The organism is Melioribacteraceae bacterium (assembly GCA_035362835.1).
GTDB lineage: Bacteria > Bacteroidota > Ignavibacteria > Ignavibacteriales > Melioribacteraceae > DSXH01.
This window is the reverse complement of record DAOSDY010000001.1, coordinates 692057-922742: the sequence shown is the minus strand read 5'-3', so window position 1 is coordinate 922742 and position 230686 is coordinate 692057. Positions and strand designations below refer to the sequence as shown.

The 230686-nt window shown below is 40.4% G+C and carries 189 protein-coding genes, 1 tRNA gene and 1 pseudogene (2 of these 191 cut by a window edge); 127 read left to right on the top strand and 64 right to left on the bottom strand.

From position 1 onward, the window contains the following. A protein-coding gene (locus tag PLZ15_03885; GenBank protein ID HOI28877.1) for a T9SS type A sorting domain-containing protein crosses the window boundary here: on the top strand, nucleotides 1-440 show its end. It extends 2140 nt beyond the left edge of the window; only the last 440 of its 2580 coding nucleotides appear in the window; its start codon lies beyond the left edge, outside the window; its stop codon occupies nucleotides 438-440. A 39-nt stretch (nucleotides 441-479) separates the two neighbouring features. Here the strand turns inward: PLZ15_03885 and alaS are convergent, their stop codons facing one another. Next, the gene (gene alaS, locus PLZ15_03880; GenBank protein HOI28876.1) at nucleotides 480-3086 is read right to left on the bottom strand and encodes an alanine--tRNA ligase; all 2607 of its coding nucleotides are present in this window, start codon (nucleotides 3084-3086) and stop codon (nucleotides 480-482) included. 208 nt (nucleotides 3087-3294) lie between these two features. On the opposite strand from alaS, the gene PLZ15_03875 reads away from it, so the two are divergent. After that, nucleotides 3295-3873 carry a sigma-70 family RNA polymerase sigma factor gene (locus PLZ15_03875; GenBank protein HOI28875.1) on the top strand — a complete coding sequence of 193 codons (579 nt, stop codon included), beginning with the start codon at nucleotides 3295-3297 and terminating at the stop codon, nucleotides 3871-3873. Between the two features lie 4 nt (nucleotides 3874-3877). Next, on the top strand, nucleotides 3878-4975 hold the full coding sequence (locus PLZ15_03870) for an anti-sigma factor (protein HOI28874.1): 1098 nt from the start codon (nucleotides 3878-3880) through the stop codon (nucleotides 4973-4975). Between the two features lie 10 nt (nucleotides 4976-4985). Here PLZ15_03870 and PLZ15_03865 read toward each other — a convergent pair whose 3' ends face one another. The 4 genes and pseudogenes from PLZ15_03865 to rocF form a co-directional block, all read right to left on the bottom strand. Then, complete coding sequence (locus tag PLZ15_03865; GenBank protein ID HOI28873.1) at nucleotides 4986-5489, bottom strand: hypothetical protein; 504 nt, start codon at nucleotides 5487-5489, stop codon at nucleotides 4986-4988. Then, the gene (locus PLZ15_03860; GenBank protein HOI28872.1) at nucleotides 5486-6178 is read right to left on the bottom strand and encodes a PspC domain-containing protein; all 693 of its coding nucleotides are present in this window, start codon (nucleotides 6176-6178) and stop codon (nucleotides 5486-5488) included. Before PLZ15_03860 ends, PLZ15_03865 begins: the two co-directional genes overlap by 4 nt. An 8-nt stretch (nucleotides 6179-6186) precedes the next feature. Next, nucleotides 6187-6795 carry a 5-formyltetrahydrofolate cyclo-ligase gene (locus PLZ15_03855; protein HOI28871.1) on the bottom strand — a complete coding sequence of 203 codons (609 nt, stop codon included), beginning with the start codon at nucleotides 6793-6795 and terminating at the stop codon, nucleotides 6187-6189. Between the two features lie 83 nt (nucleotides 6796-6878). Then, a pseudogene (gene rocF, locus PLZ15_03850) lies at nucleotides 6879-7723 on the bottom strand (arginase). 189 nt (nucleotides 7724-7912) lie between these two features. Here rocF and PLZ15_03845 point away from each other — a divergent pair. From PLZ15_03845 to PLZ15_03830, 4 genes are all read left to right on the top strand, one after another. After that, nucleotides 7913-8134 carry a DUF2905 domain-containing protein gene (locus PLZ15_03845; GenBank protein HOI28870.1) on the top strand — a complete coding sequence of 74 codons (222 nt, stop codon included), beginning with the start codon at nucleotides 7913-7915 and terminating at the stop codon, nucleotides 8132-8134. Between the two features lie 59 nt (nucleotides 8135-8193). Further along, nucleotides 8194-9495, top strand: coding sequence for an NCS2 family permease (locus tag PLZ15_03840; GenBank protein ID HOI28869.1), 1302 nt, complete (start codon nucleotides 8194-8196; stop codon nucleotides 9493-9495). Nucleotides 9496-9510: 15 nt separating this feature from the next. After that, entirely contained in the window at nucleotides 9511-9951 is a 441-nt protein-coding gene (locus PLZ15_03835) for a nucleoside deaminase (GenBank protein HOI28868.1), read from the top strand. 70 nt (nucleotides 9952-10021) lie between these two features. Further along, on the top strand, nucleotides 10022-10453 hold the full coding sequence (locus PLZ15_03830) for an OsmC family protein (GenBank protein ID HOI28867.1): 432 nt from the start codon (nucleotides 10022-10024) through the stop codon (nucleotides 10451-10453). Nucleotides 10454-10506: 53 nt separating this feature from the next. Here the strand turns inward: PLZ15_03830 and PLZ15_03825 are convergent, their stop codons facing one another. Further along, nucleotides 10507-10884 (bottom strand): DUF2203 domain-containing protein, encoded by a 378-nt coding sequence (locus PLZ15_03825; protein HOI28866.1) that lies wholly within the window; start codon nucleotides 10882-10884, stop codon nucleotides 10507-10509. 218 nt (nucleotides 10885-11102) lie between these two features. Here PLZ15_03825 and PLZ15_03820 point away from each other — a divergent pair, with 218 nt between their 5' ends. The 4 genes from PLZ15_03820 to PLZ15_03805 all read left to right on the top strand — a co-directional run bounded on the left by PLZ15_03820 (nucleotide 11103) and on the right by PLZ15_03805 (nucleotide 15969). After that, nucleotides 11103-12983, top strand: a complete 1881-nt coding sequence (locus PLZ15_03820) for a redoxin domain-containing protein (protein HOI28865.1) — start codon at nucleotides 11103-11105, stop codon at nucleotides 12981-12983. Between the two features lie 142 nt (nucleotides 12984-13125). Next, entirely contained in the window at nucleotides 13126-14361 is a 1236-nt protein-coding gene (locus PLZ15_03815; protein ID HOI28864.1) for a DUF1015 family protein, read from the top strand. 65 nt (nucleotides 14362-14426) lie between these two features. Beyond that, the gene (gene serC / locus PLZ15_03810) at nucleotides 14427-15512 is read left to right on the top strand and encodes a 3-phosphoserine/phosphohydroxythreonine transaminase (GenBank protein HOI28863.1); all 1086 of its coding nucleotides are present in this window, start codon (nucleotides 14427-14429) and stop codon (nucleotides 15510-15512) included. A 7-nt stretch (nucleotides 15513-15519) separates the two neighbouring features. After that, a complete protein-coding gene (locus PLZ15_03805; GenBank protein HOI28862.1) occupies nucleotides 15520-15969 on the top strand; it encodes a hypothetical protein in 450 nt (149 codons plus the stop codon). 42 nt (nucleotides 15970-16011) lie between these two features. On the opposite strand, the gene PLZ15_03800 is transcribed toward PLZ15_03805, so the two are convergent. Further along, the gene (locus tag PLZ15_03800) at nucleotides 16012-17535 is read right to left on the bottom strand and encodes an aromatic amino acid ammonia-lyase (protein HOI28861.1); all 1524 of its coding nucleotides are present in this window, start codon (nucleotides 17533-17535) and stop codon (nucleotides 16012-16014) included. 162 nt (nucleotides 17536-17697) lie between these two features. Here PLZ15_03800 and PLZ15_03795 point away from each other — a divergent pair, with 162 nt between their 5' ends. Then, complete coding sequence (locus PLZ15_03795) at nucleotides 17698-17871, top strand: hypothetical protein (protein ID HOI28860.1); 174 nt, start codon at nucleotides 17698-17700, stop codon at nucleotides 17869-17871. A 4-nt stretch (nucleotides 17872-17875) separates the two neighbouring features. Here the strand turns inward: PLZ15_03795 and hutH are convergent, their stop codons facing one another. From hutH to PLZ15_03765, 6 genes are all read right to left on the bottom strand, one after another. Continuing rightward, the gene (hutH, locus tag PLZ15_03790; protein HOI28859.1) at nucleotides 17876-19432 is read right to left on the bottom strand and encodes a histidine ammonia-lyase; all 1557 of its coding nucleotides are present in this window, start codon (nucleotides 19430-19432) and stop codon (nucleotides 17876-17878) included. Nucleotides 19433-19588: 156 nt separating this feature from the next. Beyond that, nucleotides 19589-19990: an H-type lectin domain-containing protein gene (locus PLZ15_03785; protein ID HOI28858.1), complete on the bottom strand. Its 402-nt coding sequence runs from the start codon at nucleotides 19988-19990 to the stop codon at nucleotides 19589-19591. Then, nucleotides 19980-21278 (bottom strand): GTPase HflX, encoded by a 1299-nt coding sequence (hflX, locus tag PLZ15_03780; GenBank protein HOI28857.1) that lies wholly within the window; start codon nucleotides 21276-21278, stop codon nucleotides 19980-19982. The genes PLZ15_03785 and hflX overlap by 11 nt, the downstream gene beginning before the upstream one ends. A 42-nt stretch (nucleotides 21279-21320) precedes the next feature. Beyond that, nucleotides 21321-23408, bottom strand: coding sequence for a BatA and WFA domain-containing protein (locus PLZ15_03775; protein ID HOI28856.1), 2088 nt, complete (start codon nucleotides 23406-23408; stop codon nucleotides 21321-21323). Nucleotides 23409-23478: 70 nt separating this feature from the next. Continuing rightward, nucleotides 23479-24591, bottom strand: a complete 1113-nt coding sequence (locus PLZ15_03770; protein HOI28855.1) for a glycosyltransferase family 4 protein — start codon at nucleotides 24589-24591, stop codon at nucleotides 23479-23481. Beyond that, on the bottom strand, nucleotides 24588-25925 hold the full coding sequence (locus PLZ15_03765; protein ID HOI28854.1) for a SpoIID/LytB domain-containing protein: 1338 nt from the start codon (nucleotides 25923-25925) through the stop codon (nucleotides 24588-24590). Before PLZ15_03765 ends, PLZ15_03770 begins: the two co-directional genes overlap by 4 nt. 158 nt (nucleotides 25926-26083) lie before the next feature. Between PLZ15_03765 and PLZ15_03760 the strand changes: the two genes are divergently transcribed. Continuing rightward, complete coding sequence (locus tag PLZ15_03760; protein HOI28853.1) at nucleotides 26084-26971, top strand: rhodanese-related sulfurtransferase; 888 nt, start codon at nucleotides 26084-26086, stop codon at nucleotides 26969-26971. Nucleotides 26972-27020: 49 nt separating this feature from the next. Here PLZ15_03760 and PLZ15_03755 read toward each other — a convergent pair whose 3' ends face one another. The 4 genes from PLZ15_03755 to PLZ15_03740 are packed head-to-tail and all read right to left on the bottom strand — an operon-like array spanning nucleotide 27021 to nucleotide 31452. Next, nucleotides 27021-28874, bottom strand: coding sequence for a TIGR03545 family protein (locus PLZ15_03755; protein HOI28852.1), 1854 nt, complete (start codon nucleotides 28872-28874; stop codon nucleotides 27021-27023). Continuing rightward, nucleotides 28871-29401: a TIGR03546 family protein gene (locus tag PLZ15_03750; GenBank protein ID HOI28851.1), complete on the bottom strand. Its 531-nt coding sequence runs from the start codon at nucleotides 29399-29401 to the stop codon at nucleotides 28871-28873. The genes PLZ15_03755 and PLZ15_03750 overlap by 4 nt, the downstream gene beginning before the upstream one ends. 36 nt (nucleotides 29402-29437) lie before the next feature. Then, a complete protein-coding gene (locus PLZ15_03745) occupies nucleotides 29438-30640 on the bottom strand; it encodes an alpha/beta fold hydrolase (GenBank protein HOI28850.1) in 1203 nt (400 codons plus the stop codon). A 44-nt stretch (nucleotides 30641-30684) separates the two neighbouring features. Then, a complete protein-coding gene (locus tag PLZ15_03740; GenBank protein ID HOI28849.1) occupies nucleotides 30685-31452 on the bottom strand; it encodes an SDR family NAD(P)-dependent oxidoreductase in 768 nt (255 codons plus the stop codon). Nucleotides 31453-31604: 152 nt separating this feature from the next. Here PLZ15_03740 and PLZ15_03735 point away from each other — a divergent pair, with 152 nt between their 5' ends. From PLZ15_03735 to PLZ15_03635, 21 genes are all read left to right on the top strand, one after another. Then, on the top strand, nucleotides 31605-32171 hold the full coding sequence (locus tag PLZ15_03735) for a DUF3109 family protein (protein ID HOI28848.1): 567 nt from the start codon (nucleotides 31605-31607) through the stop codon (nucleotides 32169-32171). 1 nt (nucleotide 32172) lies between these two features. Continuing rightward, nucleotides 32173-33645, top strand: coding sequence for an RNA polymerase factor sigma-54 (gene rpoN / locus PLZ15_03730; protein HOI28847.1), 1473 nt, complete (start codon nucleotides 32173-32175; stop codon nucleotides 33643-33645). After that, entirely contained in the window at nucleotides 33642-34268 is a 627-nt protein-coding gene (locus tag PLZ15_03725; protein HOI28846.1) for an isoprenylcysteine carboxylmethyltransferase family protein, read from the top strand. Before rpoN ends, PLZ15_03725 begins: the two co-directional genes overlap by 4 nt. Before the next feature lie 71 nt (nucleotides 34269-34339). Beyond that, nucleotides 34340-34876, top strand: coding sequence for an ATP-dependent protease subunit HslV (hslV, locus tag PLZ15_03720; protein HOI28845.1), 537 nt, complete (start codon nucleotides 34340-34342; stop codon nucleotides 34874-34876). Beyond that, nucleotides 34873-36255: an ATP-dependent protease ATPase subunit HslU gene (gene hslU, locus PLZ15_03715; GenBank protein ID HOI28844.1), complete on the top strand. Its 1383-nt coding sequence runs from the start codon at nucleotides 34873-34875 to the stop codon at nucleotides 36253-36255. The genes hslV and hslU overlap by 4 nt, the downstream gene beginning before the upstream one ends. A 25-nt stretch (nucleotides 36256-36280) precedes the next feature. Beyond that, nucleotides 36281-36934, top strand: coding sequence for an HAD family acid phosphatase (locus PLZ15_03710; GenBank protein ID HOI28843.1), 654 nt, complete (start codon nucleotides 36281-36283; stop codon nucleotides 36932-36934). Between the two features lie 64 nt (nucleotides 36935-36998). Then, nucleotides 36999-37670: an NAD-dependent epimerase/dehydratase family protein gene (locus PLZ15_03705; protein HOI28842.1), complete on the top strand. Its 672-nt coding sequence runs from the start codon at nucleotides 36999-37001 to the stop codon at nucleotides 37668-37670. Further along, on the top strand, nucleotides 37667-38641 hold the full coding sequence (locus PLZ15_03700; GenBank protein ID HOI28841.1) for a Gfo/Idh/MocA family oxidoreductase: 975 nt from the start codon (nucleotides 37667-37669) through the stop codon (nucleotides 38639-38641). Before PLZ15_03705 ends, PLZ15_03700 begins: the two co-directional genes overlap by 4 nt. Nucleotides 38642-38929: 288 nt before the next feature. Continuing rightward, nucleotides 38930-40255 carry a hypothetical protein gene (locus PLZ15_03695; GenBank protein ID HOI28840.1) on the top strand — a complete coding sequence of 442 codons (1326 nt, stop codon included), beginning with the start codon at nucleotides 38930-38932 and terminating at the stop codon, nucleotides 40253-40255. Between the two features lie 7 nt (nucleotides 40256-40262). Next, nucleotides 40263-41396: a glycosyltransferase gene (locus tag PLZ15_03690; protein HOI28839.1), complete on the top strand. Its 1134-nt coding sequence runs from the start codon at nucleotides 40263-40265 to the stop codon at nucleotides 41394-41396. Between the two features lie 180 nt (nucleotides 41397-41576). Next, a complete protein-coding gene (locus PLZ15_03685; protein HOI28838.1) occupies nucleotides 41577-44198 on the top strand; it encodes a valine--tRNA ligase in 2622 nt (873 codons plus the stop codon). A gap of 219 nt (nucleotides 44199-44417) precedes the next feature. Then, nucleotides 44418-45791, top strand: coding sequence for a cytochrome ubiquinol oxidase subunit I (locus PLZ15_03680; protein HOI28837.1), 1374 nt, complete (start codon nucleotides 44418-44420; stop codon nucleotides 45789-45791). A gap of 19 nt (nucleotides 45792-45810) precedes the next feature. Next, nucleotides 45811-46839, top strand: a complete 1029-nt coding sequence (gene cydB / locus PLZ15_03675; protein ID HOI28836.1) for a cytochrome d ubiquinol oxidase subunit II — start codon at nucleotides 45811-45813, stop codon at nucleotides 46837-46839. Nucleotides 46840-46911: 72 nt separating this feature from the next. Next, complete coding sequence (locus tag PLZ15_03670; protein HOI28835.1) at nucleotides 46912-47511, top strand: TetR/AcrR family transcriptional regulator; 600 nt, start codon at nucleotides 46912-46914, stop codon at nucleotides 47509-47511. 22 nt (nucleotides 47512-47533) lie between these two features. Beyond that, the gene (locus PLZ15_03665) at nucleotides 47534-48811 is read left to right on the top strand and encodes a SpoIIE family protein phosphatase (GenBank protein ID HOI28834.1); all 1278 of its coding nucleotides are present in this window, start codon (nucleotides 47534-47536) and stop codon (nucleotides 48809-48811) included. Further along, on the top strand, nucleotides 48805-49770 hold the full coding sequence (locus tag PLZ15_03660; GenBank protein HOI28833.1) for a pyridoxal-phosphate dependent enzyme: 966 nt from the start codon (nucleotides 48805-48807) through the stop codon (nucleotides 49768-49770). Before PLZ15_03665 ends, PLZ15_03660 begins: the two co-directional genes overlap by 7 nt. Nucleotides 49771-49790: 20 nt before the next feature. After that, nucleotides 49791-51866, top strand: a complete 2076-nt coding sequence (locus tag PLZ15_03655) for a trehalase family glycosidase (protein ID HOI28832.1) — start codon at nucleotides 49791-49793, stop codon at nucleotides 51864-51866. A 57-nt stretch (nucleotides 51867-51923) separates the two neighbouring features. Then, the gene (locus PLZ15_03650) at nucleotides 51924-54518 is read left to right on the top strand and encodes a glycoside hydrolase family 3 C-terminal domain-containing protein (protein ID HOI28831.1); all 2595 of its coding nucleotides are present in this window, start codon (nucleotides 51924-51926) and stop codon (nucleotides 54516-54518) included. Nucleotides 54519-54536: 18 nt separating this feature from the next. Next, nucleotides 54537-56696, top strand: coding sequence for a trehalase family glycosidase (locus PLZ15_03645; GenBank protein HOI28830.1), 2160 nt, complete (start codon nucleotides 54537-54539; stop codon nucleotides 56694-56696). A gap of 65 nt (nucleotides 56697-56761) precedes the next feature. Continuing rightward, on the top strand, nucleotides 56762-59359 hold the full coding sequence (locus PLZ15_03640; protein ID HOI28829.1) for a GH116 family glycosyl hydrolase: 2598 nt from the start codon (nucleotides 56762-56764) through the stop codon (nucleotides 59357-59359). 33 nt (nucleotides 59360-59392) lie between these two features. Beyond that, the gene (locus PLZ15_03635) at nucleotides 59393-60676 is read left to right on the top strand and encodes a M24 family metallopeptidase (protein HOI28828.1); all 1284 of its coding nucleotides are present in this window, start codon (nucleotides 59393-59395) and stop codon (nucleotides 60674-60676) included. A 35-nt stretch (nucleotides 60677-60711) separates the two neighbouring features. Here the strand turns inward: PLZ15_03635 and PLZ15_03630 are convergent, their stop codons facing one another. The 4 genes from PLZ15_03630 to PLZ15_03615 form a co-directional block, all read right to left on the bottom strand. Further along, nucleotides 60712-61701 carry a hypothetical protein gene (locus tag PLZ15_03630; GenBank protein ID HOI28827.1) on the bottom strand — a complete coding sequence of 330 codons (990 nt, stop codon included), beginning with the start codon at nucleotides 61699-61701 and terminating at the stop codon, nucleotides 60712-60714. Nucleotides 61702-61748: 47 nt separating this feature from the next. Then, on the bottom strand, nucleotides 61749-62528 hold the full coding sequence (locus PLZ15_03625) for an MBL fold metallo-hydrolase (GenBank protein ID HOI28826.1): 780 nt from the start codon (nucleotides 62526-62528) through the stop codon (nucleotides 61749-61751). An 87-nt stretch (nucleotides 62529-62615) separates the two neighbouring features. Continuing rightward, on the bottom strand, nucleotides 62616-63083 hold the full coding sequence (locus tag PLZ15_03620; GenBank protein HOI28825.1) for a nuclear transport factor 2 family protein: 468 nt from the start codon (nucleotides 63081-63083) through the stop codon (nucleotides 62616-62618). Further along, nucleotides 63080-64102, bottom strand: coding sequence for a hypothetical protein (locus tag PLZ15_03615; GenBank protein HOI28824.1), 1023 nt, complete (start codon nucleotides 64100-64102; stop codon nucleotides 63080-63082). Before PLZ15_03615 ends, PLZ15_03620 begins: the two co-directional genes overlap by 4 nt. A 240-nt stretch (nucleotides 64103-64342) precedes the next feature. Here PLZ15_03615 and PLZ15_03610 point away from each other — a divergent pair, with 240 nt between their 5' ends. The 12 genes from PLZ15_03610 (at nucleotide 64343) to PLZ15_03555 (ending at nucleotide 79598) form a co-directional block, all read left to right on the top strand. Further along, complete coding sequence (locus tag PLZ15_03610) at nucleotides 64343-65290, top strand: DUF5107 domain-containing protein (GenBank protein HOI28823.1); 948 nt, start codon at nucleotides 64343-64345, stop codon at nucleotides 65288-65290. A gap of 137 nt (nucleotides 65291-65427) precedes the next feature. Continuing rightward, the gene (locus PLZ15_03605; GenBank protein ID HOI28822.1) at nucleotides 65428-65634 is read left to right on the top strand and encodes a hypothetical protein; all 207 of its coding nucleotides are present in this window, start codon (nucleotides 65428-65430) and stop codon (nucleotides 65632-65634) included. 18 nt (nucleotides 65635-65652) lie between these two features. Next, nucleotides 65653-67314 (top strand): sodium:solute symporter family protein, encoded by a 1662-nt coding sequence (locus tag PLZ15_03600; GenBank protein HOI28821.1) that lies wholly within the window; start codon nucleotides 65653-65655, stop codon nucleotides 67312-67314. Nucleotides 67315-67448: 134 nt separating this feature from the next. Continuing rightward, a complete protein-coding gene (locus PLZ15_03595) occupies nucleotides 67449-67649 on the top strand; it encodes a hypothetical protein (protein ID HOI28820.1) in 201 nt (66 codons plus the stop codon). 78 nt (nucleotides 67650-67727) lie between these two features. Further along, entirely contained in the window at nucleotides 67728-69149 is a 1422-nt protein-coding gene (locus tag PLZ15_03590) for an FAD binding domain-containing protein (protein ID HOI28819.1), read from the top strand. Next, on the top strand, nucleotides 69146-71404 hold the full coding sequence (locus tag PLZ15_03585; GenBank protein HOI28818.1) for a molybdopterin-dependent oxidoreductase: 2259 nt from the start codon (nucleotides 69146-69148) through the stop codon (nucleotides 71402-71404). The genes PLZ15_03590 and PLZ15_03585 overlap by 4 nt, the downstream gene beginning before the upstream one ends. Before the next feature lie 71 nt (nucleotides 71405-71475). Beyond that, nucleotides 71476-72939, top strand: coding sequence for a pyridoxal-phosphate dependent enzyme (locus tag PLZ15_03580; protein HOI28817.1), 1464 nt, complete (start codon nucleotides 71476-71478; stop codon nucleotides 72937-72939). 73 nt (nucleotides 72940-73012) lie between these two features. After that, nucleotides 73013-74449: a dihydroorotase gene (pyrC, locus tag PLZ15_03575; protein HOI28816.1), complete on the top strand. Its 1437-nt coding sequence runs from the start codon at nucleotides 73013-73015 to the stop codon at nucleotides 74447-74449. A 2-nt stretch (nucleotides 74450-74451) separates the two neighbouring features. Continuing rightward, on the top strand, nucleotides 74452-75789 hold the full coding sequence (locus PLZ15_03570) for an amidohydrolase family protein (protein HOI28815.1): 1338 nt from the start codon (nucleotides 74452-74454) through the stop codon (nucleotides 75787-75789). Between the two features lie 7 nt (nucleotides 75790-75796). After that, complete coding sequence (locus PLZ15_03565; protein HOI28814.1) at nucleotides 75797-78196, top strand: xanthine dehydrogenase family protein molybdopterin-binding subunit; 2400 nt, start codon at nucleotides 75797-75799, stop codon at nucleotides 78194-78196. Beyond that, the gene (locus tag PLZ15_03560; GenBank protein ID HOI28813.1) at nucleotides 78193-79059 is read left to right on the top strand and encodes an FAD binding domain-containing protein; all 867 of its coding nucleotides are present in this window, start codon (nucleotides 78193-78195) and stop codon (nucleotides 79057-79059) included. Before PLZ15_03565 ends, PLZ15_03560 begins: the two co-directional genes overlap by 4 nt. Before the next feature lie 80 nt (nucleotides 79060-79139). Then, nucleotides 79140-79598, top strand: coding sequence for a (2Fe-2S)-binding protein (locus tag PLZ15_03555; protein HOI28812.1), 459 nt, complete (start codon nucleotides 79140-79142; stop codon nucleotides 79596-79598). 3 nt (nucleotides 79599-79601) lie between these two features. On the opposite strand, the gene ygfK is transcribed toward PLZ15_03555, so the two are convergent. After that, entirely contained in the window at nucleotides 79602-82646 is a 3045-nt protein-coding gene (gene ygfK, locus PLZ15_03550; GenBank protein HOI28811.1) for a putative selenate reductase subunit YgfK, read from the bottom strand. Between the two features lie 110 nt (nucleotides 82647-82756). Here ygfK and PLZ15_03545 point away from each other — a divergent pair, with 110 nt between their 5' ends. The 6 genes from PLZ15_03545 to PLZ15_03520 all read left to right on the top strand — a co-directional run bounded on the left by PLZ15_03545 (nucleotide 82757) and on the right by PLZ15_03520 (nucleotide 89048). Further along, nucleotides 82757-83947 (top strand): YgeY family selenium metabolism-linked hydrolase, encoded by a 1191-nt coding sequence (locus PLZ15_03545; GenBank protein ID HOI28810.1) that lies wholly within the window; start codon nucleotides 82757-82759, stop codon nucleotides 83945-83947. Between the two features lie 41 nt (nucleotides 83948-83988). Then, complete coding sequence (locus tag PLZ15_03540) at nucleotides 83989-84999, top strand: hypothetical protein (protein HOI28809.1); 1011 nt, start codon at nucleotides 83989-83991, stop codon at nucleotides 84997-84999. Between the two features lie 73 nt (nucleotides 85000-85072). After that, nucleotides 85073-86323 (top strand): threonine synthase, encoded by a 1251-nt coding sequence (thrC, locus tag PLZ15_03535; protein HOI28808.1) that lies wholly within the window; start codon nucleotides 85073-85075, stop codon nucleotides 86321-86323. After that, nucleotides 86320-86898: a nucleotidyltransferase family protein gene (locus tag PLZ15_03530; protein ID HOI28807.1), complete on the top strand. Its 579-nt coding sequence runs from the start codon at nucleotides 86320-86322 to the stop codon at nucleotides 86896-86898. Before thrC ends, PLZ15_03530 begins: the two co-directional genes overlap by 4 nt. 11 nt (nucleotides 86899-86909) lie before the next feature. Next, on the top strand, nucleotides 86910-87869 hold the full coding sequence (locus PLZ15_03525; GenBank protein HOI28806.1) for an XdhC family protein: 960 nt from the start codon (nucleotides 86910-86912) through the stop codon (nucleotides 87867-87869). Between the two features lie 18 nt (nucleotides 87870-87887). Further along, nucleotides 87888-89048, top strand: coding sequence for a galactokinase (locus PLZ15_03520; protein HOI28805.1), 1161 nt, complete (start codon nucleotides 87888-87890; stop codon nucleotides 89046-89048). A 42-nt stretch (nucleotides 89049-89090) separates the two neighbouring features. On the opposite strand, the gene PLZ15_03515 is transcribed toward PLZ15_03520, so the two are convergent. Together PLZ15_03515 and PLZ15_03510 are read right to left on the bottom strand one after the other, a co-directional pair. Next, nucleotides 89091-89432: a GIY-YIG nuclease family protein gene (locus PLZ15_03515; GenBank protein ID HOI28804.1), complete on the bottom strand. Its 342-nt coding sequence runs from the start codon at nucleotides 89430-89432 to the stop codon at nucleotides 89091-89093. Continuing rightward, entirely contained in the window at nucleotides 89432-90004 is a 573-nt protein-coding gene (locus PLZ15_03510) for a metalloregulator ArsR/SmtB family transcription factor (GenBank protein HOI28803.1), read from the bottom strand. The genes PLZ15_03515 and PLZ15_03510 overlap by 1 nt, the downstream gene beginning before the upstream one ends. 159 nt (nucleotides 90005-90163) lie before the next feature. On the opposite strand from PLZ15_03510, the gene PLZ15_03505 reads away from it, so the two are divergent. Then, nucleotides 90164-90442, top strand: a complete 279-nt coding sequence (locus PLZ15_03505) for a DUF4342 domain-containing protein (protein ID HOI28802.1) — start codon at nucleotides 90164-90166, stop codon at nucleotides 90440-90442. Nucleotides 90443-90444: 2 nt separating this feature from the next. Here PLZ15_03505 and PLZ15_03500 read toward each other — a convergent pair whose 3' ends face one another. Continuing rightward, a complete protein-coding gene (locus PLZ15_03500; GenBank protein ID HOI28801.1) occupies nucleotides 90445-90780 on the bottom strand; it encodes a hypothetical protein in 336 nt (111 codons plus the stop codon). Between the two features lie 185 nt (nucleotides 90781-90965). Between PLZ15_03500 and PLZ15_03495 the strand changes: the two genes are divergently transcribed. Then, nucleotides 90966-91304 (top strand): hypothetical protein, encoded by a 339-nt coding sequence (locus tag PLZ15_03495; protein ID HOI28800.1) that lies wholly within the window; start codon nucleotides 90966-90968, stop codon nucleotides 91302-91304. 239 nt (nucleotides 91305-91543) lie between these two features. Beyond that, on the top strand, nucleotides 91544-92212 hold the full coding sequence (locus tag PLZ15_03490; GenBank protein HOI28799.1) for a DUF2202 domain-containing protein: 669 nt from the start codon (nucleotides 91544-91546) through the stop codon (nucleotides 92210-92212). 291 nt (nucleotides 92213-92503) lie between these two features. Here the strand turns inward: PLZ15_03490 and PLZ15_03485 are convergent, their stop codons facing one another. Both PLZ15_03485 and PLZ15_03480 read right to left on the bottom strand, forming a co-directional pair. Beyond that, entirely contained in the window at nucleotides 92504-94696 is a 2193-nt protein-coding gene (locus PLZ15_03485; protein ID HOI28798.1) for a TonB-dependent receptor, read from the bottom strand. A gap of 15 nt (nucleotides 94697-94711) precedes the next feature. Then, the gene (locus PLZ15_03480; protein ID HOI28797.1) at nucleotides 94712-95224 is read right to left on the bottom strand and encodes a hypothetical protein; all 513 of its coding nucleotides are present in this window, start codon (nucleotides 95222-95224) and stop codon (nucleotides 94712-94714) included. Nucleotides 95225-95386: 162 nt separating this feature from the next. On the opposite strand from PLZ15_03480, the gene PLZ15_03475 reads away from it, so the two are divergent. From PLZ15_03475 to PLZ15_03450, 6 genes are all read left to right on the top strand, one after another. Beyond that, nucleotides 95387-98596 carry a two-component regulator propeller domain-containing protein gene (locus tag PLZ15_03475; protein HOI28796.1) on the top strand — a complete coding sequence of 1070 codons (3210 nt, stop codon included), beginning with the start codon at nucleotides 95387-95389 and terminating at the stop codon, nucleotides 98594-98596. An 82-nt stretch (nucleotides 98597-98678) separates the two neighbouring features. Then, the gene (locus PLZ15_03470) at nucleotides 98679-99323 is read left to right on the top strand and encodes a response regulator transcription factor (GenBank protein HOI28795.1); all 645 of its coding nucleotides are present in this window, start codon (nucleotides 98679-98681) and stop codon (nucleotides 99321-99323) included. A 37-nt stretch (nucleotides 99324-99360) separates the two neighbouring features. Further along, on the top strand, nucleotides 99361-100272 hold the full coding sequence (locus tag PLZ15_03465; GenBank protein ID HOI28794.1) for a lytic transglycosylase domain-containing protein: 912 nt from the start codon (nucleotides 99361-99363) through the stop codon (nucleotides 100270-100272). 214 nt (nucleotides 100273-100486) lie between these two features. Next, nucleotides 100487-100735: a hypothetical protein gene (locus PLZ15_03460; GenBank protein ID HOI28793.1), complete on the top strand. Its 249-nt coding sequence runs from the start codon at nucleotides 100487-100489 to the stop codon at nucleotides 100733-100735. Nucleotides 100736-100996: 261 nt separating this feature from the next. Then, nucleotides 100997-103180 carry a sodium-translocating pyrophosphatase gene (locus PLZ15_03455; GenBank protein ID HOI28792.1) on the top strand — a complete coding sequence of 728 codons (2184 nt, stop codon included), beginning with the start codon at nucleotides 100997-100999 and terminating at the stop codon, nucleotides 103178-103180. 15 nt (nucleotides 103181-103195) lie between these two features. After that, the gene (locus PLZ15_03450) at nucleotides 103196-103903 is read left to right on the top strand and encodes a hypothetical protein (GenBank protein HOI28791.1); all 708 of its coding nucleotides are present in this window, start codon (nucleotides 103196-103198) and stop codon (nucleotides 103901-103903) included. A 75-nt stretch (nucleotides 103904-103978) separates the two neighbouring features. Here PLZ15_03450 and PLZ15_03445 read toward each other — a convergent pair whose 3' ends face one another. The 3 genes from PLZ15_03445 to PLZ15_03435 all read right to left on the bottom strand — a co-directional run bounded on the left by PLZ15_03445 (nucleotide 103979) and on the right by PLZ15_03435 (nucleotide 104999). Then, nucleotides 103979-104386 (bottom strand): DUF5362 family protein, encoded by a 408-nt coding sequence (locus PLZ15_03445; protein HOI28790.1) that lies wholly within the window; start codon nucleotides 104384-104386, stop codon nucleotides 103979-103981. A 33-nt stretch (nucleotides 104387-104419) separates the two neighbouring features. Then, nucleotides 104420-104492: transfer RNA gene (locus tag PLZ15_03440), tRNA-Ala, on the bottom strand. A 36-nt stretch (nucleotides 104493-104528) separates the two neighbouring features. After that, complete coding sequence (locus PLZ15_03435) at nucleotides 104529-104999, bottom strand: hypothetical protein (GenBank protein ID HOI28789.1); 471 nt, start codon at nucleotides 104997-104999, stop codon at nucleotides 104529-104531. Nucleotides 105000-105143: 144 nt separating this feature from the next. Between PLZ15_03435 and PLZ15_03430 the strand changes: the two genes are divergently transcribed. The 7 genes from PLZ15_03430 (at nucleotide 105144) to PLZ15_03400 (ending at nucleotide 112960) form a co-directional block, all read left to right on the top strand. Further along, entirely contained in the window at nucleotides 105144-107597 is a 2454-nt protein-coding gene (locus tag PLZ15_03430; GenBank protein HOI28788.1) for a zinc-dependent metalloprotease, read from the top strand. 112 nt (nucleotides 107598-107709) lie between these two features. Continuing rightward, nucleotides 107710-108681, top strand: a complete 972-nt coding sequence (locus PLZ15_03425) for an aldo/keto reductase (GenBank protein HOI28787.1) — start codon at nucleotides 107710-107712, stop codon at nucleotides 108679-108681. A gap of 69 nt (nucleotides 108682-108750) precedes the next feature. Continuing rightward, a complete protein-coding gene (locus PLZ15_03420) occupies nucleotides 108751-111042 on the top strand; it encodes a S9 family peptidase (GenBank protein HOI28786.1) in 2292 nt (763 codons plus the stop codon). A gap of 98 nt (nucleotides 111043-111140) precedes the next feature. Further along, entirely contained in the window at nucleotides 111141-111599 is a 459-nt protein-coding gene (locus PLZ15_03415) for a hypothetical protein (GenBank protein ID HOI28785.1), read from the top strand. Further along, the gene (locus PLZ15_03410; GenBank protein HOI28784.1) at nucleotides 111596-112024 is read left to right on the top strand and encodes a hypothetical protein; all 429 of its coding nucleotides are present in this window, start codon (nucleotides 111596-111598) and stop codon (nucleotides 112022-112024) included. Before PLZ15_03415 ends, PLZ15_03410 begins: the two co-directional genes overlap by 4 nt. Nucleotides 112025-112110: 86 nt before the next feature. Then, entirely contained in the window at nucleotides 112111-112620 is a 510-nt protein-coding gene (locus tag PLZ15_03405) for a hypothetical protein (protein HOI28783.1), read from the top strand. A gap of 10 nt (nucleotides 112621-112630) precedes the next feature. Next, nucleotides 112631-112960, top strand: coding sequence for a thioredoxin family protein (locus tag PLZ15_03400; protein HOI28782.1), 330 nt, complete (start codon nucleotides 112631-112633; stop codon nucleotides 112958-112960). Nucleotides 112961-112996: 36 nt separating this feature from the next. On the opposite strand, the gene PLZ15_03395 is transcribed toward PLZ15_03400, so the two are convergent. From PLZ15_03395 to PLZ15_03385, 3 genes are all read right to left on the bottom strand, one after another. Then, complete coding sequence (locus PLZ15_03395; GenBank protein ID HOI28781.1) at nucleotides 112997-113887, bottom strand: VOC family protein; 891 nt, start codon at nucleotides 113885-113887, stop codon at nucleotides 112997-112999. A gap of 131 nt (nucleotides 113888-114018) precedes the next feature. Next, complete coding sequence (locus PLZ15_03390) at nucleotides 114019-115002, bottom strand: hypothetical protein (protein HOI28780.1); 984 nt, start codon at nucleotides 115000-115002, stop codon at nucleotides 114019-114021. A gap of 281 nt (nucleotides 115003-115283) precedes the next feature. After that, nucleotides 115284-118547, bottom strand: coding sequence for a glycosyl hydrolase (locus PLZ15_03385; protein ID HOI28779.1), 3264 nt, complete (start codon nucleotides 118545-118547; stop codon nucleotides 115284-115286). Between the two features lie 60 nt (nucleotides 118548-118607). Here PLZ15_03385 and PLZ15_03380 point away from each other — a divergent pair, with 60 nt between their 5' ends. The 4 genes from PLZ15_03380 (at nucleotide 118608) to PLZ15_03365 (ending at nucleotide 122663) form a co-directional block, all read left to right on the top strand. After that, nucleotides 118608-120239, top strand: coding sequence for an ATP-binding protein (locus tag PLZ15_03380; protein HOI28778.1), 1632 nt, complete (start codon nucleotides 118608-118610; stop codon nucleotides 120237-120239). Nucleotides 120240-120241: 2 nt separating this feature from the next. Continuing rightward, the gene (locus PLZ15_03375; protein ID HOI28777.1) at nucleotides 120242-120919 is read left to right on the top strand and encodes a response regulator transcription factor; all 678 of its coding nucleotides are present in this window, start codon (nucleotides 120242-120244) and stop codon (nucleotides 120917-120919) included. Nucleotides 120920-121057: 138 nt separating this feature from the next. Next, nucleotides 121058-121504, top strand: a complete 447-nt coding sequence (locus PLZ15_03370; GenBank protein HOI28776.1) for a HEAT repeat domain-containing protein — start codon at nucleotides 121058-121060, stop codon at nucleotides 121502-121504. Between the two features lie 82 nt (nucleotides 121505-121586). Next, the gene (locus PLZ15_03365) at nucleotides 121587-122663 is read left to right on the top strand and encodes a hypothetical protein (GenBank protein HOI28775.1); all 1077 of its coding nucleotides are present in this window, start codon (nucleotides 121587-121589) and stop codon (nucleotides 122661-122663) included. Between the two features lie 103 nt (nucleotides 122664-122766). Here the strand turns inward: PLZ15_03365 and PLZ15_03360 are convergent, their stop codons facing one another. Further along, the gene (locus PLZ15_03360) at nucleotides 122767-126015 is read right to left on the bottom strand and encodes a PDZ domain-containing protein (GenBank protein HOI28774.1); all 3249 of its coding nucleotides are present in this window, start codon (nucleotides 126013-126015) and stop codon (nucleotides 122767-122769) included. Nucleotides 126016-126213: 198 nt separating this feature from the next. Beyond that, nucleotides 126214-128616, bottom strand: coding sequence for an outer membrane beta-barrel family protein (locus PLZ15_03355; protein HOI28773.1), 2403 nt, complete (start codon nucleotides 128614-128616; stop codon nucleotides 126214-126216). Between the two features lie 159 nt (nucleotides 128617-128775). Between PLZ15_03355 and PLZ15_03350 the strand changes: the two genes are divergently transcribed. The 4 genes from PLZ15_03350 to arsB all read left to right on the top strand — a co-directional run bounded on the left by PLZ15_03350 (nucleotide 128776) and on the right by arsB (nucleotide 131500). Continuing rightward, on the top strand, nucleotides 128776-129123 hold the full coding sequence (locus tag PLZ15_03350) for a metalloregulator ArsR/SmtB family transcription factor (GenBank protein HOI28772.1): 348 nt from the start codon (nucleotides 128776-128778) through the stop codon (nucleotides 129121-129123). Next, nucleotides 129102-129902 (top strand): arsenite methyltransferase, encoded by an 801-nt coding sequence (locus PLZ15_03345; GenBank protein ID HOI28771.1) that lies wholly within the window; start codon nucleotides 129102-129104, stop codon nucleotides 129900-129902. Before PLZ15_03350 ends, PLZ15_03345 begins: the two co-directional genes overlap by 22 nt. Before the next feature lie 75 nt (nucleotides 129903-129977). Continuing rightward, a complete protein-coding gene (locus PLZ15_03340) occupies nucleotides 129978-130421 on the top strand; it encodes an arsenate reductase ArsC (protein HOI28770.1) in 444 nt (147 codons plus the stop codon). After that, nucleotides 130418-131500, top strand: coding sequence for an ACR3 family arsenite efflux transporter (gene arsB / locus PLZ15_03335; protein HOI28769.1), 1083 nt, complete (start codon nucleotides 130418-130420; stop codon nucleotides 131498-131500). The genes PLZ15_03340 and arsB overlap by 4 nt, the downstream gene beginning before the upstream one ends. Nucleotides 131501-131520: 20 nt before the next feature. Here arsB and PLZ15_03330 read toward each other — a convergent pair whose 3' ends face one another. Then, nucleotides 131521-133257, bottom strand: coding sequence for a sigma 54-interacting transcriptional regulator (locus tag PLZ15_03330; protein HOI28768.1), 1737 nt, complete (start codon nucleotides 133255-133257; stop codon nucleotides 131521-131523). Nucleotides 133258-133442: 185 nt separating this feature from the next. On the opposite strand from PLZ15_03330, the gene PLZ15_03325 reads away from it, so the two are divergent. The 18 genes from PLZ15_03325 to PLZ15_03240 all read left to right on the top strand — a co-directional run bounded on the left by PLZ15_03325 (nucleotide 133443) and on the right by PLZ15_03240 (nucleotide 147332). Beyond that, complete coding sequence (locus PLZ15_03325; protein ID HOI28767.1) at nucleotides 133443-134267, top strand: Mrp/NBP35 family ATP-binding protein; 825 nt, start codon at nucleotides 133443-133445, stop codon at nucleotides 134265-134267. A gap of 32 nt (nucleotides 134268-134299) precedes the next feature. After that, nucleotides 134300-135661 carry a tetrathionate reductase family octaheme c-type cytochrome gene (locus PLZ15_03320; protein HOI28766.1) on the top strand — a complete coding sequence of 454 codons (1362 nt, stop codon included), beginning with the start codon at nucleotides 134300-134302 and terminating at the stop codon, nucleotides 135659-135661. A gap of 33 nt (nucleotides 135662-135694) precedes the next feature. After that, nucleotides 135695-136141 carry a CGGC domain-containing protein gene (locus PLZ15_03315; GenBank protein ID HOI28765.1) on the top strand — a complete coding sequence of 149 codons (447 nt, stop codon included), beginning with the start codon at nucleotides 135695-135697 and terminating at the stop codon, nucleotides 136139-136141. Nucleotides 136142-136162: 21 nt separating this feature from the next. Beyond that, complete coding sequence (locus PLZ15_03310; protein ID HOI28764.1) at nucleotides 136163-137134, top strand: radical SAM protein; 972 nt, start codon at nucleotides 136163-136165, stop codon at nucleotides 137132-137134. Then, a complete protein-coding gene (locus PLZ15_03305) occupies nucleotides 137124-137435 on the top strand; it encodes an isoamylase early set domain-containing protein (protein HOI28763.1) in 312 nt (103 codons plus the stop codon). The genes PLZ15_03310 and PLZ15_03305 overlap by 11 nt, the downstream gene beginning before the upstream one ends. Before the next feature lie 46 nt (nucleotides 137436-137481). Next, on the top strand, nucleotides 137482-137712 hold the full coding sequence (locus PLZ15_03300; GenBank protein HOI28762.1) for a DUF5320 domain-containing protein: 231 nt from the start codon (nucleotides 137482-137484) through the stop codon (nucleotides 137710-137712). 8 nt (nucleotides 137713-137720) lie between these two features. Beyond that, nucleotides 137721-138110: a NifB/NifX family molybdenum-iron cluster-binding protein gene (locus tag PLZ15_03295; protein HOI28761.1), complete on the top strand. Its 390-nt coding sequence runs from the start codon at nucleotides 137721-137723 to the stop codon at nucleotides 138108-138110. Nucleotides 138111-138142: 32 nt separating this feature from the next. After that, complete coding sequence (locus PLZ15_03290; GenBank protein ID HOI28760.1) at nucleotides 138143-138529, top strand: NifB/NifX family molybdenum-iron cluster-binding protein; 387 nt, start codon at nucleotides 138143-138145, stop codon at nucleotides 138527-138529. Between the two features lie 9 nt (nucleotides 138530-138538). Further along, the gene (locus PLZ15_03285; GenBank protein ID HOI28759.1) at nucleotides 138539-139390 is read left to right on the top strand and encodes an ATP-binding protein; all 852 of its coding nucleotides are present in this window, start codon (nucleotides 138539-138541) and stop codon (nucleotides 139388-139390) included. Then, nucleotides 139380-140261, top strand: coding sequence for an ATP-binding protein (locus PLZ15_03280; GenBank protein ID HOI28758.1), 882 nt, complete (start codon nucleotides 139380-139382; stop codon nucleotides 140259-140261). The genes PLZ15_03285 and PLZ15_03280 overlap by 11 nt, the downstream gene beginning before the upstream one ends. A gap of 12 nt (nucleotides 140262-140273) precedes the next feature. Next, nucleotides 140274-140621 carry a NifB/NifX family molybdenum-iron cluster-binding protein gene (locus PLZ15_03275; protein ID HOI28757.1) on the top strand — a complete coding sequence of 116 codons (348 nt, stop codon included), beginning with the start codon at nucleotides 140274-140276 and terminating at the stop codon, nucleotides 140619-140621. A 14-nt stretch (nucleotides 140622-140635) separates the two neighbouring features. Continuing rightward, nucleotides 140636-141079 carry a DNA starvation/stationary phase protection protein gene (locus tag PLZ15_03270; GenBank protein HOI28756.1) on the top strand — a complete coding sequence of 148 codons (444 nt, stop codon included), beginning with the start codon at nucleotides 140636-140638 and terminating at the stop codon, nucleotides 141077-141079. A gap of 141 nt (nucleotides 141080-141220) precedes the next feature. Then, on the top strand, nucleotides 141221-141766 hold the full coding sequence (locus PLZ15_03265; GenBank protein ID HOI28755.1) for an arginine decarboxylase, pyruvoyl-dependent: 546 nt from the start codon (nucleotides 141221-141223) through the stop codon (nucleotides 141764-141766). Nucleotides 141767-141807: 41 nt separating this feature from the next. Next, the gene (locus PLZ15_03260; protein HOI28754.1) at nucleotides 141808-142530 is read left to right on the top strand and encodes an MBL fold metallo-hydrolase; all 723 of its coding nucleotides are present in this window, start codon (nucleotides 141808-141810) and stop codon (nucleotides 142528-142530) included. 65 nt (nucleotides 142531-142595) lie between these two features. Further along, nucleotides 142596-143435 carry a putative manganese transporter gene (locus PLZ15_03255; protein HOI28753.1) on the top strand — a complete coding sequence of 280 codons (840 nt, stop codon included), beginning with the start codon at nucleotides 142596-142598 and terminating at the stop codon, nucleotides 143433-143435. After that, nucleotides 143435-144052, top strand: coding sequence for a class I SAM-dependent methyltransferase (locus tag PLZ15_03250; protein ID HOI28752.1), 618 nt, complete (start codon nucleotides 143435-143437; stop codon nucleotides 144050-144052). Before PLZ15_03255 ends, PLZ15_03250 begins: the two co-directional genes overlap by 1 nt. Next, complete coding sequence (locus PLZ15_03245; protein ID HOI28751.1) at nucleotides 144042-146414, top strand: TonB-dependent receptor; 2373 nt, start codon at nucleotides 144042-144044, stop codon at nucleotides 146412-146414. The genes PLZ15_03250 and PLZ15_03245 overlap by 11 nt, the downstream gene beginning before the upstream one ends. Nucleotides 146415-146453: 39 nt before the next feature. Further along, nucleotides 146454-147332 carry an EamA family transporter gene (locus PLZ15_03240; GenBank protein ID HOI28750.1) on the top strand — a complete coding sequence of 293 codons (879 nt, stop codon included), beginning with the start codon at nucleotides 146454-146456 and terminating at the stop codon, nucleotides 147330-147332. Here PLZ15_03240 and PLZ15_03235 read toward each other — a convergent pair. Continuing rightward, the gene (locus tag PLZ15_03235; protein ID HOI28749.1) at nucleotides 147329-147949 is read right to left on the bottom strand and encodes a class I SAM-dependent methyltransferase; all 621 of its coding nucleotides are present in this window, start codon (nucleotides 147947-147949) and stop codon (nucleotides 147329-147331) included. The two genes, PLZ15_03240 and PLZ15_03235, sit on opposite strands and share 4 nt — an antisense overlap. 199 nt (nucleotides 147950-148148) lie before the next feature. Here PLZ15_03235 and sulP point away from each other — a divergent pair, with 199 nt between their 5' ends. The 5 genes from sulP to PLZ15_03210 all read left to right on the top strand — a co-directional run bounded on the left by sulP (nucleotide 148149) and on the right by PLZ15_03210 (nucleotide 157382). Beyond that, a complete protein-coding gene (sulP, locus tag PLZ15_03230; protein ID HOI28748.1) occupies nucleotides 148149-149861 on the top strand; it encodes a sulfate permease in 1713 nt (570 codons plus the stop codon). A gap of 165 nt (nucleotides 149862-150026) precedes the next feature. Beyond that, nucleotides 150027-151091, top strand: a complete 1065-nt coding sequence (locus tag PLZ15_03225; GenBank protein HOI28747.1) for an efflux RND transporter periplasmic adaptor subunit — start codon at nucleotides 150027-150029, stop codon at nucleotides 151089-151091. A gap of 50 nt (nucleotides 151092-151141) precedes the next feature. After that, nucleotides 151142-154255, top strand: a complete 3114-nt coding sequence (locus PLZ15_03220; protein HOI28746.1) for an efflux RND transporter permease subunit — start codon at nucleotides 151142-151144, stop codon at nucleotides 154253-154255. Between the two features lie 121 nt (nucleotides 154256-154376). After that, complete coding sequence (locus PLZ15_03215) at nucleotides 154377-155666, top strand: MFS transporter (protein ID HOI28745.1); 1290 nt, start codon at nucleotides 154377-154379, stop codon at nucleotides 155664-155666. 33 nt (nucleotides 155667-155699) lie between these two features. After that, complete coding sequence (locus tag PLZ15_03210) at nucleotides 155700-157382, top strand: capsule assembly Wzi family protein (protein HOI28744.1); 1683 nt, start codon at nucleotides 155700-155702, stop codon at nucleotides 157380-157382. A 60-nt stretch (nucleotides 157383-157442) separates the two neighbouring features. Here PLZ15_03210 and PLZ15_03205 read toward each other — a convergent pair whose 3' ends face one another. Together PLZ15_03205 and PLZ15_03200 are read right to left on the bottom strand one after the other, a co-directional pair. Beyond that, entirely contained in the window at nucleotides 157443-158813 is a 1371-nt protein-coding gene (locus tag PLZ15_03205; GenBank protein HOI28743.1) for a PQQ-binding-like beta-propeller repeat protein, read from the bottom strand. Between the two features lie 44 nt (nucleotides 158814-158857). Further along, on the bottom strand, nucleotides 158858-161920 hold the full coding sequence (locus PLZ15_03200) for a choice-of-anchor D domain-containing protein (GenBank protein HOI28742.1): 3063 nt from the start codon (nucleotides 161918-161920) through the stop codon (nucleotides 158858-158860). A 324-nt stretch (nucleotides 161921-162244) separates the two neighbouring features. On the opposite strand from PLZ15_03200, the gene PLZ15_03195 reads away from it, so the two are divergent. Both PLZ15_03195 and PLZ15_03190 read left to right on the top strand, forming a co-directional pair. Next, nucleotides 162245-162877, top strand: coding sequence for an HAD family hydrolase (locus tag PLZ15_03195; protein ID HOI28741.1), 633 nt, complete (start codon nucleotides 162245-162247; stop codon nucleotides 162875-162877). 105 nt (nucleotides 162878-162982) lie between these two features. After that, nucleotides 162983-165562 (top strand): M14 family metallopeptidase, encoded by a 2580-nt coding sequence (locus PLZ15_03190; GenBank protein HOI28740.1) that lies wholly within the window; start codon nucleotides 162983-162985, stop codon nucleotides 165560-165562. A gap of 107 nt (nucleotides 165563-165669) precedes the next feature. On the opposite strand, the gene PLZ15_03185 is transcribed toward PLZ15_03190, so the two are convergent. The 14 genes from PLZ15_03185 to sucC all read right to left on the bottom strand — a co-directional run bounded on the left by PLZ15_03185 (nucleotide 165670) and on the right by sucC (nucleotide 182434). Then, nucleotides 165670-166485 carry a M23 family metallopeptidase gene (locus tag PLZ15_03185; GenBank protein ID HOI28739.1) on the bottom strand — a complete coding sequence of 272 codons (816 nt, stop codon included), beginning with the start codon at nucleotides 166483-166485 and terminating at the stop codon, nucleotides 165670-165672. Between the two features lie 38 nt (nucleotides 166486-166523). After that, on the bottom strand, nucleotides 166524-169427 hold the full coding sequence (locus PLZ15_03180; GenBank protein HOI28738.1) for a tetratricopeptide repeat protein: 2904 nt from the start codon (nucleotides 169425-169427) through the stop codon (nucleotides 166524-166526). 150 nt (nucleotides 169428-169577) lie between these two features. Next, nucleotides 169578-171071, bottom strand: a complete 1494-nt coding sequence (locus PLZ15_03175; protein ID HOI28737.1) for an MBOAT family O-acyltransferase — start codon at nucleotides 171069-171071, stop codon at nucleotides 169578-169580. 13 nt (nucleotides 171072-171084) lie between these two features. Beyond that, nucleotides 171085-171318, bottom strand: a complete 234-nt coding sequence (locus PLZ15_03170; protein HOI28736.1) for an acyl carrier protein — start codon at nucleotides 171316-171318, stop codon at nucleotides 171085-171087. Beyond that, the gene (locus PLZ15_03165; protein HOI28735.1) at nucleotides 171318-173051 is read right to left on the bottom strand and encodes an AMP-binding protein; all 1734 of its coding nucleotides are present in this window, start codon (nucleotides 173049-173051) and stop codon (nucleotides 171318-171320) included. Before PLZ15_03165 ends, PLZ15_03170 begins: the two co-directional genes overlap by 1 nt. A 28-nt stretch (nucleotides 173052-173079) precedes the next feature. Then, nucleotides 173080-174486, bottom strand: a complete 1407-nt coding sequence (locus tag PLZ15_03160; GenBank protein HOI28734.1) for a hypothetical protein — start codon at nucleotides 174484-174486, stop codon at nucleotides 173080-173082. Nucleotides 174487-174516: 30 nt separating this feature from the next. After that, nucleotides 174517-175179, bottom strand: a complete 663-nt coding sequence (locus tag PLZ15_03155) for a GDSL-type esterase/lipase family protein (protein HOI28733.1) — start codon at nucleotides 175177-175179, stop codon at nucleotides 174517-174519. A 208-nt stretch (nucleotides 175180-175387) separates the two neighbouring features. Continuing rightward, nucleotides 175388-176986 (bottom strand): hypothetical protein, encoded by a 1599-nt coding sequence (locus PLZ15_03150; GenBank protein ID HOI28732.1) that lies wholly within the window; start codon nucleotides 176984-176986, stop codon nucleotides 175388-175390. A gap of 166 nt (nucleotides 176987-177152) precedes the next feature. Continuing rightward, nucleotides 177153-177560, bottom strand: a complete 408-nt coding sequence (locus PLZ15_03145; protein HOI28731.1) for a YbaN family protein — start codon at nucleotides 177558-177560, stop codon at nucleotides 177153-177155. A gap of 15 nt (nucleotides 177561-177575) precedes the next feature. Continuing rightward, nucleotides 177576-178442 (bottom strand): glucose-1-phosphate thymidylyltransferase RfbA, encoded by an 867-nt coding sequence (rfbA, locus tag PLZ15_03140; protein HOI28730.1) that lies wholly within the window; start codon nucleotides 178440-178442, stop codon nucleotides 177576-177578. A gap of 22 nt (nucleotides 178443-178464) precedes the next feature. Beyond that, nucleotides 178465-179229, bottom strand: a complete 765-nt coding sequence (locus tag PLZ15_03135; protein ID HOI28729.1) for a hypothetical protein — start codon at nucleotides 179227-179229, stop codon at nucleotides 178465-178467. A gap of 85 nt (nucleotides 179230-179314) precedes the next feature. After that, the gene (locus PLZ15_03130; GenBank protein HOI28728.1) at nucleotides 179315-180652 is read right to left on the bottom strand and encodes a hypothetical protein; all 1338 of its coding nucleotides are present in this window, start codon (nucleotides 180650-180652) and stop codon (nucleotides 179315-179317) included. A gap of 139 nt (nucleotides 180653-180791) precedes the next feature. Then, nucleotides 180792-181163: a hypothetical protein gene (locus PLZ15_03125; GenBank protein ID HOI28727.1), complete on the bottom strand. Its 372-nt coding sequence runs from the start codon at nucleotides 181161-181163 to the stop codon at nucleotides 180792-180794. A 50-nt stretch (nucleotides 181164-181213) separates the two neighbouring features. Next, the gene (sucC, locus tag PLZ15_03120) at nucleotides 181214-182434 is read right to left on the bottom strand and encodes an ADP-forming succinate--CoA ligase subunit beta (GenBank protein HOI28726.1); all 1221 of its coding nucleotides are present in this window, start codon (nucleotides 182432-182434) and stop codon (nucleotides 181214-181216) included. A gap of 142 nt (nucleotides 182435-182576) precedes the next feature. On the opposite strand from sucC, the gene PLZ15_03115 reads away from it, so the two are divergent. Continuing rightward, nucleotides 182577-182831: a hypothetical protein gene (locus tag PLZ15_03115; GenBank protein ID HOI28725.1), complete on the top strand. Its 255-nt coding sequence runs from the start codon at nucleotides 182577-182579 to the stop codon at nucleotides 182829-182831. A 45-nt stretch (nucleotides 182832-182876) separates the two neighbouring features. Further along, nucleotides 182877-183515 carry a YceI family protein gene (locus tag PLZ15_03110; protein ID HOI28724.1) on the top strand — a complete coding sequence of 213 codons (639 nt, stop codon included), beginning with the start codon at nucleotides 182877-182879 and terminating at the stop codon, nucleotides 183513-183515. Between the two features lie 24 nt (nucleotides 183516-183539). Here the strand turns inward: PLZ15_03110 and PLZ15_03105 are convergent, their stop codons facing one another. From PLZ15_03105 to PLZ15_03085, 5 genes are all read right to left on the bottom strand, one after another. Then, a complete protein-coding gene (locus PLZ15_03105) occupies nucleotides 183540-184247 on the bottom strand; it encodes a hypothetical protein (protein ID HOI28723.1) in 708 nt (235 codons plus the stop codon). A gap of 11 nt (nucleotides 184248-184258) precedes the next feature. Then, nucleotides 184259-185095 (bottom strand): ABC transporter permease, encoded by an 837-nt coding sequence (locus tag PLZ15_03100; protein HOI28722.1) that lies wholly within the window; start codon nucleotides 185093-185095, stop codon nucleotides 184259-184261. Continuing rightward, nucleotides 185092-186015 (bottom strand): ABC transporter ATP-binding protein, encoded by a 924-nt coding sequence (locus PLZ15_03095; protein HOI28721.1) that lies wholly within the window; start codon nucleotides 186013-186015, stop codon nucleotides 185092-185094. Before PLZ15_03095 ends, PLZ15_03100 begins: the two co-directional genes overlap by 4 nt. An 83-nt stretch (nucleotides 186016-186098) precedes the next feature. Further along, the gene (locus PLZ15_03090) at nucleotides 186099-187907 is read right to left on the bottom strand and encodes an MFS transporter (protein HOI28720.1); all 1809 of its coding nucleotides are present in this window, start codon (nucleotides 187905-187907) and stop codon (nucleotides 186099-186101) included. A 12-nt stretch (nucleotides 187908-187919) separates the two neighbouring features. Continuing rightward, nucleotides 187920-188837 carry a BadF/BadG/BcrA/BcrD ATPase family protein gene (locus PLZ15_03085; GenBank protein HOI28719.1) on the bottom strand — a complete coding sequence of 306 codons (918 nt, stop codon included), beginning with the start codon at nucleotides 188835-188837 and terminating at the stop codon, nucleotides 187920-187922. Between the two features lie 281 nt (nucleotides 188838-189118). Here PLZ15_03085 and PLZ15_03080 point away from each other — a divergent pair, with 281 nt between their 5' ends. From PLZ15_03080 to PLZ15_03060, 5 genes are all read left to right on the top strand, one after another. Continuing rightward, complete coding sequence (locus PLZ15_03080) at nucleotides 189119-189592, top strand: YbaK/EbsC family protein (protein HOI28718.1); 474 nt, start codon at nucleotides 189119-189121, stop codon at nucleotides 189590-189592. A 116-nt stretch (nucleotides 189593-189708) separates the two neighbouring features. Next, entirely contained in the window at nucleotides 189709-190134 is a 426-nt protein-coding gene (locus tag PLZ15_03075; protein ID HOI28717.1) for a lipocalin family protein, read from the top strand. A gap of 234 nt (nucleotides 190135-190368) precedes the next feature. Next, nucleotides 190369-191586 carry a pyridoxal phosphate-dependent aminotransferase gene (locus PLZ15_03070; protein HOI28716.1) on the top strand — a complete coding sequence of 406 codons (1218 nt, stop codon included), beginning with the start codon at nucleotides 190369-190371 and terminating at the stop codon, nucleotides 191584-191586. Next, a complete protein-coding gene (pckA, locus tag PLZ15_03065; GenBank protein ID HOI28715.1) occupies nucleotides 191583-193229 on the top strand; it encodes a phosphoenolpyruvate carboxykinase (ATP) in 1647 nt (548 codons plus the stop codon). The genes PLZ15_03070 and pckA overlap by 4 nt, the downstream gene beginning before the upstream one ends. Before the next feature lie 132 nt (nucleotides 193230-193361). Continuing rightward, nucleotides 193362-194555, top strand: a complete 1194-nt coding sequence (locus PLZ15_03060; GenBank protein ID HOI28714.1) for a pyridoxal phosphate-dependent aminotransferase — start codon at nucleotides 193362-193364, stop codon at nucleotides 194553-194555. On the opposite strand, the gene PLZ15_03055 is transcribed toward PLZ15_03060, so the two are convergent. From PLZ15_03055 to PLZ15_03040, 4 genes are all read right to left on the bottom strand, one after another. Further along, nucleotides 194552-195430, bottom strand: coding sequence for a shikimate dehydrogenase (locus PLZ15_03055; GenBank protein HOI28713.1), 879 nt, complete (start codon nucleotides 195428-195430; stop codon nucleotides 194552-194554). The genes PLZ15_03060 and PLZ15_03055 overlap by 4 nt on opposite strands. A gap of 6 nt (nucleotides 195431-195436) precedes the next feature. Beyond that, nucleotides 195437-196861 carry a tetratricopeptide repeat protein gene (locus tag PLZ15_03050; protein HOI28712.1) on the bottom strand — a complete coding sequence of 475 codons (1425 nt, stop codon included), beginning with the start codon at nucleotides 196859-196861 and terminating at the stop codon, nucleotides 195437-195439. Nucleotides 196862-196954: 93 nt separating this feature from the next. Beyond that, entirely contained in the window at nucleotides 196955-198172 is a 1218-nt protein-coding gene (locus tag PLZ15_03045) for a galactokinase family protein (GenBank protein ID HOI28711.1), read from the bottom strand. A 659-nt stretch (nucleotides 198173-198831) separates the two neighbouring features. Beyond that, entirely contained in the window at nucleotides 198832-199728 is an 897-nt protein-coding gene (locus tag PLZ15_03040; GenBank protein HOI28710.1) for an N-acetylneuraminate synthase family protein, read from the bottom strand. Nucleotides 199729-199903: 175 nt separating this feature from the next. On the opposite strand from PLZ15_03040, the gene PLZ15_03035 reads away from it, so the two are divergent. Further along, the gene (locus PLZ15_03035) at nucleotides 199904-200884 is read left to right on the top strand and encodes a metallophosphoesterase (protein HOI28709.1); all 981 of its coding nucleotides are present in this window, start codon (nucleotides 199904-199906) and stop codon (nucleotides 200882-200884) included. Here the strand turns inward: PLZ15_03035 and PLZ15_03030 are convergent. Beyond that, complete coding sequence (locus tag PLZ15_03030) at nucleotides 200824-201501, bottom strand: phosphoribosylanthranilate isomerase (protein HOI28708.1); 678 nt, start codon at nucleotides 201499-201501, stop codon at nucleotides 200824-200826. The two genes, PLZ15_03035 and PLZ15_03030, sit on opposite strands and share 61 nt — an antisense overlap. Nucleotides 201502-201539: 38 nt before the next feature. Here PLZ15_03030 and PLZ15_03025 point away from each other — a divergent pair, with 38 nt between their 5' ends. Beyond that, nucleotides 201540-202001 (top strand): NYN domain-containing protein, encoded by a 462-nt coding sequence (locus PLZ15_03025; GenBank protein ID HOI28707.1) that lies wholly within the window; start codon nucleotides 201540-201542, stop codon nucleotides 201999-202001. A 45-nt stretch (nucleotides 202002-202046) separates the two neighbouring features. On the opposite strand, the gene PLZ15_03020 is transcribed toward PLZ15_03025, so the two are convergent. Further along, entirely contained in the window at nucleotides 202047-204770 is a 2724-nt protein-coding gene (locus PLZ15_03020) for a prolyl oligopeptidase family serine peptidase (GenBank protein ID HOI28706.1), read from the bottom strand. A gap of 357 nt (nucleotides 204771-205127) precedes the next feature. Here PLZ15_03020 and PLZ15_03015 point away from each other — a divergent pair, with 357 nt between their 5' ends. From PLZ15_03015 to PLZ15_02935, 17 genes are all read left to right on the top strand, one after another. After that, a complete protein-coding gene (locus PLZ15_03015) occupies nucleotides 205128-205424 on the top strand; it encodes a hypothetical protein (GenBank protein HOI28705.1) in 297 nt (98 codons plus the stop codon). 247 nt (nucleotides 205425-205671) lie between these two features. Further along, nucleotides 205672-206406, top strand: a complete 735-nt coding sequence (locus tag PLZ15_03010; GenBank protein HOI28704.1) for a FadR/GntR family transcriptional regulator — start codon at nucleotides 205672-205674, stop codon at nucleotides 206404-206406. 236 nt (nucleotides 206407-206642) lie between these two features. Then, nucleotides 206643-209519, top strand: coding sequence for a TonB-dependent receptor (locus PLZ15_03005; GenBank protein HOI28703.1), 2877 nt, complete (start codon nucleotides 206643-206645; stop codon nucleotides 209517-209519). Between the two features lie 32 nt (nucleotides 209520-209551). Beyond that, on the top strand, nucleotides 209552-211789 hold the full coding sequence (locus tag PLZ15_03000; GenBank protein ID HOI28702.1) for a T9SS type A sorting domain-containing protein: 2238 nt from the start codon (nucleotides 209552-209554) through the stop codon (nucleotides 211787-211789). Nucleotides 211790-211812: 23 nt separating this feature from the next. After that, complete coding sequence (locus tag PLZ15_02995; GenBank protein ID HOI28701.1) at nucleotides 211813-212790, top strand: PorV/PorQ family protein; 978 nt, start codon at nucleotides 211813-211815, stop codon at nucleotides 212788-212790. Between the two features lie 24 nt (nucleotides 212791-212814). Then, nucleotides 212815-214335, top strand: coding sequence for a hypothetical protein (locus PLZ15_02990; GenBank protein ID HOI28700.1), 1521 nt, complete (start codon nucleotides 212815-212817; stop codon nucleotides 214333-214335). A gap of 57 nt (nucleotides 214336-214392) precedes the next feature. After that, nucleotides 214393-215964 (top strand): T9SS type A sorting domain-containing protein, encoded by a 1572-nt coding sequence (locus PLZ15_02985; GenBank protein HOI28699.1) that lies wholly within the window; start codon nucleotides 214393-214395, stop codon nucleotides 215962-215964. 74 nt (nucleotides 215965-216038) lie between these two features. Continuing rightward, entirely contained in the window at nucleotides 216039-217781 is a 1743-nt protein-coding gene (locus PLZ15_02980; GenBank protein HOI28698.1) for a chondroitinase-B domain-containing protein, read from the top strand. A gap of 58 nt (nucleotides 217782-217839) precedes the next feature. Next, nucleotides 217840-219726: a T9SS type A sorting domain-containing protein gene (locus tag PLZ15_02975; protein ID HOI28697.1), complete on the top strand. Its 1887-nt coding sequence runs from the start codon at nucleotides 217840-217842 to the stop codon at nucleotides 219724-219726. Beyond that, a complete protein-coding gene (locus PLZ15_02970; protein ID HOI28696.1) occupies nucleotides 219723-220916 on the top strand; it encodes an alginate lyase family protein in 1194 nt (397 codons plus the stop codon). Before PLZ15_02975 ends, PLZ15_02970 begins: the two co-directional genes overlap by 4 nt. Further along, nucleotides 220909-224454 carry a glycoside hydrolase family 2 TIM barrel-domain containing protein gene (locus tag PLZ15_02965; protein ID HOI28695.1) on the top strand — a complete coding sequence of 1182 codons (3546 nt, stop codon included), beginning with the start codon at nucleotides 220909-220911 and terminating at the stop codon, nucleotides 224452-224454. The genes PLZ15_02970 and PLZ15_02965 overlap by 8 nt, the downstream gene beginning before the upstream one ends. Further along, nucleotides 224451-225701 (top strand): alginate lyase family protein, encoded by a 1251-nt coding sequence (locus PLZ15_02960; GenBank protein HOI28694.1) that lies wholly within the window; start codon nucleotides 224451-224453, stop codon nucleotides 225699-225701. Before PLZ15_02965 ends, PLZ15_02960 begins: the two co-directional genes overlap by 4 nt. 51 nt (nucleotides 225702-225752) lie before the next feature. Next, a complete protein-coding gene (locus tag PLZ15_02955; protein ID HOI28693.1) occupies nucleotides 225753-226787 on the top strand; it encodes a sugar kinase in 1035 nt (344 codons plus the stop codon). A gap of 55 nt (nucleotides 226788-226842) precedes the next feature. Then, nucleotides 226843-227598 carry a glucose 1-dehydrogenase gene (locus PLZ15_02950; GenBank protein ID HOI28692.1) on the top strand — a complete coding sequence of 252 codons (756 nt, stop codon included), beginning with the start codon at nucleotides 226843-226845 and terminating at the stop codon, nucleotides 227596-227598. Nucleotides 227599-227613: 15 nt separating this feature from the next. After that, nucleotides 227614-229800, top strand: coding sequence for a heparinase II/III family protein (locus tag PLZ15_02945; protein HOI28691.1), 2187 nt, complete (start codon nucleotides 227614-227616; stop codon nucleotides 229798-229800). Continuing rightward, nucleotides 229770-230174 (top strand): cupin domain-containing protein, encoded by a 405-nt coding sequence (locus PLZ15_02940; protein ID HOI28690.1) that lies wholly within the window; start codon nucleotides 229770-229772, stop codon nucleotides 230172-230174. The genes PLZ15_02945 and PLZ15_02940 overlap by 31 nt, the downstream gene beginning before the upstream one ends. Before the next feature lie 25 nt (nucleotides 230175-230199). After that, nucleotides 230200-230686, top strand: partial view of an MFS transporter gene (locus PLZ15_02935; GenBank protein HOI28689.1) — the 5' end (the start) only. Its footprint extends 782 nt past the window's final position; only the first 487 of its 1269 coding nucleotides appear in the window; the start codon lies at nucleotides 230200-230202; the stop codon falls past the right edge of the window.

Genomic DNA, 230686 nt, shown 5'->3' with positions numbered 1-230686 from the left:
ATCAATTTGTTCAAATCGGATCTGTCAATACTAACAGTTATACAGATGCGAATGTTGTTATGAACAACACATATACTTACAGAATTTATGCTTTCAATCAATATGCGGAGTCGGATTACACCCAGGAAAAGGAACTAAACATTGCTACTTCGGTTAATGATAATACTCAGTTACCGGTGGAATTCAGGCTTGAAAATAATTACCCAAATCCTTTTAATCCAACAACAACAATCCGTTATCATATACCGGAGATTTCATTTGTTGTGCTTACTGTTTATGATGTACTGGGAAATGAAATAAAAAAACTTGTTAACAGTAATCATGAACCGGGTGTTTATAGTGTGGACTTTCAGGCAAAGGATTATTCGAACGGTGTCTACTTTTATAAACTACAGGCAGGAAAATTTGTAAGTGTTAAAAAAATGCTGCTACTGAAATGATTTTTTTATGAAAAGGGACCGTTATAGCGGTCCCCTTACTTAACCAACAAACTTTTCAAGTGTTTCGAGCGCCTCGTCAATTTTTGATACATCCTTTCCTGCGGCAGTTGCCAGATGAGGTCTGCCGCCGCCGCTTCCGCCGACAATTTTCGCTACTTCTTTAACAATATTTCCGGCACTCATTTTTCTATCTTTAATTAAATCATCGGAAACGACAGCAACAATTCCAACCTTCTCCTCAATTTGAGAAATCAGGACACCAACGCCGCTCTTGATTTTTTCACGCAATTCATCTCCCATCGATTTCAACTCGTCCATGTTCGAGGCGGATACTTTCCCTTTAAAAATATTAATTCCACTAACAAGTGCAGGGGAATTTACAATCGAATCGATCCCGCCGAGTTTCTCTTTCAATTTAATTTCGGATAATTCTTTTTCGAGCTTTTTCTTTTCGTCCAGAAGCTCATTTATTCTAATCTGTTCGGATTCAATTTTCAATTTCTGTTCTTGAATATACTTCTCAACTCCGGCTCCGGTCACCGCCTCAATTCTTCTCACACCGCTTGCTATGGAAGACTCCGATACAATTTTTAATAATCCGATCTGTGAGGAATTCTTAACGTGCGTTCCTCCGCAGAATTCCATCGTGAAATCGCCAAACTGAACCACATTTACTTTCTCTCCGTATTTATCGCCAAAGAACATAAGCGCGCCCATCTTCTTTGCCTCTTCAAAAGGAGTATCACGGTGATGCGTCATGGGGAGATTCTCCCGGAGTTTTTCATTAACAAGGGATTCAATTGCTTCGAGTTCCTCTTCTCTAACTTTCTCAAAATGAGTAAAATCGAAACGGAGGTAATCCGGGCCCACATACGAACCGGATTGCTGAACATGCTGACCGAGAATCTGACGCAGTGCACGGTGAATAAAATGTGTTACTGAATGATTCCGCATTATATTCCACCTGCGTTTTTCGTCGACCCGGGCTGTAACTTTCATTCCGGTTTCAAGTTTAATCTTTGCGGAGTTATCGAGCACATGAACCACCCGGTTATTAATCTTCTTTAGGGCAATTACCGGAAGGTGAGTATCGCCGATGAATATATTTCCCGTATCGTCTACCTGTCCTCCCGACTCCACATAGAACGGCGACCTGTCGAGAATTACCATCGATTGATCCCCTGTAGATTTAAGGCCGGAAATAACAGCGTCGGTTGCCAGCTCGTCGTAACCTGTGAAAACAGTAGGCTGATCGGAAGAGAGCTTAAAATCATCAATTCTATCAATAGAAACAGAAGTTACGTTATGTTTCTCTCTTGTTGATTTACGGGCCCGTTCTCTCTGCTCTTCCATCAGTTCATTAAATCGTGCTTCATTAATCGTGTATCCCTGTTCACGAGCCATAACTGCGGTTAAGTCGACGGGGAAACCGAAAGTATCATAGAGTTTAAATACATCATCGCCGGAAATTTTCTTTTCCTTTTGTGAATTGAGTTTAGCCGTAAGCGAATCAAACAATTCAATTCCGCGGTCGAGAGTCGCATTGAAACTCTCTTCTTCGGCCTTGATTATTTTTTCTATCTGAGATTTGTTGGATTTTATTTCCGGGAAAACAGAAGAAAAATTCTCTACAACTACATCAACAAGTTTATAAAGAAACGGTTGTGTTAAATTGAGTTTGCGGGCATATCGTGCAGCCCGTCTTAAAAGTCGTCTTAGAACATACCCGCGGCCTTCGTTGCCCGGTGTGGCTCCGTCCCCTATTGCGAATGTAAGTGTTCTTATATGATCTGCAATTACACGCATAGCAACATTTGTCTGTCCTGTTGCCGATTTATCGTCCGCCGGTAGTTTAATGTCGTAATTAATATTAGATAATTTTTCAATTGCAGAGATTATCGGTGTAAAAACATCGGTGTCATAATTGGAACTTTTATTCTGAAGGACCGCGCATACACGTTCAAATCCCATTCCTGTATCAACATGCTTCGCGGGAAGTTCATGAAGTTTTCCGGTTTCATCTCGGTTATATTGAATGAAAACCAGGTTCCAGATTTCGATGCATTTCGGGTCGCCGGCATTTACATATTTAGGATTGTCGTAATCATCGCTCAGGTTTATGTGAATCTCGGAACAGGGGCCGCACGGACCTGTTTCTCCCATTTCCCAGAAATTGTCCTTTTCGTCGAATCGTAGTATGTGATTATGTTTTATATCTGTCTCGCTCTTCCAGAACTCCAATGCTTCGTCATCAGTCCGGTATACCGTGGCCCAGATTCTTTCTTTCGGAAGTTTCCAGACAACGGTTAGTAGTTCCCATGCCCATCTTATAGCTTCTTTTTTATAGTAATCCCCGAAAGACCAGTTTCCGAGCATTTCGAAGAAAGTATGATGGTAAGTATCGTGTCCAACTTCTTCGAGGTCATTATGTTTTCCTGAAACCCGAATACATTTCTGAGTATCAACGGCACGTTTGTAATCCCTGCTGCCATTGCCTAAAAAAACATCCTTAAACTGGTTCATTCCGGCGTTTGTGAAAAGGAGAGTTGGATCCCCATGGGGAACGACAGGTGCGCTTTCAACTATTTTATGGTCTTTATCTTTGAAAAAATTTAAAAACTGTTCTCTTATTTCTTTTGAAGTCATTTTTTCCATTCTCTGCTAAAAAGTGCTGCAAATATAATAAAAAGTTGAATCTATATAATTAATGAACCCTGACCTGATTCAATTGAAAATCATGATTGCAGTCCGGTTTCCTGGACTTAGTTTAGATTGAAACAAATATCTCTAAATTGATTTTTATTCACTCATATCATACCTTTGATTGCTTCAAATAAATAAAAACTGGTGAGAATTGAACAAATTCAAAGACTTAAGCGATTTAGAATTGATGCACGAAATCGCCAGGTTTGAGTCGAGGGCGCTTGAAGAGCTGTACGACCGTTATTCGTCCCTCCTCTATACCGTTATTAAAAAGATCTCACCGGATCAGATTAGTGCCGAACAGATTCTCGTTGAAGTTTTTGTAATTATCTGGAGAAAGGCAAACAACTTCAATTTCAGAAGCGGATCGGTCTTCAGCTGGCTTGTTACGCTTACGCGAAATAAGGCCGTAGATTCTCTCAGAAGAGAAAGAGTTGCAAATAATACCGTTCAGTTTTATGACGATGATTACGAAAATTATTTTATACTTCCCGCTTTCCCTGAAGAAATGGATAGTCTCGATTTCAAAACCGCTGTAAGTCTGAAGCCAAAAGTTGAAAGAGCACTAACAAAGCTGACCGACACTCAAAAATATGTTCTTCATTTAGCTTATTACGAAGGTTATACTATAGACGAGATAGCGGACAAACTAAATGTTCCAATCGATACGGTAAGAAGCAAAGTAATGACTGCATTGCACAGTCTTAGAGATTTTATGGTGAAGGAGTAATCGAATGGCTTCCAATCCTTTGAGCGAAATGATTGCTGCCTTTGCTGCCGGATGTATGGATAAAGAGAACTTTGTTCAATTCAAGGATTATTTTACTGCTGGCGGTGAATTGCCGGAAAGCGAGCTCGGCGACCTGCAGAATATTGTTTCGATGATCCCTGTAATCCTGGATATTGAAAATCCGGATCCTGCAATTAAAGATAATATTGCAAAGAAACTGATTAGCATGCAGGACGAGATAAAGACCCGTATAAGAGAGGAAAGGAAAAAGACAGTTCAAACCGTGGGCGGGGCAGGCACTTTTACAGCAGCCAAAACAATCTCCGGCAAGACATTTCTTTCTGAAACACGGAGTGAAAAGAAAAATACGTTATCGTTCGGAAAGGGGGACAAGAAAACGGGCTTTTCAAAAATTGAAAACCTTACTGCAGAGCTTGAGAAAGAAAAAACTTCTCATTTTACTCAGGTGGGAAGCGTACTCCCGGAAAATCCTCAGGCATTGTTTAATAATCAGTCCCCTTCAACGGTGCAGCCTTCTCAGAGTGAAGACAAGTCCTCCGGTAGTTTATCCGGCTGGCTTGCAATAATTCTGGTTCTCCTTTTATTCACGATTCTAGGTTATTATTCGTATTCATCCATTAGTGAGTTGAACAACAAAATTGAAGATCTTGATAGGGAGGTAACTTCGCTGCGAAGCGAACTTTCAACCTCGAATAATTTTATAAGCAATTATATTTCTCTTATTGAGTTTTTCAATAATAAAGATGTTACAGTGATTAATTTGAACCCGATCGAAATTACTGAAAAAGGTTCCGCGCGTTTACTTCTTGCATTCGATCAGAAAGAAGGATTGATACAGTTTAAGAATGTAAAACCGCTTCAACCGAATCAGGGTTACCAGATTTGGGTGGTTAGTAAAAATCAGTCGTACTCAATAGGGGTTTACACTCCGAATCAGAACGAATATTTAAGATTAACATCCTTCCCGTTTTTACCCAGAGAGCAGATCGATAAAATAAAAATTACAATCGAATCTAATACCGGTTCTCCCACACCTTCAATTCAAAGTTATCTTGAAGGTTCCATAAACCCGAGGAGATAATTGTAAGCGGCTACCTGTTCCTGTTAAGAAACAGGACTAATCCCGATAGCGTGAGAATAACAGGCCAGAAATCTTCAGCGGCATTACCCAGTTTATTTGCTAATCCGGCAATCCCCAATTCTCTCAGGAATGTTACAGACGCAATTCCGGTTAATACTAAGGTTATACCTGAATATAAAAATTTCTTTTCCGCTGGGTTGTCTATGAACAGAATTAACAACCCGGCCCCTGTTATGAAAAGTATTGAAGAAAAGACAAGTCCGCGCGATTCGATTATTTCGAAATAGGAACTTGTAATCAAAATAATTCCGATCAGAAAAACGACCGTGAAAAGGAAAAGAAAATCCCTTCTGTTCGTTTTCAATGAAAGATGAACAGAGGCCAATCCCTGTAACAGAAACGCAGCCCCCACAGTCCGGCTCATATCATCCTCAAGAACTTTTATACTCTGAAGCATAAGAGCAATACCCGATAAAATTAAAACCAATCCCGATATTTTCTTATAGCTGATCATATTTCACCGGCATCGTCGTAATTTGAAAGCAGGGCAATTAATAAGTAGGCCGGAATTAAAAGTCCGAGTGTGAGCATTGAAGCAACGACGATAATAATCCGTATCGAAGTAGGATCGGTGTTGTTCAGATACCGGCCCAGTCCAACGCACACTCCGAAAAAGATCTTATTCTCTCTGGAACGGTAGAATTTAATTGCAGGTGGAGTAGAGTACTCAATTTCATCCCTTACGTAATTAAAGAAAAGAAAAATACCAAACCCTATTGCTATAAACGGCAGAATATAACTGTAGTTAAAAATCCAGAATCCCCACGGCGAGTAAAAACCGATTGATGCGAATCCGGAATATATTCCGGTATAGATCATGACACCGCTTAGAACAGTTCTGAAATTTGTTTTCTTCAATTGCTTTTTCTCTTCTGAAGACAACTCCCGGGAATCTTTCTCTTTCGGTATTAAGTAGGAAGCAATCAGATATGCCGCAATACTCCAGAAACCGAGAAGAATTGTGAGTATAAAAAATATCCTTATGACGGCTGGCTCGGTATTAAAGTATTTTGCAATACCGGCACATGTTCCTGCAATAATATGGTCGCTGTTTGAACGCTCAAGTTTTTTATTATATGATTCGGGGGGATGTCCGGAATCGTATTGCTCGTTAAATATGTCGGGGAAGTTTTCTTCTTGCATTAATGCGGTTATAGCAATTCAGATGTTCTGTCGATCGGCTGCCGTGTATTTATAATCCTCAGCTCTGTAATTATTTTATCGATTCTAATATCGTGAACAGTCGATTCAATGTACTCGAAAACCTGGAACTCGAAGGCCAGGACAATTTTCTTTGCAAACGTATTCTTTAATAATCGGTCGTAAAATCCTCCGCCGTAGCCGACACGCTGACCCAGAACAGATACAGCAACCGTTGGAACAATTACAAGATCGATATCGCTCAAATCATCATCAAGGCCAACAGCAGGTTCCAGGTAACCGTCGCTGTTTTTTACCATGTGGTCCCAGCTTATAAAGTTTGCCCGCTGAAAGTAGCCATTCTTTTTGTGAAGTTTTGGAATAACAATCTGTTTGCCGCACCGGTCCATATGATTAACAAGTTCCCGCGTGTCGATTTCGCCCGGACGTGTAGATATATAAGTATGAATCCGTAAAGCATTAACAAAATCGTCTGTTGCAATAAATCGGTCGAAGATCATCTTCGTTTTATTTTTCAGATCTTCCGCGGGGAATTCGTTCCTGCGGGCCGCAACAATTTTTCTAATCTCCGATTTTGGTATTAACGGCTTCAGTTTCAATTTTCAGTTCTCTATAGTTTAGATTTTCGATTTGAATATAAAAATTAAAGCCGACGGTAACAATACTTCGAAGAATATCGGACTTATAAAATTCTTTGTCCCAGGCCCGATGCAATAAGCTCGGCAGTAATTTCTGCGCTCCTGTTCTTATTATCAAGTATCGGATTAATCTCGGCAACTTCAAGAGAAGACATACATCCGCATTCTGCAATTGTTTCCATTAGCAGGTGCGCCTCCCTGTAATTAAGTCCTCCGCTTACGGGTGTTCCTACTCCCGGTGCAATTGAAGGATCGATACTGTCGACATCAAAACTTACGTGTATATGGTCCACCCTCGATTTAAGGTCCTTCAGACTCTTGTCAATAATAAATCCGATTCCTTTCCGGTCGATTTCCGTCATGGTAAAAGATTTCAGGTTAATTTTTTTATCAGTTCCCGTTCTCCGGGGTCTACGCTTCTGAGGCCGATCATTACCACATTTTCCGGTTTTATTTTGGGCGAGAAACCATGAAGGCCGGTAAGCATTGAATTTCCAAAACCGAGAAGAGAAGCTACACTCATACCATGAATATTCCCGGAGGGGGTCGTCTCTTCAGTGTTTAAGTCCGCATGAGCGTCAATCCAGATCATTCCAAGTTCAATCTTATTTGCTTTGCAGTAGGAAGCAATACCCGAAACAGAACCTATAGCCATCGAATGATCTCCGCCGAGGCATAGCGGAAAATTACCGGCGGAAAGAGACTTTTCAACCTTGCGGGCGAGGGATTCGGTTCGCTTTACAATTTCGTCGAGGTATTTAAGATTCGGATTTTTTACTTTCTGTCTCTCCTGATTCTGGATAACAATATCACCCAGATCCGAAACAGTATAACCGAGATTTTCAAGTTTCGATTCAATACCGGCGATTCTGAGTGCCGATGGACCCATGTCAACTCCTCTGTGATCCGCCCCAAGATCCATTGGAAACCCGATTATATCGATATGTTTGCTTGGCTGTTTAAGATTCATATCATTTCTTTCCGTGGTGTTATTAGATATATATTCAAATAAAATATAAAAACTTAATTATGCAACTTCATTTCAATTATTTTATATTTATTAAAAACACTTTTTGTTATGAATGAATTCCACTCGGCCGGAAAGTTTCTGATAATAACCGGAATTGTACTTGTGATAGCCGGATTGATTGTAAGTTACTGGGACCGGATTCCGATGCTCGGTAAGTTGCCCGGCGATATCAAAATCGAGGGCAGGAATTTCATGTTTTACTTTCCTCTCGCTTCATCAATAATCATTAGCATTATCATTTCGTTAGTACTTTACCTTTTTAGAAAATAGATTTCATATAATAGATCTTACTGCAGCAAAAGATTTCGGTAACTTATAATGAGGCGGCCATGATTAATAAGTATTTTGAACTGGACAGGTTGGGCACTTCCGTTAAACAGGAAATAATAGGAGGAGCAACCACATTCATAACTATGGCTTATATAATAATTGTTAATCCTAAAATTCTTGAAGCAGCGGGAATGCCTTTTGGTGCTTCTATGGTTGCAACAATTATCAGCGCTTTCTTCGGCACACTTTTAATGGGAATCTACGCCAAACGCCCCTTTGCTATCGCTCCTTATATGGGCGAGAATGCATTTATTGCTTATACTGTTGTTAATGTGCTCGGATACAGCTGGCAAACGGCTCTCGGCGCTATTTTTATGGGCGGACTCCTTTTTACGCTTCTTACTCTGCTTAAAGTTAGAAGCTGGCTTGCAAACTCGATTCCGGAAAGTCTGAAAATCGCATTTGCCGCGGGCATCGGTTTGTTTTTAACATTTATTGGATTGAATGAAACCGGTATAGTTAAAATCGGCGTCCCCGGCGCTCCGGTACACGTGGGCAACTTTAAAGATCCGACTGTACTCCTGGGAATTGTTTCTTTTCTTCTGATCGGTATACTGATGATCAAAAAGGTAAACGGCGCAATACTTATCGGAATTATCGTAACCGCAGTTATCGGATTTATTTTTAAGATTTCTCCTTTGCCGGATCAAATTGTAAGTATGCCGCCGGATTTAAGTCCGGTACTTTTAAAACTCGATATAGCAGGTGTTTTTACATGGGGATTTATTTCAGTAGTACTTGTAGTTTTTGTAATGGATTTTGTAGATACTATGGGTACTTTACTTGGTCTCGGCTACAAAGCAAAGATGCTTGATGAAAACGGGAATCTTCCGGAAATTGAAAAACCGATGCTGAGCGACGCACTCGCTACTGTGGCAGGAGCGCTTCTCGGTACAACTACGACCGGCTCTTATATCGAATCTGCCACCGGGATCGAAGCGGGTGGAAAATCCGGATTAACTGCCGTAGTTACCGCTCTTCTCTTTTTAACAGCTCTCTTTTTCGCTCCTCTATTTGCTGCAATCCCCGCTTATGCCTACGGCTCCGCTCTTATAATAGTGGGACTGCTTATGATTGGCCCGGTATCAAATCTGAAGTTCGATGATCTTGCAGAAACGATTCCTGTATTTGTGACGATGACTCTGATGAGTTTTACATATAATCTGGGGATCGGGATGACTGCAGGATTTGTAATTTATCCTTTAACCATGCTTGTCGCAGGAAGAATAAAATCTGTTTCATCCGGAATGTGGGTCTTCTTTTTCTTCTCAATACTTTTTTACTTTTTTTATCCATACTAATTTCAAGGAATCAATATGAAGGACAAATTTTTAGCAGCGGCAATCGAAGAAGCGCGAAAAGGACTGAACGAGGGGGGAATTCCGATCGGTTCCGTTCTCGTTATTGACGGAGAAATAGTCGGACGCGGACATAACAGGCGCGTTCAAAAAGGGAGCGCAATTCTTCATGCGGAAATGGATTGCCTCGAGAGTGCCGGCCGGTTAACAGCAAAGGATTATCAGAGGGCGGTGCTCTATTCAACTCTTTCGCCCTGCGATATGTGCAGCGGCGCGGCTCTGCTTTATAAAATCCCCAGAATAGTTATTGGTGAAAACAAAACATTCAAAGGTCCTGAAGATTATGTAAGGTCCTGCGGTGTAGAACTCGAAATAGTAAACGATCATGAATGCATTAAGCTGATGGAGGATTTTATCCGGACAAATCCCGCATTGTGGAATGAGGATATAGGCATTTGAAAATAATTGAATCCGGAGGCATTATTTTTCATCATATAGTCATTAAAATAATTTGAAACGGAGAGAGTAAATGGCTACAAAAAAAGCGTTTGTAAAACAGGTTCAGGGTATTACATTTTCGGGAAAGACAGACTCCAATAACTGGGTGGTTATGGACGGCCCGGAGGAATTCGGCGGAAGCAATGCAGGCATACGACCAAAAGAATTGATCCTGCTTTCGTTGGCCGGATGCTCCGGAAGCGATGTTGCTGTAATCCTTAAAAAGAAAAAAATTGAATATGATGGCTTTGAAATGAATATTACAGCCGATGTTCAGGAGACTCATCCCCAGGTATATACAAAAATAAATCTTGAGTATGTTTTTTACGGCAAGGGGATTTCTAAAGAAGCTGTTGAGCGCGCTATTGAATTATCCCTGAAAACATACTGCAGTGTTACTGCCATGCTTCAGAAATCGGTTGAGATTACACACACATATCGGATTGAAGAAAAAAAGAATTAATAAATTCACGAACAATTTATAAGCTCTGTTTTCAATTTGAAGACAGGGTTTTTTTATTTTAGATGCTCACCGATCAGTTTTCGTCCGGTGTATCCCTCATTCACACTGTGAAAATACTCTATTTTATCCTCATCGCTCCGCCAGCAGAGCAATACTTCTTCACCGTTTATGATAGCGGGAAAGTCCACCAGGCCGAGCTGGAAATTCCAGTCCTTAAAGTAACAGCCGATCTCCTCAAGTTCGGCAAGGTAACCTTTAATATTCCCGGTTAACCTTACTATTTCGGGATCGTTTTCAATATTCGATGCCAGCGACGAGGAGATGCTTCTTATTAATGAAGCGTCATTTAGAATATCAATAACAATCTTTTTGACCAACGGAAGCGTCCTGTTAGCTTCTTCCGGAGTAAAATATTTTGTCTCGGTTTGCATAAAGTTCTTATTTATTAATGCTAAACAGGAGATTTCTTTAATAAATTCCATATAATCGGGAAATTTTTATTTAGAGAATCAAATGAAATATTACAAATTTTTTATAGGATTCCTGCATAATCCCGGTTAGAATCGGGGTGTCGCAAAAAATCACTTCATTTTTATTTTAACTATATCTATTTTAGCCCCGCATTGAATAAAAAAAACGGGAATATTAAATGAAAAAGAGAGCATTATTAGTTCTGTTTATAACACTTACTTTCACTATTTCGCAATTATTTGCCGGTAATCAGTTTACAGTAAAACCTGTAAAACCTGTTCCGGGTGAAAAAATAACCGTTACCTATAATCCGGAGAATACACCATTAAAAGATTCAAAATCGATCACAATGATAGCCTGCCCCTATGGTAAATTTATTGACGGCAAAGAAGAAATAATAATGAAAAAGAACGGCGCAAACTGGGAGGCTCAGTTCGCGGTGAGCGATACTTCGTACGGCGTCTTTATTATTTTCGAAGGAGATGAAAACAAAGATACAAATAATAAGAATGGTTACGTGATTCATTTATTTGGAAAGGACGGTAAGGAATTGCCGGGCACCTACGCCGGACTGGGCGGTGCATTCGGGTCCTGGCTCTCCATTCTCGATCTTGATACTGATCAGGAAGCAGCTTATAAACTCTTTAAAAAAGAATTTTCAGTAAATCCGGATCAGAAGAAAGATTTTTTAAGCAACTACCTCGCTACTGTTAACAGTGTTGAAAAAGAGAAGGGAAAAGAAACTATTCTTTCGGAGCTGAAGTCTCTTGCCCAAAAAGATAATCTATCAGAAGGAGACTTGAGTCTTTTGATCAGCTGGTTCGACAGATTGAAAGAAACAGAAGAGTCGGCCAAATATAAATCGATTGTAAACGAGAAATATCCTAATGGAAATTATTCGCAGATGCAGAAGTTTTTAGCTCTTAGACAGATTAAAGATGCAGAAGAGAAAATGAAATCCTTTAACGATTTTCTTAATGCATATCCAAACTCAGTTTACAAGATGAATATTCATTCGGAGATTTTGCGCAATTATATCCAGACCGGTAAATATTCCGAAGCTAAAACTTTTCTGACCGAGAAATTTACAGGCGCAACCGCCTCCCAATATAATTCATTAGCCTGGTCGATGTTTGAAAAAAATGCCGATCTTAATCTTGCTCTTGATATAGCTGGTAAAGGTGTTGCCGTTGGAAGAGAACAACTGGTGAAACCGGCTCAACCGAAACCGGCTTATTATACCGCAAAGGAATGGGAAAAATACGGCAGGAACTCTCTCGGAATGGTACTCGATACATACGGTATGATCCAGGATAAGCTCGGCAAAAAAGATGAAGCTCTCAAATCTCTCGAAGAAGCTGCAGAATTATCCGGTTTTGAAAATCCGGAATTAAATGAAAACTATTCCAGGTTATTGGTTGAATCTAAAAATTATCAAAAAGCAAAAACTGAAATCGAAAAATATATTTCAGACGGATTCAGCACTCCGGCGATGAAAGATCTTCTTAAAACCGCCTTCATTCAAACCGGAGGTTCCGAAAACGGCTTTGCCGGTTATTATCAGAAATTTGAAGATGCTGCAAAAGAAAAAATTATTGCAAAACTAAAAAAAGACCTTATAGATGAACCGGCGCCTCAATTCTCGCTTGTTGATCTTAACGGTAAAAAAGTCTCGCTCGCCGATTTTAAAGGAAAGGTTGTTATTGTTGACTTCTGGGCTACATGGTGCGGTCCGTGCCTGGCCTCATTCCCCGGTATGAAACTGGCCGTAGAAAAATACGAATCAACTGGAAAAGCCAAATTCCTTTTCCTCAATACATGGGAAAATGTTGAAGATAAGGTTAAGAATGCCGGCGATTTTATCTCTAAGAATAATTACCCTTTCCATGTCCTGATGGATGATAAAAATGAAGTTGTCTCCGCATTTAAAGTTTCCGGAATCCCCACCAAATTCATTATTGACGGGAAAGGAAATATCCGCTTTAAAAGTGTTGGATTTGGCGGAAATACAGATGAAATGGTTGAAGAAATCGGCATAATGATCTCAATGATTGAATAGTAAATATCATTCCTCTGCACCCTAAATCCGGGTGCAGAGGTTTTTCAACTTAAAACCGGTCACACCCGGTTCAATTCCGGTTTACAATCTTGCCTATTAATGCTAATTTGACAACACAAATTTTACTATTTTTGGAGAAATCATGGCAGTAATTCACCCCTTTAAAGCAGTTAGACCTCATGAAAAAGTTGCTCATCTTGTAGCAAGCGTTCCTTATGATGTGGTTAACAAAGAAGAAGCGGCAGCTCAGGCAAAAGGAAATCCTTTAAGTCTTCTGCGCGTTACCCGCTCTGAAATTGAAATGAGCCCTGATGTTAATGTCTATTCTAATGAAGTTTATTTGAAAGCAAAAGAAAATTTTGAACGTTTAAGAGTTGAAGCTCCCTTAATTCAGGACGACGTACCGAACCTTTATATCTATAAACTTACTATGGTAACTCATTCCCAGGTCGGAATTGCGGCAACATTTTCTGTTGATGATTATAATAATGATGTTATTAAAAAACACGAGAAGACACGTAAAGTAAAAGAGGATGATAGGACTAATCACATCATTACAACAGGTGCACAGACCGGCCCGGTTTTTTTAACCTATAAAGGAATTGAGGCTGTTAATAAAATTGTTTCTGATTCAATGAGTAAAACCTCCCCGATCTATGATTTTACCGCTGCCGACGGAATCAAACATCAGATTTGGGTTTTAAATCAGGATTCGTTAAAAACTATTGTAAAAGAGATTGCTGCTGTAAAAAATCTTTACATTGCGGACGGTCATCACCGTGCTGCAAGCGCGAGCAGAACTCAAAAAGCAAAAAAGGACCAGAATCCTGATCACAATGGAACCGAGGAATATAATTTTTTTCTCGCTGTTCTTTTCCCGGCAGAACAGCTCAGAATTATGCCTTATAACAGAGTAGTTCACGATCTTAAAGGTATGGATACTGCTCGGTTTCTTGACAATGTAAAGTCCAATTTTTCAGTTGAGCCCGTGGAATCTCCTGATCCGCCTTCTACAAAGTCGATTGTAATGTATATTGATAAAAAATGGTATCTGTTGAAGCCGAATCAGAATGTAAAACACGCTCAGTCGGTGGGCGATAATCTCGATGTAAGCATTTTACAGAATTATCTTCTTCATCCGGTATTAGGAATTGAAGATCCCCGTACCGATAACCGGATCGATTTCATTGGCGGTATCAGAGGTACCGAAGAATTGGTGAAACTCGTTGATACAGGAAAAGCGGCAGTTGCTTTTTCTATGTATCCGGTATCGGTAGACGACCTGATCAGAATATCGGATGCCGGCGAAACAATGCCTCCTAAATCAACCTGGTTTGAACCGAAATTAAGAGATGGTTTGTTAATACATACAATTTAATATATGTGTTAATCGGCTTGCAATTTTCAACCGATCGACACGAGTAAAAACAAATGGAGATAAACATGGAAAAACGTATTTATAATCTAAGTGCCGGACCGGCTATTTTACCAGAAGAGGTATTGCTTGAAGCTCAGAAGGATCTCTATTCCTATAAGGGAAGCGGTATGAGTGTTATGGAAATGAGTCACCGTGGAAAAATATTTGATGGTATTATCAAAGAGGCTGATGCTGATCTGAGGAAGCTCCTTAATATCGGTGATAACTACGCAGTTCTTTTTCTGCAGGGTGGTGCAACGCTGCAATTTTCTATGGTACCGCTTAATCTGATGCCCCCAAAAAACAAAGCTGATTATATAGTAACAGGCTCCTGGGCAAAAAAATCTGTTAAAGAAGCTAAGAGAGTAGGAACGGTTAATATTGCCGCAACAACTGAAAGCGAAAACTTTGTCCGGATCCCGAAGCAAACCGAATTAAAACTCGATGCTGATGCTTCTTATGTTCACTTTACTTCTAATAATACGATATATGGAACGCAATGGAAAACCGAACCGGTTGCAGGTAATGTACCGCTGGTGTGCGATGCTTCGTCGGATTTCCTCCATAAAATGCTTGATATTAATAAGTACGGATTGATCTATGCCGGTGCGCAGAAAAATATCGGCCCTTCCGGAGTTACAGTTGTCATTATCCGTAAAGATCTTCTTGAAAGATCATCAGACTCACTCCACACATATATGAACTATAAAATTCATGTTGAAAACGATTCGATGTATAATACGCCAACTACATTCGGAATTTACATTGCTGGACTCGTATTCAAGTGGCTGTTAAATATGGGCGGACTTGATGCTATGTATAAGCTCAATCTTGAAAAAGCGAATGTACTTTATAATGCAATTGACGGAAGCGGCGGATACTATAAAGGTACAACCGCAGTTGAAGACCGGTCGCTTATGAATGTTACTTACAGACTTCCGAATGAAGAACTTGAAAAGAAATTTATTGATGAAGCCAAGAAGAAAGGATTTGAAGGATTGAAAGGACATAGAAGTGTCGGCGGTATCCGGGCATCGATCTATAACGCATTCCCGAAAAAGGGCGTTGAAGATCTCGCTGCCTTTATGCAGGAATTTAAAAAAAATAATTAATTGAAGAATGAAAAGTAATATTATGATTTCACGTACGGGTCGGATTTTTCCGGCCCTTTTAATAATACTGATCCTTGCGGCCTGTTCAGGCAAAGAGGAAAAACTCGAGCTTTTTTCGCCCGAAGCATTTACCTATTCTATGGAAGACGGATGGGAATTGAACGCCTCCTGCAGGGTAAAAGGATTCACCCAGAATGAATCCGGCGGGGAATATTCAGTTAAACTCTCCTATACAATTGATATTGTTACAGCAGACGGAAAACGTCTGGAGGGAATTTCGGAAGGTTTGATTGATCAGAAATCCAAAGAAAAATTTACAGACCTTCCTGTTGAAATCCAGATTCAGTTCGATTCTTCCTACCGGCCGGGTAAGTACAAAATAATATTTAATCTGACCGATGATTTTTCGCAGAAAAATGTATCAATGGAAAAAGAATTTGATGTGGAAGAGAACTAATTAAACGGGCTTGAATGTTCAAGCCCGTTTATAATTCTGATTTTATTCAAGCGAACCGATCTCTTTTTCCACCTCATCTAAAATTTCACAGCTCTTAACAACCTCTTTCATTTTTGTATGATCCGGATACAATGGCCTGTCAACATCAAGATGCGCGACGTGTCTTCTAACGACTTCTCTCGCTTTTGTTACGCCTTTACCGTTTGTGAAATTTCTAAAATCGAGCGCTTGTGCAGCAGCAATAAATTCAATTCCTAAAACTCCATAGGCGTTATCTAATATCTGCGCATTTTTAATTGCAGTGTTCATACCCATCGAAACAAAGTCCTCCTGATCTGCTGCGGCTGGTATGGACTGAATTGATGCCGGCATCGAAAGAATTCTTTGTTCTGCAATTAAAGTATCTGCAGTATACTGACTGAGCATTAATCCTGAAAACATTCCCGCTCCCTTGGTTAAAAATTCGGGAAGGCCGATACTGAGAGCAGGATTAAGAAGCCTGTTTAATCTTCTCTCCGATAATACACTCACCATAGTAACAGCGGCGCCAATCATATCCATCGGCAGTGAAACTGGTGTCCCCTGAAAATTAGCACCTGTAAGAGTGATCTTGTACTCCGGCATGAAAATGGGATTGTCGCCAACTCCGTTCAATTCAATTTCAACCTGTTCTTTTGCCCATTTTACTGCATCGTGGGCGGCCCCGATAACCTGAGGGCTTGAACGCATTGAGTAGGCATCCTGAACTTTGGTTTTAAGTTTTCCGGTTTGAAGATCGCTTCCCATAATAGATTTCAATATTGATTTCGCGCTACGGACAGCGCCAGTAAATCCTCTAACCTGATGAAGTCTTGTGTCATAAGGTTTTAAGTTTGCAAACAGCGCTTCGAGTGTCATTGCGCATGCAATCTCCGCCTGCTTTAACCAGCGGTTAATATCGTAAAGGTGAATTGCGCTCATTGCCGTGAGCAAATTTGAGCCGTTGATTGTCCCAAGGCCGTCGCGTGCCTGAAGCCCTGGAATTTTTATTCCGGCTTTCTCAAAAGCTGTTTTACCCTGCAGGCGTTCTCCTTTATAGTATGCTTCGCCTTCACCCATCATAAGAAGAGCAATCTGGCTCATCGGTGCAAGGTCGCCGCAGGCACCAACTGAACCTTTCTGACAGACAACCGGAGTAACACTTTTGTTTAGCATTTCAACCAGAGTAAGTGTGATTTCCGGACGGATTCCGCTCATCCCGTGGGCATGGACATTAATACGCCCGGCCATTGCGCCGCGGACGTATTCAACCGGAGCCGGATCGCCGATCCCCGCTGCATGATTATAGATCAGATATTTCTGAAATTCTTTTACCTGATCGTCGTTCAATACTACTTCCGAAAATTCACCGATTCCGGTATTTACACCATACATTATTTCACGAGCTTTAACTTTTTCTTCGAGCATAGACCTGCATGTTTTGATTCTCTCAAGTGCGTCGGGAGCTAATTCAACTTTTTCATTGTAGCGGGCAATTGCCGTAAGTTTTTCCACCGTCAGGTTTGAACCGTTGAGGACAATAGACATGATTTTCTCCAATGGTTGATATTTTGTAAAGGCAACTTAAGAATTTGATAAGAAAATGCATAAGTAATTTGAATTTACCGGCAGGTTTACTCTTTATGATAATTATAATAATTTTATTGTATAGAACGGAGTGAAAAACAACAAACTATATGAATAGGTAATATGAGCCTTTATACAATCGTATTTATTCTTGTCTCTATTTTGCTTCTGGCCGGACTGGCATTGTTCGGATTGTTGATAAGTAAACTGGATAAGTGGATTGACCGCAGGGAACGGCTCGGCAAAGAAAGTATTTATAAAAATAAATCCGATAAAACAGAAAAAAATATGCAATGACGGCTTATTTCAAATCAACAACCTTTTCAACACTTTTCTGAATCCTTCCGCTTTTTAATAAATCTATAATTCTGTCAAGATCGTTTTTTAAAATTCTATCCCTCTCAAGTGTCGGAATCTCTTTTCTTATTGTGTCATATGCTGCTCCTGTTCCAATACCGCACTTCAACGGTTTTAAGAAATCGATTCCCTGACACGCTAGAAGCATTTCAATAGCGATCACGGTTTGAACATTTCTAAGAATCTGAAAACATTTCCGGGCAGAGATAGATCCCATCGAATTGAGATCCTCCTTTCCGGCTGATGTTGGAATTGAATCTACGCTGGCTGGATGCGATAATACTTTGTTCTCCGATACAAGCGCCGCGGCAGTATATTGCGCAATCATGTAACCGGAATTAAGTCCCCCTTCCTTCGCAAGAAACTTCGGCAGTTTTTCGGATGTGCCGTTTGTAAGCCGGTCAATTCTTCTTTCAGAGATATCCGCAAGCTCTGAAAGTGCGATAGCCATAAAATCCAGCGGGAGAGCCAGCGGCTGCCCGTGGAAGTTTCCTCCGCTTATGTAATCCTTATCCTCAGGGAAAATAATCGGATTATCGTTAACCGAATTGATTTCAATTTCAATACGTGAACAGATGTATTCTATTGCATCCCTGGATGCACCGTGAACCTGCGGAATACAGCGTATGGAGTAGGAGTCCTGTACACGCGGATCGTCCTGTAAGTGAGAAGCGCGGATCTCACTCTTTTTAATCAGTTCAAGAATATTGCGTGCAGATGCTAATTGACCCGGATAGGGCCTTAGAGAATGTACACGTTTATCGAATGCACGGTCTGTGGAACGCAAAGCTTCATGCGACAAAGCCCCCGCAATATCTGCAAGCCTGGTTAATTTTTTTGCTTCAATGCAGATGAATGCGCCGAATGCGGCCATCATCTGAGTGCCGTTGATGAGAGCCAGACCTTCCTTGGCCATAAGGCGTACCGGATTAAGTCCGGATTTTTTTAAAGCGGATTTTGCAGATACTATTTTTGTGTTGACAGATTCCGTATTGGCAACATTACCAATCAACTGTACCTTTCCTTTACCGATCATTGCCAGAACAAGATGAGACAACGGTGCGAGATCACCGCTTGCGCCAACCGATCCCTGAGATGGGATTACCGGAATGATATTGTTATTCATCATATCGATAAGCAGCTGGAGTGTTTCGAGCCGAATCCCCGAGTAACCGCTTGCAAGTGCGTTTGCACGTAAAAGCATCATAAGTTTTACAATGAACGGCGGAAGATTTTCGCCGACACCGGCAGTGTGACTTACGATCAGATTTTCCTGAAGCTGTTCAATATCTTTCTTTGGGATGCGGACGCTTGAGAATCCTCCGAAGCCTGTTGTAACGCCGTAAATTGTTTTGCTGCTCTCAATCCATTCATCAATAAGCTTTCGTGCCTTTTGTACTTTCACCCTGGATCCGGGAGATAATTCAACTATCGGATTTTCATTAAGAAAGAATTCTATTTTTTCCAAGGATAGCGATTTCCCGTCAATTATCAGTTTCATGCAGATCATTCCTCTTTATTGTTATGTTTCCGCAAATACGAAAAAATGTTTTAGAATATTTATTACCGGATTATGAAGTCACTGAACCGGAAATAATTGTACCCGTTTATTACACTTTTTGCATCTGCGAATTCGCGCTCACATCAATCAAACTAATTATTTAAATGCTATCCAGGTTCCACCGGCAGCATTTACTTTTGTGTTTCCCCATACCACTACTTTCAAAACAAATCCGTCTCGAGATACTCCCGTTGCCTCAACAGCAATTTTTAATCCCCGGGATTCAAGAGTCTGATTTACCTTTGAATTAGCTTCAACTTCGAATTTATCTCCCTGTAAATCGATGAGACTTAACGAAACCAGAACAGTCGGTTTTTCCTGGTAGGGTTTTTCAAAATTGATTTCAATTACCGTTTCGCGTTTACCTTCGTTTGCATTCAGGTTAAAATTCTTTGTAGACTTATCAACAAAGAAAGTACCGCCCTGAACCTGTGCTGTTATGGTGCTTGAAAATGAGAAGACAAGACCTAATAAAAGAAATAATAATTTACTTTTCATTTCGAACTCCTTTTTTGTTTTCTATTAATTTCTTGATAATGTTATGATTTTCGGCACCCGCACGATAATTTATCAAAACATATTCTTCGTCATATTCGGCATTAATAACTTCCGCAAGATTATAAATCCGCGAAATAATTGCCGAATCCTGCTGATTGATTTTTATTTTATGCGTTACAAAGTTCTTTTCATATAAGCTTATTAACGATTCTGTGAGTTTCCCGATCCCGATGCCCCTTTCTGCTGATATAAAGAGCGAGCCCGGGTAATGGGCGGACAATAATTCAAGCTTATGCCTCTCATTAAATAAATCTATTTTGTTAAAGATCTTAAGCTGCGGTTTGTTTTCGCTCTTAAGCTCCTTAAGAGTTTCTTCCACTACTCTAATATGATCCTCGTAAAATTCATGCGATGCATCTATTACGTGCAGGATCAGATCCGCATCTTTTACCACATTTAATGTGCTTTTAAATGAAGCCACCAGGTTATGCGGCAGCTTTCTTATGAATCCGACGGTATCGCTGAGAAGAATTTTTTTATTCTTCTCCACCTCAAAAACTCTTGTTGTAGAATCCAGTGTCGCAAAAAGTTTATCCTCAGCTAGAACCCCGGCGTTTGTCAGCCGATTTAGCAGAGTGGACTTTCCTGCATTGGTATATCCTACAAGGGTGGCATTAATAAGATTTTTACGGGACGCGCTCTTGGTTATCTGCTGTGCTTCTATCTTTTTAAGATTCTCTTTCAGTTTGCTAATTCGTGTTCTAATCATCCGCCTGTCGGTTTCAATCTGGGTTTCGCCGGGGCCTTTAGTTCCGATACCGCCGTATTGTTTGGAAAGGTGGGTCCATGCTCTTGTAAGCCGTGGAAGCATGTACTGAAGCTGGGCAAGTTCAACCTGAGTCTTGGCTTCGCGTGTCTTTGCATGGGATGCAAATATATCAAGTATTAATCCGCTCCGGTCTAGTACTTTACGCTCGAACAGTTTTTCGAGGTTACGCACCTGTGTCGGATTGAGATCATCATCAAAAATGGCAAGCTGAATATTGTTCAATTCAATAAGCTGCGCAATCTCTTCAGCTTTGCCTTTGCCAATAAAAAATGCCGGATCAGGATTGTTCCTCTCCTGCAATATTTTAAATACTGTTTCGGCGCCGGCAGTATCGGTTAGAAGTTCAAGCTCTTCAAGATGTTCCTCTGCCTGATTTCTTGAAAAATTTCCTGTTGAAAGAGCAATAAGCACCGCTCTTTCTTTCGGACGGTTCTTTAATTCGATTATAGTAGGTTTCATTCACTCCCGGAAAAAAGGTTCTGTAAAATTAACTTAAATAAATTAATTCAGTGCTCCCATTTCTTTTTTCGCACTTCTTGCTACAAACATTTCGAGAAGTGCTAGTAACAGGGCGGCTATTATAAAATATTGCCACAATTCGTCACCGAATCTCTCACTGTTTACCTGTTCAATTATATCACCTTTACTGTTCAGCGATGTTGCTTCGAATTCATATCCTGTCTTTCTAAGAAAATCATTAAGATCCGATAGAGAAGAATATTCAGAAATGGATTCCATCGGGTCATGATTTACCGCAAAGTGATCAAGCAGTTTGTTGCCGGAATAGAATCTGTAAATCCCGATTAGATTTGTCTTCAAATACCGGAAATAGTTTTTTCCAGAAAGAGAATCGGTATTGATATATTCAATTAATCCGTCGGGCTTTATAACCTTTATCTGATTAAAAGAAGCGCCCCTGATATTTACAGGGAGTTCATCGCCTGCAAGAATCTGATGTTCACCTTTGGAACCGGAGGAAAGGTACATAATCGATTTATTAATAAGTGTTGGGAAGAGTGATTTTATCGGAAAGTTACTCCAACTCAGGACGGGAGAGATATTATAGACAAGAATTTTTCCGTTGCCGGAATTATATTCGCAAAGAAATGACGATCTGTCGAACATCGAGATTATACTGATGCCGCCGGGATTTGTTTTTAAGTAATAATAAATATCGGGGGATTCGATTCTGGTATTGCCTGATTCTTCGAAGAGATCTGTAAAAAGGGGATGATTCAAATCGACCCGGTCGAACTGATTGATTATTTCCGCTGAGTTTAACTTGCCCATAAAATATTCGGGAATGGGAATGTTTAACTTTTTGAAAAAGGATTGAATTGACGAAAGACTTTCTCCGCTGCCGGGAAAAAAAAGTATTCCTCCTCCGTCATTCAGATAATCGTTAAGCAATTTTACCGGTTCCCCGTCAACCGATCCGACAATAATAACAGCGTCGAAATTTTTTAGCTGATATGCGGATAAATTTCCGACTCCCGCTTCCGTTAACTTTAAAGATGAAGAAGATTGACTTGATAACGCAAGCTTAACAAAACGGGTATCCTCAATATCTTTGTATAGTATAAGAAGCTTAATTTTATCCGGAATATAGAAATTAAGAAATCGCTGGTTGTCACCGTTAATATCGTCGTCTTCAATTTCTACGGATACCGAAATTACTCCCGTGTCCGATAATGTCGTTTCGAAATAGAATTCTTTGGATTCTCGAGGGATTAGAGAGACACTCTGCTGTGCGCTTCTCTTTCCGTTGATTAACAGGGAGGCAACCTGGCTTACTCTCTCGCCGGAATAATTTGTAATGGTTGAATAGAACCCGACCTTTTTGCCCTTCTCAAAAATTTGATTGCCGGATTTTATTTTGTCAACACCCGAATTGTTTAAGGATCTATTTCCCATATCAATTAAAAAAATCCGTGAGCCGTTAAGAAGCTGAGGAAGATAAGATATTTCGTTTTCATTACTGAAGATAGATCCCTTCTGCAGATCCGTGAAAATGTAAATTTCTTTGTTGATATTATGCGAATCGTACAGGATTCTGCCGGCTTTTATTAATACTTCATTCAACGTGCCGCGTGTATTCAGGATTCTTACCGCTTCAATCTCACTTTTTATCAGTTCAAGATTGGTCTTTGGTGTAACGGTCAGATCCTGATCCGATACGAACGGTATTACTGTAATCTCGTCACCAATCTGAAAACCGTTAACTAATTTTAAAGCCGCCTGTTTAACCTTGTTAAAATAAGAGCCCTCGTTAAAAACCACCGACATACTGAATGTATTATCAACTATAAAGACCGCCGAAGTTGCAGCGGCGGAAGATCCCGATCCAATTCCTGTGGCCGCAGGTCTTGCGAATCCAAGTACAATAAATACAATTATTAAAACGCGCAGCAGCAGAAGAAGCCATTGTTTCAGTTTAATTCTCCTGACTTTTGTCTTCTGAAGTTCTTTTAAAAAATTTAAAGTGCTGAATTCAATTTTTTTTAACTTCCGAAGATTCATGAAGTGAAGAAGAATTGGAATTGATGCTGCAATTAACCCGAATAAAATAGCTGGATTTAAAAATGTCATTCTTTTATCCCTAACATCCTTCCCTGTATATAAAATGAATAACCAACCGTACCGCGAAAAGAATATCCGATTATTTTACTAAGGAGTTGTAAATATCAATCAGCTTTTTTGTAAAAACCTTTATGTCGAAATGCGCGACAGCTCTTTTTCGTGCGGCAATTCCAAACCTTAATCGCAAACCGTCATCAATTATCAGCCGTTCTATTTTAACGGCTAAATCCTTCCAATTCATTTTTTCAAAGAGGAGGGAGGTTTCCCCGTCCACCGCTATATCGAGTACACCGTCGGAATTGGAGCAGACGGATGGTTTCCCCATGCTTAGCGCCTCGGCAAGTGCGATTCCGAATGCCTCGGCGTGCGACGGGAACACAAAAATATCCAGTGCGGCCAGCACATTTGGAGTATCTTTTCGGTATCCTGTAAATATTATCCTGTCAAGCAGACCTTTTGCTGATGCTAGCATTTTTATATCCGCAGCATATTTATCCTCGCCCTTACTTGGTTCACCGATTATCATGAATCTTATATTATTATGCTTTTGCAATAGTAATTCTGCGGCATGGATAAATTCTTCATGACCTTTACCCGGGCTGAACCTTGCCATCATTCCAATCAGTATTTCATTATAGCCAATTTTGAATTCGCTACGGACAGAATTTTTATCGACTGTTTCCGGATTAAAAATTTCTGTATCGATTGAATTGTGAAGGAGAATTATTTTTTCGGCTGTTAACGGGGTTGTATCAACCAGGTTTTTTGCAATAACCCTGCTGATGGCAAGAGCGAAATCGAGACGTTTATAAATCCAACTGTGCAGGAAATCTTTTTTAATTATATATGATCCCATCTGCTTGGTAAGCAAAAGCGGGATTTTTAATGAAGCAAGTTTCAACGCAGGTACAATTAACCAGAGATCCTTTGATGCCTGGCTGTGAATAACATCATATCTGTTTCTTTTTAACAGTCTCGAAATTTTAATCTGCTCTACAGGATTAAAATAATTTTTAAATGCAGATGTATAGACGGTTATCTTTTCGTTAACCGCTTCCTGATAAACCCGGGAACCCGGGTAACAAAGAATATCGGCCTGAATTCCGTTCATTGTTAATTGCCGCGCTGTCTGAATCGTATACATTTCCAGACCGCCCCAGCTTCGGGAAAGACATGTAAGAAGAACTTTCATGAATAAATCTTTTGAATTTTTGCACCGTTGAAATAATGAATCAGTATCTCGTCGAAGCCGTATCCTTTTTCACCCATTACCGCGGCTCCAATCTGGCAGAGCCCTACTCCGTGTCCCCACCCGGCGCCATGAAGTACGAACTTACCGGGAACCTTCCCATTCAGATCATGCCTGGTAACGTAAAACGCGGAACTGTAAAGATGAGATTTTGAAAGAACTCTTCGTATTTCGAGTTCTTTGCCTATTATCAGTTCTTTTTTATCGCCTGAGATCTGCAGGCGTGTAATCCTTCCGGAGTAACCGCGCTGCAATGGCGTAAGATCAATAATGTTTCCGAAATCAATACCGCTTTTGGAACGGATAATTTCCGCAAGGTCTTCCTGTATGTATTCAACCGTCCATCTAAAAAAATTATTTGTAGGCCTGTCGAAATCGACCATGATCTGAGATAGAATTCTTGGATCGTTTGTATTGCAGTAGGCATGCGGATTATTTTTTATCCACTTCTCGGCAAGCATGTTGTTGGTAAGGTCGTAATCGATCCCGTCGATCTCAAATTTATAATCGACAACTGGAGAGAGGTAATGATGCTTAACCGGTTCCCAGACATTTTCAAAAGATTCTGTCATACCTCCGCAGCACTTTGAATAACGGGTGTCGCATATTTTATTATCGTAAACAAGAACAAGTCCGCGCGTGGCTTCGATAGCGTTGAGTGCATTATCGTTTATAATTTTTGTGACACCCTGGTATCTCTGGCAGTGGTCGTCTGCACAAAGATCGAAATGGGAATGATCCTCGCGGTCGTACCATCTCGTTATTTCCGAATCTGTAAGAATCTCATTCACGGATTTTTTCTTTTTGCTCTGTTTCTTTTTATCGAGTTGGGCAAGGAGCCATCCTCGCGATACTATAGCGTGAGCTTTTAACAATTCAAGAGAACTGTTCGGACTCATTTCCGAGGAAATTACGCTTATCAGGTATTCTTCGATCGGAATTATATTTATTCCGGTTACATTATTTTTTTCTTTAATCAGTTTTAACCTGCCGCGGAATCTCTGGTTTTCTTTCTTCTCCCAGTGAAACTGCTTCCCGATAGTAACATCTCTTAATAAAAACGATTCGGTCTCAATATCGTTAGGCGAAAAGACAATTTCATTTGACGAATAAACTTCCTTGTTCTCCTGGAGAATTGAGATTTTTCCACCTTCAAGTTTTGCAGAATAGCGGCCGCTATAGCGTTTTTCCGATTCCGTTAAAGTGAAATCGCCGTACAATTCAAAATTGATCTGCCGGCCGGATAAAATTCCGATATCGATATTTGGTTCAGTCATTGATTAATGGGACCCGAATTTTGGTTATAAATATAGCAATGCTTCGAATAATTAGATAGGTAGAATACCCCCGTTTCCCCTTAAAATCTGGATTTACACGAATTTTTACTCTTAAAGGGATTTGCTATCTTTGTTCCCCAAAATGAAAGAACTTTTTAATGAATGATTATAGGGTATTACTTTTTTATAAATATGTTGACTTCCCGAATCCGGAAAAGTTTATGGAAGATCATATAGTTTTCTGTAAGGCAAATGATATTCTGGGAAGAGTCTGGATTTCCAGCGAAGGGATTAATGCAACTGTATCCGGCACGCTGGAAAATATCGAAAAGTATAAATCGGAAATCAGAAGATACATAGAGTTCTCAGATATCTGGTTTAAAGATGATGGAGCCGACGGCCACGCTTTCCGGAAAATTCACGTGAGGATTAAGAAGGAAATTGTGAACGCCAGTTTCGGTAAAGTAGATCTTTCAAAAACGGGGAAGAGACTGAAACCCGATCAGTTAAATCGTTTTTATGAAGAAGGAAAGGACTTCGTTATTGTAGATGCAAGAAATAACTACGAGAGTAATATCGGTAGATTCAAGAACGCGATCACTCCTGATATGGAGACATTCCGCGACTGGCCTTCTATAACCGAGAAGCTGGCCGATTACAGGGATAAGACAGTTGTTACATATTGTACGGGCGGAATCAGGTGCGAAAAAGCTTCTGCTTATCTGGTAGAAAATGGATTTAAAGATGTTTATCAGATGGACGGAGGAATCTGGAATTATATCAATCAGTTTCCGGATAAGTACTGGGAAGGTTCTGTTTTTGTTTTTGATGAAAGAAGAATTGTATCACCCAATACAATTGAGGAGATTAAACACATCGGCAGCTGCTATTACTGCGGAAAGCCCTCATCATATTATATTAATTGCCATAATCAGAATTGCGATAAGATGCTAATTACCTGCCAGGATTGTAAGGTTGAAAATGATTATTGCTGTTCGGATGAATGCAGGAAATCTGACAATAGAAGAAATAAAGTGCACGGATAGATATTGCCGCCGCCGCAACTTTAGATTTTTCAGTTCCAACGCCTGAGAATTACTGTTTCTTAAGAAGCTCTTTCAATTTGTTCTCAATTAATCCCGATTTTGCTTTTTCCAGGCGCTCTGATAATTCTTTCTTCTTTGCTTCAACAATCCCCATCTGACTGTTGATAATCTGACGGTACAGATCGATCTGTTCATTCACTTCGGAAATCTTAGCATTGTAGAATTTTTCAAATTCACCGCGCTTCCCGGCTATAAAAGAATCGAACCGTGCCTTAAGCTGGTTTTGTAGCTTTATCAATTCCTCGCCAACAACTTCTTTCAGGCGCTTTGCTATCTGGTCGTCGAGGTCGGTCGCAAGTGCGGCATCAACAGATTTTCCCGTGTTCCACATTCTTATATTTACGTTAAAATCTTTTACCCGTTCGAGGACCTGTCGGACAATACTCTCAAAAATATTTTTAGGTTCTGTATCAAACTGAAGTGTGAAGCCCGAGAGCTTAAACCCGGCGCTTATGTCAAATGTATTTCCTGGAAGTGATATGTTGATTTTAGAATCCAGTAGCGCGTCCTTTACATTTGTAGGAAGAAAGTCGCTCTTGCCCAGACTGAACTGCCCGGTCGGCACACCGTTAAGAGTTGCAGAATATTCATCGTACGGAATTTCTTTGCGGCGGTCTATACGGCCGGTGATATTAATAGATCTATGATTTGTAAGAAATCCTTCAAGGTTAACGGTTGTTGGAAGTCCGGTAATCTGCTGATTATCAGAAATATTTTTTACAGTTCCGCTTCCGGAAAATAGTCCGCTTCCTTTTTTACCCCCCTTAACAATTATCTGTTTAATCCAGAAATCAGGATAGGAATCCGGAGAAGGGAATTTAATATTCTGCCCTTCGAATCTTGGAGTTTTCTGGAATTCTGGTTCGGGCTGATACTTCTTTATACTCAAACGCGCAACATCGGCATATCCGAGATAGCTTTGAACTCTCTTATACATTTCATTGCCGACGAGGAGCTGCGCAATGCTAGGTGTGTTTATGCTTGGCAGCCGCGCCATATTCTTAAGATTCTGATAATCCCTTTTTACATAATCGTCAACCGAATCTACCGATGCAACAAGCATACTTATATCGCCGTTTATCGACTGGTATCTCTTTTCAAAAGTGTTTTTCAAATCGCTGATAGATTTAATTGAATTGTCGGCTATCAGAATAGCATTAGTTATATTCTGAACATTGTTAAGCTGTGCCGGATCAATCGATTTTATTTTCTGTTCAATTTCAGAAATCTTGTTCTTTCCTTCTTCAAATTCCGATAGAGTTCCCTGCCAATGTCCGGAAATTTTTAACGTCTGTTTACGGATTGAATCTAGTTTTGCTACGGTCTGGATATCTAGAATTCTTATCAGGCTATCGGGATTGAAATTGCCCTTTAATTCAGCAATGTCGAAAATGGGTGTAGTTTCTTTGATCTGATTGATGAAGTTCTCAGCGCTCTTCCTGAAAGTCTGTTCGGCTGTTAAAAGAGTCGACTTTTTCCTTTCGTTCTCCGGCAGTTCACCGCTGGCTTCCCTTTTCGTTCCTATTTCGAGACCGTACACTTCAACTGTTTCTATTACGTATTTTTTTCTTAACAGCTGATTAAAATCCATTGCGAACTTAACATTTCCGGTTTCGAACAGGTTTGTCCAAGGATTGTAAGGATTGGCAACCTCAATCTTTGTCCACTCAACCCCGGGGGGAAAAAAATTCAGTGACAAGTCGTCAATCTCAACTCTGGCGCCGAAAATAGTTTCTCCGGCATCTTCAATTTCCGACTCAATCCATTTATCGAGGAACAGATAACCGGCGAGCAGAATGAGAAGGAGAGGTACTAATAAGAAGTAAATAAAATTTTTTCTCATTGCATACCTCCTAAGTCACGAATCCGGGTATACAATCTTATTAAAGAGCTCTGTTTTACAATCTGGTAGATTTTCCATTGTTGAATTTTTGAATAGAGATGTTTTCTGTACTGGATTACCAGATATTTCATGCCGAAGTAAACAGGGAAGGCAATAATAAGCGCACATAAAAAACTACCGATTACAACCGTGTTGTTGAAATTTGTGAGAGGCGCAACCGGCGCATTATAAAGTGATGTCCAGATGTTACTCAGCCATTCGGTTTGAGTTAAGATCTGAAAACCGATCCAGTGAAAAACAGGATCAAATATAAAAGCGATGATGCTGAATAATGTTAACGCAAGAAAGACTGCACCCAGGTTTACATTCAAGACAGCAACTATGATCCATATCAGCAATCCCTGAAGCGTAAAGAAAGGTGAAAGTCCGAGAATAGATCCAAGCGCAAATCCGCCCGCTATTTGAGCGGGTGTCTGACCATCCCTGAAAATTTTTAAGAAGTCCTTTAGGATTTTTAACCAGAACATAAATCTATTTCCATGATTCGGTTTAATTCATTAAATCTATTTTTCAGCCATTAATTGCAATTGCTTGTTCATTCGTAGTGATTCAAACCATTCGACCGCGCCAATTATTGCGGGAAGAACCGATGTTGCATGCGTCCCGCCGGGAATAGTAACAAGCTCTGCATTTGCGCCGACCGATCTGAAATAGTCTCTTGCGTTTAAAGAGTTTTCATACGGCACGTATTCATCGTTATCGCCGTGATAAAAACGGACCGGTGCCGTGGGAGTCCAGTTGAGCAGACTGTTCGATTCGAACGCAGCAAGAAGGGTTGATTCAGTTCCGTCTAAAAAACCGTCAATAAAGTTTTGATGAAAGAGCTGATCCAGATTCGGTGTAAGCTGAGCGCTGATTTCGGATGTTGAACGTGTTCCATCGAATAGAGACGGTATCCGTTCAGCGTATGGAGGTTTGAATATCTGATTGATCCGGTTCCATCCGTAGATTTTATCGTAAGCCGCAAAGAAGAATGCGAGGAATGAAGGTTGATTGTAGACCTTTTTTTGAATTATGGATCTGGCTGTCAGAGTCAGATCGAAGGCCCCGGCCATAGGAGCAGATGCAGCTACTGAAATTTCATTCCGGTAATTAATCTCAATCTCTTTATGTGCTGCAAGAGTAACGTATCCCCCTTCGGAATAGCCGGCTAGAAAAACCTGTCCGTTCAATTTTAAATTCGATCTCTGCGCGAAAGATCTTGCCGCTCTTATGAAATCGATAACTGTTTCGGCCGAGGATTTCTGGTGATGATAAGGATGAATTAAATTCGACACACCTAGTCCGAGGTAATCGGGTACCAGCGCATAATATCCGAGAGATGCTGCTATTAATCCATCCGGAGAAGCAAACGGATTTACACTGGCCACATTCGACCTCTTTGTCTGGGTGCCGTGATGCAGGCTAACGAGGGACATTATTTGTTTTCCTTTCGGAATAAAGAGAGCGGCCGATGCCTCAACAAGATTACCGTTCGGTTCCCTTGTGCGGTAGACAATTTTGTATACTTCAACATCGTATCTCAGTAAATCATCGAATTGAAGATTGCCGGCAAGGCCATTCAAAAACGCCTGAAGAAACGAAGTGCTGTATACACCCAGCGAAGAGGAGCTGATCAATTGTCCGCGCGATTCAATTTCGGGTTCAACCGGCTGTTCATCGCGGCATGAAACCGACAGGAATAAGATTATGGGAAGTATCAGCATTAAACGGGATTTTAAATTCAGGTAACTATTTATCATGTCAATAACTATTTACTTTTTTTTGTTTGATGTTCGGCTAAAAATTCATACAACCGTCCTGGTAAAAGACCCACAATATTTGTAAGCCATACCATCGGCCGGGGGAATTGAATTATACGTTTCCCTTTTTTAATTCCCTCAATTATGATCTCTGCGGTTTTTTCGGCTTTCAGAAGAAAGGGCATATGAAATCTGTTAGAGCCGGTCATTGGTGTTTCAACGAATCCGGGTCTGATAGTAATCACCTTTATACCATACTGGGATAATTCGATTCTAAGTCCTTCAAGATAATTTGTCAAAGCGGCTTTGCTGGATGAATAAAAACTGCTTCCTGAATACCCTCGGTTATCGGCCAGGCTGGAAACACCGGCAATAATTCCGTTTCCTTTCTTAATGAATTCCGGCAGTATCTGTTCTATCCAGTAAATTACACCGAAAAGATTTGCCCCGTAAATCTCTTCGGCAAATGCGGAATTATAATTTTTTGCGTTCATATAATGACCGGCTCCGGCATTTAGAATTGCTATATCAACAGATCCGAAGCGCTCGACAATTCTTTTATAGGATTCTGCCACCTCCTCTTTCTTAGAGACATCGCACTTCAGAAGAAGTAAAGGAGAATTTCCGGGAATCTGATTTTTGATTTGCTCCAGCAATTCAATTCTTCTCGCTGCAAGAACAAGATTAGCTCCTTCGCGGGAAAGTGAATATGCTAAAGCTTTTCCGATACCGGATGAAGCACCGGTAATCAGTACTGTTTTTCCTTTTAGATTCATTGATTGTGAATTTCAATAAATGAGTGGCCTAAAATTATTTAATCTCATCTCTATCTCCTAACCGGTCTCACTTTTTTTAGTAGGACAAAAATTTGTATCTTTAGCAAAAATTATTCCGAACTTTATTTGTAAACACGTGAAAAGGCGTTTAGATGAATCCGGAATTTGTTGAAATTGATGATGTGTTGATCAATACTGAAGTATTCAGCATTGAATTTACATGCGACCTTGCACGTTGTAAGGGTGCCTGCTGTACAATGGAAAGCGAGTTCGGTGCACCGATTACCGAAGAAGAAATAGAGAAAATAGGAAGTTTTCTCCCGGCTGTTATGGAATATCTTCCGGCCGAACATAGAGAGGTTATAGATAAATACGGTTTCTGGATCAATAAATCGGATCAGCTTATGACGCGCAGCCTGAATAACCGCGCCTGCGTGTTTGTATACTATGATGGTGATGTTGCTAAATGCGGAATTGAAAAAGCTTTTATTGCAGGCAAAATTGATTTTGTGAAACCGGTTTCGTGTCATCTCTTTCCAATTCGAATTTCGAAGTTCGGCGGAGATGTGATAAGGTTTGAAAATTATCACGAATGCAAACCGGCCCTTGAAAAAGGAAAAAAAACCGGAATTAAAGTAATCGATTTCTGCCGCGATGCTCTCGAAAGAGAATACGGCACTGAATGGTTTTTGAAAACTAAAGACTCGGTAAACAAGTAATATGCTGTCATTACATCAAAGACTGGCTTTACAACAGAAATTGTCGCCTCAGCAGATTCAGTATCAGAAACTGCTGCAGTTGAATACACTAGCTCTTGAACAGAGAATTAAAACCGAGCTGGAACTGAATCCAATTCTGGAAGAAACGCTGGAAGAAGAGATGACCCTCGATCAGCTCGAGGAAAATCCGGACGATCAGGAAGAATCAACCTCTTCGGAAGAAGAGGAAACTTATGACAGCAAGGACGACGAATTTGAACTTGAAGATTATATGAACGAAGCGGAAATTGATTACGAGTTCGAGAGAATTAACCGCAGCAACGATGAGGAAAAAGTCCATCCCATCGCCCCTCAAAGAAAAAGTTTACGCGACAACCTGATAGATCAGATACATATGCTCGATCTTACGGAAGACCAGCTGATAATGGGCGAGAATATTATCGGCAGCCTCGATAGAGACGGATATTTTAAATCCGACCTTGAAAAGCTCGTTAATGAAGTTAACATGTTTGAAGGGACTGAAATTACGGTTGCAGACGGAGAACGGATTCTGGGGATGATTCAGACTCTGGAGCCCGTTGGTATAGGTTCGCGGAATCTCCAGGAGTGTCTTCTCATTCAAATAAAAAATTCCTCGTTCGATCCATACTATTCTTATCTGGCCGAGAAAATTCTTTCGGAACACTGGGAGGACTTTGCCAATAAACGTTATGATTCTATTCAGAAGAATATGGATCTTTCTAAAGAAACCTTAAGAACCACGCTCGATATAATTCAGAAACTGAATCCCAAACCCGGCGAAGGGAATATCGATTCTGAAGAGATGAACCAGATAACCCCCGATTTTATTATAGAGAAAGTTGAAGATAATTACATCGTAACTCTAAACGACCGCAGTGTTCCATCGGTAACAATAAGCAAAACATATCTGGAAATGATAGACACCAACAAACGGAAGAGAAAGATTTCTGAAAGGGAGAAAGAAACTCACAAATTCCTGAGGGAAAAATTTGAATCCGCTAAATGGTTTATCGCCTCACTGCAGCAGAGGAGGCATACGCTTATGAAAATTATGAGGTCGATTCTCGAAAAGCAGTATAACTTTTTCGAGAGCGGACCGAAGTTACTCCGTCCCATGATCTATAAGGATATTGCTGACGAGATAGGAATGGATATTTCTACTATCAGCCGTGTTGTTAACGGTAAGTATGTTCAAAGCCCGCAGGGTATTCACGAACTAAAATATTTCTTCAGCGAAGGACTTTCAACCGATAGCGGCGACGAGATCTCCAACAAACATATTAAAGAACTGATTAAAGAAATCTGCGATAACGAACCGAAGGACAATCCGTACAGCGACGATAAAATTGCAGCCATTCTTCAGGAAAAAGGGATCCATATCGCGCGTAGAACTGTTGCTAAATACAGGGAGCAGCTGCTCATTCCGGTTGCACGTCTCCGAAAACAACTATGATTGTTTTTGATTTAATAATTATTGTCTTTCTATTCTTCCTCTTTGCTCTATCTCATTCATGGCTGGCATCTCTGAAGGTTAAAAAAAATCTTGTTGAAAAACTCGGAAACCGGATTGCCTTGTACCGGCTCTTCTATAATCTGTCATCACTGCTTCTATTTGCTTTCTTCTTCCTTGTTTCTCCCCGTCCCGATGTTAACATATATGACTTACATTATCCTTATGATATTATTACATTTGCACTTCAGGTTCTTTCATTTTTTGGTTTGATATGGTCTGTAAGTCAAACAGACCTTAAGGAATTTGCGGGGATATCCCAGGTTAAAAGATTTATGGACGGGAAATACCGGACTGAGGATCTTGACGAGAAACAGGTTTTCAGAAAATCCGGTGCTTTCAGATTTGTCAGACATCCGGTTTATCTTTTCTCCATATTGTTCCTCGGATTAAGACCTTCTATGGATCTTTTTTATTTTATCATGTTCATCTGTATCGTAATCTATTTCTATATTGGATCGGTTTATGAAGAGAGGAAACTGATCGAAATCTTCGGAGATGAATACAGAGAATATCAAAAAAGAGTACCTAGATTAATCCCGTTTGCAAAATCCGGCAGAACCTGAATACGGTTGTCCGGGAATTTCGGGATTAATCAGATCAACAAAAATTTTAAGCAGCAGACCGGAGAATAAATATGAAAATAAGATCAACAACAATACTGGGAATAATTAAAGACGGACAAGCCGCACTTGGCGGAGACGGACAGGTTACACTCGGCAATACTGTAATGAAGCATAATTCGATGAAGATCAGAAAACTCCTGAACGGGAAAGTAATCTGCGGATTTGCCGGATCGACCGCCGATGCGTTCACGCTTCTTCAGCGCTTCGAAGAAAAACTTGAACAGTACAGCGGGAATGTCTCACGCTCAGTTGTAGAACTGGCAAAAGACTGGCGCACAGATAAGTATCTGAGACGTCTTGAAGCTATGCTTGCAATTATCTCCGAAGAAAAAGCTTTTATTGTCTCGGGCACAGGGGATGTAATAGAACCAGAGGATAATATTGTTGCTATCGGAAGCGGTGGTATGTTTGCTCTCGCAGCAGCTAAAATGCTCAAGAAATACAGCAACCTCCCGGCAAAGGAAATTGTTCAGGAGGCTCTAAAAACGGCGGCAGAGATCTGTATTTATACAAATGAAAAAATTACTGTGGAAGAGATTTCCAAATGAGGAAAAAAAAGATGGATAACGGCGAATTGATGAAGAACTTGACTCCTACTCAAATAGTAAGGGAACTTGATAAATATATTATCGGGCAGAACGATGCCAAACGCGCGGTCGCAATTGCACTTAGAAACAGGTGGAGACGCCAGCAGGTTGAAGAAGGCATTAAAGAAGAAATAATGCCGAACAATATTATTTTGATCGGGCCTACGGGAGTAGGTAAAACGGAGATTGCCCGCCGGCTTGCAAAACTTGCCGATGCACCGTTTGTAAAAGTTGAAGCTTCTAAATATACCGAGGTTGGATACGTTGGCCGCGACGTTGAATCGATGATACGCGATCTTACCGAACTGGCTGTAAGTATGGTCCGCACCGAAAAGACCTCCTCTGTTCAGGAGAAGGCCGAACGGATGGCCGAAGAAAAAATTCTCGACCAGTTGATTCCGCCTGTTAAAAAACCTTCCGGAAACCTTAATGAGGAAGGTGAGAGCGAGGAGGTTCAGAATGAGAAAACCCGTGAGTGGATGAGAGAAAAATTGCGCAAAGGTGAACTGGACGACCGGATGATAGAGTTCGATATCACTTCCCCTGCTTTCGGAATGCAGGTGCTCGGCCCTATGGGAATGGATGATATGTCTATGAATCTTCAGGAAATGTTCAGCAGCATGATTCCTAAGAAAAAGAAGAAAAGGAAAACCGCCATAAAAGAAGCACGGAAAATTATTGCACAGGAGGAAGCGGAAAAACTGATCGACATGGAGGCCGTTCAGAAAGAGGCCGTTAAGAGAGTTCAGGAGTCGGGAATAGTGTTTGTTGACGAGATCGATAAAATTGCAGGCGCTAAAAGTCAGCAGGGACCCGATGTTTCGCGCGAGGGTGTTCAAAGAGATCTTCTTCCTATTGTTGAAGGCTCAACTGTTAATACAAAGTATGGACCGGTAAAAACCGATCATATTCTTTTTATCGCATCGGGTGCCTTTCATGTTTCCAAACCGTCGGACCTTATACCGGAACTTCAGGGAAGGTTTCCGATCCGGGTTGAATTGAAAAGTCTTACAGAAGAAGACTTTATAAAAATTCTTACTCTGCCTCAAAACGCGCTCTTAAAACAGTATACCGCACTGCTTCAGACTGAAGGTGTGGAAATTAAATTTGATGATGGTGCCATTAAAGAGGTTGCGCGTACCGCGGCTATAGTTAATGACCAGGTTGAAAATATAGGCGCTCGCCGGCTTCACACAATACTGACTACTCTTCTGGAAGATATTCTTTTCGATGTTCCGGATACTATGCCCTCAAAAGAAATTAAGATTACTGGAGAAATGGTTAACCTTAAGCTGGATAAAATAGTTAAGAACAGGGATTTGAGTAAGTATATTTTGTAAAACCTTCCGGTATGTGGGGTAATTAATGAATCGATTAATAAAATCATTGTTGTTTATTTCTCTTCTAATTCTCATCGGCTGTTCGGGCGATTCCGAAAACCGGCTGTTAAATCTTGGCGCTGTAAAAAAAGTTGTCCAGAATTATTATGAATCGGGTCAGTATGATAAAGATATGAAGAGAATTATTGATGATGCTGTTGAATATTTTAATAGGTTGACAATTCCGCCGGAAGCGACTGTCGTATTTGATATAGACGAAACAGCACTCTCTAATTATGAACATATTAAAGAGATTGACTTCGGTTATTATTATGAAATCTGGCTTGAATGGCTGAAGAAATCGGATGCGACTGCTATTCCACAGACAAAAAGATTTTACAATTATCTCATATCTAAAAATATCAGAATTGTTTTTATATCCGGAAGAAACTGCGATTCCTATCAGGCTACTTTAGATAATCTTAATCAGCAGGGCTATACCGAATTCGATACTGTTATTGTTCGAAAAGAAAACGAACGTGATTTGACGGCAACAGAATTCAAATCATCAAAAAGAAGCGAACTTGTATCCAGAGGATATAAAATAATTGCCAATATTGGCGATCAGCTGAGTGACCTTGCTGGGGGCAACTCCGGATTTGAAATTAAACTCCCTAATTATATTTACCTGATTGACTGAAATAAATGTCTCTGTTTTATTATCTTAAAATCGGAAATATTTAAATAGAACCGGCATTACTTTTATGACGGAGTCGAACTCTAAAACAGCGATTGTTCTCGGGGCAACAGGATTAATCGGAAGACATCTTGTTAATAAATTACTGGATGACTCCCGCTACGGAACCGTGAAAACCTTTTCAAGAAGATCCGCGGGAATCAACCACCCTAAACTGGAAGAGAACATTGTCGACTTTAGTTTGATTGAACAATGGGGTGACAAAGTTTCCGGTGACGAATTATACACCGCACTCGGCACAACAATTAAGAAAGCCGGAAGTAAGGAGAAACAGTATCTTGTCGATTATACTTTCCAGTATGAAACAGCACATGCGGCTGCTGTAAATCAGGTTGAGAAATTACTCCTTGTTTCATCTGCAGGTGCCAACCGCTATTCATTCAATTTTTATCTAAGAATAAAGGGCTTACTAGAATCCGCAGTTTCCGAAATGCCATTTAAAAGAATAATTATCTTTCAACCATCACTGCTTATCGGTGAAAGGGAAACTCCCCGGTTTACAGAAAATATGGCCGGGATAATTATGAACGCTCTATTAAAGTATATTCCCGGAATTAAAAAGCTAAGACCGATTAAAGCTGAAACTGTTGCCGAAGCAATGATTAATGCCGCTAATGATTCAACCTTTGAGCGGCTGTTAATTTTCAAATCCGATCAAATATTTCGAATAGCAGAATGAAAAGTATTATAAGATGGGGAATTATTGGTTGCGGAGATGTAACCGAAATTAAGAGCGGACCCGGCTTTCAAAAATCTTCAGGTTCGGAGCTGGTTGCTGTTATGCGCCGTACCGGGACTCTCGCAAAAGATTATGCTGAAAGACATAACGTACCTAAGTGGTATGACAATGCTGATAAGTTAATTAATGATCCGGATGTTGACGCTGTTTATATTGCAACGCCCCCTTCATCTCACAAGAAATTTACACTCGCCGCTGCGGCTGCCGGTAAGCCTGTCTATGTTGAAAAACCGATGGCTCTTAACTACCGCGAATGTGTCGAAATGATAGATGCTTGTAAGAATAATAAAGTCCCCCTGTTTGTAGCTTATTACAGAAGAGCTTTACCAAGGTTCCTCAAGATTAAGTCGTTGATTGATCAGAAAGCAATAGGAGAAATCCGCTCTGTCAATATCAGATTCTATCAGACTCCTACGGAAAAAGATTTGACCAATGGTGAAAACTGGCGAGTAGATCCTGCAATAGCCGGATGCGGATACTTCTGCGATCTCGGCTCTCACATGATCGATCTTCTACAATTCTATTTCGGAAAGATTGTATCTGCTTCGGGTTTTCATTCAAACCGGGCCGGCTTATACAGTGCGGAGGATACTGTTAACGCCATCTTCAGTTTTGAAAACGGCTTAAACGGAACTGCAGCATGGTGTTTTGTCGCCGATGAAAATACCGATCAAACTGAAATTATCGGCTCGAAAGGTAGAATAATTTACCCAACCTTCAGCAGCGATCCGGTTATCCTGGTTTCGGGCGGTAAAAAGGAAGAGATAAAAATTGATAACCCGGAACACGTTGCCCAACCGCTTATTCAATTAATTGTTGATGAATTACTCGGCAAGGGTAAATCGCCAAGCAACGGTAAATCCGCCGCTTCAACCGCATGGACAATGGATAAAATTCTGGGAAAGCTTTAACCGCTTTTATTTCAAATTCCGCTATTCACCATTAATTCCAAATCCATTTCTGCTGTTAACCGATTCAACTTTTAAATACCCTGATCTTTGTTAACGGTCCATTCCGGATTAATATCTGCTAGTGTGAAAGATTGAAGACTTTTCAATTATTTGTAAGAAAATTTTTTGAGTATGCTGATTCATATTAACAAAATATAATTTGTTCTTATAGCCGAATCTGGATAAATTTTGATCGGAAGTAGTTTGTAATTAATTGGAAATTAAAATTGCCCAGAGGTATTGAAAGTAATGATTGAACCAATCGATGAAGTAAAAGCATGGGTGATCTCGGCAACAATGGGATACGGACACCAGAGAGCCGTCTATCCATTGAAAGAAATAGCCGAAGGCAAAATAATTACAGTTGGAGCGGGTGATGCCGCATCAAAGAATGAAGAGAAATTGTGGAAAAGAGTTCTCGGGGCATATGAGTTGATGTCGCGTGCCAGAAGTATTCCGGTTATTGGTAAACCTCTCTTTAGTCTTCTCGATACTCTTCTGCACATTCCCTCGTATTACCCGATTCGCGATCTTTCGAATGCTACTTTCCAAGTCGACCTTCTAGAGTCGAGCATCAAAAAAGGATTATGCTCGGCAATGCTTGACAAAGTGAAGATGAAGAATCTTCCGATTGTAACATCCTTCTACGCTTCGGCAATAGCTGCCGATATGAAAGGAAGTCATAATGTATATTGTATTATTTGCGATGCGGATCTAAACAGAGTATGGGTGGCCCGTCAGCCGTACGAAAGCAGAATTCATTATTTCGCGCCGTGCGGAAAAGCTGCTCAGAGATTAAGGGCATACGGAGTGCCCGATGAAAGAATTTTTATAACCGGCTTCCCGCTCCCCATTGATCTTCTAGGGGACAGGGATCTGTCGGTTCTTAAAAGTAATCTCGGTACAAGACTTGTAAATCTCGATCCTAAAAATGTCTTCAGAGCACGTCATGAAAAAAGTATCCAGCACTTCATAGGAGAAGAAAATTACTCTAACAGGGATAAGAGAAAATTAACTATCGCATATGCAGTGGGCGGCGCAGGTGCTCTTAAAGAAATCGGTAGTAAAATAGCTTTCAGTCTTAAAGATAAAATCCTGAGAGATGAAATTAAACTTCTGCTTATTGCGGGTACAAAACAGAATGTATTCGATTATTTCAAATCAGTAAAAGAAAAGATAACTACAGATGATTCTAAGATCGATATAATTTATGCCGAAACACACGAAGAATATTTCCATAAGTTTAACCGGGCAATGCATCAGACCGATATACTCTGGACAAAACCGAGTGAGCTTTCATTCTATTGCGGTTTGGGATTGCCTGTTATTATGACCCCGCCGATCGGTTCGCAGGAGAAGTTTAACCGCTTGTGGCTTTTCGAAATTCAGGCGGGCATTAAACAGATGAATCCCGAATATACAGATCAGTGGCTGCACGATCTCTTAAACAAAGGAATTCTTGCGGAAATGGCCTGGTCGGGATTTCTGAAAGCAAGAAAAATGGGGACTTATAAAATAATTGAGATACTTAAAACAGGCCGGATGACTCAATCCAATTCTCCGGTTTTCCGGTAATTCAGAAATGAATAAAGAAAAACATCTATTTATATATTTAAGAACAGGCGGAGGTCATTTAGCACCCGCACGCTCCGTTGCCGAATATATTAAAAAATATAAAGGCGACGAAGCCGAAACTCTTCTTATAGACGGATTCGGTGAAAGCAGAAAATTCGCCCGGTTTGTTATTGAGGACGGTTACCGTCACCTTCAGAGTAGAGCAAAGTGGTTCTATGAATTTCTTTATGCCACACATAAATTTAAAACCGTTTCGCATATCAGCGCTTACCTTGTATCGATAAATATTACCAAATATTTAAAAAAAATTATTGAAGACTACCGTCCCGATAAAATAGTTATTTTTCATTTCTTCCTGATTAAACCGGTCTATTCTACATTAAAAAAACTTGGAATGAATCTGCCCGTAGTAACTATTGTAACGGACCCTTATACAGCGCATCCATTATGGTTTTTAAAGAAAGATCAGAGTTTTATTCTTTTCAGTAATGTACTTAAACAGAAATGTATTGAATCCGGTATAAAACCGGACAATCTGAAAGTCTTTCCTTTTATACTTGGGGAGAAATTTAAATCCCCTCCCGGGAAGAATGAAATTATAGATCTTAAAAAGAAATTCGGACTGAATAAAAATGTGGTTCTTATTCTCGGCGGCGGCGATGGTATTCCTAACGGATTCCGGATTTTTAATACGCTTGCTTCAGGCAAAGGTGAATACGATCTGCTGATGGTATGCGGCCGGAATAATAAATTGTATGAACGTGCTCTTAATCAAAAAAAAATGTATCCCGGTAGAAGAATTGAAGTATACGGATTTGTCGATTTTATTCATGATCTGATTTCCGTCTCCGATCTGGTTATTACCAAATGCGGCGCTTCAACTTTTATGGAGATCCTGATGTGCGGAAGAATCCCGGTGGTCAATAGTTATATATGGGAACAGGAAAAAGGGAATGTCGATTTTATACTGGAAAACAAACTCGGTATTTACGAGAAAAACATAAGTAAGCTTGCGGTTATAGTGACTAAATTATTTGAAAATCCGGGATTGCTGGAATATTACTCAAAAAATATATCCCTCGCAGGACTCCAAAACGGTACATCCGAAGTAGCAGAATACCTGACCGGCTCTCAAAATTAAATTCAAGACTCTTTACGGGTAATGGTAAAAAACGCAATTTACTTGTAATTCCCGTTTTTATATTTCTCCTCAATCATTTTATCCTGGTATTGACCGCCGGCCAAATCTTTTCCCGGCCGAGCATTGAGCATCAGGATTCTTTATATTTACACCTGATTAATATTAATTTGAGAGAAGTAAATGTCCTCTGCTAGTTTTTCGGAAATTCCAAAAACATATAACTCTAAAGATGTTGAGGAGAAGTGGTATCAATACTGGTACGAACATAATCTTTATCATTCCGAGGTCGATGAATCTAAAGAACCGTATACTATTGTAATCCCTCCGCCAAACATAACAGGCATTCTGCATATCGGTCATATTCTTAATAACACGCTTCAGGATATCTATATAAGATACAAGCGGATGAAAGGTTTTAATGCATGCTGGATTCCGGGTATAGACCATGCGTCAATTGCCACCGAAGCTAAAGTTGTTGCGATGTTGAAGGAAAAGGGGATTAATAAAGACAATATCTCGCGGGAGGACTTTCTTCAATACTGTTACGAATGGAAAGAAAAATACGGCGGAATAATTTTCAAGCAGCTCCGTAAACTCGGCGTTAGCTGCGACTGGCAGCGTGAACGCTTTACTATGGATATTCATTATTACCGAAAAGTTATTGAAGCGTTTGTAAAGCTCTATAAGGAAGATCTTATTTATCGCGGTTACAGGATGGTAAACTGGGACCCGGCTTCAAAATCCGCAATCAGCGATGAAGAGGTTTTTTATAAAGAGGTTAAAGGTAATCTCTGGTATTTCAAGTATCCGGTTAAAGACTCAACTGAATTTGTAATTGTCGCTACAACCCGCCCGGAAACTATGCTTGGCGATACCGGAATTGCAGTCAACCCCGAAGATGAAAGATATAAACACCTGATCGGAAAAACAGTAATCCTACCGATTGTCGGACGTGAAATCCCTCTCTTTGCTGATGGATATGTCGATAAAGAATTTGGAACCGGTGCTGTTAAAGTTACTCCCGCTCATGACGTAAATGATTATGAAATGGGCCTTCGGCATAAATTAGAGATGGTTAATATCTTTAACGAGGATGCAACTTCAAATGGAAATGTGCCTAAAGAGTTCAGAGACCTCGATCGGTATGATCTCCGGTTTAAAGTGGTTGCCAGAATGGAAGAACTCGGACTTCTGCATAAAGTTGAAGACTATACAAATAAGGTGGGTTACTCCCAGCGCGGGAATGTACCGATTGAACCGTATCTATCCGAACAATGGTTTATGCGGATGGAGAAACTTGCAAGACCGGCTCTCGATGCTGTCTTGGAAGGTAAAGTAAATTTCTATCCAGAACATTGGGTAAAAACTTATGAACACTGGATGACGAATATAAGGGACTGGTGTATATCGCGTCAGCTCTGGTGGGGACATCGCATACCTGTCTGGTATCATAAGGACAGCGGTGAAATCTATTGCGAGGTCGAACCGCCGGCGGATGCCGACAACTGGTACCGGGACGACGACGTGCTTGATACATGGGCTTCGAGCTGGCTCTGGGCCCAGGATGTTTTTACTGATGAAAAAGAACAGAACTATTATTATCCCACAGACCTTCTTGTTACTGCGCCTGATATAATATTTTTCTGGGTGGCAAGAATGATTATTGCCGGTATGCATTTTAAGAATCAGATTCCTTTCCGCGATGTCTACTTCACCAGTACCGTTCGCGATTCGCAGGGCAGGAAAATGAGCAAGTCGTTGGGTAATTCTCCAGATCCTCTCGATCTTATAGACGAGTATGGTGCCGATGCCCTCAGATTTACTATGATCTATATTGCCCCGCTCGGCCAGGATGTTCTTTTCAGTTCCGATAAATGCGAAATAGGTAGAAACTTCGCTAATAAAATCTGGAACGCGGGCCGCTTTCTTATGATGAATGCTCAGAATATTAAAGTGGATAAAGAACTTGTTGACAAACATCTCGACTTTACCGACCGCTGGATTCTGTCGCGCTTCGAAAAGACAATCAAAATGTTCACCGAGGCAATCGATGAATATGAAATCAATAATGCCGTGAAAATAATCTACTCTTATGTCTGGAGTGATTTTTGCGACTGGTACATAGAGCTTTCGAAATTCAGGCTTTATAATGCTGACGACGAAGTGAAATCGGCTCTTCTCTCGCGTGCGATATCCCTGTTTGAAGAGATGCTTAAGCTGGTTCATCCGTTTATGCCTTTTATTACCGAAGAGATCTGGCAGCTGCTTGGAGAAAGAAAAAAAGGGGATAGTATTTCAATTCAGGAATTTCCTAAATATTACGGAATACTGATTGACGAGGTTGCCGAGAATAATGTTGAGTTCATTCAGAACATTATTAATGCGATCCGTAATATCAGGGGCGAGATGAATATTCCTCCTTCAAAGCTGATCAATGTTTATTTAAAGACCGGTAGGATAAACGACGACCAGATAAAATATATTAAGTCGATCGTCAGAATAGATGAGCTGGTTGTTGACCCCGCTATGCAGAAGCCGAAGGCAAGCGCATCGGCAGTAGTAAAAGATTGCGATGTTTTCATTCCGCTTGAGGGCCTTATTGATCTGAATGTTGAACGGTCCAGAATTGAAAAGGAGATTACCAGAATTTCCGGTTCTTTAGAAGGTGTTAAGAAAAAATTGTCGAACGAGGGATTCGTTGCCAAGGCTCCCGTAGAAGTTATTGAACGCGAAAGAACGAAAATGCACGATTGGGAAACTTCCCTCGAGAAATTGAAAGCTATCCTGGAAGACCTTAAGTAAATACTGTTTTATTCCTTATTCAGGATCTTGCAAATATTTATAGATTATCATTTTCGATAATCTTTTTTCCTCATAAAATAGTTTGCATTTGAGATCCCCGCATCACTCTCAAATGTTCTCATACCAGACTTCCGCTAAATACTATATTTATTTCAAGTTCCATTCCTTTTATTTATTTCTTATTTTAAATCAGCTTCAAAAGAAAATATGGATTATCCCATGGACGTAGAAATTCTCTCACGCATTCAATTCGCTTTTACAATTGCTTTCCATTATATCTATCCTCCTCTCAGCATCGGTCTGGGAGTTCTTCTTGTAATAATGGAAGGAATGTACCTTAAAACCGGCAATAAGCTTTACGAAAGGATGACAAAATTTTGGGTTAAGATATTTGCCTTAACTTTTGCTATGGGTGTTGCGACCGGAATTGTTATGGAATTTGAATTCGGAACAAACTGGGCTACATACTCGCGGTTTGTTGGTGATGTTTTCGGCAGCGCACTGGCCGCAGAAGGAATATTTGCATTCTTTCTTGAGTCGGGATTTCTTGCTGTGCTTGTCTTCGGCTGGAATAAAGTAAGTCCTAAGATGCATTTCTTCTCAACAATAATGGTTTCATTCGGATCGATGCTGAGCGCAGTCTGGATCGTAGTTGCTAACTCCTGGCAGCAGACGCCGGCCGGTTATCATATAGTTGGTGAAGGAATTAATGCGCGTGCCGAGATAACAGATTTCTGGGGAATGGTATTCAATCCTTCATCAATGGAAAGGCTGTCTCATGTTTTGTCCGGTGCATGGCTTGCCGGTGCTTTTCTTGTTTTAAGTGTGAGCGCCTATTATTTATTGAAAAAAAAGCATATTGAATTTGCAAAATCGTCTTTCAAAATTGCTCTGGGTCTGGCTGTTTTTGCTTCTCTGTTCCAACTATTTACCGGTCATAAAAGTGCTGTTGGTATCAGCGAAACCCAGCCCGCAAAACTTGCTGCGTTCGAAGCACATTATGATTCATCTTCCGCGGGCGATCTTTATTTATTCGGCTGGGTCAACGATCAGAAGCAGGAAGTAAATTTCGGAATTAAAATCCCGGGAATGCTGAGCTATCTTATCCATGGCGATCCGGATAAACCCGTCACCGGTCTCAATGCATTCAAACCGGAGGATCGTCCTCCCGTTAATATTGTTTTTCAGTCGTATCATCTTATGGTTGCAATCGGTTTCTTTCTGATCGGAATAAGTCTGCTCGGTTTAATTCTTTTGCGTAAAGAAAAAATATTCGAAATGAAATGGCTTCTGCGAATTTTTGTTATTGCAGTTCTCGGTCCTCAGATTGCAAACCAGCTCGGCTGGATTTCTGCCGAGGTTGGAAGACAGCCCTGGATAGTTTATAACCTGCTCAGGACCTCGGAAGGACTATCTAAAGTTGTAACTGCTAATCAGGTTCTGTTTTCATTAATACTCTTTACAGCAGTTTATGCTCTCCTTTTTATTCTGTTTCTTTATCTCTTAAATGAAAAGATTAAACACGGCCCCGAAGATGCGGAGTTAATTCCTTCCGAGTACGAACATCAGAAGGGAATTCTAAACAGAAATTAAAAACTAAATTTGATTTAATATGGAATTTCAGTTCGACTTAAACACAATCTGGTTTATACTGATCGGAGTTCTTTTAACCGGTTATGCAATACTGGACGGCTTCGATCTCGGTGTTGGTGCTCTGCATCTTCTTGTAAAAGACGACACAGAACGCAGGATTATGATCAATTCGATCGGTCCCGTATGGGATGGAAACGAAGTCTGGCTTGTTACCGGAGGCGGCGCCCTCTTCGCTGCATTCCCGCATGTCTATGCAACCGTCTTCTCCGGGTTTTATATCGCGCTGATATTGCTGTTGTTCGGATTGATTTTCAGGGCGATCGCTATTGAATTCAGAAGCAAGCAGCCGATGAAATGGTGGCGTAAGATGTGGGATGTCGCTTTCAGCGTATCAAGCATCCTGATCGCTCTTCTGATGGGTGTAGCACTCGGTAATATTATCACCGGTGTACCGATCGATGCGGAAAAGGAATTCGCGGGAAACTTTTTTACACTCATCAATCCTTATACTCTCTTAGTCGGTGTAACAACGGTAGCTCTGTTTATGATGCACGGTTCAATCTATGTCGTTATGAAAACCGAAGGAGTACTTCAGAATAGAATACGCGGATGGGTGAACAATACAATTATATTCTTTGTGATCTGTTATGTTACCACAACAATGTATACACTGATTTATTACCCGCACATGGTTCAGCATTTTAAAGACGAACCGTGGCTTTTCCTTATTGCAGTATTGAATATGCTTGCTATTGCAAATATACCAAGGGAAATTTTCCACGGTAGAGATTTCAGGGCGTTTCTCTCATCTTGTGCAAGTATTGTGGCGCTTCTTGCCTTGTTTGCAGCGGGACTATTTCCAAACATAGTTCTCTCAAACCCTAATCCGGAATACAGCTTAACAATTTATAACGCTGCATCTTCGCAGAAGACTTTGAATATTATGCTTATTGTTGCATTGATAGGTGTCCCGTTTGTTTTAGCATATACGATCAGTATTTACTGGATCTTCAGAGGAAAGGTTAAGATTGATTCGATGAGTTACTGAGAATATCAGAAATAGAACCTGATTTTATGATTGAGTATTGCTATATTAACGAGCGTTCATTAAGACGGCTAAATGAAATATCCCAATACTAAAAAACTTATCATAGAAAATGCTCTCGATTATTTCTCGACAAACGGTTACGCCGGCGCATCGATAAGACAGATTGCCCGTGCCGTCGGAATCCGCGAAAGCGCTATCTATAATCACTTCAACTCTAAAGAGGATATATTCCTAGCAATCCTTTCGGAATTCAAATCGAAATCATTGAGCGATAAAATCCTGAACGACGAATTACTCGATGAACTTGATAACCCGGAAAAATTCCTTCATGATTTTGCATTGAAGCTGATCGGCCTCTGGAATACTCCCCGTGAAAGAAAGTTTATCCGCCTTCTTCTCATGGAACAGTTTACTAAAGTAGGCTCTACCGAACTATCGATTACCGAATATATAAACGAACTCCGCAATATCTGCCGGCTTATCTTTTCTGAAATGATAAAAAACAATATAGCACGGAAATACGATCCTTCAATTCTTGCCGAACAGTTCACTGCTCCTCTCTTTCTGATTAGAACCGAGTATCTCGCTAAAGATGAGGGTATTAATATCGATAAAGTTTCCGAGATGGTAAGAAAACATGTATCGTTTTTCTGGAACTCAGTAAAAGTGTAATGGAAAAATTATTTCGAAAATAATGGTGTCTGACAAAAGATCTAAAAATAATCTGATTGAACGATTGAGGTTTTTTCAGTCGATTGTAAGGAAAATATCCGAAAGGAAATCTCTTGAGAAACTCCTTGACGAAATTATAGATGCGAGCAAATCACTTCTGAATTCGGAAGCCGCATCACTGCTTCTCTACGACCGTAAAGACGGTCTTCTTCATTATCATACCGTAGCCGGACGAAAGCGTTCGGCCATAAAAGCAAGAACAATTAAGATAGGTGAGGGAATAGCCGGATGGATAGCCGGCAAACGGATTCCGGCAATTATCGACGACTGCTATTCAGATAAGCGTTTTAACAGGGAGTTTGATTCAAAATCAGGATTTAAAACAAGGAATATGATCTGTGTACCGATGGTGAAGAAGAAGGAGCTGATCGGTGTTATTCAGTCGATGAACAAAAAAGGAGGCCGGAAGTTCACTAAAGAAGATCTCGATCTTTTTGAAGCCCTTGCCGCTCAGTGTGCAGTCGCAATCGAAAATGCAAGATTAACCGAACTCGAATTCCGTGAAGAACAGATAAAGAACGAACTCGAAACAGCGCGTATTATCCAGCAGCGGTTTATCCAGCGGGAATTTCCCGTTTTTAATGATATTGATTTCGACCTTAGACTTATTCCCGCAAGGGAAGTTGGCGGTGACTATTACTATGTTGACCGTATCAACGATACTAAAACTCTCTTCATGATTGCCGATGTATCCGGAAAAAGTATTTCCGCTGCTCTGATCGTTTCGACACTCTATTCATTTATAAATTTCTATTTACTTCAGCACAAATCAAATTTTGTTCTTAAACACTTCGTTGAGTCCTTTAATAAATTCCTAATATCATCCACTACACCGGATAAATTTGTAACTGCCTGGTTCGGGCTTTTTAATCACACTGATAAAAGTATAACGGGGATCAGTGCCGGACATAATCCCACCTATCTTCTGCGCAGCGGTTCGGATCGGTTTGAAACTCTATCCGAAGGAGGACTTATGCTCGGCAGTATTGATCTTCCCTATTCAGAGGAAAGGATAACTCTGAACAAAGGCGATCTGATTTCCTTTTATACTGACGGTGTCCCGGAAGCAATGAATTCTAAAAGTATTGAATTTGGCGATGAACGTTTTAAAAGGATATTGGCCAGAACAAGAAATTATTCTGCTCAGGATATTATTAACGCTGTGATCAGGGATATTAATAAATTCCGGGGTGCGGCCGAGCAGAGTGACGACATAACAATCGGGATTATAAAATGCTGAATTCGGAACCAAACAGAAATGACATTATTCAAGCTCATGAAAGAATTAAAGGGCAGATTCATAAAACGCCCTTGTTTACATCCGATTCTCTGAATCGCATTACCGGGTGTCAAATCTATTTTAAATGTGAAAATTTTCAGAAGGTGGGAGCATTTAAATTCCGCGGGGCGAGCAATGCAATTATCTCACTCGATAAAAAGGAACTTGAGAAAGGTGTGATCACGCACTCTTCTGGAAATCATGCCGCCGCACTCGCGCTGGCTGCAAGAATGCTTAATACTCCCGCTTATATTGTTATGCCGGTTACCGCGCCTGAGATTAAGAAGAAAGCTGTTGCCGGATACGGCGCAAAAATAACTTTCAGCGAGCCAACCGTTAAAGCACGAGAGGAAGCTGCCGGGAAAATAGTTGATGAAACAGGAGCTACGTTTATTCATCCTTACGACAATTATTCAATTATTGCCGGACAGGCAACATGTGCAAAGGAAATTCTTGAGGAAGTAAATGATCTGGATTATATAATTTCTCCCGTTGGCGGAGGGGGACTTGTATCCGGTACATGCCTGGCAGCCCGGTATTTTTCGAACGGGACAAAAATAATTGGAGCCGAACCTGAAGGTGCCGATGATGCATTCCGCTCTCTTAGAGATAAAACCATTTATCCGTCAGTAAAACCGGATACTATTTGCGACGGACTCCTTACACAACTTTGCGATAAAACTTATAAGATTCTCGAAAAAAATATCGACTCTATAATAACTGTCGGCGACAATTTCACAATAGAAGCTATGAAACTGATCTGGGAACGGATGAAAATTATTGTTGAGCCGTCAGGCGCAATTACGCTCGGTGCCGTTCTCTTCAATCAGGCATTTTTCAGAAATAAAAAGATTGCGCTGATATTATCCGGCGGGAATGTTGATCTCGAAAAACTCCCCTGGAATAGAAAAACCCAGTAACTATAAGATCCGGACCGGATATGAAAAGAATATTTCTTTTATTATTAATTCCTTTCACTCTTTATTGCCAGAGAAATTATCTTTCCAATCTGAATGCGACAAAAGACGATCCCGTTTACACAGCTTATGCTTCAGCTATTGAAAGATCCGATTATAAAATTGATCAGGCCTACTCTCTTAGCTGGTTCGATCCTGAAAAAGGAATCGGTTTTGAATCATTTAACGGTGGGAATATACTTTATGCGTTTGAACTGAACGGGATTGTTAAGTATCACTTAAAAAGCTTTTACACCGAACCTGTAATCACAGCGTCGTACCCGGACCTGGTAAAATTTTACTGCTACCCGTACAAAGGAATTCGGGTGGAAGCTTCGATGGTTGTCTATAGCTCCGGATTTACGATTCAAGATGTCAAGATTTTTAATGAAACCGGCAGTGTAGTGGAATTGAACCTTTATCCCGTATTTCAATTTGAAGGAGGGATTAAAGAATTAAAATACCTCAATCGAAATAATGCTTTTCATTTTCATCATAGAAAGGAAAGAGACGAATGGATGAAGGATCACTCAATTCCTCTTTCTGAAAATCTACAATCAGTATTCATGTTAACCGATATTCCCGAAGGCCATGGTGCCTATTTATCTCTAACTGAATCAGCTTCCGCAGCTTCACCGGCATTTCTCAATTCTCTTCCGTCGAAAAATCTGAATGGATCAACGTCGGCGAAAAATCCTTCAATTCTATCATTCCGGAAATCAATGAAGATAAATCCGGACAGTTCCGGTCAGATCAGAATTATAAGAGGAATTGATGATTCAGCAGTTGACCCCGGATCATTTATTGCAAATGCTGAAATAATGAGAGGAATTAATTTTACCGATCTCATTGAAGCCAACGAAAAAATCTTTTCACGTATACCGGAAATAAATTTTCCCGATGAAGACACGAAGCTGCTCTATTACAATGCGTTCAGTCTGATCCGTCAGTGCATGATGCGCCCCGAAGGTGAAAGCAATTATAATTATTATGTCTTTTCAAGAGAACCGAAATGGGGATGGGGTTACGGCGGACAGGTCTTTCATGAAAGCCTTGTGATGCTTGCTTATGCTTTCATGGATCCGGAAAGCGCAATGAGTTCTCAGCGAGTCTATTTTGAAAGACAGCGCAATGATGGTTATATCAATTACCGGACCGGTCCCTATCTTAATGAAGAGATTGTTCATAACGGCGAGTATACAAGTTCGGCTCCCTGGTTCAATTATATCAATTACGAAATATATAAGATCAGCGGTGATAAAAAATTTCTGAGGGACGCGTACAATAGCGGGAAAAAATTTTACAAGTGGTATACGGAACGGAGGGACTCTAACGGAAACGGATTATCAAGCTGGGGCGGACATGCAGAGCTTGAAAGCGTTCGTGATGCCAGGGTTGCCGTATGGGATAAGGTCGGCTGGGCATCAAATTTTGAAGGTCCCGATCTCAACTCGATGCTTGTGATGGAGGAAAAATCATTGGCTGCAATGGCTTCAATACTTAAACTCGAAGACGAGAGCGCCAATTGGGAAAGAAAATCACTCGAGAGAAGTGCGCTAGTTAATAAATATTTGTGGGACGAGGAATCTCAATTCTATTATAATGTTAACAAGAATGATCAGAGTTTCACTTTCAGATCGAAGAATGATTTGAAGATAAAAGAAATAATCGGATTCCTTCCGTTGTGGGCCGGAATTACTGATATGTATAGAACCCCAAAATTGATTAAGTCCCTTTTAGATGAAAAGGAATTCTGGCGCAGATATGGAATACCAACGCTTTCAGCGAAGGATGATTATTATAACCCGATCGGTTACTGGAACGGTCCGGTCTGGATCCAGTGGCAGTATCTGATATTCCGCGGACTTCTCGATAACGGTTATAAAAATGAAGCGGTTCAGCTTGCCGGCAAAGTTATGAGTAATGTAATTAATCAGCTGAAGACCGATCATTATTTCTGGGAATTCTATAGTGCGGATGATCATCAGGCCGGTTGGAACAAGTCATATATCTGGACCGGAATAATAGCCCGGTTTTTAATCGACATAAATTCACTCTGATATTTTTATTATCTATTGTACTATCTGCTCTTATGAATTAGCAAGCATGGACTGCTGATGAAAAAAATAATTTTACTTCTGATAATTCTTTATTCACCGGTTTTCTCTCAGACCACTTACATTTTTCCGTTCCGCAATCCTGAATTATCAATCGACGAGCGGATTGAAGACCTCTCAAAGCGGTTGACACTTCAGGAAAAAATTTCCCAGCTGGTTTATAACGCACCGGCAATTGAGCGGCTCGGTATTCCTAAGTATAACTGGTGGAACGAGGCTCTTCACGGCGTGGCGCGTAACGGACTTGCTACGGTTTTCCCTCAGGCAATTGGACTTGCCGCTACATGGAATAATGAATTAATCCGAAAGTCGGCTGATGTCATTTCGGATGAAGCCCGCGCCAAGTATAATTATGCAATTTCGAAAAACCAGAGGGGAATTTATCAGGGACTGACGTTCTGGTCTCCGAACATTAACATTTTCCGGGATCCGAGATGGGGAAGAGGACAGGAGAGCTATGGTGAAGACCCGTATCTAACCGGTCAAATTGCTGTAAGTTTTATAAATGGATTGCAGGGTAATGATAAGAAGTATTTGAAACTTGTTGCGACATCAAAACATTTTGCGGTCCATAGCGGTCCCGAACCGGACCGTCATTCTTTCAACGCCGAAGTAAGTGAATATGACCTGAGAGAAACTTATCTCCCGGCATTTAAAAAAACAATTGATGAAGCAAACGTTCAGTCTTTAATGTGCGCTTATAATAGTCTGAGAGGAGACGCCTGCTGCAGCAACGATCCGCTTCTAAATAAAATATTGAGAGAGGAGTGGAAATTTGACGGATATGTTGTATCCGATTGCTGGGCGATTCAGGATATCTGGCAATTCCATAAACAGGCGGCCGATGCAGTCGAAGCATCTGCTAATTCGGTAAAAGCAGGAACGGACCTTAACTGCGGAGTATCGTTTAAACATCTTTTTGAAGCCTACCAGAAAAAACTTGTCGGTGAGGAGGAGATCAATTCAGCATTTAAACGGATCTACAAAGCACGGTTCAAACTTGGAATGTTCGATCCCCCCCAAATGGTTCCCTATTCAAACATAGATATCAAAATAGTCGACTCAAAAAAACATAAGGAGGTCGCGCTTCAAACATCCAGGGAATCGATTGTCCTGCTTAAAAATGAAAACAACCTTCTTCCATTAAACAAAGAAATAAAAAGTATTGCCGTAATCGGTCCAAATGCCGATGATGTGGAAGTCCTTCTCGGAAATTACAACGGTTTTCCATCTGATCCGGTTACTCCGCTGAAAGGAATAAGGAAGAAAGTTTCCGCAGCTACGAAAATTTATTACGAAACCGGCTGCGATATTGCTGAAGGAATGCCGAATTCATCAGTAATACCGGCCCGGTTTTTATTTACAGGTGAAGACAAAAAAGAGAATGGGTTGAAAGCTCAAGTTTTCAACAATTCCGGATTTCTGGGTAAACCCGTAAAAGAAGTGATCGATAGAAATATCGATTTTCACTGGTTGCATAACCCACCGTACCCCGGAATTGAACAGAATAATTTTTCCGTAAGGTGGAGCGGATATCTAGTCCCTCCGGCAACGGGTGAATATAGAATAGGCGGATGGGGATTTAGCGGACTCCACATTTATTTCGAAGATTCGCTCATTGTCAAATACGACGGGGAACATCATCCTATAAAGCGATTCGGTATTGTAAACCTTCAGGAGGGGAAAAGTTATAAGATCAGGATCGATTACTATTCCTCATCCCGCTATTCAATGGTTCAGCTCCTCTGGTCCCTTCCGGATCCCGGACGGGAAATGCGGGCAATAGAGTTGGCAAAGAAATCCGAAGCTGTTATAATGTGTATGGGAATTTCACCCCGTCTTGAAGGTGAGGAACTCGAAGTTAAAATTCCGGGATTCCAGGGCGGGGATAGAACTACACTCGACCTGCCGGAAACCCAGCAGAGGTTAATAAAGAAAATTAAAGAGCTTGGCAAGCCGGTTGTACTAGTGCTCTTAAATGGAAGTGCTCTTTCAATCAATTGGGAGACTGAAAATATTCCAGCAATTGTTGAGGCGTGGTATGGAGGTCAGGCTGCGGGAGATGCTGTTGCCGATGTTCTGTTCGGGGATTACAATCCTTCAGGTAAATTGCCCGTCACATTCTATAAATCTGCCGGTCAACTTCCGGATTTCAGAAATTATGATATGAAGGGAAGGACTTATAGATATTTTGACGGCGATGTGCTGTATCCTTTTGGATATGGCCTAAGCTATACAACATTTGAATACTCAAATTTGAGATTGGATAAAGAAAAGATAAATATTAATGAAACAGCAAAACTTTATGTAGAAATTAAAAATACCGGAAGATTTAGCGGAGCCGAAGTTGTACAAATGTATATAGAAGGGAAAGGAATTAAACGGAATGATGCAATAAAAACTCTAAAAGGATTCAAAAAAATATTTCTTTCAAAAGGGGAAACTAAAACTGTAATTTTTGAAATCACTCCCCGGTCGCTTGAAAAATTTGTTGAAGGAAGGGGATTTGTAATTGATTCAGGAATTTATAAATTATTGATAGGCTCATCTTCCCGGGATTCCGATCTAAAATCAGTTGAGTTAAAAGTTGAATAATGAATTAAGGAATTATTTATGCGTTCAGTAATTATATTCATGCTTTTTTCAATAAGTACTTTCGCTCAATTTCTTTCAGTAAAAGATGAATATCTTAAATTCAATGCCGGGCAAAACGATCCGCTCTATACAACCTATACTGCTGCTATGGAACGTTCCAGATTGTATGGTGATAAAGGTTATAAGATGGATTATTATTCCGATTGCTCTCCAATAACATATTCTGGGGATCAGGCCGGCAGGTTTTATTGCATTTGGAAAGTGGATCAGGTTGTTGTGATGAATACCGGCGAGTATTTTAAGAAACCGGTTGTTACATCATCCTTCCCGGATATGGCCATAATCGAACATTCTCCTTTCAGGGGAATTAAAGTTCAGGAGACATTCTTCGTTTACAGCTCTTCAATTGCTCTTGTAAATCTTCAGATTAAAAATGAAGATGCGATTCCCCACAATATTGAATTATATCCCGTTCTTGAACTCGGCAACGATTCTTTGTTAATAAAAAATTATGATGAAAAAAATAACGCGTACATTACAAATCATTATGAATCGAAATACAGACTTGTAAGTTCCCTCTATAAAAACGCTCCGTACCCTACCGATACACGCGATTATTTTACCGCCGGATTTACTCCTTATTCATATGGCGGTTATAATGGAGGAATGGAACAGTTTTATATTACAATTAAAACCGATTTTTATGCGAAGAACAGAAATGATTCCCTCAATAATAAAGAGGAGGGATATGTTAATTTTGTTTCGCTTCACGGAAAATTTTCACTTAAACCCGGCGAAGAAATTAATGTCCGCTATTTCCGCGGCTGGCAGGACCGGAACGAGGATCTTAAACCTCTTTTAGAGCAAATTGATCGGCTAAAAACTGATTCACTGCAGAAATATGTTGATGATAACGTTAAACTCTTTTCGGGAATTCCAAAAATAAATTTTGTCAGCGAAGACGAGAAACTTGTCTATCTTAGCTCTTTTAATCTTGCAAGAGGTTCTTTCTATCCACCGGCCGAAAAGACTAACCATAATTTCTATGTCTTCTCGCGTCAGCCTCTATGGGGATGGGGACACGGTCATCAGGTCCTTCACGAATCTTTAAGTATGCTTGCTTATGCTCATCTCGACCCTCAATCGGCACAAGGTTCTCAATATGTATATATGGAGCAGCAGCACGAAGACGGTTTAATTGCTTACCGTCACGGACCGCGCGGACTTCAGGATTATCCTCATTACAGCAAAGTTCTCGGCAGGGATATGTCAACCACTTCGGCACCTTTCTTCAGCTGGATCAATTGGGAAATTTTTAATGTAAGTAAGGATAAAAAATTTCTTGAGGACGCCTACCGGAGCGGTGTAAAGTATACAAACTGGTTAATAGAGAACCGCGATCTCGATAAGGACGGGACGTTTGAATGGGGACCCTACGGTATAATTGAAAATGTGCGTGACTGGTATAATGCAGTATTTCAGGTTAGTGCGGAACGGTACCTCGATGTTGACAAAGAGGATATCTCCGATGAACTGGAATGCCTCGACCTTACATTAATGGTTGTAAAAGAGATGCGTTCGCTCTCGGAAATCGCAAAAGAACTCGGTGAACAGAATGAATCTGCTGAGTGGAAAAAAAGGGCGGATAAAATTTCGAATTTGATAAATGATAGGATGTGGGACGATGAAATGGAATTCTATTTCTCTATTAATAAAGAGGATCATTCATTCAAGTATCTTACAAGAGATTTGAGACGCGAAGAAATTATCGGATTCCTTCCACTGTGGGCTGAAGCTGCGCCCGCGGATCGGGCCGAAAAATTGATTAAAAAATTACTGGATCCTTCAAAATTCTGGCGTAAGTATGGAATTCCAACTCTTGCAGCCGATGACGAATGGTATACACCCTATGTCGATTACTGCTGCAAGTGGAACGGTCCAGTCTGGCTCCTTTGGAATTATATGGTGCTTGACGGACTGAAAAAGTATGGGTATTATGAGATAGCCGGAGAGCTGGCGGATAAAATGATGCTTGCCGTTACAACGCAGCTAAAAAAGAATCACAACTTCTGGGAATCCTATAGTCCCGATAACGAAGTACTCAACTCTCCGCCTAACTATATCTGGGATTCTATAATGGCGCGGGTGTTGATTGAAAAATATAATTTTAAGCAATAGGCCCTTTAGAAAAATGATTTGACACTGGCGGGAATAAATTTTATTAACTAATTATGATACAAACTATGAGAATTCTAAAACTAACTGCTGCCTTTTTTACATTACTTACATTAACTCTTTCGGCTCAAACTCCCAGATTTGAATTAAAGAAAAACGATCTAATTCTCACCCGGGCTGCTCAACCACATCAGTATATGGATAAGATTGGATCCAAAGCGGCTCTTATGGGTTTTGAAAACGGATCTTTCGAAATGTGGATCTGGCCCTGGAAAGTCCTTCGCAATTTTGATCTGCAGTTCTTTGTCGGAACTACTACACAGCCGATTCAATCAAAAGATATTGTCCGTGAAATTTCAGTTACTCCCGAAGCTACTACAATTACTTTTGTATATGAATCTTTCACGGTAAAAGAGATTATTTTTATTCCTCACGACAAACCGGGAGCGGTTATTTTACTGGACGTTTACACAACCACACCACTTACAATCGTACCCGGATTCATGCCTGTTATGCAGCCGCAGTGGCCCGCCGGAATCGGCGGTCAGTACAGTTACTGGGACAGCAACATGAAAGCCTATATCATTTCCGAATCCCAGAGGCGCGGAATATTTTTATGCGGATCGCCATTAGCAGAACAGATGGCCGCGCCGCCGGCTCATATGTTTGCCGATAATCCTATTCAATTCAAATTTACCGTTGAGCCGAATAAATCCAACGAGAACTATTATCCGATTGTAATTGCTGGAATGCACAACCAGCCGCGAGATTCAGTCTTTGCACTTTATAAGGATCTTACGCAAAATGTAGAAAAGTATTACGTAGGTACTTATAACCGCTATAAACAATTACGTGGATCTACAATTCAGGTAACTACACCGGATAAAAAACTGAATCTGGCATTCGAATTCGGAAAAGTTGCGTTAAGTAATTTAATGGTTGAAAATCCGGTTCTCGGGAAAGGATTGGTTGCCGGTTACGGATTGAGCGGGGGTGGCGGGCGTCCCGGTTTTGCATGGTACTTCGGCGGCGATGCGTTTATAAATTCTCTGGCTATTAATAGTTATGGCGACTACACAACTGTTAAAGATGCCCTTATGTTTACACAGAAGTGGCAGCGGCAGGATAACTTCCCGATCAGAAAAAAATCGAAGGATGAAAAAAATACCGAAATCGGAAAGATGGCTCACGAACTCTCTCAAAGCGACGGTCTGATTGACTGGTGGAACGATTATCACTACGGATATAATCACGCCGATACTACTCCCTGGTATCTTGTCGCAATGGGAGATTATTTTAGAAAAACCGGAGATATTGACTTCATCAAAAAAAGCTGGAAGTCGATTGTTCAGGCTTACAAATGGTGCATTACAAAAGACAGCAACGGCGACGGATTGATGGATCTTAAAGGTGCCGGATTAGGAGTGCTCGAATTCGGAGCGCTCGTAAGAATTAATAATGATATGTATACCCAGGGATTATGGACTCAGGGAATAAAAGAGATTAATCTGATGGCAAAACTGGTCGGCGATAAAGATATTGAAAAGTCCTCCGCCGATCTTCTTCCGCGCGCGATCTCGGCACTTGAAAAATTATTCTGGTTGGAGGATTTAGGATATTACAGCTTCGGTGCCAGCGACGACGGCAATCAGGTGCGCGATAAAAATATTTTTCCTACATCCATAATGTTCTTTGACCTTCTCGATGAATCCCGCTCTTCCAGATCGATAAAGAATTTCAACGAAAGCGATTTGATAACTGATTGGGGTGTACGCAACCTGTCGAATAAATCGAGTCTTTATGAGCCGACAAACTATAATTACGGAACTGTCTGGGGTTTCAATTCAATTTTTGCGAATGCGAGTCAGTATAAGTACCATTATAACCTCTCTGCATACTCGCTTCTTATGAATACAATTCAGCATGCTTTCGATTACGGACTCGGGATTTTTCCTGAAGTTTTCTCCGGTGATATAAACACAAAACTCGGAGAGGCATATCATAACCAGGGCTTTTGTACAAGCGGTTATATCTTCCCGATGATGACCGGCTTGCTCGGCCTGAATGTAAATGCAATTGATAATAAACTCACTTTCGCACCTAAACTTCCAATGCAATGGGAATCTCTCGATATTAAAAATATCAAAGTCGGGAAATCGAATTTGAATCTCTCAAATAAATTGAAAAACGGCGAATGGAAACTGATTATAGATAGAACTGGCGATGGTGAAATCAATTTTGAATTCAGACCTGATCTTTTTGTCGGATCGGAAATTAAGTCGGTTACAATCGACGGTATCCCGGTAGAATTTAAATCTGTACAGGAGCTTCCGGCTGTACAACTAAGCGCGGATTTTAAGATCAAAGGGAAAAATGAAATTGTTGTTAAATATAAACCTTCGGTCGAAATCTATCTTCTTCCGCAAACCACTCCGATCGGGGCGACAAACGAAGGTTTGAAAGTGATATCTCAGAAATTTCTGGATGGAATGCTTTTCATTGAAGTAGAGGGCTTGCCCGGCAGAGAATATCTGCTCGGTATTATAAATGAGGATCTTGTGGAATCAATTGAAGGAGCGGTGGAAAACCACGGTAAATTACTAATTTTAATGCCGGGTACTGGCAAAAACTTTGTTAAGCATCAGCTGGCGATAAAAATTAAGTAATTTAAAATTTATTATTGAACAACGGAGATTAAAATGAATTTTAAAAAAGTAGCACTAATATTCTTTGCCGGATTATTTCTCTTTTCCTGTACCAAGCCGGTTCCGGAAAAATCCGAACAGAAAAAAATGGAATTGAAAACTGCCCGAGACTTCAATTATAAAATGGAGATTGAAGAAAAACTTCTACGGGTTAATACTTTTCTTAACGAGAACAAACTCGACGGCATTCTGCTTACGCAGGTCCGCAATGTTTACTGGATAACGGCAGGACTTTCAAATAATCAGATAGTATTAAATAAGGATGTCGGCGCCGCCTCGTTGCTTATAACGAAAGACGGGGGTAAATACCTTCTCTGCAACGGAGCGGAAGCGCAGCGTATGATGGACGAAGCACTTAAGGAACTTGGTTATAATCTGATAAAATATAACTGGTACGAAACAAATCCTGTTAAAGATGTTCGCGGTGACCTGATTAAACAATTCGGAAAAATAGGAAGCGACACAGACTATCCCGGTACCGTTAACATTGCGGATAAATTCAAACCCCTCCGCTATTCTATGAACGGTTACGAACTGGTCAGATATTCTTATGTCGCACGCCAATCAACCGATGCTGTAGCCGAAGTCTGCAAGAAAATAAAACCCGGCATGAACGAATTCGAAATTGAAACCATTACTGCTAACGCTTTAAGAGACAGACAGATTCTACCAACGGTTCTTCTCACTTCCGTTGACGAAAGGATCTATAATTACAGACATGCCCTACCCGGGGGTGCGGTGCTTCAAAAATATGCGATGATTAATATCTGTGCCGAGAAATGGGGAATGCCGATTGCGGTTACCAGATTTGTTCATTTTGGCCCGCTCCCGGAGGAACTTAAAACTAAACTTGAAAAAACGGCTGTTGTTAACGCACATTATCAGGAGTTGACCCGACCCGGTGTTCCTGCTTCGGAAATATTTGAGAAGATGAAAGAGTGGTATGCTTCAGTTGGATATGAAAATGAATGGATGCTTCATCACCAGGGCGGTGCAATCGGTTACGACGACCGCGAATGGGTGATTTATCCCGGAATAAAGGAAGTTGTTCTGGAGAACCAGGCATTTGCATGGAATCCGACTATTACCGGAGCCAAAGTTGAAGAGACAATTATTGTAAACAGTAACGGCTTTGAGGTAGTTACAACATCTTCAAACTGGCCTATGATTATTGTAAACCTGAACGGTAAAAAATATCCGCAGCCGTCAATACTGATTAGAGACAACGAAAGCTACGGATTAGTGCAGACGAAAGATTATGAAATTGATGTTAAATAGTATCTATTGATACTGCAGTTTTTTCACAATAATTATTAGTGGAGGTTTTTCAGCAGCCAGCTTTTTAATGGTTCCCGGATTTGATATTCTTCAATCCAATCAGGATTATCCTTTAGAAAATTCTCGTAGATCAGAATCCTGACGTCACCAATATGCCCGATTCTTTTTTCCGGGGGAATTAGTTTATGCTGCTGAATCGGGTAAGCATATGCATTGCTGAACCACTGAATATTTCCCCATTCGACTTTAGAACATATTACTGCGCTTAATACTGCCTGGTGAAGAAATATCTGGTGTTTTATGTCAGAACAGTATTTTCTCTGAAAGTCTTCATCGCGGATTAGTTTTGTGAAGACCCGCTCCCAATCGGCGAAAATTCCCGATTCCGGATTTACGGAGATAACCTGACAGTTAATATAAAACCGGATTCGTTTGCTTTCCACCAATGATTCTACTATTGGCACCTGATCCGGATCAATTTTTAATTCGCTGTAAATTCTCTTCCAGAAACCATCAACCGGACTTTTTTCTAACTGACCGATATTATTTAAAAGAAAAACAGGCCGCATCGCCGTCTTCATATTTAAACGGAGTTCCAACTCGGCCGGCTCGGAGAAAACAAGGCATTCATTATCTAGCCATACCAGATTTACATCCTGCTTATTAAGAATTTTCTCTACCTGTGCGGAAGCATATACTTTTTTGGAAAACAAATAATCTGAGCCGGCGGAATCGATCTGAATCGGGAGAAACTCAACTTTGTAGCTGGACAATTTGTAAATATGCTTTGCCGCCGGTTTATCGTAAACTATATATATCCTGCTGTTATTATACTTTCCCCCGTTTTCTCTTAAACTCTTTATCAACAGTTCAGAAGTTTGAATATCATTTATGTTTGAAACGGATAAGACAAAAACCAGTTTTGAATATTCATTTATTCCGCCGGATGATTTCTCTGCGGGCGGAAAAAACATTAGGATAAAAATCAGAGCGGAAGTTGGGATCAATACATTTATTGATTTCATAATCAATCCGCAATTGTACTCATTGCCATGGGGCAGTTATATAATATTTATAGTTCTATTTTTTTCCCTGTTCCCAGTTCAATAAAATTGCTGCCGAATGCTTCCCTAAACATCTGGATCTGTGTCTCGCCAGTACAATGTGTAGCTCCGCATTTTTTTACTCCAAGCTTATTAAACTGTTCGATGATTTCCTTAATCGCAGATGAAGAGTACTGGCCGAGATGAAATCCGCCGATTACCATATAAATTTCTTTATCCAGAATCACCTTGGCTTTATTAATAATACTTACAATCCCCGGATGCGAACAACCGGTAATTATTATAAGTCCCTTTTCGGTATCGAGTATCATTGATTGTTCCTTAATCTCATCACCCATCTCGCCGGTTAAATAGATCCCTTTGCATAATTCAAGTGAAGATTTAACACGAATTAACTCGCCGCTTTTTTCTTTTACCCGATTTTCAAATTCCGTTGAGAAAGAGGCCGGCACATAAACTTTAAGGTTTTCTTTAACATTCAGAATATAATTTAATGCAGCAGTATGATCGCCGTGCTCGTGGGAGAAGACAACACAATTAATATCACTTATATCAACATCCAGTGCAGTTACGTTAGAGGCAAAAACAATTTCATCTCCCCCTGCATCAAAAAGAACTTTATTGCCTTTGAAATCAACAATGCAGGAAAATCCCCAGCCGCTTTTGGAATCAGGATTGGAAACGTAGTTGTCGAATAATATTGTGACGCTGTTCGGATTGCTCTGAGCTTTTAATATAATCGAAAGTATTAAAGGTGTCAGAAATGCCAGCACTAAAACTGTTCTCATAAAATTTACTCCTACAAATCATTAAACTCTTTGAAACTAATATAACTTATTAGAAATTCAAACGAGTGTCAGTATACATAAAGATATTTACTTAGAATAAGAAAAGTGCATCTGGGATATCAACCATTCGTTATTTCTTTTTTCCAGTACACCCGTCCATCGTACATTTATCCAGTTTGCCGGTTTCCCGTCCCACTGCCCGTAATCATCAAGCAGGCAGGAAAACCAGGCCACAGTTCGGCTTTCGGAGATATTGACACGTAAATTTTTTATTGTAAAATCAATCGACTTGAATCGAGGGTTCATAAAAAAATTATCGACCAGCTTTTCAAAATTACTGTAACCTGAAATGGTGCCTGCTGAATCCGGATTAAAAATAAAAAATGTTGTATCCGGAACAATCGATTTAAGTACCACATCTTTTTTCTTGTCGGGGATAGCCCATCCTATGTGTTTATAAATTGCATCAATCACCTCTTTTTCTAGCTGTTCATGTTTCTCAATGTTCTGGCATGAGCAGAGAAGCATAATTGTAAGTACTAAAAATATTTTCATTTCCAGCCGTCCGGTTTTAATTTGTTAATAAATTCGCTGCTGATCCAGAAAATATCGGAGTTCCCATTCCGCGGACTGTTGTGGATTCTTTTCATTTCATCATATGTAAGAATAGCCCTTCCCGATTCCAATTCACTGTTTAATCTCACTGACATAAAGAAGAAATACTTTCCATCGGGCGATACGTATGGACTCCATTCCTGGCTTTGCTGAGTGTTTATCTTGTCCCCAAGGTTTACGGGTTCGCTCCAATTATCATCCGGAGTCCGGTATACTATATAATAATCTGTGCCGCCTCTGCTGTCGGCCCTTCCAAAAACCGGCACGATTATATAACTCTCATCCGGAGATATAAAGGCGTTGTACTGCGATTGCCCGCAGTTTATTTTTTCGTTAAGTCTTTCAGGCTCCGTGTATTTGCCATTAACCAGCTTTGAGCGATAGATAAAATTCCTGCGGGTTTGTTTTTCATCTCTTGTAAAGTACAATGTGCCGTCTTTAGTGATAGAGGGAAAAAATTCTCCGGCTTCAGTATTAACCGGAGGCCCCAGGTTGTATGGTTCGCCCCAATGATTTCCAATTCGCTCCGCCACCCAGATATCCTGATCGTTTGCAGATTCTCCTTTAGCTAAGTCGGGTCGGTTAGAAAGAAAAAACAATTTATTACCGTCGGGTGATAATGCAGGCTCAAGATTAATATATCTTGGATCCGAGGCAAATGGCAAAGGCTCAGGCACTGTCCATTTGTCGTTAATTAGTTTTGTTACAAAGATTGCGCTGTAATTGTAATTCCCGGCAGCTGAACAGAAATAAATTTCTTTTCCGTCCGGGGAAATGGCAATATCTCTATTATGCATTCCGTCGGATACAATTCCGGATGCGAAGATTTCCGGATTTTCGCCGGGTGGAGTCTGACCTAAATATTTACCCTTAAGCTGAAGGAATTTCGTTTGACCGGGTTGTGCTATTAGAAAGTGAAATGTAATTATAAATAAAAATATCGGAAATAATAATCTCATAGTTCCGCCCCCGATTTTTAGCCGGTGTTACATTACATATATTTGCACCTTAAGTAAAGGTAAATTTAATGGGTGCCAGGATCTCTTCATCTCTACAAGAATTAGTTTAACGGAATTCTTAATATTTTTACAATTGTTGGCTTTGTTTATTAAAGCACAGATGTTATTTTGAATAAAAAAATCAGGATAATTTCACATAATATTATATCGGTATTTTGAATACTTTGATTGGAGAAACCCATGATTGAATCAGCAGGATTTGAACAGATATCAGTTGAAAACGATTTTATTAAAGTGATTATTCTTCCGCAGATCGGCGGGAAGATGATTGGCTTGATCAATAAAAAAACGGGCACTAACTTTTTATTGGAATCTCAGAATAGAGATAAAAAATATGAACCGGCTTTTCACGGCGCACCTTTTCAGAATTATGATACAAGCGGATTTGATGAATGCTTCCCCACAGTTGAAGCATCTTTCTTGACTACTGAGGAAGGAAAGAAAATATCATTTCCGGATCATGGAGAACTCTGGTCGAAACCCTGGTCTTTCAAAAAGACTGATGATTCAACACTTGTCGGCTTTGTTAAGGGCACAAATCTGAATTATACATTCAATAAGAAAATTTATCTTGACGGGAACCGGGTAATTATTGATTACAAAGTTGAGAACAACGATGCGAGTCCTCTTCCTTATATCTGGGCGGCTCACCCTCTATTTAATATTGAGCCCGGAGATGAAATATATCTGACTGATGAAATCCAAAATGTGTATTTATATTGGTCCAATGATTCAAAACTTGGATCAAGAGGTGATCAGCTTGAGTGGCCTTTTATAAACTCTGTCAGCGACTTTTCGGTTATTCCGGAGAAGAGTTTCGGAAAGGCGGTAAAACTATTCTCGGGAAAACTCACAATGTCCGCCTGGACTGCTCTTCATAAAAAAAATAAAAAGGAATCGTTGCTTATCAGTTTCGATACATCGGAAAATCCTTATCTGGGAATCTGGCTCTGCTACGGCGGCTGGCCCGAAGAAATTTCCGAAAAACAACTTACAGTTGCACTTGAGCCGACCAACTGCGGATCCGACTCACTGTCTGCGGCGGCAGGAAAAAACTCGTGCGGAATTATTGAACCGGATTCGGCAAATTACTGGCGGATCGAATTTGCCGTTGTTAATGAATTATGATTCCTAAAACTTTTCGGTAATTAATCAAGAAAAAAAATATTTTTTATTTTGATTTACTTATTAGGAAAAGAAATATTGATTTTATAACTTGCCCGTGTCCTAAGAAGTGATTTAAAATTTTAATCCCAAAGAAACTCATGTTAAGAATAACTCTTGAATCACCAAATCAAATCAAAGAAATCGCACCTCAGCCAAAAGAAGATCTAACATTCGAAGTGAAGGTTGTAACAGAAGGACTTTTTCCGGAAGTACGCCTCAGCTTTGTGTCCGATCAGCCGAGAAAAAGATTTAAGAATTCACCTTCCGACATACCCGGCGGACATAAAGAAAATCTATTCCGATAATTTTTTAAGGAACATTCCATGCAAGCAATCGGACTGACTTTCGTTGATTGGATAATAATTCTGATCTACTTTGCATTCGTTTTAGGTATTGGATGGTATCTCCGGAAATTCACAAAAAGCGAAGAAGATTTTTTCCTTGCAGGCAGGAAAAATTCTTCCTGGGTTGCCGGTCTGGCTTTTCTCTCTGCAAACCTCGGCGCACTTGAACTTCTCGGCATGACGGGTAATACTTTTAAATACGGAATGTACGTTGCTCACTTCTACTGGATTGGAGCAATTCCAGCAATGGTATTTCTCGGTATCTATATGATGCCTTTTTATTACAGCAGTAAAATAAAATCAATACCGGGTTACCTGAAACTCCGCTTCGATGAAAAGACCCGTGTTCTTAACGGAATCGCTTTTGCAATTATGACGCTCTTAGTATCCGGCATTAATCTGTATGCGATGGCTCTGGTTCTTCACACATTTCTTGGCTGGAACTGGGATATTAGTATGTGGGTTTCGGCTCTGACTGTTATGGGCTATGTAACGCTGAGCGGTTTGATGTCGGCTATCTTCACTGAAATAATTCAATTCTTTTTGATCTGGTTCGGACTTTTTCTCGTATCGATATTGGGTATAATGGAAATCGGAAGTCTAGACCAGATACTTAACCGTCTTCCAGAATCGATGAACACCCTCTGGTCTACTTCCGGGGATCCGACTCAAAACGGAATGTTTATACACTGGGCGGGAATTGTTCTCGGCCTCGGTTTTGTCTTATCCTTCGGATACTGGACTACGGACTTTCTTGTTGTCCAGCGTGCTTTTTCTGCAAAAGATTTGCGAGCGGCAAGGATGACACCTCTGCTCGCATCATTCTTCAAGATGGCATTGCCGTTTATTGTAATACTTGCCGGACTCATTGCAATTGCTCTTTCGAATGATCCTGACAGCGGATTTAAATTACTGGAGGATGGGGGCCAGGTCAATTATGATTCTGCCCTGCCTCTACTGATTGCACGGTATTATCCGACGGGTCTGGTCGGACTCGGTGTAACTGCTTTGCTAGCCGGATTTATGGCTGGTCAGGCGGGGAATATAAGCGCATTCAACACAGTTTGGACTTATGATATTTATAAATCGGTTCTTAATAAAAACGCATCGGATTCCCATTTACTCTGGATGGGCCGTGCTTCTACCGTAGTAGGTGTTATTCTATCTCTTGGAACCGCATACTGGGCAAAAAGTTTTCCGAGCATAATGGATTACATGCAGGCAATTTTTTCATGGGTTAACGCTCCTCTTTTTGCAACGATGCTGCTCGGAATGTTTATCTGGTGGATTACTCCTAACGGCGCATTCTGGGGACTTGTTGCCGGAATGCTCTCATCCTTCTTTATGTGGCTGGGAGTTAAATTTCACTGGTTCAGCGAAAGCATTATTACTATGTCCTCTGTACAGAGTGATATGGCTGCCAATTTCTGGCGGGCTTGGTGGGCATGGCTTATCTGTTTTTTACTTACAATCGGTATAAGCTTCTTTACTAAGAAAAAACCGAAAGAGGAACTTATAGGACTTGTTAAAGGACTTACCGAGGAGAAACACGATGCTCATTTGCCGTTCGTCAAACGTCCTGAGTTTGTTGCGATTGTTTCTGTTGTCGTATTAATTGTATTGAATCTTTTATTCTGGTAAATCTTCTCTTTGTGTCCTGATGACAATCATTAATAAGTCAATCAGGCACCGGGTGGAAAAAATTTTATTAAGTAGGGATACAATACAGTTTTTAGGATTAAATTTTGTGATACTAAAGAGGTTCGGAGTTTAATATGAAACCAATCTGGTATTTTGTTGGATTAATACTCTTGGTAATCGGCGGAATAATATTTCTGACCGGAATATATCAGGTTATAAATCCTCCCGGGGTTAAAACTGTTCTTTCAGATACTCATCCCAATATCTGGTGGGGAATTATAATGATGCTTTTCGGCGGACTTATGTATTTCAAAACTAGAAAACAATCGGTCTGATCTATTCATTCTTTGAAAAAAATAAATTAGTTTTACTTTGGAGTTTGAGCTATTCACACCATAGCCGAATTCCTTTCGATGGAAAGACTAATTACATTTATCTGCAATAGCGAACTCATCTCTACAAAAGTAAATCCTGCGGAAACCGTTCTGGATTTTTTACGGAACAGAAGAAAATTAACGGGTACCAAAGAAGGATGCCGTGAAGGCGACTGCGGTGCCTGTACGATTATACTCGGATCGCTTCAAAAAGGTAAAGTTAATTACAAGACGGTAAATTCATGTCTGCTTCCATTAGCCGATCTTCAGGGTAAACATCTGGTATCAATTGAGGGATTGAATGTTGATGGATTAAATTATATTCAGGAGCAGATGATTGATGAAGGCGGCACCCAGTGCGGATTCTGCACACCGGGATTTATTATCTCTCTCACCAACTATTTTATTAATAATACAGAATACTCAGCCGAAGAAGCTGCATCTTCTCTAGACGGAAATATTTGCCGGTGCACTGGTTATGCAGGTATTATACGTGCAGCGGTTAACACTGTGAACTTGCTGCGTGTTATGAAAATCTCCAAATCCGGCACGATACCTTATCTAATCGAGCGGAAAATACTTCCCGGATATTTCCTGGAAATTCCCAAAAGGCTGAGAGCTCTCAATAAAGAAATAAAAGGAAAAAAACCGGCATCCTATTCGGGTGTTGTTGCAGGCGGGACCGATCTTTTTGTCCAGAACTGGGAAGCTCTGCTTGAGAAGGAAAATAATTTTATTTCGGAGAATCCGGATCTGAAGTTTATTAACAGAAAGAGAAACCGGATCCATATCGGCGGCGCAGTAACAGTATCTGAAATCTGTTCTTCAAAGGAAATCAATAAATATTACCCTCAGTTAAGAAACTCTCTTAAATATTTCGGTTCCATGCCTATACGCAATAGGGCGACAGTTGCGGGTAATATTGTAAACGCTTCGCCAATTGCCGACCTTGTAAATATTTTTATTGCTCTGGATGCAGTAATCCATCTTGCCTCGAAAAGAGGAATCAGGCCCGTCCCTATTAAGAATTTCTATAAAGCTTACAAAACTCTAGATAAAAAACGGGATGAAATAGTTAAGGAAATTTCTTTACCGGTGCCGACAAAAAATCTATTATTCAATTTTGAAAAAGTCTCACGCCGCGCGCATCTTGATATAGCAAGCGTCAATTCATCTATAGCCTTGAAGTATGAGAAGGGAAAAATAAAGGATGTTTCAATTTCTGCCGGAGGTGTTGCACCGGTTCCGCTTTTTCTTAAATCGACATCGGAATTTTTAACAGGTAAAGAAATCAATAATTCTATTTTGATCGAAACCCTTAAAATAGCAGGATCTGAAGTTTCCCCAATAACCGATGCACGCGGATCCAAAGAATATAAATCTCTTCTTCTCTGTCAATTGATAAAATCCCACTTTTTAAAATTTTTCCCCGATTTGATTAACGAAGAGGTTTTAAGATGAGAAGCTACGATTCCATACAGCATGTAAAGGGGGAGTCGAAATTTGTTGACGACCTTATTCAGCCCGATGGAACTCTCTTTGGAGCGGTTTATTATTCACCGATTGCCCGGGGAAAAATTCTGAAAACAGACTTTAAAGAGACTCTTAAAATTCCCGGTGTCTATTCTGTTATTACTGCATCCGATATACCGGGCGAGAACCAGATTGGCGGTGTAATTCTTGACGAGGAGTTATTCTCAAGCGGCCACCTGCATTTCGTCGGACAACCGATTGCTCTTATTCTAGCCGGGGATAGAGTTTCCGCTAACAAAGGAGTTAAAGCTGTAAAGGCGGAGTATGAGAAACTTAAACCGGTACTTAATCCCCGCGAAGCTTTTGCGAAGGGCGATTTGATAGTACCACCCAGAATTTTTTCTCTGGGAGATATTGATTCTGCCTGGGGTAAATGCGATTATATTATAGATGGCCTGGTGGAATCCGGAAGTCAGGAGCATTTATACCTGGAAACACAGGGTGCGCTTGCAATTCCGGCTGAGGGTGGCGGGATTAAGATAATTTCATCCACTCAGGGTCCAACGGCAGTTCAAAAAATTGCTTCGAGAGTTCTTAATCTTCCGATGAATAAAATTGAAGTAGATGTTCCCCGACTTGGTGGCGGCTTCGGCGGCAAAGAGGATCAGGCAACGGCATGGGCAGTGATGGCTGCGCTTTCAGCTCTTAAAACCGGCCGGCCGGTTAAAATTATTTTACCGCGTCAGGAGGATATGAGGATGACAGGAAAACGCCATCCGTATTCCTCCGATTTCAAAATTGGTTTGAATAAGGATGGAAAGATACTTGCTTACCAGGCATGGTATTATCAGAATGCAGGAGCTTCGGCAGATCTCTCCACCGCAATTCTTGAGAGAACACTGTTCCATTCAACAAACAGCTATTATATCCCTAATGTAAAAGCTACTGCATACTGCTGCAGGACAAATCTTCCACCGTTTACGGCATTCCGAGGATTCGGCGGCCCCCAGGCGATGTTTGTTATTGAATCGGCGATTCATAAAGCCGCTGAAGTAATGGGAGTTGATCCTTCATTCATTCAAAGGAATAATCTGCTTAAAGAGGGAAATGAATTTCCATACGGACAACGTACAGAAAACTGCAGAGCGGAAATCTGCTTCGAGGAAACCGTAAAAAAATTCAACTATGAAAGTGAAAAGAAGCGAATTGAAAAATTCAACGCAGGTAACAGTCTTTTCAAAAAAGGTATTGCATTGATGCCGGTCTGCTTCGGTATTTCATTTACGACTACATTTCTTAATCAGGCCAGCGCACTTGTTCATGTCTATACTGATGGCAGCATAAGAATCAGTACAGCAGCGGTTGAAATGGGGCAGGGAGTTAATACGAAGTTGACAGCTGTCGCTTCCCGTATATTTTCAATTAATCCCGATAGAATAAAAATTGATACTACAAACACTTCGCGAGTGGCAAATACATCTCCGACAGCTGCAAGTAAAGGAGCCGATCTCAATGGTTATGCGACGATTAATGCGTGCAGCCTAATTTTAGAACGGCTAAAAAAAGTTGCTAAAGAAAAATTGCGCACGGGAAAATCTTCGGTTGTTGAAATCAAAGATGAATTCGTTTATGTGAATAGTGAAAAGACCGATTTAGATTGGGTTAAATTAATCAACATGGCATATGTCGAACGCATCAGCCTTACTGCGCAGGCACATCACGCAACGCCCAACATTTATTTCGACAGAGAAAAAATGAAAGGAGACGCTTTTGCCTACCACGTATTTGGCACCGCACTTGTTGAAGCAACTGTTGATTGCCTGAGAGGAACATATGTGATCGACTCGGTTAAAGTTGTACACGACTTCGGAAAAAGCCTGCATCCGGTTACAGACAGGGGACAGGCAGAAGGAGCAATTGTCCAGGGATTAGGATGGATGACCCTGGAGGAATTGATTTATAATGAGGAAGGAAAGCTCCTTACCGATGCTCTGTCAACTTATAAAATCCCGGATATTAATTTTGCCCCTAAACTACTGGAAGTCCATTTTCTAGAAGATGTACCAAATCCGTACGGGCCGTTTCAATCGAAAGCCGTGGGAGAACCACCATTTATGTACGGTATAGGCGCCTACTTCGCAATCGCAAATGCCATGAAAGCTTTCCTGCCTGGTAAATCTGTCTGTTATAACGCTCCTGTTACCAATGAAAAAGTTTTGATGTGGCTCCATTCAAACGACTGATTATCTGTTAGAAGTTTCAACTCATTTTTGTTTTCGGTAAATTTGTTCTGCATCTATTGTCTGGAGTTTGAATGAAAGTATGGAAGTGGGAAGTTGAAAACAGAGATTATCTTCAAAAAGCAATTAACCGCTGCAGAGAGAAAAAAATAATTCTCCCTACCTTTGAACAACTGAAAAAACCTGAAATAATTCCCGGAAAAATCAAAAATGAATTAAAGAAGATCGGATTGCAGGAAACAAATCCTCTTAATCTATTCAGGATTAACTGGTGTAATCAACCTGATAGCGGAGAGTTCGGGGGAATTAATTATCTCGAAATTCCGCCTGAAATATCCGGCGTTAAAGCAAGAATTGTCGGACTGGTAGGAAGATATTTTCCGACCGGGGCTCACAAAGTTGGTGCAACCTACGGTTGTCTCGCTCCTTACCTTGTAACCGGCAGATTCAATCCGGAGTATCATAAAGCAGTTTGGCCTTCAACCGGGAATTACTGCCGCGGCGGAGCTTTCAACTCCGTTCTTCTCGCGGTTCATGCAGTCGCTATTCTACCAGAGGAAATGAGCCGTGAAAGATTCGTCTGGCTTAAGGAAATGGGAGCCGAAATTTATGCGACACATGGATGCGAAAGCAACGTTAAAGAAATTTATGATAAATGCCATGAACTAGAAGCTCAAAGCGATGAGTACCTTATCTTTAATCAGTTCGATCAGTTCGGCAATTCAATCTGGCATTACGAAATAACAGGCTACACAATTGAAAAATTATTCGATCAGCTTCGGAATGAGAAAAGCAGACTGAGCGGATATGTAAGCGCTACAGGATCCGCGGGCACCATCGGAGCGGGCGACTACCTTAGAACAAAATTCCCCCACATTAAAATCGTTGCGTCGGAAGCATTGCAATGCCCCACTCTTTTATGCAACGGTTTCGGCGGCCACAGAATAGAAGGTATCGGAGATAAACACATTCCATGGATTCATAATGTTAAAAACACCGATTGTGTTGCGGCTATTGATGATGAACAGACATTAAAGATTCTCCGGCTTTTCAATGAACCCGCCGGGAAAGACTGGCTGAAAAAACAGGGAATTGATGAACAGTGTATTGGTAAATTGAATGAACTTGGAATATCCTCAATTTGTAATCTTCTTTCTGCAATTAAGCTAGCGAAGTTTTACGAGATGAATGAGAACGATGTTGTCTTTACGATTTTTACGGATTCAGTCGATCTGTATAATTCACGACTTAAAGAAATGAATGATGCCTGGGGTGAATATTCCGAATTAAATGCTGAGATAGATTGGAGTTCTATTATCAGGTATCAGAGTATAGATTACTTTAAAGAGCTCGGTTATAATGATAAAAAGGCAATTCACAATCTCAAGTATTTCACGTGGGTTGAACAGCAGGGCAAGGATGTAGAGGAGCTTAATGCGCAGTGGTATAATGAAAACTACTGGCAGGAACGGTTCTCGGTTGTTCCTGTATGGAATAAATTAATTGAAGAATTCAATCAACAAGTCGGATTAATATAGAAATCTGCTTTTATGAGGAATAACAAATCGCAGTTTTTCTTCATAAAAAATTTTTTCTATTTCATTCTTAATTATGGATGAAAAACCGAACATACTAAAAAATCTCCTTCTGCCGGCCGCAGGCAACAAACTCCGGCTTTGTGACCTTACCTTCGATTCAAAAATTATTGAAATTAAGCAGAGAGCAGAACAGTTGTTCGACTGGGATGATCTGAAGGACAGAACGAATCGGGATAATATACTTAAGACTTATTGTGATGACGGAGAATCTCCGGAATGTTTTCTTGCCATTCCCGGCGGTATTGATCCGCATGTACACTTCGATACCCCCGGATTCGAGTTCCGTGAGGATTTTGAACACGGTTCTAAAGCAGCAGCATCTGGCGGAGTTACAACCGTAATTGATATGCCGTGCACATCTGTTCCGCCGGTAACAACCGCAGAAAATTTCCGTATGAAACTTAATGCTCTTGAAGGCCGGAGTATGATCGATTATGCTTTCTGGGGCGGTGTCTCGGGTAAGAATTTTAAGGAAGCGGATGTTGAGGAGAATATTCTGCAGCTTACAAAGTGTGGCGTTGCCGGATTTAAAGTATATTTTATTTCCGGGATGGAGTCGTTTACTGATCTTACACCGCGGCAGATGGAATTTGCAGGACGCGTAATTGAGAAAACCGGCAGACCGATGGCTGTCCATGCTGAAGATAAAGAACTGGTAACGATTCGCGAACAAAAATACAAAAATGCCAACCGTATCGATTGGAAAGCGTATTGCGACAGCAGGGATCCAAGAGCTGAAGCTGTAGCAATTGATAAGCTCATATCAGTCGCACAGAAAGTAAATTGCAGAATCCATGTTGTTCACCTGAGTTCTAAACTCGGTCTCGATCAGATAAAAAAAGCCCGGTCAACTAAACTTCATTTTACAGCGGAAACCTGTCCCCACTATCTCCATTTTACTCAGAAGGATTTTGAAAACGATTCGATCAGAAATTTTCTCAAAACCGCTCCTCCCGTCAAATGCGAAAAAGATCTCGATGCCTTATGGGAGGGATTGAATGACGGTTCAATTCAATTTGTTACTACCGACCATGCCGGCTGCAATCCTGTCGATGAAAAATCCTCATCAGACTTCTGGGAAGTCTATGGAGGAATTCCCGGTGTTGAACACCGCGTTCCGTTTCTTTTAAGCGAGGGGTTTATGAAAGGAAGACTGACTCTCGAAAAAACAGTTCAGCTCCTTTCTGAAAACGCCGCTTCTCATTTCAATCTTGAAAATAAAGGAAATCTTAAACCCGGGTTCGATGCCGATATCTGTCTTATCGATCTCTGGCAGTCCGGCAAGATCGAAGCGGCAAACATGAATAGTAAAGGGAAGTACACACCGTTCGAAGCATTAATTCTGAATGCTAAAGTTATCCGGACGTATCTGCGCGGCAGAAAAATCTATGATTTGAATAATCCAGTATCGGATCTTTTCGGTTACGGTAAATTTATCTCAGTGAGTTAGCCATGGCCGGGAAAAAATCATTTAAAATTATTAACGCATGGATTGCTTCGATAAAGAATGACAAAATTATTCCTCTCTTTGGCGATCTGGAAATTGAACACGGAAGAATAACCGGAATATTTAAGAGGAATCATAATAATTTTTTAGATAGTAAATCCAAGCTCGGAAACTCGGTTTATAATGCCGGCGGAAGACTAATCACCATTCCGCTGATAAACTTTCACGATCATTTTTATTCGCGTCTTGCAAAGGGGCTTCCTATCGTCAAACCGCTGAACAATTTTCAGAATGTTCTTAAGAATCTCTGGTGGGATCTCGATAAAAAGCTTACTCTCGATATGGTTGAAGCTTCGGCCAGAATGTCTGTAATAGAATCGATAAAAAACGGGGTTACATACATTTTCGATCATCATTCATCTCCAAGTTCAACTGACGGAAGCCTGGGAAAGATCGCAGAAATCCTGATCGAAAATAATATCCGCGGAGCTCTCTGTTTTGAAACCACTGACCGAAACGGAGCACTTTCCGCAAAATCGGGACTCGATGAGAATATAAATTTTCTGAAGAAATATTCGAGCGCTAATTTAAAATCGCTCCTCGGACTGCATGCATCATTCACATTATCGGACGACACTTTATCAGAAGCGGCTGAACTTGTTAAGGAATATGAAACCGGCATCCACATTCATCTTTGTGAGGATAAAAGCGATAGAATTTTAAGCCGTCGTTATACCAGCCGCCTTCCTGTAAACCGGCTTGTGAGATATAATTTGTTGAACAGTAAAAGCATTCTTGGCCACGGCGTCCATTTGAATCAGAAAGAATATTATCAGATAGCAGAATACGGAAGCGCTCTTGTCTATAATCCCGATTCGAACATGAATAATGCTGTCGGTCTGCCCGAGTACTCAAGGATTCCCACCCTCATCCCTGTCCTTATTGGAACTGACGGAATGCATGCCAATATTGCTAAATCGATGAAACAGTATTTTCTTCTGATGCGATATCAGAACACACCAGCGGGCGATTCATTCAGGCTTTTTATCAAATCATATTTTGATCAGATCGGTTTTGTTAAAAAATATTTCGAGGATTTCTCTATAATTGCCGAAGGAGACAGAGCCGACTTTATTGTGTGGGATTATATCCCGCCGACTCCGATTTCGGAAGAAAATTACTGGGGTCATTTCATTTACGGTGCGCTCGAGAGCAATATCAGAACTGTTATCCAGGAAGGAAACTTTTTAATGAAAGATTATCACCTTGTTAATATTGACGAATCCGAATCTTTCAAAGAAATATTTAAACATGGTAAAAAATTATTTTCGTTATATAAATAAAGTCCGATTGAATAAAAGAAAATTCAATATTGTCGGCAGACCAGTTGTAAGGGGAGACGCCTTCGCAAAGGTTACGGGCCGGGCAAAATATGCGGATGATTACCGTTTCGGAAACGAATTATTCGGAGTGATGGTCCGTACCGGTTCTTCTCATGCCATTATTAAGAGAATTGATTTTTCGGAAATAGAAACAGACAATTCCATCGATGCAATTATTAAATGGGAGGATGTGCCGGGCAGTAAAAATGTCGGACCGATTAAACCCGATCAGCCGGTTTTCTGTAAGGATAAAATTGTAACACCCGGCGATGTTGTCGCAATGCTTGTCGGCCGTGATGAAAAGCATTTGAGAGAATTGGCCAAACAGGTTAAAATTGAACTTGAGGATCTTCCGGTTCTGGACGATCCGGCAAAAGCGCTTGAAGAAAATTCTATTCTTATCCACCCGGAAATAAAATCGAATCTTATTACGCATTATCCTTTGCGTAAAGGGAATGTTGAAAAGGGATTTAAGCAGAGCGATGAGATAATAGAGCAGACATATACTACTCAATTGATAGAACATGCCTACATCGAACCGGAATGTGTAACTGCAATTCCCGGTGAAGGTAATTTGAAAATAAAAATAATCGGCAGTATTCAGAATCCCTTTACAACAAGGAAAGTAGTTGCGTCGGTCCTCGGGTGCGGACTGAATGAAGTTGAAATAATTCAGGCGGAACTCGGAGGATCTTTCGGCGGCAAAGACGATACTATGAATATAATCTCTGCCCGGGCCGCAATTGCCGCACTCAAGTTAAACCGGCCTGTTAAAATTAAATATGACCGTGAAGAATCGATTGTTGAATCTTATAAACGCCATCCTTACATCATGAAATATAAAATCGGTTACAAAAAAGACGGCAAAATTAGGGCGATGAAAATAGATCTGCTCGCAGACGGCGGTGCGTATGCATCTATGAGCCCTTTTGTAACATGGCGTTCTGTTGTTCAGGCGACAGGTCCTTATCAGGTTCCAAATGTTCATACCGATGTACGGGTTGTGTACACAAATAATCCCTATACAGGCGCTATGCGCGGATTCGGCTCTCCGCAGCCGATCTTTGCCATAGAATCGTTGATGGATGAAATTGCTCTTCGAATCGGGAAAACTCCGTTTGAGATCCGCAGGATAAACGGATTCAAACAGGGATCCGTTACGGCCAGCGGCCAGAAGTTAACCGGGCACGAAGTAACTCTCAATAAAGTTCTTAAGAAAGCGGTGGATGTTTCCTCTTTTAATTCTAAATGGTCTGAGAATGGGAAATCTAAAGCTGGAAATGTGAACTCGGCTGAATCCCGGAATGATTCCCTGATATTGGGAAAAGAGAAATTTATTGATCCCGATAAATTATGGCGTAAAGGAATTGGACTTGCACTCAGTTACCGCGGATGTTCCCTCGGTGCCGAAGGGATTGATGCGGCCGCGGCATATGTTTCTATTCAGCCCGACGGTACAGTATATCTTCTTACCGGATTAGCTGAAAACGGTCAGGGTTTAAAAACTACTTTCTCTATAATTGCCGCGGAGGTTTTCGGAATATCAACCGATAAAATCATTTATCTGGAACAGAACACTTCAAGGATTCCCGATAGCGGTCCTACCGTAGCCTCACGAGCGACATTGATGGGCGGCGGAGCTACTAAAAACGGCTGCGAAGAATTGAAAAATCGACTCGTTAAATTAATAGCATCAGAATGGAAACTGAAAAGTACAAGTGATATTAGATTTATCAATGACCGGATTTTTCATAAAGGTAGAAAGACCAGGAAAATTTCTTTTAGTGAATTAATTAAAACCGCCTATTCTAAAGGTGTTAACCTCTCCACAATCGGATGGTATGCAGGACCTGATGTTCACTGGGAGGAAGATACGGGACAGGGAACAGCATACTTCACTTATGTATACGGATGCCAGGTTGCTGAGGTTACTGTGAATGCAGGAACCGGCGAAGTTTATATCAATAATATCTGGGCTGTACACGATCCCGGGAAAGTAATAAATATCCTGGGAGCTGAAGGTCAGGTTTACGGCGGAGTTACTCAAGGAGCCGGTTATGGATTATGGGAAAAAATTTCTACTCATAATGGAAGAATAAGGGAAAATAATTTCGACCAGTTTTTAATTCCTACAAGTAAAGATATTGATGCCATTCACCCTTATTTCATTGAAGGTAAAGACAAATACGGCGCGTGGGGAGGGAAATCTCTGGGAGAACCGACACTTGAGTTGACAGCAGCAGCAATTTCTAACGCGATTGCGAATGCAACCGGTCAGCGGTTTTTCAATCTGCCCCTCAACATCGAAGAAATATTGCTCAGAAAAAAATTGTATCCCGAAAGTCTAAAACGTGGAAGTACATCATGATACCCTTTAAAGAAATAGTGCTTCCCGAATCTTTAGACGAAGTATGCAGACTTCTTCAGAATAATAACGGTTCATCAAAAATTATTGCAGGCGGCACTGATATCGTCCCCGGCTTTCATATAGAATCTCCCCGGTTTACTGAAATTGAACAATTGATCGATATAAACAGAATTGCTGAATTGAAAGAAATCTATGTAAAAGATAATTTTATTTCGATAGGGTCGGCCGCCACTTTTACGGAGATTATTTCCAATGATTTGTTAAATGAAAAGATACCTTTACTTGTTAAGGCTTCGAAAACGATCGGAAGCACACAGATAAGAAATCGCGCTACACTTGGTGGTAATTTTATAAACAACGCACCATGTGCGGACAGTGTTGCACCGCTTTTGGTTTATGACGCGGAGATTAAGATTAAATCTTTTACAGCAGAAAAAATTATAAAACTGCAGGATTTACTTGTAAGACCCTATGGAACAAGATTAAAACCCGATGAAATTGTTACACATATATTAATTCCGATTCCGAAATTAAATTATTACGGTGATTTTTATAAGCTTGGAAGAAGAAGAGCGGTTTCTATAAGCAGAATCTCATTAGCGGTTCTTCTTTATTTGAAAGACGGCACGATTAACGACATTAAGATTGCAAGCGGCGCAGTTACTCCTTTTGGGACAAGAATTTACGACGTCGAAGAGTTTGCTAAAGGGAAAATGATGACAGATGATTCGGCGAAAGAGATAGCAATTAAACTGGGTGAAAAAATTCTTCAAATTGCCGGTGTGCGGTGGTCCAGTGAATATAAAATTCCTGTTGTACAGCAGGTCTGTTATCATTTATTAAGAAAATTAGAACGCAGATAAAATCAGATATAACGGATTCAGCCAGGTAATTCTGCGCTAATCGCCGCCTCAAGGCCGTAAGTATTTTATAAAGAGTATTTATGAAAATAGAATTCATATTAAATAGTAATCATATTACCGCGGATGTTGAACCGAACATTCGTCTGATTGATTTGTTGCGCGATAAATTTATTATGACAGGGACTAAAGAGGGATGCTCGATCGGTGAGTGCGGTGCCTGTACGGTCATAATGAATGGTAAAGCCGTTAATTCGTGTCTGGTACTTGCCGGTCAGTGTGACGGTGCCGAGATTATAACGATAGAGGGAATTGAAAAGGATGGAAAGCTTCACCCGCTGCAGGAGAATTTTATGAAATACGGCGCTGTTCAGTGCGGATTCTGTACACCGGGAATGATTATGTCCGCATACGCATTGCTGCTGGAAAATCCCGAACCGACCGAAGAGGAAATTAAAGAGGCGATTTCCGGGAATCTTTGCCGATGCACCGGTTATAAGCAGATCATAGAAGCCGTTGAAAAATCTGTTAAAGAATGGTAATCATTACACTAAGAACGGATAATCCTCTATTACACTTTTCATCAACATCAAATATCTTTGTGGAATCTCGTTATCCCGGTGTATATCATTAATTTCAAATATACGCCCTTCTGCCCGCATAACAGCCCTATATTCATTACCAGCCTTAATGATATAAAACCCATCATTCCGGCTCTCATTGAAATCGTCTCCGGACGCAAACAGAGTGAACTTATCTTTGTACGGAGCACCTTCGTGCGGGCAGAAGGTTTCACAATTACCGCACTCATTGCAGAGTGAATCGATGTGAAGAATCTGATTTGCATCCCTGAAGGCCGGGTGATTTGTTTTAATTACAACGTTCGCCCGGTTCGGACATACATCAACACATTTATTACAGATCGAATTGCAGCTTAAACAACGGGAGGCCTCAAGCACCAGATCGTTATTACTCCACTCGATTTTTCCTTTAAGCAGGCTAAGCGTGTCGTTATTTATCCTGGGGTATTTTTTAATATCAATCGAAGGATAAAGTATATTCTCTTTTTTCACGATTGCATCGGCGGCTTTTCTTCCGTCGGCTATTGCTCTCACAATTGTTGCGGGGCCGTTCAGCGCATCTCCGCCTATAAATACATTTTCAATATTAGTCTCATTTGTTGCTGGATTGACGTCAGCTTTATTCTTTGTAACTAAAATTCTATTGGATTCAAGAAGACCGGTGTCAACGCTTTCGCCAATAGCGGAAATCACCGTGTCGATATCCAGCTCTTCAAATTCACCGTCAATTGGAATAACGCTTAGGCGTCCGTCCGGTTCGGGTTCGGACAGTCTCATTTTATTGCACATTAACTTTCCGTCTGTAAAATCATATGGCAGTAAAAGTTCTTTGAAGATTACTCCGTCGGAGAGAGCCGCGTCAAATTCCTCGCGGTCTGCCGGCATATACTCTTTTGTACGTCTGTATATGAGATAGACATTCTCAACACCATCTAATCGTAAAGCAGCGCGGGCACTGTCCATTGCGGAATTACCACCGCCAATAACAGCTACATTTTTACCTGGATTAATTTTGATGTTGTGGTGAAAATCCCATAGAAAATCGATCGCATTTATAATTTCTTTATCTGAAGAAATATTCAGATTGTTTGATTTCTCTGCACCGATTGCAATATAAATATACTTATAACCCTCCTGCTTTAACCTGTTTACCGAGAATGACTGGTCAACACCGAAAATAAATCTAACCCCGAACTTCTCGATGAATTTAATGTCGTTGTCGATGGCGGATTGCGGAAGGCGGAATTGCGGAAGGACATTCTGTACTATTCCGCCGGCGTTCATATTTTTCTCGAAGACTGTTACATCCAAACCCGACTTTGCCAGAAAATACGCAGCAGATAAACCGGAAGGCCCGGCACCTATCACGGCTGCTTTAATTTTAACATCGGATTTTTCTTCAACTGAAATATTTTTTATGAAACCGGTATAACCATTTAATGCGGCTTCCTTTTTAATGTCGCGTATCTTAACGGTTTCCTCATAATCGATGCGAGTGCAGTGATACATACACTGATGATCGCAGACATAACCTGTTATATGCGGAAGAGGATTCTTATCAGTTATAACCTGTAAGGCTTCTTCATATTTTCCTTCACCCGCTAAACGTATATATTCTGGAACATCCTGATGAATAGGGCAGGCAACCTGGCAAGGAGCAATGAAACAATCGAATGTATTCAGCTTATCTGGTACTTTAATCGATTCTGCATTCCGTGTTTCATTGCGGTAATATTTGTCGTTAAGCGATTTACCGGCAAGCGCTTTCAGCTTAGGCAGATCAATTAATTTATGAGTCTCAAATGGAATCTCTGTTAAGGATTCGGAAATCTGAAAAAGTCGGTTATATCCTCCCGGTTTCAATAGCTCGGTAGCAAATGTAACGGGCTTAATACCTGTCTCAATTATCTCTTTAATATTGTTGATTGAAGCCCCGCCTGAATACGAAATGTTTATTTCGCCAGCAAACTCCTCCGCAATTTTTGAAGCAAGGTTTATTGTAAGCGGGAATAACGGCCGTCCGGATAAATACATTTCATCGCCGGGCATCCGCTTCTTTTTGTTTCTCACCGGCAGAGTATTTGAAAGTTTTATTCCGAATTCCTTTCCGTTCTCTTCTGCGAATGATTTCAAACGCCGAAGCATTAAAACGGCGTCATTCCACTGAAGGTCGTTGTCGAATGATCCCTTTTCAGGAAATACATTTTTGAAGCCGAGATTCCCTAATGTACTTTTAACATAATCATAACCGAGAAGAGTCGGGTTTAGCTTAACATAAGTATGTAATCTCTTTTCTTTTATCAGGTATTTAACAATCGATTCAATTTCATCAGGCGGGCAACCGTGCATTGTAGAAAGTGTAACCGAATCCGAAATTACAGGCGATATCCGGTCAACAGAATCGATCGGGTCACTGCGGTTATTCAAATATTTCGTGATAAACTCTTTGAGAATATTTTTATATTTCAAAAAGGATGGAGATTTATCGGCATTCATCATCCGGTCAATAAAATCATTCATCCTGACGCTTTTGATTCCAGCGAGATCATATCCTACACTCATATTGAAAATAAATCCGCGTTCCTTGCCGGATGAAAGCTCAAAATAATCTTTAATAAAATGATTCAGAATCCAGGCTTTTAAATATTCATCATATGATTCTTCTAATGTCAATTCCTGCGACCACTCAACATTATATCCTTCATCCTCTACATCAATACAGGGGCGGCCAATATCAATGGTATCGTTTTTTTGTACTGTCTTTAATTCGAAAAAACGGCCTCCTGTTAAATACCCCGCAATAATATTCTGGGTCATCTGTGTATGAGGACCGGCAGCAGGTCCGACTGGATTCTCAAGGGGAGTCCCCAGAAAATTGAATGCTTTAGTTGCTTTACTTTGAAAAAAGCCATTCTTGTCTATACCGAATAAACTCGAATGATTTTTACTCTCATTAAAGATCTGATTAAGAATATTAAAAAATGAAATCGGCTTCATTATTCCCGGCATTCAAATACTCCATATAACCGATGTAAATATCTCTAATTATAGTTAATTTATAAACAGAAAATTTTGATATAACTAACTTTATTAAGAAACAGTTAACGAGTATTACGGATATGAAAGAAAATTTATTCAAGGCTGTGGAAGCGGAAAAGGAAAATCTTTTTTCGCTGATTCAAAAATTGGTCCAGATAAAAAGTTACAGCGGTGAAGAAAAAGAAATTGTAGAATTCATTGTGAAGAAGATGAATGAATACGGATTTGATGAATCTTATCACGATTCTTTCGGAAATGCAATCGGCCGGATCGGAAACGGCCCCGTAAAAATTATGTACGATGCTCATATTGATACTGTAAAAGTAACTGAAACCGAGAACTGGCAGCATCCTCCATTTGCCGGAGTTATTGAAAACGGGAAACTTTACGGACGCGGAGCGGTTGATGAAAAACCGGCTATGGCCGGATTTATGATTGCGGGGAAAATTATCAAGTCGATATTCGGAAACGATTTTCCCTTTACGCTTTATGTTGTAGGTTCAGTTCTGGAAGAGGATGCCGACGGTTATCCTCTTTATCACATAATCAGGAATGAAGGAATCAAGCCTGATTTTGTTCTGCTGGGTGAGCCGACCGATATGAAAGTATACAGGGGACAGCGTGGAAGAATGGAATTAAAAATTACTGCTACGGGTAAATCAGCTCACGGTGCTCATAATCAGAAAGGAATTAATGCAATCTATAAAATGATGCCGGTAGTTGCCGATATTGAAAAACTCGATAAAAAACTGAAACCGAAACCGACTCTGGGCAAAGGATCTATTACGGTAAGCAATATCGTTTCAAAAGCTCCTTCGATGTGCTCGGTTTCTGATTTCTGTCAGATTCATATAGATAGAAGAATGACCGTCGGAGAAAACAGGAATAGTGTAGTTAAAGAGTTGAAAGAAATAATAAAGAAGCATAAGAGCGATGCGAAAATTTCTATTCCTGATGTAGAGGGAGTAAGCTGGAAGGGAACTAAATATTCTCAGGAGGCATATTTCCCTACATGGGTATACGACGAAAAGCATCCGCTTGTTGATGCGGCGATGAGGACTTCTAAAGCGTCTACAGGTAAAGCAAAGAGCGGAGTATGGAGTTTCTCTACCAACGGAGTTGCAACCGCCGGTCAATTTGGAATCCCGACAATCGGATTTGCACCGGGAAAAGAAGAGCTTGCACATTCATCTAAAGAGGAGATTGTATTAAACGACCTGCTTAAGGCGGCTAAGTTTTATTCCCTGTTACCGTTTGAACTGATAAAATAAAAGTAAGACAAATCCTCGTCCTATTAATTAAGGAGATAAATATGGAATTGAAATTCAAGGGAAAACATTTTTTAACAGAAGACGACTGGACAAAGGAAGAACTCGACATAGTATTCGAAACATCATTCGACCTGAAAAAGAAATTCTATGCCGAGGAGCCGACTCTCTGGCTTCCTCATAAAACACTCTTCATGATGTTTTTTGAGCAATCAACCCGGACACGAAACTCAATGGAAGCCGGAATGACCCAGCTCGGCGGGCATGCTCACGATCTTACACCCGATAAAATGCAGATTACACACGGCGAAGTTGCAAAGGATACAGCAATTATTCTGAGCCGGATGGGACACGGAATTGCCTGCCGGAACTGCTTTTACGGGGTCGGGAATAAATATCTCAATGAACTCGCTCAATACTCACGCAAACCGGTTATGTCTCTTCAGGATGATGTTTATCATCCGTTCCAGGGCCTGGCAGACCTTATGACAATATTCGAACACTTTGGAAAAAATACAAATGGGTTAAAAGTTACAGTATCCTGGGCTTATGCAACGACACACTCAAAACCTTTAAGTGTTCCCCAGACACAGATACTTTTATTCCCCCGATACGGTATTGATGTAACAGTTGCTCACCCTAAGGAATTTCCGCTAAGCAAAAATATTGTTGATAAAGCAATCCTAAATGCAAAAGAGGGAGGAGGCAGTATTAAGTTTACAAATAATATGGATGAAGCATTCCAAGGAGCTCAAATTGTTGTTCCCAAAAACTGGGGCGGATTCGGGTATTATGATGAAAAATATTATCTCTCACACGAAGATGAATGCAAGAAAGAGATGAAATCCAATCTCGATAACTATAAAAGTTGGATTTGCGATGAGCGAAGAATAAAACTTGCTGATAAAAATGTTAAGCTTATGCATGCGCTTCCGGCCGACAGAGGAAACGAAGTGACGGATGAGATTCTCGATAACCCTGATATATCAATTGTGTTCGACGAAGCGGAAAACCGCCTTCATACTGCTAAAGCCATTATGGGATTAACAATGTGACTTGAAGAGTCATTCCGGGGAATCTCAACTTGTGGAGATGGCAAAGAATCTTAGAGAAAAATTATAAAATTTAATGAACAACTACTTTTACAAATGTTTCGATTGCGGTAAAGAATATTCCGCAACACAAATTGAGAATAATTTCGTTTATCTGTGTCCCATCTGCGGAATGGCGGAAAGAAATAAACCGCTGAGAGGTGTTTTTACCGTTGAGTACGATTACAATTCGATAAAGAAAAAATTATCCCGGAAGAAATTTCTGAATCTTTCTCCCGGTAAATTTCTGAACTATAAACCTTTATGGCCTCTTAAAAAATATCCGCCGGATGAAATACTTAATCGGCTTGAACTTAACTCTTCCCCTGTTTTAAAGTATAAAGTTGACGGAAGGGAAATCTTTTTCTTCGACGACACGAGAAATCCGACTTTATCCTATAAAGACCGGGCGTCATCTCTTGTAGTTTTGAAAGCTCTCGAGCTCGGCGTAAAAGAAATCTCCGCCGCTTCTACTGGAAACGCAGGTTCATCTTTGGCGGGAATAGCCTCCCGACTCGGAGTTAAATCTCACATTTTTGTCCCTTCATCAATTCCCGAGGCAAAAAGAATTCAGATTCAGGCATATGGTGCATCAATATATCCGGTTGACGGCACTTATGATGATGCTTTCGATATTTGTCTTGAAATCTCCTCGGCAAAAAAAATCTATAACCGTAATACCGCTTACAATCCCTTAACTATTGAAGGAAAGAAATCAGCTGCTTTTGATATGTTCATTCAGCTGAAAGGGGAATTGCCGGATTATATTTTTGTGCCGGTTGGCGATGGTGTGATTATTTCTGGATTATTCAAAGGGTTTTACGATCTGAAAAAACTAGGCTGGATAAATAAAATTCCTAAGCTTATTGGTGTCCAGGCGAAAGGAAGCGATGCGCTGGTTCGCTATATGAAAAATGGGGAATTCCGGTTTAAGAAAGCGGATACTATTGCCGATAGTATCTCGGCAGCAGCGCCCCGAAACTTATATATGGCCGCACAGTCAATCTCTATAACCAGAGGATCTGCGATTGCCGTGAGCGATCAGGAGATTTTAAAAGCACAATTGATTATATCCCGTACAACCGGATTGTTTGTAGAACCATCATGTGCCGCATCCTATGCGGGATATAAGAAATTTATTAATCGTAATCCGATTCAAGCAGATTCTAAAATTATGCTTATGATGACCGGTAACGGATTAAAAGATACGGAAGCGGCGGCTGAACAATTTCGAAAACCTGATTCTCTCTCCATAAAACAGATCATGAAAATATTCCGGGTAAAATGAAAATTAGCGGATTGATCCTGGCAGCAGGCCTCTCCGGCCGAATGAATTCCTTTAAGCCGGTTATGAAAATTAACGGGAAATCATTCGTCGGTATTGTTGCCGAGAATCTGCTTCGGGTTTGTGATAACCTTATAGTTGTAACAGGATATCAAAGCGAACAGGTAGAGAACGCTTTGGAGAAGTCCGATCGGATCAGATTTGTTTATAATCAGAACTATGAAGAAGGAATGTTCTCTTCTCTTAAAATAGGATTAAGTGAATCTATGGATTCCGCCTGGGTAATTTATCACTTTGTTGACCAACCGCTGATTCCAAAAGAATTTTATCGGGAATTTATCGAACAGATTGAAGAAAATTATAACTGGATACAACCCTCATTCAATTCTGTAAAAGGTCATCCGGTTCTTTTAAAGAAATCTCTTTTTCGAATTATTATCGATACGGCAAACAATTATTCATTAAAAGAAATAAGTCATAATCCGGCGTTAAGTAAAAAAATATGGGATTGCCGGTATCCTCAAATTCTTACAGACCTAGATACATTGGACGATTTTAATAAATTAAAACCGTTATAAGGATCATCTTAATGAAAGATCTGAAAATGTGGAAATTTATTTTCGAATCGCTGAAAAAGAATGGATCTGTTCTTCTTACAGTAGTTCTGGAATCGAAAGGGAGTTCGCCCGGTAAAGCAGGTTTTAAATTAGCAGTCTCTGAAGAGGGAGTAAGTGTTGGCACCATCGGGGGCGGCCAGATGGAGTATGATTTGCTTAAGGATTGCGAGAGAATACTGAAATCGAAAAAGAAAGCTTTACTTCACAGAGATTTATACCATAGTAAGAAAGTTAAAAAATTGCAGTCAGGCCTTGTCTGTCAGGGGCGTCAGACTAACTTCACGATTACATTGGATAAGAAAGACCTGAGCAGGATTAAAAAAATTATTCAGTTATTCTATAAGAATGAAGAAGCGGTGCTGGCTCTTACACCGGAAGGATTAAATGTTAAACCGGGATTAAGAAACAGTAAACACATTGTCTATAGATTCAAATCGGGAAATGACTGGAGCTATGAGGAGAATATCGGCGTCAAAGATACGATGTATATTATCGGAGGAGGGCATGTAGGGCTTGCTCTCTCAAACCAGATGGAATTGTTGGGATTTCATATAATCGTTTTCGATGACAGGTCTGATCTTAATACTCTGAAAGAAAATCATTCTGCCGATGAGATCATTATCACTTCTTACGATAACATCGGCGGATATGTTGAAGAGGGAGATTATTCATACGTTGCGATTGTTACGTCCGCATTGCCAACTGATAAAATTGCTTTAAGGCAGATCCTCGGCAGAAAAGTTAGGTATATCGGAATGCTGGGAAGCGAAGCTAAGATTAAAAGAATCTTCAGCGAACTTAAAGAAGAAGGAATTAGTCCTTCGTTATTTAAAAAAGTCCGTGCACCTATCGGCCTGCCAATCAACAGCAACACAGTAGAAGAGATAGCCGTTAGCATCGCTTCGCAGATTATAAAAATAAAGAACCGTTAAAATATTCTGAGGATTATAATGAGTCTCGCATCAAAAATTGATCAGAAATTCCGGGAATTGTTTAATGAACCGCCTGTAATTGTCCGTTCGCCCGGCCGCGTGAATCTGATAGGCGAACATACCGACTACAATATGGGGTTTGTACTTCCTGCCGCAATAGATAAAGCAATCTACTTTGCAATCGCTCCAGGAAACAGTGAATTCTGTAATCTCTACTCACTCGATTTTAACGAGGGAGTACGGTTTAGTGCAGCAGATTTTAAGCATAATGAAAAAAACTGGGCCAACTATCTTATCGGTGTAATTGATCAGCTCAAAAAGTCGGGAAAGAAAATAGGCGGATTTAATTGTGTGTTCGGAGGGGATATACCGATAGGTGCCGGCTTGTCATCCTCGGCAGCTATCGAAGCCGGACTCGCATTTTCATTGAATCATATTTTCGATCTTAAGATTGAGAAAATAGAGCTCGTCAAGCTATCTCAAAGAGCCGAGAATGAGTTCGTGGGCGTTAAATGCGGAATAATGGATCAGTACATTAATATTTTTGGCTCTTCAAAAAAAGTATTAAAGATTGACTGCCGTTCTCTTGAATACGAATATCATCCGTTTGATAAAGATGACTTAAAAATAGTTCTTTGCAATACACTTGTAAGTCATTCACTTGCATCTTCGGAATATAACAGGAGAAGAGAGGAGTGCGAGGAGGGTGTAAAAATATTGCAGAGACATTATAAAGAAATCAATAGTCTGCGCGATGCAGATATTAGTATGGTTGAAAATCATAAATCTGAATTCACTCCTGATGTTTTTGCCAGGTGCAAATATGTTGTAGAAGAGAATGAAAGAGTTCTTAAGACATGCAAAGATCTTGACAAAAACGACTTTGCTTCGTTCGGCAACAGGATGTACGGTTCGCATGAAGGATTGCGGGATTTGTATAAAGTGAGCTGTCCCGAACTTGATTTTCTTGTTGAATCGGCTTCCCGACTCAAGGGTGTATTCGGATCGAGAATGATGGGCGGCGGATTCGGCGGGTGTACAATAAATATCGTCGAAGAAGAAACAGTTCCGGGCTTCGTTGAAGAGATTTCCGGATTATATAAGAAAAAATATGACAAAATTCCGGAAATCTATGTCTGCTCTATTCAAAACGGTACAGACTTTTTCCACCGGGATTAAAAGAAAAAAGTCGAAAAATTGATGTGAGCGGATTATGGTTTTCTAGTTATAACCGTTCTCACCAGTCGGTTTTATTTTGTTTAACCATTTTTTTTCGAGCTCTTTTATGTCGAACGAGTAATCATAGGCAGGATCCTCTTTCGGCTTGACAGTTTCAAGCACCTCAAATACAAAGCTCTCTTTTCCGAAGATGTTGTATTCCTCCTGTAGTTTTTTGTTTATATGGGTGCCGATTTCCAGTGTGAAAGTATGGGCATTGAACTTGGCGAGAATGTTTTTACTTCCCCCAATGAACACCTTTCCATTTGCAAGATTCCGGATCTGATAGACACCCATCTGCTGGATTTTCTGTTTGTAGTTTCTTTTTATTTCTTTCTTGTCCACTATAATATTCCTTCATTGTTTTCTGCGTTCAGCCAGTAAAATTGTTTATCGCGTTTCATTGCGCCTTCTTCAATCAGCAGCCTTCTTATGGTGCAATAGTCGTCATAATTTTCCATAATCAGCTTATTCACTTCAACTTCCGTGTATTTTTTATCTGACGAAAACTTTTTGACAAACTGACCAAGAACGATGAGGCGCTTTTTCCTTTGTACCGGGAGCCGCATTAATTGGTCTTTTTTAAAAAAAGCTTTGAGTACTTTCTGTTTGTATTTCTCAATTCTCTCTATGTGCGATTCTTTCTCGTTATCATCAAAATCGACAATCTCCTTGAGTGTTAAACCGAAAAGATTCTTATTTATTCTATAGATTATGTAATACTGTTCCTTTGTCTGACTTATCAGACCGGCCATTTCCAGCTTTTTCAGATGGAATGAAACAGTCGATACGGCAAGATTCAATCTGTGAGAGATCTCCTCCACGTACTGAGGTTTATCCATAAGTGAATTTATTATCCGGAGCCGCGAGGTATCCGCAAGCGACTTCATAATTTCAATACTTCTGGTTAGATCCATACCGACTCATATTTAATTCGACAAATATCGAAACAAAAATAAATCTTAATTGTTTCCAAGTCAATCTGTTTTTATAAATATCGAAATAAATAATTTTTTAATGAATGGAACATTCCGGATACGGAGTGCATCTAAAAATGCAGAAAAGGAGGATTTAAGATGATAGACGAATTCAAAGTTAAGGGGAAGGAACTTATTGATAAAGTTGAAGAACTTATCAAGGAGGGAAATGCCCGGCGTATTATAATTAAAGATGATAAGGGGAATACATTTATCGAGATACCGGTTACTATTGGTGTCCTTGGGGCAATGTTCGCGCCGATATTAACTGCAGTGGGAGCTCTTGCCGGCATGGCGGCTAACTTCACTGTTGAAGTGATAAGAAAAGATTCTGCCGAAAGTCCGGTTGCCGAAAATCAGTCTAAAGAAAATATTTAATACTACCTTTTGTGATGAGGCATTTCAAAAGGTATTTCGAACGATAATTCTACCAGTCCCTTCATTTCTCCGTTCTCGAACCATGGCGACTGGTAGATCATTTTCTTAGTACCGTTTTTTTCAATAGTGTAAACATTTATTTTTTTATCTGAGATCAATTCGCGTATAATTCTGTTTGATACGTCAGAGTGACAATCGAATAGATTTCCCCCTATCAGTTGTAATCCCCCGTCCTCCTTGAATACAGAGGCGGATTTATCATTCATATAGATTATTTTCCCGTCAATGTCGCAGATTGTAACTGCGCCGGGAAATTCTTTTATCCAATCATTATTCATAACTCTCCGGTATTACTTTGTTAACATTTCGACTTGAATGGCGAGCGGGTCGACTTATCCGTCATTCAGATCATTTTACTGTCCGGGAAAATCGTTTTTTTACATAATAAATCCAAGTCGTGGACTGGCACGGAAATTAATAATGTAATAGCGAAACTTTAATAACAAACAAAAGGAGTTACAAAATGAAACGCTTAGCATTATTTGCATCAGTTCTTTTCCTCGCACTTGTATTCACTTCCAATTCTTATGCACAGACAACACCTTCCGGAAACGGCAAAGGACCAGGCACAAAAGTAAACTGGGTGGATGCTGACGGCGACGGAATTTGCGATAACGTCGGTACTTCTCAACAGGGTGTAAACAGAGCAGGTAAAGGATACGGAAAGAAAGATGGAACCGGTACACCTGCCAGACCGCAGGACGGTACAGGATTTGGTAAAAAGGGCGGAAACTCTACCGGAACAGGTGTTCATGACGGAACCGGACCGAAGGGCAGCGGATATCGTGGCGGAAGAAAATAAATAATCATTCATCCCGATGTATTGAGAGCGTGGGAAATCTCACGCTCTCTTAATTTTAAATAACTGATTAAACATTTCTCAATCACACGTAATAATTGTTTTTATTCTATTAATTCGACTAGACGGAGTATTGATAACAACATTATGGACGAAATAGGATAATGAATATTGCGTTTTTAAATCAATTAGCTCTGGCACCATTATTGTCATTATGGAAACAACAAAAAAGGAGATTTATAATGAAAGTATTAAAAATATTATTGATACCGGCCATGTTATTTGCATCTATTATTTCACAGGGCTGCAGTGATTTAATTTCAAACCCAGAATCGGCTGATCCGGAAGATGTTCAGAACCTGCTTCTCACAACAGACCTCCAAAGTTTTCCTTTTGAAAATATTTCAGAAAAGGAAAAAGATGGTCTATTGTTCTTAAGAGAGGAGGAGAAGGTTGCGCGGGATATATATTTAAAAATGAATGAGAAACATGGGAGCCGGATTTTTAATAATATATCAAGAAGTGAACAAACACATATGGACGCAATAAAACGGTTGTTAGATAAATACGAAATAAATGATCCAATCGATGATGATAGACCGGGTCTTTTTGAAAATCAACAGCTTCAGGATTTATATGATAATTTGCTGAAGCAAGGAGGACAATCACATGTTGAAGGATTAAAGGTTGGAGCACTTATAGAAGAAGTGGATATTATTGATCTAAAAGAAGAATTAGATTCACCGGAAGTGGATAATCAGGATATCCGATTTGTTTATAATAATTTATTAAAAGGTTCTGCCAATCATCTGAGAGCTTTTATAAAGAATCTAAAATTACAGGGTATCACTTACGCACCCCTGTACCTTGATCAAGATACATTCGATAAAATAGTAAACGGGCAACTCTAAAATAATATCACATAAATTACCCGAATGCCCTTTTTTTAAAAGGCGTTCGGGTTCTTTTTATAACGGCTTAGTTTGGGAATATTTTGTGTGACATTTCCAGGGTCGATTTGTATTTCTATTATGAGCTTATGCTCAACAAATTATAGCAATACTCTTTATGAAATAAGTCCTCTTCTTATTATTACAACCGGCGCAGTAATACAATGAATGAAATACAGGAAACGATTCTCCAGCACGACAAATTGGAAGCCTTGTAGTTCACTGACTTTTAATAATACTCTCAAATTAATATCAGAAATAGATCTCTGTACTAAGCGACACATTACGGATCGGCGCAATATTCCCAATAAACTCCACATAATTGTAGTTAAAAAGATTCCTGGCATTAAGGTAAATTTTTGCGGGGATATTCCATATTAAAAAGTTATAACCGGCAGTAATATCCGTAACATAAACAGGAACCCGTTTATCGCCATCGACTACAAGAGCCAGTGGCGGTTCAACGAGCGCGTTATCAATCTCTTCAATCCGGCTCCAATGCCTGAAATCGATTCCAAAATCGAATTGTCCGGGCGAATATTTTACTTGAGCGTAAAAAGAATTGCGCGGGCGGTATTTCATCGATCTGTTCTTCTCAATGTCCCTAGCCCATAAATAATTATAACCGACTGTAACTTTAAGTTCCTCAGGAATAAGTGACCAATCGAGAATTGTTTCAATACCCTGAATCCTGGCTTTGGATAGGTTTATAAATTGAATATCACCTTCATTTGTAAGATTTGCTTCTATAAAGTTATTGTATTCGGTTTGAAAGAGGGCAGCGTCGAAATTTATTCCCGGCCCGATTTTATATTGAACTCCGAATTCAAATGACAGACTTGTTTCTGAAGTAAGGTTCGGATTCTCCTTAACGCCCACTCCACCGCCAACTGCGGCAGAAGTAAATACCTCCGCAGGTGTCGGTGCTCTGAATCCGGTACCAATGGAAGCCCGTAAAATTATATCGTTGTTGAGTTTATAATTAAGACCGAGCCGTGGTGTTACGGCGTTCTTTCCTGAGATCGTATCGATCTTTATATAATCGAAACGCAATCCGGCTGTTGCAATTAAATTTTTAATCCCTTTGTACTCAGCTTGCAGGTAGGCGCCGGCACCGTAAAAATGCGTGTTCGAAAAAATGTTCGAATTAACGTCTGAATAGGAAGCTTCAAGCCCGGATGTAATGATCAGATTATCAGAAGCAAAATAGTTGGTAAGGAATTCTCCCCTGAAAAGATTTGCTACTGAGCTGGTAACTTCCAATCCATACCCGTCGAAGCTGGTTCTGTAAAAGCTTCCTTTCGCTTCCGAAGTAAAATTCTCGTTGAATTTATGATGGTAAATTAATCCGTTAAAGATCCTGTTGGATAAAACGTAATTCCCGTTTTCTTCGTCTTTAGGCACCAGCGCATTCCGTGAATCCTTCCAGTATAAAAAATTGCCCCGGTTGGAATAAAGATAATTTGAGAAGAAGAGAATGTAATTATCGGGTGTGAATGAATAACTCAATTTAATGTGACCGAGGTACCTTTTAAAATAATCGTTCTGCCGGTAGCTCATATTGTCGAATTTTTTGAGTGAAAGAGTATAGCCGAGTTTTTCATTAGAACCGGAATGTGTTAATTCAATTCCATAAAATGTTCTGTAGTTATCATCCCATTTCCAGAGATCGTGTGAGGGTTTATCGTATGCGCCTAAATAACTCTTAAAATATGTAACGGGGCTCTGAACTTTTGCTTTGGTGATTATATTAATAACACCGCCAATCGCAGACGAACCGTAGAGAGAGCTTGCTGGCCCCTTAATAACCTCAACTCTTTCGATATCTGAAAGCGGTATAAGTTCCCAGACAACATCACCGTTATCTCCGGCATACAAAGGAATACCGTTAATTGCAACAAGAACCCGGGCTCCCACACCTTTACTGTACCCGCTGGATCCTCTTATACTTACCTGTTCAAGATTCATCTGAACACCCGGTATATACCGAAGCATGTCATCGAAAGAAATAAAGTTCTTCCTGTTTATATAATCGGGCTGAATTATTGTTGTGCTTGCAGTGATGTCCTCCAGCCTCTGTTCGTATTTCGAAGCGCTTACAATTACCTGTGCCGTTTCAATTACGGCTTCTCTTAAAACTATTGTTAACGGTTTTGAAGAGGCACCGACAGAAATATTTCTGATTGTCCGCTTTCCATAACCAATACATGATGCTTCAAGGTTGTAGACACCGAAGGGAACGTTCTTAATCTCAAAATTTCCGTTTAAATCCGATGCGTCGCCGTAAGTTGTTCCTGAAATAATCAGGTTGGCACCAGTTATCGGCTGAGCTTTATCGCTAATTACCTTACCTATAACCGAACCGGTTTGAGCTGATATGGAGAAAAACGGGAGAATAAATATCACGGTTAAAAACTTTCTTAAAGAGCCTTCTGCTTTTTTCATGCCGAGATCCTTTACTTACATTGGCGGCTGGGGTGGTGGATTATTAAAATCAACTTTTATATTTACGTCGGGCGTAACCTGGTTGGAACGGATTATCAAACTCTTCGGTCTTGTCTGATCATCGTTGAGACAGTATACTCCTACAACAGTCCAGTCCTTTCTTAAGAAAGAGATCTCCGGTGTATTAGATTGTGCCACCGCAACGTATTTATATTCCCCGGGATAGAGAGTAATTATATCCGCAAGAAAATTATCCTCAAGTGAATTATAGGAGTATATAGTATCCCTGTACGGAATTGAGTCTACTATAAACGCGAAATTCTGAATTGAAAAATCATTGGCAGTTAGCAAGGGATTTTTAAATACAACGATATGAGTCCGTTTTATCCCTTCGGGCCATGTACCCGAGAAAGAAACACTTCCTCTGAAACTACCCGGAAGAACAGGTTCACCGGGTTCAATCCCCTTATCGCAACCCTGCAGAAGTATTAATCCTGAAATAATAAGAGCGGCAAAAAACTTAGGCATTTAAGACCCTCTTTCTTAATACCGGGCAAATATAGAAGTTTAGCCACAAATCGCCAATAGACTTATTCATAAAATGATTTGCATTAGACGGCAACGCGATTTTAGATAAATTCAAATGTGTGGATTTTGACCGATCCTATTATTATGATAATGAAAAGGTTTTTGAAAATTTTGCAAAATATGTCCGCCAAATATTACCTCTTAATTCTAATTCACCTCTGGATTTTTTCATCATCAAACGCACAGCATGGACAATACCAGTTTAAGCAAATAAATATTGAGGATGGTCTTTCTCAAAGCACAATTAATTGCATGCTTCAGGACAGCAAGGGATATATCTGGATCGGGACGGCCAACGGATTGAACAGATATGACGGTTATAACTTCAAAGTATTTGTGAATGATCCTCTCGATTCAACAACAATTTCGGATAACAGTATTCTTTCAATTTATGAAGATGAAAAAGGATTAATCTGGATCGGAACCGTGGAAGGAGTCCTAAATAGTTTTGACAGGAGGACGGGATTATTTAAAAGATTTTACATTACGGAGAGAATAAAAATAGATCCGTTGTTTGATGAAAGACGTTTTGAATTCCCGCTGCCCTATTCAAGACACGGCGATAAGGCAATCACCTCAATTGCAAAAGGGAATAATAATTCTCTCTGGCTCGGTACATGGGGTGCCGGACTGATTAATTTCGATGTTATTACCGGAGATACTAAATATTTCGGTCTCGACCTTAAAGATAAAACAGGATTCAGAGCTAAAAGAATTAAATCAATTATCTCATCTGGTGATAATGTCTGGATAGGAACAATTGGTGAAGGAATTTATAAATTAATTGAATCGGACGGCAAGCAGGCTTTTATAAACTTCCGGAAAGGAACCGGGAATAAGAGTTTAACCGACGATCGGGTTATCGATCTCCTGGTTGATAAAGACGGTGGATTGTGGATTGGAACATACGGCGGCGGTTTGAATTATTTATCGAAGCAGGATCAATCCTTATCACCGGATAATGCCTCATTCATTTCTTATTTAACCGGTTCTGTAGAAGGTGCTTCTGTTTCGAGTAATTTTATTACCGCACTTATCCAGGATAGCTTTGGTGCCATTTGGATCGGAACATTCGGCGGCGGCCTCAATAAATTTGATCCCTCGAAAAAAATCTTTACAAGCTACAGAAACGATCCGAATGTACTGTCGACAATATCGAAAAATGATATACTCTCTCTTCTCGAAGATAATTCAGGCAACATCTGGATTGGAACTCACTTAGGAAAGGGACTTAATAAATTTGAACGTTCCAGTATTAAATTCAAACAGATAAACAGGGATATTTACAATAAAAACGGCTTGAACGACGATATAGTCTGGGCAATTACTGAGGATGAAAAAGATAATATCTGGGTCGGTACATACAACGGGGGCTTAAATAAATGGGAAAGAAAAACCAATCTCTTTTCATATTACCGTTCACAGCCCGGTAATCAATTCTCATTGAGTGACAATCATATCAGATCTTTGTTGTATGATGACCGCGGATTACTCTGGATCGGAACCTATGAAGGCGGATTAAATCTCTTCTTCCTTAACTCCGGCCGGTTTGAAAGCTACCTTAACATTCCTGAAGACACATTGAGCCTCGGTGCAAATCAGGTCCAGTCGATTTTTATTGACAGAGAGAAAAATGTCTGGATCGGTACTTTCGGCGGCGGACTGAATAAAGTAAACTCTTTCGGGGAATTTCCCGAAAAACTCTCCTTTGAAATTTATAAGCATAATCCCTCCGATCCGTTCAGTCTGAGCGATAACCGTGTTTATACGATCTTTGAAGATTCTGAAGGGATATTATGGATTGGTACTTTTGGCGGTGGACTTAACAGGTTCGATAAAAGAAACAAAAATTTCATCTCTTATAAAAATATTTCTGGTGATGAATCCAGCTTAAGCGACAACCGTATAATGGGAATTTACGAGGATACTAGAAAAAATCTCTGGATTTCCACTTACGGCGGCGGACTGTTAAAATTTGATAAGAAGAAAGAAAGATTTACAAGATACAATCAGAGCAACCGGCTTTACAGCTCTGTAGTATATGGAGTTCTGGAGGATAAAAGCGGTAACTTCTGGATGAGTTCCGATAACGGACTCTTTAAGTTCTATTCAAGCTCAGAATTGTTTACTCAGTATGATCTGAGTGATGGTTTGCAGAGCCTTGAATTCAGCGGAGGAGCGTACTTCAAATCCCGAAGCGGTGAAATGTTTTTCGGAGGAATTAACGGAATTAATTATTTTCATCCGGACAGTGTAAAAGACAATTACTTCATTCCCCCCATAGTAATTAGTTCCATCAGGATATTCAACGAACCGGTGAAAGGAGAAGTTGATTCAATATATGTTTCATATGATCAGAATTTTCTTTCTATTGAATTCTCTGCGCTCGATTATTCCAATCCAACAGACAATCAATACGCATACATACTCGAAGGAATGGAAAATGAATGGCATTATGTGGACGCCCGCAGAAGGATTGTAAATTATACCAACCTGGCTCCCGGCAGCTATATTTTCAGGGTGCGGGGGTCTAATAACGATGGTGTTTGGAATAATGTCGGAACCGAACTTCATATTTTCATCTCGCCACCCTACTGGCAAACATGGTGGTTTATTACCCTTGCGGTTCTTTTTGTTGCTTTTGTAATCTATTACATCGGAACTATCCGGTACAGAAATCTTCTGTCGATTGAAAAACTGAAAAGCAAACTTTCTGCAGATCTTCACGACAATATTGGTTCCGGACTCACGGAAATTTCTATTTTAAGTGAGCTTGCCTCAAACGAATTGAAATCAAATTCCGCCGATCCCTTACATAAAGTCAGCATGATCAGCGAAAAGGCCAGGATGCTGATCGATAATATGAGCGATATTGTCTGGATGGTAAATCCACACCGGGATTCTCTTTACCACGTAATTCTACGACTTAAAGATTCATACAGCGATTTTCTGAATTCGATGGAGATCTCGTTCGGAACTGTGAATCTGGAAAAATTTTCTTCCGTTCGACTTCCTATGGATTATAAGCAGAATCTCTTTTTAATCTTTAAAGAGGCTATTACTAATTCAATTAAACACAGTAAATGCAAAAAGATAATTCTGGAAGCTAACCTGAATAAAGATATTCTCGAACTTAAGCTGGAAGACGATGGTAACGGAATAGACCTCGATAATATTAAATACGGCAATGGAATTCTTAACATGAAAAGCCGAGCAAAGCTTATTGGCGGTGATCTTGAAATTCAATCTGATAGCTCCGGTACGAAGATCAGGTTTAAAGGCAGGATTAGCGGAATCAATAAGTTTAGCTGAAACTTTCACTTTAATTTTATTCGCTCGCCAATTAAATAATTCCCCGAAAAATTCATTACTTTTGTCTTGTTAAAATCCATTTATGTATATGATTAAAGTTACTATAATAGAGGACAATACAACTATAAGAGACGGCCTGGCCGCGCTTATTAACGGTACACCCGGCTACAGCTGCGTTGGATCCTTTCCTGATTGTGAATCTTTCCTTAGTAAAATTTCCTCACTCGATATTAACGTTGTACTGATGGATATAGGTCTGCCCGGTATGAGCGGTATAGACGGAATTATAAAGGCCAAGAAAATCAAACCCGAACTCAATATTCTTATGCTAACAGTTTATGAGGATAGCCAGTCGGTTCTTAAAGCCCTTTGTGCAGGTGCAAGCGGATATCTGGTAAAGAAAACCCCGCCTACCAGATTGCTTGAAGCAATTAAAGATGCTTACGAGGGAGGAGCTCCAATGAGCTCACTAATTGCCCGTCAGGTAATAACGCTTTTTCAGCAGAATATCGGTGTTCAAAACGAAGATAAAGAAGCGCAGCTTTCGTCGAGGGAAAAGGAAGTATTAACTTCTCTTGCGGAAGGGAATAATTATCAATCAATCGCCGACAGATTATTCATAAGCGTTGATACAGTAAGACATCATATCAGAAACATCTACCGTAAACTTCACGTTCACTCACAATCCGAAGCAGTAGCAAAAGCAATAAGAAAGGGAATTATTTAGTTAATAATTTCTATTCACCTTCTTAAGAGGTGTGAAAATGGCTAAGTCGGTTTGTCCCCTTCGAATCATTTTACAGATTACTTTTTGTGTTATTATTTCGTTCCGTTTAAATGCCCAGGATATCACTAAGTATAACGGCTTGATTGAGAAATACTCAAAACAGTACGGAGTTGATAAAAATATAATTAAGAGTATAATTCTTGTTTCATCGGCGGGCAATCCGAATGCTTCATCCCAAAGCAGAGCATCTGGTTTGATGATGCTTCCAGAAGAAGTGTGTGAGATGTTTAAAGTTAAAAATCCACGCAATCCTTCAGAAAATATTAGTGCCGGATGTAATTATTTTAAATCATTGATGAATCAGTTCAATGATCTGGAACTTGCATTAGCGGCTTTCAATGCCGGACCTGCTGCTGTAAAAAAATATGGAAAGATTCCGCCGTTTGCGGAAACTAAAAAATTTATAGCGGATGTATTAAGTAAATATGAGGATCTTGAGAATTCTCTTGTTGAATCGGAAGTCTTCGGATTCTGGAAGGGAACTGGCAAGTACATTAGTTATCAGTTAACACCGGAACTTACCGGAATGAAATCCCCTGTCGGTCAAACGGAACCTTTCGAAATGGAAATCAATCCCGACGGAGCCGGAGTAAGTATTAAAAGTTTCGGAAAACTCTTAGGGAATCCGTCAAATTACAAAACCGAACTGGGCACCGACTATCTACATGTTGAATATCACGGTGCAAATCCGTGGGGTGAACAGATTCCCAACACAAGAACTGTACATACTATGACGTTTGATTTAGATGTTGTTGTATTCGACAGGATAATGAAAGGCGAATTCAGATTTAAAAATCATACAAAGATGATTTTCAATTCTCCGGATCTGAAACTTCCTGATTCTGAAGCAGAAGTAAACTATATAATGGAATTAAACCTCAAGAAATAATTGACCTTCCAAATATCTCTTTCAACACCGCATAATCATGCAGGTAGGTGCATTTTTTAATCCCCTAAACCTGAAAAACCGCACATTTGTGCTGTTGAGATGCCCTTATTTATTTCATAATTAGAACCCGGGATCATTGATAGTTGCTTTGAGCCGGATTTGGAGGGGGAGTCCGGCATTGGAAATAACAATCACAACATAAATGGAGGAGAAAATGGAAAACACGGTTTTAGCAGAAAAGAATCCTCTTGCTGAATTAATTAGCGATGATATTTATTCACTCCTTACAAGCCGTGGCCTGATTGATGAAAAGTCGGTCCGCGATTATATCATCAGGAAAAAATTCAAATCTCTCAGATCAAACAAAGTAAGCGCAAGCGATGCTATCGAGTCTTTAAGGGAGGAATATCCTTACCTTCAATTCGATACTATCCGTAAAATCGTATATCAACCGAAGAATTGACACCACACAAATACTCCTCATAGAAAAGCAATGCCGGGGATTATTGAAAGATAATTCCCGGTTTCTTTTTAAACCGCTCTGAAAACCATTTGATTTTTATCTTAAACAGATAATTTCATCTTTATTTTTCTTAAATTTGCCACAATATTTTTACGGGTAAATAATTTCAAAGATTGTTTCTTCAGAAATATCTTTCGATTAAATTCAAACCCGGTGTTATATCATTTTTTTTATTTAATCTCAACAAAATGAGGAGTTAATATGCAAGAAAGTCTCTTTTGGTTTGTACCTATTGCATCAGCAGTTGCCTTGGTCTTTGCTTATTTATTCTTTCGTCAGATGATGAAAGAGAGCGAAGGTACGGAAAGAATGGCTCAAATTGCGCTTTACGTAAGAAGAGGGGCAATGGCTTATCTTAAACAACAATATAAAATTGTTGGATTTTTCTTCCTCGGATTAACACTCATCTTTGCGTTTCTCGCATACGGACTTAATGTTCAGAATCCCTGGGTCCCGTTTGCATTCATAACAGGCGGTTTCTTTTCAGGTCTTGCCGGTTTTTTCGGAATGAAGACAGCAACTTATGCTTCAGCAAGAACTGCAAATGCTGCAATGGAATCCTTAAACAAAGGTTTGAAAGTTGCATTCCGGAGCGGCGCGGTTATGGGTCTGGTTGTCGTCGGTCTTGGACTATTAGATATATCAATATGGTTCATAATCCTGAATTCAGTTTATCCACATGAACTTAATGAAGGCCATAATCTTGTAATAATAACAACTACGATGCTAACATTCGGAATGGGTGCATCAACCCAGGCATTGTTTGCGCGTGTGGGCGGAGGAATTTTTACTAAAGCAGCAGATGTCGGCGCCGATCTTGTGGGAAAAGTTGAAGCAAATATTCCAGAAGACGATCCGCGCAATCCCGCTACGATTGCCGATAACGTCGGCGATAACGTGGGAGATGTTGCCGGTATGGGTGCGGACCTGTATGAATCATACGTCGGTTCTATTCTTGCAACAGCCGCATTAGGATCCGCAGCATTTATCGATAATCCTTCGCTTCAATTCAAATCCGTTCTGGCTCCAATGCTTATTGCTGCAATCGGAATCATTCTTTCAATTGCAGGAATCTATGCAGTTCGGACAAAAGAGGATGCTAAGCTTGGCGACCTTCTGAAATCATTAAACAGAGGTATTAATTTCAGTTCTATTCTGATAGTTATCTTTTCCTACATAGTAGTCCACATGCTTGGCTTTGATAATGCGACCGGTATATGGGGATCAATTGTTACAGGATTGGTTTCGGGAATTGTGATTGGTAAAGCAACCGAATATTTCACAGCATACGAATATAAGCCGACACAATTCGTGGCTCAGAATGCAAAGACCGGTCCAGCCACAGTAATAATTTCCGGACTTGGAGTTGGCATGTTATCAACCGCAATTCCTGTTCTTGCAGTTGGAATTGCAATAATACTCGCTTTCTTATTTGCCTCGGGATTCGATCTCGCAAATATTAATATGGGATTATACGGAATTGGTATTGCTGCTGTGGGTATGCTCTCAACACTCGGCATCACTCTTGCGACTGATGCGTACGGACCGATAGCAGATAATGCCGGCGGTAACGCTGAAATGAGCGGACTCGGCAAAGAGGTTAGAAAGAAAACTGATGCTCTCGATTCTCTTGGTAATACGACCGCTGCAACAGGCAAGGGATTCGCAATCGGATCGGCAGCATTGACAGCTTTAGCGTTGCTTGCTTCTTTTATTGAAGAAGTAAAAATAGCTCTTGTTCGGTCCGGTGTTACAGAGCTTGGAAATGGAATTAAAACCCAAACTGCTCAAATAGTGGATTTGATTGATTATTATGAAGTGAATCTTATGAATCCGAAAGTTCTTGTTGGAATATTCATCGGATCTATGATGGCATTCCTTTTCTGCGGATTAACCATGAACGCAGTCGGGCGCGCCGCTTCAAGAATGGTTGATGAAGTAAGAAGACAATTCAAAGAAATTGCCGGGATACTTGAAGGAAAAGCCGAACCGGATTACGCACGTTGTGTCGAAATTTCTACGAAAGGCGCTCAAGTTGAAATGATTCTTCCGTCCAGTCTTGCAATTGCTATCCCTATAATTACCGGTTTAATTTTCGGCGTAGCCGGTGTAATGGGATTACTAACCGGCGGATTGGCAAGCGGTTTTGTACTGGCGATATTCATGGCAAATTCCGGCGGCGCCTGGGACAATGCAAAGAAATTTATTGAGGAAGGAAATATGGGCGGTAAAGGGTCAGAGGCTCATAAAGCTGCAGTTATTGGCGATACCGTTGGCGATCCATTTAAAGATACTTCCGGACCAAGTCTGAATATTCTCATTAAACTTATGAGTATGGTTGCGATTGTAATGTCCGGACTTATAGTTACGTATAGTCTTTTTTAATTAATAGAGGGAAAAATGAAAAAGCTGTTATTTCTTTTTGCTTTAATACTGTTTTTATCTCCGGTGTTGGCTCAGCACGAGCACGAAACTTCATCGGATGTTCCGGAATTATCCGAATACCACGATGTTATTTATCAGCTATGGCATGTTGGTTGGCCGGAGAAGGATGTAGCTTTACTGAAATCTTTACTGCCGCAGATCGAAGCCGGTTTTGCAAAACTGGAAAAAGTGGAGTTGAAAGGAATTCTTCAGGATAAAAAAGCAAAGTGGAACGAAGGGCTTGTTGCACTGAAAGCGACTGTTAAAGAATATAAGTCGGCTGCAGGTAAAGAAGACCCCAAGCCGCTTCTCGATGCCGCCGAGAAACTTCATACTCAATATGAAATGCTCGTCCGCACCGTTAAACCGATGGTTAAGGAAGTTGATGCTTTCCATCAGATCCTCTATATGCTCTATCACTATTATGCACCGGAATATAATTTTGAAAAGATTAAATCCGCTGCAGCCGAAATGAAGATCAAAATGATTGACGTGATGAATTCAAAGCTTTCAAAAAGACTCGAATCGAGAAATGAAAAATTTGATGCATCAAGAAAAGCACTTAATGATGCCGTGGATCAGTTCAATTCGGTAGTTGAAAAGGGCAATAATAAGGATGCGGTTATTGCAGCTGTTGATAAGGTTCACCACCTTTACCAGGAATTGGAAAAGGTATTCGATTAATTTTATTAATAAACACCCTCTCAAAGCGAGAGGGTGTTTATTTTGTTGCCTGAATTATTGCATAATCAAAATTGTCTAACCGTAATACTGCATTTCCTGAATAGCTGAAATCATTGGTATCAACAGAGCTATAAATAAAATAATTCCGAGAACCATAAGAACAAGCGAAATAATAATAAGTATTTTAATGATCTTATAATACTTAGCCTGAAGTTCAAATCCTGCACGCATTGCCCTTGCATCATTATTCATTCTGAAGATATCGAATTGTTCAGCCGACTCCCTCATTCTCATTCCGATAAAGATGTAAGGGATACCGACTATCGCCCCTATTATCGAGAGACAGTTGATAGCCCCGATGATTATAACGAACATCCCCACAAATTTCATGTCGTTAATCATTTGTGAGAAAATCATCTGGAAATATGTAGGAGGTTTGAAAGATTCTGAGGAATCGAGATTGATGTTTTCTATTTGATCCATTTATACTTCTCCTCTAGTTGGTTTGAAGTTATGTGGAGCTAAAGGGATTCGAACCCTCGACCTATACGTTGCGAACGTACCGCTCTCCCAGCTGAGCTATAGCCCCGCTATAAACAGATACATCTAATTAAAAATCAGGTTTTCAATCGATAAGGTCAATATATTCATCCAAAAATTTACGGGCCCATACGGTTTCCGCCGAAATCCAGAATAGTTTATTGTTAATTGTAAAAACATAATGTGTCTGACCCATTCCGAATGTCCTATAAACTCTTCTGCCGGATACAGTCATAAATGAACCCTTTTCAAAAACAGAATTCTCAGGCGAAATTTTTACAGTCATTTTCTCATAATTATCGGATGCTGTGTTTTCATCATTATAATAAGTAACATATATAATGGCGTTACCTTTCTCTCCGCTGTAAAATCCGATCTCATTCTTTTCCGAAGTTACTGAGTTGAAGTGCAGACGGTTTACGAAATTAATTGCTTCGGCTCCTGTAAGGTGTTTTGTAAGTTTTAATCCGGAAAATTCTTGCGGTATTGTAATCGGTTCTTCGGCGCAAAATGATAGTGTAAGTAAAATGAGGGCGGAAATAATAATTCTTTTCATCTTCCATCTCAAAATTTTTGCTCAAAATATACGCTATAATAATTAAATCTACTTGTTGAGAATTCACATTTTAGGCTATAAGTTTATTGTCGTAAAAATTGTTCTTTTCCTCTTCTCAATTAATTTCAAAATATGGGGTCGGCAATGAAAAAACATCTCATCCAATTTAATTCTTCAATTCTGTTGATTGTGCTTTGTACCTTCCTTTCGGTAACTGCTCTCTCAGGCCAGGATCAAAAGGAAAAGCCTGAAGCAAAAAAATCAAAAATCAAATCTTACACCGAAGTAATAACAAAAGACGCAAAATCTAACCAGGGTGTTTTCACTGTTCATTATGTTGACGGTAAATGGTATTATGAAATTCCTGAAAATGAATTAGGACGGCTCTTCCTCTGGGTTTCCCAGATCAGGAAGGTTCAGTCGAAACTTGGGTATGGCGGAATCTCTTATAATAATCAGGTTGTAAGATGGGATAAACGAAATGATCAGATTCTTCTTAAACAAATTCAGTATACTCTGGTAGCGGATGAAGAAAAAGCCGTCTACCACGGCGTGGACGCATCGACTTTTCCTGCAATACTGATGGCATTCGATATTCAGGCATATGGACGTGACAGTTCGATGGTAATAGATGTAACTGATTTTATGACCGCTGAAAAAACCGAATTCATTCCGAAGAAAAATTTTAAAGCCAGACGCCTCGATCCGAAGCGTTCTTTCATCGAAAAAATAACACCATACTCTGAAAACATCGAAGCGGATGTTGTTCTTACTTTCGATGTTGATGAAGTTGCTACCGATAATACACTGAGCACTGTTACGGTTATGATGCATTACAGTATGGTTCATCTTCCGCTTCAACCGATTTTGCCAAGACTGGCCGATTCGCGTGTGGGATTCTTCAGTCTGACTCAAGAGGATTACGGATACGATTCACACCGTGCTGAAATGAGGACCTATATTACAAAATGGCGGCTTGAGAAAAAGAATCCTGCAGAAAAAATATCCGAACCGGTTAAACCGATTCTGTTCTACATCGATCGAAGTGTTCCTGAAAAATGGAAACCTTATTTCAAACAGGCAGTTGAGGATTGGCAGGTAGCTTTCGAGCAGGCAGGGTTTAAAAATGCAATTATTGCAAAATATGCCCCTACCGTTGATGAGGATCCCAACTGGAATACTGAAGATGCAACTATTTCTTCAATAAGCTGGCTTCCGAGTACAATCGAAAACGCTTTCGGTCCGCATGTTCACGATCCGCGCACTGGCGAAATTCTAGAAGCCGATATTAAAATCTATCACAATGTTATGAATCTTCTTACAACCTGGTACTTCACTCAGGTAGCTCCCCTCGATCCCAGAGCTCAAAGAATTCCGCTCCCGGACGATCTGATGGGCGAGCTCCTTCGTTATGTAGTTGCCCACGAGGTTGGCCATTCACTCGGTTTCCCGCATAACGGGCGAGCCAGTTCTGTTTTTCCTGTCGATAGCCTTAGAAGCAAATCGTTTACAGAAAAATATGGTAACGAAGCTTCGATAATGGATTACGGAAGATTCAATTATGTTGCTCAGCCGGGTGACAATGCAAGATTATATCCGATGATAAGTATCTATGATAAGTTCGCTGCAGAATGGGGTTATACCCCCTTCCCGGAAGCAAAAACACCGGATGAAGAAAGACCGTTCCTCGAAAAAATTGTACGACGACAGGATACAAATCCATTCCTTCAGTTCAGCAACTTTTCACAGTATGATCCCTCCTCTCAAACCGAGGATATGGGTGATGACGGAATTAAAGCTACTGAACTCGGACTCAAAAATATTTATCGTATAATGGATTTTATTATTCCCGCCGCAACCACAAAAGAGAGCACTGACTATTCCATGCTGAATCTTCTTTACGAAAGAGTAATTCAGCAGATGGCCCGCGAACTCGGGCATGTCGCTATGATTATAGGCGGCGTTAATAAAGTTGATAAATATGTCGGACAGCCGGGACCCGTCTATACTCTGGTTCCGTATGAAAGGCAGAAAAAAGCAGTGAATCTGCTCCTTGAAAGTGGTTTTAATTTTAATCCGGTTCTTGTTAAACGTGAGCTGCTCGAACTGATCGAGCCTTCCGGGCATGTAGACAGGATAACGAACGCGCAGATTGCATTGTTAAAAAATCTTCTGAGCGATACTAGGATTCAGAGAATGTCCGATGCGGAAGCCAAGCAATACAAGGGCGAAAAGATCTATACGGTAAGTGAATTTCTGACAGATCTTTCAAGCGGAATTTTCAACGAACTTACGGAGAAGAATATTCAGATAAATCCTTATAGAAGGAAGCTTCAGCGTGCTTTCATTGATGAGCTAGGAAAAAAGATTAACCCTGAAAAACAGGTTCAGACCTCTCCGGCAACACCGGCTCGCACAATGCAGACCGCTCAGCGTTCACCTGAGTATACGGATCTTCCACCGGTTGCCAGAGGGAAAATGATTGAACTGAAGGCCAAGCTATCCTCTGCCGCCGCAAAATCGAAAGATGATGTTACCAGATACCATCTTCAGGATTTAAGCGGCCTTATAGAAAAGATCTTGAGCCCTGCCAGATAATAAGTGGGAATAAGCCGGATTAATTATTTAGTCCGGCTTTTTTTCTCGCCGGCAATATCTGATAATTATCTTTTTTATATTAGCACTGTATTAGAATATTGGAAGGTAAAAAATGGAATATACTTTTTTAGGTAGAACAGGATTAAGAGTAAGCAGAATCTGTCTTGGTACAATGAACTTCGGTCCCTATACTTCCGAACAGGATAGTTTCGGTATTATGAACAGGTCGCTTGATCTCGGTATTAATTTCTTCGATACTGCAAATGTTTACGGCTGGGAAAAAGGAGTTGGTGTTACAGAAGGAATAATCGGAAAATGGTTTGCCGAAGATAAAAGCAGAAGAGATAAAGTGGTTCTCGCTACTAAAGTCTACGGTAAAATGGGGGAGGGACCTAATGATTCTAAGCTCTCAGCCTATCATATAAAAAAAGCATGCGAAGAGAGTCTTAAAAGAATGCAGACAGACCATATTGATCTTTATCAGATGCACCACATCGATCGTAATACACCGTGGGACGAGGTCTATCAGGCCATGGATCAGCTGATTGCCGAAGGAAAAATTATTTATGTGGGAAGCAGCAATTTTGCGGCATGGAATCTTTCCGAAGCTTACTACAAAGCTAAAGAAAGACATTCCCTTGGCATAGTTTCGGAACAGAGCATTTACAGTCTCCGCAACAGGAATATTGAGCTCGAAGTTATCCCGGCATGCAAAGCATTCGGAATCGCTTTGATACCGTGGAGCCCAATGGGCGGCGGAATTCTATGCGGCGTTTTAGAGAAGGCCAAAGAAGGCAGAAGAACAAGAGAACCGTTGCAAAAATCGGTTGAAAAACTCCGTCCGCAAATCGAGGAATACGAAAATTTCTGTAAAGAACTCGGATTGAATCCCGCTGATGTTGCCTTAGCCTGGGTACTTAATAACCCGGTGGTTACTTCTCCGATTGTGGGTCCAAGAACAGTTAAGCAGCTGGAGGAAAATGCAAAAGCGCTGGAAATCAAATTGAACGAGGATGCATTAAAGAAATTGGATGCAATTTGGCCGGGGCCGGGCGGTCAGGCACCCGAAGCATATGCCTGGTAACCGGTTTAATCCTGCGGGGGAAAATATTTTTCAATCAATCTCAGAATAAACCTGCCGGATTTAAATGCAATGAATAAGAAACATCTGATTGGAAATCTAAATGTTTGTTTACAGAAAAATGAATCTACTAAGAAAAAACATATAAGGAGTAGAAACATGATTAACCGGCGATTTTTATTTATCACTTTTATCGCTTTATTACTTGCAGTAACTTTTATTGATTCAACCGCACAGAAGAAAAAACTTACATACAAGCAGGTTTATGAGGGCGGTAGAGACATGCGGGGATTTATGATGATGTCCCGTCCCCAAGGCTGGGCGGATGATAATCATTACCTTGAAACCAAAGCCGACCCGGCAAAACCCGGTTCGCGCTCGGTTCTAATGAAAACTAATGTAATTACCGGCGAATCAACTCTGTATATAGACAACAGCTCCGTTCAATTACCCGATGGTTTTTCGATAGACCGGCCTGCGGGAGTTACCGGGGATTACAATTATTATCTTCTCAATCAGAAGAATAATCTCTACCATTATTCACGTCCGGATAATTCATTTAAACAACTTACAAATGACGATGCTGAAGAACGGGTTCCAAAACTATCTCCTGACGGCAGAAAAGTGGCATATGTAAAAAATAATGATCTCTATGTTTATGATGTGGAACTCGAAAAAGAAATAAGAATTACAAATGACGGAACTGATCTTATCTATAACGGTTGGGCTTCATGGGTTTATATGGAGGAAATACTTGGCCGGGCAACTCAATATTCAGCGTACTGGTGGTCGCCTAACAGCGATAAGATTGCATTCCTCCGTTTTGACGATAACCCGGTCCCTGAATTTTATCTTACAAAAGCCGATGGCCAGCATGGCGAACTGGAAAAACAGAGATACCCGAAACCCGGGGATCCTAATCCATATGTTAAACTCGGTATTACTACAGTTTCCGACGGAAAAATTGTATGGGCCGATTTTGAAGAGAAAGCAGATCATTATATTGCCTGGCCCGAGTGGACACCTGAAAATAAATTAACTGTCCAGTGGATGAACCGCGGTCAGGATAACATAATTCTTTATTCGGTTGATACAAATAGCGGAAAGAAAACCGAGATCTATAATGAAAAACAGAAGGAGTGGGTTGAGTGGTTCGAAGACCTCTATTTCTTCAATAATAAAAGCGGATTTATTTTAAGAACAAATGTCGATGGATACTCCCATCTTTATTACTATGATTTGAATGGAAAGCTTAAAAAGCGGTTGACACAGGGGGAATGGGAAGTAACAAGTATTAATCTTGTTGATGAATCAAATAAGAAAATCTATTTCACAGGATGGAAAGAGAAAAGCACGGACCGCCATCTTTTTGTTGTAAATCTTGACGGAAGCGGATTTAAAAAACTTACAGCGGCTGACGGAATTCACAGCTGTTCTGTTTCACCAGGCGGGAAATATTATATCGATTCATACAGTAACATTACAACACCGACTAAAGCGGAACTCTATTCAACCGACGGTAAGCTGATCAGAACTTTAAGCGATTCAAGAAATCCTGCAGCAGAAGAGTTTGACCGTGCAAATGTAGAACTCTTTACAATCCCTTCCGGCGACGGTTACGACCTTCCTGCCATCTGGTATCTACCGGCTGATTTGGATCCAGATAAAAAGTATGCAGTTATTTTCAACGAATACGGCGGACCGAATGCTCCATCGGTCAGAAATTCCTATTCGATGGGTCTCGCCCAGCATTATCTTGCCCAGAACGGAATAATCTCTATTTCGGTTGACCACCGCGGAACAGGCCATTTCGGCAAGAAAGGTGTTGCACTGATGCACCGTAATCTAGGCAAATGGGAAATGAATGATTATATAGCTGCGGTTAAATGGCTCAAGACAAAATCATTTATCGATACTACTAGAATTGGCATTACAGGCGGAAGCTACGGCGGATATGTTTCCGCTCTTGCATTAACTTACGGCGCAGATTATTTTACGCACGGCATCGCGGAGTTCGGAGTGATGGATTGGAAGCTCTACGACAATGTATATACCGAGCGTTATATGGACACTCCCGCAGAAAACCCCGATGGTTATAAAGCCGGCTCGGTTCTTACATATGTCGATAAGTACAAAGGCAAAATGCTTGTTACCCACGGTACAATTGACGATAACGTTCATATGCAGAATTCTATTCAGCTGATTTATGACCTGCAGAGACTTAATAAGGATTTTGAACTGATGCTTTATCCGAATCAGCGTCACGGTATCGGATTCCCTCTCGCTCAGCATGCAACTCGTGAGAGAGTTGAATTCTGGTTTAAGCATTTGCTCGGAAGAGAACTGGATACAACCAAAGATTAATTAATTGTCTCTTTATCCTGCTCCTGATTATGATCAAGGGCAGGATCGAGAGTAAGATCAAGAGCAAGATCAAGAAAAAAATAAGAGTAATAGTGTAAATGGAATACAACGAGAATCCGAAATCGTATTATCCGCCGATGCACACGGCAGAACATCTTCTAAACGGAACGATGGATCAGATGTTTAATCGCGGAAGATGTTTCAGTGCCCATGTCGAAAAGAAGAAATCTAAATGCGATTATCATTTCGACCGGAATTTGACACCCGATGAGATTAAAAGAATTGAAAATATTGTTAATGAAAAAATAAAACTTGATCTGCCGGTTGTAGAAGATTTTATGCAAAGAGAGGAAGCTGAAAAATATTTTAAGCTGAACCGTCTACCCGACGACGCGGGTGATAACCTCCGCGTGATCAGCATTGGCGATTACGATAAGTGCCTTTGCAGCGGTCCGCATGTTCAATCAACCGGTGTGATAGGGGAATTCAGAATTGTATCGACTGATTATAACGACGGAGTGTTGAGGGTCCGTTTTAAAATAAACGAGCAGCAATGAATAGACTGATAATTCTCTTAATTATCTCTTTCGGAACTTTAACCGCGCAGAATATTTCTGGTGATGACAGAAATGCAATATTGGAATCACTTGAGGTTCAGAGATTTGCATGGAACGAAGGGAATCTTGAGAAATATATGGATGGATACTGGAAATCCGATTCACTCCGCTTTATAGGAAAACGGGGTGTTCAGTACGGATGGAAAGCTACTCTGGAAAATTACAGGAAAGGTTATCCCGATAAGGAAGCAATGGGCAAACTTACTTTCAGCGTAATATCGCTTGAAGGAATAAGCACTGATTCTGCATTCATGATTGGTAAATGGAAACTCGATTACATCGACAGGTCGGTTGAAGGCCATTTCACTCTTCTCTATAGAAAAATTAAAGGGAAGTGGCTTGTTGTTACGGATCATTCATCATGATGTTTATTTCAAAGGAAGTTCTACCGGCAGACGGTGTGAATCGAGAAACTAGTTGTATCTGAATAATTAAATGCGAAGTTGCTGATATGATGTTTAAGTTTATCCCCAAATTACTTTTCGTTTCATACGTTCTGTTCTCCTTTATTTCACTTTCCAATTGCACCCGGGACGAGGACGAATTTTCTTCGCTTGAAAGAATAGAGAGTAATAAAGCTGAGTCGGTAAGTTTATTATCTGCCAAGTATGATGCCGAACCGTTCGACTGCAAGGCTCTTGAAAAACAGCTGCACAAATCCGTTATTCTCGATACCACGGTTATCGGAATAATTAAAAAAGGAAATGGCAACTACCTTAAAGCAAGAATAAATACGGATTGTAAAGAGAAATATTTTGCGGAATTATTCTGCGATGAAGAAATAATTGAAAAGTTTAACAGGACGAAAACCAACTCAATGCTGATAGTAGCGGATATTAATAGGGTGTCCGCAATGGATTTAATTATTGATGCGGATTCTTTAAGCGGTAAGTCCGCTTTCATCGGCAGGGAAAAAATTTGCCTGATCCAGGGTGATTGTCTTGCAATTCTGGAGAACTGACCGGCTGACAATGCAGACTGAAATAACCACACTCGCGGAATTCGAAGAAATTATTAAAACAAATAATGCAGTAGCCTTTTATATGAGCACACCCGACTGCAATGTGTGCAAGGTCCTCAAACCAAAACTCATCGATTTTCTGGAAAAAAAATTTCCCGGGATAGTATTCGTGTACATAAATATTGCGCACGCCAAAGAGCTTGCAGCCCAAAAAAATGTTTTTACCGTTCCAACTATTTTGTTTTACTTTTATGGCAGGGAGTATATCAGGAAAGCAAGGTTTGTTAATCTGCAAGAGCTCGGCAATGAGCTTGAAAGGATCTACACTAATATTGAATAGACGGAACGGGAAAATAATCTCCCGTTCCGCACAGACTCATTTTCCGTAAAATGCGCTTATCAGTTCTTCCCGGTCGAGTTTTCCCATTTTAAGCATCGATTTGGTTAATCTTTCCAGCCTCTCTTTATTTTCAGTATGCATCATTGTCATCATTTCTACGGGAACTACCTGCCAGGACACACCGAATTTATCCTTCACCCACCCGCAAGGTTGTTCGGTTCCTCCGGCAGATAATTTCTCCCAGTAATAATCGATCTCTTGCTGATCATTGCAGTAGGCCATAAATGAAACCGCCTCATTAAAATCGAACTCGTGTTTCGGAGTACCGCCGCTCATTGCATTGAATATATAACCGTTTAGTTTGAATTGGGTAAAGAGAAGGGATCCCTCTGGCAGGCCGGAGGATTTATCCCAGGGCGATTCCATCATGATTTTTGAATCAGGGAAGATCGTAGTGTAATGTTCAACAGCCTCTTTTAATTTTCCGGCTTTTTCATTTACAAAAAGTATTGCTGGAACAATCTTCTGACCGGAATTTATATCGTCTATATCAAGCTGCCAGGAGACACCAAATTTATCCTGAACCCATGCGTATTTACTGCTCCAGGGATATTTGTCGAGAGGCATTAATACAGTTCCGTTCTCCGAAAGACTTTTATAAAGCCGATCAATTTCATTTCCGGAACCGCAATAAACGAAAAATGAAATTGAAGGATTGATCTTGAATAACGGTCCGGCGCTGATTGCCGTAAACTCTACATCCCATATTTTGAAACCTACAATATCAACTTCACCCGAAGGTGTCCCTGAAATTGTTGTAATATTTGTTACTTCTGAATTCCGGAATAATGAAGCATAATATTCCGCTGCTTCCCTTGCCTCTTTATTGAACCAGAGGTGAGGAACTAGTTTATTTTTTGAAACCATATTATACCTTTCTATTATGTCACTGTTTAATTATAACAGTATTCAGAAATTACCTAAGCCGCATTATAATAAAAAACATAATCATCAATGAATGCTTATTTAGTATTCATATTTTTGCCGATTTTTTTCGTTTAATTAAGGAACCATTGTGTAGAGGTTGGATCTGCAGAGAAGAACTGGAGTAACTTTTCAGCAACCTTACGTCTCCCTGTAATTGAAGGATGAATACCGTCCGGCTGGTAATCGTCGGGCCAGATCCACTTCAGGCCATCCTGTCTCGCCTCAGCACCATTTGCCCAGATGTAAGGACCCCATGATAACCAGGGTACCCTAGCGCCGCTACCGGAATACGCCAAATCAGGGCTTCCGTTTATTTGATCCTCAATGAGAGATTTTACAGCCCATCCGGTATAGTAAGCAAAGGGTTCGGGATTTGAGCCTATGCCGGTCTGATAACCACCGTAGATTCTACTCGATAGATAACACAATTTTGCGTTGGGAAACTTTTCCCTTAAAAGAACTAATGATGTTTTTAATTTACTCTTGAAATTGGACAGATAACCGGCAAAGCTTGTATCCGGGAAATTCCTGTCGGCCTGTTTAAACCAAATTGCCTGAACCTGATATGAGGTCAACCCTTTCTCTAAAAGACGAGTGTTAATATTCAGCCAGAATGCTGCTTCCGGATTATTAATCATATCTATGTCCCAGTTACCCTGTGCTCCATCAACTAGAACCAAATAAGAATTTCTATTTGATAGTGTTTCTGCCATCGGAATAAATGCCTGTGTTTCTTGTGTAGTATTAGACATTCCAACAGAGAGCCATACGATTTTCCCGTTTACTGGATCGTAATTCCCGCTGGCGTCGAGAGGTTTTACTTCCATAGCTAACTGTACACCGGCATTGTTATGATTAATTGGTCTGGTGTTTACTCCATTTGGATAAAGTCCTCCCCGATAACTCCTCCAGTAATTTGCTTCTAAATCGTTTAGTGGAGGATTGATTAACTTGTTTCCGGCAGGTGAAGGATTAAACTCCGCTTCATTAATATTTTCGTTGCAGGAGGCTAAACAAATAATTGTTAAAAAAGTGAGAATTAAAAATCGTTTCATGTTTCTGATTTCATTATGTAATTTTTTTCATGTGTTTTAATGTCAGTTAGACATTATTTGTTTTCAGAAGTTTAAAACCTGCCCATTAGTATAATAAACAAAAATGCTGTTGTAGTAAATATTGCCCGCCCTGTTGAATTATCCGGTAAAACTATTGCTGTCACTAATTTAAAATAATATAGTAATATGATACAATTTACATTATCCAAGGCAGAACAAAAAAACCCTCTCCAAATAATTGAAGAGGGTTTTTTTATAAACCGGAAAGGAGTAGAGCTTATTTAATTCAATTCAGGAGTTCTTCCGGGAGTCCACGGCGCTCCTGCTTTTTCAAGCTCAGATTCAATCGATTTAATATCAACCTCGCTGATTTTCTTTAGCTGCTGAAGAACCGGCTGAATCTCTTCGTAAAGAACTTCGTATGCAACTTTCTGCTTCTCAGTTACATTCGATGTTGAACGCATCTGTGACCCGATCATAGTTCTAAGTCTCTGGTTGAGCGTTACTTCACGCGGAGGTGTCTCTTCGGCGCTTGCCGCAACCGGAGGTCCGCTGAATTTGAATTGAATGTCATCAAGATCTTTTGCGATCGCGTTCGCTTTCTTCATAAGATCGAATGTTGCGCCCGGTGTGTTGTTAATCGTCTGGCGTATCGTTTCAACCTTATTTGCAAGTTCATTTGTAAATCTTTGTGCACCCATTACAGTTCTTACGAGTTCAGCACCCTTCTTCTGGAATGCAGACAGTTCGGCTCTGTTTGCCGCGGGCAGAGTTGTATTGTTCAGAACTACAACATTAAAATCTGCCTGACCGGCGAGTTTCTTTTCCTCTCCTCTGTAAACCATCGACATTTCAACTCTGTATTTGCCGGGCATTGCAAATATCCCGCTGTTCTGTCTTCCAACCGGTTCAAACTTGTTGTTGCTTGCCATAACCGGTGCAGTGCTTTCATATCGGAGATCCCATAATATCCGGTTCAATCCTGACGAAGCAGAACGGGTTATTTTTTTAACAACCATTCCGCTTTCATCTTTTATTGTGAAGATTAAATATGGAGCTTTCTCTTCCTGTTCTGCTCTTATATCATCGAATGAAGGCTGGGGAATCGGTTTACCGTCTTTGAATAATTCCCGCTCTTTCTCTTTTCTTTCGGCTTTTAATGTTTTAGGAACTTCTTTTATGAAATAAGTAATTGTTGCGCCAAATTCTGGATTGGGCGATTTGAAATAGGTTGAGCCCTGACCGTAACGTCCTCCCATCTGAACATATGTCAACGCATCTTTAACGGGGAATATGTGAGATTCCTTTGCGAAGGTCTCTTTCGATGCGAGACGGATCGGAGTAAAGTTATCCAGTATATAAAACCCTCTTCCGAATGTAGCAATGATAATATCATTTTCACGCTGATGAAGAACTATGTCGCATACTTTTACTTTCGGTAATCCGTTCTTCAATTCAATCCATTTCTCGCCGCCGTCCAGACTGAAGAAAAACGACCACTCCGTTCCCACAAAAAGGAGATTGGGATTTACGAAATCCTGTTCAATAGTATTAACCGGGCCGTCGACAGGAAGATTTGCTGCGATCGATTTCCAGGTCTTTCCTTTATCCATACTTTTGAAAATATATGGTTTGAAGTCGTCGCGCTTATGATTGTTGAAAGAAGCATAAACCACATTTTCATTGAAACGGTCCGGTAGTATATCGCTTACAAGAGTAAATTTCGGAACACCGGGTATTTCAACTTTACGCCAAGTTTTTGCATCTTCAGAAACCTGTACGAGTCCATCGTCAGTTCCTGCATAAAGAAGATTCTCCTTAACCGGTGATTCAGCGAACGATACAATCAGCCCGAAGAGCGAAGTGCTCACATCTTTAGCAACGGCATCATAACTCCAGTATTTTCCCATTACAGGAAAAGTGTTGCGGTCTGTCTGAGTTGAAAGATCGTCGCTTATAACCTGCCAGCTGTCTCCTCGGTCGTCGCTTCTGAATACACGCTCGGCCGCACAATACAATCTAGTTGGCGAATGGGGGCTGATTATAAGTGGAGTATCCCAGTACCATTTGTAAGTTTTCTCACCTTTACCGGGTTCGGGACGGATACTGACTGCTTCACCGCTTTTGCGGTCGTAACGAACCATTCCGCCGTATTGGGATTCAGCATAAACTATATCGGGATTATTCGGATCGATTGCGGTCCAGAATCCGTCACCTCCGTTTGTAACGGTCCAGTCGTCGTTTACAATTCCGTCAGCCTTGATGGTCTGCGAAGGTCCGCCGAAACTGTTGTTATCCTGTGTCCCGCCGTATACATTATAGAAGGGAAGATCGTTGTCTACGTTAACTCTATAAAATTGTGTTACAGGCAGATTTTCTTTGAAGTCGTATGTTTCACCGCCGTCCCACGTTTCATAAATTCCGCCGTCACCGCCGATCAGGAAATTATCCGTATCGTCAGGATTAATCCAGATAGCATGATCGTCAACGTGACGGTTATTGTTGCTCAGGGCTTTCCATGTTCTACCGGCATCCACTGTGACATGCGAAACAGTTTCCATCGAATAGACTTTATCAACGTCTTTCGGGTCGCAATAGATTTCGTTATAGTACTGACCGGATTCATGATGGTCGCTCATTTTCTCCCAGGAAGCACCGCGGTTTGTGGAACGGTAAAATCCGCTTCCGTTTTCCGCTGCCTGTACTATAAGGTAAAGGACATCCGGATTAACAGGAGAAATTGCAATTCCCATACCGCCGATATCTACGCGCGGTAATCCGCTCATTATCTTTTCCCAGGTTGCGCCGGCATCGTAGGATTTATAAACCGCGCTTTCGGGCCCTCCGCCGATCTTGGTGAATATGTGCCTTCTTCTCTGTTCGGATGTTGCATAAATAACGTCTGGATTTCGCGGATCAAAGATTACATTATTAATCCCGGTGTTTTCACTGATGTTCAGTACTTTGGTCCATGTCTTTCCTCCGTCGGTTGTTTTATATAATCCGCGTTCGCCGCCCGGACCCCATACAGATCCTTCCGCAGCAACATAAACAACATTAGAATTGCGAGGGTCGATAATAATTCCGCCGACCTGCCTCGAATCTTTCAATCCCATATTTTTCCAGGATTTACCGCCGTCGATTGTCTTGTAAACTCCGTTTCCCCAACCCAAGGCGCGCTGGTGATTATTTTCGCCGGTGCCGACCCATACTACATTCGAATTATTAGGGTCCATTACAACAACTCCAATCGAATAAGGAAGCGTATCTGTAACAGCCATCCAGGTTGTACCAGCATTAGTTGTTTTCCAGACGTGTCCGCTTGCAACAGCTACATAATATTCACTGTGATTTTTAGGATTCACTGCAAAGTCGGCTATTCTACCGCTTGTAAAAGCGGGCCCTATTCCCCGCCATTTCAGTCCCGAAAATGTTGATGAGGATAGAAAATCCTTCTCTTTCTTAACCTGTTCCTTTTCCTTTTGAGCGTAAAGTAGAATTGATGAAGCTACAATAAGGAGGAAAAATAGACGTGTTATTTTCATGCTTACCCCGATTATTTATTGTGAAATAAGTTTATGATCCCGTAAAAGAGGGGATTGAGATTGAAAGGGTTTTTATTCCGGAATTTTGATATTTTGCTTCTGCAAAAGACAAAATTGATCTCGAATTTCTGCTCTGATATGAACAAACCTAAAAAAAAAATTATTCTAATTCTATTAATTGTTCTACTCCTTCCAATTTTATTTTTTACATTTCGTGAAATTACCTCTCTTAGCAATGATGAAGAATTGATAGAGGAAATATACAATAATCAGCTCCAATCGATCCTCTTTTCGGTTAATCAATATTCTGACGATATGGTTAGAAGCTGGACGTTAAGGATTTCTTCTATCCTCGAAAATAATTTGAACGAAAAAAACCTTGAAAAGGACCTGGAAAGTCTATTCAGGGAATCGGAATCGGTGAAATCTATATTTGTCTCCGACACACTTTACCGTAATCAATTCTATGCTGCGTTTGAAGAGAACGGGGTTGTATTGAAAAACAAGAATGACTTTTATGTTGGAATGGCCCAAAGCAGTAAAGATATTTTACTAAGACTCTTCAGGTACAGCGAATCCGATTTCAAAAAAATCGAACCGGTTATTCCTGATTCCGGTAACCTTCTCCATTTTCTATTTGTCCTCTCCGGCGGCAAGTTTTGCTTTATCTCAATTGATAAGGATCTCTTCGTGCAAAAAACACTTTCGCCAAAGGTTCAGAGCGTTGCAAGAGACCAGTTTATTGTGAATATATCGGACTCTGTAAGCGGAAGAATAGTTTATCAGACCGCCCGATTCAATCCGAATGAAAGTATGCTCAAAAAAAATCTCTGGCTTATCCCAGGTTTCCAGATTGGAATAGAGCTTAAAGGGGAAACCGTAACTGATCTGGTGAAGAGCAGGACTTCAACCAACCTTATAATATTTCTCGGCTTCGCATTTCTGATGTTAATTGCCGTCTGGTATGCGTACAGGAATATTAAAAAAGAAGTTGAACTTGCGCAGATCAAATCGGATTTTGTTTCCAATGTCTCCCATGAACTCCGGACACCCCTTGCCTTGATCAGTATGTTTTCTGAAACGCTCGAACTCGGAAGGGTAAAATCCGAGGAAAAGAAAAACGAGTATTACGGAATCATCAGCCGCGAAGCCGGCCGGCTAAGCAATATTGTAAATAAGATACTAAGCTTTTCACAGATAGAAGCCGGTAAAAGATATTATCATTTCAAAAACTTTGTGCTGAACGACCTTCTTCAAAAAATTTATGATACTTATAAATTTCATCTTTCTAATAAAGGATTTGATTTTTTATTCAGTCAGCCGGATTGTCAGGTTTTAATTAATGGAGATGAAGAAGCTCTTTCAGAAGCGGTAATTAATCTGATCGATAACGCCGTTAAATACAGCGGGGAAATTAAATCGGTTACTCTAAGACTTCAAATAAATAATGATTCTGCTCTTATTGAGGTTGAAGATAAGGGAATTGGGATTGCAAAAGAAGAACAGGTTAAAATCTTCGAAAAATTTTACCGGGCCTCAAAGGGATTAGTTCACGATACAAAAGGGACCGGACTAGGATTATCGCTCGTCAAGCATATTATGGAGGCTCATAAGGGGAGAATAGAAATTGAAAGCCAACCCGGGGAGGGGAGTCTTTTCCGGCTCCTTATTCCTCTCAATAAACAGGAGTAGGTATGCCGAAAATTTTAATTGTTGAAGACGAACCGGCTATGCGGATGGGACTGACAGATAACCTGGAGTTCGAAGGTTATCAGATCGATTCCGTATCAGATGGCGAAGCTGGCCTGAATAAAATTTTAAATACTCCGTATGACCTTGTGCTTCTTGATGTAATGCTTCCGAAAATGTCGGGTTTCGATGTTTGCAGAAAAGTGCGGGAATCGGGCTCGAAGACGCCAATTATTCTGCTTACGGCTAAAGGTGAGGAAATCGATAAAGTGCTCGGTCTAGAACTCGGTGCAGATGATTACATTACAAAGCCATTCAGTCTGCGCGAACTTATTGCCAGGATCAAAGCAATTCTGAGGCGCAGCGGTCAGTCTCCGGCAGGTGAATCTGTTAAGATCGGCCGGCTCGAACTCCGTTTTAAAACTTTCAACGCTTTTGAGAACGGTACTGAAATTCCTATGTCCCACAAGGAATTCGAAGTACTTGAATATCTTTATCAGCACAGGAACAAGACCGTAAGCCGGGATTCACTCCTGAAGGATGTTTGGAAACAGGAAGCTACCACTACTAGAACAATCGATAATTTCATTTTACGTCTCAGGCAGAAGATCGAATCGGATCCGGATCATCCCAAAATAATTCTTACTGTACACGGAATAGGTTACAAATTGATCTCGGGATAAAAAGTTTAATCAGCATTTTTGCCTGTGACATCTTTTTACAATTCATTACCCGCGCATGACAACTTCATATTTAAAACCTCCATCTAATATACCAGAGAAAGCAAGAAATAAGTTCACTAAAGCTTAAGGGGGTTCAAAATGAAACACACAAAAATCAACTTCGTTAAAAAGGGAATGTTGATTCTCTTTACCATGGCAATCTTAACTAATTCAACTTATGCGGATTTACAGAATGAGTTAAAGTGCAGAGATAAAAATGCGGCTGTTGCGAATCTTATTCACGGCATCAAATCTGATAATCTGGGTCTGATGAAAAGTTCTGTTTACTTCGCAGGCAAATACCGTGTTAAGGAAGCGGTTCCGGCTCTGATAAGTGAATTGAATTCAGCAAAAGATTCCAACTGCAAGGTTCTTATTGCGCTTTCATTATATCTGATAGGCGATGAAAGAGGCATCGAAGCTGTATTCAAAATTGCAAAGACAGACAGGAATGAACGTGTCCGCCATATGTGTAATGCGATTTATGCGGAGTTTTCAAAAAATAAACTAAACAGGGATTTTATTGCTGAAATAAAGCTGTTCTGAAAGCCGTGACAATTTTTTACAATTAATAACAGCAGTGTGACTTTTAAATCAGGTTCCTTTTATAGATTTCGGCTAAAATAAAATGATGAAGAATAGAATTTTAAATACCAAAGTTTTTCAAACATTAATAGTTATTCTTCTTCTGTCAGCCGGAATAATTTTTCCTCAGTCATCAAAAAAGTTGATTGATCTGAACGGACGATGGAAATTTTCGATCGGTGATAACGCTGACTGGATGAAAACAAGTTTCAACGACAAATCCTGGGAATCAATAAAAGTCCCCTCCTCATGGGAGGACCAGGGATTTCACGGATATAACGGACATGCATGGTACCGCAGAAGTGTTGTAATTCCTTCCGGATTAAAAGGGAAAAGTCTAAGTCTGGAGCTTGGCAGAATTGATGATGTTGATCAGGTCTATTTCAACGGCGAGCTGATTGGTCTTTCGGGATCGTTCCCGCCCGATTATTCCACAGCGTATAACGCCTGGCGGAAATATACGATTCCTGAAAACCTGATCAGGTTCGATAAGGAAAATATAATTTCTGTACGAGTTTACGACGCAGAATTATCAGGAGGAATTCTGGAAGGGGATTGCGGAATTTATGAGATGCTTAACTGGGACGTGAATCTTGCAGGTCTCTGGAAATTCTCGACGGGCGACAATCCTAAATGGAAAGAAACGAATTATAATGATCAGAACTGGAGAAATATCGCTGTACCCGGATATTGGGAGTATCAAGGTGAGGAGGATTACGACGGATATGCGTGGTACCGGCTTAAGTTTTATGTACCGGACCGCTTTAAAGGAAAAGAATTAATTCTGGTTGCCGGGAAAATAGATGATTTCGATCAGTCATTTATAAACGGAAGGTTGATCGGATCGACCGGCCCGATAAACGATATACCATACTGGATGCATAACCGGGTAGAATGGCAGCTCTTGCGAGCTTATAAAATTCCTACCGGTATTTTAAAATTCGGCGAGATGAATACCATTGCCATCAGGGTTTACGATGGTTTTGTGGATGGCGGTATATATGAAGGTCCGGTTTCAATTTTAACAAAAGAAAATTATTCAAAATTCAACCGCGGTAGAAAGCAGGAAGAACCGGAAGGTTTTTGGGGGAAGTGGTTGAAAAATATTTTTGGTAATTAGCGGAAGCAGCGGCGTCCAGCTAAGTCCGCCGCTTTAGCATTCAAGCAGAGCTTCCGTTTTTCAGACATGCCAACTTTGATACTCTCTCCGAAGGCATGCCTTTTTATCGTTTCTCATAAGCCGGTTGTTTCGGCTCTTTATAAGGATTCTTTTCAAGCGCTTTTAATATTTCCTGAACAGCTCTTTCAAGTTGAGGATCAACTCCTCTTGCAAGTTTAGACGGATCATCAATTACTTCAATATCAGGATCAACACCGTGACCTTCTTTAAACCATTTACCGTCCGGATCGTACATCCTGAAAGTTGGAACAGATAAACTTCCGCCGTCAATAAGAGCCGGCGCACCCGTTATTCCGATTAATCCTCCCCATGTTCTTGTACCTATAATCGGACCGAGTCCTGCTTTACGGAAATAATCCGGGAAAGCATCGCCGCCTGAACCGCTCCATCCGTTAATCAGCATTACTTTAGGACCGAAGTGAGCAACCGGAGGCCATTGCCAGTTTTCACCGTCCCGAACTGCCCAGTATGCTAACGGTTTCCTGTTCAGAAGTTCTATGAACCGGTCGGGAATCTGTCCGCCGTTGTTGAATCTCTCGTCAATTATTAAAGCTTCCTTGTTGAATTGTGCGTAGAACATTCTTACCAGTTCGTATTGACCGTCGCCAACCCCGGTAGACGGAACATAAATGTAACCGACTCTGCCGTTTGTTTTTTCTTCTACATATTTTCTATTCTGTTCAATCCATTCAAGGTTGCGCAGGCGTGTTTCATTCGACATGGTTTGAACCAGTATTTTCCAGGAACCGTCCAGGGAAGGTTTGTTGTTAATTGTTAGTTCAACCGGTTTGTTTGCAAGTCCTTCGAAAGCACCCCACGGCGCTACATTGGTATTAAGCGGTTCTCCGTTTACAGCAAGGATATAATCCCCGGCCTTTACTTTAAGACCCGGCATTGATAGCGGTGAACGTTCTTCGCTGTCCCAGGAAGCACCGTTGATTATTTTCTTAATTCTGTATGCGCCGTTAGCTATTTCCCAATCGATACCGAGATATCCTACGTTTCTGAATTCAGCTTCGTCGGTATCACCGCCGCCACGGTATGTATGCGATGCGTTCAATTCGGAAATCAATTCACCAAGAATGTAATTGAGATCCCAGCGGGTTACGCAGTAATCGACCAGTTTACCGTATCTGTCACCCATTTCTTTCCAGTCAACACCGTGCATGTTCTCATCATAAAAGAGATCTCTTACCAGCCGCCAAACATCATTGAATATCTGCTTCCACTCAAGTTTTGGATCAACAGTCATTTCCATCATTGCTGTCGGCATCTTTTTGTCAAGCTTCTGATTTTCTGCAACGTCGATCACCGCGAAAGTGCCTGATTTATAAACTGCTAATTTCTTACCGTCGGCGGAAACACTAAAAAAGTCAACATCGTCAGTAATTTTTTTCTCTTCGCGTTTTGCAATATCATAAAAGAATAAAGGTCTGTTTCTTTCGGAACTGCCGCTGTTCGGATTTCTGTGGAAAATCAATTTACCGGATACGGCGGCAAGTCGCGCAAAGTTTCCGGGAGTTGTTGGCAGTATTACAATTCTGTTTTCAAAATTATCGAATGTAATCTTAACGTCTTTTGAAGCATCCTTCTTTTCTTCAGGCTTCTTAGCATCTTTATTTTCCTCCTTCTTTACATCCTCTTTCTTAACCGCAGTTGTGTCGTTCTTCGGAGCGAGGGGGGAAATAATATCCTCTGTTAATGTAACCAGAGCCAGATTGGTAGAATTAACATATGCAAATGAGTTATCAAAATTGCTGTAGACCGGGGCAAAATTTCTGCTTGTAAGAAAATAAAGATATTTTCCGTCGGGATCGAAAACCGGTTCACTGTCGCTGTAGAATCCGGAAGTTGCCTGAATCAATTTCTGTTCTTTAGTGTCGTAAATAAAAATTGCGCTTCCCCTGTTTTCTAAATCATTTTCATAAGCAAGCCATCTGCTGTCGGAAGACCAGCTCGGTTTGAACCCCGAGAGATTTCCATGATACCAGTATTTCCCTTTATCAACATTATAAGTTTTATCCTTCTCCATATCGTAGATTTTAATATCCATCGCCTTATCAACGAAAGCAATCATCTTGCTGTTTGGAGACCAGTACAAGTTGTACCTGTAGCCCTCACCGTATGATGTTAACTTCTTCTCCTCAGCGGGTTTTTCCATATCACGGATTGTCAATTCATACTCACCGGATTTATCACTCCAGTACGCAACATACTTTCCATCGGGCGACCATGCGGGATAACGCTCTGCAACTCCCGGCGATTTTGTAAAGTTTAAGACTGCGCCGTTTTCAGCCGGTACATTGAATACTTCTCCGCGGGCTTCGATCATTGCTCTTTTGCCGTCCGGCGAAAGAGATAAACTCTGAATCATACCGGAGACTTTTTCTGTTCTAGGCATAAGTGTAATTGCATCTGTAACAACGTTAACTTTTACCTCACGGTATTTTTCGTCGGATAGATTGAGAAGATAGAGTTTTCCTCCGGCTTCAAATACGATCTCGGAAGGACCGAGCGAAGGGAAATGAATGTCGAATTCGGTGAATTTTGTTACCTGTTTTAATTCTTTGCTGTCGAGGTTGTAAGACCAGATATTCATCCTGATTTCCGGGCCTCTGTCGGAAAGGAAATAAATTTTTCTGCCGCTCCACATCGGTAGTTCATCACCGGCAGGATTCACAATAATATAATCGACAGAAAGTTTCTCAAGATCAAAAAGCCAGATATCTGCAGCATCGCCGCCGCGGTAACGTTTCCAGGTACGGAAGGATTCAGTCTTGTTTGTGTATACAATCTGCTTGCCGTCCGGCGATAACGATGCATGTTCACCGTAAGGTATCGGAAGAACTTCCGGCAACCCTCCCGTGGCAGACACTTTGTAGAACTGGCTGAAACGCTGCTTGCCGCTGTGCTTTGAAGATGTGTATAAAATATTTTTACCGTCCGGATACCAGTCGATGATTCTATCGAGCATACCGTGGTTTGTAACTCGAACAGGCACACCTCCGGTTGTTGGAATTACATAAACATCACCGTTCCCGTCGTAATTACCGGTGAAAGCAATTTTTGAACCGTCCGGAGAAAATTTAGGAAAGATCTCCTGACCATTAGGAGAACTCAACTTTGTTGCTGTTCCTCCTTCCTTTGGAACCGTCCAAAGATCCCCTGCATATGAAAATGCGATGTGGGTTTTGGAAACGTCGGGATATTGAAGCATTCTAGCATCAATCTGGGCATTGATATTTGCCGCAAACGATAATAGAAACAAAATTGAAAAAAATAGCTTTCTCATAAGCCCCCTTATGTGGAGAGTTTTTGATCTGTTAGTTAATTGTATGTAAATCAAATAGAAGGTCTTTCTTTTGATTCTAAGTTATGAATTTGCCGAGACGGTTTCAAAAAAAATAAGGTGATTTTTAAAGTAGGTTAATTTAAAATGAAAATGCCGGATATGACCGGCATTTCAATTGAATATTTGAATCGGTCTTTACTAAAATTCCTCTCCGGCTCCCGGCATATCGTCATTCCGGTTTTCTCTATCTCTCGATTTATAATTGTTGAAATTGAATCGGAGGTTTAGCATAACAACCGGGGATTCCATATGGGAATAGCGGTAGTTGTAAAAATCGAATGATTGATTAGTATATTCATACTTTGCTGTTCCAAAGAGATCTCTTACCTGCAGTGTTGCTGTTAACATATTATCCAGCAGTTCCTGCCTGACCGCGATATTTGCATAAACAAATCCCTCTCTTTTACCCTGAGCCGATACAGAAGGACTGTTATAATTTGCATTGAATTGAATCTGGGTTGATTCGCCGATTTTTATAGTGTTGTTGAATCTGATATTCCAGTTGAAGCTCTTTCTGGAAAAACTTTCTCCGTAGAGAAGTCCTTCTATTCTGTAATCATAAAGATTTGCCATCAGATTAACATTCCATTTGTTTACCGGATCAAAATTGAAGAACAATTCTGTTCCTAGTGCGTAATCTTGTCCGATGTTGTCGACTGACTGGCGTGTAACTTTATCGGAGTAAACCGATTGAATTCTCTCAATCCTGTTGTTTGTTATCCTGTAATATGCTTCGGCAGAAAGAACACTTTTGCCCAACAATGTCTGATAACCGAATTCATAAGAATCAATATACTCGGGAAGCAAGGCCGGATTTCCGACCCGGACGCTGTATGCGTCTGTCCATGTTTCGAACGGTTCAAGTTCCCAGCCGCGCGGGCGGTTTATTCTTTTCGTATAACTTGTCATCATCTGATGACCTGGGGCTATCTCGTATGAAATATGGGCTGAAGGGAAATAATCCCATTTATCAATCGTGAAGCTCTGATTCTGATTGTTCAATTCAATTTGACGTCCGGTATGCTCTGTCCTGAAACCAATCTGGTAGCCGAACTTTCCGAGTTTATCGGAGTACATCGAATAGATCGCGATTTCCTGTTTGTTGTAAGAAACATCTTTATCGAAAAGAGGATCTCTTATAAAACTGCCGGATGCTGAATCGAAATTGAGCATTCCTGTTCTCTCAACGTCGAACTCAAGTTCACTGTCGATACCTGCTTCAAAACGCGCATCGCTTTCAAACGGTAAAGTATAATCAATTTTTGCTTCCAGTTCTTTGCCGGGTCCTTCCTCCAGATTTATCTGCCCGTTTAGAATATCGGTACCGTTCAATAACCGGTAAATATTTTCTTCATTGGAGGTACCGGAACGGTAATCGATCTCTGCTGTTAACTGGTGTCCCTTTCTTTCGAAGGGATGATTATAATTGGCAAAGATTGTAAAATTGGTTCCTGATCTTTCATCAAGGGAATTATTCAAGAGATTTAATTGAGAAGTGTTAAGAGAATTCCATTCGGTATAATCAAGTGATGAATTTCCGAAATGGGACCTGGTTCCGTACCGGCTTCCGAGAAGAAGTGTTCTGCGCTCGCCGAGGTCTAATGAAACCGAGCCCCGGATACCGAAGTTTTCCATTCCCCGCGAGGAAATGCCGTCGGAATTGTAATAAGAAGTTTTCGATCCGTCGTTGGTCCATCTCCTTTCAGTCTGGGTACCGCCGAAGTTGCGGTTGTTATAATTTAAGCCAAGATTCGCCTGGAAAGATTCCCCTTTATAGTCGGTGATCGCTTCTCCGCCGTATTTATCTTTTAATCCTCCGTTTAATTCAAACACACCGCTAATCCCCTGGTTCTTGCTCTTCTTCAAAATCACATTGATAATACCGGATGTTCCTTCCGGATCGTATTTCGCTGATGGATTTGTGATAATCTCAATATTCTCAATCGAACTTGCGGGAATCTGCTGCAGAGCATCTGCGGGATCAAGTATCGATGGGCGGCCGTCTATAAGTACCTTAAAATTAGAGCTCCCTCTCAAACTTACATTACCTTCGATATCAACTGTTACCGACGGAACATTTTCCAGAATATCCACCGCGGTTCCTGAAGAGGCCGAGAAATTCTCCCCGACGTTTATAACCTTTCTGTCAATTTCGTATGAAATTGGAGCGCGTTCGCCGCTTACAACAACATCATTTATACCGATCGATTCAGGCGCGAGATATATTTTCCCGAGATCTATATTATTCGAAAGTTTAATATCCGCCGTATAATTATCATACCCTATAAAGCTGATGCGTATAAAATAATTTCCACTTTTAATATTATTGAGTTCAAAAATTCCGTTCCTGCCTGTAACAGTTCCGCTTACCTGTGTAGAATCTGTTGAGCTGAAAAGTACAATATTCGTGAACTCAAGAGGTGCGGAAGAATTAAGGTCGATTACGGTTCCGGAAATCTTAAAATTCTGATTCTCACGGTTCTGTTGAGAAAAAAGGGGATAAGAGATAAAAAACAGCGTTATTAATAAAAATAATTTCATTTTGTTCCGAATTACCATTGCTTTCCTTTCATAGATTTCATTTCTAACGTTTATATGCTTTAAGACATATAACAACAGCGGAGGGTTTAAAGTTTTAAATAAAAGTTGCAAATCAGATTTTCTTTATCGTATATTTACGATGAACGATAAGAGGAAATAATGGCAAAACCTAAAACCGGGGAATTTACACCAGACGAAATCTACCTGTCGGACGTTGCCAAAGCATTATCCCATCCGGCACGGCTTCGTATCATGAAAATTCTTACCGAGATGGATGTCTGCATGTGCGGGGAAATTGTTGACCTCCTTCCTCTCGCGCAGGCAACTGTCTCGCAGCATCTTAAAGAACTGAAACGCGTTGGACTCATTCAGGGTGATATTGACGGGCCGAAAGTCTGCTATTGTGTTAATCCGGACAACCTTTCTAAAGCCAAATCGGAAATTGAAAAAACATTTTCACAACTAACTAAAAAGGGGGCAGTATCATGCAGAACGAAAAAGAAATAAAAGAAGTTGTTAAAGAAAAATACGGTGCTATAGCTAAAAAATCGCAGCCGGGTTGCGGCTGCGGATGCGGCACTTCGAATAAAATTGTCGGATATACTGTTATGCAGGATGATTATACTAATCTCGACGGCTACGTAGCCGATGCAGATCTCGGACTGGGATGCGGACTTCCAACCGAGTTTGCAGGAATTAAAGAAGGAGATACGGTTTTGGATCTCGGAAGCGGCGCAGGGAATGACGTATTCATTGCCCGCGCAATTGTCGGAGATATGGGGAAAGTAATCGGAATCGACTTTACAGAAGAGATGATCGAGAAAGCGAATAGAAATAATTTGAAACTCGGCTATAAGAATGTTGAATTCAGGCTCGGCGAAATTGAAGCTATGCCCGTCGAGGATTCATCTGCCGATGTTGTCGTAAGCAACTGCGTATTAAATCTTGTGCCGGATAAGAAGAAAGCTTTTTCAGAAATTTTCAGGATCCTGAAACCGGGCGGACATTTTTGTGTTTCGGATATTGTTATTAAAGGGGAATTACCGGCCAGCCTGAAGAAATCGGCGGAGATGTACGCCGGCTGCGTGGCGGGAGCCGTTCAGCAGGACGAGTATCTTAAAATAATTCAAGAGGCCGGTTTTAATAACACTGTAATTAATAAAACAAAAGTAATCGAATTGCCGGACGAAGTGGTCGAGGAATACCTGTCGCCGGATGAAATAAAATCATTTAAGGAAAACAGAACCGGAATTTTCAGTATTACTGTTTCCTCTTATAAAATATGATTTCACAAATTCCCCGGTACTCAGCCGGGGATTCTATTAATTATCCTTACAACATTTTTATTGAAAGGGTATCTATTGAAAAAGAGAGTCTTAATTCTATGTACAGGAAACAGCTGCCGCAGTCAGATGGCAGAAGGATTCCTGAAATCGTTCGATAATAATCTGGAAGTCTTCTCTGCCGGGACAAAACCCTCGGCTCAAGTTCATCCTAAAGCAATTGTGGTAATGCGTGAAGTTGGTATTGATCTGAGCGAGAACTTTCCGAAACATTCTGACCGGTTTATAAGCGACTCATTCGATTTTGTAATTACTGTTTGCGACAACGCAAAAGAAAGCTGTCCGGTTTTTACAGGCAAAGTTGGTAAACGAGTGCATATCGGTTTCCAAGATCCTGCTGAAGCTGCCGGCAGCGACGAGGAAGTGCTTGAAGTATTTAGATCTGTCAGAGATCAGATAAGGAGAGATTTCTTTCATTTCTACGAAAAGAATCTTTTAGAACAACCCGGGGGATTTGAATGAGCGGATTGGCAAAAAAGCTTTCGTTTCTCGACCGTTATTTAACTCTCTGGATCTTTCTTGCAATGTTCATTGGAGTTTTTTCAGGTTATTTGTTTCCCGGAATAGTCGATTTCTGGAATTCATTCCAGAGCGGAACAACGAACATCCCGATTGCAATCGGATTAATATTGATGATGTATCCTCCGCTTGCCAAGGTAAAATATGAAGAACTGGGAGATGTTTTCAGAAACGTTAAAATACTTTCACTATCGCTTATTCAGAACTGGGTTATCGGACCGGTTCTTATGTTTGTTCTTGCCGTAGTCTTTCTCCCAGATTATCCCGAATATATGGCCGGACTGATTATGATCGGTCTCGCGAGATGCATTGCTATGGTAATAGTCTGGAATGAACTGGCAAAAGGTGATACGGAGTACGCAGCGGGACTCGTTGCATTCAACTCGATATTTCAGGTTCTATTCTTCTCAGTGTACGCTTATGTATTTTTAACGGTTTTCCCTTCGTGGCTCGGACTTCAGACATTCGCTGTCGACATAACAATTGGACAGATAGCAGAATCGGTATTCATCTATCTCGGTATTCCGTTCATAGCCGGAATGATAACGCGTTTTGTAATGCTGAAACTGAAGAGTAAAGAATGGTACGAGAAGAAATTCATCCCTAAGATTTCTCCGATAACATTGATTGCATTGCTATTCACTATAGTTGTCATGTTCTCTCTCAAAGGAGAATACATTGTAAAGATTCCACTTGATGTCGTAAGAATTGCCATTCCCCTTCTTCTCTACTTTGTTATAATGTTTCTTGTATCCTTCTATATGGGAAAAAAGATCGGTGCGGATTATTCAAAAACGGCAACACTTTCATTTACAGCCGCAAGCAATAACTTCGAGCTGGCAATTGCAGTTGCTATTGCGGTGTTCGGTATAAACAGCGGGGAGGCGTTTGCCGCTGTAATTGGTCCTTTGGTTGAAGTACCGGTACTGATTGCACTTGTAAATGTGGCACTCTGGTTTCAGAAAAAATATTTCGGAAAAGTTGAAGAGGGAACAGTAAAATCCCCCGATGTTTGCTTGTAATTATATGGGTGAAGGGGTATTTATTTATCGCTGATATTATACCTTTTCATTTTCCGCCAGAGTGTGGAAGAATCAATTTTTAATTCCACTGCGGTTTTACTCTTATTCCATTTATTCCTATTCAGTGCGGAGAGTATTAATTCTCTCTCGGCATCCTTAAGATCTTTTACCTTATAAGCTCCGGTATGATTCGAAATGTCGGAGCCTGAATTTTTAATTCTTTTCGGAAGGTCTTCAATTTGAATCATCTCTCCGCGGCACAGAACGAAACAGTGTTCAATCACATTTTCAAGCTCACGTATATTACCCGGCCAGCGGTATTCCATAAGTACGTCGTACGCATCCGGTGAGAAACCTTTAATCTTTTTGCCGAAATGGAGATTGAAAGTATCTATAAAATGATTTACGAGAAGAGGGAAATCATCCATCCTTTCTCTTAATGGGGGGAGGTGAATATTGATTACATTAATTCTGTAAAAGAGATCTTCTCTGAAACGACCCGCTGTAATTTCGTCTGTCAGACATTTGTTGGTGGCCGCAATTATTCTGGTCTCCATTTTAAGAGTTTTATTCCCTCCAACTCTTTCAAACTCGCCTGTTTCAAGAACCCTGAGCAGTTTTGTCTGAACCGTTGTAGAAAGATCACCGATCTCATCGAGGAACAGGGTCCCGCCCTGCGAAAGCTCGAACCGTCCGATCTTTGTCTTTACCGCGCCTGTGAATGCCCCTTTTTCATGACCAAATAATTCACTCTCTATAAGTGTCTCTACAAAAGCGCTGCAGTTCACAGTAATAAAAGGTCCCGACTTTCTCGAACTGTTCAAGTGTACTGCTCGCGCAGCAAGTTCCTTTCCGACACCGCTTTCACCAGTAATCAGAACCGTGCTGTTCGTCTGCGAAACACTTTCGAGAGTGTCGATTACACTTCTCAGTTCTTTACTTTTACCGACGATCTTTTCGTAGCTGTATTTTTCTGTAAGGTGCTGGGAAAGATTTTTTATTTCCGAGATATCAATAAATGTTTCAACCGCGCCGATCTTCTCCTTTTTGTTGTTAATCAGAATTGCAGAGTTTACCCTGATCGGAATTTTTCGCCCGTTCTTGTTAATTATTTCCAGTTCGTTGCCGATAGTTGATTTTCCTTTTATCATCGTTTCTTCCATGTGGCATCCGTTGCGGCATAATGACGAGCTGAATATTTCCCAGCATTTCTTTCCTATTGCTTCCGACCGTTTGTATCCCGTTATCTTTTCAGCAGAGAGATTGAATGAGGTTACATTCCAGTCGTGATCTATTGTAAAAGTCCCTTCAATATTGCTGTTGAATATTGCGTCCAGTTTATTCTTCTGGTCAATCAACTCGTCGGTTCTCGATTCCAGTTCGGAAGTAAGCGTGAGCATCTCTCTTGTATCCCTGAATACAAAGACGGCACTCAAAACTTTTCCTTCTTTTACAATTGGAGTAATGGAGGTAAGTAGATTTTTTGTACTCCCGTTTTTGTGAGTGATGGTGACAGATAGATTTGTAAATGTTCTGTTCTCAGAAATCGCCTCGGTTATAAATTTCTTATCGGTATCCGAATTCGCAAAGAGGATTTTAAATTCTTGACCGATAATTTCATTCTCTTCATAACCTGTTATTCTAGAAGCGGCTTCATTATAAACGATAATTTTATAATCCTTCCCGATTACGGCTATGCCGTCGGGAATTATCATTGCTTCTCTATTCCGGTCGATTATATTTTTTACTTCGGACATAATTTCCTCATAAATCCTCCTCAATTATAGTTAAAAACTTTGCAAAACCGCAATGCACGCAAAGGTATATTGCGTTAATGCAATTCAGTGCAATAGTAAACTAAAGAAAATAGAACAAAATAAAAGAATTTGTTCTGGTCTGATTATTGGCTCTGATAGAGGACTAACATAATTCCGGGGAATGGATGAACGATAATGAAAAGAAAAAACTCTTTGATGAGGAAGAAAGAAAGATCAAATCAACTGTCGCAAAGATTAAACACAGAATCGCAGTCTTCAGTGGTAAAGGCGGAGTTGGAAAAACTACAGTAAGTGTAAACCTGGCATATGCACTTCTGAATGAAGGATTAAGTACGGGAATTCTTGATGCCGATATTACTGGTCCGAACGTAGCTAAAATGCTCGGTATTAAAAGTGAACTGGTTATACTCGACGAAAAGATAATTCCGTTTGAGAAGTACGGAGCTAAAGTAATTTCAATGGCAAGCCTGCTTAAGGATGGACAGGCTTTGATTTGGCGGGGACCGATGCGTTCAAAAATAATTAATCAGTTTCTTGCCGATGTTGAATGGAATGAACTTGATTTTATGATTGCCGATCTCCCTCCAGGTACAGGTGATGAAATTTTAACAATTGCACAGGAGATGAAACCGGATTATGCGGTTGTAGTTACTACTCCTCAGGAAGTCTCGGTAATAGATGCCGAGCGGGCGGTTAATATGGCAAAACAATTACAGATCCCGGCAATCGGGATCGTCGAAAATATGGCCGGATTGGTCTGCCCGCATTGCAGTGCGGTAATCGAACTATTTGGATCCGGCGGCGGTCGCCGGCTGGCAGGAGAAACAGGAACTCAGTTTTTAGGTTCTATACCTATCGATATCGATGCAAGGATCCTGAGCGATAAAGGAATACCGGTAATACTCGAAAAACCCGGTTGTGAAGTATCGGATGCTTTCAGAGATATCGCAGGATTAATTCATAAAAGTTACCCGGTGGAGGTAACGTAAAAAATATTTTCTAATATTCTTAGGGAGGTATTTTGGTCAAGAAAATCATTTTCACATCAATCCTTATTGCTACTTCGGTTTTTAGTCAGTCACATAAAGAATATATCCAGGGTCCGTTTGAAAAACCACAGGATGTAACAAAGGAGTGTTTAACCTGCCACGAAAGTGCCGCTAAAGAAGTTATGACTACAAATCACTGGACGTGGCTAGACGAAGAGTTCGATGATCAATCGGGCAGTAAAAAACGCTTCGGTAAGAAGAACATTATAAACAATTTCTGTCTTGCAGTACCCTCTAATTATCCGAGATGTACAAGCTGTCATACCGGATACGGCTGGAAGGATTCCTCGTTCGATTTCAGCAATGAAGAAAATGTCGATTGCCTTGTTTGTCATGAACAATCCGGCACTTACAAAAAAACTCCGGCGGCAGCCGGAATGCCTGATTCTAAAGTTGATCTTCTCGTATCGGCTCAGAGCGTTGGAAAGAGTACCAGAAAAAATTGCGGCATCTGTCATTTCGATGGCGGCGGCGGAATAGGTGTTAAACATGGTGATCTGGACGATAGTCTATATGAACCAACCCCGGAAATTGATATCCATATGGGAAAGATCGGTTTTCAATGCATCGAATGTCATACAACCAAACAGCATAAAATATTGGGTGCGAGCCACGGTTCAATGGCAGCGGGTAAAAATCACGTCTATTGCACCGACTGTCACAGTGGTGAAATCCATAAGTACAAATTAATTGATAAGCATGCGGGTTCGGTTGCATGCGAAACCTGTCATATTCCTGAATTCGCAAGAGTTGAGCCGACAAAAGTATGGTGGGATTGGTCGAAAGCGGGTGAAGAAAGAACTGATGTAAAAGATCAGTTCGGCATGGAAACTTATAGCAAGATGAAAGGTGAATTCAAATGGGATAAAAATGTTATCCCCACTTACAAATGGTATAACGGAAGTGCTTCATACTATACAATGGGTGATAAGATTGATCCATCAAAAGTTGTGATGCTTAACTCCCTCAACGGGGATATTAAAGATTCCAAAGCCAAAATTGCTCCTTTCAAAGTAATGAGGGGAAAACAGATTTATGACTCGCAGAATAACTATCTAATAGTTCCCCGACTTTTTGGCGAAGGAGGTTACTGGCAGAAATATGATTGGAATCCGGCTTCTGAAATCGGAATGAAAGAAGTAAATATTCCTTATTCAGGCAAGTATGACTTTATTGAAACTGAAATGTACTGGCCGATTAATCATATGGTAGCTCCTAAAGAGGAAGCTCTTAAATGCAATGACTGCCACAACAGCAAAGGAAGAATGGATTGGAAATCACTCGGATATTCCGGCGATCCAAGGAAAGTCAAAGGAAGAAAAATTGTTAATTAAAAATAATTCCTGAAGAAAATTAAGGGTGATCAGATGGAGAATAAAGTAAAAATCGGAATAATTATTTGCGACAGATACTCAACCTGTGCAGGAGGAAAATGTTTCAGATCGATCAGTGAAAGAAAAGGCGCTTTTGATATTTATAAGGATAGCGAAGTTGAACTTGTCGGTTTTACTACGTGCGGCGGGTGTCCAGGCGGAAATATTGAGTATGCACCTGAAGAGATGAAAAAGAACGGCGCGGAAGTTATTCATTTCGCTACCGGAATGGTCGTCGGTTATCCACCCTGTCCTTATGTAGACCACTTTAAAAGATTTATTGAAGATAAGTACAAAATGAAAGTTGTCGTAGGAACGCATCCAATTCCGGAAAAATATTTTATAACACATTCGAATCTGGATACATGGAATACGGACGAATGGAAAAAATTAATTGAACCGACAATAAAAGAACGGGAAGTAAGATTGTCGTATGATTAGTAAACCTGTTAGAGTGAATGAATGATTGTTTTCGGACCCATACCGTCGCGCAGGCTAGGCAGAAGTCTCGGAATTAATAATATTCCGCCGAAAGTCTGCAGCTATTCCTGTATCTACTGTCAGGTTGGAAAGACTGATTCGATGTCAGTAAGAAGAGATAAGTTTTTTACAACTGAGGAGATATATGATCAGGTTGCCGAAAAATTATCTCATTTAAAGAAAACAGGTGAAAAGGTTGATTACCTGACTTTTGTACCTGACGGGGAACCGACTCTAGATATCAACTTAGGAAATACGATTGAACGATTAAAAAAATTCGGATTAAAAATTGCCGTAATTACTAATTCATCATTACTCTGTGAAGGGGATGTCCGTAACGATTTGCTGGGTGCTGATTGGGTCTCGGTAAAAATCGACTCGGTATATGAAGACATCTGGAAAAAGATAAACAGACCTCACGGAACTCTGATTCTTAAAAATATTCTGGAAGGGATCCGGGAGTTCGCAAATGTTTTTAAAAATGAATTAGTAACAGAAACCATGTTGGTAAAAGGAGTAAACGATTTCGTAGAATCCCTTTATAAAACGGCACAACTGATAAGCGGAATTAAACCTGCAAAAGCATTTATACTTACACCCACGCGGCCACCGGCAGAAAAAAATGTAAATCCAACTTCTGAAGAAAAACTGAATGATGCTTTTCAAATCTACAGCAGTATGATCCCCAATGTTGAACTAATAACTTATTATGAAGGAATTAACTTCAGCTATGCATCGAACCTCTCCGGGGAATTGTTGAGCATACTATCAGTTCACCCGATGAGAAAAGACGCTGTAGAGGAATTCTTATTTAAAGCAAAATCTGATTGGGAACTGATTGATGATCTGGTTGAGAAGAGACTCCTTGTGGAAGTTAAATATTCAAACTCCATATACTATCTAAGGAATCTAAAAAAAATCAATGAAGAAGAGGAGGTACAAAATGGCAATTGAGAAAAAGTATTCCAGGGATAAAAAATTATGTCAGGTTGTTTTTACGCTCCCGGCTGAAATCTCCCTGAATTTCGATGATATATGCGTAGTTGGCGACTTTAACGATTGGGACTCGCATAAAAACAAATTTACGCATAGGATGAGCAATGGATCTATTTCAGCGGAAATAGTTCTTGAAACCGGGCGCGAATATTGTTTTAAGTATTTATGCAACGGTGTTATCTGGCTGAATGAACCGGCTGCAGATAAGCAAGTTACATCTCCGTTTGGAGATTCGAAAAACTCGGTAATAGAAATTTAGTTGTATTTATTTCATCAATTATAAATAGAAATCATAGGAGGTTATAATGCCTGGTTTTGATAGAACAGGTCCGGCCGGTAGCGGCCCTTTAACAGGAAGAAAAAGAGGACGCTGCCGTGATAACGAAAATAGAGCTGAATCAATTTCTGAAAAAAGTCAGGAGATCCTTGGAGTAGGACGGGGCGGTAGAGCCCGTGGAAGCGGTAAAGGAAATTGTTTTGGAGGCAGGAATAGAAAAAATAGAGGCCGTAATTCAGCGAACCGGAATAGTGAATAAAATTTTTTATGACAATTGCCCTTGCATTGGAAAAGGTAGGGAATAATTCCATCGTCTCGGATCTGTTCGGAAGGTGCGGATTCTTCATGCTGTATGATGATTCGAATCATACCAGGAATCTATTTCCGAATCCTTTCACATCTGAACTCGGCGGTGCAGGAATAAGGACAGCACAATATTTAATCGAAAAGAATATCGACGCGGTTATTGTTAGACAGATCGGACGTAATCCGCTCAGGTTTTTTCTGTCCGCGAATATTAAAGTATATCAGACTACTGAAAACGATGTTGAGAAGGTAATTCAACTTTTAAATGAAGGGCGGTTGGAAGTTTTCGATCAATCCGTCTTTTCCTTCAAATCCGGGAGAAAACGGTTCAGATCGGGTAGAGAATGTTAAAATCCAGAAGTGTAATAAATTAAAGGAGAAATATGAATCAGAGAATAGCTGTTGCAATTGAAGAATATAATAAGCAGGAACGGGTTGCAGAACATTTCGGAAGGTGTTCAAAATTCAATGTGTGTGAACTCGATAATGAAAAAAGAATATTAAAAACCGAAATCTATTTCAATCCGCTTGCGGGCGAACACGGCGGTTCCTGTCAGTTGCCAGGATATGTAAAGCAGTTTAATGTGGATACAATTATTGCCGGCGGAATGGGACAGAAAGCAGTGTCCAATTTTCTTTCATTCGGTATAAATGTAATTACGGCACCGGGGCTCCTTTACGAAGAGGCGATCCACCGTTTTCTCCAGGGAAAATTGTTGGGATACGAAGCTTGTAAACATCACCATGATCACGACCATAATTGTAATTAGAGAGGAAAGGTGATTATATCCGTAGCATCTGGTAAAGGGGGTACTGGCAAAACAACTGTGGCCGCCGGACTGGCCTCTATTATTAAGGATTCCGTCTATTTGGATTGCGATGTTGAAGAACCAAACGGACATCTCCTGTTGAATCCTGAAATTGTTTCCGTTGAAAGTTCTGTAAAACTCCTGCCGGAAATTGATTACAATATCTGCACGTTTTGCGGTGCCTGTGTAGATGTATGCGAATTCAATGCCCTTGTAAATCTGAAATTTGAAATCGTACTTTTTGAGGAAATGTGTCATTCCTGCGGTGCTTGCGGTTTTTTCTGCCCTTCTCATGCAATTAGTGAAAGGGAAAAGGAGATCGGAATTGTTAGAACCGGAAAATACTCCGACGGGAATATTTATACCGGCGGAATTTTAAATATTGGAGAAGTCACTGCAGTTCCATTGATTTCTGAAGTAAAGAAAAAAATCGATCCTGCGAAAACCAGCATTATCGATTCGCCACCGGGTACTTCCTGCTCTATGGTCGATGCCGTTAAAAACTCTGACTATTGTATTCTTGTTACGGAATCATCTCCTTTCGGTCTTAGTGATCTTAAGCTTGCTGTTGAGGTGTTGCGGACTCTTGGAATTCCCTTCGGAGTTGTAATCAATAAATATAATTCCGCATTTACAGAAACTGAAAAATATTTGAAAGAAAGTAATATAGATCTCCTTCTTAAAATTATATTCGATAGGAAATATGCCGAGGCATATTCAACGGGATGCTTACCCTCCGAGCGGTTTCCGGAACTAAAAAAAGATTTTATTTCTCTCTATAAAAGGATTGTTGAAATATCGGAAGAAGTTGATGCCGGATAAAGAATTCAAACAGATAGTGATTTTAAGCGGTAAAGGCGGAACAGGAAAGACTACAATAACTGCGGGCCTGGCCGGTTTAATTGATTCAAAAGTAGTTATTGATTGCGACGTAGATGCCGCTAATCTTCATCTTGTTCTGCGTCCGGAGGTTGTAAATAGTTATAATTATTATGGAGGGAAAAAAGCGGCAATTGATTCCATACTTTGTACTCAATGCGGAAAGTGTGTAAACGCCTGCCGGTTTGATGCGATAAAAGATTTTAAAGTCGATCCGTTGAGCTGTGAAGGTTGCGGATTCTGTTACCGTATGTGCCCGGAAAATGCAATCAGATTTGAGCCGGTTTTGTCCGGAACATATTTCGAATGTAACCTGCCTGATAAGTCAAAATTTTATTATGCTAGACTAACTCCGGGTGAAGGAAATTCCGGCAAATTAGTTTCGGAAATAAAAAAAAGAGCTCTGAAGAATATGAGTTACGGAACTGAATGGGTGATTATAGATGGTCCTCCCGGAATCGGCTGCCCGGTAAATGCAAGCTTATCTGCGGCGGATTATGCGGTTATTGTAACAGAGCCCACATTGTCCGGTCTTCACGATCTAAAACGGCTCGTCGAACTTTTAGGTACTTTTAAAATTCCTTCCGGTATCATAATAAACAAGTATGATCTTAATGAAAACATCACCTCGCGAATTTTCAAATATGCGGAAAGTTTAAATATACCGGTTCTCGGATCTATTCCTTTCAATCAACTCTTTGTAGAATATTTAATTCACGGGAAAAATCTCATTGAAGAAAATGAAAAAATACACAGAGAGTTTCTGTCAATCTTGAAAAAAATTGAGATACAGTTTTCAATATATGTTAATTAATTAGAGGTGAATATGAATGAGAATAAAAATACGGCACAAGGTAAGATTGCGGTTACTGCAACCGGCGGTTCAATGGATGCGCTCGTAAGCGAACAGTTCGGAAGATGTCCGTATTTCATCATCGTAGATCCTGAGACAATGAAGTTCGAAGCGGTATCGAATCTCGGGGAACAAATGCAGAGTGGTGCCGGACCAAAAGCCGCTTCTCTTATAATCAGTAAAGGCGTTCAGGTATTAATCACAGGTCATGTTGGTGATAAAGCCGAGGAAGCCCTTAATAAAGGGGGCATAACAATTGTTCCCGGATACAAAGGAAGTATGAAAGTAAAAGAAGCGGTTAATAATTATTTATCTAATTAAAAAAGGAGAAAGAAATGAAGAATAATGCTTTACTTGAACTGCTAAACAAAAACCTGGCGAACATCCAGTTGCTCTATGTAAAACTTCACAACTACCACTGGAATGTAAAAGGAATTAATTTCAAGTCGATACATGAAATGACAGAAGGATATTATGACTACTTTGCTGAACAATATGATGAGATTGCAGAAAGGATAATTCAGCTTGGAGGAAAACCTCTTTCAACTATGCAGGATTACCTTAAAGCAGCCGCATTGAAGGAAGAAAACAGGAACGACTTCGACGGTAAGACGGTGTTGAGTTCCGTTCTTTCCGATTTCGAATTAATGAATGAAGAATTCAAATCAATTTCGAAATTGGCCGGAGAAAATAATGATGCTCCAACAACAGGTATTGCGGATGATAACGTAGCATGGATTGAAAAACAGATCTGGATGCTCAAGGTAAGCCTGACTTAAAAAATCAATTAAGGTTCCATCAGAAATATTTCAATTCGATCCCGTTAAGAGCGGGATCGAAAACTAAATATAAGTTTCGGAGATCTTTTCTTCTTAAGGTGGAATTCAATATTTATTAATCCAAATACATGAGGTGAGAAATTGTACGTACCGACTAAAATATTTTTCACAAAAGGTGTGGGAAGACATAAAGATTATCTCTCTTCCTTCGAAGCCGCACTCAGAAATGCAGGCATTGAGAAATGTAATCTGGTTATGGTAAGTAGCATTTATCCTCCCGGTTGCAGGCGAATTACAAAACAGGATGGGCTTAGAGAAATAGGTGCCGGACAGATTACATTTGCCGTTATGGCGCGAAATTCTACTAACGAACCGAATCGTTTGATCGCATCGTCCATTGGAGTTGCAATTCCAACCAATGGCAAACAGTACGGATACTTATCGGAATACCACCCGTATGGTGTCAAAGAAAGAATTGCCGGTGATTATGCCGAAGATCTTGCAGCCCAGATGCTTGCAACCACTCTGGGAGTTGAATTCGACTCTGAGACCGACTGGAATGAAAGAGAACAGGTTTTTAAAATGTCCGGTAAGTTTGTAAAAACTTTTAATGTAACACAGACAGCCGAAGGAGATAAAAAGGGATTGTGGACTACAGTTATTTCCGCAGCGATTCTTTTACCATGAAGTAATAAATATTTATTAGGAAATTATTCTGGTTACAGGATATGATCAAAAATCTTGAATTGACCGTGGTGTACGATAATAATCCGATGTTAGGCGGATTAGAACAGGATTGGGGTTTCTCTTGTTATATCGATACCGGATTAAATAAAATACTTTTTGATACCGGAGATAACGGTAATATTCTTTTATCGAATATGAATAAGCTCGGGATCGATCCCATATCTATCGATACTCTTTTCCTTTCACATTTTCATCATGATCATACAGGCGGATTGAAGAATTTTCTTGATCATAATTCCAGGGTAAATGTTTTTTATCCGGAATCTTTTCCGGAGGAACTGACTGAATTGATTAGGAAATCAGGGGCGGGTCTCAAACCTGTTTCGGTAATTACTGAAGTGTTTCCGGATTTCTATACACTAGGTGAAATAATCGGTCCCATTTCAGAGCAGGCAATCGCAATACGTTCTACGAGCGGTATTGTGGTTATTACAGGCTGTGCTCACCCCGGCATTCTTAATATTCTGCAGGTTGTCAGGAATTATTTCCCGGATGAAGCAATATATCTTGTCCTGGGAGGATTTCATCTCTTCAGATTAAACGAAGATGAAATCACCGATGTAGTCGGAAAACTATTTGAAATGGATATACTAACTGTTGCACCGACTCATTGTACAGGGGATAAAGCCCGCGGAATTTTTCAGGATGTATTCGGAAGTGATCTTGTAAAAGCCGGAACAGGAAAGAAATTTATTATTGATTGAATAAGAGTCGATTTACTATTACCGGCATCTAACTATGTTATATTATTAAATGCCTCGAGTTGATTATGGAATTATTGTTTAGCGTATTTAAAGAATCCCTAAAGGTTACCGCCTTTGTCCTTATAATGATGGTCGTGGTCGATATTATTAATGTTAAGACCAGAGGTAAATTAGTTCAGATTCTTCAGACAGGAAACAGATGGAAGCAATACATTGTTTCCTCACTTTTAGGTGCCGCACCCGGGTGCCTCGGATCGTTTGCCGGAGTTTCTCTTTATATCCACGGAATGATTAGTTTCGGCGCTCTTACAGGTATGATGCTTGCAACCGCAGGTGATGAACAGTTTGTAATGCTTGCTATGTTTCCCGATACCGCCCTTCTTTTGTTCGGAATTCTATTTGTCCTGGGTGTCTTTGCGGGTTTATTCACGGATTTCCTTGTAAAAAAATTCAACATAAAAACATGTACGGACTGCGAGTTTAAACAATATCATCCCGGGCACGAGGGGTACAGGCATTACTTTAAGGATCATATCTGGAAACATATAATTAAAGGCCATCTTGTAAAAATATTTCTTTGGACTTTTGGGGCCCTTCTTTCAGTTGAGTACGCAATTAATCTTGTTGATCTGAAAAGTATAACATCTGAATACACTTTTGTGATTCTCATTCTTGCCGCTCTTATAGGGATTCTTCCGGAATCGGGTCCCCATCTTATTTTTGTAATGCTCTTTTCCAAAGGGCTTATTCCGTTCTCGGTTTTATTTGCCAGTTCAATAGTTCAGGATGGTCATGGAATGCTTCCTATGCTTTCTTATTCGGTTAAAGACTCAATAAAAATTAAACTATTCAACATGACGTTCGGACTGATCCTTGGTCTGCTAATCTATTTACTGGGGTACTAATGAGGGATTTCAAAAGAATTCATAAATCGGAAAGTGATTTAATACTTGAGGAGTTAGGTTACAGTCTGATAGATGAATACGTTGAATTTATAAACGCTGCCGGATTGAATAAGAACCGGATTATATTCGATGTTGCAACAGGAACAGGAAGAGCTGTTTCAATTTTATCGAGATCCGGATTCAATGTTGTAACTGGTGACTCCAGCCTCGAATTGATAAGTGAAGCCCGCAGCAGAATTTCAGAGTCATTTCTTACCCGAGTTACTTTTATTAAATTGAACCTCGAAAAAATTCCTTTTGCGCAGAGTTCTTTTGGAAATATTGTTTGTATGAATACAATTCACGAGCTTGATAATCCGGAAACCTGTCTTAATCAATTATCCCGTCTCCGCTCACCTGAAGGAACATTTATTCTGGCAGATTTCAACGAAAGAGGTTTTGATATTATGGACAGAGTACATATGGTTAAATCCGGAAAACTTCACAGGCGCGGATCCCTTTCACCGGAGCAATTGCGGAATTTTGTTTATGACAATTTTTCTGATATCACAGAGATTAAAATGAAATTGAATACCGGCTACATTATTCGGGGGAGAAAAAAGCAGAATGAAATTTAGGATTCTTTTACTATTGATTTTTCAGTTTTATTCTTTAATATATGCACAGGAAGCAGGTTTAAGAGGAACGATAATAGATTCTAAAAGCGGATTACCTGTTCAGGGAGCGGTTGTCTATATTCCCAATTATCCTGTTGCCTATTCTAATAATGACGGATATTATTCAATCAAATTTCTGCCCGCGGGTAAATATCAGGTAAAAGTATCCAGGCTCGGTTATCTGCCCGTAACCGATTCGGTGTTGATTCGTAGCGAAGTTGTGTCAAAGGATTTTTACATGGAATCCTCACCGGTAGAACTCGATGAAGTGATTGTAAGTACCGACAGAACCGATAAATTTCTGCGCAACTCTCCTTATTCGGAATTGCTTCTGGGAAAGGATGCAATTCAGAATAAGCCATTTCAAACTCTTCCGGATATTTTAAAAGAAGAACCTGGAATCTCACTTATGCGCGACGGTATCTGGGGAACAGAAATCAGTATCCGCGGATTGAACCGCGACAATCTTGTTACACTCGTAGATGGAAACAGGATTGCAACATCAACAGATATTGCTGCCCGGCTTTCGCTATTTAACACTAACGACATCGAGAGGATTGAAATAATTAAAGGAGCATCATCGGCTCTATACGGTTCCGGCGCCACCGGTGGAATTGTTAATATAATTACCCGCTCACCCGGACTTTATGATGAACTTGGTTTTAACGGCAACATTGCCGCAGGGTTTAATTCGGTTAATAATTTGTCAGCTGTATCGGGTTTGATTACCGGAGGAAGCTCTTTCTGGTCTTCAAAATTATCTGCTTCTTACAGGAAAGCAGGGAACACACAAACACCCGCGGGGGAACTTCAAAACAGCCAGTTCGAAGATTATAGTCTAGCGGCGGGATTAAATCTCTTTCCGTTCCAGAATCACCTTTTAAAATTTGATTATCAATTATTCAGGGCAAATGACGTTGGCATCCCCGGCGCTTCGATCTTTCCCGTGAATGCTGAAGTTCGTTACCCGGATGAAAAAAGAGAATTGATTTCTGCGGGGTATGAAATACAGAATATTTCAAAATCTTTTTATAAGCTTTCCGTGAAATTTTCCCGGCAGTTGATTGAAAGAAACGTGGAGAATATTCCGTATACGGTTCAGAATATTCCGGCATCGGGTACAAATCCCGCAAGGCGCGTAAGCGTTTTAAAAATTCTCCCGGGCGCAGATCATAATAACAATAATCTGCAGCTTCACGGAAATTTTCTCCTTACTGACGATAACAACCTTGTTACGGGTATAGACTACTGGGATAGAACTTATAACGGAAGGCGCGAGAAGCACCAGCTTATTGAAGTTTTAAATCCGCAGGGGAATCTGGTCTCTTCAGTAAATAAAATTATCGGCGAAAAACCGCTGCCGGATTCTAAGTATAAAAGTTTGGGAATATTTGCCCAGGATAATGCTCAATTCTTTAATGGCAGATTGCAGCTTACTGCGGGTTTGCGTTACGATAGAATCTTTATAGAGGGGGAGACAACTTATAATCCTGTCTACGAAATTACCAACGGAGTTGTGAATTATTCTCCTGCATCTCAGACAATAATCTGGAACAGGACAGAAGCTGTTGAAAATTCCTATAGTGCTAACATAGGATTGAAATACTCTCTTAATCCGGATTTTGATCTTACATTGTCCACTGGTCTCTCATTCCGTTCTCCGTCACTCGAGGAGCGGTTTCAATTTATTGATCAGGGAAGTTTTGTGCGTGTTGGCAATCCTTATTTGAATCCGGAAACAGGGAAATCGGTCGATCTTGGCCTCCGTTATTATTCGCTGAAATTAAAAATAGTATCGAGTATTTTCTTCAATTATTTCGATAATCTTGTTTCAGAAATACCCGGTCTTTTCGATGGAAGGAATGCTTTTATTAAAACCAATATAGGCAAAGCCAGATTATACGGATTTGATTTCCGTGCTGATTATAATTTCTATTCCGATCATCTTTTCTACTTTATCTCTTCATTTGTAAAAGGTGATGATATTTCCTCCGGAGGAGATCTTCCAGAAATTCCGCCTCTGAACGGAAGCGCGGGTATTAAATTCTCTTATAGCAGTAAACTCAGCATTGTTATCTCATCGGATTATAGTTTTGGACAGAATAGCGTTGCTGAAGGTGAAAGATCAACAGCGGGCTATGCACTACTCAACCTTTCCGTAAATTCCGGTGTCTTTGATTTATTCGGCTCCGGAATCAGAATTAATGCCGGTGTGGAGAATATCTTTAATAAAGAATACAGAAACCATCTCTCAACCATAAGAGGGAATTTGATATTTGAGCCAGGACGGAATTTCTTTGTTAAATTAATCGCGGATTTTTGATTAATTTTGTTCTGATTTTTTACCACTAATCCGGTAACTATGACCTGGTTTCTGATAGCTTTATTATCGTCATTTCTTTCAGCATTTGCTGCAATCACTCAGAAGAAAGTTCTTTTTAACAGAAGTCCGCTGGAGTTCTCCTTTCTCTTATCAATTGCTAACCTTCTCTTCTCCATCCCTTTCTTCTTCTTCATCGATTACGGCACAGTAAATCTGAATAACCTAACCGTTCTATTTGTAAAAGCGGTTATCGGCGTTGCCGCGTTTTTATGTGTAATGACAGCGTTAAAAAATCTGCAGATCAGCAACGCGCTTCCTTTGCTTGCTTTAACTCCGGGCTTTGTTGCCTTCTTTGCTTTTATTTTCCTGGGCGAGTCGCTATCTCTTCCGGAAGTTGCGGGACTTATATCATTAATGACCGGGACTTACATCCTCGAAAGTAAGAACCTGAAGGAAATACTCTTTCCTCTTAATGTGTTTTTCAGATCCAAATTCCACCGGTACATACTCGCAGCACTATTATTATTCACAGCTTCCTCGGTTATGGATAAATTACTTTTAATCAGGTTGAATCTCACGCCGGTTTCATTAACCGCATTTCAGCATCTCTTCTTCGCAATTCTTTTTACGATCATATATTTATTCGGCAAAGGCGATTCTAAAAGTTCCGGGCTGCTGGCTGATAAAAAGGATTTTGGATGGATTGCGCTTATATCTGTTTTAACAATCGGCTACCGTTTTACACAGATCGTATCCATCGGACTGGCATCTGTTGCGCTAACGCTTGCTGTGAAACGAACTTCCGTACTGTGGGCGACAATTATTGGCGGAAGGATTTTTAAAGACTCGAACATGATTAAAAAAACTATTGCGGTTCTCTTTATACTGCTGGGTGCTGTTTTAATTCTCCGGGATTAATTTTTTGTAAGAATTACTATATGACTTGTTGAAGGAACATTTTTAATCTCTTTCTTTATTTTCAATCCGCTTTTTTCAGCCAATCCATAAACACCGTTTTCTCTTACATAAGATTTAAAATTTCTGTAATGATCACTGCCTGCTGCAAATTCTACTACTTCATTTAAAACGCTCCAGAATCCTTTAATCCTGGGTACGAGGTAATCGGCTATAATTACGTTGTCAGATTTCTCCGAGAGGCTTCTGAGTATTTCAACGCGCAGGTGAGAATCAACTTCGTGAATAACATAAGACAGAACCGAGTAATCGTAATGTGTTTCGGTATCGCCAAGAAACATTAATAAATCCGAGTGATGAAATCTGATATTGGAAAAACCTGTTGAAGATAATTTTGTGTTAGCGAGCTGAATATTCTTTATCGAAAGGTCAACGGAATCAACCAAACGGCATCTATCAGCAATCTGAAACGCAAATCTTCCGGTACCGCAACCGGCATCTAAAATTGTTTTATCATAACCGATGATTTTCTTAATCAGTTCAAACGATTTGTCCTGATTCGGCGCTATCAGTTTGTCGTAAAATATTCCGTCGTACCAGTGATTTTTGTTCTCTTTCATTTCCATCCTGATTTTTTTTATACTAATTAGATGAAAAAGTACTAACCCGGATTCTGATTCTCAATATCAGAAAGAATGAGTAAAAATTCTGTGTTGATAATTATCAGAATGAACTTCAGGTAAAGTTATCTAATTCAAGATTTTCTCACGCATTTTATCCGATTATCAGGTAATTTTACATCCTAAAAAACATTTGCTTATGTTAAAGCCGAAACTGTTTACAACATTAAAGAATTATGACCGGAAACAATTTCTTCCGGATCTTACAGCCGGCGTAATAGTGGGAATTGTAGCATTACCGCTGGCAATCGCATTCGGAATTGCGAGCGGTGTTACTCCGGAGAAGGGGATTATTACCGCTATAATAGCGGGATTTATTATATCGGCTTTCGGCGGAAGCCGGGTGCAGATAGGCGGCCCAACCGGTGCTTTTATAGTAATTGTTTACGGAATTATTCAGCAGTACGGAATGACCGGTTTGATGATAGCGACTATTATGGCCGGGGTAATCCTGGTAATAATGGGTTTCGCGCGTTTCGGTTCTATTATTAAATTTATTCCTTATCCTGTTGTTGTCGGATTCACATCAGGAATCGCTCTGCTCATATTTTCAACCCAGATAAAAGACCTGTTCGGATTTGCAATTAAATCTGTTCCGTCGGAATTCCATGAGAAGTGGATAATATACGGAGAGAGTCTTTCATCATTGAATTATTATGCTTTCGGCATCGCGGCAATATCGCTTCTAATAATGATTTTCTGGCCGAGAATAACACACCGCATTCCAGGCTCATTGATAGCAATAATTGTTTCAACTTTGCTTGTCCACCTTTTTAATATACCGGTGGAAACGATCGGAAGCCGTTTCGGCGAAATACCCTCTAATATTCCCGAACCGCATTTTTACGAAATTAATCTAGCAGTCGTAAAAGATTTAATTGCACCGGCAACAACAATTGCTCTGCTTGCAGCAATAGAATCACTCCTTTCGGCAGTTGTTGCCGACGGTATGATTGGCGGTAAGCACCGAAGCAATATGGAACTGATTGCACAGGGTCTTGCGAATATCGTTTCTCCTCTTTTCGGCGGAATCCCGGCAACCGGTGCGATTGCCAGAACTGCTACGAATATAAAGAATGGGGGAAGAACTCCCGTTGCCGGAATCATACATGCAATAACACTGCTTTTAATAATGCTCTTTTTCGGAAGCCTTGCAAAACTTATTCCGATGGCAACGCTGGCAGCGATACTTGTTATTGTATCTTATAACATGAGTGAATGGCGTTCATTTAAAAGTCTTCTGAAAAGTCCGCGCAGCGATGTGGTGGTTCTCATCACTACATTTCTGTTAACGGTTATTTTTGACTTAACGATAGCTATTCAGATCGGGATGATACTAGCCGTTATTCTTTTTATGAGAAGAATGGCTATGGTTACTAATGTAGGTGTTATTACCAGGGAATTAGCTGATGAGGAAGAATCGTACGATCCGAATGCAATTAACAATCGTGAAGTACCGGAAAGTGTTGAAGTATTTGAAGTAAACGGGCCATTTTTCTTCGGTGCCGCTTCAACATTCAAAGATGCTATGCATGTTATAGAAGAGCCGCCAAGAGTGAGGATTATCCGTATGCGCAATGTTCCTGCAATTGATGCAACAGGACTGCATACGCTGGAGGAATTCTATAAGGATTCGAGAAAACAGGGTACTGCTATTGTCCTTTCAGGCGTGCATACGCAACCGCTTTATGCTATGACGCAGGCCGGACTGCTCGACCTTTTTGGAGAGGAGAATGTTTTCGGAAATATTGATGATGCACTCGACAGGGCGCGTGAAATTCTTGGATTACCGGGAAAGGGGAGACCTGCTGATTTCGTCCCTTCTGTTAAGAGAGAAAATAATCCAACTTAATTAAACTTATAACCGGATAATTCTGTCAAACCGCCGGGGTTCCGTGAATATCACATTTAATATCCAGGTGCAACCATTAGTGCCTTTTTTCTGTTATCTATTAAACAGTGGAATTTATATTTTTACAAGCAATAAATAATAAATTAATCCGGATCAATTTCTATTATGAAAAACAAAAAAAGAATTATTTCAATCATATCGGTAATTGGAATCATTGCAACTCTGGTCCTGCTTAAAATCGATTTTAGCGGAGAAGAATCTTCTTCGCCCGGACCTCAGACGGGAAGGCGGCAAATAACTGTTGATGGAATGATAATAGAACCGCAGAGACTTCAGAACAAGATTTTTACTAACGGAACAACATTAAGTAACGAGGAAGTAGAGCTTAGAAGCGAAGCATCCGGCAAAATTACCGAGATCCTCTTTGAAGAAGGAAAACGGGTTAAGAAGGGGGATCTCCTAGTTAAAATTAACGATGCCGAACTTCAGGCAACATTGCGTAAAAATCTTTCGCGGGAATCACTTGCTAAAGATAAAGAAGCCAGATTCAAACAGCTGCTTGATAAGAATATGACCAGTCAGCAGGAATACGATGTTGCATTAAGTGAACTGAATTCTGTAACGGCAGATGTTGAATTCACACGAGCTCAAATTGAAAAGACCGAGGTACGTGCACCGTTCGATGGTATTATCGGTTTGAGAAGTGTAAGTGTCGGAAGTTTCATTTCTACTCAGACAAGCATTGCAAATCTCCAGAACATCAACCCGATTAAAATCGATTTCTCGGTTCCGCAGAAATATTTCGGTATACTCAATGCGGGAAAGTCTATTAATGTTAAGCTTCCTTCCTTCGGTAGGTCATACACCGGAAAAATTTATGCGGTTGAGCCGAAAATCGATGAAAATACAAGAACTATTAAAGCAAGAGCTACCGTTTCTAATGATAGAGGAGAACTTACTCCCGGAGCTTATGTAGAAATTGAAATTATTCTCGAGGATATGAATACTGCTTATTTGGTTCCGTCTTTTGCAATTGTCCCAGATATAGAAGGTGAAAAAGTATATCTGTATAAGAACGGCAAGGCCCGGTTGACTTCTATAACAACAGGTATACGTGATGAAAAGAATGTTCAGATAATTTCCGGATTATCAAAAGGCGATACAGTTGTTGTATCCGGGATCATTCAGCTCAGGCCGAACATGCCGGTTAAGATCGGCGCGGTTAACTGATTTACCGGTTGTTTTAATAACGGATTGTAAATTAAACTGAAAAAGAAAATATGAGTCTATCTTCAATTAGTATCCGCCGGCCGGTGCTGGCAACTGTAATGTCTATTGTGATTGTACTCTTCGGAATAATCGGTTATACCTATCTCGGTGTTCGTGAATATCCCAGCATTGATCCTCCAATTATCTCGGTATCAACGAGTTATCCGGGAGCGAATGCAGATGTTGTTGAATCCCAGATTACCGAACCTCTTGAAGAACAGATTAATGGAATTGCCGGTATCAGGTCTCTTACATCGGTAAGCCGGGACGGAAGGAGTTCAATTTCGGCTGAGTTTGATGTAACTATCGACATCGAAGCAGCGGCAAATGATGTTAGGGATAGAGTTTCCCGCGCTCAGAGAAGTCTTCCTGCTGATGTTGATCCGCCTACAGTTTCCAAAGCCGATGCCGATGCATTTCCGATCCTCTTTCTCAGCGTTAAAAGCGACAAGAGAAACCTTCTCGAACTTTCCGATCTTGCGCTTAATACATTCAAGGAAAGAATTCAGACGATTCCCGGTGTAAGCATGGTTAGCATATGGGGCGAAAGAAGGTACTCGATGCGCCTCTGGATGGATCCCGCTAAACTCGGTGCTTATAAAATTACGCCGCTCGATATCCGTAACGCCCTTTCAAGAGAAAACATCGAATTACCTTCAGGTAGAATTGAAGGGAGCAGTACGGAACTTACCGTTAGAACTCTCGGACGGTTAACAACGGTTGAAGAATTTAACAATCTTATTATAAGAGAATCGGATAAAGTAATTGTAAGGTTCAGGGATGTAGGACACGCAGAGCTTTATCCGGAAAATGACAGGTCGATTCTGCGCCGCGACGGAATTCCTATGGTTGGTGTTGTTGTTGTCCCGCAACCGGGTGCAAACCATATTCAGATTGCCGATGAATTTTATAAACGTGTCGATCAGATCAAAAAAGATCTTCCCGAGGATATAAGCCTTTCAATCGGGTTCGATGTTACAAAATATATCCGTAATTCGATCTCGGAAGTTCAAGAAACAATTCTTCTTGCTTTTGCACTCGTTATTCTTATCATCTTTTTCTTTCTGCGGGACTGGCGAACCACTGTCATCCCTATTGTTGCAATTCCCGTTTCGCTTATCGGTACTTTTTTTATAATGTATCTGGCAGATTTCTCAATCAATGTATTAACTCTGTTGGGAATTGTATTGGCAATAGGAATTGTTGTTGATGACGCAATCGTTGTTTTGGAGAATATTTATAGAAAAGTTGAATCCGGGATGCATCCAATTGAAGCAGGAATTAAAGGAACGTCCGAAATTTTCTTTGCTGTTATTTCAACAACAGTCGCTCTCGCATCCGTATTCCTCCCGATAATGTTCCTACAGGGAATTACAGGCAGATTGTTTGTTGAATTCGGAGTTGTAATTGCAGGTTCTGTAATTATCTCCTCCTTTGTTGCTCTTACCTTAACTCCGATGCTGAGTTCGCGTATTCTTAAACAGAAAGAGAAACATAGCAGGTTCTATTATAAAACAGAACCTTTCTTTAACTGGCTGGAAACTTCCTACCGGAACACTCTCGATGCCTTTATGAGAAAAAGATGGCTCGGATTTGTGATTATGGGTGTCTCTGGAATGATAATATATTTTATAGGCGCTAATCTGGAATCGGAGCTCTCTCCAATTGAAGATAGAGGCGAGGTTAGAATTCAATCAACTATGCCCGAAGGCACTTCATACGAAATGATGGACAACTACATAATGAATATGACTCGTGTTGTTCAGGATGCTGTACCCGAATCCGACGCTGTAATTTCTGTAACTGCAGGAGGTGGCGGTGGGGGATCTTCGAACAGCGGTTTTGTCAGAGTTGTTATGAAAGAGAGAGATCAGAGAGATAGGACACAGCAGGAAGTTGCAGATCAGTTGACCCGAATTACATCGAAACTAAACGATGCCCGTTCATTCGTTGTTCAAAGCCAGTCCATTTCTACAAGAAGAGGCGGATTGCCTGTTCAATATGTTATTCAGGCTCCGGATATCGAAAGACTTAGAGAAGTGATCCCGAAGTTTTTAGAAGCCGCTCAGGATGATCCGACTTTTGCAAATGTTGATATAAATCTTAAATTCAATAAACCGGAAATTCTTGTAGAAATAAACAGAACGAAAGCTCGCGAGCTCGGAGTATCGGCTCTCGATATTGCACAGACTCTTCAGCTTGCTTATAGCGGTCAGAGATTCGGTTTCTATGTAATGAACGGAAAGCAGTATCAGGTAATAGGTCAGGTCTTCAGGGAAAACCGGAATAAACCGCTCGATCTCGCATCCCTGTATGTAAGGAATAACCGCGGTGAACTGATTCAACTCGATAATCTAATTACTATTAAAGAAAGAAGCAGTCCGCCCCAGCTCTACCGGTTTAACAGATATGCCAGCGCAACTGTTTCTGCAAGTCTTGCGCCCGGCAAAACCATTGCCAATGGAATTGAAGCAATGGACCGTATTGCCAAACAGGTTCTCGATGAAAAATTCTCTACTGCGCTTGAAGGTGCTTCCAAAGATTTTGTGGAGAGTTCGTCGAGTCTGCTCTTTACCTTTATGCTTGCGCTCGTATTAATTTATTTGACTCTCGCAGCCCAATTCGAAAGTTTCCGCGACCCGTTCATTATTATGTTCACTGTTCCTCTTGCTATTGCCGGTGCTGTTCTGTCGTTGTGGTATTTTGGTCAAACATTAAACATTTTCAGTCAGATCGGTCAGATCATGTTAATTGGATTGGTAACAAAGAACGGAATTCTGATTGTTGAATTTGCGAATCAGAAAAAAGCTCAGGGCTTAAGCGTTATAGACGCTGTCAAAGAAGCTGCGCGATTAAGGTTGCGCCCGATTCTTATGACGAGCTTATCTACTGTGCTTGGTACTCTTCCGATAGCTCTTGCTCTCGGCGCAGGATCTGAAAGCCGGGTATCGATGGGTATCGCGGTTATTGGCGGACTTATTTTCTCCACTATTTTAACATTGTTCGTAATACCATCCATCTATTCTTATTTCTCCGAAAAAACAAAAACTGTTTCAAATATTGCATTAGGTCAACAGGAAAAAGAAATTCTTCATATTGAAAAAATGGCAGAAGTTTCAAAATAATTATCATATTATAATTTAGATAAGGGGACGGTTTAAGCCGTCCTCTTTTATTTTAAATCCATCCTCCTGCTTTGCAAAAATCAGTATGCCGAACTATCTTGCAAGCTAAAAAGGGTAATCTATGACAGACACCACTCCCAAAGCCGGCATTTTCAAATCATTTTCTAAAAACTTCTGGACCGTAATAATGATGGAATTTTTTGAACGCGGTTCCTACTATGGTATGATGAGTATCCTGTCGGTTTACATGACAGATCAGCTCAGTTTTTCAAAGGAGAGTGTTGGCGTAATTAAAAGTACAATTCAGCCGCTTCTCTATATTCTTCCAATTCTTTCCGGAGCTATCGGGGACCGTTTTGGTTACAGGAGAACATTAACATTCGCATTTATCTTCTTAGGTCTCGGTTATTTCCTTACAAGTCAGACAACAGAATATCCAATGGTTTTCGCAAGTTTAATTATAATGGCATTCGGTGCAGGTGCATTTAAACCGTTGATATCCGGAACAATTGCGCGGGAAACTAATGAAGGCAACAGCACATTAGGATTTGGAATCTTCTACTGGTCAATTAACCTGGGTGCATTTCTATTCCCCCTCATTTTAGTTCCATATATTAAAAATGCTTTCGGATGGCAGTATGTAATGATGGCTTCGGCAATTTGTACCGCCGCTATGTTAATTCCTACCTACCTTATTTATAAAGAACCAAAAAAACCGGAGAGCAAAAAAAATCTTGGAGAAGTGTTAAAAGGTATGGTGCTTGTATTGACCGACTTCAGATTTATCGGTTTGATAGTAATCTATTCAGGATTCTGGATTTTATATTTCCAGATGTTCGATTCGGTCTTGTGGTACGTTCAGAAATATGTGGATGCTTCTTCGCTCAACAACGCGGTGAACGGATTATTTGCCGCTGTCGGAATAAATCTTAACTGGAAATTTGATGTTGAACATGTGACCGTAATTAATGCCGGCACTATTATTCTTCTTCAGATAATTGTTTCCAATATTGTTAAAACCAAAAAAGCACTTCCTACAATGATAACCGGAATAACTATGGGGACAATAGGAATGGCGGTACTTGCAATATCAACCGATATCTGGGTATTCATGCTCGGAATTATGGTCTTCTCGATCGGTGAGATGACCGCTCATCCTAAATTTATAAGCTATGTCGGCCTCATCGCACCGGAGGATAAAAAAGCTCTCTACCTCGGGTACTCGTTCCTGTACGGCGTACTCGGAAGCGGTATCGGCGGAATCCTCGGCGCTAATCTTTACGTCCATTTTGTTGATAATCTAAATCAGCCGAGTCTGCTCTGGATAATATTCAGTATGATCGGTGTTGTTACGATCATAGGACTTTTATTGTATAATAAATATCTCGCTCCCAAAACTAAAAATGTTTAAGGATCAGTTGAACGGACTACAGTGATTTTAAAAATGAAATATTGCTGCGTTTTCACGTTTATCGTTTTACTTTTAACGTTTAATCTGAATTATGCCCAGCACGAGAACGTTGAACTGGACCACGATGTTTACCGCTACATTAAAGAGATGAAGGTAAAAGGGATTATTCAGAAAATTCATGATGACAATCCAGTTATGTCGCGGCTCGAAATTAAGAGACATCTTCAAAACATAGAATTGCAAAAGGATCGGTTGAGTGGTACTGAAACCGGTTTGCTGAAAAAGTATCAGGATGAATTCTACGATGAGAAAGCCGACAGCTCCAACACCTATCAATTTTTCGGAAGCGGCTCCGGCTTCTCATCGGATTTCTCCGATTTCTTTTCTGATAGATTGAAATATATGTTCAGTTACCGCGATGATAACGCTAGCTATTATCTCGAAATTCTCGGCAGAGCCTTGTACGGTCAGCAATTTGAACCGATTGTAAACAACTCTTCATTGTTCGACATCGGTTTCAGATTCAGAGGAACCGTATTCGATAAGATCGGGTATAGTCTCACCGCTCAAAAGGGAGGGATAGCCGGATCGCAGGATCTGGCTTCAACATTCGACCCGCGTTTGAATTACAATTTCAAATATTACGAGCGGTTTGAAAATATTGGCAATTACGACTTTACCGAAGGGTATCTGCGTTATTACATTGAGCCGGCGCAAAATATGAATCTCGCTTTCCAGATCGGCAGGGAGAAACTGAAACTCGGTTACGGATACGGGAGTAAGCTCGTTTTATCCGGCGACCACCCGATACTCGACTTTGTTAAAGTCGATTTCAATTACGGCGTTTTCAGCTTCACATCTCTTCATGCTTCGACGGTTGGGGAATTCAATTTTGACCGGGACCAGAACTACACAAAATTTATTGCATATAACCGGTTTAAGCTTTCATTAGAAAATCTGTTCGATTTCGGTTTTGGTGAAACAGTGATTTATACAGGACGAGGTATTGATCTTGCCTATCTTAATCCATTCGCCTTTTATAAATATATTGAAATGTCGATTCAGGACCGCGATAACGCTGTAGTGTTTCTCGATTTACAGACGAATCTTATAAACAATCTTGAAATTCAGGGGACATTTTTCCTGGATGAAAACATACTTTCACATCTTCAGGAGTTGGAACTTTTCTCTAATAAAACCGCATATCAGGTCGGTGCCTTCTGGTATTCACCGTTTTCAATTAACGATCTTTCGCTCGTTCTGGAATTTACGAGAATCCGCCCGTATGTCTATTCCCATTTCAGTCTTAAAAATTCTTATACTTCTCACAGTCATAACCTCGGTCATAGAATCGGTCCGAATTCCGAGGAGATTCACACTTCAATTTCTTACAATGTAAGTGAGAATTTAAGAATAGACCTCGAGTATCAGCACGTCCGCTCGGGTGAGAATATTTACGACGGGCAGGGGAATCTGATTTTTAATGCAGGTGGAGATTTTATGATAGGACACCGCGAACGGATCGATGCTAAATATATAAAATTCCTTGACGGCGAGAGAATCAACCAGAATATTCTGGGATTTAATCTTAGATATGAACCGGTGCGGGAGGTATGGTTTGATCTTCAGTTTAAATATATTGCCGAAAGAAATGTTACCAAGGAAACATCACTGAATTCGGGTTTCGCCTATCTGAGAATGATCTTCAATTTTTAGGTTGAGTTTCGTTTAATAATCGGCAGCTTTTGACCTTTTAAAATTCCTTGAAGCAGATGACTATTTCAGGTAAACCATCTTCTGGGTTTTTATAAAGTTACCGGATTTTAATTGATAAAAATAGATACCCGAAGAGAATAAAGAGTTAAAAGTGCAGAGTGCAGCATATTTTCCGGGCTGCTTAAATTCTTCTACAAGTGTTTCGACTTCACTTCCCAGAACGTTAAATACTTTCAAAGACACAAATCCGGCCTCAGCTAATTCGTATTCGATTTTTGTTGCTGGATTAAACGGATTCGGGTAATTCTGCAAAAGGGAAAACGATGACGGAAAAGAATGATTATCGTTCTCAACTTCTGAGGGGATCTTCGTCCAGTATTTTATAGAGTTGTCCTGATGATTTGAGCTAAGAATTTTATTCCCGTCGGGACTGTAAATAATCCGGCTTACCGTTTGCCCTGCCTGACCGGCCGGACTGGTCCACACAAGGCTGCCATTCGCCGCGTTCCAGATTCTTATAAGGCTTTCGGAAGATCCACCGCCGGACGCGATGCGGCTCCCGTCCGGACAAAATGCCACCGAGATAACATCGTCGGTATGGCTGCCTGTCCAAATCAATGATCCGCTGAGGGCATTCCAGAGTTTAACTTTGTTGTCGTCACCTATAGATACAATTGTATTACCGTCCGGACTGTATTTTGCGTCGAGGACCCGACCGGAATGTACTATTGTTTGAAGCAGCGCGCCTGTAACAGCATTCCATATCTTAACATTTCCGCTCCAATCGGAGGATATTACTTTCGTCCAGTCGTTGTTGAAATAGACTGTCGATACATTCGAATTTATTGTAGCCATCATTTGCTGTGTCTGTGTTGTAATGTTCCAGACTTTAATAATCCTGTCGGAGCCGGAGGCCGCAAAATTTCCGTTTGCGCTTACCGAGAGAAAATTTACACCGGTATTAAAGTTAGAATCATGAATCCCGATCCAGACAACATTTCCGTTCGCCGCATTAAGGCATTTAACATTGTTATCCTCGTTTGCAATCATTACACGGTTGCCGAACGAAGAGAAAATCGCGGCAATAACAACATCCACATCTGTAATAATCCAGAGCTGACCCCCGTAGTCTGCATCCCACATCCTAACGGTTTTATCCGAACTTGCCGTTACAACTCTTTTGCCGTCGGGGCTTACGTCAATATAATTTACTCTCCCGTCGTGCTGACCGGTCCATAGAAGATTTCCGTTAACGGGGTTCCAGGCTTTGATCGTTTTATCGTCTCCCCCGGAAAAGATCCTGGAGCCGTCCGGACTTATAGCAATTGCCCGAACATAGCCGGAATGATTCCCAGTCCACAAGAGAGTAAAATTATCCTGGGCTTGCATACTTATAAAAAACAGAAAAACAAGGGGAATGGTTTTTCGCATAGTCGTACCGGTTTTAGATCATCTTAACTTGGTTCTCAATATAATTATTTCAGGTAAAGTAGTTTAATCAATTTATTATAGTTGTCGGTTTTAAGCTGGCAGAAATAGACACCGCTCGGAATAGATTCCGGATGCCAGAAAATTTTATATTCACCGGTTGCGAGTTCGCGGTTTGTCAGAATTTCCATCTCCTTTCCTAGTATGTTGTAAATGGTTACTGTAACAAAAGTTAATGTTTCAATACTGAATGATATTTCCGTTCCTGAATTGAACGGATTAGGATAATTCTGATGCAGTTCAGTTCTGAGTGGAATCGTCTCATCCTTTACATTAACGGGCATTGAGTTGAATTTCCATATATCGCTGAACTCTCCCCAGCCGGCTGCGTTATGGGCTTTTACTTTCCACCAGTATGATTTGTTAGCAACCGCAGTAAATCCTTTGGAAATGGTTGCAACATTCTGATCGGTAATTGGATTGGTAAAGTTGATATTGTCCGCAATCTCAAGCCAGTAATTATCAACGTCAGGAATTGAAGCTAACCAAACAAGTGTAACGTTATTATTATTGAGTGTTGAATTGTCAGCCGGACTTACAAGCGTAACTTTGGAAGGAAGGGACATTACAGTAGTAAAATTGAATGGATCAGACCAGAGCCCGCTGCCAAAATTATTAACAGCCCTTACCCTCCAGTAGTATTTGATGTTATTTAATAGTAAGGTTATTATTCTATTAGTTGCTGTTAGTCCCTGTTCAACTATAACCAGAACTTGAAAATTTTGGTCGGTACTTACTTGCAAATCATATGTTACTGAACTGGAAACAGAAATCCAGGATATATTAAAAGTCAGCGGCTGATTTACTGAATTATTAGCCGGAGATAAAAGTGTTACCTGTTCCGGTTTGGCACCACCCGGGGAGAATGTCGGATCAAAGTCCTGCTCGCTGTTATTAGTTAATCTTGTCTTGTTTGTTCCATCAGGATTTATAACCCATATTTCCATCGAATTATTACCAGCAGTACCCATGAATGCTATCTTATCTGCCTCGTATGAATACATTGGAGAATCTTCGTCGTCATTTACTGTATTTGTAAGATTGGTAACGTTCGAAGTTTGAGGAGTCTGATTGATAGAGAATTTTGCAATATCGGATTTGCCTCCAGCAACGGGCGCGTATTTACAGATTACATACTGCCCGTCCGGAGAAACTCGCGGAAGTTCATCGAAGTCGGCTGCATTGGTCAGTTGAATTACGCTTCCGCCGGCTACCGGCACTTTATAAATAGCACCCGTCAATTGATCGGGGTTTACTCTTTGGAATACCACCCACTGTCCGTCAGGTGTAAAAAACGGGGAATCACCTAAAACAGGATTACCGCTCTGGTCATTGATATACTGCTTATTCGTTCCATCCAGATTCATTGTGCACAACGCGAATCCTGTGCTGGCAATATTCCTGAAGAAAGCTATTATACTTCCGTCCCATGCGAATTTAGGACCCACGCACGATTCCGATACATCCGCTGTAAGATTGGTAACGTTGGTACCATCGCTGTTCATTATATATGCATCGTTTGTGATGTTAGGTGCTGTTCCGCTTGTTCTGGTAAATGCAATATATTTCCCGTCGGGACTGAAATGAGGATTCATATCCTTGGCATCGCTGTCTAATAATTTTGTCTGGTTGCTTCCGTCGGAATTCATTATCCATATGTCCCAATCGCTTGAACTCTGCTGTTTACAAAACGCAATTTTTCCGTAAACCGCTGAGGCAGCCGCAGTTCCGGTTCCCTGAATTGCAAAAGTGTAAGGATTTTCATCAGCATCATTGTTCGCAATGCTGATAGTTGCTGATTTTGTTCCGGCACTTGAAGGGTCAAACTGTACCAGGAAAGTTGTTGAACCGCCGGCTGCAATTGTGGCTGAAGGATTTGTAATTACAGAAAAGTCAGACGCAGCTGTTCCTGTAATTTGTATAACCGGATTACCCGTTAATGAAAGGTCCTGTGTTCCTTTATTTTCAATTGTGAATGTTCGTGTAACCAAACCGCCGTCAACAAGAGCAGAACCAAAGTCGGTATGATCTGCTGTACCGGGAGAATTATCACCGTTAACAATATCAACTCTGTTCCCCTTTAAATTGATTTCAGGTGCAGATGCAGCTTGCGCTGGTGAAAATGAAGGATCCCAGTCCGCAACACTGTTGTTTGTAATTCTTGTTTTGCCGGATCCGTCAGTATTCATTATATATATTTCAGAAGTTTCAGGAGCCAGCTGACCGGTATAGTAAACAATTTTATCACCTTCCCATGAATAATTAGCTGTTCCCGCCGGCATTGTTGGCTGATTTGTTATATTAATTATGTCGGCATTGTTAGAAGAATTATGATCATGCGGCATCCGGTATAAATCCCATACAGTAAATCCGCGCTTAAATAAAATATATTGCCCGTCTGTTGAATAGACGGGAGTTTCGTCAAGGTCGCTTCCATCGGTTAAATCCACAACAGTCCCGTCGCTGATTTTTACTTTGCAGATTTTCGATTTCGGATTCGGGTCATTAGCAGTTTTTCTTTGAAAAACCAGCCACTGTCCGTCGGGTGAGAATGTGGGGGAACTGTCGTCACCGTTTGTAGCCAGTACAGCAGTATGTCCTGTTCCGTCAGAATTCATAATCCACAGGTCGCCGTTACCCGGCGCGGCGGTAACATCAAACGCAATTTTTGAACCGTCCCATGAAAAATGAGGACCAACACATGGCTGTGTTAAAGTACCAATATTGGTTAGATTAGTTTGATTGCTTCCGTCAGAATCCATAATATAAATATCGCTCTGCATCGGCTGCTGACTTGTTATCCTGGCGAAAACGATTTTAGTCCCCTGAGGATTGAAATGCGGATTTGTATCCCGGTATGTATTATCGGCCAGTTTGATTTCACTGTTTCCATCCCGGTTCATGATCCAGATATCCCAATCGGTTTGCGACTGCGATCTTGTAATTGCAATTTTATTGTAAACAGCTCCCTGCACAGATTTGTTTTGTGCGATTATCTGAAGTGAAAACAACATTAAATAAAGAAAACCGAATAACAATTTTGTTTTCATACGGTTCTCGACTCAAAATATTTTTGAATGGGAATTAAATAGAATTGTAGTTTTGATGGTAAAATGCCCACAACAGATTCCCCTTAAAATGTGGAAAGGAATAATCTATTAAATATGTTATGGACTTAATTACAGTAAAGGGGAAAGAGAATACAGACCTGACATAACTTATCGAATTGCACTCTGTAGTGCAATAATATAAATCATAACATAGAATTTATTCTGATAATTACAATTAACAATATTTGTTAAATTATTTGAAAAACAGTGATTTTTACAACATTTCAATTTTGCCGTCTTGTCATTTTAGGATAAATTTGCACCATGATTGAAAAATATAAACATATAATCTGGGACTGGAACGGGACAATTTTAAACGATGTAAATCTCTGTGTTGAACTGATCAACTGGCTGGCCGAATCACGCTCCCTTCCGGCAATAGATATTAATAAATACAGGGATGTTTTTACAATTCCTGTTAAAAATTATTATGCTGCTCTCGGATTTGATTTTGAAGAAGAGCCCTTCGAGAAGCTGGGAAAAATCTGGATGGACGAGTACGAGAGGAGGAAATTTGAGTGCGGGCTTTTTGAAGGCGTTACAAATCTACTCGATAAGATTCAGGAATCGGGAACCGGTCAGTCTATCCTCTCCGCATATTCCCAGCATACGCTCGATGAGCTTGTAGATCATTACGGTTTGCGTAAATATTTTACTCATGTAGTCGGCCTCGATAATATTTATGCCGCAAGTAAACTTCATTTGGGCAAAGACCTTATGAAACGCCTCGGGAACGGTAGAGGAGAGACACTTCTTATCGGCGATACTGTTCACGATTATGAAGTCGCATCCGAAATCGGTGCCGATTCCGTTCTTATTGCAAACGGCCATCAGAGCCGGCGGGTTCTCATGGAATGTGGAACCAGAGTTGTCGATTCTGTAAGTGAGCTGTTGTAACTCCATTCTTCGGTTTTGCCATATCAAAAATTTTTGTGTCTATTAATTTTCCTATTTCATAATTTGAACCAGCTTAAATATCAATAACTTCTTTAAGAGGTTCATATGATTAAACGGTTAATTCTAATCTCACTTGTTTTAACTTCATTTCTGTTTGCCCAGCAGCTTAAATCCCCGGAGGAATTTCTAGGATTTAAAGTCGGCGCCGATTATAAGATAGCCGATTACGAAACGATTCAAAAATACTTCAAACATCTTTCTGAATTTTCTAAACAGATTGTATATGAGGAGATCGGGAAATCCTCGCTTAAGCGTGATATGTTTATGGCGATTATCAGCTCCGAAGAGAATATCAAAAACATGGAGAAGTACAGAAGTATTGTAAAAAAACTATCGGACCCCAGAAATATCTCCGATGAGGAAGCGGCATCTCTCGCCAAGGAAGGTAAGACAGTAGTTCTTGTCACGTGTAATATTCACTCTACTGAAATTGCTTCGGCTCAAATGTCGATGGAGCTCGCTTACAACCTGATTACTGGGAAATCCTCCGCTGAAGTTATCAGCTCTCTGAACAATGTTATACTAATTCTGATGCCGTCTATTAATCCGGACGGCACTACAATGGTGGTTGACTGGTACAATAAAACTCTAAATACCGAATACGACGGTGGGTCGATGCCCTGGCTTTACCAGACTTACTCCGGGCACGATAATAACCGTGACTGGTTCATGTTTAATTTGCCCGAGACCAAGAACGTTGTGAAAATAGCCTTTCACGATTGGATGCCGCAGATCTGGCTTGATGAACATCAAATGGGGAGCGGCGGGGCAAGATTGTTCGTTGTTCCATACAAAGATCCAATCAATCCTAATGTAAATCCCATTATCTGGCGATGGGCCGGACTGATTGGGAGTTATACTGCTCTCGATCTCGAAAAACAGGGATACAACGGAATCATCAGTCATGCCCTCTTCGAAGGATGGTGGGAAGGTCCGGCGAGCGATTGCGGAATGTGGCATAATCAAATCTCACTGTTATCCGAAATGGCCAGCGTTAATGTTGCTAGTCCAATGTATATCGATCCCTCTGAAGTAAAAGCCACAACAGAAATTACTACCTATGACGTTAGAACGAACTATCCGAATCCTTGGCGGGGCGGATGGTGGCGGCTCCGTGATATTGTGAATTACGAACTTGCTCTCACAGAAGCGTTGCTGAAAGTCTCATCATTTCATAAAGAGGAATTACTTACCAACTATTACAAAATGGGTAAAGAGGCGATTGAAAAAGGAAAGAAAGGAGAACCTTTTGCATATGTAATTCCGAGGGACCAGAATGATCCGGTGACAACTGCGAAGATGATCGAAATACTTCAGCTCGGTGCTGTCGAAGTTAATTTCTCTGATAAACAGTTCATTGTTGATAATACAATCTATCCTGCTAACAGCTATGTAATTTATCTCGCACAGCCTAACGGGAGATACGTTAAGGACCTGATGGAGGAACAGAGCTATCCCGATTTAAGAAAATCACGTTCCGAATCACCTATAAGACCTTATGATGTGGCAGGATGGACGTTACCATACCTTATGGGAGTTAAATCATTCCAGATCGATAAACCTTTCGTATTGGAATCGCGAATAATATCCGAACCGAATTATCCGGAAGGAATTGTACCGTTCAACGAAGGGAAATTTTTTGTAGCAAAGTCCGGTCTTAATGTGAATTCAACTCTGATAAACCGCCTTCATAAGAATAATGAAAGTGTATACTGGATTACAGATCCTTCGATTATAAACGGGAAAGAATATGAACGCGGTTCGGTCCTTGTTCAGGTGAATAGTAAATCGAAAGAGATAATAAAACAGGCAGCGAAAGATCTCCATATTCAATTCGATATTGCAGGTGATATTGAAAAGGAAAAAATGAAGGAGATCAAAAAATTGAAAGTCGGTTTGTATCAGCCTTGGACAGCAAATATGGATGAGGGCTGGACCCGATTACTGCTTGAGAATTACGAATTCAATTTTGTCACACTTCATAATAAGGATTTTAAGGAGAAGAAGCTTAAACAGAAATATGATGTTATTATAATACCGGATATGAGCGGAGATTTAATTAAGAACGGAAAACCGGGCGGCGACGCCGCAAGGTTCTACAGGCCGAAACCTCCGGAATATGACAGCGGATTGGGAAGAGTCGGATTAGAGAATCTGAAAAACTTTGTTGAAAAGGACGGCGGCTATCTTATTACCCTGGGCCAGGCATGTAACTTTGCTATTGAAGATCTTGGATTACGCGTAAATAACACTCTGAAGAATTTGAGCAACGACAATTTCTTCTGTCCCGGCTCGTTGCTTAGAATCAATGTTGATAACACTCACCCGATCGGTTACGGTATGGATGCCGAAAGCGTCGGATATATAAGCGATAAGATTGCTTTTGCAACTACTACTCCGTTCGGTAAATTCGACAGGAGTGTTGTAGTGCGGTTCCCTGATAAGGACCTTCTTAAGTCGGGTTTCTTACTCGGCGAAGATTATCTTTTCAAACGCGGAGCTGTTGTTGATATTACTCAGAAGAACGGCCATGTAATATTATTCGGTTTCAAAGTTCAGAACAGGCACTGGACGTTTGGAACATTTAAACTCCTCTTTAATGCTATTCATTCTGCGGGATTGTAATCTGTTGGATGAGGAGGCAATAGTCCGAAATATTACTTTTAAGCCCGGTCAGGTTCTTATACTAAACACTGCCGGGCTTCCTTTTAAAATTAGCCGAATCATATTAATTATAATTTCATATTGAGCAGACTCATCGGGTCGATACGGTTGCCGTACCATTGAACGCCCCAGTGAAGATGAGCTGCGGTGGACCTTCCGGTTGAACCGACTTCGCCGATCTTCTGACCCTTGGTTACTTTCTCGCCTGTTTTTACTGATAGTTTACTCATATGAAGATAAACACTCGTAAGACCCTGGCCATGGTCAATGAGCACGAAATTCCCGTTGTAATAAAAATCCTCTCCGGCAATAATCACAATACCGTCTGTTGTTGAATATACCGGTGAACCTTCGGGAGCTGCTATGTCGATACCGTTGTGGGCATTCTTAGGCACGCCGTTCAAAATTCTCTGACTTCCGAAAATTCCTGATATCCTTCCCTCGGCCGGTTTTACAAATCCCCTTCTGAAAAAAGCAGAATCAACTTTGCCGACTATAGACCGGGCTTCTTTCATTTTAGAGCTTTCAATTTCGATCCGTTCAATTTCATCCGCAGGCGGCGTGACGTACTTTTCGGCTATTTTCAATCTCTGAATCACATATTTCCGTTTAGGGAGTTTAAATATCTTTGTCTCTTCTTTCCCACCGGTATAGATTACTTTCAGATTTTGAGTTCCCGCCGCATCCCTGTCGAATCCAAATACAAAGATCCCATTCTTATCAAATTGAAGTTTCGTTTCATTTAAATAGACTTCGGAAATATTCTCCGCTTTACCGATTATAATTTCTCCCGGCTCAGCTTTCCCAAGCACTTTTAAATTCTGTGCCTCTGCTGAAAAGGCGGATAAAATAAATGCTGCAAGTATGAATAGTTTTGTTTTCATGTTTCCTTAAAATAAAAAAGTAATCGGGAGATTCAAGTCTATAAGAGAGTCCAGTATGCGGATAATTGTGCGGCGAAGCTGCGGTAACTGGATTCATCTCTTGATGTACTCTGCGCTATAATTCTTCCTGATATCAATAAACTCTTTGAAGCCTGGTAAAAGACATCGAGGTAAGCGCCGAGAACAAGAATCTTGTTCCTCGGAATTATTCCAAGTTTACCGCCGAGCGTAACCCGGAGATCTTTCTTCCTTTCAAGTTCGTTATCAACCCAGATGCTGTGCGATTCAAAATTTGTGGGGGAGTAATAATAGCTCGCTTTGTATTTGTAATTTGTATAATAATACTCGTAACCAACAGCAAGATCTTTATAGAAATATTTCCCCAGGCGTAATATCAGGTCGTTGCCTTCATTTGCGTCGCTAACGGAAATATACTGGAATGAACCTGATACTTTAAGTCCGTCCCTGTGCTTATAATAACCTTCCAACCTGATAAGGTTTGCGTAATACCGGTTGTCTATTAAATAAGGTGAATAGAGAATTAACGAGGCATCGGAACTCTGGTAAACAAGGGAGACTGAAATTGTGTCCCTTCTTTCAAAACGGATGAACGCATCTTTCTCATCCCGGAATATGTAACCGCGGGCACTGCTTCTGCCGAATCCGGCGCCCATATTCAGGTCGCGGGCAAGACGGATTACTCCATGCACTTTAAATGTGTTGTACCTGATATTGCCTATATAATTGTATGTGCTGATTATATCCTGATCGAGTATCGATTCAATAGCTTTCAGCTGCGACCGTGTGAATGATACGCCGAGCGAAAAGAAATTTGTAAGCCCGAGTTCCAGCCGGGAGCCGAGCGAGAAAAGACTGAATCCGGCATTGTCCGAATAAAATTGAAGAGCGGGCGCCAGCGCAACATAATTCGGAAAGTTTTCCAGAATCGCACTTAAACCGGTTAACGGCAGATATCCTTTACGTAATTCGACCATGCTTACCTGTGTGGAATCGAGCTGCCAGGTTTCAAGCAGCATATTGTAGATAGTACGCGCCGAATCATACTCAGCGGCTTTTGCATAAGAATCGCCAAGGTAAAGCTGTGCGTCGAAATCAGTTGAATCCTCCGCAACAAGTGCTTTGAATTCTTTTATAGCGTTCAACGTATCGTCAATTGCATAGTAGACTTTAGCGCGCTGCATAGCGGCATCGTAATTATATCCCTGGTTTAGAACCTCGTTATATGTATCGAGTGCTTTCTGAAATTCCTTCGCGCAGAAGAGAACATCGCCGTACTCCCTAAGTATAAGCACGTTCGGTTCAGCTTTTGATAAGTATTCCTCGTAGTAGAGAAGTGCGTCGGGGCAATCCTCATCCATTACTCTCTTTCTGCCTTCCTCGAGGATAGCATATAATTTTTCCTCTTCGGCTCTGAGCCGCTGCCAGTCGATATTCGACTGTAGTTTAATAACCTCGTCGTTTGCCGGGTCTATCCCTTTAGCTTTATCTGCAAATTCCTGCGCCCCGTCGAAATCCCTCTCAAGTAATTTAAGCGAACCCATAGAAATAAGAGCTTCAAGATTATTCGGCCGGTCTTTAAGTACATCATCCAGGTATTCTTTAGCCAGTTCCACATCCCGGTTTATCCAGACCGATACCTGGGCGCGGAAAAGTTTGTAATCGAGATTAGCTGGATAATCAGTTAGAAGGTCATCGGTGATATCGATGGCTTTATCGAACTCGCGGCTCCATGCAGAAATTCGCGCATACCTGAAACGAAGTTGCTCGTCCTTTTCTTCGGGGTAACTTTCAAAGTATGTGTCGAGCATAACCATTGCGCTGTCGTATTCCTGAAGGTACTCATAGTATTCGGCAACAAGTTTAAGAGCGTCTTTATCTGTCGGATTAATCTGCAGATTCGCTTTTGCGGTTTCAAGATTATCCCGGTAGGTTTTAGTACGGTACTCAGTAACGTAAGTCCACTTCTCCTGATAGCGCGTATCTTCGGCTTTGGTCAATCCGATTATCTGAAGCTGCTGGTAAGCTTCTTCAATTCTGTTTGCCGCGAGGAGTTCCTCAACGAGTTTGAACCGGGTTTCAATATCCGCAGGATTTCTTTTTACGAGTCTGTAATACCTGTCGATGGGGTATTCTCTTTCGAAAGCTCTCGGATCCTGCTGATTAACATATGCCTGGCGGTTTACGATATCGAGGCCGTCCTGCGCCTCTTTGAAGAACGGCTTAAAACCAAGAGCCGTCTCGAACGCTTTTTTTGCGATAGCATATTTACTGAGCCACAAAGTGAAATATCCGTAGCGGCTCCACAAACGCCAGTCGTCCGGATATCGCTCAACATATTTTTTAAGAATCCGTTCACCTTTAACTATGCTTCCCGTCTTAGCGAGAATTTCGGTGTATCTTATAATCTCATCGGGTGAAGCATTATCGTCGCGAGCTAAATATTCATCGTACCACAATTCGGCCTTGTCCCATATTTCCATCCACATATACGACTTGCCGATTTCAAGATAATTAAAAGCGTTGTTGGGATTTATAGCGATCTCACGCTGGTGGCCGTTAATCTTTTTCTCCAGAAGGGGATACCAGATTCCGATGAGCCGCGACAGGTTCTGTTCGTATTCCGATCTTTTCTGGGAGTCTCTTGTTTCGAGAGCGATTGTCCTTCTGTAATCGAGGCGGCCGTTGAAATACTGCTGGCGCTTTTCAAAACAGACGCCGCGGAGGTTATATCCTTCCGGATTCTGAGGATTTGCTGAGATGAATTTATTGAGCTGATCGATCGCTTCGCCGTATCTCCCCGCCTGCATGTGTGAAAGGGCGGTCTTCCTGAGCGCTTCGGAATCAATTCTCTGCGGCTGCGCTTTTAAAGGAAGGGCAGTAATCAGTGAAATCAGAATTAAGGTTAAAAACCCGAGCTTCATCAATAAGTGTCGTTTTTCTCTATTCTTGAAACAAAGTTATTAAAATTCGCCCAAATATTATACTTAAAATTGTGCCATTAAGCATATTCTCTTTTAAGCTCTGGAAGGGGATTTGAGCTTTAATATAGCGTCTCAAAATAGACGGGTGGCTTAAAACTGGAAATAAATAAAGGGCTGTATATCAGCTGATTTGAACTGAGCCGCAACCCAGATCACCAATACCATCAATAATACTTTTCCGATAAAAGGAATGGATGTGATGAAATTTCTGGATAGGACTTCCAGTCTGGAGGGAAGAAAATGGAAGAGGTAACCGGTAAAGATCAATCCGGAGATAACCGGGAGCTGCTCTAAAAACTGAATGAATACTTCGCTGTGAAAAAATGTTGCAATCTGATCGAGCATATCGAGAACAGTCTGGAAATCGGGATTCTTGAAGACCATGAAAGAAAATGCAACCAGGTGAAATGTTACAAAAACCTGAATGAATTTATGGAATTTTGTATTGTAGATTTTTAATGCGGTAAGAATTTTAACACGCGGTTTCTGAATGATCATCGCAAAGGACATCATAAAACCGTGAATAGCGCCCCAGAGAATAAAGTTCCATCCGGCACCGTGCCATAATCCGCAAATCAAAAACGTAACGAATACAGCGATCATATTGCTGAAAGTTCTCAGGTTCCTGTATTTCATCTGGATCGGCCTAAAGAGGTAATCGAGAAGCCATTTTGATAATGAGATGTGCCAGCGCCGCCAGAAGTCCGCAATGCCTGTGGCCTTAAATGGATAATTGAAATTATCCATCAGTTTAAATCCGAAGAGGAGAGCCACGCCGATTGCGAGATCGGAATAGCCGGAAAAATCGCAGTAGATCTGAAGCACATAACCGTATACTGCAATCAGATTCTCAACACCCGTGAATCGGAGAGGGAAATCGAATACACGGTCTACAAAATTGATGCTTATGTAATCAGCGATAACAACTTTCTTGATAAGACCCAGACAGATCAGGAAAACCGCTTTCCCGAAATCCTCTCTGGAAATGAACGGCTCTTTCTCTATCTGAGGTAAAAAGTCCGATGCCCGGTCGATAGGTCCGGCAAGTATGTTGGGAAAGAAAGAAACATAGAGAAGAAAATTACGGAAGCTGCCGGTCGGCTTTAATGTGTCGAAGTAAACATCAAAAACATAATTGAGCGATTTGAACGTGTAGAATGAAATTCCGATCGGTAAGAAAATATCGAGCGCATTAAATTCACTCCCGGAAATATCGCTGAATACCTGAAGTATAAAATTGGTGTACTTGAAGTATGCAAGAATTCCGATGTTTATAAGTACTGTAAGAAAAAGGTGAAGCCGTTTTACGGAAAAATTTTCCGTCGCCGCTATCCACTTCGCAAAAAGGAAATTTACAATAGCAGAAACAAGCAGTATCGAAGCGTAATAACCCGCGGACTTGTAATAGAAATAGAATGAAAAGAGAATAAGGAATCCTATCCGTAGGGAAGTCCTCTTCAATAATGAATTATAGATCAGAAGGAAGAAAAAGAAAATTATAAGGAATAATCCTGTAGTAAAAATAAGCGGATCGTACAGATTGAATTTTAGCAGATCTAAAATTTTTTGAAGATCGATATTCAAGAGTTCTTCGCCGTTATTTGTTTAATTTGGAATCGAGAAGTTTCTGAAGATCGCCCACGCATTTAAGGCGGAGTAACTCGTAGCTTTTGAATTTAACGCCGAATTTTTCTTCCACCGCTAGAATAATATTTATATGATTGAGGGAATCCCATCCGGGTACTTCAGGCGCTATGGTTTCATCCTTCAGATCAAAGTCGTCCAGGTTCAGCTGTTTAAGAATAACCTGTTTTAGTTCGTTTGATATCATTATCTGCTCCAGACTTGTGGATCGGTTCCGTCAATTAATCTTTCTTTGTTGGTTTTTCTGCTCGGTTTGCCGGATGAGCTTTTTATGAGCCATCTCGGCGGGACAAGATATACTTTATGAATAATTATATCAATACTCATACCGGCTTTAAGAATATTCATCCGGACTTTATTTTTTTCTTCATCAGTTTCGGCTTTTGTCTCGGCAACGACGGCAACGAATTCTGTTCCCATCTTCAGATCCTCTTCGCCGAAGGCGATAGTCCTTCCCGGCACTAATCCTTCAACCTGATTCATCACGTCTTCAATATCCTCGGGATAAATATTCTTACCTGCAACGATAATGATATCCTTCTTCCTGCCGATAATATAATATTCGCCTTTCCATCTGAATCCGTAATCGCCGCTGTAATACCATCCGTCGGCTACTACTTCCGCGGTCTTTTCCGGATAATTTCTATAACCGTCGAACATCGAAATGGATGTTACGGCAACTTCACCCACAAGGCCGTCTTCAATTTCTTTTCTGTTTTCATCAACAATTTTCAGGTCGCACTCGTTGATCGGCTTTCCAGAGGAGACGCAGACTCTTACAATCGAATTCTCATCGGCAAGTTTCATCACACCGCGCGATAATTCGTTTCTTTCTACTTTCAGTTCGGAAATCGGTTTACCGGGAGGTGTTAATGTGGCGCCGAGCGTAACTTCGGCCATTCCGTACAGTCCAGCCAATGCAAGCGGATTGAATCCGTATTTCTCGAAACGCTCAACAAATTTTTCGTGACTGTCGTGTCTAATAGGTTCGGCAGCGTTTACGATTATTCGTAAGCTCGAAAGGTCAAGTCCCTCCAATTCATCCGGATCAATTTTCTCCGCGAGTACGTTGTATGCGAAGTTAGGTGAAAAAGTAACAGTAGCTTTCTCCTTGCTAATAACTTCCGGCAGGAGAACCGGTGCCAGCACCCACTGGAAAGGATCGATCTGGATTGTAGGTATTCCGTATGCAAGCGGAATCTGGTATGCGGCAATTAATCCGAAGTCGTGGTAAAGCGGAAGCCAGCTTACAATTTTATCCTTCCCGCTCAATTGAAGAGCGCCGCCGAGATTTTTTACATGATTCAAAATTGCCCTGTGCGAAAGCACAACCGGTTTTTGAAGGCCTGTAGTTCCTGATGAGTGCTGTAGAAGAATTGGATCCGTATCCTTCACACCGGATGCGATCCGTTCAATCTCCGCATCAATTTCAGGATCGGTTTCATTTTCAATATCCCATTCAAGAGGGAAGTAAACCGCTTTAATAGTGCTGCCCGGTTTTTCGATCAGAGGTTTTATTAGCGGTTCGAGTTCGCGTTCTGTTAATATGTAATCGAGACCGGAACGCTGTGCCATTCCTTCGAGTCCCTGGCGGAATTTATCCGGATGAAGACGGGGATTGGGATAAGCCAGAACAGCCGGAAGAGCGACGGTTCTTGAGATTCCGAGATAGAGCGGGTAAAATTTCGGATTATGCCTTATGATAGTCGCGCATACTTCCCCGGGTTTAATGCCGAGCTTCTTAATATGAACAGAGAATTTTTTTGAAGCATCAATAAGAGTTTTGTAAGTCCATCTGAAAGGTTCTTCGCCGGCTACCCAGTGAACAACCGCTTCACGGTCCGGATACTTCTCTGAATTAAGCTTCCAACGTTTCCAGAGAGTCGGTGCTTCTTCAATATTGAATTTAAATTGGCTCATCATTCCGTCCGCACTATTGATCTTATTCTTATTTATTTTTATTGAATTCGCTGATCAGAGAATCGAGGAAAAGCTGTGCGATCTTTGCTGCACCCTGATCGTTAAAGTGAATATAATCCTTGAATGCGAGCGGGGGATTGGCGTTAACCCATTTAGGCATCGAATTTTCGCCGCCCATTGCATCGAACATACTCCACAAAGCTACATCGGCCTGCTTTGCAATACTCTTTTGTGTTTCAAGAAGTTTTAATATCGTAGGATCGGTGACAAAGTTCGAACCTTTCTTCATAGCTTTGTCATGTACACTTATCATAAGAATGCTTGTCTTGGGGAATGCCTGTTTAAGATGATTTATTACTTTAACCATTTCACGTTCGTACCAGGAATAATCGGTTCTGCTCGAACCGGCAATGTTAAGTCCGAATTCCAGTATAATCAGTTTGTAATCAAGATATTTTGCGAAGTCTTTCAGCATCTGTTGAGAGATTTGTCCGATATCCACGCCGGTGTTTCCTCTCAGAGGAAGGTTGTCGATGTAGAGGCCGGATTCGTTTTCCAGTGTTACACCGTAAAAGTAGGCCTGATCAACAGTCGGGAATTCGATTCTTACGGTTTTAGCTTTTCCTGCCGGTTTAAGAATCAGCTCCTGAATACCGCTTCCGGTTTTTAATGCAACCGACTGTTTAGTTCCGCCATCAAATGAATATAGTATCTGTGAATTCTTTGCGTTCGAATAATAGAGTTTAACAACGCTGAAATCTTTCAAAGAGCGCCGTGCTCTTGTTGTTTCGTATTGAACCCAGGCATTTCCTTTCGGTACGGCAATCTCGCCGCTTATTCCAAGCGAAAGTCCTTTCGGATTATTTGTATAGAGGGAGGCACTTTCCCAATTATCCGAAAAACTGTGCTTTGTTGTTGTACGGAATGTTATATCCTGCGAAACAATTCCAAGCCATCCAACACCGTTCCCGCCGAATCTTTTCTGAAGTTCTTCGCGGATATCGGATGTTATAAGGTCTCCTTCTATTGCAGAGTCGCCGTAATGAGCAATTCTGACGGATTTTGATTTCGAATTTTTAAGAGCATCAAAGAAATAAGAAAGCTGCTTTGTGTTTCCGATAATCGGCGTTTTTACACCCTGGGCTGGAAGCTGACTTACCAGAGCACTTCCATCTGAAAAGAAGTCGATCAGCGAGCTAAACGGGCTCAACAGGTTAATTCCCGCATAATTGGTTCTATTCAAGAATTGAAATGAATCGAAGGAATTGTTTCCATCGGAAGTTTCTTCGGCTTTAATGTCGGAGAAAAGATCAATCTGCTTAAAGGATATCCCGGCAAAATCATAATCAATTTTAATAAACGATATTGCATAGAGAAGAAGGATTGTTATTGTAATTAAATAAACCGGTTTCTTAATATTATTTTCAGAATTCATTTTTATTCCTTTGGACTCATTTATAGCTTATTATAGTTTATACTTTTTCAGAATTTTTTCTACTTCTCTTACCCAGATTTTGTAGCCTTCGGAATTAAGGTGAACCCCGTCCCACGTTAATTCCGGCCGTAAAAAATTATCCCTTGTAGACATTCTGGAATTCAGGTCGATATAATCGATATTATTTTTACGTGCATAATCCAGGAGGAGAGAATTTAATTTGGCAACCTCTTTGTTCCTTCCTGAATTCACTTCCGGAGTACCTCCCCAGTCTTTTGCCCAATCCCTTCCAGCAAAAAGAGTTGACTGAACTACCGGTATTATACCATTTGATTTCAATAATTGCAGGATTTTCACATATTCAGCAAAAATATCTTCAACAGGAGTCCAGCCATATATATCGTTCAATCCTCCCAGTATAAAAACCAGTTTTGGTCTCAGCTTAATAATAGAATTTATTCTTGCAGAAAATCCCTGAAGAACATCTCCCGGAATTCCTCTTCCCACAACGTTAGGCCGGCCAAGAAGTTCGTTCCAGAATGCACCCGCAGTAAGCGAATTGCCTAACATAACTATATCGGCTTGACGTGTTTTATAAATGTCGAACATATTCTGCTGCAGAATGTAATTCGGATTGGTCCTATACTTTAAAGTGTCCTTTGAATTCTGGGCAAAAAGCACTGATAGACCCAATAAGGTTAAGGCCGGTACTAATAAGAATGTTTGCTTGTTAAATCGTGACATAAGGAATTTTTTCTTTCTTTCAGGATTTTTTGTGCGACAAGCGCATGCAAAATAAGTTTATTCGTTAAAAAATCAAAAAGGATAATAAGTTTCGAATATGAGGTGCTGCCCAACACACGGGCTGTAAGAAGGCTATGGAATCAGATACTTTTATTAGTTATATCTGCTGGGGCGGCTGGTCTTCCAGTTTCTTTTCGTGTTCGGAGATTCTGAATTTGAGATTCTTCTCCATTGCTATGAGCTCTGAAATTTTTGCCGTGAATTCCTCTTTCTGAGATTCCACCTGTGCTGTTTCAAGTTTAAGGTCTCTTAGCTCATTGCGTAACCGGACTATATGGTTCCTTAGATCATCAAGCTCTTTCTGGTTCTCAATAATCTCCTGAACAATCCTCTGTTTATTCTCCTCCAGGTTCGAATAATTTTCACTACCCTGTGCGAACACAAGCCGGAATTCCTTTTCGATAATTTCCTTTTTACTCTCAAGATTTTCAGTATCCGACCTTAATTGCTGGAAGTAAATCTTCTGACGATTCAATTTATCTTTAAGAGTTGAGAGTTCTTCATTCAATTCGCTCTGCTGCTCCTTAAGATTGCTTATAATTTGTTCTGTAGTACTTCTTTCTTTCTGAAGAATTTTTGTCATCCCGCCGTATTCTGCGATCTGGGATGTTTTTTCAAGAAGAATTCTTTCTTTGGCGGAAATCTCCTTCTCCTTATCAAAAATCTCCTGTTTAACCGAAGTAAGCCTGTTTTTTGATGTACTTAATTCCTCGGTGAATTTAAGAAGTACCTGCGAAAGATTATTCTCAAGCTGCAGGTGACTCTCTTCAATATCAAATTTTCTTTTCTCAAGATCTTCGGCGGTCTTCTGCTTTAGAACAATTACCTCATTCAGTTTTTCCTCTTCATTCCGGAGCTGAAGAATCTTATCCTGTATTTCACTTTTTACGATTTCGAATTTTCTTACTTCATCGGAGAGGAAATTTTTTTTCTCCGACAGATTTTTAACATCATCTTCGATTTTCGCAACAGCTTCTTTATGATAATTGAATTTATATTCAAATTCGTCGAATTCCTTCTGCCGGGACCGGATTTCATCAATAATCGAATCTCTTTTCAGGGAGTATTCCGTAAAGACTCGCTCTTTTTCTGCGAGCTGACCTACGAGAGCCGCAATTGCTGTTTCCAGATTGGCTTTAATATCCTCGTTCAGACTAATCTTTTCGTCAAGAGATTTTATGATGCCGTTCTTTTTCGATTCTTCTGATTTAAGGAGATTTAACTTCTGATGGAATTCTTCTTCGGCTTCTTTTACCTTGTAGATGGAATCCTCTATGTTTCCGCCGAATTTATTGAGAGTCTCGTTGATTCTGTTCTCTTCCTGCTTAAGAAAAGCCACATTCTGATGAAGTAAATTCTGCTGATCGGTTAATTTTTCCAGCAGTTCCTTTTTGTCTTCAATTTCTCTTAAAAGATCTTCTGAAACCCTGCTGTCAGAACCGATGGCTATCATACTGTTCTTTAGGGCATCGTTCTTGGTTTTAATTTCTTCATCCAGATTTTTAATCTCTTTCCTGAGATTTTCATTTTTATGCGATATCTCAAGAAGTTCTTTCCTTGAGTCGTTTATCTTGGATTCAAGTTCGCTGAGACTTTGATGTTTCTGAACAAAGGAATGAAGTGTGTTTTTAAGTTCGTCGTTTTCTTCAATTAATTTTTCAAGCTCACTTTTAGTCTTGGATGAGAATAGCCCCATTCTCGTGAGTCTCCTTAATTGATCTGTAAGATGTTTGTTTTAATAAAAGGGAATGTAGAAAGATTAATTTCTGCCCCTTTTATTCATTAAGCTTTCGGCTAAAGATAATAAACTTTACTAAAATAAGCCTCAATTAAATATTTGTTTCCCGGTTTTTAGGAAATGACTATTCAGTCTCTCCTACAACGTCTCTTTCATCTCTTATTGTTTTCAGCGATAAGATGTAAGTGCTTACACCTATTGCTATCGAAATAAGAAGTAATCTTACCCAGAGTGAATCAGTAAAGAAATAAGCCGATGAGCCGATGGTCAGGTAGAGCATTCCAACGGCAATTATCTTGGATTTAAGGGGCATCCCCCGTTTTTCGCGGTAATCCTTAATAAACTTTCCGAAACGGGGATGATTGATCAGCCAACTGTAAAATCTATCCGAACTCCTTGCGAAGGAAGCTGCCGCAAGAATGAAGAACACGGTGGTTGGCATCAATGGCACAAAGATCCCGATAATTCCTAGTGCGACAAAGATCCAGCCAAACCCGATTAAAATATATTTTAAAATTTTTTTTGGATTCACTTTACAAATGATCAGTTATAAATCGGAAATCAGTTTTTCCAGATATTCCCTGTAGAGAGACCCGGGGAGAGTTTTAACCAGTTGAATAAATTCGTCCTTTGTTATAAATCCTTTCAATAAGGCGATTTCTTCAAGACAGGCGACTTTTAATCCCTGTCTGTCTTCAATAACGCCGAAAAAGTTCGATGCTTTCAGAAGGGCTTCGGGAGTTCCGGTATCGAGCCATGCAACACCTCTGCCGATTTTTTCAACGTGAAGTTCACCCAGTTCGAGGTATTTTTTATTTACATCTGTTATTTCGAGTTCACCGCGGCCTGAGGGTTTTAAATTTTTAGAAATATCCACAACCCGGTTATCGTATACGTAAAGACCGGGAACAGCATAATCCGATTTAGGATTCTGCGGCTTTTCTTCAATGCTTATGGCTTTTCCCGAACTGTTGAATTCAACAATACCGTATCTCTGGGGATCGTTCACTTTGTAAGCAAAGATTGTAGCCCCTTTTTTTGATTGTTCTACCGACCTGTAAAAGAAGTCGAGTTTACCGTAAAAAATATTGTCACCCAGTATAAGGGAAACGTTGTCATTGCCAATAAATTTTTCTCCGATTATAAAAGCTTCGGCTATTCCGTTCGGCGCTTTTTGAATTTCATATTGGAAATTAACACCTATTGAAGAACCGTCGTCAAAAAGCTTCTGGTAGAGGGGGATTGTTTCACTGTTGGAAATAATAAGAATATCGCGAACGCCGGCAAGCATCAGTACGGAAAGAGGATAGTAGATTAAAGGTTTATCGTAAATCAGAGTTAATTGTTTACTGTAGATTTTGGAAATTGGGTACATCCGGGATCCTGACCCGCCTGCTAATACTATTCCCTTCATATATAAGTCCGACTGTTAGTGTTTAATTTTCGACCGTAATATAAGCCGTTTTAAGTAATATTTCCTTTTCATTAAAAAAGTTGATCTTATAATTACCGGGCTTTTCGAAACGGTAGCGGAAAAATGCATCGTACCAGGAGGAATTTATTTTATATTTTTTTGAATCAATGAATTCCTCGTAATCTGTCCCTTTGGATTTTTTCCGCCAGATATTTACCAGTAAAAGATCTGTCTTTAGCGGTTTCTGATTTACCATATAGATGTAAGTTTCGCCATTCTGAAACTTAAGTGAGATTTCGCTTTGTTGATTAACAGGCTTACCGTTAAAAATCTTTTCACAAAAAACAATCTCTAAACCGGGTAAAAGCTCTGGAATCTTTATCTCCTGAATCTTCTTACCTTTTTCGCGGACTACTGTTACTCTTAATGATGCGATTACTTTTCTGTTAAAATCAGTAAACCTGATTTCATAATCACCCTCCTCTTGGAATCTGTAGTTATATATCAGCCAGTCATTTTTTTTAGGGGGCCTTATCATCTCGTTTATTCTCCCGGCTCTGGATTGATCTCCGGATTTCTCAATAGTCAGAAACAAAATATTCTGTTCAAAATTTTTTCCATTATTATCAAGCAGAATAGTTATAATAAGATCAGCAGGGATCTGTTGATTATAGAAAGGATCTATCGGCTCACCGTATTCTGTATTCCCTCTGGAAATAAAAATCTGCTGCGAATGCAGTTCAACCGTTAATAATATCAGAAGTGAAAATAAAGTTTTGCTTAACATAACCGGAAGATTTTTTGTACGGATAAAGGTAAAAAAAAAGAGCGGTAAAAAAAAAGCCGGCTGAATCAACCGGCTTTTGTAAAAGCTATTTTGTAAATGTAACTATGTTAATCATTTTCGCCTGATCATCACCACTGTTTACCGTAGAAATGCTTCCGGTATATGTATTTACAGTGCCTTTGTTTATAACCCGAACCCTGTAATTTGTTGTAGATCCGCCATACAGGTTTATCTTAACGCTGTAAGAGCCGGACGGCATAGTTTTAAGGCTGTAAATATTTTCTATTGCGTTTCCGGAAGTATATCTCCAGTCCCTGTCAAGTTCTAATGAGCCGTCGGATGATTGTTTTGAACTGTAGTAGACATGCATATTACTTGGCCCAAAGAGATGAAGATCTACGTCGGAACTCGTACTCTGATTGTTAACCCAGGTTAAAGTTGCCTGGAAATCCCCTGTGCCGTATGTAACTGTAGGCACGGCCCATCCTGTCGGAGGACCTTCAATCCATTGTCCGCCTCCGGGCATTGAAAGTGAAGTCCATCCGGAACCGGATGAGAGGGGGCCTGAATAAGTGACAGGCTGAGAAATTGTACCGGTTGCAGGAACACTGTATGTATACATCTTAGGAAGCGAGCTTAATGTTCCGGGGGTTGTTCTTGTTACCCATAACTGATATGTGGCCTGAACAAGATGAATTCTTGTAGGAGGCCGCGGTCCGCCGGTTGGATTCGATCCGGTCGATCCGGTCGAACCTACAATGTTACCGCTGTACCAGGAAGCTGCCTGCCATGCGTATTTAAAGTTGCTTACCGAAGCTACGGTTAATGTGTAATAATAAGTGTTGTCGCTCGACATAAATTCAAATCCGCCGTCTGAGTCTTCTGCCATTGCTTTGGGGGCAGATTGACCGACTTTTGCAACGACGAAATAACCGAGCTGCATTACGTCGGCACCGATAAGTTTGTTATCCTTATCGATTGAAGAGATCGGAATTATTTTCCAGGATTCTGACAAGACATCGTAGAAAAGCAATTTCAGTTCGGAAGGATCGGTTGTGTTTTTATAGGGGAAAACAACCCGGACCGGCCAGCGGAAAGTAAATCCATCCGGACCAAGTTTGGTGTATTCACCTCTTTTCTCAGCTGAAGAAGAGATCTGTTTTGGAGGAGTAACAGGAGTTTCAATTGAGAATGTAACATTAGCGCTCTGACCGTTCTGATTTGCAGGAACCGCCCCCGGAATAATAGAAATCTGATAACCGGAATTTGTTTTGACTGTGCCGTTCTGTAACGACCCGATTGTTCCAACCGCTTTCTCTTCCTGAGATTCAGGTTCAGTTGGACCTTCATCTTTTTTACAGGAGGAACTGTTGAATAAAAATGCGACACTAATCAGTAACAGGAGTGATAAAAATTTTTTCATGCACCCTCCTCTAAGGTTTGCTAGGATTAAGCAATTAACAATCACTTAATCTCCGTAATAGACAATTGCAACTACTTCAAATGCAACTTAATGATTGAAGAGGAAAAAAGATATTGGTAAAATTAAATTGTGCGGGATGTCAATTAGTTCGAACTACTTTTTCTTGGGGAATATTAGACAAATAGTCTACTATTGGTTGGATAAGTAATTTCGCTTTTCTGTTTGAATATGCTGCAAATTCATCATGGCTAAAAATTTTAGAAAGGGCTTTTACGGTTTCAGAAATTATATAAGAGATGTTTGTTTCCCGAATTACAAGATCGGACGGAAGTAAAAATACGGTATCGAAAATTGAATATTCTGCAATTTCCAGAAGTTGATCGAATGAAAGATCATCCAGCCTAAGGCCGGTAGAAATTATTCCGGCCTTCTGCCTGAACTTAAGCTCGAACTTCATACGTTCTAATAGAAGCGCAAGAGCTGCTTCAACTGTAATTCTTATTTCAATCATAAAATTAGCACTCCTTCGGGATTATCAATACCCCGAAGGAGCTCCTTTCACTATACTTCAATGTGTAAAACCGATGTAACTTTATGTGCGGCATCGTGAAGCGATGTAGCAACTTCAAAATTCAATCCGGAATTTTCGAGCATTACTTTGGCCTCTTCGGCATTTGTTCCTTCAAGTCTTACAACAACAGGAATTTGCACATGAATTTCATTTACGGCATCAATAACACCCTGTGCAACACGATCGCACCTCACTATTCCTCCGAATATATTTATCAGTATTGCTTTTACATTCGGATCGGCCAGAATAATCTTGAATCCGTTCGCAACCGTTTCTTTATTTGCTCCGCCGCCTACATCAAGAAAGTTGGCAGGTTCACCGCCCGCCAGTTTGATAATATCCATAGTTGCCATGGCAAGTCCCGCGCCGTTCACCATGCACCCTACGTTACCGTCGAGTTTAATGTAATTTAAATTGTACTTTGATGCTTCGATCTCGAGAGGCTCCTCTTCATCCAGGTCGCGGTATGCTGCTATATCGGGGTGACGGTACATTGCGTTGTCGTCGAAATTCATTTTCGCATCCAGAGCAACAACTTTATCATCGTTTGTTATTATGAGAGGATTAATTTCGAGAAGGGAAGCGTCTGTAGCTTCGTAAGCTTTATACAACTTGATAATAAATGGGATGAAACTTTTAAAAGCATTTCCTTCCAATCCTAAACCGAAAGCAAGTTTTCTTGCCTGGTAAGACTGGATTCCGACTGATGGGTCAATCCATTCTTTAATTATTTTTTCCGGAGTCTCTTCGGCAACTTTTTCAATTTCAACTCCGCCTTCTGTTGAAGCCATAATTACATTCTTCGAAACACTTCTGTCCAGAAGTATTCCTAAATAAAGTTCTTTTTTATAATCCAATCCTTCAGTTATAAAAAGTGTTTTAACTATTCTCCCCTCGGGACCTGTCTGATGAGTAACGAGCAGGTTACCTAGCATTCTGGAAGCGTAGTCCTTCGCTTTATCTGCAGAAGTAGTAAACTTCACTCCGCCTTCCAAAATCAATTCCTGTTTATTGTAGGGATTATATAATCTTCCTTTACCTCTTCCGCCGGCGTGGATCTGTGATTTAACTACAAATTGATTGATACCGCGAGATTGCAATTCTGCAATTGCCTGGTCGAACTCGCCGATTTTTCTAATTGCAATTCCATCCTGAACAGGAACGCCGAATTTTTTTAAAACTTCTTTAGCCTGATATTCGTGTATTTTCATGATTTATCCCGATAAAATTTTCTGGTTAGTGGTTAATAGCGCTCAAAAATTAGTTTATTTCGTCATTAGATTCAATTTTGTGAACGGCAATCGACTTTTTTTTGTTTGGAAATTAAAATCAAACGGATCGTGAGCTGGGTTTATGAATAAAAAACAGAAGATTGTATTGTTTGCCGCCGGATTGATCCTGCTTTCAGCAATAACTATCTGGCTGATTTCCGGCGCGGAATTTTTTACCAAAACACAGGTGATTGTTGAATCGAAAGATGAATTATTCGGATGGACTGAAAAAAAGTGGATCGATAAATTTGTTTTGGGACTTGATCTCACTATTATAATTTCACTAGTTACACTTCTTGCGGGTGGTTTCCTCGTTTACAAATTCCGCCGGAAGTAAGATTAATTTTCATTTTATTTAATTAATTAAGAAAGAAGGGAAAATATGAATAGATCAATGAAATTTTTGGTTTTGTTTTTTTTCGTTTTCAGTTCCTTAATTGCTCAGGGCTTCAAAGTAAAAACATCCGGTACTCAGGCATTCAATTTTGAAGATAAGAACGGCAGAAATCAGGTTACTTTTTTCAGCGCAACACCTGTTGAAGATATAACCGGAACAGCTAACGGTATTTCCGGAACGGCGACCTTCGATATTGCAGATTTTGCCCGTACAATGAAAGGAAGTATTGCTGTTAAAGTTGCTTCTATGAACACCGGTATCGAATTAAGAAATCAACACCTTCGCGGGGCCAACTGGCTTAATGCAGAAAAATTTCCCGATATTGTTTTTACTATTAAACAGGTCTCCGGTCTGAAACAGTCGGGAGACAATAAGCTGGAATTTAAAGCAAAAGGCGATTTCACTCTTCACGGAGTGACTAAAGAAATTTCTGCCGATGTTGAGGCAACTTATCTGGAAGAAAGTGAACAAACTAAAAAGCGGGCACCCGGCGACCTGCTTGGAATACGGGCCAAGTTCAACATCAGACTTTCCGAATTTGGTGTTAATAATCAGCTGATTGGGAATAAGGTTGCCGAGAATATTGAAGTGAGTGTCAATATTGTGGGATCTAACAAAAATTAAATTCCGAAGGGGAGAAATAATTTATTATTTCTCCCCTTTATTTTTCTGCTCAAAAAGACTATCGGGTAATCCGGTATTAATCTTATAGCCGGTGTAGGTTATATACACTTTCCCGCTCATTTTTAGATTTCTTCTCCCCGGACCTTTTTCTCTATTCGAATCATCTTTACCGTCTGTAGCATTTTCCGGAATGTCCATATTGCCCAGATTAAAAGAAAAAACTACCTGAGAGGGAAGTCCCTGATTTTTATTTTCGTATGAGAGTTCAACGTGAAGAGTTCCGGAACTCTTTCCGGTTGTTTCAATTTTACGAATTACTTTCTGATCCTGGTCGATCCACAGGGTTGAGAGAATTACATCAGAAGAATCACTGTTCGGAATTATTTTTACTACATCGAGGCTGTTGCCGCCTGACTGTTCCGATTTAACATAAATGGCAGTATAATCTCCCTGAATAAACTGCATAGGCGAGAAATTAGTGCTCTGTTTCGGAAGCATCGCAAAACCTTTGGAATCAACTTTAACTTTGTCCGGCTGCTTAAAATAAATGGTAGCTTTTGTATCAGGAACTTTAACCATGCTGAAATCAATTTTGATCTGAACATCAACCGTATAGTCTTTAATCCTTTCAAATTTATCGACTACTTCTTTTAATATTTTATCAGCGGTTTTCGGCTGCGCAAATATTACCGCGGAAAAACTTAGTATTATAATAAATATCGATTTTTTCATCAGAATAAACCTCAGCTTAAAATATCTTTTTTGAGGAAAAGGTAAGTAGTAATTAAATATAGAACTATTATATGTCCGAACAGGATCAGCCCGGAATTTAGAATTCTGGAATAATCCACCGGGTCACCAAAAAAGGCATCCCATTGAGTCATATGCGAAGTAAAAAAATAAGGTGAGATTTCTTTCAGGAAATCGATCGGAAGAGCCGAAAGAATTATAAGAATAATTATGACGGCCATGCTTGTAACAATAGGACCTATGGCATTTTCAACCATTGAAGAGAAGAAGAAAGCAAGTGTAAATACCGTTAGCATACTCAGCAAAGAATATGCATAAGCGCCGGCAAATCTCCAGAGTACATCGTCTGCTGCAAAGATAACCAGTCGCCCTTGAAAAGAAATCAGTTCACCTGTACCGAATAAAAGAAGGCTCACACCCAGACTAAGAAATGCCAACCAGGCAAGCAGAAGAAAAACATATATAAAACCGGCAAAGAATTTTGCCGTTACAACCCGGAATCTGGAAATTGGTCGTGTTAGAAGCATCCTGTAAGTACCGGCTGTGGCTTCGCTTGCAAGAAGATCGCCTCCTACAAGCACAATTAAAAACGGGATGTGAATATATAATGCGGTTAACACTATTTTGGCAATTAGGTAGCCGTTTAACAAATTACCGACGAAGAAAAAGGAATCCTGTAAATTTCTTGTGATAGCATCTACATAAGCATCTCCTTCAAAGTAGAGAGCTGTCTGTACTATCGGAACAAGAACACCGATAGCAATGAAACCTATGTAGGTTCTCCATTTCTTAAAAATCTTTTGAAGTTCGATGACGGTTAGAGTAATCATTTCCCGCTCCCCTCTGTAATCTTAAGAAAGTAGTCTTCAAGCGATCTTACAGGAACAACAGCGCTAACCATAAATCCTTTTTCAATAAAAAATTTATTAAGGAGAGCAATTTCATCTTTTAGTAATTCAAAGTATAATTCCTTCTTGCTGGATGAAGTGAACTTTTCCCTCCATTCTGTTCCTTCTAATGCTTTAACGGCATCATCGATTCTGTCTAACTCAAATGTTACACTCAGTTTGTCGACATTGAGTAGTTCGTCAACAGTACCTTCAACCTGAGTGGATCCTTTATTAATAATAATCATTCTGGAAGCGATTATCTCAACTTCTCTAAGAATATGTGATGAGAGGAAAATAGTTTTATTTTTTGTTCTGCTCAGGTAAAGAATCAGGTCTCTTATTTCTTTCATTCCCTGTGGGTCCAGCCCGGTTGTAGGTTCGTCAAGAATAATAAGTTCCGGGTCGTGCAAAAGTGCCTGTGCAATTCCGAGACGCTGCTTCATTCCATGTGAATATGTTTTTACTTTGCTTTTTGCACGCTTTGCCAGTCCCACAAGTTCAAGCATTTCCATAATCTTGTTTCTGGAAACATCTGCACCGGAAAGCTTGCCGAGAATTTCAAGATTCTTATAAGCCGAGAGATAAAGGTAAAAATCGGGCTTTTCCACAATAGCCCCAACCTTGCTCAGAATTTCCTCGCGGTTCTCTCTTAGTGGCTTGCCGAATATTTTTATAGTCCCGGAAGTCGGCTTGATTAGAGATAGAAGCATTCTGATAGTTGTACTTTTACCCGCACCGTTGGGTCCCAGAAATCCGAAAACATCCCCGCGGTATACATTGAGATCGAGATTGTTAACCGCGGTAATATTTTTAAATTTTTTTGTAAGACCCCTTACTTCAATTATTCGTTCGGAATTCAAATAATCACCAAATTATTGTTTTATTAGACGCCGGTATACCTTCATTGTTCGGATCAATCTTTATAAAGTATATCTGATAATGATTAAGATTCCTCAACAATCCGATCTTTCTTTTTGCCGAAAGTCGGATCAATTTTAATAAACTTTGCAATCAGGAACGACGGAATAGTTGCAACTAAAACCCAGATGAAGAAATATTTATATCCTATCGATTCCTGAATCATCCCGCTGAACATTCCGGGAACCATCATCCCCAGCGCCATAAATCCCGTTGCTATTGCATAATGGGATGTTTTATAGTCTCCATCCGAGATATAAATCATATACATTAAATAAGCTGTGAAGCCGAAACCGTAGCCGAACTGTTCGAGTGCAACACAACTATTAATTATTAAGAAAGATTCAGGCTGCATGAATGATAGATAAACGTAGACCGCATTAGGAAGATTAATAGCAGCGAGCATCCACCAGAGCCATTTTTTCAATCCGCCTTTAGAGATTACAATTCCTCCCAAAATTCCACCCAGAATTAGAGCGACAATGCCGACGGTTCCATAGACAAAGCCCACTTCCGAAGTAGTTAATCCTAAACCGCCAGTGTCACGCGGGTCGAGCATGAAAGGGGAGGCCATTTTTACCAGTTGCGATTCCCCGAAACGGTAGAATAAAAGGAAACCGAGTATAACAACAATTCTTTCCTTCTCGAAAAATCTGATAAATGTTCTGAAAAATTCATTGAGCGAATTAGAACGGTGTGACCGTAAAACTGAAATGTCCTGAGCCGGTTTAGGTAGAATTACTCTGTGATAAAGTGAAGTTATTATAAAAAGTATGGCTACAACTCCGAATGTGAAAACCCAGGCAAGAGGAATTTTTTCCGAGTGGGCTAAAAACGTAGCTTGGACTTCGCTTTTAATTGATGGATCGATTTGAAATACAACATATGCCGGTTTATTCCAATTCTCAGATGTGAATTTTAGCGATCTTCCTTCGATGATATTAATTCCAGCTGAACCTTCTGTCTGATTCAGTTCAATAAAATATTCATCACCATAATCAGGTTTATTGGATAAATGGAGTTTAAGAATGGCAACATTTCCGGCCGTCTCGTCTCCCGATGATGTGTCGGCAGGAGGCATTAAATTCTGTTTGAATCCGTTCATTATGTTGAACTTGTTGCCGAAATTAAGTAGGAAATCGGCTGATTCTTTTGAAACAGATTCAGTTCCAATATATACTACAGGCGGATTTGCAACTAATTTGATTTTGCCTTCAACCGGTTTTATCGCCGATGAATCGAGCTGGATTGTATTTTCAAGCTGAGCACCCGGTTTTGAAATCACTTTAAATTCAGCCGGACCAATTGAAAGTGTGGTTTCCAGAAAACCTGCAAGAATTACTAAAAGACCCTGGCCGGCTATCATCGCAATCCGGTAAAACGTACTTCTAATTCCGACAAAGAAAGACTGCTGACTCTCCGATAGTGCGAGCATATAAAATCCATCCGCCGCGATATCGTGAGTTGCAGAACTAAATGCGAGAAGCCAGAAGAATGCAAGTGTGAACTGAAAAAAATCAGGGATCGGAATTGTAAATGCTACTCCGGCCATTCCAGCACCAATTATTAATTGCATTGTGGTGATCCAGAATCTCTTTGTGCGAAGCAGATCTACTACCGGACTCCATAACGGTTTAATAACCCAGGGTAAGTAGAGCCAGCTTGTATAGAGAGCAATTTCGGCGTTAGAAATTCCGAGCCGTTTGTACATTATGACCGAGACAGTAATAACAATAACATAGGGAAGTCCTTCTGCAAAGTATAATGAGGGAATCCAGGACCAGGGATTAGAATTTTTTGTTTTCTTTTCTTGAATGGATTTTTTCACAATCATAACAAACCGGAATTATTTTAGGAATTTGAGATTAATTTTTTTTGCCATCATTACTGCGCCGATCTCCGGAGGAAATTCGGGATTTTTGATTATTATGCCGGGGTAATATGACATAATTTTTTCTTTAACAAGAGATGAAAAATAATTCTTCTTATTCAACAGACTACCGCTCAGGCATAATCGGAAATTTTTGGACATTAACTTTCTGGTTATCGGCTTTAAGTGCATTATTAGCTGCTCAGCCTCTTCGTCAAGGATTTTGCGGCAGGACCTGTTGCCTCGATCTGCTTCGGATATTGCAAATTCGGCTAATCCCGCAATCTGGAATTTCTCCGAGTGAACCATGGAAATTAATTGACTTGAATCCCATATACCGAATTTTTTCTGAAAGGATTTTAAAAGTTCTTTGTCGTTTACCCTTCCGTCTAGAGATCCGGCAATGCTTGATAAAACTCTTCTTCCAATTGAATAACCGCTTCCCTCATCTCCTATAATTCTCCCGAACCCTCCAGCCCGGAAGAGATTATCCTTTTTATCTTTCGCAAAAGCTATAGAGCCGGTACCTGAAATCAGGATAGAACCGGGAGCCCCTGCGAAAGCCCCTTCCAGAGTGATCCGTATATCGGTTGTGATTTCGAAAGGTGGTAGTTTGAAACCGGTTTCTCTACTCTTAATTTTTAAAATCTTCTTCAGTTTGTTGGAGTTATTCTTTAATCCTGTTCCGGCAATTCCAATTTCACAAAATGAGATTTTTTTAGATGAACCGGTTTTCTTGATCAGTTTCAACAATGTCAGGGCGGATTTTTCAAATCCAACTACTAAAGGATTAGTTGCCGGACCGGTGGCAGAACTCCGGATAAAAAGATTTTCGTCGGCAAGCACACATATAGTTTTAGTGCCTCCTCCGTCTATTCCTATATAGTATTTCATACGGATATGATCTTTAGAAAGTGCTAAGATATGCAAAATAGCCAAGAGTTAAAAGAACCGGTTATCCATATACTATACGTGAGGATTGGTTTTCTGCAATTGATTTAATACCTATTAGTAATTAAATTGTTACCGGTTCTCTTCTTCAAATACATTATCTCGCAAAAATTAATCTGCTCCTGATAAAATAAATTGATAACAGTAGTCAATTTAAATTGATAAGTAATAGTATCCTACTCCGGGCATCAGCATATTAATCAAAACATTTAACAGGAGGTTATATGCCGTCGAAAAAATTAAAAGAATTTTTAGATCAGAATAAAATCAAATATGTAACAATAAAGCATTCAGTTGCATTTACAGCACAGGAGATAGCTGCATCGGCTCATATCAAAGGGAGAGAACTTGCCAAAACTGTTCTTATAAAGATTAACGGCAGGATGGCAATGTGTGTTCTCCCGGCGTCATACAAAGTTGATTTCAACCTACTTAAGCAAGCCGTTGAAAATGATAATGTCCGTCTGGCAAACGAAATGGAATTTAAGGATAAATTTCCTGAGTGCGATGTTGGTGCAATGCCGCCGTTCGGTAATCTATATAATATGGATGTATATGTTGCTCAGAGCCTTCTCGACGATGACGAGATAGCGTTTAATGCCGGAACACATACAGAACTGATTCAGATGTCCCTGAAAGATTTTCTTGATCTTGTAAAACCAAAGATTATCAAGTTTTCATTCCCGACAAAACTTTGACTTGAATCAACACCGGTATTTTACTCTATGCCCTAGGTTGTTAATAGCTTGTTTGGTTCTGATATTGTTAATAGATTTGAATCATATTTTATAAACCATTTGTTGAAAGGACAAAGATGAAACATTATAGTAAGATGCTAGTTATTTTATTATTTGTATCCTTATTCGTTGCGGGGTGTGATAAAGATGACGACCCGGCATCTTCCTCCGGAGATGAACTGGTTGGAACATGGGTACTAACAAAAATTACTCTTACTAGTCTGGGAAATACGGAGTTAACACCGCAGCAGGTTGGTTACAGCGCAACAATTATTATGAAAAGCGATAAAACCTTTTCGGCAACTTATACAGATTCCGACGGTACTACTACAGATTCCGGTACATGGAGTGTCGCCAACGGAAAGCTTTCTCTGAAAAGTTCACTCGGAGAAACACAGGAGCTTCCTTACGGAATGACCGGAAATAAACTGACTGTTGAGACTGTTCTGGAAGTGCCGACTTTCGGTGAAATACCTGTGCGACTTGAGTTCACGAAACAATAATTTTTACTTCAGAATTTATTCAGCGGCTGCGATACTTAGAAGTATTGCGGCCGTTTGCATTTTTGCCCTTCAACAAATTATAATTCCGGTTTTACAGGTTTATGCTTAAAATTGCCGCTTTTTGAGTTCTTTTGGACTTCAAACCATTAAATAGACTTGCGAATCATATTAAATGCCAATAAGTTTGACACACAATTTTTTCTAATTTTTGTCTATTCTAAACAGGAAATCATTATGAGTCTAAGTCAAATCGCACGATCGATCAAAGCATCTCCAACCCTCGCATTGAATGAAAAGGCAGCAATATTAAGGGAGAAAGGGGATCCGGTAATTCATTTGGGAGGCGGAGAACCGAAAAGCCGGGCGCCAATGGACGCACTTCTTTCAGCAGTAAATTCATTGAACACAGGTGAAATTAGATACGCACCTGCCGACGGAATTCCGGAATTAAAAAAATCAATTATCCGCTACACAGAAGAATACTATGGTAGAAAAGTAAATCCGGAGAATGTAATCGCTTCCGGCGGTGCTAAGCAGGCAATTATGGTTGCAATGCAGGCAATACTTAATCCTCAGGAGGAAATTATTTTCCCGGCACCTTATTGGGTTAGCTATCCCGATATGGCTAAGCTCTGCGGTGCAATACCGGTTTCTGTCCTTCCTGAAGACGGAACTTTTTATCCCCGTTTAAAAGATATTGAACAGAGAGTTGGAAGTTATACCAAAGCTATTATTATCAACAGCCCCAATAATCCAACCGGAGCTATGTATTCCGAAGAGTTTATTGCCGGGATAGTTGAATACTGCGAGAAGAAAGATCTCTATCTTATTATGGATGATATTTATCACCGACTGGTATTTGATGGAAGAAAACCAATTAGTGCCTACAACTTTACAAAGAAATCAGTCGAAGAATCCAAGATCATTATAATTAATGGTGTTTCGAAACAGTATGCCATGACGGGATTCAGAATCGGCTGGGCCGTGGGTAACAAAAAAGTAATTGAAGCTATGGCAAATATTCAGGGTCATCAGACATCGGGACCTTCAGTACTGCTTCAGAAAGCTGCTGTTGGTGCTCTCAACGGAATTCAGTCGAGCGTTGAAAGCCTGAGAGTAACTTTAGAAAATAATCGAAATGTCCTTATCGGACTTTTAAAATCATTTGACGGTGTAAAAGTTACGGTACCCGATGGAACATTCTATTGCTTCGCCGATTTCAGCGCATACGAAAAGGATTCGCAAAAGTTGTCGAGTTACCTGATAGACAAAGTAATGGTCTTAACCGTACCGGGAAAAGAATTTGGCCTCGATGGTCATTTAAGACTCAGCTATTGCGGAACGATTAAAGATGTTACAGACGGAATAGAGAGAATGAAGTGGGCTCTCGATCCGAATTCTCCGAATGAACTTTATATTGGCGATCGCAAATTAGTGAGGGACTGGTCATGAGTAAATATCTAGAATTTAATACGCCGGCAACCAAACAGGCACAGGAACTAGCATCGGACTTCCGATTAAAAAACCAGGGATTGGCTTATCTCGACCGGGTTTTCTGGAATCTTCCCGAAGAGGCTTTGTATGAAGAAGCCATTTTCCGTAATGAAGGTAAACTTGTTAAAGGCGGGGCTCTCCTGGTGAATACAGGAAAGCATACGGCAAGAGCCGCTGCCGATAAATTTGTTGTCCGCGAGGAATCTACAGAAAAAGATATCTGGTGGGGAACATATAATCGTCCCTATGCACACGCAAAATGGTCTCAGCTTATGGGTCGTTTACAGGCATGGGCGCAGGGTGAAGAATTTTTTGTTCAGGATGTTTACGCAGGTGCGGATCCGGATTATAAAATGCCGGTTAGGATTATTACGGAAAAAGCCTGGCACTCCCTGTTTGTAAGAAATATGCTCGTTACAACCAATGATAGGGATGAATTAAAGAAATTTGTTCCGGAGTTTACCGTAATTGCAGTCCCGGGTTTTAAAGTAGATCCTATTACAGACGGTACCAGATCAGAGACTGCGATCATTCTTAACTTCGATCAAAGGACGGCTATTATCGCAAATTCATCATACGCCGGGGAAATTAAGAAAGCAGTTTTTACCGTGTTGAATTTTCTGCTGACATATCAGGATGTTCTTCCAATGCATTGCTCGGCAAATGTGGGCGACAGCGGAGATGTTGCTCTGTTTTTTGGATTGAGCGGTACGGGAAAGACTACTCTTTCGGCAGATCCGAAAAGAAGGCTGATCGGAGATGATGAGCATGGATGGAGTTCACAGGGTGTATTTAACTTCGAAGGCGGATGCTACGCTAAAGTAATTCGTCTGTCTGCCGAACATGAACCGCAGATCTATGCAACTACCCACAAATTCGGTACAATTCTGGAAAACGTTGTTTTCGATCCTGTTTCCAGAAATATCGATCTTGATGATGACATACTTACTGAAAACACACGCTGCTCATATCCCATCGAATTTATTCCTAATGTTATTGAAGAAGGATATGTAAGGACTCATCCAAAAAATGTAATCTTTTTAACCTGCGATGCTTCCGGCGTAATGCCTCCAATAGCCAGATTATCACCCGAACAGGCGCAGTATCATTTTATAAGCGGTTATACTTCTAAAATAGCCGGAACCGAAATTGGACTTGGAATTGAACCTCAAATAACTTTTTCGGCCTGTTTTGGAGGACCATTTATGGTTCGCCATCCTTTCGATTATTCTGAAATGCTTAAACAAAGATTAATGAAACACAAGGCAACAGTATGGCTTGTTAATACAGGCTGGGTGGGCGGAAGATTCGGTGTCGGAAAGAGAATCAGTATCCGTCATACAAGGAATCTCCTGAATGCCGCTCTCGATGGCAAGCTTGATAAGGTCAAGTATCGTAAAGATAAACTATTCGGTTTCGAAGTGCCGATGAGTTGTCCGGATGTCCCGGAAGATGTATTGTATCCGGAAAACTCCTGGGGCAATAAGGATGAATACTGGAAAAAATATGATGCACTGGCCGCAAGGTTCATCGAGAATTTCAAACTATTCGAAGACGGTTCTTCAAAAGAAGTAATTGCAGCCGGACCCAAAAGAATATAGTAACCAATAGATTCGTTTTTTAGGTTCTGCCTGAATCAGGCAGAACCTTTTTTATTCCTCCTTTTTAATTTTAATTCCCGATATTATATTGAACCCCAATTTTTATTCCAGATTAAATGAAAGGACAATCATTTGACGTTGTCTAAAAGAATCAGCGGAATCGAAATCTCGCCGACTATGAAAGTTGCCCAGCAGGTAAAAGAAATGCAGGCCAGGGGAGAGGACGTTATTGATCTTAGTGTCGGCGAACTTGATTATTCAACTCCACCGAATGTTAAAAAAGCTGCTCAGCGCGCAATCGATCAAAACTTTACTAAATATACTATCAATTCCGGCATGGTAGAATTGCGTGAGGCAATTTGCAATAAGCTGAAACAGGAAAACGGGGTGGACTACTCGCCGAATCAGATAATTGTTTCCAACGGAGCCAAACAGAGCATATTCAACGCAATCCAATCAATAATTGATGATGGCGACGAAGTGATTTTCTCAGCACCCTTCTGGGTCTCATATCCGGAGATGGTTTCATTAGCGCAAGGTATTCCGGTTGTAGTTCCGACAGATGAAGAAAGCGGTTTCAAATTAACACCGGCAGGCTTAAAAAAATCTATTACATCAAGGACAAAACTGCTTATTCTCTGTAATCCCTCTAACCCGGCCGGCTCAACTTATTCACAAAAGGAACTGGAGGAGATCGCTAAGATAGTTGACGAGAATAATATTTTTGTAATCTCTGATGAGATTTATGAGAAGATTATTTATGATGAAAATAAGTTTGTCAGTTTTGCCGCTATTAACAAAAGAATTAAAGAACGTACAATTCTAATCAATGGTTTGTCGAAATCATATGCAATGACCGGCTGGCGGATCGGCTATGCTGCCGGTCCCGAATATATAATTCAGGCAATGAACAGGATTCAAAGTCATAGCACATCGAATGCATCTTCAATTTCTCAGGCGGCTGCTGTTGAAGCATTGATTGGAACCCAGGACTTTATTGATCAGATGAAGAAAGATTTTGTAAAGAGACGGGATTATATGTATAATGAATTAACATCGATAGATGGAATCTCATGCTATAAACCCGGCGGAGCCTTCTATCTCTTTCCTAACGTCTCGGCACTTTTTAAGAAGTCGGCGGGGGAATATTCTATTCACAATTCAATTGACATGGCAATGTATCTGTTATCGGCTGCCCGTGTTTCTGTTGTACCGGGAAGTGCATTCGGCTCGGAGGGATTCATCAGATTGTCTTATTCTGCATCAATGGAAAAACTTGAGGAGGCGGTTAAAAGGATTAAAATGGCACTGGGAAAACTTTTCTAATTGTTCAGATAGAATTCCAAAGCCCTGTGAACTTTTTCTACCTGCATTTTTTCTCCGGTCCATAGTTCAAAGGATCTCGCTCCCTGTTCAACGAACATTTTTAAACCAGTTATGATTTTTGCTCCGCGCTGCTCGGCCATTTTAAGGAGCTTGGTTTTAACAGGTGTATATACTACATCGAAAACAATCTGATCCTTTTTAAACGATTCAGGAATAGTTGTGGCGGCATCATCTATTTCGGGATACATTCCGATGGATGTTGTGTTGATGATTAGTTTTGAATCCTGAAGAATCTGAACCATGTCCGGCGGGACAAGATGATAGGCTTTGAAATTATTAAAAAGCATTTTTGAAGAGAAGTATTCTTTGAGAGATTCTGCAATCTGTTCGGTCCGGTTGATAATGTTAATATGTCCAACCTTGAAATTCCGGATTAAAGCATAAATAACGCTTCTGGCAGCTCCGCCGGCACCAATTATTGAAACGGTAGCGTTTTGAAGGTCGTCTTTAAATGGGTTCAGGGATTCTATTACTCCAAAGACATCGGTATTATATCCCCTCAGGATTCCATCGTCGTTCAGAACAGTATTAACTGCACCGATAATACTCGCTTCGTCGGAGACGTCTTTAAGTAGAGGGATAATTTTCTCCTTCAATGGAAGTGTAACGTTAAAACCTTTAATTCCGAGAGCAACTATTCCCTTCAATGAATCTTTCAATGAACTTGCCGGCACATCAAATGGAAGATAAATGTAATTCATACCTGAGAGTTCAAAAGCGATATTGTGCATCAGTGGGGAGTATGAGTGTTTGATTGGATGCCCGATAATTCCGATAATTCTTGTATTATGATTAAACTTATTTTGCAAGTTCATTTCCGGTTAAGGTTTATTATCATCTAATAATTTTGTAAATAATTTTGAGGATTTAACCTCTGGATAATCCCGCGTAAAATCATTTTTTATGTTGGGATCCAATTCAAAAGTTTTTTTAAGACAGTCGATGGCATCCTGAGTCTGACTGATTAAAAAATTAATTTTTGCTTTACTGTAATATGAATTGGCATGAGCAGGTTTCAGTCTAATACATTCATCGAAAGCTCCCAATGCGTCAATCCATCGGCCCATTTCAAAATATGTTTCAGCAAGTTTATACCAGGCCCCGAAGTTATCCCTGTTGAATTCAATCGCCTTTTTGAAACTTACAACAGAATCATTCAACTTGCCAAGAGAATACTCCAAATCAGCTTTTGCAAACCATGCATCTTCTGAGTTGCCGGTTAGAGAAATTGCCTTGTTGAAGTCTTTCAACGCCAGTTGAAATTTTCCGATTGAATCGTTGCAATATCCGCGGGCAAGATATGCCTCATAATATTCTGAATCGATGTTAATTGCCTCGCTGTAGCATTTGATTGCCTGGGGGTAGTTCTCCAGATCTTCGTAAATCTGACCCATATTGAATAGAATAGTTTCATCAAAAGGATCAACCTCATAAGCTTTTTTGTAAGCTGAAAGAGCTTCGCCGGTTCTTCCAACTTTTGAATAGGAATAACCGCAGTTAAACCAGGAACTGGCAAAATCATCTTTCAGTGCTATCGACAGTTCAAATGCGTTGATTGCTTTTTCCCATTGTTCCAGCCGCAGATGAACAATTCCTTTGTTGTACCAGCCGGTAAAATTATCGGGCTCATTTTCAAGATACATTTCATATGCATGGAGTGCGGATTTCAACTGATCTGTGTTTTCATAACAGTAGCCTAACTCATACCAGGATTCGGAATAATCCGGAGCAAGTTCAACAGCTTTTCTAAAAAAATTAATTGCTTCCTGAAACTTTTCTCTTTTTTCAAATAATATTCCCAAATTAAAATAGATCTCTTCGTTGGCCGGTTCAAAATTAAGCGCCTTTTTAAGCGATTCAACCGCTTCTTCAAACATCCCGAGATTATCCTCCGCAATTGAAATGTTGATGTAGGATTCAACATCATTTGGATTAAGGGATAGAGCTTTTTGAAAGCACTGATATGCCTGTTCGAAATCGAAAGTGTTGTTTAAAAAAATTCCCTTAAACTGCCATGTCTCGGAATTATATGGTGTTACAGTTATTAAAGCATCTGTAAGATGTAGACCGTCTTCAATAAAATCGTATTCCAGACAAAGCTGAATTGTTTCTTCAATAAAATCTATATTGGCAATTTCCTGTCCATTGCTGATATATTCCTTTGAAGTGTTAATTTTTGATATTATCTCTTTCTCATCAAAAAATCCGTCGGTATCATCATTCAGGTAATCCTCTGAAAAACTCATTAATATTCCTTTTTTATTCGGGAGAAAATCTATTATTAAGAGAAGTTAAAATCAAGTTGAATTTGATGCTGATTTTTCGTTACAAGGATTTAACTATTCGGAGAGCAGCATCTCAATCTGTTTAGCGGAGAGTTCTTTAGTAGCCCCTGCTATTTTGAATATATGAGCTTCAGGTTCGCAGTTGAATTCTTCCTTAAAAGATTTCTTGATTTGTTTGATGAATGTTAAAGTACTTTCGTTATTAACAATGTGAAATGTTGAAATCCACGGTGAACAGCTGATCATTTTGGAACCAATTACACCCGGGAACACTTTTGCCTTTTCAACAATGAAATCGCTCTTGTGATGATTAAGGTCGTAATCATAAGAGATGCTCTGGTGCGAACGCGTAATACAATCACCGAACTCTTTGATCATATTCTTTTTTAAATATTTAATCGCTTCCTCGGTTCTTATTCGCTCACTAACATTATATAGAACGCGATTAAATATTCTTCTGGGCAGCATATGATAATGACGCATTAAGAAATCCTGTTCAATATCCCTCAGGTTTTTGATTCCCCAGATGTAGAGACGCAGACCTTTAACTCCGACTTCACATTCTTCAATTCTTTCATTACACGTATCGGAAACAAGCGGGATCTTTTCTTTTGTGTCGATCAGTACAAGATTTATATCTTCATAATTATTTGTGATAGTCTTATGATCCAGGGTGCGTAAGTCAAAAGCAAAGAATTTATTCTCCTTTTCGAATTTCAGTGTATAGTGATGGGCGATGTTCGAAATTTTACCAAGAATCTGTAATTCACATTGTCTTACATATCCAAGAAGTTCATGAGTATTAATTTCCAGGTTAAGAACTTTTTTTAATGCTGTAGCAAAACAGATCTCTCTGGAGGCAATTGCACCCAGACCGAGGCATTCCGGTACTTCGGATTGAAGAATACAATCAAAACCATGTTTCAACAATTCCTGATCCCGTAACATTTTTAGAAGACATAATTGAAGCCTGAATTTATAGTCAGATTGATCATCAATTTCATTTATTGCAAATTCTATTGAATGCTCTTCAGTTAGATTGAGCATATTGATTAATTGGTCATTCCTTTTTCTGATGATTATTGCCGAATACTTATTTAGTGCGACTGAAAGTAATATTCCGTCGTTATAATGTGTATGATCGCCGAGAAGTATAAGGCTTCCGGGTGTCAGAATTAGATGTGAGCCGGTTGATTGTCCGTAAATTTCTTCGAATTTAGTTTTCAGGCTGGTTATTAGTGGTCGTTCACCGTTACTCTCTTGCATTTTCATAATAACTCCGGAATAGAGAAAAATTTAGAGCAAAGAATATTATTGTCTTATTAAACTTAGAAAATTATTATGCAAAATGCATTTGATTTCGGAAACTAGAATTAACAATTATCTTCACCTTAATTGTTTTCATATCTCAATTTTCCTTCTAAATCAATTCATACAACCCGGCAGTTAGACATTTAGATAAATTCCAAGCAGTACAACTTGTTTACAATAGTTTATTATTCTTATTGGTTAATGGGATATTAAAACCGGTTGGAGATTCTTGGGTAAGTTATAAAATCTTTTAATCCTCTCTTTTTCTGGTTTTTGAAAGAAGATACAGAACAGCAATACCTACCAGGGCGGTTAGGAAAAAGAGACCTACGGACGAGTAAACAATTTGAGATAATGTCATAAAACCTTTCTAATTAGCGGGTTGACCCCCAGCCGAGAAGGCCAACCCATTTAGCAAAAACAACAATGGAAATTATTCCTTTCGTAAATAAATCAAAAGCTAAAAAAAAGGCTTGTGATGAAGGTCAAAACCTCCGGAAATCAATCGATTGATTTAGAGGTATGAATGTCAGCTGTTGTTGAAATCAGATATTGCTTCAACTTTTTAATAAGGTCATTGGATTTAAAGTGGTCAACAAATATGCAACATTGACCGTTTTTTAACCAACTAGTTTTTGTTGTGAATTGTTTTTTCTCATCTTCGTCATATTTTTTATTTCATCGTCGTATACTTTTTTTCTGCCATCTCCAAGGGAGAGTTCAATATCTCTGATATTCTTAACAAGTTTGTACATCCCATGTACTTCAACAGAGGCAGCCTGATCTGTTCCCCACATAGCCCGATCCAGAGTAATATGTCGCTCTATGAAAGAAGCTCCTAGTGCTACAGCACCGAGTGTTGGCGCTAATCCTGTTTCATGTCCGCTGTAACCGATTGGAATTCCCGGGTACAAATTCTTGAATGTACAAATCATTTTTAGATTCAATTGACTTTCACTACAAGGGTAGCAGGATGTAGATTGTGCAATTAGTAGTTTATTCCTATCGAGCAGATCAACAGCTTCCTGAATCTCTTCCATTGTTGACATACCGGTAGACAAAATAACGGGTTTGCCGGTATTTCGGATTTTATTTAATAGATCATAATCAGTTAAAGTAGCCGATGCAATTTTATAAGCAACCGGATTAAACTGATCAATAAAGTCGATAGATTCCTCGTCCCATGCAGAAACAAACCAGTCAATCCCTTTTTCTTTACAATAGTGATCGATCTGTTCATATTCTGAAAAACCGAACTCAATCTTATGTTTATATTCTAAATATGTCATTCGACCCCAGGGAGTTTCTCTTTCAACATTCCATTGATCCTGAGGAACACAAAGCTCGGGAGTCCTTTTCTGGAATTTAACCGCGTTACAACCTGCAAAAACGGCCCCGTCAATAAGTTTTTTAGCCAGAGAAAGTGAGCCATTGTGATTAATTCCTATCTCAGCTATTACATAAACAGGATGACCTTCGCCTACCAAGGATGAACCTATCTTAACTTCAGCTGCCATTTCAAACTCCTCAATTATTTCCTGCTAATATCGAACTTTAATATTATCAGAATATTAATCGATTGTTAATTTATTGTTAAGAACCATTTCAGAATTATTAATCAATTATTAATAATATCTTAATATTCTGTTAATATACTGTTGCTAAATTGGCTAATAACTAATTCGGCATTTTATGAGAATTGCACATTTATCAGATTTACATTTATGTTCAACATTTAAAAACAATAATTATGCAAGGCTGAATAATCTGATTGAAAATGCTTTGGATAATGGAACAGATCATTTTGTCTTTTCGGGTGATATTGCAGATAACGCAGACGAAACGGAATTTTCTGCATTCAGAAAACTTCTCGATAATTTTGGCCTTCTGGATGCGGATAGATCGTCGATTGTAATAGGAAATCACGATATATTCGGAGGTCCCCAAACAGCGAATGACGTGATAACTTTTCCAGTTAAGTGTTTAAATATTAACTATCATGAAAGAGTATCCAGGTTTGTTACATATTTCAGAGAGCTATTTGACCGCACTATCCGCCCGGGCGCGGATGTTTATTTCCCGTTTATAAAAAAAATGAAGGATGTTGTCTTCTTCGGATTAAATTCGATAGATGAATATTCTCGGTTTAAGAATCCGTTTGCGTCAAATGGCAGGATTAAAAAAACTCAAAGAAAATTTCTCGCAGATTATCTTTCAAAACCTGAATTCAGCGAAAAAACCAAAATCGTTCTTGTACACCATCATTTTTATCACAATTCCGACCCATCAAAAAGCTCTGCCAACGGACTCTGGAACAGGATTGAAAAATTTACGATGAAATTAAAAGGGAAAAGAAAATTGCTAGATCTTTTTTATAAATCAAATATAAAAGCAGTGCTTCATGGACACAGTCATGAGATGAGAGAGTATCATCGAAAGGGAATTAATTTTTTAAATGCCGGAGCTACAATGGATAACAATCCATCTTATTTTTTAATCGATGTTGAACCGGATGTACTTAAAATTAAGTTACAAAGCACAAATAACACCGGTGCCCTAAAAGAATATGTAAATGGATTTATCCCCGCTGAAGCTACTAAACCGGCCCAAATCTACTTTAATTCAGAGAACGCTCTATTACATTCCTCAATAAACCGACTGGTCAATAGGTAGTCCTTTCTTCCGTTTGAAGATTCAATGCCCGTGTGAACATCTACTCCGGCAGGACGTGTAAAGAGTATTGCCTCCCGTACATTTCCCGGATTTAATCCTCCGGCAATTATAACCGGTTTTGGGGAGAGCTCTATCAGTTTCCGGCTGATGTTCCAGTCGTGTGTTTTCCCTGTGGCTCCGCTTGCACTGGTAGAAGGATCAAATGTATCTGTTATAAAAAGATCGATCCAATGAGACATATCGGTTACAAGTCTTTCTAATTCGTAAAGATTATCTTTTCTAATCACCAGACTTTTAATAATCTGAATCTCCGGCCGGACAGTCTTAATCAGTTTTAACTGATTAATGTCTATAGAACCGTGAAGCTGAACATATGTAACCTTTAACTTGTCGCAGAACTCAATTATTTCTTCTGCATTATTAAGATAAGTAATCAGTACTGCCTTATGAGGAGGTTTAATAAGTTGAATTATTTTAGCGGCTTCTTCTTCGGTCAGATCTTCTTTGTTGACCGGAAGACGGAGTGGAAAGCCGAGGTACTCAACTCCGGATTCCATTAGCATTATTGCTTCGGCTGAATCGATTATTCCGGCAACCTGAATTATTTTGTCCATCATATTCTGTTTTTGTTGCTGCTAATTTATTATTTTTTATTATGACTCATTACATCATCGATGGTAATAATCTTATCGGCCGATCCAAAATGTTGAAAGAAGTACATTCTAAAGATAAGCAAAGGAGCCGGGCCGAACTTGTTTCAATGCTTAACAGTTACTTCGCCGGCAAAAAGCTGAGTATTACACTTCATCTCGATGGTTTCAAAAACCTAACTCTCAGTCTTGCGAAAGGGAAAATTGTTTATTCTGATAAGCAGTCGTCGGATACAAAGATTAGAGAGGAGATTTCAAAATCGCGGAACCCAAAATTAATAACTCTTGTTTCCTCCGATCGGCCGCTTGCCGACTTTGCTCGAGTTAATAGTTGTTCGATAGTTAAATCGGAGGATTTTATAAAAATGATGGATGATAAAAAAGAGGCGAATGAAGAAGTCCGGAAAATTAGTGATCTTGAAAATGAGAAAGAGTTCTTTAGAAAGATTTTTAATTCGAACAAATGAATATTAAGAGGCGGAGTAATAGACCGCCTCTTTTAAAAAGAATAATTATTTCCCTTTGTAAGGCTCACCCTTTGTTATCCAATCAGCGGCAGGCAATCCTTTGCAGTAATGATCCAGATATTCTTTCATCTTAATTGAATAATCGAGTTTGTTCGGGTATTTAACCGGATGATGTTTTTCCCCTCTGTATTGAAGGAAAATACAATCCTTCCCTAATCTTCTCATAGCCAGATAGATCTCTATGCTCTGGTACCATGGCACAGCGTCATCTTCATCCCCATGCATCAGAAGTAACGGTGTGTTAACCTTATCGGCAAAGAAGACGGGTGAATTTTCAATGTAACTCATCGTTTTCTCCCAGAGAGTTCCACCGATTCGACTCTGAGATTTTTCATACTGGAATTGCCGTGCTAATCCGGTGCCCCATCTTATTCCGCTGTAAGCGCTCGTCATATTTCCAACTGGCGCGCCGGCTATTGCACATGCAAAAAAATCAGTCTGGGTAATAACATGCGCCGACTGATATCCGCTCCAGGAATGACCGTGCAGCCCGAATCCTTTCGGATCAGCCCAGCCAAGAGCGATCAATTTCTGACAACCGGGGAGAATGCACTTAGTTGCCGAGTATCCGGGACGCTCGATATCAAACTTCACGTCGGGCAGAAATACAATGTAATCGTTACTGGCATAGAACGGAAAGTTGGGTCGGTGGTTAACCACCATTTCATTGAAATCATGAACCCTTTGCGAAGATATTTCGTAATAGTAAACAAGAACCGGATAACGTTTGTCTGCCTGAAAATTACCGGGCAGTATAACCGCGCCTTGAATCGGTTTGCCGTCCAGACTGTTCCATTCAATCACCTGCGAAGTACCCCATGCAAACTGTTCAAGCTGCGAATTCAAATCAGTTAATTTTTCCGGCGACCGGAAGTTTAAATCTGTCACCCAGATATCCGGATATTCATTGTATGATTGCCGGGAATAAAACAGTTTATCGGAACCGGCTGCTTTTCCTATAACAGTAAACTTCTTCTGCTCCTCAAGAATTTTTGTTACACCTTTGCGGTCTGCTCCAAGTTTATAAAGAGAGGTGAATTTTTCCTTTTCGTGAAATGCTGTTAATACAAATTCCTCATCCGACTCATACCATACTTTCTCCTTATCAAGGTCGAAGATTCTGAATGAATAATTGTTAGATCTTCCGAATCCGTCGGTAATACATTCTGATGCCCCGGTTGAAGTGTTGAATTTCCATATGTCATACTTATCGTATATAAGAACAAATTTGTCATCTTCCAGCCATCCGGCTATACCATAAGCCGACGGTTCGTCCGGGGTGTCATTGTCTTCATCATAGAATGGCACGGTCAGCTTGTCGGTAAGACAGACAGATGAGAGAGTCTTCAGATTTTTTAAATACCATTGTTTCTCCTTGTAGACTGTTGTGTATTTTCCGTGCGGGGAAAGTGAATGACTTCCTCTGAAATTATTTTCGATGAGTTTCCTTTCGCCGCTTTTCAAATCGAGGGAATAGAGATCATAAATATTTCCGACCCATGTCCTTTCCTTTAGGTATTCTTTGTCGGTAAGTATTAGCGCTTTATCGGGATTTTCATTTTTAATTAGCCGGGAATAATCATCATCTATTAAATAGACTATTGCTTTCGCATTATAATCGTAAATAGTCTGGTAGGAGGATTTCTCGCGCTGTTTCCATTCAATCTTTTCATTTGATTTAATAAGCGGATCATTCCAGTGCCATACATCCGCTTCCTTCTTCGCCAGAATCTTATCGAAATCGTACTGACTGTTTTTGGATGTATCTTTCACGGTATTTTGATTATTAATCATCGACTGCTTAATGCCGAAGAACAATCGTTCCCCGTCTTTCGACCAGGTCAATCGGTTTTCTACAGGAATGTAATATCCCTCTCGAAGATTATTAAGTCCCGCCAATGATTCAACTTTTCCATTATCCCACATCTTCAATTCGCAGCTGTCCTTTTTCTGATCTTTTCTTAAAATCGTCTTTAAGTATGCAAGTTTATTACTCCTGTGCCATGTTAAATTTTCGATTACGGAATTTTTTGCAGTGTCAGCAATAATCATTTCTCTCTTCTTCAAATCCCAGAGATAGAGGCCGTTATTCCTTCTCGAAGTATCAAGTACTGAGAAAGCCAGGTAACTGGAAAGCGAATCGAAAGCAAAGGATGTAACTAAATTAATAGTATCCTCTTTCGCCCCGGTGAGCTCTTTTAACACAAGAGTAGTGCCGATATTTTTTTTAGGCTTTACGTTCTTGCTGGTATCTTTCTTTTCGAAATGGTGGAATGCCAGCCATCGGGAATCCCGGGAGAATGAAGCCGATTTTATATCCTTCCACTTCTCTGTTTTTCCCTCTTTGATATTAAGCAGTTCCAGGCCGGCACGGGGTTTCTCTTTCTCGGCTTTTTCATATTCGAAAAAGTCGGGTTCAATAAAAGCATAAATGTAATTTTCATCATTCGAAAATTCACCCCGCGAGCCGTTCGGAATTATTATTTCCTTATCAAACCCGGTAGAACTGACTATAAAATCCCAATTGCCTCTGTCAGGCTTGGATGCATAGGAAATAAAATTCCCCTTCTCGGAAATTTTTAATTCTTTGATCTGCTTAAATTTCATAACGTCTTCTAATGTCATGGCCCTTTTGTTCTGAGCCGTAATGACTGTAAAGGAAAGTATAAGAAATATTATTGGCAGGTTTGCTAATACAGATCTTTTCATCAATCACCTGTTAATTGTTTTGAAGTGATGAAATAAAAATAGGAAATGCCGATTGCTGTTTCCAGAAATTTATCCTGCTGGTGTCGCAATAAATTCCGAGATCATTTCCGGGAATATTCGGTTAATAATCATTGGTTGCTTATTTACAGATTTATTTTTATGATAATACAGTAGAAAAAATGAAAGGGCATAACTACGTTTTCAACTGTCCGGTATTTTATTAAGACCAGCATAATTTTTTTACTGGTAGGAGTTCTGACCGGTCTTTACCTGCTTATCGCCAGGTATTACTCGGGCATCTGGCCGCATCCGGATCTTGTTTCCGCCCATACTCATATTATACTTGTCGGCTCGGTTATGATGATGATAATGGGTGTGGCTCTCTGGTTCTTTCCCAGACCGGAAAAGGAGGATAAACTTTACAAACCGGGACTTATCCTGGTTACATATTATGTAATGACTGTTTCAACCTCCGTGCGTTTTATTTGTCAGGTACTTTCGGCATATATAATTGCCGGTGAGATTTTAAAAGTTCTCCTTGTCATCTCATCTGTCGGTCAATTTCTAGGTATGATATTGTTTTTTATTTCGATGTGGGGAAGAATCAGGTCGGTTGGCAGTCATATCCGGGAATCGAAAGGAGAGCGCTTTTAAGTTCTCTCTCCGTGGAATGATAGCTAAGTCATTACCTAAAGACCATATCCAAATAGTCGTGTTATACCTGCCCAATAGAAGAAATATCCCGATTTTCGTCTATAAATCAATAATATAGCCTAAAATTCCAATACTATTATTAAAAGTATATAGAAAGAATTTTTTTATTATTCTTTAAAATAAAATTTGACAAATCTATCTGGTATAACATATATTATGTATGACATATAACAAGTCTAGGTTATTTATGTTCACACCCGTTGGTAACAAAGAGTTATTAAGCAAAAAAGTAGCACTCGAAATTGAATCAGCCATTAATTCCCAGAAACTGAAAGTAAACGAAAAGCTCCCGACAGAATTTGAACTCTGCGAGCAGTTTGGAGTAAGCAGAACAGCTTTGCGCGAAGCTCTTCAAATGTTAAGTGCTAAGGGATTAATTTCAATCGAAAAAGGGAGAGGAATTTTCGTAAGGAAAATTACTTCAGAAAGTGTTACCGATCCGATGCACAGCTATCTGAAAACGAGAATTGGTGCATCCTATGTGCTAGAGATAATTGAGGCCCGGAGAATAATTGAACCCGAAATCGCACGCTCGGCAGCTCTTAACCGAACTGAACAGGATATTGAGCAAATGCAGTTTGAGATAGACCAGATGGCAACGTTTGAAGGTCCGGCGGAAGAACTTGCAAAGTTCGATATGAACTTCCATCTCGCAATTGCTAAGTCTACACAAAACCGGCTCCTGCCATTAATGCTTAAACCGGTTTTCCGCCTGATGCCTGAGATTAAATCAATGATTATATCCGATGTACCGGAGGCGCGCAACTCGGCAATTATCTGGCATACAAAAATTCTTAAAGCTATTATAGAAAGTGATGCGGATACTGCTTACGAAGAAATGAAACAGCACCTGGTCCTTGCGTTGGAACATGCCGAAGCTATGTTGAAAATTGAAGGCATGGTAACAAGTAATCAGGAATAAAAATTTATTCTGATGGTTCTTGTCTGACTTTTTGTAAGAAGAATTATTCATAAATGTTTTCTTTGATTAAACCGGTTTATGATTGGAAATAAGATTCCGATGCCCGTTTAATATTAAAACTATAAATGAGTGAATCAGCAGGTAAAGTATCAATAAGTTTAATTATAAAAAGCGATCCTTAATTGTTGTCATTTGTTGAATCAAAAAATTATTGAACCAATAGGAGTAAGAAAATAATGAGAAATACTTCTAGAATGTTCGGTGTTTTAATTACACTCTTTCTTATCTCAGTTTCTTCATTATTCGCAGGGGAAACAGGAAAGATTGCCGGTAAAGTGATTGATAAAAACACCGGTGAACCTCTCGTTGGAGCTAACATTATTATTGTTGGTAAATGGGAGAACGGAGTTGAAAAACCGTTTTCGGAAATGCTTGGCTCGGCTACCGATTTTGAAGGATGGTATTTTATCCTGAATGTTCCCCCCGGTATCTATAGCGTTAAAGCTTCTTACATCGGTTACAATGAGGAAAAAGTAGTTAATGTACAGGTCAGCGTTGATAAGACTACCAATGTTGATTTCTCGCTTCTCGAAAAAACTATTGAGAGTGCTGAAGTTGTTGTTACTGCTTTCAGTCCCAAAAGAGTTGAAGCTGATATTACTGCTACAAAGCAGGTCTATAATATTGCCGACGTTCAGAACATTGCCGGTGTCGCCTCTCTTACCGATATTCTTGAACTGCAGGCCGATGTTATTGACGATCACTTCCGTGGCGGGCGTGTTGGAGAATCGATGTATCTAATTGGTGGAGGTTCGATTGTTAATCCGCTCAATAACAACAGGGCATTCTCTCCAATTGTAACGGGGCTTCAGCAGGTTGAGGTTTATACAAGCGGTTTCAGCGCTGAGTATGGTAACGCTCAATCCGGTGTTGTGAACATGGTTGCTAAGGAAGGAGGAGAAACCTGGGAAACAAGAGTTGAAGCATCCACCACGCCTCCTTACTATAAAACTTTTGCAGGCAGCGTTTATTCGCCAAGCAATCTCGACTTTTATAATCTTCTTAAAGAAACAAATGCGTGGCTGATGGAAAATCCCACTCAGCCCGGCCGGCCTCTCTTCGATCTCGGCTATTCCTTCGGCTCTGTTTATCTTTTACCTACAAGAGCTACTTTGAGGGACTCCCTCTATATTGCAAGGCTCGGTCAGATCGCATGGCTTACTTCAATTAGAGACGTAGGATTAGAATACAACAATACATTCGACTACCGTCTCGACTTTACAACAGGCGGTCCGATTGCGAAAGATCTGAAATTGTTTATTGCAGCCCGCCAGAATATTGCCAATCCTCTTGTCCCTACTACTAATCCTGATGAGTCCCGACAGATTATGAGTAATCTTACTTACGAAGCGAGTAAATACGACAAGTTTAAATTCCGTTTCATTCTCGATTCTGATTCCAGAAATGTTCTCTCCAGTAACTGGCTCCGATGGATCTTCGATAGAACCTTCGGTATAACTCAAACTTCGCAGGTAACAACTCAGTACGGATTCGATTGGAACCATACATTCGATCAATCGACAATTATGGAAATCAAACTTGGACTTCTGAACGTCAAGAACGAAGAGCGAATTGAATTACTTAAAGACGGGGAGTTCCTCGAGCAATATACAAATAAAACCAACTGGGTTAATTACCAGGGCCCTGCAAACTATTACGTCGGAAGACCGAACGACGACCGCGGTGATCAGAAAGTTACTACTTATGATTTTTCCGGAAGTATACTAACTCAATTCAATAAGAATAATTTATTGAAAGCCGGTCTTCAGTTCGCATATTACTCTCTCGATGTAGACCGCGACATGAATATTGTAGATGCCGGTAGTTACAGAAAAGTTAAGTTCTCTGCATTCCCGTATGAAGGGGCCGCATATATTCAGGATAAACTTGAATTTGAGGGTTTCATTGCAAATATCGGTTTGAGATACGATTTCTATAATATGAATGCTGAATACTATGCCGATGAATATTCCCCACTTAGAAATCCCTATTACGATCCTTCAAAGCCTTACCTCGAAAGAGGTCTTTACTATGATCCAGATCTCGCGGCAAAGGAAAAATCACAACTCTATACAAGGGTTCAGCCGCGTATCGGTATCTCATTTCCGGTCTCCGAGACTTCCGTTTTCCATCTTAACTACGGTACATTCACTCAACGACCGACATTCAATCAAGTCTTTTATAATCAGGTGACAAGTTTTAATGAAATCCAGATTCTTGGAAATCCCCGACTGAAACCGGAAAATACTAAAGCTTATGATATCGGACTTGTGAACGCGTTTCCGTATGGATTGAAGCTTGATGTAAGCGCATATTATAAAGATGTAACTAATCTTGTCGAAACTGCTTTCTATTATGATGAACAGCAGTCAGTCTATCAAACCTATCGTAACAGAGATTATGCCGATATCAAAGGTTTCCATATAAGTATTGAAAAAGCTGAAGGTCAGCTTAGAGGTTATATAAGATATAATTACGAAGCTGCAAAAGGGAAAAGCAGTAACGATTTGAATGCGCCGGTCTCGTATTTCGAAAAACCTGCCGAGGGCCAGGACCCCGTTGAACTGCCGGATCCGGAAGATGTTTATCTCGATTACGATAGAACTCATAAAGCTATCTTTAATATCCGTTACAGAACGACGAGTAAAGAGGGATTTCAGATAGGCAACATCTATCCTCTCGAAAACCTGAGTGTAAGTCTTACTCTCAAAGTTTATACCGGCAGACCCTATACATGGGATGTTTCAGGACAGGGATTAAAATATAATCAGAGAACTCCTGCCGAAACCGATCTCCGGATGAGAATTGAAAAGACAATCAAATTCGGACGGACAAATATGACTATCTACGGAGAAGGATTTAATCTGCTTAATAATATGGTTTATCATTATTCAAGAACTTTTAATGATGAAAGAAATACTCCCAAATGGGAACTCGATAGAGAAAATGTTTTGACTTATGATGAATTCTCACCATTTGTTACTAGTCAGGAAATCTATTTGCTTAGCAACCAGCCGCGGTATTTCCGGTTTGGTGTAATCCTGAATTTCTAATTGTAACTGATATCGATTAAAGGAGAAGTTTTATGAATCTCGCAAAGTTTAATAAAATATTTTTCGGATCCCTTCTGCTCTCTCTTTTTCTTTCCGGAATAATTGATGCTCAGATAAGAGAATACAGAATTCACAGCCGCGGTATGCTTCACGAAACTGTTTTCAATACCGGAGAGATCGGAAGAGCCTGGATGACAGGTGAAGCCGGAAATAAAACAAGCGTTCCTCTGTTCGAGTGGCCTGCAAGATCCGCTACCGTTGTCGACGGAATTGAATACAGCGGTCAGCATAATCTTATCGGTGCCGGTGTTTATATTGCGGCAAATTTTGACGGGCAGCCCGGTAAGGATAAAAGAATTTTTGCGTTCTGCGGCGGCATCGGTGCTTCCGAACCAGAAGTTACTTTCGGCAGATGGGTATTCCCACTTAATATAGATAGGAAAGAAAACTTCCCGGTTCTTGAGGATGGTACACTTAATCCCGGCTACAATCCTGATGAAGCCGAAGAAATTATTACTGCCTCCTGGGCTACTTCTGTCGGAATTACGGTCACTAGAACCTCAAGAGTCTGGAGCTATCCAGACTACGATGATATGATTATTTATGAATACGAATTCGAATACACCGGAGATACCGACGGTAATCCTTCAACAGTTGAACAGAACGCAATTCTGAAGGATGCAATGATCTGCTTCAATTACGGTTTTGCTCCTTCCATGTATGGATACCAGCGGCATTATCAGGTGTGGAAATATGACGGCGGTATTTACCGCGGAGACCAGAGAGGATTCTGGGATGCCGATTACTGGCTCAGTTTTAATATGGATATTCAAACTAACCTGATTACAGATCTTGCCGGAAAACCTGAACCGAACAGATCTCTCTTCCGTCAGTTCGCAAGCACAGGCGAGAATGGTGGCGGACTTGCAAGTCCGCAGGCCCCGGGTTATGCAATGCTCTATTACGATTTGAATCATCTTGCCATCGTAGATCCAATTGATCCGGCAAGAAACGAAACGGAGGCGGTTTCAATTCTTAGAACCTTAAATGGTGAATATTACGAAATTGATTCCCAGGGCAGGTTTAAACAGCCCTGGTCTAATAAAGTTAGTACTGGAAATACGAATTCTGTTAAAATGATGAACCAGTTCTTCAATCCGGATAACAGGTACAGCGGTGTCTATGCGGCCAATAGTACTACTTGGCCCGAAGTACCCCGCAACGATCCTGAATGGTATGGTAGAGGAGCTTATCCTTACAGACAAAGTGCGGACGCAGGTCAGAAAAATTTTGTTACCGGCCCTTATACTCTTAGAATAGGAGATAAGTTAAGATTTGCTCTTGCAGAAGTCTGCGGTTACGGTGCCGAACCTGGTAAAAGAATTGAAGGCGGTAATACTACTAAACAATGGAACGAAACCCCGTCCTGGAATAAAAAAATTGTAATCGGCGGCGAAGTTATGACCGAACATTACCTCGACGATTACGGTTACCCCGATTACATTAACTCGGATGTTAAAAACGTTACCGAAGTTGCGCATAAAGCATTTACTGCTTATCTCGGATCAGAACCTGCTGTTCCGCAATGGCCCGAAAAAAATCCAAGCACAGGTAGTTATAAAATTCCCGTCCCTGTACCCGCTCCGGCTATTAAAGTTGCTAATACTGCTGCGGGAAATGTAGACATTGAATGGGGCCGTGCTGTTGAGAGTTTTAATCATCCGCGGCTTACTGGACCTCTTTCAAAATTTAAAGTCTATAGGGCCAAAGCCGGTATGGGTCCCTGGAGTATGATTGGCGAAGTTAATCTTGGAAATGTAAACAGTGAAAATATTTATAAGTTCGTTGATTCCGATACAGACTTTAAAATTGGCGAGTCGCGTTATTATGCCGTCACTTCTGTTGATAACAAAGGCAATGAAAGTGGTAAAACTAATATTGTTAAGTTCGTAAAGAATATCGGCTCGGTTGAAAAACTTGGAAAAGTTTATGCCGTTCCTAATCCATTCATTCAAAAATCCGGCTTCCAGGGAACAGGTGACGTTACAGATAAAATCGGTTTTTACGGTCTGCCTGAAAAATGTACAATCCGGATCTTCTCATATTCGGGTCAGTTGATAGAAACCATCGAACACGATACCCCTCTCTATTCAACCGAGTGGTTTCAGATGACAAAGAACGGTCAGGAGATTGCCTCGGGTATCTATTTCTATGTAGTAACAACTCCTAACGGAGAGCAAACAAACGGAAAATTCATTGTAATTAAATAACGATATAGTTATGAGGTATCATAATGAAGATCATTAGAAAGAAAATTTTATTAGTCGTTTTAATTCTGCTTGCTTCAAATGCCGGTTCATTTGCATTCGAAAAGGTTGGTACTACATCGTTCCAGTTCCTTAAAGTGTGGCCCGGCGCCCGCGCTACCGGCATGGCCGAAGCTTTTACTTCAATTGCGAGTAATTCCGAATCAGTCTTCTGGAATCCTGCCGGACTAGCCCGCCTAACCGGATTCGATTTTACATTCGGATTTGTCGACTGGTTTATGGATGTAAATCATTTCTCGTTTTCGGCGGCAAAAAACTTTGGAGAATTAGGAACCTTCGGAGTCTTCGGCGTCTTTTCGAGTGTGGGTGAAATTGAAGTAACAAGAGTAGACCGCCTCGGATTCGTTAACGGCGTTTATAATCCCGGACTCACAGGTGAGGTTATTAATCCGAGTTCTCTGGTACTTGGCGTATCCTATGCGAGGAATGTTACCGATAAATTCGCGTTCGGACTTTCGGTAAAATATGTTCACGAAAACCTTGTATTCGAAAAAGCAGGGGCGCTGGTTTTTGACGGAGGACTTACATTTAATACCGGTTTCCGTTCAATTGTAATTGGCGCGTCTGTAAGGCATTTCGGTCAGGAAGTAAAATTCATTGATAAGAGCTACCCTCTTCCCCAAACGTTTAATATCGGCATTTCGTCATATCTTTTCTCCGGCAGCGATCCGCTCATTGCTTCTGCCGGCGATCATTCTCTTCTTGTATCATACGATATGATTCAGCCGAGGGATTATGACCAGATGCACAGTGTCGGTTTTGAATACGGATTTAAAGACCTGATCTATCTTAGAGGAGGTTATGTTCTGAACCGCGACCAGGAAGGATTCTCTGCGGGTGTTGGAATCTATTATAAAGGTTATCGTATTGATTATTCATTTAATGATTACGGGGATTATCTGGATTCGGTACATCGTTTTACAATCGGTTATGAAATAAACTAATGAAATTTTTTCCAGAGGAGCAAAATGGAAATGTCGAATATCAATAAAAAGTTTTTAATCAGCGTCCTGCTGGTTTTCGCTTGCCTGATTGCTAATGTTGAACTCAATGCCCAGCACAGGGGCGATAATTTTTCGTTCCAGGGTTTGATGGAAAGCAGAAGCTACGGTGTTAAATCCGCTGCGATGGGCGGGGCTTTTACCGCTCTCTCAGGCGACATCTCTTCCTTATTCACAAATCCTGCCGGGCTTTCAGGAATAAAACAGATTCAGTTCACAGTATCGGCGAATAATTATTCAAGACAGTGGAGAGAGAACCAGGATTACAGACCCGACCGGTACTTTGTCACTCTTCCTTTTTATCTCGAAGGTCTTTATATACCCGATCCGGCCAATAACGGAAAGTGGGATTACCAGCTTGCTCAGGATACTAACTATAATTATTTAGTGAAAGAACCGAAACTGGGTGTGGATGCTTTCAGCGAGGATGCCGCCGACTGGACCGAGAAGAAGAACAAATTCGGATTTACAAATCTTGCCGCAGCAATTCCTTTTTCTCTTGCCGGAAAGAATCTGGTTGCAGCCGTTGCTTTTAATGTAGATAATAATTTTTACGACTTCGACAGGAACGATACTTACCTCGATCCGCATATCGGATACTTCGAATACGGCGGCGATATTTCCCGTGTGGACGGTCTCAAAACAATGAATATGAAGTGGTCACGCTATCTGAGAGAACGAATCGGTACGTTGAATAACATTACAGGCGGACTTTCAATTGAGCTAACGGAGGATCTTTTCCTGGGGGCCGGATTTAATCTAATGTGGGGTGAAAGCGACGACCGTATGTCGATTTCAAGAGTCGGGGATTTCCTTCTAAGCAACCAGCAGAGATTTATGTTCTCATATATCGACGCCTCATATCTTGAAAGCGGAACTTCAGAATATTCTTCTACAAGTTTCAATCTCGGAATGATCTACGAGTTCAACAGATTCAAAGTAGGCATCAAAGCTGTCCTACCATATACTCTTAAGAGAGAATGGAATTATACTCAGGTAACAAACGATACAACAACTGTTACCGGGTCAATAAGCGGTGTAGACAATTTCAAGGTACCGGCGATTTTTTCATTCGGTCTCGGATTCAACCCGGTTGATAAATTTGTAGTCGCATTCGATTATGAATACGCTCCCTACTCAAAAGCGGAATTCGATCTTCAAACGAACGACCCTTCATTCAAAAAGTGGGTGAACAGAAATATAATCAGGTTCGGGTTTGAATATCAGGCGTTCGATTTTCTAACATTCCTCGGCGGTTACCAGAGCATACCGCAGGTTTATATTCCGGACGGCGCTGCGGTTACTGATAGAGGTCCCGAAGCTAACAGTTATAACCTGGGTCTGAGTCTGAATCTCTTCTTCGGAAGGATTGATATTGCTTATGAACTTAGAGTGCTGAAGTATTACGATTCTTATTTCAGCAACACTAATTATGCTTTTGAAAAATCCAATAACCTGATGATCGGTTATACTTTTTTACTTAAATAGATCTCTTATATATAATCTATAATAAATAATATCATCAACAAAATGAAAGAGGTAAGCATGAAGAAGTTATTATTACTTGTTTTTACACTTCTCGTAACATTCTCTTTAACAACTTACGCGCAGAAGACAAGCGCGGCTTCCGGTAACTGGAATGATCCGGCAACATGGACCGGCGGTGTTGTGCCGACTGCAGCAGACGATGTTGTTGTTGCAGCCGGGCATACTGTTACTATAAATGTTACAAACGCCGAATGCAAAGATGTTACTATTGACGGTAATCTCGATTTCCAAAAGGATGGTACTGTAAGCGGTATTACAATTTTGGGTAATGTTAAAGTTAATCCTAATGGAAGATTCAGATGTAATTCCAGATCGCCTGCTGGTAATGCAGATACTTATGTTGAACATTTAATGACATTACACGGTGATTTGACTGTTGAAGCAACCGGTACTGTTGACTTCCGCGCCGGGTCCAATAGTGGAGGCACTTCAAACGGGGTTCTTCTAACATTTGCCGGTTCTACTGATTCAAATATCAGACTGCAGAACACAATCTATCGATCCAGCACCTCATCAGGAAATTATTATGGCGAGGAATTTAACAGTATTGTTATTAATAAAACCGGTACAGGAAAAGTTGTTCTAAAGAGCGGTAATCTCTATATGTCCAACAACTCTTCTGTCGGCGGTACGATGATGACATTTACAAACGGTATTATTGAAACCGAGGGTGAATCGATCTGGGGTTATCTCTCTACAAGCGGATCTAATCTGACCGGTGAATCGAACAACAGTTATACAAAAGGATGGCTCGGAAGAGGGCTTTCGAATGGCGGCGGCAATGTCAGAAGAACTTTTGGTGTTGGCGATAACGGCGGTATCCGCAAAGTGGTTGTCGGATCTCAGGCACCCGGAAATGCAACAGGGCATTTACTGGTTGTCAAATGTATTACCGGAAATGCCAATAACAGCAGCGCGTTCCAGGGCGGAATCGATAAAGTCTCCGGCGTAAGATACTATGCGATTACTTATACAAGAAGCGGCGTTACAGGTGCTGCAGGATCTATTACAATCGATACTCTCGGAATTGGCTATGCTGCCGATGACGGTGTTGCTGCGGGTAATATTAACCTTCGTGTAGCTTATTCTACTGATAATAGAGCAACCTGGAAAGCTGTTCCCCAGACAACTCCCCATGCAACAACTCTCGGCGCAGAGCAGAGTATTGTAGGAGGCGACATTATTACTCCTGCTATCCCTCTTGCTGAAGGCCAGACTATTTACATTGCACTTGCACGAGTAACCGGCACAACTGAAAATACACTTACCGGCGGAGCCGATGTTCAGAAGCAGGATGAAATCCCGACTTCTTTCAGTCTGTCGCAGAATTATCCGAATCCATTCAACCCCACGACGAACATTAATTTCTCAATTCCTGTCTCAGGAAATGTTACTCTCGATGTTTACAATGCGCTCGGTCAGAAGGTTGAATCACTTGTAAACGGTTACCTTGAAACCGGTTCTTATAAAGTCTCTTTCGATGCTGCAAATTATTCGAGCGGTATCTATTTCTATCAGATTAAATCGAACGGGTTCTCCCAGACAAGAAAGATGCTTTTAGTAAAATAACATTTTAATCAGGGCCGGATTTAATATCCGGCCCGCATTTTTTTATATCCTCGGCTATGACATTGAAGAACTCTATGAAATATTTATATCAGATTTTTCTAATCCTGCTCGCATTTTCCGATTTAGAGGCGAAAAAAATCTTTGTCTCATCAGCACAGCAGATTTCCGCTGCTCTCTCTACTGTTCAGCCGGGGGACACTCTGGTTATGACTAAAGGAATCTGGAATAATCAGCAGATTGTTTTTCAGGCGAATGGAACATCATCCAGCAGGATTTATCTTATCGCTGAAAAAGACGGCGAGGTTATACTTACCGGGACATCAACTTTACGGATTGCCGGAAAATACCTCGAGGTAAGCGGACTCTATTTTAAGGACGGCTACAGTTCATCCGGTGCTGTTATTGAATTCAGGAACGGTTCCAGTTTACTGAGCAATTATTGCAGGTTGACTAATACCGCGATTGTTAATTACAATCCTTCTGATAAATCGAAGGATTACAAATGGATCTCACTCTACGGAACGCATAACCGTGTGGATCATTGTTACTTAAAAGGGAAAGATCATCTGGGCACTACTCTTGTTGTGTGGCTCGGATCAACTCCAAATTATCACCTTATAGATAATAATTATTTTGCTTTCAGGCCGGCTTATACATTACCGCCATATAATGGTGCTGAAACAATACGTGTAGGCGACAGCGGAACATCGATGCAGGATTCCTACACTACAGTTGAATACAATTACTTTGAACAATGCAACGGCGAAACGGAAATAATTTCAAATAAATCATGCGAGAATATATACCGCTACAATACATTCAAGGATTGCGAAGGTACATTGACATTACGGCACGGAAACCGCTGCACTGTTGAAAATAATTATTTCTTCTGCGGTAACAAACCGAATTCAGGCGGAATCAGAATTATTGGTGAGGATCATAAAGTATTTAATAATTATATAGAAGGTTCGGCCGGTACAAGTTTAAAAGCTGCGATCTCTATAATGAACGGCGTACCGAATTCTCCTTTGAACCGGTACTTTCAGGTAAAAAGGGCAATTGTTGCGTTCAATACGGTTGTAAACAGCCGTAATTCTATTGCAATAGGAGCCGGAAAAGATTCTGAACTTTCTCTACCGCCGCTCGACTGCATTATCGTCAACAATATTTTTTATTCTACTCAATCACCGATTGTTACTCTGACCGATAATCCGTTGAATATGACCTGGTCCAAAAATATTTTCTTCGGAACATCGATCGGAATGACACTCCCTTCAAATAATCTGAATGTCTCTCCTTTATTATCAAAGGGGTCGGATAATATCTACCGTCTGCTTTCCGGCAGTCCGGCAATAAACGGTTCAGATCCAAATTATAAATATGTGACCAGGGATTTTGAAGGACAGGATAGGATTGAACCTAATGATATCGGTGCCGATGAATTCTCAAATCAGGAAATTAAGATTACTCCGGTCGGGCCTCATAATACAGGTCCGGAATTTATCCGGCTTGTTTCCTCAATTAAAAATAATGATGAGATTTTACCTGATAAATTTGTTCTGGAGCAGAATTATCCAAATCCGTTTAATCCGGAAACAACAATTACATACAAAATTATTTCTTTAACCGATGTAGAGCTTAAAGTATATGATCTGACCGGCTCTGAGATTGCAACACTTGTGAAAGGTCTTTACTTGCCGGGGATCTATTCGGCAAAATTTTCCGCTGTTAATTACAGCCTGCCGAGCGGTGTTTTTTTTTATAAACTAACTGCCGGTAAATTTTCCGAGACTAAGAAGATGGTAGTCCTCAAGTAGATTTTCTTTTTGCCGGTTTTAATAATACCGGTGTTAAAAAAAATATACGGATGTTCATTTGAGAATCAGATATCTAAATATTTCCCTTTTGCTAATTCTTTTTTCATTCGGATTAAATGCGCAGACATGGCAATCGAATATTGTCTATATCGGGAATGACGGGAAACTGGTATATGTTTCTGATAGTGAAGGTAACCGAATTCCGGATTTCAGCGGCGCCGGATTTAAAGGCGGCGGAATTGAAATCCCTTTCATTCCTGTCGTTAAAACTATTGAAGCAATCCAGGGCGATAACACGGCGCATATTCAGAATGCGATAAATGAAGTCGCGGCTCTTCCTGTTGGCCAGGACGGATTCAGAGGCGCATTGCTTCTCAAAGCAGGCAGTTATCAGGTTAACGGTACGATCAGAATTAATCAGAGCGGAATTATCCTCAGAGGCGAAGGTGACGGAGACGATCCCTCCAAACATACTATCATATTCGGTAAAGGGAATATACCTCATCAAAGGACGATTCTTATAGCCGGAGGCGGCAGCTTAACCCGATGGTCCGAACAGGTGAGCGGTTCAAAGACCAACATTACTACTCAGACAGTTTTTGTAGGTTCAAAAAGTTTTTCAGTGGAAAGTACTTCACCATATAACGTCGGCGATAATATCATCATTTACCACCCGATAACTGAAGAATGGATTAATGCCGTTGGGGGAGGCGGAACGGCAACTGATCCTTCATGGACTGTTCAGGATGCAATCAATATTATTTATAACCGTTATATAACAGGTATTTCGGGTAATGAAATTACTGTTGATGTCCCGCTGTTTTATACACTAGACAGATCTCTTTCACAGTCTTATATCTATAAATATTCCAGGAGCGGATTAAAAACCAATATAGGAATTGAGGACCTGAGAATTGAAATTGAAGCTGCCGGAACTCCTCAAAATTCAAACGGCGACGAGAATCACGCTTGGCATGCAATAGAATTGAAGCAGATTGAAGATGCGTGGGTTAAAAACTGCACGATGCTTCATTTCGGTCAGTCGGGAATTATGACCAGCACTGCATCGCGTATAACTATCGATAACTGCAAAGCGATTGACCCGATAAGTATAATTACCGGTGAACGCAGATACAATTTTAATATGTACCACGCCTCCCAGCAGATTCTAGTTCAGAATTCCTATACAAGGTACGGAAGACATGATTTTGTATCGAACGGAACCAGTACCGTCTCTGGTATCATATTCTATAATAATGTAAGTGATTACACTTATAGCTCGAGCGAGGGACACCGGTGGTGGAGCCAGGGAATCCTCTTTGATAACATAACCTTCAATAACCCTAACACCAGTATTGTCCTTGCTCTTTATAACCGGGGCGACAATGGTACGAGTCACGGCTGGGCTTCGGTTAATTCAGTTGCATGGAATTGCAAAGTGGGAGGGAATAAATCCGTTATAATTCAGAAGCCGCCCACGGCACAGAACTATTCGGTTGGAAACTTTGCCGGAAAAGTCACCGGTCTGAAATCCCAGGGCGCCCCTTATGATCAGCCGCAGGGTTTTATAGAAGGGACAAATCTAAGCGGAATTAATCCTCCTTCTCTCTACAAAGCACAGCTTGATGAACGGCTTATTACTTCTCTAAAGGAGAATAGCCGCGGATTAATCGATGATGAATTTATTCTTTACGACAACTTCCCTAATCCTTTTAATCCTTCAACCAATATAAGTTTTAAAATCCCTGTTTCCGGTCATGTTTCCTTAAAAATTTATGACCTTCTCGGTAAAGAGATCGCGACATTAATAGATGAATTTAAAGAAGTCGGTTCTTATCATGAACAGTTCTCTATATCTGGGCTGAATGTTTCAAGCGGTATTTATTTTTACTCCCTCCGCTGCGGCAATTTCCATACTGTAAAAAAGATGGTAATACTTAAATGAACTATAATTTGTTCTATCGGATATATGCCTGTCTAAGAATTATAATCTTATCTGGTTCTGTAATACCGGCGCAGTCGCAAACCGGATTGATCAGCTATCCGGAAATTGTCTCGATCGAGAAAGAGAGGGTAATCAATTCAGCCGAGAAATATTTGCTCGAAGAACCTGTTACGGTAACATCGTTTAAGTCCGAGCGGAGTGCTGGCGGAATTCACGATTATTATTCTGAAGGGACCTACTGGTGGCCGGATCCAAATAATCCCGACGGCCCTTACATTAGAAAAGACGGAATTAATAATCCTGATAATTTCGAGGCGCACCACAAATCTTTAATCCGGTTCTCTATTCATACCGCCGCTCTAACTGCGGCCTTCAAAATAACCGGTGATGAAAAATATGCCCGCCACGCATTGAAACATATTAATGCATGGTTTGTGAATGAAGAGACCAAAATGAATCCCAGTTTCCTTTACGCGCAGGCGATCAAAGGAATTGTTACCGGACGGGGAATCGGACTTATCGATGCGATCCATCTGATAGAGGTTGCCCGCTCGGTTGAAGTACTTTATGAGATGAACGCTGTTGAAAAGGAGAATCTTAGCAAAATTAAAAAATGGTTCGCCTATTTTCTTGAATGGATGACAACTCATCAGTATGGAATAGACGAAAGGGAAAACGGAAACAATCACAGTTCTTGGTGGGTTGCTCAGGTTGCTATGTATGCGCGCCTCATTAATGATGCAGATCAAATTAAGTTTTGTAAAGAATTCTTCAATTCGGAAATTCTCGAAAAACAGATGGCCGCCAACGGAAGTTTTCCGGAAGAAATTTCAAGAACAAAACCATATAGCTATTCTCTCTTTAATATAGAAGCATTCGGAACAATTGCCCGTATTCTTAATGACATTGATTTCTGGAATTGCAGATCAGAAACGGGTAAAAGCATAAAGCTTGGATTCGATTTTATATTTCCTTTCATGGAGGATAAATCTCTCTGGACTTTCAAAAAGGACGTGCTGCATTTCGATGAACTTCCGGTACGGATGCAGAGCCTTTTATTTGCAGGACTGGCTTTCAAAGAGAAAAAATATATCGAACTCTGGAAAAAACTTAACGCTCATTATACGGATGAGGAATTAATAAGAACTTATCCTATTCGTCAACCAGTTCTCTGGGTCGATCATGAATAAAAAAAATATGAAGATAATATTGCCTCTCATGATCTTTTTGATTCTGTGTGCCGGAAATATTTTACCGCAATCGGCAATCTCTTTAATAAAGGATCAACTGATAAAGAAACAGGAGATCTGTCAGAATAAATTTCCTGTCTACACTGTAGACGGCAAGTGGACATTCAACGAGAGTATTAACTGGCTTTCCGGATTCCTTGGCGGTGAATTGTGGAATCTCTACGAAATTACCGATGATGAAAAGCTTAAAGAACTCGCATTAAAACATGCCGACTGGCTTATTCAATATGCGGGGATCGATAATACACATGATATGGGATTCATATTCTATCCGACCGTTGTAAGGGCATTTAAAGAAACGGGTGATCCGAAGTACCGGGATTCCGCAATTAAAGCAGCTGAAATGCTTTTGAAGAGATTCAACACGAACGGCAATTTTATCCGTGCATGGGGAAAGCTGAATACGGCTGACAGAGCCGGCTGGATGATAATCGACACCATGATGAATCTGGAATTGCTCTTCTGGGCATCCGAAGTAACAGGCAACCGTGAATTTTACAGCGCAGCCTACAAACACGCTATTACTACAATGAATCAGCATGTTAGAAATGACTATTCCTCCTACCATGTTGTTGAGTTTGATGTTAACTCGGGCGAAGTGATAAAGAAGAGGACGCATCAGGGATACGGCGATGAAACAACCTGGGCGAGGGGACAGGCGTGGGGAATTCACGGATTCGCAATCGCATATAAGTATACCGGCGACGAAAGATTCCTGAATATTGCAGTTAAGATGGCTGATTATATGATTGACCGGCTCCCCGATGATTTTGTCCCTTACTGGGATCTCGATCTGAAAGACGAAGGAACGATCAGGGACGCATCTGCCGCCGCGATTGCTGCCGGCGGTTTCTTTCTTATCTCCGAACTGACTGAGCTGAAAAAAGATTACGACCGCTTCCTCGGTTATGCTCTTAAAATCTCCGATTCATTATTGGAAAATTATCTCTTTACAAAAAGCAGCAGGAAAGTTGAAGAAGGTATTCTCCTCCACACGGTTTATAATTTCGCAAAAGATTGGGGTAAGGATGAATCGTTTCCGTGCGGGGATTATTATTTCACTGAAACTTTAAGAAAGAGCATAGTGCATAGAAAAAAAGAAAAATTATTTGAGGATAAATTAAAACGGCAGTCATTCCCTTTAAATGATAACTGGTTTTATCTTGAGGACAATATCGACAAACCGGAAAAACTTTATCAGTCGGTAAAAGAATGGCAGAAGATTAATCTCCCACATACGTGGAATAAATTTGATGCTGTTGATAGCCAGCCCGGTTACAGAAGGGGAGTTGGTTGGTACAGAAAAGATCTTTATATGCCGGCACTGGATAAAAACACCTCAGTAAAGATCTGTTTCGAAGGAGTTAATACTTATTCCGAAGTTTATGTTAATGGCAAAATCGCAGGCGGACATATTGGCGGGTATCTTCAGTTCGATGTCGATATTACTCGACTTTTAAAACAAAGCGATTACAATACAATCCTTGTAAAAGCGGATAACTCATACAACCCTGATATCCCTCCTTCCCAGACATCAGATTTTGTAATCTACGGCGGAATTACACGTGATGTTCATTTAAAAATTCTGCCCGGTACATATATCGATAAAATGCAGGTTAATATCTCCAATGTTTCTGTTAAATCCGCCGCAACCGGAATAAAAATATTCCTTAAAAATAAAGCGATGAATAATTTCCTTACAATAAAAATCCTGTTGAAGAATAACAAAAATAAAACTGTTGCCGAGACTCAAAAGAAAATTAAAATTCAGGAGGAGTCTGCGGAATTAAGTCTTGCCCTCCCAGAATTAAAAAATCCCGAATTGTGGTCGGTTGACAATCCTTACCTTTATTCTGTTGAAGCAATTTTAACGGATGGAAAGAAAGTAATAGACAGTTTTTCTGAACGGATCGGTTACCGATGGTTTGAGTTCAGGGAAAACGGTCCATTCTATCTGAATGGCAAAAGAGTTCTGCTCCGCGGAACGCACAGACACGAAGATTACGCAGGACTCGGAAATGCATTGCCGGATAGTCTGCACCGCAAGGATATGAAGATGATCAAGGAGATGGGAGCTAATTTTGTGAGGTTAGCACATTACCCGCAGGATCCCGAAGTCTACAGAGCATGCGACGAACTCGGCCTTTTAGTGTGGGATGAAATTCCCTGGTGCCGCGGCGGTATGGGAAAAGAAATCTGGAAGAGAAATGTGAAAAGTTATCTTGATGAGATGATCGATCAGAATTATAATCATCCAAGCATTATTATCTGGTCGCTGGGAAATGAGATCTACTGGCTCCCGGAATTCCCTGACGGCGACAACAACGATTCGCTGCGTTCATTTCTTAAAGAGCTTAACGACATTGCTCATCAAAAAGATCCAGCAAGATATACTGCAGTAAGAAAATATTATGAAGGTTCCGATATTGTTGATCTCTTCTCGCCATCGATCTGGTCCGGCTGGTATTCAGGCGTTTATAAAGGTTATGAAAAAGCAATTGTTGATGCTCAGAAGAAGTATAAAAGATTTTTCCATGCTGAGTTTGGAGGAGATAGTCATGTGGGCAGGCATTCTGAACTGCCGGTTACAGGAGATGGATTCGCGAGTCCCGATGAATGGGAGGAAAAAGTTAATCAGGTTAAAATTTCCAACATAGCTAATATGGGAGACTGGAGCGAAAGTTATATGGTGGATCTGTTCGACTGGTATTTACGATATTCTGAACAGTCATCATCATTCAGCGGAAGCGCTCAATGGGCATTCAAGGATTTCCCTACACCTCTACGCCCGGAGAATCCGATCCCATACATGAATCAGAAGGGCCTTCTTGACCGTAACGGAAATCCCAAGGACGCGTATTATGTCTTTAAAAGCTACTGGAACACAAAAGATAAATTCTGTTATATCGAATCCCCTTCAGGGACTGAAAGGAGCGGACCGAAAGATCTTAAACGGGATGTGAATGTTTTCAGCAACTGCAGTGAAGTAGAATTGTTTCTTAACGATGTAAGCCAGGGCAGATTAAAAAAGGATATTACAAAATTTCCTGCCTCCGGTTTATCGTGGAGTGTTAATTTCAGTTCAGGAAAAAATATTCTGAAAGCTGTTGGGTTCTGCGAAATCGGAAAATCCGCCGAACATCAGTTTGAAGTGAATTACAGTTATGAGAAACACGGTACCGCTGATAAAATTATTCTATCCTATGAGAGATTGAAAAACGGAAACTATCTGATAACCGCTACTGCTGTTGATATTAACGGCAACAGGGCACTCGATTATAACAGGAGGATCTATTTCTCTTCTCTCGGAAGCGGTGAACTGCTTCAGAATCTGGGAACACCAACCGGCAGCTCTGTAATTGAAATGGCTAACGGGAAAGCCGTTATTGAATTTAAACCAGTACCTTCTGAGGAAGCGGTTATTGAAGCCCGCAACCAGGACTTTAAAGGAAGCTATCTTAAATTTATCGGTGAATGATGAAAATAAAAATTGATGCAATAGTACCGGTAATTCTTTTTGTTCTCTTTTTCTCTTCAGATTATTCTGCACAGAGCAGTTCAGAGAGAGGATTCCTCTTCTTTACTAAAGAAGAAATAGTTAGAATAAAAGATGAGCTTGCCGCTGGTAATCCGGAAATTCTATCCTACTCAAACCGTTTAAAGAGAATCGCAGAGATCGTGATGAAAAAAGGACCCTGGAGCGTAACGTTCACGCCTTCGCCGGCTGCAAGCGGTAATCCTCACGATTATTTCTCCGAAAGCCCTTACTGGTGGCCCGACCCGACTGATCCTAAGAAGCCGTATATCAGAAGAGACGGCGAGAAAAATCCTGACCGGTTCGATACTCACAGACGCGACCTCGAAATGATGAGTCAGGGTGTTCTTACGCTTAGTGCCGTATCGTATTTCATCAACTCATCAAAATATGCGGACCGTGCTCTAAAATTAATTAATGTCTGGTTTCTCGATGAAGAGACTAAAATGAATCCGCATCTTCAATATGCCCAGTCAATAAGAAACCGGAGCGATGGAAGAGGATTCGGCATTATCGATTCCCGTGCTCTTATTTATGTTCTTGAAGGCGTAAATTTTCTTAAAATATCTGGAAAATGGAATGATGAACTTGATACAAAACTTAAAGACTGGTACAGAAATTATTTGAAATGGCTGACGGAGAGTAAGAACGGACTGGAAGAAAAGAAGGGAGGCAACAATCACTCTACATGGTGGTGCTTTCAGGTCGGTTCGATAGCCGATTTTCTGAATCAAAAAGAATTGATGGAAATGGTCTGGGATTTTCTGAAAAACAATCTTATTGAAAACCAGATTGAAGCCGATGGATCACAGCCCAGAGAGGAAGCACGAACAAATTCGCTCAGCTATTCTTTTTTTAATCTCGATGCTTATTCAATGGTATTCCGGCTCGGCCAGCTGAACGGCGTCAATCTGTGGGAGTATAAAAATTCTAAAGGCGGCAGCGTAATTGAATCGATAGAATATATTCTTCCTTTCCTTAAAGAACCTTCCGGCTGGAAAAAAGAGCAGATTTCGCCGCTGGAAATAACCGAAAGAAGATTTCTGCCATTAGCCGGATTCGGTACGGGAAATAAAGAGTATATAATGATTCATAAAGAATTAATGAAGAAAACGAGTACGAAAAATGATATTAACGAACCGTTAATGCTTCTTCTTGATATGAATCTGCTCGTAACTTATCCGGATTAAAAATTGTAATTAAGAATTGAAAATTGAAAAAATAAAAATGGAGAATCAGGAATGGGAAAAAAAGTAGTAACATTCGGGGAGATAATGCTCCGCCTCAGCACTCCGAACTTTGAAAGATTTGTACAGTCGCAGAACTTTGATGTCACATACGGAGGCGGTGAGGCAAATGTAGCTGCGTCGCTCTCTAATTTCGGAATCGAGAGTTATTTCGTAACAAAACTTCCCAAACATGAAATCGGTCAGTCCGCAGTTAATCACCTCCGGAGATACGGAGTAAAGACAGATTATATCTCGAGAGGCGGGGAACGGGTCGGAATCTATTTCCTTGAAACAGGCGCGAGCCAGAGAGCATCCAAAGTAATTTACGACCGCTCAAATTCCTCCGTAAGCCAGATTAAATCCGGTGATATCAACTGGGACGTTGTTATGAAGGGAGCTTCCTGGTTTCATTTTACCGGAATTACACCTGCACTCGGAGCTAATGCGCGCGAATCTTTAACAGAAGCATGCAGGAAAGCAAAGGAAAACGGCGCAAGGATAAGCTGCGACCTGAATTTCAGGGCAAAGCTATGGACAGAAAAAGAAGCCCAGGATGTGATGATTCCTCTTATGGAATATGTTGATGTATGCATAGCCAACGAAGAGGATGCTGAAAAAAGTCTCGGTATGAAACCTCATAACACAGATATACATAAAGCCGAACTCGATGAGTCGGGATATTTCGAGCTGGCAAAATCGCTTAAATCGAAATTTAATTTTGAAACGGTTGCATTTACGTTAAGAGAAAGTTATTCGGCATCCAGAAATGGATGGAGCGCTTTGCTTGCCGATTCAAAGGACTGCATCGAGCCGTATCGCTCAACACGATATGATATTCAGATTGTTGACAGGGTTGGGGGCGGCGATGCTTTTGCCTCCGGATTAATTTACGGACTGCTTACTAAGAACAACACAAAAGACGCACTCGAATTTGCTGTTGCAGCGTCATGCCTAAAGCAGACAATCCCCGGGGATTTTAATCATGTCTCCACCGATGAAGTTGAAAAACTTATAAAGAGCGGCGGATCCGGAAGGGTCGAACGCTGATAAATAATTAATTATTAATAACTAAATATCATTTTTTTTACAAGGAGATTTTGAAATGAACGATTTGATGGGCAGGGTTGCAGTTGTAACGGGAGGTGCACGCGATATAGGTCGGGAGGTCTCTCTTTTGCTCGCCGAAAGAGGTGCCTCGGTATGCATAAATTATTTTGATAACGAAGAGGATGCTGAAGAAACACTTAAACTGATACAGAGTAAAAAAGGAAAAGCAATTATTGTACAGGGTGATATGACTAATGAAACTGATATTAAAAACCTTGTAGATAGTTGCGTTAAAGAATTCGGCAGCCGGATCGATATACTTGTAAACGTAGCGGGCGGATTAGTGGGGCGCAAGTCTACATTAGAGATGGATGCCGGTTTCTGGAATTTTGTGATTACACTTAATCTAACATCCGTATTTCTTGTAACAAAAGCCGTTCTCCCTTATATGGGTGAAGGGGGCTCGATTGTAAATTTCACTTCCCAGGCAGCCCGCGATGGCGGCGGACCCGGGGCTTCAGCATATGCAACATCTAAAGGCGGCGTTCTTACATATACTAGAAGTCTAGCCAAGGAACTAGGTCCTCAGAAGATAAGGGTTAATGCTGTTTCGCCGGGAATGATAAACACTACTTTTCATAATACGTTCACAAAACCTGAAGTCAGAAAAAATGTCGCTGCCTCCACACCTCTCAGAAGAGAAGGGGAAGCCCCGGAAGTTGCTCAGCTCGTTGCTTTCCTTGCATCGGATGCTTCTTCATTTATTACAGGTGCTTCTGTGGATATAAACGGCGGTACTTATTTTGTATAAGCAAACGGAGCAATAATGATCTCAATAAAAAAAATAACGTTTCTGTTTTTTATAATTGTTCCTCTTCTCTTTGCTCAAAAAACTCATCCGAATCTACTTCTTACGAAATCCGATGTTGTGAAGATAAAGCAGAATCTCAATAATTATGATCTCTTCACAAAATCATTTAACGATGCAAAAAAGGCGCTTGATGAGGCTCTCTCTAAACCGATCGATGTGCCTTATCCAAAAGATGCGGGCGGGGGCTATACTCACGAAAAGCACAAACAGAATTATAACGAAATGCATATCGCCGGCTTTATGTACCAGGTAACAGGTGATGAAAAATATGCCCGATTTATAAAAAGCATGCTCGATAAATACGCGGATATGTATCCCGGACTTAAATCTCATCCTGAAGCAAAAATCGAATCGGGAGGACGTCTCTTCTGGCAGACTCTTAACGAAACAGTCTGGCTTACACATACTATTCAGGCATATGATTGTATTTATGATTGGCTTTCGGGTGAGGAGAGGGCAAGGTATGAAAAAAATATTTTTATACCGATGGCCCGTTTTTTTATGATCGACTGCGAGGAGGAGTTCGATAGAATCCATAACCACGGAACTTGGACGGTTACTGCGGTCGGTATGACAGGTCTCGTACTTGGAATAGATGAATATGTTCAGAAAGCTCTTTACGGATCTAAGCTCGATAAACACGGCGGTTTCATTCCTCAGCTTGATCAGCTATTCTCGCCCGATGGCTATTACACCGAGGGAGGCTATTACGTACGATATGCACTCTGGCCGTTTTTTATTTTCGCTGAAGCCCTCGCCAACAATCTGACTGATTTGAATATTTACGATTACCGCGATCAGATAATTAAGAAGGCATTCTATTCGGCCCTTCAAATGACGTATTCGAACGGTGCATTCATGCCGATTAACGATGCACTCAAAGAAAAGACATGGCTCTCTCCGGAAATAATTCTCGGACTGAATTTTGTGTATGAACGGTATGGACAGGATAAACAATTATTAAGTCTTGCAAGACAACACAACAGGGTTTCATTAACCGGCGCGGGACTCCTTGTGGCGAAAGGTTTTCAGGAAACAAAAGTAATTCCGGGTTTTGAGTGGAAGAGCGTTCAATATACCGACGGCGGTGACGGATTGAAGGGAGGAGTTGGAATTTTCCGGCATGGAAACAAAGATGATATGCAGACACTACTTTTCAAATACACATCGCACGGATTGTCACACGGTCATTATGATAAACTCCATTTTCTCTTTTATGATCAGGGAGAGGAAATTATTCAGGATTACGGAGCTGCAAGGTTTATTAATATTGAACAGAAATTCGGCGGAAGATATCTGCCGGAAAATAAATCCTATGCGCTTCAGACTATCGCCCACAACACTCTTGTAGTTGATGAGAAATCCCACTTCAATGGCGAACAGGAAGTATCAGAAAAATATCACCCTGAGAATTATCTCTACGACTCTTCAAATCCCGATTTCCAGTATATGAGCGCGGTTGACAAGGATGCCTACCCCGGAGTTGAAATGCAGAGGACAATGATTCTAGTAAAGGATAAAAACCTTTACAGACCTGCTGTTATAGATGTATTTAAAGTCCTTTCAGAAAAAGAACATCAATACGATCTCCCTTTCTATTATATGGGGCATTTCATCAGTTCCAGTTTTAAATACAATCCGTTTACATCCGAACGGACTCTACTCGGGAAAAAGAACGGCTACCAGCATTTGTGGAAAGAGGCTGAAGGAAAAACAGAAGACGGGTTTATTGTTACATGGTGGAATAAAAACCGTTTCTATTCGATTATTAATTCTGCCGATTCAACAGCTAATATAATTTTTACAAGAATAGGCGGAAGCGATCCGAATTTCAACCTGAGAAATGAACCGGGTATACTGATCAGAAAAAATGCCAAGGATTATACTTTTGCTTCAGTTATTGAATCTCACGGAGTGTTTGATCCTACACTCGAGTTTACAAAAGATTCTTACAGTACAATTCAGAAAGTATCTGTTGTTTTTGATACTGAAGAATATACTGTCATAAAAATTAACGGCAACAAGGGGATTAACTGGATTCTTATGATAGCAAACAGAGATGCCGACCGGAATAAAGAACACGTTATTGAATCCGGAGGGATTAAATATAAATGGCAGGGTCCAATTTTCTTACAAAAATAAACGAGGTAAATATGAAATTCGAAAGTAATCTTTTTATAGAAACTGCCGGAATGGAATGGGAACAGGTAGCGCCCGGTATGAAAAGAAAATTTATGGGCTATAATGATGAAATAATGATGGTCCAGGTCCATTTCGATAAAGGCGGAATTGGAGCGCGGCATAAACACAGACACAGCCAGACTACTTATGTAGTTAGCGGAAAATTTGAAGTGACTGTCGGTAATGAAACTAAAATACTTTCCGGCGGAGATGGATTTTATATTCCTCCGGAAATTGAACACGGTGCGATTTGCCTCGAAGAGGGAATGCTGATAGACGTCTTCAGTCCTATTAGAGAGGATTTTATGGCTGGAATTTCCGGCTATACCAAATAATTATTTAACTAATCGGGAAATCAAAATGAAAATTAAAGGTCTCCGCTGGTGGATTATCGGATTAATCGCGCTTGCTACTATAATCAATTATATAGATCGAAGTTCTCTCAGTCTGATGTGGCCGAGTATTTCCGAAGACCTGGGAATGGATAAAGGTGATTATGCGATTATACTCAATCTCTTTATGATTGCCTATGCTATCGGTCAGCTCCTGTCCGGAAAGATTTTCGATAAAGTAGGAACCCGGATCGGTTATGTTATGACCATAACACTCTGGGGTATTTCCTCATTTCTTCATTCATTTGCAAGAAGCATTTTATCGTTCGGATTTTTGAGAATAACGCTTGGACTCGGTGAGGCCGGTAACTGGCCCGGCGCCGTTAAGAGCAACGCGGAATGGTTCCCGATTAAGGAACGGGCTGTTGCGCAGGGGATCTTCAATTCAGGAGCTTCGATAGGATCCGTAATTGCGCCTCCTCTCATCGCAACTTTATGGGCTGCATTCGGCTGGC

Bases quoted from the DNA above. Each gene is read 5' to 3' on its own strand.
- alaS (HOI28876.1), bottom strand. From the start codon at position 3,086: ATGACTTCAAAAGAAATAAGAGAACAGTTTTTAAATTTTTTCAAAGAT.
- PLZ15_03870 (HOI28874.1), top strand. From the start codon at position 3,878: ATGGCTTCCAATCCTTTGAGCGAAATGATTGCTGCCTTTGCTGCCGGA.
- PLZ15_03865 (HOI28873.1), bottom strand. From the start codon at position 5,489: ATGATCAGCTATAAGAAAATATCGGGATTGGTTTTAATTTTATCGGGT.
- PLZ15_03860 (HOI28872.1), bottom strand. From the start codon at position 6,178: ATGCAAGAAGAAAACTTCCCCGACATATTTAACGAGCAATACGATTCC.
- PLZ15_03845 (HOI28870.1), top strand. From the start codon at position 7,913: ATGAATGAATTCCACTCGGCCGGAAAGTTTCTGATAATAACCGGAATT.
- PLZ15_03840 (HOI28869.1), top strand. From the start codon at position 8,194: ATGATTAATAAGTATTTTGAACTGGACAGGTTGGGCACTTCCGTTAAA.
- PLZ15_03835 (HOI28868.1), top strand. From the start codon at position 9,511: ATGAAGGACAAATTTTTAGCAGCGGCAATCGAAGAAGCGCGAAAAGGA.
- PLZ15_03830 (HOI28867.1), top strand. From the start codon at position 10,022: ATGGCTACAAAAAAAGCGTTTGTAAAACAGGTTCAGGGTATTACATTT.
- PLZ15_03825 (HOI28866.1), bottom strand. From the start codon at position 10,884: ATGCAAACCGAGACAAAATATTTTACTCCGGAAGAAGCTAACAGGACG.
- PLZ15_03820 (HOI28865.1), top strand. From the start codon at position 11,103: ATGAAAAAGAGAGCATTATTAGTTCTGTTTATAACACTTACTTTCACT.
- PLZ15_03815 (HOI28864.1), top strand. From the start codon at position 13,126: ATGGCAGTAATTCACCCCTTTAAAGCAGTTAGACCTCATGAAAAAGTT.
- serC (HOI28863.1), top strand. From the start codon at position 14,427: ATGGAAAAACGTATTTATAATCTAAGTGCCGGACCGGCTATTTTACCA.
- PLZ15_03805 (HOI28862.1), top strand. From the start codon at position 15,520: ATGAAAAGTAATATTATGATTTCACGTACGGGTCGGATTTTTCCGGCC.
- PLZ15_03800 (HOI28861.1), bottom strand. From the start codon at position 17,535: ATGTCTATTGTCCTCAACGGTTCAAACCTGACGGTGGAAAAACTTACG.
- PLZ15_03795 (HOI28860.1), top strand. From the start codon at position 17,698: ATGAGCCTTTATACAATCGTATTTATTCTTGTCTCTATTTTGCTTCTG.
- hutH (HOI28859.1), bottom strand. From the start codon at position 19,432: ATGAAACTGATAATTGACGGGAAATCGCTATCCTTGGAAAAAATAGAA.
- PLZ15_03785 (HOI28858.1), bottom strand. From the start codon at position 19,990: ATGAAAAGTAAATTATTATTTCTTTTATTAGGTCTTGTCTTCTCATTT.
- hflX (HOI28857.1), bottom strand. From the start codon at position 21,278: ATGAAACCTACTATAATCGAATTAAAGAACCGTCCGAAAGAAAGAGCG.
- PLZ15_03775 (HOI28856.1), bottom strand. From the start codon at position 23,408: ATGACATTTTTAAATCCAGCTATTTTATTCGGGTTAATTGCAGCATCA.
- PLZ15_03770 (HOI28855.1), bottom strand. From the start codon at position 24,591: ATGAAAGTTCTTCTTACATGTCTTTCCCGAAGCTGGGGCGGTCTGGAA.
- PLZ15_03765 (HOI28854.1), bottom strand. From the start codon at position 25,925: ATGACTGAACCAAATATCGATATCGGAATTTTATCCGGCCGGCAGATC.
- PLZ15_03760 (HOI28853.1), top strand. From the start codon at position 26,084: ATGAATGATTATAGGGTATTACTTTTTTATAAATATGTTGACTTCCCG.
- PLZ15_03755 (HOI28852.1), bottom strand. From the start codon at position 28,874: ATGAGAAAAAATTTTATTTACTTCTTATTAGTACCTCTCCTTCTCATT.
- PLZ15_03750 (HOI28851.1), bottom strand. From the start codon at position 29,401: ATGTTCTGGTTAAAAATCCTAAAGGACTTCTTAAAAATTTTCAGGGAT.
- PLZ15_03745 (HOI28850.1), bottom strand. From the start codon at position 30,640: ATGCTGATACTTCCCATAATCTTATTCCTGTCGGTTTCATGCCGCGAT.
- PLZ15_03740 (HOI28849.1), bottom strand. From the start codon at position 31,452: ATGAATCTAAAAGGAAAAACAGTACTGATTACCGGTGCTTCATCCGGT.
- PLZ15_03735 (HOI28848.1), top strand. From the start codon at position 31,605: ATGAATCCGGAATTTGTTGAAATTGATGATGTGTTGATCAATACTGAA.
- rpoN (HOI28847.1), top strand. From the start codon at position 32,173: ATGCTGTCATTACATCAAAGACTGGCTTTACAACAGAAATTGTCGCCT.
- PLZ15_03725 (HOI28846.1), top strand. From the start codon at position 33,642: ATGATTGTTTTTGATTTAATAATTATTGTCTTTCTATTCTTCCTCTTT.
- hslV (HOI28845.1), top strand. From the start codon at position 34,340: ATGAAAATAAGATCAACAACAATACTGGGAATAATTAAAGACGGACAA.
- hslU (HOI28844.1), top strand. From the start codon at position 34,873: ATGAGGAAAAAAAAGATGGATAACGGCGAATTGATGAAGAACTTGACT.
- PLZ15_03710 (HOI28843.1), top strand. From the start codon at position 36,281: ATGAATCGATTAATAAAATCATTGTTGTTTATTTCTCTTCTAATTCTC.
- PLZ15_03705 (HOI28842.1), top strand. From the start codon at position 36,999: ATGACGGAGTCGAACTCTAAAACAGCGATTGTTCTCGGGGCAACAGGA.
- PLZ15_03700 (HOI28841.1), top strand. From the start codon at position 37,667: ATGAAAAGTATTATAAGATGGGGAATTATTGGTTGCGGAGATGTAACC.
- PLZ15_03695 (HOI28840.1), top strand. From the start codon at position 38,930: ATGATTGAACCAATCGATGAAGTAAAAGCATGGGTGATCTCGGCAACA.
- PLZ15_03690 (HOI28839.1), top strand. From the start codon at position 40,263: ATGAATAAAGAAAAACATCTATTTATATATTTAAGAACAGGCGGAGGT.
- PLZ15_03685 (HOI28838.1), top strand. From the start codon at position 41,577: ATGTCCTCTGCTAGTTTTTCGGAAATTCCAAAAACATATAACTCTAAA.
- PLZ15_03680 (HOI28837.1), top strand. From the start codon at position 44,418: ATGGACGTAGAAATTCTCTCACGCATTCAATTCGCTTTTACAATTGCT.
- cydB (HOI28836.1), top strand. From the start codon at position 45,811: ATGGAATTTCAGTTCGACTTAAACACAATCTGGTTTATACTGATCGGA.
- PLZ15_03670 (HOI28835.1), top strand. From the start codon at position 46,912: ATGAAATATCCCAATACTAAAAAACTTATCATAGAAAATGCTCTCGAT.
- PLZ15_03665 (HOI28834.1), top strand. From the start codon at position 47,534: ATGGTGTCTGACAAAAGATCTAAAAATAATCTGATTGAACGATTGAGG.
- PLZ15_03660 (HOI28833.1), top strand. From the start codon at position 48,805: ATGCTGAATTCGGAACCAAACAGAAATGACATTATTCAAGCTCATGAA.
- PLZ15_03655 (HOI28832.1), top strand. From the start codon at position 49,791: ATGAAAAGAATATTTCTTTTATTATTAATTCCTTTCACTCTTTATTGC.
- PLZ15_03650 (HOI28831.1), top strand. From the start codon at position 51,924: ATGAAAAAAATAATTTTACTTCTGATAATTCTTTATTCACCGGTTTTC.
- PLZ15_03645 (HOI28830.1), top strand. From the start codon at position 54,537: ATGCGTTCAGTAATTATATTCATGCTTTTTTCAATAAGTACTTTCGCT.
- PLZ15_03640 (HOI28829.1), top strand. From the start codon at position 56,762: ATGAGAATTCTAAAACTAACTGCTGCCTTTTTTACATTACTTACATTA.
- PLZ15_03635 (HOI28828.1), top strand. From the start codon at position 59,393: ATGAATTTTAAAAAAGTAGCACTAATATTCTTTGCCGGATTATTTCTC.
- PLZ15_03630 (HOI28827.1), bottom strand. From the start codon at position 61,701: ATGAAATCAATAAATGTATTGATCCCAACTTCCGCTCTGATTTTTATC.
- PLZ15_03625 (HOI28826.1), bottom strand. From the start codon at position 62,528: ATGAGAACAGTTTTAGTGCTGGCATTTCTGACACCTTTAATACTTTCG.
- PLZ15_03620 (HOI28825.1), bottom strand. From the start codon at position 63,083: ATGAAAATATTTTTAGTACTTACAATTATGCTTCTCTGCTCATGCCAG.
- PLZ15_03615 (HOI28824.1), bottom strand. From the start codon at position 64,102: ATGAGATTATTATTTCCGATATTTTTATTTATAATTACATTTCACTTT.
- PLZ15_03610 (HOI28823.1), top strand. From the start codon at position 64,343: ATGATTGAATCAGCAGGATTTGAACAGATATCAGTTGAAAACGATTTT.
- PLZ15_03605 (HOI28822.1), top strand. From the start codon at position 65,428: ATGTTAAGAATAACTCTTGAATCACCAAATCAAATCAAAGAAATCGCA.
- PLZ15_03600 (HOI28821.1), top strand. From the start codon at position 65,653: ATGCAAGCAATCGGACTGACTTTCGTTGATTGGATAATAATTCTGATC.
- PLZ15_03595 (HOI28820.1), top strand. From the start codon at position 67,449: ATGAAACCAATCTGGTATTTTGTTGGATTAATACTCTTGGTAATCGGC.
- PLZ15_03590 (HOI28819.1), top strand. From the start codon at position 67,728: ATGGAAAGACTAATTACATTTATCTGCAATAGCGAACTCATCTCTACA.
- PLZ15_03585 (HOI28818.1), top strand. From the start codon at position 69,146: ATGAGAAGCTACGATTCCATACAGCATGTAAAGGGGGAGTCGAAATTT.
- PLZ15_03580 (HOI28817.1), top strand. From the start codon at position 71,476: ATGAAAGTATGGAAGTGGGAAGTTGAAAACAGAGATTATCTTCAAAAA.
- pyrC (HOI28816.1), top strand. From the start codon at position 73,013: ATGGATGAAAAACCGAACATACTAAAAAATCTCCTTCTGCCGGCCGCA.
- PLZ15_03570 (HOI28815.1), top strand. From the start codon at position 74,452: ATGGCCGGGAAAAAATCATTTAAAATTATTAACGCATGGATTGCTTCG.
- PLZ15_03560 (HOI28813.1), top strand. From the start codon at position 78,193: ATGATACCCTTTAAAGAAATAGTGCTTCCCGAATCTTTAGACGAAGTA.
- PLZ15_03555 (HOI28812.1), top strand. From the start codon at position 79,140: ATGAAAATAGAATTCATATTAAATAGTAATCATATTACCGCGGATGTT.
- ygfK (HOI28811.1), bottom strand. From the start codon at position 82,646: ATGCCGGGAATAATGAAGCCGATTTCATTTTTTAATATTCTTAATCAG.
- PLZ15_03545 (HOI28810.1), top strand. From the start codon at position 82,757: ATGAAAGAAAATTTATTCAAGGCTGTGGAAGCGGAAAAGGAAAATCTT.
- PLZ15_03540 (HOI28809.1), top strand. From the start codon at position 83,989: ATGGAATTGAAATTCAAGGGAAAACATTTTTTAACAGAAGACGACTGG.
- thrC (HOI28808.1), top strand. From the start codon at position 85,073: ATGAACAACTACTTTTACAAATGTTTCGATTGCGGTAAAGAATATTCC.
- PLZ15_03530 (HOI28807.1), top strand. From the start codon at position 86,320: ATGAAAATTAGCGGATTGATCCTGGCAGCAGGCCTCTCCGGCCGAATG.
- PLZ15_03525 (HOI28806.1), top strand. From the start codon at position 86,910: ATGAAAGATCTGAAAATGTGGAAATTTATTTTCGAATCGCTGAAAAAG.
- PLZ15_03520 (HOI28805.1), top strand. From the start codon at position 87,888: ATGAGTCTCGCATCAAAAATTGATCAGAAATTCCGGGAATTGTTTAAT.
- PLZ15_03510 (HOI28803.1), bottom strand. From the start codon at position 90,004: ATGGATCTAACCAGAAGTATTGAAATTATGAAGTCGCTTGCGGATACC.
- PLZ15_03505 (HOI28802.1), top strand. From the start codon at position 90,164: ATGATAGACGAATTCAAAGTTAAGGGGAAGGAACTTATTGATAAAGTT.
- PLZ15_03500 (HOI28801.1), bottom strand. From the start codon at position 90,780: ATGAATAATGATTGGATAAAAGAATTTCCCGGCGCAGTTACAATCTGC.
- PLZ15_03495 (HOI28800.1), top strand. From the start codon at position 90,966: ATGAAACGCTTAGCATTATTTGCATCAGTTCTTTTCCTCGCACTTGTA.
- PLZ15_03490 (HOI28799.1), top strand. From the start codon at position 91,544: ATGAAAGTATTAAAAATATTATTGATACCGGCCATGTTATTTGCATCT.
- PLZ15_03485 (HOI28798.1), bottom strand. From the start codon at position 94,696: ATGAAAAAAGCAGAAGGCTCTTTAAGAAAGTTTTTAACCGTGATATTT.
- PLZ15_03480 (HOI28797.1), bottom strand. From the start codon at position 95,224: ATGCCTAAGTTTTTTGCCGCTCTTATTATTTCAGGATTAATACTTCTG.
- PLZ15_03470 (HOI28795.1), top strand. From the start codon at position 98,679: ATGTATATGATTAAAGTTACTATAATAGAGGACAATACAACTATAAGA.
- PLZ15_03465 (HOI28794.1), top strand. From the start codon at position 99,361: ATGGCTAAGTCGGTTTGTCCCCTTCGAATCATTTTACAGATTACTTTT.
- PLZ15_03460 (HOI28793.1), top strand. From the start codon at position 100,487: ATGGAAAACACGGTTTTAGCAGAAAAGAATCCTCTTGCTGAATTAATT.
- PLZ15_03455 (HOI28792.1), top strand. From the start codon at position 100,997: ATGCAAGAAAGTCTCTTTTGGTTTGTACCTATTGCATCAGCAGTTGCC.
- PLZ15_03450 (HOI28791.1), top strand. From the start codon at position 103,196: ATGAAAAAGCTGTTATTTCTTTTTGCTTTAATACTGTTTTTATCTCCG.
- PLZ15_03445 (HOI28790.1), bottom strand. From the start codon at position 104,386: ATGGATCAAATAGAAAACATCAATCTCGATTCCTCAGAATCTTTCAAA.
- PLZ15_03435 (HOI28789.1), bottom strand. From the start codon at position 104,999: ATGAAAAGAATTATTATTTCCGCCCTCATTTTACTTACACTATCATTT.
- PLZ15_03430 (HOI28788.1), top strand. From the start codon at position 105,144: ATGAAAAAACATCTCATCCAATTTAATTCTTCAATTCTGTTGATTGTG.
- PLZ15_03425 (HOI28787.1), top strand. From the start codon at position 107,710: ATGGAATATACTTTTTTAGGTAGAACAGGATTAAGAGTAAGCAGAATC.
- PLZ15_03420 (HOI28786.1), top strand. From the start codon at position 108,751: ATGAATAAGAAACATCTGATTGGAAATCTAAATGTTTGTTTACAGAAA.
- PLZ15_03415 (HOI28785.1), top strand. From the start codon at position 111,141: ATGGAATACAACGAGAATCCGAAATCGTATTATCCGCCGATGCACACG.
- PLZ15_03410 (HOI28784.1), top strand. From the start codon at position 111,596: ATGAATAGACTGATAATTCTCTTAATTATCTCTTTCGGAACTTTAACC.
- PLZ15_03405 (HOI28783.1), top strand. From the start codon at position 112,111: ATGATGTTTAAGTTTATCCCCAAATTACTTTTCGTTTCATACGTTCTG.
- PLZ15_03400 (HOI28782.1), top strand. From the start codon at position 112,631: ATGCAGACTGAAATAACCACACTCGCGGAATTCGAAGAAATTATTAAA.
- PLZ15_03395 (HOI28781.1), bottom strand. From the start codon at position 113,887: ATGGTTTCAAAAAATAAACTAGTTCCTCACCTCTGGTTCAATAAAGAG.
- PLZ15_03390 (HOI28780.1), bottom strand. From the start codon at position 115,002: ATGAAACGATTTTTAATTCTCACTTTTTTAACAATTATTTGTTTAGCC.
- PLZ15_03385 (HOI28779.1), bottom strand. From the start codon at position 118,547: ATGAAAATAACACGTCTATTTTTCCTCCTTATTGTAGCTTCATCAATT.
- PLZ15_03375 (HOI28777.1), top strand. From the start codon at position 120,242: ATGCCGAAAATTTTAATTGTTGAAGACGAACCGGCTATGCGGATGGGA.
- PLZ15_03370 (HOI28776.1), top strand. From the start codon at position 121,058: ATGAAACACACAAAAATCAACTTCGTTAAAAAGGGAATGTTGATTCTC.
- PLZ15_03365 (HOI28775.1), top strand. From the start codon at position 121,587: ATGATGAAGAATAGAATTTTAAATACCAAAGTTTTTCAAACATTAATA.
- PLZ15_03360 (HOI28774.1), bottom strand. From the start codon at position 126,015: ATGAGAAAGCTATTTTTTTCAATTTTGTTTCTATTATCGTTTGCGGCA.
- PLZ15_03355 (HOI28773.1), bottom strand. From the start codon at position 128,616: ATGAAATTATTTTTATTAATAACGCTGTTTTTTATCTCTTATCCCCTT.
- PLZ15_03350 (HOI28772.1), top strand. From the start codon at position 128,776: ATGGCAAAACCTAAAACCGGGGAATTTACACCAGACGAAATCTACCTG.
- PLZ15_03345 (HOI28771.1), top strand. From the start codon at position 129,102: ATGCAGAACGAAAAAGAAATAAAAGAAGTTGTTAAAGAAAAATACGGT.
- arsB (HOI28769.1), top strand. From the start codon at position 130,418: ATGAGCGGATTGGCAAAAAAGCTTTCGTTTCTCGACCGTTATTTAACT.
- PLZ15_03330 (HOI28768.1), bottom strand. From the start codon at position 133,257: ATGTCCGAAGTAAAAAATATAATCGACCGGAATAGAGAAGCAATGATA.
- PLZ15_03325 (HOI28767.1), top strand. From the start codon at position 133,443: ATGAACGATAATGAAAAGAAAAAACTCTTTGATGAGGAAGAAAGAAAG.
- PLZ15_03315 (HOI28765.1), top strand. From the start codon at position 135,695: ATGGAGAATAAAGTAAAAATCGGAATAATTATTTGCGACAGATACTCA.
- PLZ15_03310 (HOI28764.1), top strand. From the start codon at position 136,163: ATGATTGTTTTCGGACCCATACCGTCGCGCAGGCTAGGCAGAAGTCTC.
- PLZ15_03305 (HOI28763.1), top strand. From the start codon at position 137,124: ATGGCAATTGAGAAAAAGTATTCCAGGGATAAAAAATTATGTCAGGTT.
- PLZ15_03300 (HOI28762.1), top strand. From the start codon at position 137,482: ATGCCTGGTTTTGATAGAACAGGTCCGGCCGGTAGCGGCCCTTTAACA.
- PLZ15_03295 (HOI28761.1), top strand. From the start codon at position 137,721: ATGACAATTGCCCTTGCATTGGAAAAGGTAGGGAATAATTCCATCGTC.
- PLZ15_03290 (HOI28760.1), top strand. From the start codon at position 138,143: ATGAATCAGAGAATAGCTGTTGCAATTGAAGAATATAATAAGCAGGAA.
- PLZ15_03280 (HOI28758.1), top strand. From the start codon at position 139,380: ATGCCGGATAAAGAATTCAAACAGATAGTGATTTTAAGCGGTAAAGGC.
- PLZ15_03275 (HOI28757.1), top strand. From the start codon at position 140,274: ATGAATGAGAATAAAAATACGGCACAAGGTAAGATTGCGGTTACTGCA.
- PLZ15_03270 (HOI28756.1), top strand. From the start codon at position 140,636: ATGAAGAATAATGCTTTACTTGAACTGCTAAACAAAAACCTGGCGAAC.
- PLZ15_03260 (HOI28754.1), top strand. From the start codon at position 141,808: ATGATCAAAAATCTTGAATTGACCGTGGTGTACGATAATAATCCGATG.
- PLZ15_03255 (HOI28753.1), top strand. From the start codon at position 142,596: ATGGAATTATTGTTTAGCGTATTTAAAGAATCCCTAAAGGTTACCGCC.
- PLZ15_03250 (HOI28752.1), top strand. From the start codon at position 143,435: ATGAGGGATTTCAAAAGAATTCATAAATCGGAAAGTGATTTAATACTT.
- PLZ15_03245 (HOI28751.1), top strand. From the start codon at position 144,042: ATGAAATTTAGGATTCTTTTACTATTGATTTTTCAGTTTTATTCTTTA.
- PLZ15_03240 (HOI28750.1), top strand. From the start codon at position 146,454: ATGACCTGGTTTCTGATAGCTTTATTATCGTCATTTCTTTCAGCATTT.
- PLZ15_03235 (HOI28749.1), bottom strand. From the start codon at position 147,949: ATGAAAGAGAACAAAAATCACTGGTACGACGGAATATTTTACGACAAA.
- sulP (HOI28748.1), top strand. From the start codon at position 148,149: ATGTTAAAGCCGAAACTGTTTACAACATTAAAGAATTATGACCGGAAA.
- PLZ15_03225 (HOI28747.1), top strand. From the start codon at position 150,027: ATGAAAAACAAAAAAAGAATTATTTCAATCATATCGGTAATTGGAATC.
- PLZ15_03220 (HOI28746.1), top strand. From the start codon at position 151,142: ATGAGTCTATCTTCAATTAGTATCCGCCGGCCGGTGCTGGCAACTGTA.
- PLZ15_03215 (HOI28745.1), top strand. From the start codon at position 154,377: ATGACAGACACCACTCCCAAAGCCGGCATTTTCAAATCATTTTCTAAA.
- PLZ15_03210 (HOI28744.1), top strand. From the start codon at position 155,700: ATGAAATATTGCTGCGTTTTCACGTTTATCGTTTTACTTTTAACGTTT.
- PLZ15_03205 (HOI28743.1), bottom strand. From the start codon at position 158,813: ATGCGAAAAACCATTCCCCTTGTTTTTCTGTTTTTTATAAGTATGCAA.
- PLZ15_03200 (HOI28742.1), bottom strand. From the start codon at position 161,920: ATGAAAACAAAATTGTTATTCGGTTTTCTTTATTTAATGTTGTTTTCA.
- PLZ15_03195 (HOI28741.1), top strand. From the start codon at position 162,245: ATGATTGAAAAATATAAACATATAATCTGGGACTGGAACGGGACAATT.
- PLZ15_03190 (HOI28740.1), top strand. From the start codon at position 162,983: ATGATTAAACGGTTAATTCTAATCTCACTTGTTTTAACTTCATTTCTG.
- PLZ15_03185 (HOI28739.1), bottom strand. From the start codon at position 166,485: ATGAAAACAAAACTATTCATACTTGCAGCATTTATTTTATCCGCCTTT.
- PLZ15_03180 (HOI28738.1), bottom strand. From the start codon at position 169,427: ATGAAGCTCGGGTTTTTAACCTTAATTCTGATTTCACTGATTACTGCC.
- PLZ15_03170 (HOI28736.1), bottom strand. From the start codon at position 171,318: ATGATATCAAACGAACTAAAACAGGTTATTCTTAAACAGCTGAACCTG.
- PLZ15_03165 (HOI28735.1), bottom strand. From the start codon at position 173,051: ATGAGCCAATTTAAATTCAATATTGAAGAAGCACCGACTCTCTGGAAA.
- PLZ15_03160 (HOI28734.1), bottom strand. From the start codon at position 174,486: ATGAATTCTGAAAATAATATTAAGAAACCGGTTTATTTAATTACAATA.
- PLZ15_03150 (HOI28732.1), bottom strand. From the start codon at position 176,986: ATGGGGCTATTCTCATCCAAGACTAAAAGTGAGCTTGAAAAATTAATT.
- rfbA (HOI28730.1), bottom strand. From the start codon at position 178,442: ATGAAGGGAATAGTATTAGCAGGCGGGTCAGGATCCCGGATGTACCCA.
- PLZ15_03135 (HOI28729.1), bottom strand. From the start codon at position 179,229: ATGTTAAGCAAAACTTTATTTTCACTTCTGATATTATTAACGGTTGAA.
- PLZ15_03130 (HOI28728.1), bottom strand. From the start codon at position 180,652: ATGAAAAAATTTTTATCACTCCTGTTACTGATTAGTGTCGCATTTTTA.
- PLZ15_03125 (HOI28727.1), bottom strand. From the start codon at position 181,163: ATGATTGAAATAAGAATTACAGTTGAAGCAGCTCTTGCGCTTCTATTA.
- sucC (HOI28726.1), bottom strand. From the start codon at position 182,434: ATGAAAATACACGAATATCAGGCTAAAGAAGTTTTAAAAAAATTCGGC.
- PLZ15_03115 (HOI28725.1), top strand. From the start codon at position 182,577: ATGAATAAAAAACAGAAGATTGTATTGTTTGCCGCCGGATTGATCCTG.
- PLZ15_03110 (HOI28724.1), top strand. From the start codon at position 182,877: ATGAATAGATCAATGAAATTTTTGGTTTTGTTTTTTTTCGTTTTCAGT.
- PLZ15_03105 (HOI28723.1), bottom strand. From the start codon at position 184,247: ATGAAAAAATCGATATTTATTATAATACTAAGTTTTTCCGCGGTAATA.
- PLZ15_03100 (HOI28722.1), bottom strand. From the start codon at position 185,095: ATGATTACTCTAACCGTCATCGAACTTCAAAAGATTTTTAAGAAATGG.
- PLZ15_03090 (HOI28720.1), bottom strand. From the start codon at position 187,907: ATGATTGTGAAAAAATCCATTCAAGAAAAGAAAACAAAAAATTCTAAT.
- PLZ15_03085 (HOI28719.1), bottom strand. From the start codon at position 188,837: ATGAAATACTATATAGGAATAGACGGAGGAGGCACTAAAACTATATGT.
- PLZ15_03080 (HOI28718.1), top strand. From the start codon at position 189,119: ATGCCGTCGAAAAAATTAAAAGAATTTTTAGATCAGAATAAAATCAAA.
- PLZ15_03075 (HOI28717.1), top strand. From the start codon at position 189,709: ATGAAACATTATAGTAAGATGCTAGTTATTTTATTATTTGTATCCTTA.
- PLZ15_03070 (HOI28716.1), top strand. From the start codon at position 190,369: ATGAGTCTAAGTCAAATCGCACGATCGATCAAAGCATCTCCAACCCTC.
- pckA (HOI28715.1), top strand. From the start codon at position 191,583: ATGAGTAAATATCTAGAATTTAATACGCCGGCAACCAAACAGGCACAG.
- PLZ15_03055 (HOI28713.1), bottom strand. From the start codon at position 195,430: ATGAACTTGCAAAATAAGTTTAATCATAATACAAGAATTATCGGAATT.
- PLZ15_03050 (HOI28712.1), bottom strand. From the start codon at position 196,861: ATGAGTTTTTCAGAGGATTACCTGAATGATGATACCGACGGATTTTTT.
- PLZ15_03045 (HOI28711.1), bottom strand. From the start codon at position 198,172: ATGAAAATGCAAGAGAGTAACGGTGAACGACCACTAATAACCAGCCTG.
- PLZ15_03040 (HOI28710.1), bottom strand. From the start codon at position 199,728: ATGGCAGCTGAAGTTAAGATAGGTTCATCCTTGGTAGGCGAAGGTCAT.
- PLZ15_03035 (HOI28709.1), top strand. From the start codon at position 199,904: ATGAGAATTGCACATTTATCAGATTTACATTTATGTTCAACATTTAAA.
- PLZ15_03030 (HOI28708.1), bottom strand. From the start codon at position 201,501: ATGATGGACAAAATAATTCAGGTTGCCGGAATAATCGATTCAGCCGAA.
- PLZ15_03025 (HOI28707.1), top strand. From the start codon at position 201,540: ATGACTCATTACATCATCGATGGTAATAATCTTATCGGCCGATCCAAA.
- PLZ15_03020 (HOI28706.1), bottom strand. From the start codon at position 204,770: ATGAAAAGATCTGTATTAGCAAACCTGCCAATAATATTTCTTATACTT.
- PLZ15_03015 (HOI28705.1), top strand. From the start codon at position 205,128: ATGATGATGATAATGGGTGTGGCTCTCTGGTTCTTTCCCAGACCGGAA.
- PLZ15_03010 (HOI28704.1), top strand. From the start codon at position 205,672: ATGTTCACACCCGTTGGTAACAAAGAGTTATTAAGCAAAAAAGTAGCA.
- PLZ15_03005 (HOI28703.1), top strand. From the start codon at position 206,643: ATGAGAAATACTTCTAGAATGTTCGGTGTTTTAATTACACTCTTTCTT.
- PLZ15_03000 (HOI28702.1), top strand. From the start codon at position 209,552: ATGAATCTCGCAAAGTTTAATAAAATATTTTTCGGATCCCTTCTGCTC.
- PLZ15_02995 (HOI28701.1), top strand. From the start codon at position 211,813: ATGAAGATCATTAGAAAGAAAATTTTATTAGTCGTTTTAATTCTGCTT.
- PLZ15_02990 (HOI28700.1), top strand. From the start codon at position 212,815: ATGGAAATGTCGAATATCAATAAAAAGTTTTTAATCAGCGTCCTGCTG.
- PLZ15_02985 (HOI28699.1), top strand. From the start codon at position 214,393: ATGAAGAAGTTATTATTACTTGTTTTTACACTTCTCGTAACATTCTCT.
- PLZ15_02980 (HOI28698.1), top strand. From the start codon at position 216,039: ATGAAATATTTATATCAGATTTTTCTAATCCTGCTCGCATTTTCCGAT.
- PLZ15_02970 (HOI28696.1), top strand. From the start codon at position 219,723: ATGAACTATAATTTGTTCTATCGGATATATGCCTGTCTAAGAATTATA.
- PLZ15_02965 (HOI28695.1), top strand. From the start codon at position 220,909: ATGAATAAAAAAAATATGAAGATAATATTGCCTCTCATGATCTTTTTG.
- PLZ15_02960 (HOI28694.1), top strand. From the start codon at position 224,451: ATGATGAAAATAAAAATTGATGCAATAGTACCGGTAATTCTTTTTGTT.
- PLZ15_02955 (HOI28693.1), top strand. From the start codon at position 225,753: ATGGGAAAAAAAGTAGTAACATTCGGGGAGATAATGCTCCGCCTCAGC.
- PLZ15_02950 (HOI28692.1), top strand. From the start codon at position 226,843: ATGAACGATTTGATGGGCAGGGTTGCAGTTGTAACGGGAGGTGCACGC.
- PLZ15_02945 (HOI28691.1), top strand. From the start codon at position 227,614: ATGATCTCAATAAAAAAAATAACGTTTCTGTTTTTTATAATTGTTCCT.
- PLZ15_02940 (HOI28690.1), top strand. From the start codon at position 229,770: ATGGCAGGGTCCAATTTTCTTACAAAAATAAACGAGGTAAATATGAAA.